206 protein-coding genes, 3 tRNA genes and 1 other RNA gene (2 of these 210 cut by a window edge) are annotated in these 225,851 nt (G+C 67.3%); 102 read left to right on the forward strand and 108 right to left on the reverse strand.

All coding sequences use genetic code 11. From position 1 onward, the window contains the following. From D8I30_RS10350 to D8I30_RS10360, 3 genes are all read left to right on the forward strand, one after another. Positions 1 to 209 carry the 3' portion of a hypothetical protein gene (locus D8I30_RS10350; RefSeq protein WP_240387215.1) on the forward strand. 598 nt of this gene lie to the left of the window's left edge, so the window shows 209 of its 807 coding nt (coding positions 599-807); the start codon falls outside the window, past its left edge; it ends in the stop codon at positions 207 to 209. Positions 210 to 319: 110 nt separating this feature from the next. Continuing rightward, positions 320 to 1,462 carry an efflux RND transporter periplasmic adaptor subunit gene (locus D8I30_RS10355; RefSeq protein ID WP_121482667.1) on the forward strand — a complete coding sequence of 381 codons (1,143 nt, stop codon included), beginning with the start codon at positions 320 to 322 and terminating at the stop codon, positions 1,460 to 1,462. Next, positions 1,462 to 4,686: an efflux RND transporter permease subunit gene (locus D8I30_RS10360; protein WP_240387392.1), complete on the forward strand. Its 3,225-nt coding sequence runs from the start codon at positions 1,462 to 1,464 to the stop codon at positions 4,684 to 4,686. Before D8I30_RS10355 ends, D8I30_RS10360 begins: the two co-directional genes overlap by 1 nt. Positions 4,687 to 4,845: 159 nt before the next feature. Here D8I30_RS10360 and D8I30_RS10365 read toward each other — a convergent pair whose 3' ends face one another. Continuing rightward, a complete protein-coding gene (locus D8I30_RS10365) occupies positions 4,846 to 5,352 on the reverse strand; it encodes a c-type cytochrome (protein WP_121482669.1) in 507 nt (168 codons plus the stop codon). Between the two features lie 140 nt (positions 5,353 to 5,492). Between D8I30_RS10365 and D8I30_RS10370 the strand changes: the two genes are divergently transcribed. Next, on the forward strand, positions 5,493 to 5,765 hold the full coding sequence (locus tag D8I30_RS10370) for a FeoA family protein (RefSeq protein WP_121482670.1): 273 nt from the start codon (positions 5,493 to 5,495) through the stop codon (positions 5,763 to 5,765). Continuing rightward, positions 5,765 to 7,636 (forward strand): ferrous iron transporter B, encoded by a 1,872-nt coding sequence (gene feoB, locus D8I30_RS10375; RefSeq protein WP_121482671.1) that lies wholly within the window; start codon positions 5,765 to 5,767, stop codon positions 7,634 to 7,636. Before D8I30_RS10370 ends, feoB begins: the two co-directional genes overlap by 1 nt. A gap of 138 nt (positions 7,637 to 7,774) precedes the next feature. On the opposite strand, the gene D8I30_RS10380 is transcribed toward feoB, so the two are convergent. Both D8I30_RS10380 and D8I30_RS10385 read right to left on the reverse strand, forming a co-directional pair. Then, positions 7,775 to 8,461 (reverse strand): TetR/AcrR family transcriptional regulator, encoded by a 687-nt coding sequence (locus tag D8I30_RS10380; protein WP_240387216.1) that lies wholly within the window; start codon positions 8,459 to 8,461, stop codon positions 7,775 to 7,777. Positions 8,462 to 8,543: 82 nt separating this feature from the next. Beyond that, a tRNA-Thr gene (locus D8I30_RS10385) sits at positions 8,544 to 8,619 on the reverse strand. A 51-nt stretch (positions 8,620 to 8,670) separates the two neighbouring features. Between D8I30_RS10385 and D8I30_RS10390 the strand changes: the two genes are divergently transcribed. Beyond that, on the forward strand, positions 8,671 to 9,021 hold the full coding sequence (locus D8I30_RS10390; RefSeq protein ID WP_121482672.1) for a DMT family protein: 351 nt from the start codon (positions 8,671 to 8,673) through the stop codon (positions 9,019 to 9,021). A gap of 9 nt (positions 9,022 to 9,030) precedes the next feature. Here D8I30_RS10390 and D8I30_RS10395 read toward each other — a convergent pair whose 3' ends face one another. After that, positions 9,031 to 9,468, reverse strand: a complete 438-nt coding sequence (locus tag D8I30_RS10395; RefSeq protein ID WP_121482673.1) for an HIT family protein — start codon at positions 9,466 to 9,468, stop codon at positions 9,031 to 9,033. 114 nt (positions 9,469 to 9,582) lie between these two features. Between D8I30_RS10395 and D8I30_RS10400 the strand changes: the two genes are divergently transcribed. Further along, positions 9,583 to 9,939, forward strand: a complete 357-nt coding sequence (locus D8I30_RS10400; RefSeq protein WP_121482674.1) for a phage holin family protein — start codon at positions 9,583 to 9,585, stop codon at positions 9,937 to 9,939. A 76-nt stretch (positions 9,940 to 10,015) separates the two neighbouring features. Continuing rightward, positions 10,016 to 10,582, forward strand: a complete 567-nt coding sequence (locus tag D8I30_RS10405) for a DUF2239 family protein (protein ID WP_205570696.1) — start codon at positions 10,016 to 10,018, stop codon at positions 10,580 to 10,582. A gap of 18 nt (positions 10,583 to 10,600) precedes the next feature. Here the strand turns inward: D8I30_RS10405 and D8I30_RS10410 are convergent, their stop codons facing one another. Next, the gene (locus tag D8I30_RS10410; protein ID WP_121482676.1) at positions 10,601 to 12,004 is read right to left on the reverse strand and encodes a D-alanyl-D-alanine carboxypeptidase; all 1,404 of its coding nucleotides are present in this window, start codon (positions 12,002 to 12,004) and stop codon (positions 10,601 to 10,603) included. A 262-nt stretch (positions 12,005 to 12,266) separates the two neighbouring features. Here D8I30_RS10410 and D8I30_RS10415 point away from each other — a divergent pair, with 262 nt between their 5' ends. From D8I30_RS10415 to D8I30_RS10430, 4 genes are all read left to right on the forward strand, one after another. Next, entirely contained in the window at positions 12,267 to 12,737 is a 471-nt protein-coding gene (locus D8I30_RS10415) for a phasin family protein (protein WP_121482677.1), read from the forward strand. A 177-nt stretch (positions 12,738 to 12,914) separates the two neighbouring features. Next, positions 12,915 to 13,244, forward strand: coding sequence for an ATP-dependent Clp protease adapter ClpS (gene clpS / locus D8I30_RS10420; RefSeq protein WP_121482678.1), 330 nt, complete (start codon positions 12,915 to 12,917; stop codon positions 13,242 to 13,244). Between the two features lie 12 nt (positions 13,245 to 13,256). Then, positions 13,257 to 15,560, forward strand: a complete 2,304-nt coding sequence (gene clpA / locus D8I30_RS10425; protein WP_121482679.1) for an ATP-dependent Clp protease ATP-binding subunit ClpA — start codon at positions 13,257 to 13,259, stop codon at positions 15,558 to 15,560. Positions 15,561 to 15,697: 137 nt separating this feature from the next. Then, positions 15,698 to 16,273, forward strand: a complete 576-nt coding sequence (locus D8I30_RS10430; protein ID WP_121482680.1) for a DUF4287 domain-containing protein — start codon at positions 15,698 to 15,700, stop codon at positions 16,271 to 16,273. A 41-nt stretch (positions 16,274 to 16,314) separates the two neighbouring features. On the opposite strand, the gene D8I30_RS10435 is transcribed toward D8I30_RS10430, so the two are convergent. The 4 genes from D8I30_RS10435 to D8I30_RS10450 all read right to left on the reverse strand — a co-directional run bounded on the left by D8I30_RS10435 (position 16,315) and on the right by D8I30_RS10450 (position 19,771). Further along, positions 16,315 to 16,620: a CsbD family protein gene (locus D8I30_RS10435; protein WP_162938859.1), complete on the reverse strand. Its 306-nt coding sequence runs from the start codon at positions 16,618 to 16,620 to the stop codon at positions 16,315 to 16,317. Positions 16,621 to 16,709: 89 nt separating this feature from the next. Beyond that, positions 16,710 to 17,855, reverse strand: coding sequence for a GNAT family N-acetyltransferase (locus D8I30_RS10440; RefSeq protein WP_121482682.1), 1,146 nt, complete (start codon positions 17,853 to 17,855; stop codon positions 16,710 to 16,712). Further along, positions 17,852 to 18,310: a RidA family protein gene (locus D8I30_RS10445; RefSeq protein ID WP_121482683.1), complete on the reverse strand. Its 459-nt coding sequence runs from the start codon at positions 18,308 to 18,310 to the stop codon at positions 17,852 to 17,854. The genes D8I30_RS10440 and D8I30_RS10445 overlap by 4 nt, the downstream gene beginning before the upstream one ends. An 84-nt stretch (positions 18,311 to 18,394) precedes the next feature. Further along, positions 18,395 to 19,771, reverse strand: coding sequence for a DNA polymerase IV (locus D8I30_RS10450; RefSeq protein WP_240387217.1), 1,377 nt, complete (start codon positions 19,769 to 19,771; stop codon positions 18,395 to 18,397). Between the two features lie 123 nt (positions 19,772 to 19,894). On the opposite strand from D8I30_RS10450, the gene D8I30_RS10455 reads away from it, so the two are divergent. Both D8I30_RS10455 and D8I30_RS10460 read left to right on the forward strand, forming a co-directional pair. Then, positions 19,895 to 20,272 carry a response regulator gene (locus tag D8I30_RS10455; RefSeq protein ID WP_121482684.1) on the forward strand — a complete coding sequence of 126 codons (378 nt, stop codon included), beginning with the start codon at positions 19,895 to 19,897 and terminating at the stop codon, positions 20,270 to 20,272. Continuing rightward, on the forward strand, positions 20,269 to 21,630 hold the full coding sequence (locus D8I30_RS10460) for a PleD family two-component system response regulator (protein ID WP_121482685.1): 1,362 nt from the start codon (positions 20,269 to 20,271) through the stop codon (positions 21,628 to 21,630). The genes D8I30_RS10455 and D8I30_RS10460 overlap by 4 nt, the downstream gene beginning before the upstream one ends. An 87-nt stretch (positions 21,631 to 21,717) precedes the next feature. Here D8I30_RS10460 and rpmG read toward each other — a convergent pair whose 3' ends face one another. Next, a complete protein-coding gene (rpmG, locus tag D8I30_RS10465; protein ID WP_003164451.1) occupies positions 21,718 to 21,885 on the reverse strand; it encodes a 50S ribosomal protein L33 in 168 nt (55 codons plus the stop codon). Between the two features lie 126 nt (positions 21,886 to 22,011). Between rpmG and D8I30_RS10470 the strand changes: the two genes are divergently transcribed. Continuing rightward, a complete protein-coding gene (locus D8I30_RS10470) occupies positions 22,012 to 22,599 on the forward strand; it encodes a hypothetical protein (RefSeq protein WP_121482686.1) in 588 nt (195 codons plus the stop codon). A 108-nt stretch (positions 22,600 to 22,707) separates the two neighbouring features. Here the strand turns inward: D8I30_RS10470 and D8I30_RS10475 are convergent, their stop codons facing one another. Continuing rightward, positions 22,708 to 23,289: an NUDIX hydrolase gene (locus D8I30_RS10475; RefSeq protein WP_430804742.1), complete on the reverse strand. Its 582-nt coding sequence runs from the start codon at positions 23,287 to 23,289 to the stop codon at positions 22,708 to 22,710. 309 nt (positions 23,290 to 23,598) lie between these two features. Next, on the reverse strand, positions 23,599 to 25,926 hold the full coding sequence (rnr, locus tag D8I30_RS10480) for a ribonuclease R (RefSeq protein WP_121482688.1): 2,328 nt from the start codon (positions 25,924 to 25,926) through the stop codon (positions 23,599 to 23,601). A gap of 113 nt (positions 25,927 to 26,039) precedes the next feature. Between rnr and D8I30_RS10485 the strand changes: the two genes are divergently transcribed. Beyond that, positions 26,040 to 27,443, forward strand: a complete 1,404-nt coding sequence (locus D8I30_RS10485; protein WP_121482689.1) for a pyridoxal-phosphate dependent enzyme — start codon at positions 26,040 to 26,042, stop codon at positions 27,441 to 27,443. A gap of 4 nt (positions 27,444 to 27,447) precedes the next feature. Then, complete coding sequence (locus D8I30_RS10490; RefSeq protein ID WP_121482690.1) at positions 27,448 to 28,611, forward strand: cystathionine gamma-synthase; 1,164 nt, start codon at positions 27,448 to 27,450, stop codon at positions 28,609 to 28,611. Between the two features lie 16 nt (positions 28,612 to 28,627). Here the strand turns inward: D8I30_RS10490 and D8I30_RS10495 are convergent, their stop codons facing one another. From D8I30_RS10495 to D8I30_RS10525, 7 genes are all read right to left on the reverse strand, one after another. Continuing rightward, entirely contained in the window at positions 28,628 to 28,885 is a 258-nt protein-coding gene (locus D8I30_RS10495) for a hypothetical protein (protein WP_121482691.1), read from the reverse strand. A 101-nt stretch (positions 28,886 to 28,986) separates the two neighbouring features. Next, a complete protein-coding gene (locus D8I30_RS10500) occupies positions 28,987 to 29,199 on the reverse strand; it encodes a cold-shock protein (protein WP_121482692.1) in 213 nt (70 codons plus the stop codon). A gap of 247 nt (positions 29,200 to 29,446) precedes the next feature. Beyond that, the gene (locus D8I30_RS10505; protein ID WP_121482693.1) at positions 29,447 to 29,659 is read right to left on the reverse strand and encodes a cold-shock protein; all 213 of its coding nucleotides are present in this window, start codon (positions 29,657 to 29,659) and stop codon (positions 29,447 to 29,449) included. Positions 29,660 to 29,830: 171 nt separating this feature from the next. Beyond that, the gene (locus D8I30_RS10510) at positions 29,831 to 30,037 is read right to left on the reverse strand and encodes a hypothetical protein (RefSeq protein WP_121482694.1); all 207 of its coding nucleotides are present in this window, start codon (positions 30,035 to 30,037) and stop codon (positions 29,831 to 29,833) included. A gap of 52 nt (positions 30,038 to 30,089) precedes the next feature. After that, a complete protein-coding gene (locus tag D8I30_RS10515) occupies positions 30,090 to 30,788 on the reverse strand; it encodes a TorF family putative porin (protein WP_121482695.1) in 699 nt (232 codons plus the stop codon). Between the two features lie 34 nt (positions 30,789 to 30,822). After that, complete coding sequence (locus D8I30_RS10520; protein ID WP_121482696.1) at positions 30,823 to 31,749, reverse strand: NAD(P)H-dependent flavin oxidoreductase; 927 nt, start codon at positions 31,747 to 31,749, stop codon at positions 30,823 to 30,825. 287 nt (positions 31,750 to 32,036) lie between these two features. Next, a complete protein-coding gene (locus D8I30_RS10525; protein WP_121482697.1) occupies positions 32,037 to 32,741 on the reverse strand; it encodes a TonB family protein in 705 nt (234 codons plus the stop codon). A 202-nt stretch (positions 32,742 to 32,943) separates the two neighbouring features. Here D8I30_RS10525 and queF point away from each other — a divergent pair, with 202 nt between their 5' ends. Next, positions 32,944 to 33,405, forward strand: a complete 462-nt coding sequence (gene queF / locus D8I30_RS10530; RefSeq protein WP_121483495.1) for a preQ(1) synthase — start codon at positions 32,944 to 32,946, stop codon at positions 33,403 to 33,405. Positions 33,406 to 33,430: 25 nt separating this feature from the next. Here queF and D8I30_RS14440 read toward each other — a convergent pair whose 3' ends face one another. After that, complete coding sequence (locus D8I30_RS14440; protein ID WP_162938860.1) at positions 33,431 to 34,528, reverse strand: hypothetical protein; 1,098 nt, start codon at positions 34,526 to 34,528, stop codon at positions 33,431 to 33,433. A gap of 89 nt (positions 34,529 to 34,617) precedes the next feature. Here D8I30_RS14440 and D8I30_RS10535 point away from each other — a divergent pair, with 89 nt between their 5' ends. After that, the gene (locus D8I30_RS10535; protein WP_121482698.1) at positions 34,618 to 35,478 is read left to right on the forward strand and encodes a DUF817 domain-containing protein; all 861 of its coding nucleotides are present in this window, start codon (positions 34,618 to 34,620) and stop codon (positions 35,476 to 35,478) included. A 58-nt stretch (positions 35,479 to 35,536) separates the two neighbouring features. Further along, a complete protein-coding gene (locus D8I30_RS10540; protein ID WP_121482699.1) occupies positions 35,537 to 35,923 on the forward strand; it encodes a DUF302 domain-containing protein in 387 nt (128 codons plus the stop codon). 6 nt (positions 35,924 to 35,929) lie between these two features. On the opposite strand, the gene D8I30_RS10545 is transcribed toward D8I30_RS10540, so the two are convergent. After that, the gene (locus D8I30_RS10545; RefSeq protein ID WP_121482700.1) at positions 35,930 to 36,532 is read right to left on the reverse strand and encodes a nitroreductase family protein; all 603 of its coding nucleotides are present in this window, start codon (positions 36,530 to 36,532) and stop codon (positions 35,930 to 35,932) included. Positions 36,533 to 36,577: 45 nt separating this feature from the next. Here D8I30_RS10545 and D8I30_RS10550 point away from each other — a divergent pair, with 45 nt between their 5' ends. The 3 genes from D8I30_RS10550 to D8I30_RS10560 all read left to right on the forward strand — a co-directional run bounded on the left by D8I30_RS10550 (position 36,578) and on the right by D8I30_RS10560 (position 38,369). Next, positions 36,578 to 37,207 (forward strand): NUDIX domain-containing protein, encoded by a 630-nt coding sequence (locus D8I30_RS10550; protein ID WP_121482701.1) that lies wholly within the window; start codon positions 36,578 to 36,580, stop codon positions 37,205 to 37,207. Between the two features lie 28 nt (positions 37,208 to 37,235). Continuing rightward, a complete protein-coding gene (cysE, locus tag D8I30_RS10555; RefSeq protein WP_121482702.1) occupies positions 37,236 to 38,057 on the forward strand; it encodes a serine O-acetyltransferase in 822 nt (273 codons plus the stop codon). A gap of 105 nt (positions 38,058 to 38,162) precedes the next feature. Further along, positions 38,163 to 38,369: a DUF3126 family protein gene (locus D8I30_RS10560; protein ID WP_121482703.1), complete on the forward strand. Its 207-nt coding sequence runs from the start codon at positions 38,163 to 38,165 to the stop codon at positions 38,367 to 38,369. Positions 38,370 to 38,449: 80 nt separating this feature from the next. Here D8I30_RS10560 and D8I30_RS14445 read toward each other — a convergent pair whose 3' ends face one another. Next, entirely contained in the window at positions 38,450 to 38,812 is a 363-nt protein-coding gene (locus tag D8I30_RS14445) for a hypothetical protein (RefSeq protein WP_162938861.1), read from the reverse strand. 217 nt (positions 38,813 to 39,029) lie between these two features. Here D8I30_RS14445 and D8I30_RS10570 point away from each other — a divergent pair, with 217 nt between their 5' ends. From D8I30_RS10570 to D8I30_RS10585, 4 genes are all read left to right on the forward strand, one after another. Next, a complete protein-coding gene (locus D8I30_RS10570; RefSeq protein ID WP_121482704.1) occupies positions 39,030 to 39,896 on the forward strand; it encodes a 50S ribosomal protein L11 methyltransferase in 867 nt (288 codons plus the stop codon). A 166-nt stretch (positions 39,897 to 40,062) separates the two neighbouring features. After that, on the forward strand, positions 40,063 to 41,886 hold the full coding sequence (locus D8I30_RS10575) for an aminopeptidase P family protein (protein WP_121482705.1): 1,824 nt from the start codon (positions 40,063 to 40,065) through the stop codon (positions 41,884 to 41,886). Positions 41,887 to 41,890: 4 nt separating this feature from the next. After that, a complete protein-coding gene (locus D8I30_RS10580) occupies positions 41,891 to 42,256 on the forward strand; it encodes a CidA/LrgA family protein (RefSeq protein ID WP_121482706.1) in 366 nt (121 codons plus the stop codon). Next, complete coding sequence (locus D8I30_RS10585; RefSeq protein ID WP_121482707.1) at positions 42,253 to 42,945, forward strand: LrgB family protein; 693 nt, start codon at positions 42,253 to 42,255, stop codon at positions 42,943 to 42,945. The genes D8I30_RS10580 and D8I30_RS10585 overlap by 4 nt, the downstream gene beginning before the upstream one ends. Position 42,946: 1 nt before the next feature. Here the strand turns inward: D8I30_RS10585 and D8I30_RS10590 are convergent, their stop codons facing one another. The 3 genes from D8I30_RS10590 to ligA all read right to left on the reverse strand — a co-directional run bounded on the left by D8I30_RS10590 (position 42,947) and on the right by ligA (position 46,582). Further along, on the reverse strand, positions 42,947 to 43,369 hold the full coding sequence (locus D8I30_RS10590; RefSeq protein ID WP_121482708.1) for a DUF2147 domain-containing protein: 423 nt from the start codon (positions 43,367 to 43,369) through the stop codon (positions 42,947 to 42,949). Between the two features lie 69 nt (positions 43,370 to 43,438). Then, positions 43,439 to 44,041: a 3'-5' exonuclease gene (locus tag D8I30_RS10595; RefSeq protein ID WP_121482709.1), complete on the reverse strand. Its 603-nt coding sequence runs from the start codon at positions 44,039 to 44,041 to the stop codon at positions 43,439 to 43,441. A gap of 216 nt (positions 44,042 to 44,257) precedes the next feature. Beyond that, on the reverse strand, positions 44,258 to 46,582 hold the full coding sequence (ligA, locus tag D8I30_RS10600) for an NAD-dependent DNA ligase LigA (protein ID WP_121482710.1): 2,325 nt from the start codon (positions 46,580 to 46,582) through the stop codon (positions 44,258 to 44,260). Between the two features lie 246 nt (positions 46,583 to 46,828). Here ligA and D8I30_RS10605 point away from each other — a divergent pair, with 246 nt between their 5' ends. The 3 genes from D8I30_RS10605 (at position 46,829) to D8I30_RS10615 (ending at position 49,064) form a co-directional block, all read left to right on the forward strand. Then, a complete protein-coding gene (locus D8I30_RS10605; protein ID WP_121482711.1) occupies positions 46,829 to 47,791 on the forward strand; it encodes a M20/M25/M40 family metallo-hydrolase in 963 nt (320 codons plus the stop codon). A gap of 139 nt (positions 47,792 to 47,930) precedes the next feature. Next, positions 47,931 to 48,512 (forward strand): methyltransferase family protein, encoded by a 582-nt coding sequence (locus D8I30_RS10610; protein ID WP_240387218.1) that lies wholly within the window; start codon positions 47,931 to 47,933, stop codon positions 48,510 to 48,512. Further along, complete coding sequence (locus D8I30_RS10615; protein ID WP_121482713.1) at positions 48,513 to 49,064, forward strand: hypothetical protein; 552 nt, start codon at positions 48,513 to 48,515, stop codon at positions 49,062 to 49,064. 137 nt (positions 49,065 to 49,201) lie between these two features. On the opposite strand, the gene D8I30_RS10620 is transcribed toward D8I30_RS10615, so the two are convergent. Continuing rightward, positions 49,202 to 49,666, reverse strand: a complete 465-nt coding sequence (locus D8I30_RS10620; protein ID WP_121482714.1) for a peptidylprolyl isomerase — start codon at positions 49,664 to 49,666, stop codon at positions 49,202 to 49,204. Between the two features lie 80 nt (positions 49,667 to 49,746). Between D8I30_RS10620 and D8I30_RS10625 the strand changes: the two genes are divergently transcribed. Then, entirely contained in the window at positions 49,747 to 50,469 is a 723-nt protein-coding gene (locus tag D8I30_RS10625; RefSeq protein WP_121482715.1) for an RlmE family RNA methyltransferase, read from the forward strand. Positions 50,470 to 50,632: 163 nt separating this feature from the next. Here the strand turns inward: D8I30_RS10625 and D8I30_RS10630 are convergent, their stop codons facing one another. Next, entirely contained in the window at positions 50,633 to 51,190 is a 558-nt protein-coding gene (locus D8I30_RS10630) for a DUF2061 domain-containing protein (protein ID WP_121482716.1), read from the reverse strand. A gap of 129 nt (positions 51,191 to 51,319) precedes the next feature. On the opposite strand from D8I30_RS10630, the gene guaB reads away from it, so the two are divergent. The 8 genes from guaB to D8I30_RS10670 all read left to right on the forward strand — a co-directional run bounded on the left by guaB (position 51,320) and on the right by D8I30_RS10670 (position 60,163). Beyond that, positions 51,320 to 52,780, forward strand: a complete 1,461-nt coding sequence (gene guaB / locus D8I30_RS10635; RefSeq protein ID WP_121482717.1) for an IMP dehydrogenase — start codon at positions 51,320 to 51,322, stop codon at positions 52,778 to 52,780. Positions 52,781 to 53,023: 243 nt separating this feature from the next. Then, entirely contained in the window at positions 53,024 to 53,422 is a 399-nt protein-coding gene (locus tag D8I30_RS10640; RefSeq protein ID WP_121482718.1) for an MAPEG family protein, read from the forward strand. A gap of 1 nt (position 53,423) precedes the next feature. Next, complete coding sequence (locus D8I30_RS10645) at positions 53,424 to 54,719, forward strand: RsmB/NOP family class I SAM-dependent RNA methyltransferase (RefSeq protein ID WP_121482719.1); 1,296 nt, start codon at positions 53,424 to 53,426, stop codon at positions 54,717 to 54,719. Beyond that, the gene (locus D8I30_RS10650; protein WP_121482720.1) at positions 54,716 to 55,411 is read left to right on the forward strand and encodes a 5'-methylthioadenosine/S-adenosylhomocysteine nucleosidase; all 696 of its coding nucleotides are present in this window, start codon (positions 54,716 to 54,718) and stop codon (positions 55,409 to 55,411) included. The genes D8I30_RS10645 and D8I30_RS10650 overlap by 4 nt, the downstream gene beginning before the upstream one ends. Continuing rightward, complete coding sequence (gene guaA / locus D8I30_RS10655; protein ID WP_121482721.1) at positions 55,408 to 56,970, forward strand: glutamine-hydrolyzing GMP synthase; 1,563 nt, start codon at positions 55,408 to 55,410, stop codon at positions 56,968 to 56,970. The genes D8I30_RS10650 and guaA overlap by 4 nt, the downstream gene beginning before the upstream one ends. A gap of 289 nt (positions 56,971 to 57,259) precedes the next feature. After that, on the forward strand, positions 57,260 to 58,519 hold the full coding sequence (locus D8I30_RS10660; RefSeq protein WP_121482722.1) for a tyrosine-type recombinase/integrase: 1,260 nt from the start codon (positions 57,260 to 57,262) through the stop codon (positions 58,517 to 58,519). 47 nt (positions 58,520 to 58,566) lie between these two features. Next, entirely contained in the window at positions 58,567 to 59,160 is a 594-nt protein-coding gene (locus D8I30_RS10665) for a DUF6088 family protein (RefSeq protein ID WP_121482723.1), read from the forward strand. Next, on the forward strand, positions 59,153 to 60,163 hold the full coding sequence (locus D8I30_RS10670; RefSeq protein ID WP_121482724.1) for a nucleotidyl transferase AbiEii/AbiGii toxin family protein: 1,011 nt from the start codon (positions 59,153 to 59,155) through the stop codon (positions 60,161 to 60,163). The genes D8I30_RS10665 and D8I30_RS10670 overlap by 8 nt, the downstream gene beginning before the upstream one ends. Here the strand turns inward: D8I30_RS10670 and D8I30_RS10675 are convergent. Beyond that, on the reverse strand, positions 60,160 to 60,441 hold the full coding sequence (locus tag D8I30_RS10675) for a helix-turn-helix transcriptional regulator (RefSeq protein WP_121482725.1): 282 nt from the start codon (positions 60,439 to 60,441) through the stop codon (positions 60,160 to 60,162). The genes D8I30_RS10670 and D8I30_RS10675 overlap by 4 nt on opposite strands. Before the next feature lie 109 nt (positions 60,442 to 60,550). Next, complete coding sequence (locus tag D8I30_RS10680) at positions 60,551 to 60,904, reverse strand: hypothetical protein (protein ID WP_121482726.1); 354 nt, start codon at positions 60,902 to 60,904, stop codon at positions 60,551 to 60,553. 258 nt (positions 60,905 to 61,162) lie between these two features. On the opposite strand from D8I30_RS10680, the gene D8I30_RS10685 reads away from it, so the two are divergent. The 13 genes from D8I30_RS10685 (at position 61,163) to D8I30_RS10740 (ending at position 77,514) form a co-directional block, all read left to right on the forward strand. After that, a complete protein-coding gene (locus D8I30_RS10685; protein WP_162938862.1) occupies positions 61,163 to 63,082 on the forward strand; it encodes a sigma-70 family RNA polymerase sigma factor in 1,920 nt (639 codons plus the stop codon). Positions 63,083 to 63,134: 52 nt separating this feature from the next. After that, complete coding sequence (locus D8I30_RS10690; RefSeq protein WP_121482728.1) at positions 63,135 to 64,586, forward strand: ATP-binding protein; 1,452 nt, start codon at positions 63,135 to 63,137, stop codon at positions 64,584 to 64,586. A gap of 5 nt (positions 64,587 to 64,591) precedes the next feature. Further along, positions 64,592 to 67,429, forward strand: coding sequence for a Z1 domain-containing protein (locus D8I30_RS10695; RefSeq protein WP_121482729.1), 2,838 nt, complete (start codon positions 64,592 to 64,594; stop codon positions 67,427 to 67,429). Further along, entirely contained in the window at positions 67,419 to 68,429 is a 1,011-nt protein-coding gene (locus D8I30_RS10700; RefSeq protein ID WP_162938863.1) for a PD-(D/E)XK motif protein, read from the forward strand. Before D8I30_RS10695 ends, D8I30_RS10700 begins: the two co-directional genes overlap by 11 nt. Before the next feature lie 4 nt (positions 68,430 to 68,433). After that, a complete protein-coding gene (locus tag D8I30_RS10705) occupies positions 68,434 to 70,212 on the forward strand; it encodes an AIPR family protein (RefSeq protein ID WP_121482730.1) in 1,779 nt (592 codons plus the stop codon). Beyond that, positions 70,209 to 70,868, forward strand: coding sequence for a hypothetical protein (locus tag D8I30_RS10710; RefSeq protein WP_162938864.1), 660 nt, complete (start codon positions 70,209 to 70,211; stop codon positions 70,866 to 70,868). Before D8I30_RS10705 ends, D8I30_RS10710 begins: the two co-directional genes overlap by 4 nt. Positions 70,869 to 71,011: 143 nt before the next feature. Beyond that, on the forward strand, positions 71,012 to 72,250 hold the full coding sequence (gene dcm / locus D8I30_RS10715) for a DNA (cytosine-5-)-methyltransferase (protein WP_121482732.1): 1,239 nt from the start codon (positions 71,012 to 71,014) through the stop codon (positions 72,248 to 72,250). Then, a complete protein-coding gene (locus tag D8I30_RS10720) occupies positions 72,243 to 72,701 on the forward strand; it encodes a very short patch repair endonuclease (protein WP_121482733.1) in 459 nt (152 codons plus the stop codon). The genes dcm and D8I30_RS10720 overlap by 8 nt, the downstream gene beginning before the upstream one ends. Further along, positions 72,698 to 73,936 (forward strand): type II restriction endonuclease, encoded by a 1,239-nt coding sequence (locus D8I30_RS10725; protein ID WP_121482734.1) that lies wholly within the window; start codon positions 72,698 to 72,700, stop codon positions 73,934 to 73,936. The genes D8I30_RS10720 and D8I30_RS10725 overlap by 4 nt, the downstream gene beginning before the upstream one ends. 78 nt (positions 73,937 to 74,014) lie before the next feature. Further along, positions 74,015 to 74,176 (forward strand): hypothetical protein, encoded by a 162-nt coding sequence (locus D8I30_RS14450; protein WP_162938865.1) that lies wholly within the window; start codon positions 74,015 to 74,017, stop codon positions 74,174 to 74,176. Positions 74,177 to 74,240: 64 nt separating this feature from the next. Then, a complete protein-coding gene (locus D8I30_RS10730) occupies positions 74,241 to 75,935 on the forward strand; it encodes a hypothetical protein (RefSeq protein WP_162938747.1) in 1,695 nt (564 codons plus the stop codon). A 101-nt stretch (positions 75,936 to 76,036) separates the two neighbouring features. Further along, positions 76,037 to 76,912, forward strand: a complete 876-nt coding sequence (locus D8I30_RS10735) for a PD-(D/E)XK nuclease family protein (RefSeq protein WP_162938866.1) — start codon at positions 76,037 to 76,039, stop codon at positions 76,910 to 76,912. Continuing rightward, positions 76,909 to 77,514 carry a hypothetical protein gene (locus D8I30_RS10740; RefSeq protein ID WP_121482737.1) on the forward strand — a complete coding sequence of 202 codons (606 nt, stop codon included), beginning with the start codon at positions 76,909 to 76,911 and terminating at the stop codon, positions 77,512 to 77,514. Before D8I30_RS10735 ends, D8I30_RS10740 begins: the two co-directional genes overlap by 4 nt. Here the strand turns inward: D8I30_RS10740 and D8I30_RS10745 are convergent. Together D8I30_RS10745 and D8I30_RS10750 are read right to left on the reverse strand one after the other, a co-directional pair. After that, positions 77,511 to 78,212, reverse strand: a complete 702-nt coding sequence (locus tag D8I30_RS10745) for an exonuclease domain-containing protein (protein WP_121482738.1) — start codon at positions 78,210 to 78,212, stop codon at positions 77,511 to 77,513. The genes D8I30_RS10740 and D8I30_RS10745 overlap by 4 nt on opposite strands. Before the next feature lie 41 nt (positions 78,213 to 78,253). Then, entirely contained in the window at positions 78,254 to 78,556 is a 303-nt protein-coding gene (locus D8I30_RS10750; RefSeq protein ID WP_121482739.1) for a hypothetical protein, read from the reverse strand. A 77-nt stretch (positions 78,557 to 78,633) separates the two neighbouring features. Between D8I30_RS10750 and D8I30_RS10755 the strand changes: the two genes are divergently transcribed. The 3 genes from D8I30_RS10755 (at position 78,634) to D8I30_RS10765 (ending at position 85,020) form a co-directional block, all read left to right on the forward strand. Beyond that, positions 78,634 to 79,635 carry a helix-turn-helix transcriptional regulator gene (locus D8I30_RS10755; protein ID WP_121482740.1) on the forward strand — a complete coding sequence of 334 codons (1,002 nt, stop codon included), beginning with the start codon at positions 78,634 to 78,636 and terminating at the stop codon, positions 79,633 to 79,635. Positions 79,636 to 79,654: 19 nt separating this feature from the next. Next, positions 79,655 to 82,978, forward strand: a complete 3,324-nt coding sequence (locus D8I30_RS10760; RefSeq protein WP_162938867.1) for a TM0106 family RecB-like putative nuclease — start codon at positions 79,655 to 79,657, stop codon at positions 82,976 to 82,978. Positions 82,979 to 83,517: 539 nt separating this feature from the next. Beyond that, positions 83,518 to 85,020 (forward strand): hypothetical protein, encoded by a 1,503-nt coding sequence (locus D8I30_RS10765; RefSeq protein ID WP_162938868.1) that lies wholly within the window; start codon positions 83,518 to 83,520, stop codon positions 85,018 to 85,020. A gap of 129 nt (positions 85,021 to 85,149) precedes the next feature. On the opposite strand, the gene D8I30_RS14455 is transcribed toward D8I30_RS10765, so the two are convergent. Beyond that, entirely contained in the window at positions 85,150 to 85,386 is a 237-nt protein-coding gene (locus D8I30_RS14455) for a hypothetical protein (RefSeq protein WP_162938869.1), read from the reverse strand. Between the two features lie 279 nt (positions 85,387 to 85,665). Here D8I30_RS14455 and D8I30_RS10770 point away from each other — a divergent pair, with 279 nt between their 5' ends. The 3 genes from D8I30_RS10770 (at position 85,666) to D8I30_RS10780 (ending at position 89,403) form a co-directional block, all read left to right on the forward strand. Next, positions 85,666 to 87,795: a ParB/RepB/Spo0J family partition protein gene (locus tag D8I30_RS10770; protein ID WP_121482743.1), complete on the forward strand. Its 2,130-nt coding sequence runs from the start codon at positions 85,666 to 85,668 to the stop codon at positions 87,793 to 87,795. Between the two features lie 161 nt (positions 87,796 to 87,956). Beyond that, positions 87,957 to 88,430: a thermonuclease family protein gene (locus D8I30_RS10775; RefSeq protein WP_162938870.1), complete on the forward strand. Its 474-nt coding sequence runs from the start codon at positions 87,957 to 87,959 to the stop codon at positions 88,428 to 88,430. 64 nt (positions 88,431 to 88,494) lie between these two features. Further along, positions 88,495 to 89,403 carry a HEPN domain-containing protein gene (locus D8I30_RS10780; RefSeq protein WP_121482745.1) on the forward strand — a complete coding sequence of 303 codons (909 nt, stop codon included), beginning with the start codon at positions 88,495 to 88,497 and terminating at the stop codon, positions 89,401 to 89,403. A 455-nt stretch (positions 89,404 to 89,858) separates the two neighbouring features. Here D8I30_RS10780 and D8I30_RS15120 read toward each other — a convergent pair whose 3' ends face one another. Next, on the reverse strand, positions 89,859 to 90,092 hold the full coding sequence (locus tag D8I30_RS15120) for a helix-turn-helix domain-containing protein (protein WP_121482746.1): 234 nt from the start codon (positions 90,090 to 90,092) through the stop codon (positions 89,859 to 89,861). 104 nt (positions 90,093 to 90,196) lie between these two features. On the opposite strand from D8I30_RS15120, the gene D8I30_RS15125 reads away from it, so the two are divergent. Then, positions 90,197 to 91,324, forward strand: a complete 1,128-nt coding sequence (locus D8I30_RS15125; protein ID WP_121483497.1) for a DNA cytosine methyltransferase — start codon at positions 90,197 to 90,199, stop codon at positions 91,322 to 91,324. On the opposite strand, the gene D8I30_RS10795 is transcribed toward D8I30_RS15125, so the two are convergent. After that, positions 91,321 to 92,307: a hypothetical protein gene (locus D8I30_RS10795; protein ID WP_205570698.1), complete on the reverse strand. Its 987-nt coding sequence runs from the start codon at positions 92,305 to 92,307 to the stop codon at positions 91,321 to 91,323. The two genes, D8I30_RS15125 and D8I30_RS10795, sit on opposite strands and share 4 nt — an antisense overlap. A 494-nt stretch (positions 92,308 to 92,801) precedes the next feature. Here D8I30_RS10795 and D8I30_RS10800 point away from each other — a divergent pair, with 494 nt between their 5' ends. Both D8I30_RS10800 and D8I30_RS10805 read left to right on the forward strand, forming a co-directional pair. Next, the gene (locus D8I30_RS10800) at positions 92,802 to 93,767 is read left to right on the forward strand and encodes a restriction endonuclease (protein WP_121482747.1); all 966 of its coding nucleotides are present in this window, start codon (positions 92,802 to 92,804) and stop codon (positions 93,765 to 93,767) included. Positions 93,768 to 93,894: 127 nt separating this feature from the next. After that, complete coding sequence (locus D8I30_RS10805; protein ID WP_121482748.1) at positions 93,895 to 94,608, forward strand: HNH endonuclease; 714 nt, start codon at positions 93,895 to 93,897, stop codon at positions 94,606 to 94,608. Between the two features lie 474 nt (positions 94,609 to 95,082). Here D8I30_RS10805 and D8I30_RS10815 read toward each other — a convergent pair whose 3' ends face one another. From D8I30_RS10815 to D8I30_RS10830, 4 genes are all read right to left on the reverse strand, one after another. After that, positions 95,083 to 98,784: a PIN domain-containing protein gene (locus D8I30_RS10815; protein WP_121482750.1), complete on the reverse strand. Its 3,702-nt coding sequence runs from the start codon at positions 98,782 to 98,784 to the stop codon at positions 95,083 to 95,085. A 113-nt stretch (positions 98,785 to 98,897) separates the two neighbouring features. After that, positions 98,898 to 99,863 carry a DUF4238 domain-containing protein gene (locus D8I30_RS10820; protein ID WP_121482751.1) on the reverse strand — a complete coding sequence of 322 codons (966 nt, stop codon included), beginning with the start codon at positions 99,861 to 99,863 and terminating at the stop codon, positions 98,898 to 98,900. Positions 99,864 to 100,346: 483 nt separating this feature from the next. After that, the gene (locus D8I30_RS10825; RefSeq protein WP_205570699.1) at positions 100,347 to 102,158 is read right to left on the reverse strand and encodes a hypothetical protein; all 1,812 of its coding nucleotides are present in this window, start codon (positions 102,156 to 102,158) and stop codon (positions 100,347 to 100,349) included. Between the two features lie 450 nt (positions 102,159 to 102,608). After that, positions 102,609 to 103,454 carry a hypothetical protein gene (locus tag D8I30_RS10830; RefSeq protein ID WP_121482753.1) on the reverse strand — a complete coding sequence of 282 codons (846 nt, stop codon included), beginning with the start codon at positions 103,452 to 103,454 and terminating at the stop codon, positions 102,609 to 102,611. Positions 103,455 to 103,723: 269 nt separating this feature from the next. Here D8I30_RS10830 and D8I30_RS10835 point away from each other — a divergent pair, with 269 nt between their 5' ends. The 8 genes from D8I30_RS10835 (at position 103,724) to D8I30_RS10865 (ending at position 108,400) form a co-directional block, all read left to right on the forward strand. Continuing rightward, on the forward strand, positions 103,724 to 103,954 hold the full coding sequence (locus tag D8I30_RS10835; RefSeq protein WP_162938871.1) for a hypothetical protein: 231 nt from the start codon (positions 103,724 to 103,726) through the stop codon (positions 103,952 to 103,954). A gap of 96 nt (positions 103,955 to 104,050) precedes the next feature. Then, the gene (locus tag D8I30_RS10840; RefSeq protein ID WP_162938872.1) at positions 104,051 to 104,266 is read left to right on the forward strand and encodes a hypothetical protein; all 216 of its coding nucleotides are present in this window, start codon (positions 104,051 to 104,053) and stop codon (positions 104,264 to 104,266) included. 53 nt (positions 104,267 to 104,319) lie between these two features. Next, positions 104,320 to 105,039 carry an SOS response-associated peptidase gene (locus D8I30_RS10845; protein WP_121482756.1) on the forward strand — a complete coding sequence of 240 codons (720 nt, stop codon included), beginning with the start codon at positions 104,320 to 104,322 and terminating at the stop codon, positions 105,037 to 105,039. Next, positions 105,029 to 105,196, forward strand: a complete 168-nt coding sequence (locus D8I30_RS14460; protein ID WP_162938873.1) for a hypothetical protein — start codon at positions 105,029 to 105,031, stop codon at positions 105,194 to 105,196. The genes D8I30_RS10845 and D8I30_RS14460 overlap by 11 nt, the downstream gene beginning before the upstream one ends. Positions 105,197 to 105,770: 574 nt before the next feature. Continuing rightward, positions 105,771 to 106,067 carry a DUF736 domain-containing protein gene (locus tag D8I30_RS10850; protein WP_121482757.1) on the forward strand — a complete coding sequence of 99 codons (297 nt, stop codon included), beginning with the start codon at positions 105,771 to 105,773 and terminating at the stop codon, positions 106,065 to 106,067. 109 nt (positions 106,068 to 106,176) lie between these two features. Continuing rightward, positions 106,177 to 106,653 carry a hypothetical protein gene (locus D8I30_RS10855; protein WP_162938874.1) on the forward strand — a complete coding sequence of 159 codons (477 nt, stop codon included), beginning with the start codon at positions 106,177 to 106,179 and terminating at the stop codon, positions 106,651 to 106,653. Between the two features lie 188 nt (positions 106,654 to 106,841). After that, on the forward strand, positions 106,842 to 107,375 hold the full coding sequence (gene mobC, locus D8I30_RS10860; RefSeq protein WP_121482759.1) for a plasmid mobilization relaxosome protein MobC: 534 nt from the start codon (positions 106,842 to 106,844) through the stop codon (positions 107,373 to 107,375). After that, positions 107,372 to 108,400, forward strand: a complete 1,029-nt coding sequence (locus D8I30_RS10865; RefSeq protein ID WP_205570700.1) for a relaxase/mobilization nuclease domain-containing protein — start codon at positions 107,372 to 107,374, stop codon at positions 108,398 to 108,400. Before mobC ends, D8I30_RS10865 begins: the two co-directional genes overlap by 4 nt. A 103-nt stretch (positions 108,401 to 108,503) precedes the next feature. On the opposite strand, the gene D8I30_RS10870 is transcribed toward D8I30_RS10865, so the two are convergent. The 15 genes from D8I30_RS10870 to D8I30_RS10945 all read right to left on the reverse strand — a co-directional run bounded on the left by D8I30_RS10870 (position 108,504) and on the right by D8I30_RS10945 (position 121,193). Further along, entirely contained in the window at positions 108,504 to 109,169 is a 666-nt protein-coding gene (locus D8I30_RS10870; protein WP_162938875.1) for an LPD7 domain-containing protein, read from the reverse strand. After that, positions 109,169 to 111,031 (reverse strand): type IV secretory system conjugative DNA transfer family protein, encoded by a 1,863-nt coding sequence (locus D8I30_RS10875; protein WP_121482761.1) that lies wholly within the window; start codon positions 111,029 to 111,031, stop codon positions 109,169 to 109,171. Before D8I30_RS10875 ends, D8I30_RS10870 begins: the two co-directional genes overlap by 1 nt. Further along, complete coding sequence (virB11, locus tag D8I30_RS10880; protein WP_121482762.1) at positions 110,997 to 112,004, reverse strand: P-type DNA transfer ATPase VirB11; 1,008 nt, start codon at positions 112,002 to 112,004, stop codon at positions 110,997 to 110,999. Before virB11 ends, D8I30_RS10875 begins: the two co-directional genes overlap by 35 nt. Beyond that, positions 112,004 to 113,137 (reverse strand): type IV secretion system protein VirB10, encoded by a 1,134-nt coding sequence (virB10, locus tag D8I30_RS10885; protein ID WP_205570701.1) that lies wholly within the window; start codon positions 113,135 to 113,137, stop codon positions 112,004 to 112,006. Before virB10 ends, virB11 begins: the two co-directional genes overlap by 1 nt. Further along, positions 113,134 to 113,970, reverse strand: coding sequence for a TrbG/VirB9 family P-type conjugative transfer protein (locus D8I30_RS10890; RefSeq protein WP_121482764.1), 837 nt, complete (start codon positions 113,968 to 113,970; stop codon positions 113,134 to 113,136). The genes virB10 and D8I30_RS10890 overlap by 4 nt, the downstream gene beginning before the upstream one ends. Continuing rightward, positions 113,967 to 114,650: a virB8 family protein gene (locus D8I30_RS10895; RefSeq protein WP_121482765.1), complete on the reverse strand. Its 684-nt coding sequence runs from the start codon at positions 114,648 to 114,650 to the stop codon at positions 113,967 to 113,969. The genes D8I30_RS10890 and D8I30_RS10895 overlap by 4 nt, the downstream gene beginning before the upstream one ends. Further along, complete coding sequence (locus tag D8I30_RS10900; RefSeq protein ID WP_121482766.1) at positions 114,647 to 114,850, reverse strand: hypothetical protein; 204 nt, start codon at positions 114,848 to 114,850, stop codon at positions 114,647 to 114,649. The genes D8I30_RS10895 and D8I30_RS10900 overlap by 4 nt, the downstream gene beginning before the upstream one ends. 1 nt (position 114,851) lies before the next feature. Beyond that, positions 114,852 to 115,772: a type IV secretion system protein gene (locus tag D8I30_RS10905; protein ID WP_121482767.1), complete on the reverse strand. Its 921-nt coding sequence runs from the start codon at positions 115,770 to 115,772 to the stop codon at positions 114,852 to 114,854. Positions 115,773 to 115,774: 2 nt separating this feature from the next. Continuing rightward, on the reverse strand, positions 115,775 to 116,518 hold the full coding sequence (locus D8I30_RS10910) for a type IV secretion system protein (RefSeq protein WP_121482768.1): 744 nt from the start codon (positions 116,516 to 116,518) through the stop codon (positions 115,775 to 115,777). Beyond that, positions 116,515 to 118,890, reverse strand: a complete 2,376-nt coding sequence (locus tag D8I30_RS10915; protein ID WP_121482769.1) for a VirB4 family type IV secretion/conjugal transfer ATPase — start codon at positions 118,888 to 118,890, stop codon at positions 116,515 to 116,517. Before D8I30_RS10915 ends, D8I30_RS10910 begins: the two co-directional genes overlap by 4 nt. Next, the gene (locus tag D8I30_RS10920; protein ID WP_121482770.1) at positions 118,883 to 119,218 is read right to left on the reverse strand and encodes a type IV secretion system protein VirB3; all 336 of its coding nucleotides are present in this window, start codon (positions 119,216 to 119,218) and stop codon (positions 118,883 to 118,885) included. The genes D8I30_RS10915 and D8I30_RS10920 overlap by 8 nt, the downstream gene beginning before the upstream one ends. 171 nt (positions 119,219 to 119,389) lie before the next feature. Continuing rightward, entirely contained in the window at positions 119,390 to 119,695 is a 306-nt protein-coding gene (locus D8I30_RS10930; protein WP_162938876.1) for a TrbC/VirB2 family protein, read from the reverse strand. After that, positions 119,692 to 120,306, reverse strand: coding sequence for a lytic transglycosylase domain-containing protein (locus D8I30_RS10935; protein WP_121482772.1), 615 nt, complete (start codon positions 120,304 to 120,306; stop codon positions 119,692 to 119,694). Before D8I30_RS10935 ends, D8I30_RS10930 begins: the two co-directional genes overlap by 4 nt. Before the next feature lie 78 nt (positions 120,307 to 120,384). After that, positions 120,385 to 120,627: a helix-turn-helix domain-containing protein gene (locus D8I30_RS10940; RefSeq protein WP_121482773.1), complete on the reverse strand. Its 243-nt coding sequence runs from the start codon at positions 120,625 to 120,627 to the stop codon at positions 120,385 to 120,387. Between the two features lie 59 nt (positions 120,628 to 120,686). Then, entirely contained in the window at positions 120,687 to 121,193 is a 507-nt protein-coding gene (locus tag D8I30_RS10945; protein WP_205570702.1) for an XRE family transcriptional regulator, read from the reverse strand. Between the two features lie 73 nt (positions 121,194 to 121,266). On the opposite strand from D8I30_RS10945, the gene D8I30_RS10950 reads away from it, so the two are divergent. The 4 genes from D8I30_RS10950 (at position 121,267) to D8I30_RS10965 (ending at position 124,754) form a co-directional block, all read left to right on the forward strand. Next, entirely contained in the window at positions 121,267 to 121,998 is a 732-nt protein-coding gene (locus D8I30_RS10950; protein ID WP_162938877.1) for a GntR family transcriptional regulator, read from the forward strand. Positions 121,999 to 122,077: 79 nt separating this feature from the next. Next, entirely contained in the window at positions 122,078 to 122,314 is a 237-nt protein-coding gene (locus D8I30_RS10955) for a hypothetical protein (protein WP_121482776.1), read from the forward strand. Between the two features lie 56 nt (positions 122,315 to 122,370). Further along, entirely contained in the window at positions 122,371 to 123,009 is a 639-nt protein-coding gene (locus D8I30_RS10960; RefSeq protein WP_121482777.1) for a lasso peptide biosynthesis B2 protein, read from the forward strand. 20 nt (positions 123,010 to 123,029) lie between these two features. Then, entirely contained in the window at positions 123,030 to 124,754 is a 1,725-nt protein-coding gene (locus D8I30_RS10965; RefSeq protein WP_162938878.1) for an asparagine synthase C-terminal domain-containing protein, read from the forward strand. 25 nt (positions 124,755 to 124,779) lie between these two features. Here D8I30_RS10965 and D8I30_RS10970 read toward each other — a convergent pair whose 3' ends face one another. From D8I30_RS10970 to D8I30_RS10995, 6 genes are all read right to left on the reverse strand, one after another. Beyond that, positions 124,780 to 125,697: a nucleotidyl transferase AbiEii/AbiGii toxin family protein gene (locus D8I30_RS10970; protein ID WP_121482779.1), complete on the reverse strand. Its 918-nt coding sequence runs from the start codon at positions 125,695 to 125,697 to the stop codon at positions 124,780 to 124,782. Next, positions 125,684 to 126,532, reverse strand: coding sequence for a type IV toxin-antitoxin system AbiEi family antitoxin (locus D8I30_RS10975; RefSeq protein WP_121483500.1), 849 nt, complete (start codon positions 126,530 to 126,532; stop codon positions 125,684 to 125,686). Before D8I30_RS10975 ends, D8I30_RS10970 begins: the two co-directional genes overlap by 14 nt. Positions 126,533 to 126,696: 164 nt before the next feature. Then, a complete protein-coding gene (locus tag D8I30_RS10980; protein WP_121482780.1) occupies positions 126,697 to 129,111 on the reverse strand; it encodes a S9 family peptidase in 2,415 nt (804 codons plus the stop codon). After that, the gene (locus D8I30_RS10985) at positions 129,111 to 132,068 is read right to left on the reverse strand and encodes a TonB-dependent receptor (protein WP_121482781.1); all 2,958 of its coding nucleotides are present in this window, start codon (positions 132,066 to 132,068) and stop codon (positions 129,111 to 129,113) included. Before D8I30_RS10985 ends, D8I30_RS10980 begins: the two co-directional genes overlap by 1 nt. 89 nt (positions 132,069 to 132,157) lie before the next feature. Continuing rightward, positions 132,158 to 133,141, reverse strand: a complete 984-nt coding sequence (locus D8I30_RS10990; protein WP_121482782.1) for a FecR family protein — start codon at positions 133,139 to 133,141, stop codon at positions 132,158 to 132,160. 5 nt (positions 133,142 to 133,146) lie between these two features. Continuing rightward, positions 133,147 to 133,638, reverse strand: coding sequence for an RNA polymerase sigma factor (locus D8I30_RS10995; protein ID WP_121482783.1), 492 nt, complete (start codon positions 133,636 to 133,638; stop codon positions 133,147 to 133,149). A 478-nt stretch (positions 133,639 to 134,116) separates the two neighbouring features. Between D8I30_RS10995 and D8I30_RS14965 the strand changes: the two genes are divergently transcribed. The 4 genes from D8I30_RS14965 to D8I30_RS14470 all read left to right on the forward strand — a co-directional run bounded on the left by D8I30_RS14965 (position 134,117) and on the right by D8I30_RS14470 (position 136,657). Beyond that, positions 134,117 to 134,359, forward strand: coding sequence for a response regulator transcription factor (locus tag D8I30_RS14965; RefSeq protein WP_121482784.1), 243 nt, complete (start codon positions 134,117 to 134,119; stop codon positions 134,357 to 134,359). 248 nt (positions 134,360 to 134,607) lie between these two features. Beyond that, the gene (locus D8I30_RS14465) at positions 134,608 to 134,916 is read left to right on the forward strand and encodes a hypothetical protein (protein ID WP_162938879.1); all 309 of its coding nucleotides are present in this window, start codon (positions 134,608 to 134,610) and stop codon (positions 134,914 to 134,916) included. 238 nt (positions 134,917 to 135,154) lie between these two features. Further along, the gene (locus D8I30_RS11005) at positions 135,155 to 135,631 is read left to right on the forward strand and encodes a hypothetical protein (RefSeq protein ID WP_121482785.1); all 477 of its coding nucleotides are present in this window, start codon (positions 135,155 to 135,157) and stop codon (positions 135,629 to 135,631) included. A gap of 126 nt (positions 135,632 to 135,757) precedes the next feature. Further along, positions 135,758 to 136,657 carry a hypothetical protein gene (locus D8I30_RS14470; protein WP_162938880.1) on the forward strand — a complete coding sequence of 300 codons (900 nt, stop codon included), beginning with the start codon at positions 135,758 to 135,760 and terminating at the stop codon, positions 136,655 to 136,657. A 104-nt stretch (positions 136,658 to 136,761) separates the two neighbouring features. On the opposite strand, the gene D8I30_RS11010 is transcribed toward D8I30_RS14470, so the two are convergent. Continuing rightward, positions 136,762 to 137,526 carry an NUDIX domain-containing protein gene (locus D8I30_RS11010; RefSeq protein WP_162938881.1) on the reverse strand — a complete coding sequence of 255 codons (765 nt, stop codon included), beginning with the start codon at positions 137,524 to 137,526 and terminating at the stop codon, positions 136,762 to 136,764. A gap of 68 nt (positions 137,527 to 137,594) precedes the next feature. On the opposite strand from D8I30_RS11010, the gene D8I30_RS11015 reads away from it, so the two are divergent. The 3 genes from D8I30_RS11015 (at position 137,595) to D8I30_RS11025 (ending at position 140,968) form a co-directional block, all read left to right on the forward strand. Further along, complete coding sequence (locus tag D8I30_RS11015) at positions 137,595 to 139,166, forward strand: ADP-ribosylglycohydrolase family protein (RefSeq protein ID WP_121482787.1); 1,572 nt, start codon at positions 137,595 to 137,597, stop codon at positions 139,164 to 139,166. Between the two features lie 32 nt (positions 139,167 to 139,198). Further along, the gene (locus D8I30_RS11020; protein ID WP_121482788.1) at positions 139,199 to 139,972 is read left to right on the forward strand and encodes a hypothetical protein; all 774 of its coding nucleotides are present in this window, start codon (positions 139,199 to 139,201) and stop codon (positions 139,970 to 139,972) included. Positions 139,973 to 140,068: 96 nt separating this feature from the next. Then, positions 140,069 to 140,968 carry a GIY-YIG nuclease family protein gene (locus D8I30_RS11025; protein ID WP_121482789.1) on the forward strand — a complete coding sequence of 300 codons (900 nt, stop codon included), beginning with the start codon at positions 140,069 to 140,071 and terminating at the stop codon, positions 140,966 to 140,968. Between the two features lie 859 nt (positions 140,969 to 141,827). Here D8I30_RS11025 and D8I30_RS14475 read toward each other — a convergent pair. From D8I30_RS14475 to D8I30_RS11045, 4 genes are all read right to left on the reverse strand, one after another. Next, a complete protein-coding gene (locus tag D8I30_RS14475) occupies positions 141,828 to 142,730 on the reverse strand; it encodes a hypothetical protein (RefSeq protein ID WP_162938882.1) in 903 nt (300 codons plus the stop codon). Further along, positions 142,727 to 143,413 carry a hypothetical protein gene (locus D8I30_RS11030; RefSeq protein WP_121482790.1) on the reverse strand — a complete coding sequence of 229 codons (687 nt, stop codon included), beginning with the start codon at positions 143,411 to 143,413 and terminating at the stop codon, positions 142,727 to 142,729. Before D8I30_RS11030 ends, D8I30_RS14475 begins: the two co-directional genes overlap by 4 nt. A gap of 746 nt (positions 143,414 to 144,159) precedes the next feature. Next, positions 144,160 to 146,844, reverse strand: a complete 2,685-nt coding sequence (locus D8I30_RS11040) for a DEAD/DEAH box helicase (RefSeq protein WP_121482792.1) — start codon at positions 146,842 to 146,844, stop codon at positions 144,160 to 144,162. Next, a complete protein-coding gene (locus D8I30_RS11045) occupies positions 146,841 to 148,280 on the reverse strand; it encodes a HamA C-terminal domain-containing protein (protein WP_205570703.1) in 1,440 nt (479 codons plus the stop codon). Before D8I30_RS11045 ends, D8I30_RS11040 begins: the two co-directional genes overlap by 4 nt. Before the next feature lie 33 nt (positions 148,281 to 148,313). Here D8I30_RS11045 and D8I30_RS14820 point away from each other — a divergent pair, with 33 nt between their 5' ends. After that, positions 148,314 to 150,008: a hypothetical protein gene (locus D8I30_RS14820; protein ID WP_240387219.1), complete on the forward strand. Its 1,695-nt coding sequence runs from the start codon at positions 148,314 to 148,316 to the stop codon at positions 150,006 to 150,008. A gap of 609 nt (positions 150,009 to 150,617) precedes the next feature. On the opposite strand, the gene D8I30_RS11055 is transcribed toward D8I30_RS14820, so the two are convergent. The 6 genes from D8I30_RS11055 to D8I30_RS11075 all read right to left on the reverse strand — a co-directional run bounded on the left by D8I30_RS11055 (position 150,618) and on the right by D8I30_RS11075 (position 158,183). Beyond that, entirely contained in the window at positions 150,618 to 150,803 is a 186-nt protein-coding gene (locus D8I30_RS11055; RefSeq protein WP_121482794.1) for a hypothetical protein, read from the reverse strand. Continuing rightward, entirely contained in the window at positions 150,800 to 150,931 is a 132-nt protein-coding gene (locus tag D8I30_RS14970; protein WP_276118626.1) for a hypothetical protein, read from the reverse strand. The genes D8I30_RS11055 and D8I30_RS14970 overlap by 4 nt, the downstream gene beginning before the upstream one ends. An 855-nt stretch (positions 150,932 to 151,786) precedes the next feature. After that, positions 151,787 to 152,797 carry a DUF2891 domain-containing protein gene (locus tag D8I30_RS11060; protein WP_121482795.1) on the reverse strand — a complete coding sequence of 337 codons (1,011 nt, stop codon included), beginning with the start codon at positions 152,795 to 152,797 and terminating at the stop codon, positions 151,787 to 151,789. 1 nt (position 152,798) lies between these two features. Beyond that, positions 152,799 to 153,764, reverse strand: coding sequence for a DUF979 domain-containing protein (locus D8I30_RS11065; protein WP_121482796.1), 966 nt, complete (start codon positions 153,762 to 153,764; stop codon positions 152,799 to 152,801). Next, positions 153,761 to 154,507 carry a DUF969 domain-containing protein gene (locus D8I30_RS11070; RefSeq protein WP_121482797.1) on the reverse strand — a complete coding sequence of 249 codons (747 nt, stop codon included), beginning with the start codon at positions 154,505 to 154,507 and terminating at the stop codon, positions 153,761 to 153,763. The genes D8I30_RS11065 and D8I30_RS11070 overlap by 4 nt, the downstream gene beginning before the upstream one ends. Positions 154,508 to 154,550: 43 nt before the next feature. Further along, positions 154,551 to 158,183 carry a hydantoinase B/oxoprolinase family protein gene (locus D8I30_RS11075; protein ID WP_121482798.1) on the reverse strand — a complete coding sequence of 1,211 codons (3,633 nt, stop codon included), beginning with the start codon at positions 158,181 to 158,183 and terminating at the stop codon, positions 154,551 to 154,553. Between the two features lie 705 nt (positions 158,184 to 158,888). Between D8I30_RS11075 and D8I30_RS14480 the strand changes: the two genes are divergently transcribed. Then, positions 158,889 to 159,041 carry an efflux RND transporter permease subunit gene (locus D8I30_RS14480; protein ID WP_162938884.1) on the forward strand — a complete coding sequence of 51 codons (153 nt, stop codon included), beginning with the start codon at positions 158,889 to 158,891 and terminating at the stop codon, positions 159,039 to 159,041. A gap of 120 nt (positions 159,042 to 159,161) precedes the next feature. Here D8I30_RS14480 and D8I30_RS11080 read toward each other — a convergent pair whose 3' ends face one another. The 4 genes from D8I30_RS11080 to D8I30_RS11095 form a co-directional block, all read right to left on the reverse strand. Next, positions 159,162 to 159,854, reverse strand: a complete 693-nt coding sequence (locus D8I30_RS11080; RefSeq protein WP_121482799.1) for a LuxR C-terminal-related transcriptional regulator — start codon at positions 159,852 to 159,854, stop codon at positions 159,162 to 159,164. A 189-nt stretch (positions 159,855 to 160,043) separates the two neighbouring features. Next, entirely contained in the window at positions 160,044 to 161,402 is a 1,359-nt protein-coding gene (locus D8I30_RS11085; RefSeq protein ID WP_121482800.1) for an HlyD family type I secretion periplasmic adaptor subunit, read from the reverse strand. Between the two features lie 4 nt (positions 161,403 to 161,406). Then, positions 161,407 to 163,155 (reverse strand): type I secretion system permease/ATPase, encoded by a 1,749-nt coding sequence (locus D8I30_RS11090; protein ID WP_240387220.1) that lies wholly within the window; start codon positions 163,153 to 163,155, stop codon positions 161,407 to 161,409. Positions 163,156 to 163,242: 87 nt separating this feature from the next. Continuing rightward, positions 163,243 to 172,272, reverse strand: coding sequence for a peroxidase family protein (locus D8I30_RS11095; RefSeq protein WP_121482801.1), 9,030 nt, complete (start codon positions 172,270 to 172,272; stop codon positions 163,243 to 163,245). 409 nt (positions 172,273 to 172,681) lie between these two features. Between D8I30_RS11095 and D8I30_RS11100 the strand changes: the two genes are divergently transcribed. Next, a complete protein-coding gene (locus D8I30_RS11100; RefSeq protein ID WP_121483503.1) occupies positions 172,682 to 173,854 on the forward strand; it encodes an acetyl-CoA C-acyltransferase in 1,173 nt (390 codons plus the stop codon). Between the two features lie 69 nt (positions 173,855 to 173,923). On the opposite strand, the gene D8I30_RS11105 is transcribed toward D8I30_RS11100, so the two are convergent. Both D8I30_RS11105 and D8I30_RS11110 read right to left on the reverse strand, forming a co-directional pair. Next, positions 173,924 to 174,949, reverse strand: a complete 1,026-nt coding sequence (locus tag D8I30_RS11105; protein WP_121482802.1) for an alpha/beta hydrolase — start codon at positions 174,947 to 174,949, stop codon at positions 173,924 to 173,926. A 141-nt stretch (positions 174,950 to 175,090) separates the two neighbouring features. Continuing rightward, positions 175,091 to 175,726, reverse strand: coding sequence for a trimeric intracellular cation channel family protein (locus D8I30_RS11110; protein ID WP_121482803.1), 636 nt, complete (start codon positions 175,724 to 175,726; stop codon positions 175,091 to 175,093). Between the two features lie 134 nt (positions 175,727 to 175,860). Between D8I30_RS11110 and D8I30_RS11115 the strand changes: the two genes are divergently transcribed. Both D8I30_RS11115 and D8I30_RS11120 read left to right on the forward strand, forming a co-directional pair. Continuing rightward, complete coding sequence (locus D8I30_RS11115; protein ID WP_121482804.1) at positions 175,861 to 177,324, forward strand: MFS transporter; 1,464 nt, start codon at positions 175,861 to 175,863, stop codon at positions 177,322 to 177,324. Between the two features lie 29 nt (positions 177,325 to 177,353). Continuing rightward, a complete protein-coding gene (locus D8I30_RS11120) occupies positions 177,354 to 178,514 on the forward strand; it encodes a M20 aminoacylase family protein (protein ID WP_121482805.1) in 1,161 nt (386 codons plus the stop codon). Between the two features lie 52 nt (positions 178,515 to 178,566). On the opposite strand, the gene D8I30_RS11125 is transcribed toward D8I30_RS11120, so the two are convergent. The 3 genes from D8I30_RS11125 to D8I30_RS11135 all read right to left on the reverse strand — a co-directional run bounded on the left by D8I30_RS11125 (position 178,567) and on the right by D8I30_RS11135 (position 184,128). Then, positions 178,567 to 181,956: an error-prone DNA polymerase gene (locus D8I30_RS11125; protein ID WP_121482806.1), complete on the reverse strand. Its 3,390-nt coding sequence runs from the start codon at positions 181,954 to 181,956 to the stop codon at positions 178,567 to 178,569. Beyond that, positions 181,953 to 183,305, reverse strand: a complete 1,353-nt coding sequence (locus D8I30_RS11130) for a DNA polymerase Y family protein (RefSeq protein WP_430805157.1) — start codon at positions 183,303 to 183,305, stop codon at positions 181,953 to 181,955. Before D8I30_RS11130 ends, D8I30_RS11125 begins: the two co-directional genes overlap by 4 nt. 112 nt (positions 183,306 to 183,417) lie before the next feature. Beyond that, entirely contained in the window at positions 183,418 to 184,128 is a 711-nt protein-coding gene (locus D8I30_RS11135; RefSeq protein WP_240387221.1) for an ImuA family protein, read from the reverse strand. A gap of 269 nt (positions 184,129 to 184,397) precedes the next feature. Here D8I30_RS11135 and D8I30_RS11140 point away from each other — a divergent pair, with 269 nt between their 5' ends. Next, the gene (locus tag D8I30_RS11140) at positions 184,398 to 186,413 is read left to right on the forward strand and encodes a TonB-dependent receptor (protein ID WP_121482808.1); all 2,016 of its coding nucleotides are present in this window, start codon (positions 184,398 to 184,400) and stop codon (positions 186,411 to 186,413) included. Positions 186,414 to 186,439: 26 nt separating this feature from the next. On the opposite strand, the gene D8I30_RS11145 is transcribed toward D8I30_RS11140, so the two are convergent. From D8I30_RS11145 to D8I30_RS11175, 7 genes are all read right to left on the reverse strand, one after another. Next, on the reverse strand, positions 186,440 to 187,477 hold the full coding sequence (locus D8I30_RS11145) for an ABC transporter ATP-binding protein (protein WP_121482809.1): 1,038 nt from the start codon (positions 187,475 to 187,477) through the stop codon (positions 186,440 to 186,442). Beyond that, positions 187,474 to 189,015 carry an ABC transporter permease gene (locus D8I30_RS11150; protein WP_240387393.1) on the reverse strand — a complete coding sequence of 514 codons (1,542 nt, stop codon included), beginning with the start codon at positions 189,013 to 189,015 and terminating at the stop codon, positions 187,474 to 187,476. The genes D8I30_RS11145 and D8I30_RS11150 overlap by 4 nt, the downstream gene beginning before the upstream one ends. Positions 189,016 to 189,086: 71 nt before the next feature. Further along, the gene (locus D8I30_RS11155) at positions 189,087 to 190,139 is read right to left on the reverse strand and encodes an extracellular solute-binding protein (protein WP_240387222.1); all 1,053 of its coding nucleotides are present in this window, start codon (positions 190,137 to 190,139) and stop codon (positions 189,087 to 189,089) included. A 153-nt stretch (positions 190,140 to 190,292) separates the two neighbouring features. Next, entirely contained in the window at positions 190,293 to 191,615 is a 1,323-nt protein-coding gene (locus D8I30_RS11160; protein WP_121482812.1) for a copper resistance protein B, read from the reverse strand. Beyond that, positions 191,612 to 193,438, reverse strand: a complete 1,827-nt coding sequence (locus tag D8I30_RS11165) for a copper resistance system multicopper oxidase (protein ID WP_430805158.1) — start codon at positions 193,436 to 193,438, stop codon at positions 191,612 to 191,614. Before D8I30_RS11165 ends, D8I30_RS11160 begins: the two co-directional genes overlap by 4 nt. A 95-nt stretch (positions 193,439 to 193,533) precedes the next feature. Then, positions 193,534 to 195,639, reverse strand: a complete 2,106-nt coding sequence (locus D8I30_RS11170; protein ID WP_121482814.1) for a DNA topoisomerase IV subunit B — start codon at positions 195,637 to 195,639, stop codon at positions 193,534 to 193,536. A 73-nt stretch (positions 195,640 to 195,712) separates the two neighbouring features. Beyond that, on the reverse strand, positions 195,713 to 198,061 hold the full coding sequence (locus D8I30_RS11175) for an ATP-dependent helicase (protein WP_121482815.1): 2,349 nt from the start codon (positions 198,059 to 198,061) through the stop codon (positions 195,713 to 195,715). Positions 198,062 to 198,223: 162 nt separating this feature from the next. Here D8I30_RS11175 and D8I30_RS11180 point away from each other — a divergent pair, with 162 nt between their 5' ends. From D8I30_RS11180 to D8I30_RS11190, 3 genes are read left to right on the forward strand one after another with little or no spacing between them, the layout of a single operon-like run. Next, positions 198,224 to 198,409 carry a hypothetical protein gene (locus D8I30_RS11180; RefSeq protein WP_121482816.1) on the forward strand — a complete coding sequence of 62 codons (186 nt, stop codon included), beginning with the start codon at positions 198,224 to 198,226 and terminating at the stop codon, positions 198,407 to 198,409. Between the two features lie 11 nt (positions 198,410 to 198,420). After that, the gene (locus D8I30_RS11185; RefSeq protein WP_240387223.1) at positions 198,421 to 198,729 is read left to right on the forward strand and encodes a hypothetical protein; all 309 of its coding nucleotides are present in this window, start codon (positions 198,421 to 198,423) and stop codon (positions 198,727 to 198,729) included. 4 nt (positions 198,730 to 198,733) lie between these two features. Further along, positions 198,734 to 199,090 (forward strand): DUF488 domain-containing protein, encoded by a 357-nt coding sequence (locus D8I30_RS11190; protein WP_121482817.1) that lies wholly within the window; start codon positions 198,734 to 198,736, stop codon positions 199,088 to 199,090. Here the strand turns inward: D8I30_RS11190 and D8I30_RS11195 are convergent. The 3 genes from D8I30_RS11195 to D8I30_RS14825 are packed head-to-tail and all read right to left on the reverse strand — an operon-like array spanning position 199,071 to position 200,133. Then, a complete protein-coding gene (locus tag D8I30_RS11195; RefSeq protein ID WP_121482818.1) occupies positions 199,071 to 199,802 on the reverse strand; it encodes an SIMPL domain-containing protein in 732 nt (243 codons plus the stop codon). The two genes, D8I30_RS11190 and D8I30_RS11195, sit on opposite strands and share 20 nt — an antisense overlap. Beyond that, positions 199,792 to 200,037, reverse strand: a complete 246-nt coding sequence (locus tag D8I30_RS11200; RefSeq protein WP_162938887.1) for a ribbon-helix-helix domain-containing protein — start codon at positions 200,035 to 200,037, stop codon at positions 199,792 to 199,794. Before D8I30_RS11200 ends, D8I30_RS11195 begins: the two co-directional genes overlap by 11 nt. Positions 200,038 to 200,040: 3 nt before the next feature. Further along, complete coding sequence (locus D8I30_RS14825; RefSeq protein WP_240387224.1) at positions 200,041 to 200,133, reverse strand: YbaY family lipoprotein; 93 nt, start codon at positions 200,131 to 200,133, stop codon at positions 200,041 to 200,043. Positions 200,134 to 200,262: 129 nt separating this feature from the next. Between D8I30_RS14825 and D8I30_RS11205 the strand changes: the two genes are divergently transcribed. Next, entirely contained in the window at positions 200,263 to 201,183 is a 921-nt protein-coding gene (locus D8I30_RS11205) for a DMT family transporter (RefSeq protein ID WP_240387225.1), read from the forward strand. A gap of 114 nt (positions 201,184 to 201,297) precedes the next feature. Here the strand turns inward: D8I30_RS11205 and D8I30_RS11210 are convergent, their stop codons facing one another. After that, positions 201,298 to 201,480: a DUF4169 family protein gene (locus tag D8I30_RS11210; RefSeq protein WP_121482821.1), complete on the reverse strand. Its 183-nt coding sequence runs from the start codon at positions 201,478 to 201,480 to the stop codon at positions 201,298 to 201,300. Beyond that, the gene (locus D8I30_RS11215; RefSeq protein WP_121482822.1) at positions 201,480 to 202,073 is read right to left on the reverse strand and encodes a glutathione S-transferase family protein; all 594 of its coding nucleotides are present in this window, start codon (positions 202,071 to 202,073) and stop codon (positions 201,480 to 201,482) included. The genes D8I30_RS11210 and D8I30_RS11215 overlap by 1 nt, the downstream gene beginning before the upstream one ends. Before the next feature lie 86 nt (positions 202,074 to 202,159). Between D8I30_RS11215 and D8I30_RS11220 the strand changes: the two genes are divergently transcribed. Beyond that, positions 202,160 to 202,393, forward strand: a complete 234-nt coding sequence (locus D8I30_RS11220) for a DUF2171 domain-containing protein (protein WP_121482823.1) — start codon at positions 202,160 to 202,162, stop codon at positions 202,391 to 202,393. A gap of 100 nt (positions 202,394 to 202,493) precedes the next feature. Further along, positions 202,494 to 202,889, forward strand: coding sequence for a YccF domain-containing protein (locus D8I30_RS11225; RefSeq protein ID WP_121482824.1), 396 nt, complete (start codon positions 202,494 to 202,496; stop codon positions 202,887 to 202,889). A gap of 64 nt (positions 202,890 to 202,953) precedes the next feature. Here D8I30_RS11225 and fumC read toward each other — a convergent pair whose 3' ends face one another. Further along, positions 202,954 to 204,345, reverse strand: coding sequence for a class II fumarate hydratase (fumC, locus tag D8I30_RS11230; protein ID WP_121482825.1), 1,392 nt, complete (start codon positions 204,343 to 204,345; stop codon positions 202,954 to 202,956). Positions 204,346 to 204,450: 105 nt separating this feature from the next. On the opposite strand from fumC, the gene D8I30_RS11235 reads away from it, so the two are divergent. Together D8I30_RS11235 and D8I30_RS11240 are read left to right on the forward strand one after the other, a co-directional pair. Beyond that, positions 204,451 to 204,801, forward strand: coding sequence for a RusA family crossover junction endodeoxyribonuclease (locus tag D8I30_RS11235; protein ID WP_121482826.1), 351 nt, complete (start codon positions 204,451 to 204,453; stop codon positions 204,799 to 204,801). Between the two features lie 114 nt (positions 204,802 to 204,915). Then, a complete protein-coding gene (locus tag D8I30_RS11240) occupies positions 204,916 to 205,704 on the forward strand; it encodes a hypothetical protein (protein ID WP_162938888.1) in 789 nt (262 codons plus the stop codon). Between the two features lie 83 nt (positions 205,705 to 205,787). Here the strand turns inward: D8I30_RS11240 and D8I30_RS11245 are convergent, their stop codons facing one another. The 3 genes from D8I30_RS11245 to miaA form a co-directional block, all read right to left on the reverse strand. After that, positions 205,788 to 206,285, reverse strand: coding sequence for an SspB family protein (locus D8I30_RS11245; protein WP_121482828.1), 498 nt, complete (start codon positions 206,283 to 206,285; stop codon positions 205,788 to 205,790). 142 nt (positions 206,286 to 206,427) lie between these two features. Next, positions 206,428 to 206,796: a transfer-messenger RNA gene (ssrA, locus tag D8I30_RS11250) on the reverse strand. 20 nt (positions 206,797 to 206,816) lie between these two features. Further along, positions 206,817 to 207,698, reverse strand: a complete 882-nt coding sequence (miaA, locus tag D8I30_RS11255) for a tRNA (adenosine(37)-N6)-dimethylallyltransferase MiaA (protein ID WP_121482829.1) — start codon at positions 207,696 to 207,698, stop codon at positions 206,817 to 206,819. Positions 207,699 to 207,785: 87 nt separating this feature from the next. Between miaA and D8I30_RS11260 the strand changes: the two genes are divergently transcribed. Next, positions 207,786 to 208,868, forward strand: a complete 1,083-nt coding sequence (locus D8I30_RS11260; RefSeq protein WP_121482830.1) for an Mrp/NBP35 family ATP-binding protein — start codon at positions 207,786 to 207,788, stop codon at positions 208,866 to 208,868. After that, entirely contained in the window at positions 208,865 to 209,287 is a 423-nt protein-coding gene (locus D8I30_RS11265; protein ID WP_121482831.1) for a universal stress protein, read from the forward strand. The genes D8I30_RS11260 and D8I30_RS11265 overlap by 4 nt, the downstream gene beginning before the upstream one ends. Before the next feature lies 1 nt (position 209,288). Here D8I30_RS11265 and D8I30_RS11270 read toward each other — a convergent pair whose 3' ends face one another. The 8 genes from D8I30_RS11270 to D8I30_RS11305 all read right to left on the reverse strand — a co-directional run bounded on the left by D8I30_RS11270 (position 209,289) and on the right by D8I30_RS11305 (position 214,591). Beyond that, positions 209,289 to 209,609, reverse strand: coding sequence for a YbjQ family protein (locus D8I30_RS11270; protein ID WP_121482832.1), 321 nt, complete (start codon positions 209,607 to 209,609; stop codon positions 209,289 to 209,291). Between the two features lie 17 nt (positions 209,610 to 209,626). Then, a complete protein-coding gene (locus D8I30_RS11275) occupies positions 209,627 to 210,154 on the reverse strand; it encodes a dihydrofolate reductase (RefSeq protein WP_121482833.1) in 528 nt (175 codons plus the stop codon). A 77-nt stretch (positions 210,155 to 210,231) separates the two neighbouring features. Beyond that, positions 210,232 to 210,531, reverse strand: coding sequence for a phosphoribosyl-ATP pyrophosphohydrolase (locus D8I30_RS11280; protein WP_121482834.1), 300 nt, complete (start codon positions 210,529 to 210,531; stop codon positions 210,232 to 210,234). A 16-nt stretch (positions 210,532 to 210,547) separates the two neighbouring features. Then, positions 210,548 to 211,405, reverse strand: coding sequence for a thymidylate synthase (locus tag D8I30_RS11285; RefSeq protein ID WP_121482835.1), 858 nt, complete (start codon positions 211,403 to 211,405; stop codon positions 210,548 to 210,550). 186 nt (positions 211,406 to 211,591) lie between these two features. Beyond that, the gene (locus D8I30_RS11290) at positions 211,592 to 212,539 is read right to left on the reverse strand and encodes a CsgG/HfaB family protein (protein ID WP_205570704.1); all 948 of its coding nucleotides are present in this window, start codon (positions 212,537 to 212,539) and stop codon (positions 211,592 to 211,594) included. 69 nt (positions 212,540 to 212,608) lie between these two features. Further along, on the reverse strand, positions 212,609 to 213,757 hold the full coding sequence (locus D8I30_RS11295) for a hypothetical protein (RefSeq protein ID WP_240387226.1): 1,149 nt from the start codon (positions 213,755 to 213,757) through the stop codon (positions 212,609 to 212,611). Between the two features lie 127 nt (positions 213,758 to 213,884). Next, the gene (locus D8I30_RS11300; protein WP_121482838.1) at positions 213,885 to 214,433 is read right to left on the reverse strand and encodes a DUF924 family protein; all 549 of its coding nucleotides are present in this window, start codon (positions 214,431 to 214,433) and stop codon (positions 213,885 to 213,887) included. Between the two features lie 81 nt (positions 214,434 to 214,514). Then, positions 214,515 to 214,591 (reverse strand) — tRNA-Pro (locus D8I30_RS11305). A 59-nt stretch (positions 214,592 to 214,650) separates the two neighbouring features. On the opposite strand from D8I30_RS11305, the gene D8I30_RS14485 reads away from it, so the two are divergent. From D8I30_RS14485 to D8I30_RS11330, 6 genes are all read left to right on the forward strand, one after another. Beyond that, the gene (locus D8I30_RS14485) at positions 214,651 to 214,818 is read left to right on the forward strand and encodes a hypothetical protein (protein WP_162938889.1); all 168 of its coding nucleotides are present in this window, start codon (positions 214,651 to 214,653) and stop codon (positions 214,816 to 214,818) included. Beyond that, positions 214,804 to 214,877 (forward strand) — tRNA-Gln (locus D8I30_RS11310). The genes D8I30_RS14485 and D8I30_RS11310 overlap by 15 nt, the downstream gene beginning before the upstream one ends. A 273-nt stretch (positions 214,878 to 215,150) precedes the next feature. Then, positions 215,151 to 216,035: an SDR family NAD(P)-dependent oxidoreductase gene (locus D8I30_RS11315; protein WP_121482839.1), complete on the forward strand. Its 885-nt coding sequence runs from the start codon at positions 215,151 to 215,153 to the stop codon at positions 216,033 to 216,035. A 107-nt stretch (positions 216,036 to 216,142) separates the two neighbouring features. Then, positions 216,143 to 217,735 (forward strand): MBL fold metallo-hydrolase RNA specificity domain-containing protein, encoded by a 1,593-nt coding sequence (locus D8I30_RS11320; protein ID WP_121482840.1) that lies wholly within the window; start codon positions 216,143 to 216,145, stop codon positions 217,733 to 217,735. Positions 217,736 to 217,797: 62 nt separating this feature from the next. Continuing rightward, positions 217,798 to 218,397, forward strand: a complete 600-nt coding sequence (locus D8I30_RS11325) for an NAD(P)H-dependent oxidoreductase (RefSeq protein ID WP_121482841.1) — start codon at positions 217,798 to 217,800, stop codon at positions 218,395 to 218,397. 137 nt (positions 218,398 to 218,534) lie between these two features. After that, complete coding sequence (locus tag D8I30_RS11330; RefSeq protein WP_121483506.1) at positions 218,535 to 219,572, forward strand: zinc-dependent alcohol dehydrogenase family protein; 1,038 nt, start codon at positions 218,535 to 218,537, stop codon at positions 219,570 to 219,572. Here D8I30_RS11330 and metH read toward each other — a convergent pair. The 5 genes from metH to D8I30_RS11355 form a co-directional block, all read right to left on the reverse strand. Beyond that, on the reverse strand, positions 219,559 to 222,219 hold the full coding sequence (gene metH / locus D8I30_RS11335; protein WP_121483507.1) for a methionine synthase: 2,661 nt from the start codon (positions 222,217 to 222,219) through the stop codon (positions 219,559 to 219,561). The two genes, D8I30_RS11330 and metH, sit on opposite strands and share 14 nt — an antisense overlap. Before the next feature lie 184 nt (positions 222,220 to 222,403). After that, a complete protein-coding gene (locus D8I30_RS11340; RefSeq protein ID WP_121482842.1) occupies positions 222,404 to 223,480 on the reverse strand; it encodes a homocysteine S-methyltransferase family protein in 1,077 nt (358 codons plus the stop codon). Continuing rightward, positions 223,481 to 224,428 carry a methylenetetrahydrofolate reductase [NAD(P)H] gene (gene metF / locus D8I30_RS11345; protein ID WP_121482843.1) on the reverse strand — a complete coding sequence of 316 codons (948 nt, stop codon included), beginning with the start codon at positions 224,426 to 224,428 and terminating at the stop codon, positions 223,481 to 223,483. Next, positions 224,428 to 225,390, reverse strand: a complete 963-nt coding sequence (locus tag D8I30_RS11350; protein ID WP_121482844.1) for an ArsR/SmtB family transcription factor — start codon at positions 225,388 to 225,390, stop codon at positions 224,428 to 224,430. The genes metF and D8I30_RS11350 overlap by 1 nt, the downstream gene beginning before the upstream one ends. 334 nt (positions 225,391 to 225,724) lie before the next feature. Then, positions 225,725 to 225,851, reverse strand: partial view of a 2-hydroxyacid dehydrogenase gene (locus D8I30_RS11355; RefSeq protein ID WP_121482845.1) — the end only. 803 nt of this gene lie beyond the right edge of the window; the window shows 127 of its 930 coding nt (coding positions 804-930); its start codon lies off the right edge, out of view; it ends in the stop codon at positions 225,725 to 225,727.

A 225,851-nucleotide genomic window follows, 5' to 3' on the forward strand; every position in this document is an offset into this window, starting at 1 on the left:
TGCATCTGAATGGCGACTGGATGGCGCTGGGGCAGGTCTTCAGCGGCGCCGCCGAGGGCGAAGCGGGGGCGCGCTGGCTGTCGATGGAAACCTCCATGGTCCGCCGGTTCGGCGATTGGAGGCTGCAGGCCGGATGGCGTCAGGCTGTTTCGGGACGCGAAATTCCTGCGGGCCAAGGGCCGGTCGTCGGAATCTGGCGTCGATTTTAGTCTGGAAATCCGCGACGGAATCCGACCTTTCCTGCGTTACAGATACTTTATTTGCGTAACGGCGGTGACCCGTTAAGCGGGAGCGCTTGTTGTCGGGGAGACTGCGTCGCGTGTTCAAACGCCATTTTTTCATTATCGGCGCGGCCTGCGTATTCGGGCTGATGATCGTGGCGGCGGTCCTCAAGATCGCCTTCAGCGACGGCGATGCGGGCAAGCAGCGGGGGCCGGGGGGACCCGGCGGCGGTCGCGGCCAGGTGGTGGCCGAGGTCGTGGCGAGCCCACGTGAATTCGCTGATCAGATCCGGGTGCTGGGCGTCGCGCGCAGCCGCCGCTCGGTCAACATCACCTCGAACACGACCGAGCTGGTGACGCGGGTCATGTTCACCGACGGTCAGGCCGTAGCGGCGGGGGCGCCCCTGGTCGAACTGCAGGCGCGCGAGGAAGACGCCGATCTGATCCGCGCCCGGGCCCAGCTGGAAAGCGCTCAGCGCGACTACGACCGCTACCGCATCCTGGCCGAGCGCGGCGTGGCGCCGCGCGTCCTGGCCGAGACGGCCGAGACGGCGCTGAAGACGGCCCAGGCGGCGGTGGCCGCCGCCGAGGCCCGTCGCGGCGACCGCATCCTGCGCGCGCCCTTCGCCGGCGTCCTGGGGCTGACTTCGGTGACGCCGGGCACCCTGATCTCGCCGGGTTCGGTCATCACCACCCTGGACGACACTGGCGGCATCCGCGTCGACTTCCCCCTGCCGGAGCGCTACCTCGGCGTCCTGCCGGTGGGCGCGCCGATCACGGCGACGTCCGACGCCTTCCCCGGCGAGGCCTTCAACGGCCGCATCGCCCTGCTGGACACCCGCGTCAACGAGCAGACCCGCGCCGTCATCGCCCGGGCCGAGTTTCCCAATCCCGGCAATCGCATCCGCCCCGGCATGATGATGCGCGTCGCCGTGCACCAGGGCCGCCGCCAGAGCCTGGCCGTGCCCGAGGCGGCGGTTCAGTACGAAGGCCCCGGCGCCTTCGTCTATCGGATCGCGCGCGGTGAGAAGGGCATGACGGCCCAGCGGGTCGAGGTCCAGACCGGCGCCGTCGAGGGCGGTTATGTCGAGATCGTCTCGGGCTTGGCCAACAACGACCATGTGATCGCCTCGGGCCTGAACCGCATCCAGCCGGGCGCCCCCGTGCGCGTCCAGGGCGGCGAGGGCGAGGCCGGAAGCCATAAGGGCGGCGCCCGCGCACCGCAGGCGGCCCGCAAATGATGCTGTCCGATGTCTCGGTCCGGCGCCCCGTCTTCGCGGCGGTGGCGGCGATCGTCCTGTGCGTGATCGGCCTCGCGGCCTTCTTCTTCCTGCCGGTGCGCGAGCTGCCCGACGTGGACCCGCCGATCGTCTCGGTCAGCACCAGCTACGCCGGCGCCTCGGCCGAAGTGATCGAGAGCCGGATCACCGAGCCGATCGAGCAGCAGATCGCCGGCATCCAGGGCGTCCAGAGGATCACGTCGAACAGCCGGGACGGTCGGTCGAACGTGAACATCGAGTTCTCGCTGGACCGCAACATCGACGACGCGGCCAACGACGTGCGCGACCGCATCTCGCGCGTGCTGGGCCGCCTGCCGGACCAGGCCGACCCGCCGGAAGTGGCCAAGGCCGATTCCGACAGCCAGCCGATCCTCATCATGTTCCTGCGTTCCACCACCATGGATCGGCTGGAGCTGACCGACTACGCCCGCCGCTATCTGGTCGACCGCTTCGCCACCGTGCCGGGCGTGGCCCAGGTCAACATCTTCGGGGAGCAGCGCTACGCCATGCGCATCTGGCTGGACGCCGGGGCCATGGCCGCGCGCGGCCTGACCGTCACCGACGTCGAGAACGCGCTCAACAGCCAGAACGTCGAACTGCCGGCCGGCGCGCTGGAATCGACCCAGAAGGACTACACGGTCCGCGTCGCGCGCAACTACGCCAATCCTGCGGACTTCGCCCAGCTGCCCATCGGCAACCGGGGCTCCGCTTCGACCGCCACGGGCTCGCAGGCGTCGGGCACCCTGGGCGCCGCCGCGGCGGCCATGACCAACGGCGTCACCGGCGCCCTGATCGGCAACGCCGCCTATGTCACCCGCCTGGGCGACATCGCCCGCATCGAGGAGGCCCCTGCCGAGGCGCGTCGCCTGTTCCGCGGCAACGGCGTCGACCAGATCGGCCTGGCCGTCACCCGCCAGGCCCAGTCCAACGACCTGCAGATCTCCAAGGGCGTCCGCGACCTGATGGAGGAGGTCCGCCACAGCCTGCCGCCCGGCACGACGCTGGAGGTCGGGTCCGACAACTCGGTCTTCACCTCCCATGCCATCGACGAGGTGTGGATCACCATCGGCATCTCCATGGCCCTGGTGGCCCTGGTCAACTTCGTCTTCCTGGGCAGCCTGCGGGCGGCGATCATCCCGTCGGTGGTGGCGCCCATCTGCCTGCTGTCGACCTTCATCGTCCTGGCGCCGCTGGGCTTCTCGCTGAACCTGCTCACCCTGCTGGCCCTGGTGCTGGCCATCGGCCTGGTCGTCGACGACGCGATCGTGGTGGTCGAGAACATCCAGCGTCGCCTGGATCACGGCGAGCCGCCCCTGGTGGCCGCCGAGCGCGGGGCGCGCCAGGTCTTCTTTGCCGTCGTGGCCACGACCATCGTGCTGCTGTCGGTGTTCGCGCCCCTGCTATTCCTGCCGGGCTACGTCGGGCGCCTGTTCGTCGAGCTGGCGGCGGCCATCGCCGCGGCCGTGGCCTTCTCGGCCTTCCTGGCGCTCAGCCTGTCGCCCATGCTGGCGTCCAAGATCCTGAAGCCGGCCCAGACCGGCGGCTGGCTGGCCCGCCGCGTCGACGTGGCCATGGAGACGCTCAAGAGCTCCTACGCCGCCTCGCTGGACGCGCTTCTGGGGCGGCGCATCGCCGTCGTAGGCGTCGGCGCCCTGATCCTGCTGGTCGCGGGCGGAGCGACCGGCATCTTCCTGACCCTGCCGAACGAACTGGTGCCGGGCGAGGATCGGGGCCGGGTCGGCATCCGCGTCCAGGGGCCCGAGGGCTCGGGCTTCGACTACACGCGCCAGATCATGCTGGGGCTGGAGCCGATCCTGGCTGAATACCGCGAGAAGGGCGAGGTCGACTCCTACCTGATCTCGGCGCCGGGCTTCGGCGGCGGCAGCTACAACTCGGGCAACGCCAGCCTGACCCTGGTCGACTGGTCCCAGCGCGAGCGTTCGGCCGACGAGATCGCCCAGGAGATCAACGGCAAGCTGCGCAACCAGACGGGCGCCCAGGTCAACGCCTCGACCCCCGGCGCCTTTCAGCGCGGCGGCGGCAACTCCAACTCGGTCGAGATGATCGTTACCGGGGCGGAATACCCGGCCATCTATAACTGGCTGCAGCCCATCCTGGCGGCGGCTCAGGAGAACCCCGGCTTCTCGCGTCCGCGCCTGAACTATGAGCCGAACGCCCCGCGTCTGCTGGTCGACGTCGATCCGCAGAAGGCGGCGGCCCTGGGCGTCTCGTCCCAGCAGATCGGCCGCAGCCTTGAGACCATGTTCGGTTCGCGCCGCGCCACGACCTACATTAAGGGCGGCCAGGAGTATGACGTCATCCTCCAGACCGACCGCGACAACCGGCGCGACGTGTCGAACCTGGAGGCGCTCTACGTCTCCACCGGCACGGGCCAGCTGGTGCCGCTGTCGGCGGTGGTGACGACCAAGACCTCGGGCGACACGCCGGAGCGCCGTCGCCTGGACCGCCAGCGGTCCATCACCCTTCAGGCCGACCTGAACCCCGGCATGACCATCGACGACGCGGTGCGCTTCCTGAACGCCGAGGCGGCCAAGCAGCCGCAGGGCGTGACCAACACCCGCTGGGGCGGCGCGGCCCGCGACCAGCAGGAGGCGGGCGGCGCCGTGGGCTGGGCCTTCGGCCTGGCGCTGCTGCTGGTCTTCCTGGTGCTGGCGGCCCAGTTCGAGAGCTGGATCACCCCGGCGGTCATCATGCTGACCGTGCCCCTGGCGGCGGCGGGCGGGCTGTTCGGCCTGTTGATGGCGGGCTCCAGCCTGAACATCTACAGCCAGATCGGCCTAATCATCCTGATCGGGGTCGCGGCCAAGAACGGCATCCTGATCGTGGAGTTCGCCAACCAGCTGCGCGACCAGGGCCGGAGCATCCGCGAGGCCATCATCGAGTCCTCGTCCCTGCGCCTGCGCCCGATCATCATGACCTCGATCGCCACCGCCTTCGGCGCCCTGCCGCTGGTGCTGTGGCAAGGCGCGGGGGCGGGCAGTCGCCAGACCATCGGCGTGGTGATCTTCTCCGGCGCCATGTTCGCGACGGTGCTGACCCTTTTCGTGGTGCCGGTGATCTACGGCGTCCTGGCGCGCTTCACCAAGTCGCCGGAATACACCGCCCGCAAGATCGCGGAATGGGAGGCCCAGGAGGTCGAGGCCAAGCCGGCCGCGGCCGACTGAGGCGACCAAAACCCTTCTCCCCTTGTGGGAGAAGGTGGGCCCGAAGGGCTCGGATGAGGGGTCTCTCCACCATCGGATGAGGGGCTGCTAGGGGACCTCCCGCAACCCCTCATCCGTCTGGCTACGCCAGCCACCTTCTCCCGCAAGGGGAGAAGGACGTTACTTCTCTTTCGACTTGTAGCCCGTCTCGACCTTCAGGAAGGCGATCACATCGCGGCGGTCGGTCGCGTCGGGCAGGCCGGCGAAGCTCATCTTGTTGCCGGGCAGGAAGGTGCGCGGGTTCTGCAGCCAGTGGTCCAGCTTCTCGGCGTCCCACACGAAGTCCGCCGTGCGCAGGGCGTGGGAATAGCCGTATTTGTCCAGCGCCCCGGCCTTGCGTCCGAAGACGCCGTACAGGTTCGGCCCGGTCATGTTCGGCCCGCCCGGCGTGATGGTGTGGCACGAGCGGCAGCGGGCGAAGGCGCGGCGGCCGTTGTCCAGGTCGCCCGCATTGTAGGGGGCGGGTAAAGCGGCCAGCAGGGCGGCCCTCTCCGCGTCGCCCGGCGCGGCGGGCGCCTCGGCCTTTCCGGCGGGCTTGTCCGGCGTCTCGCCGCAGGCGGCCAGGGCCAGACCGACGGCGGCGATGGGAGCCAGGAAGCGGGCGGAGCGAGGGAAGAGGGCGTGCATGACGGTCTCCTTAAACCAGGCTTCTGGATGAACCGATCGGCATTTGGTCGCAATGGCTGCTGGACGCGAACCGTTCGCAGCTGATAATCACTGTCAACAAATCGAATGAAGCGGCGCCCGGCGCCGTCGTTACGAGCGCCATGACCGACACCATCAAACTCAGCCAGGCCCGCCGGGGCGATCGCGGCGTCATCGTGCAGGTCGGCGCTCACTGCCACCATCAGGAGCATGAGGTCGAGCTGGAGCGTCGCCTGCTGGAGCTGGGATTCGTCGAGGGCGCCCGCGTCGAACTGCTGCACGAAGGCCTGTTCGGCCGCGATCCCATCGCCATCAAGGTCGACGACATGCGCGTGGCCCTGCGTCGGCACGAGGCCGCCAACCTGACCGTGCGTCTCGATGGGGCGTCGGCCTGATGGACATGGCTGTGCGCACCGCCCGCGTCGCCCTGGTCGGCAATCCGAACAGCGGCAAGACCGCCCTGTTCAACGCCCTAACCGGCGCCCACCAGAAAGTGGCCAACTACGCCGGCGTCACGGTCGAGCGGAAAGAGGGCCGCGTTCACGCCGCCGACGGCCGCGTCCTGTCGGCGCTGGACCTGCCGGGCACCTATTCCCTGCGGGCGCGCAGCCTGGACGAGGAGGTGGCGCGCGACGCCGTCCTGGGCGCCCTGCCGGGCGAGACGCCGCCGGACGTGGTGGTCTGCGTGGCCGACGCCACCAATCTGCGCCTGGTGCTGCGGCTGGCGTTGGAGCTTAAGCAGGTCGGGCGGCCGATGGTGCTGGCGCTCAACATGTACGACATCGCCCAACGCCAGGGGCTGCGCATCGATCTGGAGCGCCTGTCGCAGGAGCTGGGGGCGCCTGTCGTCACCACGGTGGCGACGCGCCGTCGCGGCATCGCCGAACTGGTCGCCGCGGCCCAGGCTCAGGTCGACGCGGCCGTCGGCGAGACGCACAGCCAGTGGCACGCCCCCTCGGCCGCCGAAATTCGCGCCGCCCACCGCGAGGCCGAGCGCATCATGAAGGCCTGCGTACGCCCGCCCGAGCGCCCCGACACCCTGACGGGCAAGATCGACAGCGTCCTGCTGCATCCGGTCGCCGGCCTGGCGATCCTGCTGGCCGTGCTGTTCGTCATGTTCCAGGCCGTCTTCGCCTGGGCCGAACCCGCGATGCAGGCCATCGAGGCCGGGTTCGCCCTGCTGGGGCAGGGCGTGGCCGCCTTCCTGCCCGACGGCCTGTTACAGAGCCTGATCGTCGACGGCCTGATCTCGGGCGTTGGCAGCGTGCTGGTCTTCCTGCCGCAGATCCTGATCATCTTCCTGTTCATCATCCTGCTGGAAGACTTCGGCTACATGGCCCGCGCGGCCTTCCTGATGGACAAGATCATGGGCGGGGCGGGGTTGCACGGCCGCGCCTTCATCCCCCTGCTGTCCAGCTTCGCCTGCGCCATTCCCGGCATCATGGCCACGCGGGTGATCGAGGCCAAGCGCGACCGCCTGACCACCATCCTGATCGCGCCGCTGATGACCTGTTCGGCGCGGATTCCGGTCTACACCCTGATCATCGCCGCCTTCATTCCGAGCGAGACGGTCTGGGGCTTCGCCAATCTGCAGGGGCTGGTGATGTTCGGCCTCTATGCGTCCGGCATCGTCAGCGCGCTTCTGGTGTCCCTGGTCATCCGCAAGGTGTTCTGGCGCGGCGCGGTCGAGCCCTTCATGATGGAGCTTCCGGCCTACAAGGTTCCCGATCTCAAGAGCGTGCTGTTCAATCTTTGGCTGCGCGCCAGGATTTTCCTGCGCCGGGCGGGGCGGATCATCCTGCCCTTGATGATCATCGTCTGGGCGCTGTCGACCTTCCCCTATCCGCCGGAGGGGGCGACGGGGCCGGCCATCGACTATTCCGTCGCCGGCATGATCGGCAAGGCGCTGGAGCCCCTCTTCGCCCCCATCGGCTTCAGCTGGCAGATGGTGGTGGCCCTGGTGCCCGGCATGGCCGCGCGCGAGGTGGCCGTCGCCGTCCTGGGCACGGTCTATGCCGTCGCGGGGGCCGAGGAGAATGTCGGCGCCCTGGCCACCGTCCTGGCAGGCCAATGGTCCCTGGCCACCGGCCTGGCCTTCCTGGCCTGGTACGTCTTCGCGCCCCAGTGCCTGCCGACGCTCGGCGTGGTGCGCCGCGAGACCGGCTCGCTGAAATGGACGCTGATCATGGTCGGCTACATGTTCGGCCTGGCCTATCTGGCGGCCTTGATCGTCTATCGCCTCGCCGTGGCCCTCGGCGGGGGCTGAGGGCTTTTCCTCGCCATGACATGGGGAGGGGGACCGCCCCGGGTCTCGCCTGCGGCGAGCCCGAGGACAGGCTATGCGGTGGAGCGGCTTTACGGCGGCGGAACCCAGCGGCCTCCCCATGAAATGGGGAGGAGAAAGTCAGCGACCGGTCGTGAGCTTCACCACGATATGCGCGGTCGTATCCACGATGGCCTCGGCCGTGTCGGCGCGGCGCATCAGGCCGAACCCGGCCGCGACGGACTCCACCAGGTTGGCGGTCTCATAGGAGGTCAGCCGGGGGTTCAGCCCCTCGGGGTGCAGGCCGCTGGCGTGGGCCTGGGCGATGCGGCGCTCCAGCGCCAGGTGCAGGCGGCGCAGGCGACGGATGCGGCTTTCGGCGAACTGGGGGTCGCCCATGTCGGCCAGCATGTGTTCGACCCGCAGCACGGGGCCGTGGTCGTTCCACAGCGCCAGCACCTCCAGCACATAGGCGCGGGCGGCCTCGAAGGCGCGGTCGCCGGACCAGTCGGCGTGGATGTGGGCGGCCAGGCGCTGGAAGTCCTCGCCCGCCTCCTCGCACAGGATCAGCAGGCCTTCCTCGACCGAGGCGAAGTAGGTGTAGAAGGTCGGCGCCGACACCCCGGCCGCCGCTGCCACGTCGGCGGGCCGGATTTCGCCCAGGTGCTTGGTGTTCAGCAGGTCGCGCATGGCGTCCAGCAGGGCGCGGCGGGTGCGCGCTCCGCGGGTTCGGATCCTGTGACCCAGCTTGTTGGTCGTGTCGGACATGAGGCGGCGGCTGGACGGTGCGATGCGCGTCAGGTTCGACCCGCACGCCTTGATGTCCAAGGCCTAGCGGCTTCCGCCCAGCGCCACAAGCGCGCGGCCCGGCCCGCAGCTTGGTCGCACGTCGCGAGATTCACGGGGCGGGTGGTGCCGGTTGCAGGGATCGAACCCGCGACCTTCGGTTTACAAAACCGCTGCTCTACCAGCTGAGCTAAACCGGCGTGGCCCGCCTTATGCTGGCGGAATCTCTTCGACGCAAGCATGCTGGGGCCATGCTTGTGCTGCCTTATCTCGCGCCCATCGTCATGCTGGCGCTATCCAACGTCTTCATGACCTTCGCCTGGTACGGCCATCTGAAATTCGGGGCCAAGCCGCTGTGGATCGTGGTCCTGCTCAGCTGGGGCATCGCCTTCTTCGAATACTGGCTGGCCGTGCCCGCCAATCGCATCGGCCATCAGGTCTATTCGGCGGCCGAGCTGAAGACCATGCAGGAGGTGATCACCCTGCTGGTCTTCGCGATCTTCTCGGTGCTCTACCTGGGCGAGAAGCTGACGGTGAACCACATGGTCGGCTTCGGCCTGATCGCCGGCGGCGCCTTCTTCATCTTCAAGGGGCCGCTGTAGGGGGGGGCGTCAGTCCAGCTCGGCCGCGATGCGGGCGGCGAGAAGCTTGAGTTGCTCCGCGTCGGCCATGGGGGCGTGGCCGTGGCCCTTCATCGGGCGGTCGGCCCAGCGCGGGACGATGTGGAAATGCAGGTGGAAGACCGTCTGGCCGCCCGCCTCGCCGTTGAACTGCATCAGGCTGAGCCCCTCGGGCTTCAGCGCCTTCTCGACCGCGCGGGCCGTGCGCTGCACCGCCGCCATCAGGCGCGACAGGGCCTCGGGCTCGATCTCCAGGATGGTGCGGGCGGTCGAGGTCTTGGACACGACCAGGACGTGGCCCTCGGACTGCGGAAACACGTCCATGAAGGCCAGGACGTCGTCGTCCTCCCACACCTTCACGCAGGGCATGTCGCCGCGCAGGATTCTGGCGAAGATGTTGTCCGGGTCGTAGGCGCCGTGAAGGCTCATTCATTCCTCCTTCGGTGTGGAGGGCCAGCCTAGCAGGCGTTTCGCGTCGACGCACGGAGCCGATCGCCGCCTCGCGCGCTTATATGGCCAAGGTTCAACCCGTCGGAGGCGCTCATGCTGGGGTTCATCGTTCAGGCCGTGGTGACGGCGATCGGTCTGTGGCTTGCCGCCAAGGTCGTGCCGGGGGTGGACTTCACCTCGACAGGCTCCCTGGTCGCGGCGGCGGTCATCCTGGGCGTGGTCAACGCCTTCGTGCGGCCGGTGATGATCGTGCTGACCCTGCCGCTGACCATCGTCACCTTCGGCCTGTTCCTGCTGGTGGTGAACGCCGCCATGATCGGGCTGACCGCCATGTTTCTGGGCGGCTTCGTCGTCAACGGCCTGTGGGCGGGCATCGGCGCGGCCATCGTCACCGGCGTGGTCAGCTGGATCGCCGGCGCCCTGTTCGGCGGGATGGACGAGCGCGCCTAGGGAATTATCCGGGTAATATTGACTCAATTTATATCGTCCGGGTAAATCCATCCGCGTTGAGCGAACGAGGATGGATATGACGACGCTGTGCACGGCCTTCGCGGGCCACAGGATGATCGCGGCCGGGCCGCTGGCCGAGGTCGCGGCGGCGGCGAAGGCCGCCCATGACGCGGGGCAGGCGGCCTTGGTCTTCAATGACGAAGACGCTCGGCCGCTTGATCTGGACCTGCGCGGCGACGTGGAGGCCGTGCTGGCGCGCCTGCCGGCCACGCCGGAGCCGGAGAAGCGGGGGCCGGGCCGCCCGCGGCTGGGGGTGACGGCGCGGGAGGTGACGCTGCTGCCGCGCCATTGGGACTGGCTGGCGTCGCAGCCCGGCGGGGCGTCTGTCGCCCTGCGCAAACTGGTCGAGGCGGCCATGCGCGAGGCCGAGGGGCCGGACCGGATGCGCCTCAGCCGCGAGGCGGCCTATCGTTTCATGACCGCCGTGGCGGGCGATCTGCCGGGCTATGAGGAGGCGGTGCGGACGCTGTTCGCGGGCGACTGGACGGCCTTCGACGCCCACATCGAGGCTTGGCCCGCGGATGTGCGCGATTACGCCCGGCGGCTGGCCGAACCGGCGCGGCGCAACGGCCAGGGACGTTGAGCGTCCCTGATCGCGGGATCAGCTGGGGCGAACCACCATGCAGCTGACGCGGCGTTCCGCCAGGGCGGCGCAGGCCGACTCGGCCGCCTGCTGGGTCATGCCCGTGAAGCGCGAGCGGTACCAGCCGTTCGCCGTCTGCACGTCGCGCTGGGCGGTCGAGAACTGGTCGCGGAAGCGGCGGCTGACGTCGTTCAGCCAGTCGCGGGCCACGGCTTCCTCGCGGAAGGCGCCGACCTGAACGGTCCAGCGGCCCGCCGGGGCGGCGGCAGGGGCGGCCTTGTCCGGGGCAGCACGCGCCGGAGCGGAGCGAGCGGGGGGGGCGGACGCTCCGCCGTTCAGCGCGGCGGTCAGGGTCTCGGGCGGGCGGTTCTCGGCGCGACGGGCCGAGGGCGGGGGCGTCACCTCGGTCGGCAGGGTGCGCGGCGCCGGGCCGGCGACGAGGGCGACCTCGGTCGTGGAGCCGACGCCTTCGCCGTCCTCGTCGGACAGGGAGGCGTAGGCCACGGGGGCCGCAGGCTCGGCGCTGACGCCATAGCCGCGCTGTTCGAAGAAGGCCTGGGCCAGCTGGATGCGCTCGCCCTGGCCGCGACGGCGCTGGACCTCGAAGCCCGTGTCCATCAGTTCGGCGACGTGCGCGTTGCGGCTGGCGGTCGAGCGGCCGCCCATGACGATGGTGATCAGCCGCTTGCCGTCGCGCACCGAGGACGCCGCCAGATTGTAGCCCGAGGCGTTGGTGAAGCCGGTCTTGATGCCGTCATAGCCGCGGCCGGTGGCCAACAGACCGTTGGTGTTCCGATAGTCGCGGCCGTTGTAGTACCAGTCGTGCAGGCCGAGGTAGCGATAGTACTGCGGATAGTCGCGCATGACCGCGCGGCTGAGAATCGACAGGTCGCGCGCCGTCGTCGCCTGACGCGTGTCGGGCAGGCCGTTGGCGGTGGTGAAGCGGGTGTCCTCCATCCCCAGTTCGCGGGCCTTCTCGGTCATCATCTGGGTGAAGCGGCCTTCGGAGCCGCCGATGTGTTCGGCGATGACCACGGCCATGTCGTTGGCGCTGCGCACGGCGGTGGCGCGCATGGCGTCATCCAGGCTGATCGACTGGCCGGCGGCCAGGCCCAGCTTGGACGGCGGCTGGGAGGCGGCGCGCGGCGAGACGGTCAGGTTGTCGGTCAGCTTGACCTTGCCAGACTCCAGCGCCTCGAAGGTCAGATACAGGGTCATCACCTTGGTGATGGAGGCCGGATAGCGCCGGGCGTCGGCGAAGCGCGAGAACAGCACCTCGCCCGAGGCGGCGTCCACGACGATGGCGGCGTAGCGGCTGTCCGACGACTGGGCGACCGGCGGCGCCACGCCCACGGTCGGCGTCAGGACGATCCCGCCCAGGACCAGGGCGGCCAGGAAACGTCGGCGGAAGAGGGCGTTCATGGGCAAGCTACTAGCCTCGTCACTGTGGCGCGAAGACGGCTCGGATCACGCACGTTACAAAGGCTAACATCGACCCCTGCGGTTTCGAGAGGGTTAACGGGCCGTCAACGGAGTTGTGATCGCGACGCGCATGGCTAGGTGATCGTCGATCATATTGTGCGTTGCACAAATTTCACTTGCAGTCTTTTCGCACGTGCACCATATCGCCGTTGTCGCGACGGGTCCGCCTGTCGCAGGAACCTTTCGCTTCAGGAGACTCCCCATGGCTGACGCCGCCGAGACCGTGAAGAAGACCGTTGAACAGACCGCCGCCAAGGCCAAGGCCCAGGCTGAATCCATCCAGGCCGCCGGCGCCAAGGCGTTCCGCGAAGGCGTGGACAAGTCGGTCGCCTCGCTGACCGAGCTGAACGCCCAGGGCAAGAAGAACCTGGAAGCCGTGGTCGAGTCCGCCGCCGCCGCCCAGAAGGGCGCCGAGGCCCTGTCGCAACAGGCCCTGGCCTACTCCAAGAAGTCCTGGGAAGACGGCGTCGCCGCCGCCCAGTCCTTCTCGCAGGCCCGCTCGGTGCAGGAACTGTTCGAACTGCAGACCAACTGGGCCAAGTCGGCCGCCGAGGCCTATCTGGCCGAGTTCGGCAAGGCGACCGAGACCCTGACCGCTTCGGTCAAGGACAGCTTCAAGCCGATCAACGAGCGCGTCTCGGCCACGGTCGAGCAGTTCCAGGCCGCCCGCTAAGGCCTCATCCTCGCATCAGGCTCGTGCTTCGAGGCCCCGGCGGAAACGTCGGGGCCTTTTCGCGTTTTCGACTTCAACAGGACGTGCGCGACACGGCGTCGGACTGGACGGCTCTACAAATCAGGCCATCATTCCCTATCTGATCCATCGAATCTTCCCCGCGACCACGGACTACGAATGCCTAACAGACGGCCAGGTGAACAAGGCGGAGCCCCCGGCGTCGCCGTCGTCACCCAGACAAAGCCGAAACTTCAGCGGCCCTCGCTCTATCGAGTGCTGATCCTGAACGACGACTACACGCCGATGGAATTCGTCGTCTACGTGCTGGAGCGGTTCTTCCAGAAGAACCGCGAGGACGCGACCCGCATCATGCTGCACGTGCACCAGCATGGCGTCGGGGTCTGCGGCGTCTTCACCTATGAGGTGGCCGAGACCAAGGTCGCCCAGGTGGTCGAGACGGCGCGACGTCACCAGCACCCTCTGCAATGCACGATGGAAAAGGACTGAGAGGAACCTGCCATGCCCTCGTTTTCCCGTCCTCTCGAAGAGACCCTGCACCGCGCGGTCCACTACGCCAACGAGCGCCGGCATGAGTACGCCACGCTCGAACACCTGCTGCTGGCCCTGATCGACGATCCCGACGCCTCGGCCGTGATGACGGCCTGCAACGTCGACCTGGGCGCGCTGAAGGGGGCGCTGACCTCCTATGTCGACAACGACCTGGCCGCCCTGGCCACGGCCGACGGCGATGACGCCAAGCCGACCGCCGGCTTCCAGCGCGTGATCCAGCGCGCGGTGATCCACGTCCAGTCGTCGGGCCGGGAAGAGGTGACCGGCGCCAATGTCCTGGTCGCCATCTTCTCCGAGCGCGAAAGCCACGCGGCCTACTTCCTGCAAGAGCAGGACATGACGCGCTATGACGCGGTCAACTTCATCGCCCACGGCATCGCCAAGAAGGCCGGCGCCAACGAAGCCCGCGCGGCCCGCGGCGCCAGCCCCGAGGAGGCCGAGGACGGCGCGGTCGTCAAACAGGGCGGCGAGGCCCTGGAAGCCTATTGCATCGACCTCAACGAGAAGGCCCGAAAGGGCAAGATCGACCCCCTGATCGGCCGCCAGGCCGAGGTCGAGCGCTCGATCCAGATCCTGTGCCGCCGCACCAAGAACAACCCCCTGCTGGTCGGCGACCCCGGCGTCGGCAAGACCGCCATCGCCGAAGGCCTGGCCCGCAAAATCGTCAACGGCGAGGTGCCCGACGTCCTGAAGGACGCCACCATCTACAGCCTGGACATGGGCGCCCTGCTGGCCGGCACCCGCTATCGCGGCGACTTCGAGGAGCGGCTGAAGCAGGTCGTCAAGGAGCTGGAGAACCACGACAACGCCGTGCTGTTCATCGACGAGATCCATACGGTGATCGGCGCGGGCGCGACCTCGGGCGGAGCGATGGATGCGTCGAACCTGCTGAAGCCGGCGCTGGCGTCGGGGACCCTGCGCTGCATGGGCTCGACCACCTACAAGGAGTACCGCCAGCATTTCGAGAAGGACCGCGCCCTGGTGCGCCGCTTCCAGAAGATCGACGTCAACGAGCCGACGGTCGAGGACACGGTGAAGATCCTCAAGGGTCTGAAGACGACCTACGAGACCCACCACAAGCTGCGCTACACGGACTCGGCCATTCGCACGGCGGTCGATCTGTCGGCGCGCTACATCACCGACCGCAAGCTGCCGGACAAGGCCATCGACGTGATCGACGAGGCGGGGGCGTCGCAGATGCTGCTGCCGGAATCCAAGCGCAAGAAGGTCATCGGCCAGAAGGAGGTCGAGGCCGTCATCGCCAAGATGGCCCGCATCCCGCCCAAGTCCGTGTCCAAGTCGGACACCGAGGCGCTGCGCGAGCTCGAAACCGACCTGAAGCGCGCGGTCTTCGGCCAGGAACAGGCCATCGAACAGGTCTCGGCGGCGATGAAGCTGGCGCGAGCGGGTCTGCGCGACCCGAACAAGCCCATCGGCGCCTTCCTGTTCAGCGGCCCGACCGGCGTCGGCAAGACCGAGGTGGCCAAGCAACTCGCCGCCACCCTGGGCATCGAGATGCAGCGCTTCGACATGTCGGAATACATGGAGCGTCACACGGTCAGCCGCCTGATCGGCGCGCCGCCGGGCTATGTCGGCCATGACCAGGGCGGCCTGCTGACCGACGCCGTGGACCAGCATCCGCACTCGGTGGTCCTGCTGGACGAGATCGAGAAGGCCCACCCGGACGTCTACAACATCCTGCTGCAGGTGATGGACAACGGGACCCTGACCGACGCCGTGGGCAAGAAGGTCGATTTCCGCAACGTCATCCTGATCATGACCACCAACGCCGGGGCGGCCGACAACGCCCGCGCGGCCATCGGCTTCGGCCGTGGCAAGGTCGAGGGCGAGGACGAGAAGGCCATCCAGCGCCTGTTCGCGCCCGAGTTCAGGAACCGCCTGGACGCCATCGTCGGCTTCAAGGCCCTGTCGCCCGAGACGATCCGCTCGGTGGTGACCAAGTTCGTGCTGCAGCTGGAAGCCCAGCTGGCGGACCGCAACATCACCATCGAACTGACCGACGAGGCGACGGACTGGCTGGCCAAGAACGGCTTCGACGAACTGTACGGCGCCCGGCCCCTGGCCCGGGTCATTCAGGAGCACATCAAGAAGCCGCTGGCCGACGACATCCTGTTTGGCCGCCTGACCCGCGGCGGACACGTCAAGGTCGAGCTGAAGGACGGCAAGATCGCCTTCGACATCACCCCGGCCAAGGGCGCGGCGGTGAAGGAAGAGGAAGAAGAAACGGCCTGATTTCGGTCAGGTTGGACGGCAGAGGCCCGGGCGGCGACGCCCGGGCCTTTCTAATTCGGAGCGTCTTCTTCCTCTCGGGGGCGGGGTAGGCGCCTGTCGCCCAAGCCGTCATGCTCGGCCGAAGCAGGGAGGGACACATGACCGCAGTGCTGACCGAGCGGCAGAAGAAGTGGTTCGCCACGGTCCAGGCCAATCTGGAGAAGAACACCGGCAAGCCCCTGGCCGAGTGGGTGGCGATCATGAAGACCTGCCCCGAGACCGCGCCGCGCGCTCAGGCCGCCTGGCTGAAGACCGTCCACGGCGTGGGCCAGAACCACGCGGCGCAGATCCTGGACGCCTGCCGTCCCTCGGACGGCCCCGGCTGGGACGAGCCCGAGGCCCTGCGCGCCGACCTGTGGAAGGACCCGGCGTCCCTGGCGATTCTGGAGGCGGTCGAGCGCGTGGCCGCAGGCGTCGACGGCGTCATTTCCGGGCAGAGGAAGGGCTACACCTCGTTTTCCCGCAAGGTGCAGTTCGCCGCCATGCGGCCGCTGAAAGGCGGGCGGGCCCTGCTGGGGCTGAAGCTGTCGCCCGAAGGCGCGGCGCGCCTGTCGCCCTCCGTTCGGCGCGAAAGCTGGTCGGAACGGCTGGCGTCGGTGGTGGAGCTGAACGCCGTCGATCAGGTCGACGACGACATCGGCCGCCTGTTCGCACAGGCGGCCGACAACGGTTGATCCCGTCCTTCTCCCACAAGGGGAGAAGGGCTTGGGAAGCCTTAGCGCCTGCGGCCCAGGGCGCCGAGCAGCACGGCTGCGCCGGCGATGATGCCGGTGGTCAGCAGGGGTTTGCGGCGGGCGAAGTCCAGCCCCTTGCGGGCCGGGTCGCGCAGGTCGGCGGGGGCCTTGTCGACCATGCCGTCCAGGCCGTCGATGACGCGGCCGTAGGCGTTTTGGGCCTTGCCCTTGAACTCGTTCAGCTTGCCTTCGGCCTGCAGCTTGCCGTCCCCAGTGAGGCGGCCCAGTCCGCCCTGGGCCTTGCCCTTCATTTCCGTCGCGGCGCCTTCGATACGTTGATCGGTCATGATGATCCCTGAATGTGAGGAGGAGACTCACATTGGAAGCGTCTCGCCCTGCCGAGGGTTCCTGAATCCGCGTCGGTCGCGACGAAATGTCAGCCCTGGCGATAGGGCGACAGGTCCACCGTCATGGCCTGCATCTCGGCTTCGACCGCCGGGCGCTCCTGCTCCAGGTAGCGGGCGACGGGATCGCGCAGCGCCGGGTCGGCGATGAAGTGAGCCGAATAGACGGGGGAGGGCAGGTAGCCGCGCGCGATCTTGTGCTGGCCCTGCGCCCCGGCCTCGACCCGTGACAGGCCGCGGGCGATGGCGAAGTCGATCGCCTGATAATAGCAGAGCTCGAAATGCAGGAAGGGCCGGCCGACCAGCGTTCCCCACTGCCGGCCGTAAAGCGCGTCGCGGCCGATGAAGTTCAACGCCCCCGCGACCGGCGCTCGGTCCTCGAAGGCCATGACCAGGGCGATGCGGTCGGCCATGCTTGCGCCGACGCGGGCGAAGAAGTCGCGCGTCAGATAGGGGCGGCCCCACTTCCGGTCGCCGGTGTCCATGTAGAAGGCGAAGAAGGCGTCCCAGTGCGCCTCGGTGATTTCGGCGCCCGTCAGGACGCGGATGTCGAGACCGGCCTGGGCTTCGCGGCGCTCGCGGCGGATGGTCTTGCGCCGGTTGGACGACAGGGCGGCCAGGAAGTCGTCGAAGGCGCCGTAGCCGGCGTTGCGCCAGACATACTGGATGTCCCGGCGCGGCAGCAGGCCCGCATCGATCATGGCGCGCCATTCCGGCTCGGTCGGGAAGTTGACGTGCAGGGACGAGACGCCCAGCCGCTCGACCAGGGTCAGGGCGCCTTGCAGCAGGGCCTCGCGCACGGCGCCTGCCTCCGCGCCGGGCGCGTTCAGAAACCTCGGCCCCGTCACGGGCGTGAAAGGCACGGCGCCCAGAAGCTTGGGGTAGTAGCGCCCGCCCACGCGCTCATAGGCGTCGGCCCAGGCGTGGTCGAAGACGTATTCGCCCTGGCTGTGGCCCTTCAGATAGAGGGGCATGACGCCGATCACGGCGCCGCCTTCGTCGTGCAGGGACAGGTGGCGCGCCGCCCAGCCCTGGGACGGGACGGCGCTGCCGGACGCCTCGCAGGCGTCGAGGAAGTCGTAGGAGACGAAGGGATCGCCGCTTGGGGCCGCGCAGGCGTCCCACGCGTCCCGGCCTATCGCGGCGATCCCGTCGTGAACCTGAAGGGTGAAGCTCACTTCACCTCGATGACGGCGTCCACTTCGACGGCGAAGCCGAGCGGCAGCTTGTAAACGCCGACGGCCGAGCGCGAGTGCTTGCCCGCGTCGCCGAAGACCTGGACCATCAGGTCCGAGCAGCCGTTGATGACGGCCGGAATGGCCTCGAAGTCCGGCCCGGCCTGGACGAAGCCGCCCAGCTTGACGATGCGGACCACGCGATCCAGGTCGCCGTCGACGGCGGCGTTGATCTGGGACAGCAGGTTGATGCCGCACAGGCGGGCGGCCTCGGCGGCCTGCTCCGGGGTCACGTCCACGCCGACGGTGCCCTTGATGCCGCCGCCAGCGTCGTTCGACAGCTGGCCCGAGATGAAGATCTGCTCGCCCGAGCGGACGTAGGAGACGTAGCTGGCGACCGGCTTGGCGGGCTCGGGCAGGGTGATGCCGAGTTCAGCAATGCGGGCGTGGATGCTCATGGGGCGACTCCGTTTGAAAAGGTTGGACGGGGTTTAGCGCGGGGAGATCGACGTGTCTCCCTTCTCCCCTTGGGGGAGAAGGTGTCAGGCCGAGCCTGACGGAAGAGGGGGACGTTTCCGCGAGAGCGCCTTTTCGGCGATGGCGCGCTTGTCGGGCGCAGGCCCCTCATCCGAACGCCTCCGGCGTCCACCTTCTCCTCCGAGGGGAGAAGGAAGGGCGCGGCCTGCAACCACGGCGCGTGCCCCGAACTTGTCGCGCAGGGCGTCGATGGCGGTCTCGGTCTTCAGGGCGCGGCTTTCGGGCGTGGCGAACAGGCCGGCGGGCGTGTCCTGGGCCTCGGCGATGTCGGCCATGCCGATGCCGATCAGGCGATAGGGCACGCCCAGTTCCGCCTTCAGCAGGTCGCGCCCGGCGGCGAAGAGGGCGCGCGCGGTCTGCACCGGCTCGGCCAGGGTGACGCGGCGGGTGACGATCTTGAAGTCGGTCTTGCGCAGCTTCAGCACCACCACGCGGCTGGCCACGCCGTCGCGCCGCGCCTTGGACGCCAGCTTCTCGCATAGGGGCCACAGTTCGGCCTCCAGCGCCTCGGCCGTGGTCAGGTCGTCGTTGAAGGTGGTCTCGGCGCTCATGCCGCGGCGGTCGTGGTCCGGGTTCACCGGGCGACTGTCGCGGGCGTGGCTGAGGTCGTGCAGGCGCAGGCCCGTCTCGCCGTAGCGTCGGACCAGATCCTTGACCTCGGCGGCGGCCAGGTCGCCGATCGTGGCGAAGCCGTCCGACCGCAGAGTGCGGCCGAACACCGGCCCCACGCCGGGCAGGATGGAGACCGGGCGCGGCGCCAGCAGGGCCTGGGCCTCGGCCGCGCCGATGACGGAAAAGCCGCGCGGCTTGTCCAGTTCGGAGGCGATCTTGGCCAGGAAGCGGTTGGGGGCGAGGCCGATGGAGACGGTCAGACCCGTCTCGTCCTCGATCCATTTCTGCAGGCGGATCAGCTGGAAGGCGGACGGACCGCCGTTCAGCCGCTCGGTGCCCTTCAGGTCGATCCAGGCCTCGTCCAGCGACAGGGTCTGGACCAGGGGTGTCAGGCGGTGGACGGCGCCGAAGATGCGCTCGCTCTCGGCCACGTATTTGCGGAAATCCGGCTTGATGACCACGGCGTCAGGGCAGGCTTTCAGCGCCTTGAACATCGGCATGGCCGAGCCGACGCCGTAGAGCCGCGCCACATAGCAGGCGGTGGAGACCACGCCGCGCTTGCCGCCGCCGACGATGACCGGCCTGTCGCGCAATTCGGGCCGGTCGCGCTTCTCGACCGAGGCGTAGAAGGCGTCGCAGTCCAGGTGGGCGATGTGCAGCCGGTCCAGCTCTTCGTGGAAGACGGTTCGGCGCGAGCCGCAGGCAGGGCACCGCGCGACCTGACGGTCGCCGGTCCACAGGCAGTCACGGCAAAGGGCCTTGATGGCCAATCAGGAACTCCGTTTCCCCAACTTCACGCCAACTTAAGACTGGCGCGGCCACAGTGCACGCAAGAAGGCGTGACAGCCCGTCGCGAAAGCGGGCGGTCCAGAGGCGCAACGGCCGGGTGGCGGATGTCCAAGAAGGTCCTCATCGTCGAGGATAACGAGCTGAACATGAAGCTTTTTCATGATCTGCTCGATTCTCAGGGGTACGAAGTGCTGCAGACCCGCGAAGGGCTGCAGGCGCTGGCTATCGCGCGCGAGCACCGCCCCGACCTGATCCTGATGGATATCCAGCTGCCGGAAATTTCCGGCCTGGAAGTCACGAAATGGCTAAAGGATGACGACGAGCTGAACCATATCCCTGTTATCGCCGTTACCGCCTTCGCCATGAAGGGCGATGAGGAGCGAATCCGGCAGGGCGGCTGCGAAGCGTATATCTCGAAGCCGATCTCGGTCATTTCGTTCCTGGAGACGGTGCGCAGGCACCTGGGTCAGGGGGCGACATGAGTGCGCGAATCCTGGTGGTCGACGACGTCGAGGCGAATGTTCGCCTGCTCGAGGCCAAGCTGACTCTCGAATACTATGACGTCATCACCTGCCACGACGGCGTCAGCGGGATCGCCCTGGCGGCCAGCGAACAGCCGGATCTGATCCTCCTGGACGTCATGATGCCGGGCGTGGACGGGTTTGAGGCTTGCCGGCGGATCAAGGCGGCGGCCGATACCCGACACATTCCGGTGGTCCTGGTGACGGCCCTGGACGGGCGGCATGACCGCATCAAGGGACTGGAGGCAGGGGCCGACGACTTCCTGTCGAAGCCGCTGGACGACGTCATCCTGATGGCGCGGGTCAAGAGCCTGACCCGCCTGAAGATGGTGATGGACGAACTGCGCGAGCGCGAGGAGAGCGGCCGTCGCGTCGGCGTCGACACCGGCGGCGTGGCGCGGCTCAAGGGCTCGGGCGGTCGGGTGCTGATCGTCGATGACAACACCCTTCAGGCCGATCTGATGGCCCAGGAGCTGTCGCTGGAGCACCGACCGATGGTCGAGCGTTCGACCGAGACGGGCTTGGAGGCGGCGCGGGGGGCGGTCGACCTGGTGATCGTCAATGTGACGTCCGAGAGTTTCGACGGCCTGCGCCTGATCGCCCAGCTACGCTCCAAGGAGCCGACGCGGCGCCTGCCCATCCTGGCCCTGGTGGACACCCAGGACCGGCCGCGCCTGCTCAAGGCGCTGGAGCTGGGGGCGCACGATATCCTGACCCGGCCGATTGATCCCGAGGAGCTGGGCGCGCGCGTGCGGACCCAGGTGCGGCGCAAGCGTTACGGCGACTTCCTGCGCCAGAAGCTGGACCACAATCTGGAGATGGCGGTCACCGACCCGCTGACCGGCCTGCACAACCGCCGCTACATGAACGGTCAGCTGGACGCTCTGGTGGCGCGCGCCAACCGGGGCGGGGATCCGGTGGCGCTGCTGGTTCTGGATATCGACCACTTCAAGTCGGTCAACGACAGCTTCGGCCATGACGCGGGCGACGAGGTGCTGCGCGAGTTCTCGGTCCGCCTGGCGACCAATGTGCGGGCCGTGGACCTGCCGTGCCGGTTCGGGGGCGAGGAGTTCGTGGTGGTCATGCCCGGCACGACGCTGGAGGACGCTCACCGCATCGCCGAGCGAATCCGCCGCGACGTGGGGGCTTCGCCGTTCCGCATCCTGGGCGGCGAGCCGCTGGGCATCACCGTCTCGGTCGGGGTCGCGGCGACAATGGGCGGGGACGACACCCCGGCCTCCCTGCTGAAGCGCGCCGACGAGGGGGTCTATGAGGCCAAGAACTCGGGCCGGAACCGGGTTGTCGCCCGCGCCGCCTGAGGCGCCTTGCGTATCGGCCAAAGAAAAACGCCCGGTCCTGCGACCGGGCGTTTCGATTCTCGCAAATTCAAGCGGAGGGCGAAGCCCTTACTTGATCTTGCCTTCCTTGAACTCGACGTGCTTGCGCACGACCGGGTCGTACTTCTTGACGACCATCTTCTCGGTCATGGTGCGGGCGTTCTTCTTGGTGACGTAGAAGAAGCCGGTGTCGGCGGTGGAGTTCAGGCGGATCTTGATGGAAGCCGGTTTGGCCATCGGAATTACCTCTGCGACGGCGAAAGCCGCTTGAAATAAGAGGCGCGGAACATACTCACGCGCGGCCCAAAGTCAACGGTTTCGATGTCGCCTTGAGCGAGCCTGCGGACAGGATAGGGTTCCGCCATGAAAACGCCAAGCTTCACCCGCCCCGCCGCCCTGTCCGCCACTGCTCTTGCGGGGGCCATGGCGCTGTCCGCCTGCGCTTCCAAGCCCGTCGAGCCGACGCCGCAGGACGCCTTCTTCGCTAATCTGACCGAACTGTGCGGCCAGAGATTCGAGGGCAAGGTCGTCACGACCGAGGCCGCCGACTCGGACTTCGCCGGCAAGCGCCTGCTGATGCACGTGCGCGACTGCTCGGCCGAGGAGATTCGCATTCCCTTCTGGGTGGGCGAGGATCGCTCGCGGACCTGGGTCGTGACGCGCACCGAGACCGGCCTGCGCCTGAAGCACGATCACCGCCAGCCGGACGGCACGACCGACACCCTGCACTGGTACGGCGGCGATACGGCGAATCAGGGTTCGGCCGAGCGCCAGGAGTTCCCGGTCGACCAGGAATCCATCGACCTGTTCAACGCCAACAACGCCTCGGTCTCGACGACCAACGTCTGGGCCATGGAGGTCCATCCGGCGCAGACCTTCGCCTATGAACTGCGTCGCCCGAACCGCCACTTCCGCGTCGACTTCGACCTGACCAAGCCGGTCACCGAGTAGGCGGGACCCGAGTCTCCGCCCTCCCTTTCCGTCATCCCCGGGCTTGTCCCGGGGATCCAGGATTCTCGGCACAAGGCCGAGAATGACGGATGAAGGGGGGCTGCGTCCTCAGTCCAGCTGATCGACGACGTGGCGGCCGCGCACCATGCGTACGAAGGGCAGGGGACGGTCCGGATGCGCCAGCCGTTCGGCCACCTCGCCCAGCACGAAGCGGGTGATGGCGGGCAGGTCCAGCCCATGCGCCTCGTCCAGCGGCAGCCAGGCGATCTCGTCCAGTTCGCCCGAGCCCTCGATGCGGTCGGGGTCGCGCAGGGCCTCGACAGGGGCCATGAAGAAGCGCGCGTCGAAGCGGCGAGTGCGGCCCGGCGGGGTGATGGCGCGCGCCACATAGGACAGGACCGAAAGGTCGGGCAGGGCGCCCGCCTGGCGAAACTCGCGCCACGGGCCCGCCACCGAGGCGGCGGGCGCGGAGCGGCCCAGGATCAGCCCGGTCTCCTCGAAGGTTTCGCGCACGGCGGCCAAGGCCAGGGCGCGGGCGCGCCGCGCGGGCATCTCCGCCTCCAGCCGACGGGCCGCGTCGGGGGACAGGTCGCCGGTCGCGGCGGCGGTGAAGTCGGAGCGGTCGATGCGTCCGCCCGGAAACACCCATTTGGAGGCCATGAAGACGTGGCTCGGCGCGCGGCGGCCCATCAGCACCTCGGGCCGGTCGCCGCCGCGCGTCAGGATCAGGGTGGCCGCGTCCTTGGGTCGCTGGGCGCCGCCCGTGCGCGGCGCGTCGGCCAGGTCCTGGGCGGCGTCGAAGGGTTGGGGGTCATGACTGACGTTCCGACGCCCTTCTCCCCGCCGGGGGAGAGGGTGGCTCGCGGAGCGAGACGGATGAGGGGGAGGCTGGCTGCGCGCGCGACCCCGACCGTTCTGCGTGCGGAAACAGCCCCCTCATCCGAGCGCCTCCGGCGCCCACCTTCTCCCACGAGGGGAGAAGGACGCTGACGCCTTCATTCAACGCCGCTTGCCCTTCCTGACGCCCTTCAGGCCGCCGGAGGGCTTGCCGCCGCTGCGGGGCTTGGGGCCGCCGGGACGCCCTTTGCCGCGTTTGGGCGGGCCGTCGCCGCCCCCCCGGCCGCCACGTCCGCGCATTCCGTAACGCGGGGCCGGGGCGTTGGGATCGCGCGGGTCCGGCTCGGACAGCATCTCCAGCACCAGGCCGCCGGTGACCGGCGTGGCCTCGACCAGCCGGACCTCGACGCGGCGGCCCAGGGGGAAGCGCTTGCCGGTGCGCTCACCGACCAGGGCGTGGGCGCGGTCGTCGTGGGTGAAGTATTCGTCGCCCAGCGTCGAGACCGGCACCAGGCCGTCGGCGCCGGTTTCCTCCAGCCGCACGAACAGGCCGAAACGAGTCACGCCGGTGATGCGTCCGCTGAAGGTCGCGCCGACGTGGTCCTCGAGGAAGGCGGCGATGTAGCGGTCCATGGCGTCGCGCTCGGCCGCCATGGAGCGGCGCTCGGTCTCGGTGACGTGTTCGGCGATGCCGCCCAGTTCGGCGATCTCGCGGTCCGTCAGGCCGTCCGGGCCCAGCTTCAGCCCCCGGATCAGGCCCCGGTGCACCACCAGGTCCGAATAGCGACGGATGGGCGAGGTGAAGTGGGCGTAGCGGTCCAGGTGCAGGCCGAAGTGGCCGATGTTGTCCGGCGAATAGATGGCCTGCATCTGGGTGCGCAGGACCACCTCGTTGACGACCTCGGCGTGGGGGCCGTCACGGGTCTCGTCCAGCAGCTTGTTGAACCGCTTGGTGTTCGGCGCCTCCCCCTTGTTCCACGGCTTGCCGATGGTGTGCAGGAAGTCGGCCAGATTGAAGATCTTCTCCTGGCTGGGCGCGTCGTGGACGCGATAGATCAGCGGCGTGCGCGTCTTCTCCAGCGTCTCGGCGGCGCAGACGTTGGCCTGGATCATCATCTCTTCGATCAGGCGGTGGGCCTCCAGCGAGCGGCGCGGCTCGATCGAGGCGATGCCGCCGTCGGGGGCCATGATGATACGGCGCTCGGGGCTTTCGATGGCCAGGGGGCTGCGGCGCTCGCGGCCCTTCAGCATGGCGCGATAGGCGTTCCACAGCGGATAGAGGATCGCCTCCATGATCGGCCCGGTGGCGTCGTCCATCAGGCCGTCGATGGCGGACTGCGCCTGTTCGTAGGACAGCTTGGCGTGCGAGCGCATCAGGCCGCGCGTGAACTTGTGACCGGTCTTCCTGCCGTCCTTGTCGAAGACCATGCGCACGGCCATGCAGGCGCGGTTCTCGCCCTGCTTCAGGCTGCACAGGCCGTTGGACAGGACCTCGGGCAGCATCGGCTCGACCCGATCGGGGAAGTAGGTCGAGTTGCCCTTGGCCCGCGCCTCGCGATCCAGCGTCGTCTGCGGGCGGACATAGGCGGCGACGTCGGCGATGGCGACCCAGACGATCCAGCCGCCCGCGTTGGCGGGGTCTTCGTCGCGCTCGGCATAGACGGCGTCGTCATGGTCGCGCGCGTCGGCGGGGTCGATGGTGATGAAGGGGACGTGGCGCAGGTCCTCGCGCCCCTTCAGGGTGGGCACGTCCTGGTCCGCGGCCTCGCGCTCGACGGCTTCCGAGAAGCCGGTCGGCACGCCGTGAGCGTGGATGGCGATCAGGGAGGCGGCGCGCGGATCGTCCTCGCGGCCGATGCTCTCCAGAATCTTGCCGCGCTTGGGACCGTAGCGATGCTCGCCCTTCTCGATGGCGGCCAGCACCAGGTCGCCGTCGCGCAGGTCCGTCGCCTGGGCGGCGGGCACCAGCAGGACGTCCTTGGAACGCTTGTCGACCGGCTCGACGCGGGTTTCGCGCGCCGACTTGCGGATCACGCCCAGGACGCGATTGGTCCCGGCGTCCAGCCGCTTGACCAGACGCGCCTCCCAGCCCTCGACGCCCCGGCTGAACTTGACCAGCAGGCGGTCGCCCATGCCCGGCGCCGGGCCGCGGCCTTCGCGGTCGGGCATGAGGATGGCGCGGGGCGCGTCCTCGGCCCCCTTGACCAGTTCGACGTAAAGCTCGCCGTCGGCGTCGCGATCGACCACGTCGACCACGCCGACGGGGGGCAGGGCGCCGGCTTCGGAGAAGCCCTTGCGGCCGCGCTTGCCCAGGCGGCCCTCGGCCTCCAGTTCCTTCAGCATTTCGCGCAAGTGGCGCCGCTCGGCGCCCTTCAGTCCGAAGGCGCGGGCGATGTCGGCCTTCTCAGCTTCTCCGGCCTCGCGCAGGAAGGCCATCAGGGATTCTTTGTCGGGCAGGCCCGCGGGGGGGCGTTTCGGTGTCTTGACCATTGCGCCCTCTGTAACGCGCTTCGCGGCGAAAGGGTGAAAACTTGCGCGAGTTGACCCCGACGATCCTCGCGCCCAGCTTCCTGGCTGGAACGCCCATCGGAGCCCTATCCCTCATGTCGATGTCCGACGCCCCCGTCCTGTCGCGGCCCGTGAAATCCCTGCTGGACCTGATCGGCAAGACGCCGATGATCGAGGTGACCCGGATCGATGCCGGCCCCTGCCGCCTGTTCCTGAAGCTGGAGAGCCAGAACCCCGGCGGCTCCATCAAGGACCGCATCGCCCTGACCATGATCGAGGCGGCCGAGAAGCAGGGCTGGCTGAAGCCGGGCGGCACCATCGTCGAGGCGACGGCGGGCAACACCGGCCTGGCCCTGACCCTGGTGGGCAAGCAGAAGGGCTACAAGGTCCTGCTGGTCATCCCCGACAAGATGTCGAAGGAGAAAATCCAGCACCTGCGCGCCATGGGCGCCGACGTGCGCCTGACCCGCTCGGACGTGCCGCACGGCCACCCCGAATACTACACCGACATGGCCGAGCGCCTGGCCCAGCAGATTCCGGGCGGCTACTTCGTCAACCAGTTCGCCAACGACGCCAACGCCGAGGCCCACTTCCAGACCACGGGCCCCGAGATATGGGAGCAGATGGAGGGCGACGTCGACGCCTTCGTCGCCGGCATCGGCTCGGGCGGCACCATCACCGGCATCGCCCGCTATCTGAAATCGCAGGGCTCCAAGGCCGAGATCATCCTGGCCGATCCCGTGGGCTCGGCCTTGGCGGGCCTCGTCAATGAGGGCGTGCCCGGCCCGGACGGCAGCTATACGGTCGAGGGCATCGGCCAGAACTTCATGCCCGAGACGACCGATCCCAGCCTGATCGACCGCGCCTATTCCATTCCCGACGCCGAGGCCATCGCCACGGTGCGCGAGCTGTTGCTGAAGGAAGGCATTCTGGCGGGGTCGTCCTCCGGCACCCTGATCGCCACGGCCCTGCGCTGGTGCCGCGAGCAGACCGAGCCGAAGCGAGTCGTGACCCTGGTGTGCGACACCGGCGCCAAATACCTGTCCAAGGTCTATAACGACGCCTGGCTGGCTGACCAGGGCCTGTCCCAGCGCGAACTCCACGGCGACCTGTCGGACCTGATCACGCGCAAATACGCCAACGGCGACGTGGTGGTGATTGGCCCGGACGACACCCTGGACACGGCCTTTAAGCGGATGAAGGGCGATGGCGTGTCGCAACTGCCGGTCATTCAGGACGGCCGCCTGGTCGGCATCCTGGACGAGAGCGACATCGTCCACATCATGAACACCGACGACATCACGCGTAAGGACCGCTTCGCCAAGCCGGTGTCCTCGGCCATGACGCGCGACCTGGACACGCTGCAGGTCAAGGAGACGCTGGACGCCCTCATCCCCATCTTCGACCGCGACCGGGTGGCCATCGTCCTGGACGGCGAGACCTTCGTCGGCCTGATCACCCGCACCGACCTCATCAACCATCTCAGCCTGAACCGGTAAGACCATGGCCAATCTGAAGAACAGCCAGGGCTTTTCGACCCGCGCCATCCATGCTGGCCAGAAGCCCGACCCGACCACGGGCGCGGTGATGACGCCCATCTACGCCACCTCGACCTACGCCCAGGAAAGCCCGGGCGTTAACAAGGGCTATGAGTATGCGCGCGGCAAGAACCCGACGCGTGAGGCGTTTGAGGCCTGCATCGCCGATCTGGAGGGCGGGGTTCAGGCCTTCGGCTTCGGTTCGGGCATGGCGGCGACCTCGACGGCGCTGGAACTGCTGGACGCCGGCTCGCACATCGTCACCGGCGATGACCTCTACGGCGGCTCGTGGCGGCTGTTCGAGCGGGTGCGGCGCCGGTCCATGGGGCTGGACTTCAGCTACATCGACCTGACCGACGTGAAGGCGGTCGAGGCGGCGATCACGGACAAGACGCGGATGCTGTGGGTCGAGACGCCGACCAATCCGCTGATGAAGCTGGCCGACATCGAGGCCCTGTCGAAGATCGCCAAGGCCCACAAGCTGATCCTGGTGGTCGACAACACCTTCGCCACGCCGTGGAGCCAGCAGCCGCTGGCCCTGGGCGCCGACGTGGTCATGCACTCGGCGACCAAGTACCTGAACGGTCACTCCGACATCGTCGGCGGGGTGCTGGTGGCCAAGGACGCCGAGATGGCGGCCCAGCTGAAGTTCCTGCAGAACTCCATCGGCGGCGTCATGGGGCCGTTCGACGCCTTCCTGGCCAATCGGGGGCTGAAGACCCTGGGCCTGCGCATGAAGGCGCACAATGAGAACGCCCTGGCCGTGGCCCGCTGGCTGGAAGACCGGGCCGGCGTGGCCAAGGTCATCTATCCGGGCCTGATCAGCCACCCGCAGCACGAACTGGCCGCGCGTCAGATGAACGGTCGTTTCGGCGGCATGGTCACGGTGCTGATCGACGGCGACCTGGAGCGGACCAAGCGGGTGCTGGAGCGGGTGCGGGTCTTCACCCTGGCGGAATCCCTGGGCGGCGTCGAAAGCCTGGTGAACCATCCGGCGATCATGACCCACGCCAGCGTGCCCAGGGAGGTTCGCGAGGCCGGCGGCGTCACCGACAACCTGATCCGTCTGTCGGTCGGCGTCGAGGACGTGGAAGACCTGATCGCCGACCTGGATCAGGCCCTCAGCTGAAGCGTCTGAACTGAAGTCAGGCCGTCCTGTCGGGCAGGGCGGTCTGATGGCCCGTGACGGGCTGCAGCTTCTTCTTGGGCGGAGCGCGGCGCACGACGACGGGTTTGGGTTCAGCGGCGATCTCGGCCAGACGGGCGTCGATCAGCGGCAGGATGTCGGCAGCAGTGGTGACCTGAACGGGCGAGCCGTGCTCGACCAGGCGGGCAGCGTTGGCGCGCAAGTTCTTGAGGTCGGCTTCGTTCAGGGTCGGGATTTTGTCCGCCAGGGAAGTCATGGGCGTCTCCAGATGGCGTCAGGGCCGGCGCGCATGCGGCCGGCCCCTCAGCGGATAGAAAGCGAGTTCGGCGGCCTGACGGTCGCCGATCAGGGCTGAGATCAGTCAGCAGCCTGAAGGCGGCCGGCGGATTCTTTGCCGCTGCGGCTGTCGCGTTCGATTTCGTAGGAGATTTTCTGGCCTTCGTTCAGGGCGCCGAGCGAAGACGCTTCGACGGCCGTGGCGTGGACGAAGACGTCCTTGCCGCCGTCGTCAGGCTGGACGAAGCCGTAGCCCTTGGTGGAGTTGTACCATTTGACAGTGCCGGTAGCCATTTTCAGGACTCCCCGTTTGAGTGGCCGCAGGAAGGATCTCCTGGCAGCCTGTCGGGTCTGAATGGGATCGGCTTTGGACCTCGGTGCGCGATGCAAAGGGACAGCAGCGTTTCGCAGAGAGATCGACGAGAGAAAGGTGGGCGCTTTGCCGCCCTTTGGCAAGGGCAGTGCCTAAAACGAAAACGGCGGCGACAGCCGAAGCCGTCGCCGCCGTTCGAAATCCGCGCCGAATGACCGGCGCGAGAAATCAGCCTTCGGTCTTCAGTTGACCGGCCGATTCCTTGCCCGAGCGACGGTCGCGCTCGATTTCGTAGGAAACCTTTTGGTTCTCGTCCAGGCCGCGCAGGCCGGCTTGCTCGACGGCCGAGATGTGGACGAAGACGTCCTTGCCGCCGTCATCCGGCTGGATGAAGCCGTAGCCCTTGGTGGAGTTGAACCATTTCACGATGCCGGTAGCCATTTTCAGGACCTCCGTTGGAAGTTGGCTCCAGGGAACATCCCTGAGAAGCCTGTCGGGTCTGAATGGATCGGCTTAGACCTCGGTGCGCAGGGCAGAAGGTAGAGGCGTTACGCAGAGAGATCGACGTCTGTAAGGTGAACGTTCCTGGCGGTTAATGCAAGACCCCGGGGTTCAGAGCTCCGCCGTCTCGGGCGGAGAGACCCAGTTTTCCTGGCACAGCTTGCGCAGGGCCGTGGTGATGGTCGAGCCGTAGAGCGCGTCCTGAATCCGCTCATAGCCTTCGGACTTCAGGGCCTGTTTGACCTCGCCCACCGTCCGGCAGGCGCCGCTCTCGGCCAGTTGGTACGCACGTTCCAAGGTCGTCGGTCGAAAGGTCATGGCCGCAGACTAGGCCCTTTCCGGCGAAAGGGGAAACCTGCGGCCGTGGGCCTCAGAACGACACGCTGATCCCCGCGACCAGGGCGTCGGCGTACTGTTCGCCCGGAACCTTGGCGTCGGTGCCGTACCAGCGCAGCTCGGCGTCCAGGTTGCGGGTCAGGGCGTAGGTCGCGCCGATGTTGTAGCCGGTGTAGTCGACGCTGTTGTCCTGCTCGCGACGGCCGATCTCGGCCGAGACGTTCAGCTTGTCGGTGAAGTCCCAGCCGCCGCGCAGGGCGACCCAGGTCCAGGATTTCACCGAGCCCGTCCCATCGGGGGAGTACTGCAGGCGCAGGCGGGCGCTGGCCGGGCCGATCGACCGCTTCATGTCGGCGGTGAGTTCCCAGGCGTCGGCGTCATAGCCGGGGTCGGCGTCCACCCGCCACTTGTGCGCGGCGTTCAGGTCGAAATCGAAGCCGCCCCACTGCGGCCGGATCCCGGCGGCCAGTTCGGTCTCCAGCTCCGAGCCGCCGGCCTTGATCGTCTCCACGCCGGGGCTGACGTAGAAGAAGCCGTCGGCGCTCTCCCACTCGGCGGCGGCCCAGGCGTAGGGATCGCCGTCGGACTTGGAGACGTCCTTGGAGCGGTTGTCGCTGGCGGCGCCGGCGCTGAAGCTCCAGCGGCCGTGGCTCGAGGCCGCGTCCTGGGCGGAGGCCGCCGTCGCGAGGATCAGCAGCGGAGCGGCGGCGAGGGCGGTAGTCAGTGTACGCATGGTTCGGCCTCGATGTGGGTGTCGAAGCCGCCTCCTAGAGACGCTTCTTGTAGAATTTGTCACAGGCCTGCGAAAATTCATCCGTCAGCCGAGCGACAAGCTGGGCCGTCGTGGGCACGTCGTGGATGGCGCCCACCCCCTGGCCGGCGGACCAGATGGTCTTCCAGGCCTTGGCTTCCTCGGCCATGTCCAGCTTGTGCTCGGGCAGGGATTTGGGGTCGATGTGGTTCTCGATCAGGGACGGGGTCAGGAAGTTGGCGGGAATGCCCGAGACCGCCGGCGTATAGGTGATGTCCGCCGAGCCCGACTGGACGATCAGGTCCTTGTAGTGCGGCTGGGCCGCGCTCTCGGCCGTGGCGATGAAGCGGGTGCCCATATAGGCCAGGTCCGCCCCCATCATCAGCGCCGCCGCCACGTCCTGTCCGGTGGAGATGCAGCCCGCCAGGACGATGGTCCCGTCGAAGAAGCCGCGCACCTCGTTGATCAGGGCGAAGGGATTGACGACGCCGGCGTGCCCGCCCGCGCCCCCGGCGACCAGGATCAGGCCGTCGACGCCGGCCTCGGCGGCCTTGCGGGCGTGACGCACGTTGGCGATGTCGTGGAAGACCACCCCGCCATAGCCGTGCACCGCGTCCACCACGTCCCGCACGGCGCCCAGCGAGGTGATGATCAGCGGCACCTTCTCCTCTACCGAGACCATCATGTCGGCCATCAGGCGCTCGTTGGTCGGGTGGATGATGTGGTTGACGCCGAAGGGGGCGGCGCCGGGCGCCAGCCGCGACTTGATCTCCCGGACCCAGTCCCGATAGCCCTCGGTCGTGCGCTGGTTCAGCGAGGGGAAGGTGCCGATCACGCCCGCGTTGCAGGCCTCGACCACCAGGTCCGGGCCGGACACCAGGAACATGGGCGAGGCGATCACCGGCAGCTTGAGGCCGGACTGCAGGGAAGCGGGAATGGCCACGGGTCGTCTCTCCTGAGTTGCTTTTGGCCACGCTAACCGGCTGTCGTCGGGGAAGGCAATCACGCTTTCCGCCCATGACTGCGACCTTCTATTCCCGCTCATCCCGGCGGACGCCGGGATCCAGTAAGAGCCTCAAGCGCTGGGCTTGAAATGGCGCTCCGGTTTTGTCGCCGAGCGTCCGTGGCCAAAGCGCTGGATCCCGGCGTCCGCCGGGATGAGCGGTGTTGATGGATGCGCGCAACTGGAAGCCCGTCAGAAAAATAGAGTCCAATTCGTCTGAAATCGCATCAGTGGATGCTGAAGGGCACGGTGACGACGAAGGTTGATCCGACCTCTTCCGGCTTGATCGTGGCGGGGTCCAGCCGTCCGCGAAGGACGATTTTGACGGCCGCCTCGCCGAATCCGCTGCCGCGAGGAACCTCGCCGATCACGACGCAATTGGTCGGCTTGCCTGAGAGCGCCACTTCGCAACGGACGGCGGCGCCGCCGGAAAGGCCGCGATCGACCGCCCTTTGCGGATAGTCAGACGCTGTGGGGCGAGGCGGCGTCAGCCATCGGGATTCAATGTTGGCCAACGTCCGGGCCGGTTCCTGCGGGGGCGGTTCGGGGGCGAGATTGAACGGCACGCGGACGGCGAAGCGGCGAGAGGCTGCGTCAGCGCCGTCATCGCTGACCACCACGCGCCCGCGCTGCACGATGCCGAGGGCGGCCGGACCGAAACCCATGCCCTGCGGCGTTTCGGAACGGACTTCGCAGTTGACCGGCCGGCCGTCCGGCGCGGCGTCGCAGGCGACCACGGCGGCGCCGCTGACGTCCGCCTGCAGGGCTGCTTCAGGGAAGTCATCGACCGAGGCCTGCGGCGGCACGCTCCAGCGCGGGGGCGGCAAGGCCTGATCGGCCTCCTGGGCCGAAGGCGCCGGGGGCAGGGCGACGACGCCTGATGCGATCACCAGCGCGCTCAAAGCGAAGCCAAGCTTGGTGGGCAAGATCATGGATGCTCCTGAAACAGGCCGCCGAAATGTCTCTGCGGAAAAAAGAGAGTCCAATTCGTCTGAATCGTCTGAAATCGCCTCGTCCCCGCGCGGCCCGTCTCCCTCCGGCCGGGGCGCAGTCTAGCACAGGTGAAACAGGGGGATGGCCGATTGCGGCGGGCGCGGCGTTTTCTTTGGCGAGGCGAACGCCTAAATGGCGGGCATGACGCACTATACCGACAGCCTCAGCCAGCTCGGCGCCCAGACCGCCGCCCCGACGAACCCGCAAGAAGCGGTGCTGGAGCGCGTGCCCAATCCGCACGCCGACACGCTTTATGTGGCGCGCTTCACCGCGCCGGAGTTCACCAGCCTGTGCCCGGTGACGAACCAGCCCGACTTCGCCCACCTCGTCATCGACTATGTGCCGGGCGACTGGCTGGTCGAGAGCAAGAGCCTGAAGCTGTACCTGACCAGCTTCCGCAACCACGGCGCCTTCCACGAGGACTGCACCGTCGCCATCGGCAAGCGCCTGGCCGAGCTGCTGCAACCGAAATGGCTGCGCATCGGCGGCTACTGGTATCCGCGCGGCGGCATCCCCATCGACGTCTTCTGGCAGACGGGCGCGCCGCTGGAGGGCGTATGGCTGCCCGATCAGGGCGTGGCGGGGTATCGCGGGCGGGGGTGAGGGGACGTACGCACGGAGCGGCGACCTAAACCCGCGGAGGGGAGCGGCGACCTTTACCCCTCCGTCGGGCAGCAATTTCTTCCTTCATGATCTTGTTGAATTGCAACTGCCAGTCCGCAGTATGGATAACTCGGTCAAATCTAGCGTCATGATCCCGCAGGAGATCTAGGCGTGACCGTTTTGAGATTTCGTCCCAGTCGTCATAGAGAATGTATAGTGCATTACCGTATTTAAGATTCTCGAATACTACCAAATCGTCGGCGAATTTGGCGCCGAAATAGGATCCGAATTGTCCGGACCCTCGAATGTAAGATTCGGGTTTCAGCTTATCAAAGGCAGTGGTTCGCTCGCGAAGGTGCTTTTCGAAGTTTGGAGCTTTGGACGCTTTGCTCGGCTTGGACGAGAACCATGCGACGACGTCGTCGATGGATCCTGGTGGGAAAATGTCCCAGTCGAGCTCGATGGTGCGAAGGAAATCTTCCTTGCTGGCATCGCTAGGAAATATGCCCGTAACGCCAGTGTTCTCTTGCAACACATTTAGCGCCCAGAGAAGCATTAGTTCGAACTCGGGCTGGCTTCGACTCAGCAAAGGCGACAACGCGAACTTGACCAACACGTGGTCCCCAGTCCCTTGAGATAAGATTGTTGGCTCGATCTCCATGCCTTGTGGCTCGAAGACTTGATTCTGATAAACTTGGCGGCTTTGGTAGTGTGTATGTGTTCCGTACGTTGATGCATCACCGAAGTTGGGAGTTTCCCACACGAAACTTTTTGAGACCATGGAGAGGTCTTTACGTTTGCGTTCCCAGCCTCGGGCATTCCGGTACGACCACTTGCCTGCGTCTTGGGTGGGCTGCTTGGAGCCGTCAGTTACGATCGCATCATCGAGCAAGTCGATGTTGAGACCAAGATGGCTGTAGAGGCCGCGAGTGATATCAGCGACGTCAACTGATTTTACAGCCGCGACCGCGATCATATCGCCGTCGATCTTACCAAGTTCGGTCCGCACCTTCGGTGGGATCTTCAGGAAATTACTCTTCCACGGAAAACGCTTTTTACCCATTGCCAAACCCCCAAAAGACAAGCCTGTACCTACAGATGGCTCGTGTTCGACGAACGTCAAGCTTCAAGGCCTTGGTTGCATATTTTGGTTTCTCGAACTGGTCTTCTTGGCGGCATAGCGTCCGACTTGGCTGCTGCTAATCTCCGCCCATGACCTCATCCCCCCGCCTGCCGCTCGAAGCCTGGGGCCGTCGCCTGATGACGCGCGCCGAGACGTGGGCGGACCGCTCGCGGCTTCGCCGTTACGCCTATGAGTTCCTGTGGTTCGGGCTGAAGCAGGGGTGGGCGTGTCTGTTCGGCGGGGCGATGCTGGCGCTGATCCTGGGGACGTTTCTGTTCTGGCCCGATCAGGCGCCGCTGGCGCGCTATGACTTCCTGGTGCTGGGGGCGCTGGGGATACAGGCGGCGATGCTGGCCTTCCGGCTGGAGAGCTGGGAGGAGGCGCGGGTCATCTTCCTGTTCCATGTCGCCGGGACGATCATGGAGCTGTTCAAGACCTATCACGGGTCGTGGATCTACCCGGAAGAGTCGGTGCTGAGGATCGGCGCCGTGCCGCTGTTCTCGGGCTTCATGTATGCGGCGGTGGGCAGCTACATCGCGCGGGTGCAGCGCATCTTCCATATCCGGGTGCGGAACTATCCGCCGCTGTGGACGACGTGGGTGTTGGCGGCGGCGATCTACGTCAACTTCTTCGCCCATCACTGGCTGCCGGACATCCGGCTGGCGCTGTTCGCGGCGACGGGGCTGCTGTTCACGCGGGGGTGGTTCTGGTTCACCGCCGACCGGACGCGGCGGTCGATGCCGCTGCTGCTGGGCTATGGGCTGGTGGCGCTGTTCATCTGGATCGCCGAGAACCTGGCCACCTTCGGGCGGGCCTGGGTCTATCCGGGGCAGGGCGACGGCTGGGAGATGGTCAGCCTGCACAAGCTGGGGGCGTGGTTCCTGCTGATGATCATCTCGGTGGTGCTGGTGTCGATCGTGCACCGGCCGGAGGAGGAGCTGAAGGGTTGAGGCAACGCCGGGGGCGGCTGAACGTTGGCAGAGCTTCGGCGACAGCGGAGGAACCGTCGTGACCTATCATTTCAGCAAGACGCTGAACCTGCCCTTTGAAACGGCGCTGGCCGCGACGCGCGAGGCCCTGGGCCAGGAGGGGTTCGGCGTCATCACCGAGATCGACATCCGCGCGACCTTCAAGGCCAAGCTGGGGGAGGAATTCCGCGCCTATACGATCCTGGGGGCCTGCAATCCGAAGCTGGCCTTCGAGGCGCTGCGGCTGGAAGACAAGGTCGGCGCCATGCTGCCGTGCAACGTCGTGGTGCAGGACGCCGGCGGCGGGCGCACCGAGGTCTCGGCCATCGATCCCGTGGCCTCGATGCAGGCGATCGACAATCCCGCGCTCAAGGACAAGGCCGCCCTGGTCGCCGACAAGCTGAAGGCCGCCATCGACCGGCTCTGACGCGCCTCAGGGCCGCCGCGTCACCTTGTGCGCCATGACCGGGCGGGGGCGCTCCAGCGAGGGTTCGGCCAGGGTGCCGACGTGGATGAAGCCGGCGATGGTCTCGCCGTCCTCGACGCCGAACAGGGCGACGGCGGCGGGGTCGTAGGCGTACCAGTCGGTGATCCAGCTGGCCGAATAGCCGAGCGCGTTCGCCGCGTGCTCCAGGTTCATGCAGACGGCGCCGGCGGACAGCTGCTGCTCCCACACCGGGACCTTGTGGTCCGGGATCGGCGTCGAGACGACCAGGATGGTCAGGGGCGGATTGGCCAGCTTGGCCAGGACGGCCAGGTCCTTGGCGACGCGCTCCTGGGACTCGGCCAGGGCGGCGAGAGCCTCGGCCAGTTCGGCGCGGCTCTGGGGGCCCAGGACAACGAAGCGCCAGGGGAAGAGCTTGCCGTGGTCGGGCGTGCGGGCGCCCAGATGCAGGATCTGGTCGATTTCGGCCTCGGACGGGCCGGGCGCGGCCAGCAGCTGGGCCGAGGCGGAGCGGCGCGTCGCCAGGCGCGCCAGCAGCTCATCGGAACGGACGGGCAGGGGCAGGGCGGTCGCGAGATCATCGTGGGTCATCCCGCCTAGCTAGGATTTCGCGGCGTCCGGCGCCATAGCGGGGGCATGAGCAAGATACCGGACATCACCCCGCGCTGGGCCGAACACCTGCCCGAGACGCCGCGCTGGCGCAGCTTCGGCGAGAGCGTTCTGGTCGAGACCCCGTGGATGCGGGTGACGCGCCACCCGGTCCAGGCGCCGACGGGGATGGAGGCCGACTATGTGGTCATGCGGCCGCGGAACGTGGGGACGGGCGTCCTGCCGCTGCACGACGACGGGACGGTGGATCTGGTCGGGCAGCACCGCTTCACCCTGATGCGCTATTCCTGGGAGATGCCCGAGGGCGGGGCGCCGGAGGGGGAGGACCCCTTCGAGGCCGTGCAGCGCGAACTGGCCGAGGAGGCGGGGCTGAAGGCGGCGTACTGGCGCGCGGCGCTGGACATGGACCTGTCCAACTCCATCACCGACGAGCGGGCCATGGCCTGGGTGGCCTGGGGGCTGACGCCCGCGCCGACCGACCCGGACCCGACCGAGGTGATCGTCTCGGTCCGCGTGCCCTTCCGCGACCTGCTGGCCGAGATCGAGCGCGGCGCCGTGCGCGACGCCATGACGGTGGCGACGGCCTACAAGGCTTACCATATGGCCCGTGAGGGCGACCTGCCCGCCGCGCTGGCGCAGGCGATGCTGGGCGCGTAGGATCGCCGGTTGAGGATCAGGAGGCCCGATGGCCAAGCTGGAAATCGTGCCCAAACCGCCAGACCTGTGGGGCCAGCTGCGCGCCGCGGCCGCCGACGCCGCGCGCGAGGAGCCGCGCCTGGCGTCGCAGTTGAACGCCGTCGTCCTGGCCCATGACAACTTCGCCGGGGCGCTGAGCTTCCAGATCGCGCGCAAACTGGGCGACGCGGAACTGGGGGCCATGACGGTGCGCGAGGTGGCCCTGTCGGCCTTCGAGGCCGATCCCGGCATCGTCGTCGCCGCCGAGGCGGACCTGAAGGCGGTGCAGGAGCGCGATCCGGCGATCCGGTCGCTGTTGCAGCCCTTCATGTATTTTAAGGGGTTCCAGGCGCTGCAGGCGTGGCGCGTGGCGCACTGGCTGTGGACCCAGGACCGCGACACCCTAGCGTTTCACTTTCAGAGCCGGATCTCGGAGTTGTTCCAGCTGGACATCCACCCGGCGGCGCGGATCGGCTCGGGCGTCTTCCTGGACCACGGCACGGGCATCGTCATCGGCGAGACGGCGGTGGTCGGGGACGAGGTGTCCATGCTGCACGCCGTGACCCTGGGCGGGACCGGGGCCGAGCGCGGCGACCGTCACCCCAAGATCGGGCGCGGCGTCCTGCTGGGCGCCGGGGCCAAGGTGCTGGGCAACATCACGGTGGGCGACTACGCCAAGGTGGCGTCGGGCTCGGTGGTGCTGAAGCCGGTGCCGGCCGGCTGCACCGTGGCGGGGGTGCCGGCGCGGCTGGTCAACTGCCCGACCGACGCCACGCCCGCGCGGACCATGGATCATACCCTGGCCGACATCGCCTATGACTTCGTGATCTGAGCCCATCCTGTGGACGCCTGAGGCGCGGGCTTCCCAAGGGAGGGCGGCTTCTCTAGGGTCCGCGGCCAACGATATGCGCCCCGGCGCCAAAGCGAGGCTACCCCCGTGAAAGAATCCGATCTGAAGCGCGTCGAGACGCACCTGAAGCGCACCTTCAACCACGGCGGCATCAAGGTGAAGGCCCGTAAGGTCGCCGACTCGGCCGAGGTCTATGTCGACGACGAGTTCATCGGCGTGATCTTCGAGGACGAGGACGAGGCCGGCTCCTTCATGTTCGAAATGGCCATCCTGGCGGAAGACCTGCCGGAATAAGGCCTCTCGACATCGAGAATTGAAGAAGGCCGGAGAGGGCGTCCTCTCCGGCCTTCCTTGTGTTTGGCCTCAGGCCAGGTTCACCAGCCGAACAGGCGGGCGAAGAAGCCCTTCTTCTTCTCGGGCGGCTTGGGCGCTTCGACGGCCGGGGCCTCGACCGGCTTCGGAGCGGCCTCGGGCGCGGGGGCCATGGAGGCGGCGACCGGCGTCTCGACCGGAGCCGGGGCGGCCTTGGGCGCGGCGGCCGGCTTGGCGGTCGCGGCCGTCTTCGGCGCGGCGGCCTTGGTCGCAGTCGCCTTGGCTGCCGTCGTCTTGGTCGCGGGCTTCTTGGCGGGCGCGGCCTTGGCGGCGGCCGGGGCCTTGGCGGCCGGCGCCTTCTTGGCCGCAGTCTTCGGCGCGGCCGGCTTCTTGGCGGCGGGCGCCTTGGGCTCAGCGGCCTTCACCGGCGCAGCGGCCTTGGCCGTCTTGGGCTTGGCCGCAGCTTTTGTGGCCGCAGCGCTCGACTTTGCCGCCGGTTTCGGCTTGGAAGCGGCGGACGCCGCCTTCGCGGCAGGTTTCGTTTCAGACGGTGCTTTGGCCATTAACTCCCCGACCCCTTGATGGACGCGGGCGTAATCAAAGCCCGCACTGGCGATTCGCTATCATAACGGTGTTTGAGAAATGTCCGAATCCGCAGTTCAGGTGATCGCGCGCGGCGATCGCGCCCCGGCCGAGGCCGCCGCCGCCGCCATCGACGCCAATCCGCTGCTGGAAGGCGCCACCTATTCGATCCTGGAAGAGGACGAGGACAAGGGCATCTGGCGCATCGACGCCTTCCCGACGACGGACGAGGAAGCCGAGGGCATCGCCGAGATCCTGCGCGCCACGCCGGGGCTGGAGGTGATCGTCGAGAAGCTGGCCGACGCCGACTGGCTGGCCATGAGCCTGTCGGGCCTGCCGCCGGTCGAGGCCGGGCGCTTCTTCGTCTATGGCGCGCACGATCAGGGCAAGGTGCCCGAGGGGCGGGTCAACCTGAAGATCGACGCCGGCGCCGCCTTCGGCACGGGCCACCACGGCACGACGGTCGGCTGCCTGGAGGCTTTCGACAAGCTGCTGGAGACCGAGAGCTTCGAGAAGGTGCTGGACGTCGGCTGCGGCACGGGCGTGCTGGCCATCGCCGCCGCCAAGACGGGCTCGCCCATCGCCGTCGGCACCGACATCGACGAGCCCTCGGCCCGCATCGCCAACGAGAACGCCCAGATCAACGACGCCAAGTGCGAGTTCTACTTCGCCGACGGCCTGAGCGATGCGCGCATCGCCCAGCACGCCCCCTATGACCTGGTCTTCGCCAATATCCTGGCTGCGCCGCTGGTGTTCCTGGCGCCCGAGATCGGCGCGGCGCTGAAGTCGGGCGGCGTCGCCATCCTGTCGGGCCTGCTGCGCACCCAGGAAGAGCGGGTGCTGGAAGCCTATCTGCCGCTGGGCTTCGTGGTGGAGCAGACGATCCATCACGACGCCTGGAGCGCGCTGCAACTGCGCAAGAAGTAGGCGCGATTTCCCTTCTCCCCTTGCGGGAGAAGGTGGCTCGCGAAGCGAGACGGATGAGGGGTTGCGGGACATCAAAGTCTCGCAGCCCCTTTTTGTGTCGAGAGACCCCTCATCCGCCCCTTCGGGGCACCTTCTCCCGCAAGGGGAGAAGGGTATAAGAGCGGCCATGCGCCAGACATTCGACGAAACCACCGATCCGTCCTTCGGGGCCAAGCACCTGCCTCTGCTCCGCGCCGAGATGGCCAAGCAGGGCCTCGACGGCCTGCTGGTCCCGCATGAGGACGAGCACCAGAACGAATACCTGCCCGACGCCAATGAGCGGCTGGCCTGGGTCAGCGGCTTCACCGGCTCGGCCGGGGCGGGCGTGGTGCTGAGGGACCGGGCCGCGATCTTCGTCGACGGCCGCTATACGGTGCAGGTCAAGGCCCAGACGGACGAGGCTCTGTTCGAGCGTCAGCCGCTGAACAAACTGGCCGACTGGCTGGCGGCTGTGCCGTCGGGCTCGGTGATCGGCTATGATCCGCGCCTGCACAGCCCGGACGCCCTGGCGACCCTGCGGGCGGCGGTGGATAAAGCCGGGGCGACGCTGAAGGCGGTCGAGGCCAATCCGATCGACCTGGCCTGGGGCGAGGCCCGCCCGGCCCAGCCGCAGGCGCCGGTGGTGCCGCACGAGGATCGCTATTCCGGCGAGGACGCGGCGTCCAAGCGCGCCCGCATCGGCAAGGCCATCGCCGACGCCGGAGCCGAGGCCGCCGTGCTGACGGCGCCGTCGTCGCTGGCATGGCTGTTCAATATTCGGGGCGGCGACGTGATCCGCACGCCCCTGCCGCTGGGCCAGGCGGTGGTGAAGGCCGACGGGACCGCCAGCGTCTTCCTAGACCCGGCCAAGGTGACCAACGAACTGCCCGGCTGGCTGGGCGACGCCGTGACGCTGGAGGCGCCCGAGGCGCTGCCGGGCGCGCTGGACGCCCTGTCGGGGCGCAAGGTGATGATCGACCCGGCCGTGTCCTCGGCCTGGTATTTCGACCGGCTGGAAGCGGCGGGCGCGGACATTGTGCGCGGCATGGACCCCTGCGCCCTGCCGCGCGCCCAGAAGAACGACGTGGAAATCGAAGGCAGCCGTCAGGCGCACATCCGCGACGGCGCGGCCCTGACCCGCTTCCTGCACTGGGTGGACACGGTCGCGCAGAAGGACCTGCCGGACGAGCGGGCGGTGGTCGAGGCGCTGGAGGGCTTCCGCGAGGCGACCGGCATGCTGAAGGATCTGTCCTTCGACACCATCGCCGGGGTCGGGCCGAACGGCGCCCTGCCGCACTACAAGCCGGTCGGCGCCAAGATCCGGCCGATGGAGAAGGGCTCGCTGCTGCTGGTGGACGGGGGCGGTCAGTATCTGGACGGGACCACGGACGTGACCCGCACCATGGCCATCGGCGAGGGCACGGCCGACCAGCGCCGAATGTTCACTCTGGTCCTGAAGGGACACATCGCCATGGCGGTGATCCGCTTCCCGGCCGGGACGAGCGGGCGCCAGCTGGACGCCATCGCGCGCCAGCCGCTGTGGAACGCGGGCTTCGACTTCGACCACGGCACGGGCCACGGCGTGGGGTCGTATCTGGGCGTGCACGAAGGGCCGCAGCGCATCGCCGGCTGGGGCACGGACCAGCCGCTGCTGACCGGCATGATCCTGTCGAACGAGCCGGGCTATTACCGCGAAGGCGAGTGGGGCATCCGCATCGAGACGCTGCAGGTCGTCACGGCCCCGGCCCAGGTTCCGGGCGGCGAGCGGCCGATGCACGGCTTCGAGCAGCTGACGCTGGCGCCGCTGGATCGCAAGCTGATCGACACAGCGCTGCTGACGGCGGACGAGCGGGCTTACGTAGACGCCTATCATGCCGAGGTTCTGGCCAAGGTCGGGCCTCTGCTGGCCGAGGGCGTGCAGAAGGACGAGGCGGCGCTGGAGTGGCTGAAGGCGCAGACGGCGCCGCTCTGATCCGATGATCGGCGCCATCGCCCTGCTGCTCGTCTGCCAGCTGGCGGGCGAGGTCATCCACCGGCTGACGGGCCTGCCCCTGCCGGGGTCGGTGATCGGCATGGGACTGCTGCTGGCCTGGTTGGCGCTGGTCCCGCGCGAGCGGCTGACGCTGACCCAGGTGACGGGGTGGCTGACGGCGCACCTGTCGATCATGTTCGTGCCCGCGGCCGTCGGGGTGATGCAGGAGGGGGCGATCCTGTCGCGCTATGGCCTTGGCATCGTCGTGGCGGTGGTGGTCTCGACCCTGCTGACCCTGGCGGTGACGGCGCTGGTCTTCGCCGCCGTGGCGGGGCGTGAGGCGCAGGATAGCGAGGAGCCCGCGTCGTGACCGATCTGATCGCGACGCCCCTGCTGTGGCTGGCGGTGACGCTGGTGGTGTTCGAGGCGGCCGACATCCTGTCGCGACGCAGTGGACGCCATCCCCTGTGCCATCCGGTGCTGTGGGCGACGCCGGTGCTGATCGGAATCCTGCTAGCGACGAAGACGCCCTATGCGACCTATGCCGAGGCGACCCAGGTGCTGGGCTTCCTGCTGGGACCGGCGGTGGTGGGGCTGGCCGTGCCGATCTGGGCGCAGCGGGCGACGATCCGGCGGCTGGCCAAGCCGCTGACCTGCGCCCTGCTGGCGGGAGCCGTGACGGCCATCGTCAGCGCCGTCGGCATCGTCTGGCTGTTCGGCGCGCCGGTCGAGATCCTGGCCTCCATCGCCCCGCGCGCCACGACCACGCCGGTCGGCATGGCGGTGGCGGCGCAACTGGGCGGCATACCGGCGCTGGCGGCGGTGATCGTGCTGATGTCGGGCGTGATCGGGGCGATGACGGCGACGCCGCTGCTGAACCTGCTGAGGATCAAGGATTACCGGGCGCGCGGCTTCGCGGTCGGCGTCTCTGCCCACGGCTTCGGCGCGGCGCGGGCGTTCCAGGTTGACCAGACGGCGGGGGCCTTCGCCAGCCTGGGCATGGCGCTGAACGCGGCGGCGACGGCGACCATCCTGTCCATCGTCGCCGGCCTGCTCTGACCTAGCGCACTCGCGTCCAGGTCTGGGTCTTGCACAGGGGGGCGACGATGCAGCCGCGCAGGCGCAGGGTGTCGGCGTCCGTCAGGGTGATGGTCCCGCGATAGGTCCCGCCGTCGGCTGGATTATAGACCGAGCCGCCGCGCCATTCGGTCGGGCCGCCGGTGAAGCCGCTGAGCATCGGCAGGTTGCGCAGGGTGCGCCCGCGCAGGGACTGGTCCTTGTTCCGCTCATCATGGGCATTGGGATCGCGGCGGATGTGATCCGAGGTCACCAAGGTCCCGCACAGGGCCTGGCCGCAGCGCTCGATGCGCACCTGGCCGCCGTTGGTCGGGGTCTGCCACAGACCGGTCGGGTCGCCGGCCAGGGCGGGAGAAGCAAGGGCGGCCAAGCTTGCCGCAAGGGCGAGAAACAGCGGGGGCTTCATGGGCGTTTCCTCCGTTTGGCCTGACGCTGATCCCGGCTGGCGACGGAAGCAAGACCTTTTGCGAGGGCGTCAGCGCGTCCGCTTCGGCCGAGCCGAGGAGCACGGGCTGTAGCCGACGGCGTTCAGGCGGCCCAGGCTGATTCCCGCGGCCTCGGCCAGGGAGGCGACGCAGGTCGCCTGATGCAGTTGCAGCGCCGCCAGCGCCACGGAGGCGCAGGCGAAGGCGTCCTCGGCCGCGTCGTGGTGGCGGAAGGCGACCCCCAGTTCGGCGCAGACGTTGTTCAGCTTGTGCGAGGTGAAGTCAGGCCAGCTGATCTGGGCCAGCTTGACCGTGCACAGGTAGTCGAACTCGGGATAGGCCAGGCCGTAGTGGTCGCAGGTGTTGCGGATCACGCTGACGTCGAAGGCAGCGTTGTGGGCCAGGACCGTCCGCCCTTCCAGACGCGGCGCGATGGCGGCCAGGACGGCGGGGAACTCCTCGGCGTCCTCCACTTGTTCGGGGCCGATGCCGTGGAAGGCGATGTTGAAGCCGGCGAAGCGCATCCCGGGCGGGCGGATGTAGTGGTGCTCAACGGACTCGATGACGCCGTCGTTGATCCAGGCCAGGCCGATGGAGCAGGGGCTGGCGCGCTGCTCGTTGGCGGTTTCGAAGTCGATGGCGACGGCGTGCATCAGGCGAATCTAGCTTTGAATGATGTGAGCGTTGCTGAGTTCACAAAGCCCTCCCCCTCGATGGGGGAGGGTTGGGTGGGGGTGAAGGCAGGGCGTTTTCTTATCAAGAAACCAGACGGCGCCAGCGTCTCATGCGCCCGACTGGAGAGGTCTCGCCCGCACCCCCATCCCCGCCCTTCCCCCATCGAGGGGGAAGGGAGAAGAAGCGGCCGGTGCTCAAGCGATCAGCGCCAGCCACTCGTCCTCGGTCAGGACGGTCACGCCATGTTTCTCGGCGTCCTTCAGCTTGGACCCGGCGCCGGGGCCGGCGACGACGTAGTCGGTCTTCTTGGACACCGAGCCCGAGACCTTGGCGCCCAGGCTTTCGGCGCGGGCCTTGGCCTCGTCGCGGGTGAAGCGCTCCAGCGAGCCGGTGAAGACCACGGTCTTGCCCGCCACTGGGCTGTCGGTCGTGGGGGCCGCCACGTCCTCGACCTGCGTCAGTTCGGCCAGCAGGGCCTCCATGACGGCGCGGTTGTGCGGCTCGTGGAAGAAGTGGGCCAGGGCCTCGGCGGCGACGGGGCCGACGCCGGAGACGCCGGCGATCTGGTTCAGGATGTCCGAGGGGCCTTCCTCGCGCGCGACGCGGGCCCAGCGGGTCAGGTCGGTCCAGCCGCTGGAAATCTCCGCCAGCGAGCGGCGCGCGGGGGCCGCCATGCCGGGGAAGGCGAGGGCGATCTTCTGATCCATCGGCGCCTCGGGCCAGGGATCGTCGGCGGGCGGGCGAGCCTCGGCCATCAGGGTCAGGACGCGCGGCGAGATGGCGTGGGTCGCGGCCAGGACCTTCCAGTCGTCGCTGGCCAGGCCTTGCGCGGCGGCCATGCAGGCGTCCTGGAAGGCGGCCCAGCTGCCGAAGGCGCGCGACAGGACCAGCGAGGTCTGCTCGCCGATCTCGGGCACGCCCAGGCCGAAGATCAGACGGTCCAGGCTGATGGTCCGCCGCGCCTCGATCCCGGCGACCAGGTTGCCGACGCTGACCTCGCCATAGCCGTCTTCGGCGCGCAGCAGGGCCAGCTTCTGCTCGTCGCGGGCCAGGCGGAAGATGTCGGCCGGCTCCTTGATCCAGCCGCGCGCGTGGAAGGCGGTCAGGTGCTTTTCTCCAAGCCCTTCAATGTCGAAGGCGCGGCGGCTGACGAAGTGCTTCAACCGCTCGACGATCTGGGCGTCGCAGATCAGGCCGCCGGTGCAGCGGCGCTTGACCTCGTCGCCTTCGCGCACGGCTTCCGAGCCGCAGACGGGGCAGACGTGGGGGAACTGGAAGGGTTCGGCGCCTTCGGGACGTAGGCCTTCGACCACGCCGACGATCTGTGGGATGACGTCGCCGGCGCGTTGCAGGATGACCGTGTCGCCGATGCGCACGTCCTTGCGGGCGATCTCGTCCTCGTTGTGCAGGGTGGCGTTGCGCACCACCACGCCGCCGACGGTGACGGCGCGCAGGCGGGCGACGGGGGTCAGGGAGCCGGTGCGGCCGACCTGAATGTCGATGCCTTCCAGCACGGTCGTGGCCTGCTGCGCCGGGAACTTGTGGGCGATGGCCCAACGCGGGCTTCGGGCGATGAAGCCGAGGCGCTGCTGCCAGTCCAGACGGTCGACCTTGTAAACCACGCCGTCGATGTCGTAGCCGAGGCCGCTGCGGTCGGTCTCCAGTCCGCGATAGACGCCGATCAGCCCTTCGGCCCCCTCGACGCGGACCGAGCGCTCGTTGACCTGGAAGCCCCAACTGCGGAAGGCCTCGAGCGCGCCGTGCTGGGTGTCGGCGAATGGCGCCGAGGTCTCGCCCCAGGCGTAGGCGAAGAAGGTCAGGGGGCGCCGGGCCGTGATCTTCGGGTCCTTCTGGCGCAGCGACCCGGCGGCGAAGTTGCGCGGGTTGGCGTAGGTGCGGCGGCCCTCGGCTTCGGCGGCGGCGTTGAAGGCGTCGAAGGCGTCGTTGGGGGCATAGACCTCGCCCCGGATCTCGATGACGTCGGGCCAGCCGGAGCCGGTCAGGGTCTGGGGGATGCTGGCGATGGTGCGCAGGTTGGCGGTCACGTCCTCGCCGGTCCTGCCGTCGCCGCGCGTGGCGCCCTGGACCAGGAGGCCCTTCTCATAGCGCAGGCTGGCCGACAGGCCGTCGATCTTGGGCTCGGCGACGAAGGCGATGGGTTCGTCGCCCGGCAGCTTGAGGAAGCGGGCGATGCGGGCCACGAAGTCGCGCACCTCGCCCTCGTCGAAGGCGTTGTCCAGCGACAGCATGGGCACGCCGTGGCGGACCTCGGCGAACTGGGCGGAAACGGGGGCGCCGACGCGCTGGGACGGGGTGACGGGGCTGGACAGGGCCGGGAAACGGGCCTCGATGGCGAGGGCGCGGCGCTTCAGCTCATCATAGTCGGCGTCGGAAATCTCAGGCGCGGCGTCGGCGTAGTAGAGGGCGTCGTGGCGCGCCAGCTCGGCCGACAGGCGATCCAGCTCTTCGCGCGCCTGGGCTTCGGTCAGGGTTTCGACGGGCGTGAAGAGGTCGGACATGAGAATCGCAGGAAGTCGGCCAAGGCGGAACGGTTCCTTATCATCCCGGAGCCTTCGTGGCAGAAGCGCCATGACAGAAAGGTAATCTGACGCGGCGGCCCTGGACCGCTAGAGAGCAGGGTTGTGGCCGCTGGCCTCATTCCTCACTCGTCAGCCTCGGGACAAGCCCGAGGATGACGAAGCAATAGGGGCGATGGGAGAGGAAGCCTTTCGTCGTTTCGTCGTCCCATCTCGCCGGAGCCGTCTATGCGTCCTGTCCTCGCCAGCCTGTCCGTGATCGCCGCCGCCCTGACGCTGGCGGCCTGCGAGACGACGAGCGTCCCGGCCGCGCCGGAAACGCCCGTCGCCGCCGCCTCGGCCGACTACGCCCAGCTGATGGAGGACCTGCGCATCCTGTCGGCCGACGACATGCAGGGCCGCGACACCGGATCAGAGGGCGGCGCCAGGGCGCGCGAGTATATCGTCGGACGGCTCGAGGCTCTGGGCGTCCAGCCCTCGCCGATGGGACGACTGCAGCCGTGGGAGATGCAGGGCCGTACGCGCGAGGGCGCGAAAACCTTCAACGGGACCAATATCATCGGCGTCATTCCCGGCACGCGCGTGGCCGACAAATACATCGTGGTGACGGCCCACTATGACCACGTCGGGGCCAACGACGGCCAGATCTACAACGGCGCCGACGACAACGCCTCGGGCGTGGCGACCATGCTGGAGCTGGCCAGGCGGCTGAAGGCGAGCCCGCCGGAGCACACCGTGCTGATCGTCGCCCTGGACGGCGAGGAGCGGGGGCTGCTGGGCGCCAAACGCTTCGTCGAGGCGCCCCCGATGCCGCTGTCGTCGATCTCGATGAATCTGAATTTCGACATGACGGCGCGGGCGGACAGCGACGGCAAGCTGTGGGTCACGGGAACTTATCAACACCCGTATTTCCGCCCGGTGCTGGAGCGTCTGCCGGCGCGCGCGAACGTCGCCCTGGCCTTCGGCAAGGACACGCCCGAGGACAAGGGCGCCGACAACTGGGTCGAGGCGTCAGACCACGGGGCCTTCCACCGGGCGGGCCTGCCGTTCCTCTATTTCGGCGTGAACTACCACCCCGACTATCACCGGCCGACCGACGACTTCGAGAAGATCAATCCGGCCGTGTTCCAGGACTCGACCGAATTGGCCATCGCCGGGTTCCGCGCGCTGGACGCCTGGCTGGACCAGTAGCGCGGGTTCGCGAGCGAAAGTCGCTCGCAAACAAAGAGCTTGCGCGGCGCGCCCAAGGGGCGTTTGGCTGGCCCCCTAACAGGGGGATACAAGCGTTATGTCAGCAGTGCAGGGTTTTGATCTTCAGAAGGTCCAGAGGGTGCGCAAGATCGCTCTGGCGGCGGCGCTTGCGGTGATTTTGGGGCTGGCCTTCGTGACGCGACCCAACTGGGGCTCAGACGGGCTGCACGAGGGGCTGGAAGCCGTCGGCCTGTGCCTGATCGTTATCTGCATCGTCGGCCGGGCCTGGTGCTCCCTCTACATCGGGGGCCGCAAGAAGGCTGAGATCGTCGATCGCGGTCCCTATTCGATTAGCCGCAACCCGCTGTATATCTTCAGCTTCATGGGCGCCTTCGGCGTCGGCGCCCAGACCGGCAGCCTGACCATGGCGACGATGTTCCTGGTCCTGACCGTCGCCGTCTTCTACGCCACGGTGAAGCGCGAGGAGGCCTGGCTGAGCGGCGCCTTCGGCGAGGCCTACGCGGCCTATTGCGCCCGCACCCCGCGCTTCGGGCCGGATTTCTCCAAATGGCGGGACGTGGAAACGCTGGACGTTCGGCCGCGCTTCTTCCTGACCACCCTACGCGACGGCCTGGTCTTCCTGCTGGCCGTGCCGCTGTTCGAATCGGTCGAACGCTTGCAGGACCTCGGCTGGCTGTCGACCCTGATCCACCTGCCGTAAATGCGGACGGGGATCGCCTTGGCGGCGGGCCTGCTGCTCGCCGTGGCCGCCTGCGGCCGCTCGGACCGTGCGGCGGAAACGCCGCCGCCGACGCGCGCGGCGGCCTTCAGTCACGCCCTCCCCGAGGACATTTCGGGCTACTACCTTCCGACCCGGGAGGTGCGGGTCGACAACTGGCGGCTGCACCACGTCTTCATGGGTCAGGTCCCCGACTTCATCGCCTGGGAGGCGGGCGGCCGCACGCCGGGGTTCGCGCCGGTGATGATCGAGTTCGAGGATATGACGGGGCCGCCTCTGGCGACCGACGCGGGCGAGCGGCGACGCCGCCTGCGGCTGATTCCCGCCGCCTATGCCGTGACGGACCGGGAGGTTCGCTTCGCGGCGCTGTCGGGCGGGCTGGACGAGGTGTCGTTCGAGGGGCGGCTGGATCAGGACGCCCTGTCCCATGCGCGCCGCAACCTGGGCGACGAGGGCGCGGTCCTGAAGGGACGGCTGAAGGTCGGGAACCGGACCTTCGACGGGGTGTCGCTGCGCTGGTGGGCGGGGGACTGAGCTTCTCCTCCCCATGACATGGGGAGGTGGCGCAGCGCCGAAGGCGCCGTGACGGAGGGGCCGCTTGGTCTTGCCGCTGCAAGCCCCTCCACCACTACGTGGTCCTCCTCCCCACAGAGTGGGGAGGAGAGTTATGTTCAGGCCACGGTGGCCTTGACGATCTTGCCCGGAGCGCGGGGCGGCTCGCCCTTCGGCAGGGCGTCGACGTGTTCCATGCCTTCGATCACTTCGCCCCAGACGGTGTACTGGCCGTCCAGGAAGCGGGCGTCGTCGAAGCAGATGAAGAACTGCGAGTTGGCGCTGTTCGGGTCCGAGGTGCGGGCCATGGAGCAGACGCCGCGCACGTGCGGCTCCTTCGAGAACTCCTGCTTCAGGTTCGGCTTGGACGAACCCGAGGTGCCGGTGCCCGTCGGGTCGCCGCCCTGGGCCATGAAGCCCGGAATCACGCGGTGGAAGACCACGCCGTCGTAGAAGCCTTCCTTGGCCAGGTCGGTGATCTGCTTGACGTGGTTCGGGGCCAAGTCGTCGCGCAGCTTGATCACCACATTGCGTTCGGCGCCGTCGCCGGTGTCCAGGGTGAAGGTCAGGGTTTGGTCGGCCATCGAGCGCTCCTTGAGGTTATGCGAGCCGGAAATGTGCGCGGGTCATAGCGGCTGAACGTCGTCAGGGCTATGTGGGAAGCATGAGTGAAGACGAAAAGCCCGCCGACAAGCCTCAGGAACGCCGCCGCATGGTGCGCCTGCCTACGGGCGGCACAGCGGCCGGACGCAAGGTCGGCCAGAAGATCAAGACGGCGGACAAGAAGACCCTGTCGAGCCAGGCCTGGATCAAGCGACAGCTGTCGGACCAGTGGTCCGAGCGCGCCCGGGCCGAAGGCTGGCGCAGCCGCGCGGCCTTCAAGCTGATGGAGATCGACGACAAGTACCGGCTGATCAGGCGCGGCTCGCGGGTCATCGACCTGGGCGCGGCGCCGGGCGGCTGGGTGCAGGTAGCGCTGGATCGGGGAGCGGCGGCGGTGGCGGGCGTGGACCTGCTGATGATCGAGCCGATTCCCGGCGCGACCCTGTTGCAGGCCGACTTCACCGACCCGGGCGTGGATCAGCAGATGCTGGACGCCATCGGCGGCCCGCCGGATCTGGTGCTGTCGGACATGGCGCACAATACGGTCGGCCATCGCCAGACGGACCACCTGAAGATCATCGCCCTGATCGAGATCGCGGCCGACTTCGCCATCCGCACCCTGCGGCCGGGCGGGAATTTCGTGTCGAAGAACTTCCAGGGCGGCGACGCCGGCGGGGTGCTGACGCGCCTGCGCGAGGAGTTCGAGACGGTGAAATACGTGAAGCCGGAGTCGAGCCGCAAGGGCAGCGCCGAGGTCTTCCTGGTGGCGCTGAACAAGCGGTAGGGCCCCTCTACGCCGCTCATCCCGGCGGACGCCGGGATCCAGTCCTTTGGCCACGCACACGCCGACTTGCGGCCAGAACGATTCTTTTCAGTCGGAGCGTCTGAGGTTCTCACTGGATCCCGGCGTCCGCCGGGATGAGCGGTGGAGGGGTACAGGTTGCACCCTAAGCCGACGCGCCCTCGGTCGCGATGGCTCGACGGGCAGCCTTCCTCGCCTCGATCCGCGTCCAGATGCGGTCGTGCAGGGTGAAGAAGGCGGTCTGGACCAGGGGCTCGATGGTCCCGATGGTCAAGGCCAGGCGGATGTCGCGCGTCAGGGCGAAGGCGACCAGCACCGCCACGGTGAAGTGCATGACGCCGTAGGACATCGTCTTCAACGCGATCTGCTTCAGGTCGCGCGGCAGGGCATGGCTGTGGCCGTGGCCCTGGTGGGCGCGATTCTGCTCGTGCGCGTCCATGACCTCCAGGCGAGCGGTGACGGCCTCGGCCGCCTCCTCGAAGCCTGACCGCATCCGGCGGCGCTCGATGCGATGCCAGGCCCGGTCGTGGATCGAATAGGCAAGGGTCTGAACGATCGGTTCGGCCACCCCCACCGCCAGGGCGATGCGCCAGTCGCGCGTCAGGGCGAAGGCCACCAGGATCGCCACGACCAGGTGCATGACCCCGTAGCTCGCGATCTTGAGGGCGAGACGTCGCGCGGCGCTGATCAAGATGCGAACCATTTTCAAACAGTGGGGCGGGAGCCGCCGCCCATCAAGGCAATTCCTCTTATAACGACCATAGCGCGGGCTTGGGGTTGCGGTTCCACGCCTCGGGGGTCTATAGGCGACCCGCAAAACGGAGACTCCCCCATGGAGATACGCGAAGGCCTCACCTTCGATGATGTTTTGCTTGAACCCGGTCCGTCCGAGGTCATGCCGGCCGACGTCGACGTCTCGACGCAGCTGACGCGCGAAATCAGACTGAACATCCCGCTGCTGTCCTCGGCCATGGACACGGTGACGGAAAGCCGCCTGGCCATCGCCATGGCCCAGGCCGGCGGTCTGGGCGTGTTGCACCGGAACATGACCATCGAGGAGCAGGCCGAGCAGGTCCGCGCCGTCAAACGCTATGAAAGCGGCATGGTGGTGAACCCGGTCACCGTTTCGCCCGACACCACGCTGGGCGAGGTGCTGCAGATCGTCGAGCGCAAGAAGATCACCGGCTTCCCGGTGGTCGATCCCAAGAGCGGCAAGCTGGTCGGCATGCTGACCAACCGCGACATGCGCTTCGAGACGGACCTGAACCTCAAGGCCGCCGAGCTGATGACGACCGGCGAGCTGATCACCCTGCGCGAAGGCGCGGCGGGTCGTGAAGCGGCGCAGGAACTGCTGCGCACCCGCAAGATCGAGCGGGTCATCGTGGTGGACGACGCCTATCGCGCCGTCGGCCTGATCACCATGAAGGACATCCAGAAGGCCCAGGCCTTCCCTAACGCCGCCAAGGACGAGCAGGGCCGCCTGCGCGTGGGCGCCGCCTCGACCGTCGGCGACGCCGGCTATGAGCGTGGCCTGGCGCTGGCCGAAGCCGGCGCGGACGTGGTGGTGATCGACACCGCCCACGGCCACTCGGCCTCGGTCGCGGAGGTGGTTCGCCGCATCAAGCGCGAGAACAACCGCATCCAGATCATCGCCGGCAACGTGGCCACCTATGACGCCACGCGGGCCCTGATCGACGCGGGCGCCGATGCGGTGAAGGTCGGCATCGGGCCGGGCTCCATCTGCACCACCCGCATCGTGGCGGGCGTGGGCGTGCCGCAGCTGACGGCCATCGTCGACGCCGCGCGCGCGGCCAAGGGCACCGGCGCCTCCATCATCGCTGACGGCGGCATCAAGTTCTCGGGCGATCTGGCCAAGGCCATCGCGGCGGGCGCCAATGTCGCCATGATGGGCTCGATGTTCGCGGGCACGGATGAAAGCCCCGGCGAGGTCTTCCTGTACCAGGGCCGGTCCTACAAGTCGTATCGCGGCATGGGCTCGGTCGGCGCCATGGGCGCGGGCTCGGCCGACCGCTACTTCCAGAAGGAAGTCTCGTCCGAGAAGCTGGTCCCCGAGGGCATCGAGGGCCAGACCGCCTACAAGGGGCCGATCGCCCCGGTCATCCACCAGTTGGTCGGCGGCCTGCGTGCCTCCATGGGCTACGTCGGCGGCGGGACCATCGGCGACTTCCAGGAGCGCGCCCGCTTCGTGCGCATCACCAATGCGGGCCTGAGCGAAAGCCACGTCCATAATGTGATGATCACGCGCGAAGCGCCCAACTATCGGCGCGGCTGATCTGATCCGCTCCCGGCCCCGGTCGGGAGCGGTTTTGTTTTGAGAAGAGCAGTCCCTTCCCCCTCGATGGGGGAAGGGCAGGGATGGGGGTGAGGGCGCGACGGTCAAGGCGAGGCGTTGGAGACGTATCGGCGTCTCGGGCGACTTCGCTGGAAATGGTTTGCCGGCACCCCCACCCAACCCTCCCCCATCGAGGGGGAGGGCTTTCGGTTCGGGTTTCAGGGACGAGAAAGGAAGGCGGGCGTGACCAGTGAACTGTCCTATCTGGCGGCGACGCTGGTCCTCGCCCTGGTCCAGATTCTGTTGCCCGCCTTCGCCCGGACCCGCGAGTTCGGCCTGGACTGGAACGCCGGTCCTCGGGACGCGACGCCCGAAACCAAGAGCCGGCTGACCGGCCGTCTGCAGCGCGCCCAAGCCAATCTGTTCGAGACCCTGCCGCTGTTCATCGGCGCCGTGCTGATCGCCCATGCGGCGGACCGGACCGGCGCGCTGACGTCATTGGGCGCGGCCCTCTACTTCTGGGCCCGCGTCGCCTATATCCCACTCTACGCCCTGGGCGTTCCCTATATCCGGTCGCTGGTGTGGCTGGTCTCGCTGGCGGGACTGGTGCTGTGCCTTCTGGCCCTTTTCATCCGAGTCTGATTTGACCCCAGCCGCCCGCCTGGCCGCCGCCGCCGCCATCCTCGACAGCATCGCCCAGGGCCGCCAGCCCGCAGACGCCGTGCTCAAGGCCTGGAGCCAGCAGAACCGCTATGCCGGTTCGGGCGACCGCCGCGCCATCGCCGAGCGCGTCTATCAGGTGCTGCGTGCGCGCGGCCGCCTGTCGGCCTTCATGGGCGGGCGTCAGGACGGACGCGCCCTGATTGTCGGCGCCCTGTCGCTGCTGGACGGCGCGACGCTGGAGGAGATCGAAGGCCTCTACAACGGCGAAGGCTATGGCCCGCGCCCCCTGTCCAAGCATGAACGCGGCCGTCTGGCCGCGGGCGAGGACGCGGCCGACCTGGCCGAGGTCGCCCTGCCGGACTTCGTCACGGCGGACCTCAAGGCGGTCCACGGCGACCGTTGGCGCGAAGAGGTCGAGGCCCTGAGCGCCCGGGCGCCGGTCGACCTGCGGGTCAACGCCCTGCGCGCCACGATGGAGGAGGTCGAGGCCGAACTGCGCGACGCGGGCCTGTCGCCCCAGCGCACGGACCTGTCGGCCTGGGGCCTGCGGCTGGACGCCGAGCCCGCGCCGAACGTGCAGCCGCTGGAGGGCTTCCAGAACGGTCATTTCGAGATTCAGGACGAGGCCAGCCAGGTCGTCGGCTGGCTGGCCGGCGCCTTCCCCGGCGCGACGGTGGTGGATTACTGCGCGGGCGGCGGCGGCAAGACGCTGGGTCTGGTGCAGGCCATGCAGGGGCAGGGGGCGCTGGTCGCCTGCGACGTCTCGGCCAAGCGTCTGGACAATGTGAAGCCGCGCCTGGCGCGGGCGGGCGTCGAGGCGGACCTGCGCCTGCTGGGCACGAACGGCGGCGGGGTCAAGGACCTGAACGATCAGGCCGATGTGGTGCTGGTCGACGCGCCCTGCTCGGGCTCGGGCGCCTGGCGGCGCCGGCCGGAGGACATCTGGCGCCTGACGCCCGAAGAGGTCGCGCGCCTGCACGCCCTTCAGGTCCGCATCCTGGGCCAGGCGACCAAGCTGGTGCGGCCGGGCGGGCGCCTGGCCTATGTCACCTGCTCGGTCCTGAGCGCCGAGAACGAGGCCAGCGCCGCCGCCTTCGAGGCCGCGCACCCGGATTTCCGCCCGGTCGCCATCGCCGATGCGGCGCACAGCGCGGACCTGACCGAGGCCGGGCGCGACCGCTTGACCGCCCTGGCCGACGGCCATCGCCTGCGCCTGTCGCCGGCCGCCAGCGGCACGGACGGCTTCTTCGTCGCCCTGTATGAGCGCGCCGCGTGAGGCTGGAGCGCTACGGCGCGGTGACGGTCCTGCCCGTCATGGCGGCTCCGGCCGAATACGGCGAACATCTGCGCGCCCGCATCGACCCGTTGATGACCGGCATCGGGCCGGTGGAGGGGGCGGTCGCCCTGACCAGCGCCCTGGCGCGGCTGGAGGCGAGGGGGGAGACGCCGGATCTGATCCTGTCGCTGGGTTCGTGCGGCTCGCGGGCGCTGGAGCATGCGGCGGTCTATCAGGCGTCGTCGGTGGCCTATCGCGACATGGACGCCAGTCCGCTGGGCTTTGCGAAGGGGGTGACGCCGCTTCTGGACCTGCCCGCCGTCCTGCCGCTGCCGTGCCCCATCCCCGGCGTGCCGACCGCGCGCCTGTCGACCGGCGGGAACGTCGTCTCGGGCGCCGCCTATGACGCCATCGACGCCGAGATGGTGGACATGGAGACCTGGGCCCTGGTGCGGGCGGCGCAGACCTTCGGCCTGCCGCTGGTCGCGCTGCGCGGGGTGTCGGACGGCAAGGCCGAGCTGACCGGCCTGCACGACTGGACCTCGACCCTGCATCTGGTGGACGAGAACCTGGCCCAGGCCGTCGACGGCCTGATCGAGGTGCTGACCAACTCAGGCCTGTCCGCCCTTGAAATTCCGGCCCTGCAGGGCCAAACCCTCGCGCAATCGCTCGCCCCGGATTCGACCTCATGACCCAGCCGACCCAACACCAGAAGGTGCTCATCGTCGATTTCGGCAGTCAGGTGACGCAGCTGATCGCGCGCCGCCTGCGCGAGGCCGGGGTCTATTGCGAGATCCATCCCTACAACAAGGCGGGCGAGGCCCTGACGGCGATGCAGCCGCAGGCCATCATCCTGTCGGGCGGTCCCAGCTCCACGACCGAGGCGGACAGCCCGCGCGTCGACCACGCCGTCTTCGACTACGGCGCGCCGATCCTGGGCATCTGCTACGGCGAGCAGCTGATCTGTGCTGATCTGGGCGGCAAGGTCGAGAGCGGCCACCATGCCGAGTTCGGCCGCGCCGAGATCGTCATCACCCGCGAAAGCCCCCTGTTCGCCGGCATCGGCGCCGTCGATCACCGCGAGCCGGTGTGGATGAGCCACGGTGACCGCGTGACGGCCATTCCCGACGGTTTCCACGTCATCGCCACCTCGGAAGGCGCGCCCTACGCCGCCATCGCCGACGAGGCGCGCAAGATCTACGGCGTGCAGTTCCACCCCGAGGTGATGCACACCCCGCGCGGCGCCGTGATCCTGAAGAACTTCACCCACGGCATCGCCGGCCTGACGGGCGACTGGACCATGGCCGCCTATCGCGACGAGCAGATCGCCAAGATTCGCGAGCAGGTCGGGGACGCCAAGGTGGTGTGCGGCCTGTCGGGCGGGGTCGACAGCTCCGTCGCCGCCGTGCTGATCCACGAAGCCATCGGCGACCAGCTGACCTGCGTGTTTGTGGACACCGGCCTGCTGCGCAAGGACGAGGCCAAGCAGGTCACGGAACTGTTCCGCGAGCACTATAACATCCCGCTGGTGCACGTTGATGCGTCGAAGGAATTCCTGGGCGAGCTGGCCGGGATTTCGGACCCTGAGACCAAGCGCAAGACCATCGGCCGCGTCTTCATCGAGGTGTTCGACCGCGAGGCCGCCAAGATCGAAGGCGCCGCCTTCCTGGCCCAGGGCACCCTCTATCCCGACGTGATCGAAAGCATCTCGGCCTCGGGCGGGCCGTCGCAGGTGATCAAGAGCCACCACAACGTCGGCGGCCTGCCGGACTTCATGAAGCTGAAGCTGGTCGAGCCGCTGCGCGAACTGTTCAAGGACGAGGTGCGGGCGCTGGGCCGCGAACTGGGCCTGACCGAGGCCTTCGTCGGCCGCCACCCGTTCCCCGGACCGGGCCTGGCCATCCGCATCCCCGGCGAGATCACGCCGGAAGCGGTCGCCACCCTGCAGGACGCGGACGCCATCTATCTGGAGGAAATCCGCAAGGCGGGCCTCTACGACGACATCTGGCAGGCCTTCGCGGTTCTGCTGCCGGTCAAGACGGTCGGCGTCATGGGCGACGCCCGGACCTATGAAAAGGTCCTGGCCCTGCGCGCCGTCACCTCGACCGACGGCATGACGGCCGACTTCTACCCGTTCCCCTGGGACGTCCTGGCCAAGACCGCCACGCGCATCATCAATGAGGTCCGCGGCGTCAATCGCGTCGTCTATGACGTGACCTCCAAGCCGCCGGGGACGATTGAGTGGGAATAATTCAGGCCTTTCGGAGCCTTTCGAGATCACTTGAGAAGCTGTCGATAAGTCACTGACGTAAAAGTGAATTCTGACGAGACCCTTCGAAGCCTTTCGGAGGGTCTCTCTTTTGTGATGACGGCTTGCCGGACGGTCTCGCAGCCGTTGCCTCCGCTGACTCTGCTCCATACCGTCACCGGGTCCAGGGCGTCCTGACGGTCTTTTTTCTCAACAAGCTTTTGAATTGTTTGGGAAAAACTACCGCTAGAGACCCCGAAAACGCCTGACGGTCTTTTGGAGGGGAAGTGGCATGCTTACCGACGCAGAACTGAGGAATACGCGAGGAAAATCAAAAGCGTACAAAAAGACCGACAGGGATGGATTGTACGTGCTCGTAACACCGTCAGGAGGCATCGCGTTCAAGTACGACTACCGCTTCAACGGGCGGCGCGAGACGGTTACTTTCGGGTCCTACGGGCTGAACGGCCTGTCGCTTGCCAGGGCCCGGGAGAAGCTCATCGAAGCCAAGCGGATGATCGCCAAAGGCGTGTCTCCGGCTCTGGAAAAGCAGCGCGCCAAAAGACGGCTCAGGGAGGCCCGCGACTTCGCCCATGTGGCGCAGAAGTGGATGGACGACGCGCCCATGGCGGACAGCACGCGCAACATGCGGCGGTCCATCTTCAACCGGGAGGTCCTGCCGCAATGGCGCAACCGGCTGCTGACCGAGATCACGCCGGACGACCTTCGCGCTCACTGCAAGTCGATCGTGGATCGGGGCGCTCCCGCCACGGCCATCCACGTCCGGGACATCGTCAAACAGATCTACGCCTGGGCCATCCTCCACGGCGAGAAGATCGACAATCCGGCAGACGGGGTGGCGCCCGCGGCGATCGCGCGCTTCCGGCCTCGTGACCGTTCGCTGTCGCCGTCCGAGATCCGGATCATGCTCGGGCTGCTGGGGGAGGTCGCGACCCTTCCGACGATCCGTCTGGGTCTGAAGTTCATCCTGCTGAGCATGGTCCGCAAGAGCGAGCTGCAGGACGGGACCTGGGACGAGGTGGATTTCGAGAACGCGGTCTGGTCCATCCCGAAGGAGCGGATGAAACGGTCACGCCCTCACAACGTCTATCTGTCGACCCAGATGCTCGACATCCTGGTCGCCCTGAAGACCTGCTCCGGGAACTCCCGCTACATCCTGCCGTCCCGCTATGACGCCGACGCGCCCATGTCGCGGGCGACCTTCAACCGGGTGACCATGGCCATCGCCGAGCGTGCTCGTGAACACGACCTGCCGCTCGAGCCGTTCACCGTTCACGACCTGCGGCGGACGGCATCAACCCTGCTGCATGAGATGGGCTTCAACTCGGACTGGATCGAGAAATGCCTGGCCCATGAGGAGCGATCGTCACGCGGGGTCTACAACAAGGCTGAGTTCGAGATGCAGCGCCGCCATATGGCGCAGCAGTGGTCCGACGCGCTCGAGGCCTGGGAGGCGGGCCGGTCGTTCTCGCCCATACTGACGCCGTGCGAGACCAGCGCGCCGCGCTTCAGTTCAGCTTTCGAGCCATAACTTGAATGTGTCAGAAAATGAGCTATATTTCTGACAGGAGCAAACTGATGCAGACCCTCGCGGAACACATCCTCGCGCACGCCGCGACCTTGCCGGAAGGCCAGCCCCTGGCCGCGAAAGGCCTGCTGCACCTGGGCGAGCGCTCCGCCGTGGATCAAGCGCTGTCACGGCTCGTCAAGCGCGGACGCCTCTTGCGGGCCGGGCGGGGGCTCTATGTTTTGCCGGTCCAGGGCCGCTATGGCGAGCGCCCGCCGACCATCGAAAGCGTTGTCGAGCGCCTCTCGGCCCTGGGCGGCGAGACGGTCGTGCGCAGCGGCGCGGCCGCAGCCAATCAACTGGGCCTCACCACCCAGACGCCTGTTCGCCAGGTCTATCTGACCAGCGGCCGAAGCCGCAGGCTGCAGCTCGGCAAGCAATCGGTTGAACTGCGGCATGCCCCGCCCTGGCAGCTCGTCCTGCCCCACAGCGCTGCCGGCGAGGCGGTCCGCGCCCTGGTGTGGCTTGGCCCGGAGCAGGCGGGAAGCGCCCTCAAGGCGCTTCGCCAGCGCTTGCCCCGGAGCGCGTTCGAGGAACTGGTCGGGGTGGGCGCACGCCTGCCGACCTGGCTCGCCCGCTCGGTGAGCCTGGCGGCGCATGGCTGAAGCCTTTCTCGACCTGGATGACGCCGACCGGCGCGAGGCGCTCCAGGTCGCCGCCGCGGCGACGGGACGGCCTGTTCATCTGCTGGAGAAGGATGTCTGGGTCGTCTGGCTTCTCGACGTCCTGTTCCGTGCGCCCTTTGGGGAACACCTGGTCTTCAAGGGTGGAACGTCCCTCTCGAAGGCTTACGGCCTGATCGACCGCTTCTCCGAAGACCTCGACCTGACGTATGACATCCGCACCCTCGCGCCGGACCTCGCGGATCCGCAGGGCGATGGGCTGCCGGCTGCCTTGGCCGAGGCAAGGCGGTGGAGCCGGATCGTGCGGGAGCGCCTGCCGTCCTGGGTGTCCAGCACTATGTGTCCCTACGTCAAGGCCGCGCTGGCGGGCGAAGGTCTGCAAGCTGATTTGATCGAGGACGGCGACAAGCTGACCGTCGCCTACGGACCTCTGGCCCAGGGAACGGGCTATGCGCCGCCCTCGGTGCTCCTGGAGTTCGGCGCACGCGCAACGGGAGAGCCAGCCGAAACGCGATACGTCATTTGCGACGCCGCAGCGGTCTTGCCCGGCCTTGTCTTCCCGACCGCGCGCCCCCGCGTCATGAAGGCCGAGCGGACCTTCTGGGAAAAGGCCACGGCCGCTCACGTCTACTGCGAACAGGGCCGGATGCGAGGCGAGCGATTTTCCCGCCACTGGTACGATCTCGCGAGGCTGGATGCTGCAGGGGTGGCCGATCTCGCGGCAGCCGACCGGGCGTTGGCGGACGCGGTCGCCCGGCACAAATCCCACTTTTTTCGCGAGAAGGCGAACGGCGCGGCGATCGATTATCATCGCGCGGTCGGCGGCGGCCTGCGGCTCGTGCCGGAAGCGGCCGTCCAGGCCGAGTTGGCGGACGACTACAGGCGCATGCTCGAGGACGGCCTCCTGGAGCGCGATGCACCGACGTTCGAGGAGCTGATGGCGACTTGCGCCGAACTGGGCGAACGGATCAACGCTGCAGCCTAGAAAGGGCGTTGTTCGGATCGGCCGTGCGCCACAGGTCGCGAACGCCGAAGGCGCACGTCCGGCCCCTTGGCCGGCGTGATCGGATGCTTGCGCCGGAAGGCCAGCCAGGCTTCGACCTCCGCCAGATCCCAGACGACGCATCGCGGGGTCAGGAGGAAGCGTTTCGGAAACTCGCCGCGCTGTTCCATTTCCCAGATGGTGCTGTCCGCCAGGGGCACCATCTGAAGCAACTGCGCCTTTCTGATCGACCGCATCAGCGGAGGGTCGGACCGGGTCATCACCTTGCTCCCTTATAACTGCCGGGGAATCGAAGGCGAAGGCCCGCGTCCAGACAAGCCGCCAGCTTGCGACCGCGATCCTGCGGGCGGCGGAGAAGGCGGGCCGGAGTCACCCGGCGGGAGCCCTTTGAACGACGCCGCTGGTCCATGCCATGCCGTGGACCTTGCCCCCGGGATTCCATCTGACGTTACGACCGGCAGTTGTCGAGCGCAGGGTGATGACGCAACGCCTCCTGGCGTCGCTCCCGGCGACGCTGTCATCGACGGGGCGAATGCCAAGAATTGATCCGCCGAAGTACGAGGGCTGCCCCTTGGTCTCGTGGAAGAAAACCTCGCCGTCTTCCAGAGCGCCGATTTCCTCAGGCGCAAGAAGCCAGGCTTCGCTCTCATAGACGCCGGCCTTCGGGTCCAGGCAGCGGATCCCTGCACTTGCCCTGCAGATGAAGTGAATGCTGGAAGACATGCCGTTTGTGACCTTTTTGTCTTTTTCTTCCTGAGGATAACCGCGAGTCGATGGACGACGTCACCCCGCATGCGCTGTAGTGGCTGTCAGGGTCTGCAGGAAACGAAAGGCGACCGAAACTGTCGTAATTTGGCTTTATAGACCGTCGGTATCGATATTTGCTGCACGTTAAAGGTGCGCGGCCTAATCGGGTCGTGTGGCTATGAGGTTGGGGTTGGGTTCTCTGCAGGAAGACTGCGCCGTGACGGCGGGGCGGCCGTGACGGACGTGCTGGAGCGAAAGGCGAGCTTGTCGCCGTTGTTCAGGATGGCTGTCCTGAAGGGCGTCGAGGCGTCGGTGTTGTTGCATATCCGGCGCGGGGCGCCAGTGAACGGCTGCGATGACCGGGGGCGTACGCCCCTCATGCTGGCTGCGGCGGCCGGCCGCCATGAGATCTGCCTGCTCCTTCTTTCCGAGGGAGCCGAGGCGGCCCTTTCGGGTCCTGACGGCAGGACGGCGGCCGACATGGCTGAAGCGGAAGGCCATCTGGCCCTCGCAGCGGCCCTGCGGCCGGCCAGGGAACTGAAGATCGCCCCGGAGGCGGCCGCTCCGGTCAATGAGGAAGCGCCCGGAGAAGAAGAGGATACCGGCGGCTGGCTGGCCGAAGAGGACGTCTCGACGCCTGCTTCCGACCTGTCCCTGACAACGAGGGTGGCTGCCGTCCAGGACCGCATTTCGCGACACCGCGTGGCGCGGACTGAAGACGCCTGGGCTATGGCCGATATCTCCATTCCGCTCGGCAAACGCCCGGGACGCCCGGACGCGGTTCTGCCGCGCGGCGTTGCGGCCCTGTTCACGACGGCCCTGGCGACCGGACGCATCTGCGAAACCTGGCTGGAGCGCATGCTTCCGGGAACCGGCGCCGAGCAGTTGCGCCTTGTCCGCAATGTCCTTGACGCCGCAGGCGTTGAGGTCGAGCCGGCCGGTTTCTGGAACAAGGCCGTGCCGCCGCCTGTACGGAGTGACAGGGCCGGGCCGGACGAGGTCCAGGATGCACTCGATCTTCTGGCGAACCTGATCGAGGACAATGTCGAGCCCTTCGACATCTACAGAACGATGACCGACGGCATCGCGGCCTTCGGTCGCGATGAGGAGGAAAGGCTGTTCCGGACCCTCGGGGACGCCCGCCGGGCCCTGATGCAGGCGCTGAAGGCGGGCCGCGAAGTTCTTCTGGAATGGCTGGAGGCGCAGGAGGCCGGCGAAGGCCGCGCCGATGTCGATGAGGACGTTGACGACGAAGGCGAGGATGATCGGGAAACGACCGGCGCGGCCGACCAGACCGACCTTCGCCGGTTCCTGGATCAGTCCACCATGGAAGGAACCGAGGCTGTCGGTCCTCCCTACGCCGCTCTGGCCCGTCTGCTCGAGAGCGACACCGTCGGAAAGATCAGCGAGACCATCGGTCCCGTGCGCAAGGCTCTATTCCGTTATGGGCAGGCGCGTGATCGGATCGCCGGCGCCAGTCTGAAACTCGTGCCCTGGCAGGCATGGCGCTATCGTCGCCATGGCCTGCCGCTGATGGACCTCGTCCAGGAAGGCAACATCGGTTTGCTGAAGGCGATCGATCGTTTCGATCCGGCGCGAGGCAACCGCTTCTCCACCTATGCCGTCTGGTGGATCCGGCAGGCCATTTCGCGCGCGGCCGCCGACCAGGCGCGGATCATCCGGGTCCCGGTCCATATGGTGGACAACATCCGGCAGATCGAACGCGCCGTGATCGAGATGGAGGCTGACGGCCACCCCGGGGGCGTCACAGCGGAAGATCTGGCGAGAAAGCTGCAGATGCAGCCGGACAAGGTCCGAAGGATCCTGAGGATCAAGTCCGACGCGGCATCCCTGGAGGATTGCCCGGACGCGACCGCGATCGAGGATCCGGACGTGGTTTCGCCGTTCGAGGCGCAGGCCGTCGCCGACCTTCGGAAGACCATGGCCCGGCTTCTGTCCGGCCTCCATCCGCGTGAAGAGCGGGTGCTCAGGATGCGCTTCGGGATCGGGCTGGCTTCCGATCACACACTGGAGGAGGTGGGCCAGAAGTTCGACGTCACCCGTGAGCGCATCCGCCAGATCGAGCTCAAGGCGCTTCGCCGACTTCAACATCCCAACCGCAGCCGCCTGCTCAGGAGCTTCCTTGATGCATGATGCTTTTCGACATGGCCGTCGCTCGCGAAGCGCCCCTCCGCGCGCCAGCGCCATGGTCGAGGCCCTGCGCGGGCTCGGATATTCGCCGGCCACCGCGATCGCGGATATCATCGACAACAGCATCGCCGCCGGCGCCTCGGCGGTGGACCTCGACTTCGTCTGGAGCGGCGAGGACAGCTTCATCACCATCCTGGACAATGGTCGGGGCATGGACGAGCAAGCCCTCGACAGGGCCATGCGGCTGGGCGAGCGCAGCCCGCTCGAGGATCGGAACGCGGAAGACCTCGGACGTTTCGGTCTCGGCCTGAAAACCGCTTCCTTCTCCCAGGCCCGGCGACTCACCGTGGCGTCACGCCAGGAGGGAGGCGAGGTGCTCGCCCTTCACTGGGATCTGGACGTCCTGCGCGACGATCCGGCGGGCGCATGGGCCCTTCTCGAAGGTGCGGCGGAGGGCTCGCAGGAGAGGCTCGCTGCGCTTGAGGCCTTGCCCTCGGGAACCCTGGTGCTTTGGGAACTGATGGATCGCATCGTGCCGTCCGGCGTCCGTGAACAGGACTTCCTCGACCTTATCGACCGGATCGAGCAGCACCTCGCCATGGTCTTCCACCGCTTCATCGAGAAGCGACGCCTGACGATCAGGATCAACGGGAGGGCGATCGCCGCCTGGAATCCCTTCCTCGAGCACCGCTCCGACACCTGGCGCTCGGGGACCGACACCTTCCTCGTCAACGGCAGCCCGGTTAGCGTCGAGGGCTTCGTCCTGCCGCATCGCGACCGGCTGGATGCGAAGACGCGCGACAGCGCCGCCGGTCCGGACGGCTGGACGGCCCAGCAGGGCTTCTACGTCTATCGCAACGAGCGCCTGCTTGTGGCCGGCCACTGGCTGGGCCTCGGCAAGGGCCGCGGCTGGACCAAGGATGAGCCCTTCCGTCTCGCCCGCATCCGTCTGGACCTGCCCAACAGCGCGGACGCGGACTGGAAGATCGATATCCGCAAATCCACCGCCCGCCCTCCGGTTGAGGCGCGGATGCGGCTGTCCGTCTTCGCCGAGGACGTGCGCGACCGGGCCCGCAAGGTGTTCGCCTTCCGCGGCAAGCCCCAGGCGACCGGCGCCCGCAGTCCGGTCGTCCAGGCCTGGCGCGCGGATCGACTGACCGGGGGCGTTCGCTACCGGATCGACGCGGACCACCCGGCAGTCGCCGCCGTGCTTGAACACGCCGGACCGCTCAAGGCCGATATCGAGGCCATGCTGGCGGTCATCGAGGCGACCGTGCCGGTCCAGCAGATCTGGCTGGATACGGCCGAGGCGAAGGACACGCCGAAGGCCGCGCCTGACGGCCCGCCGACCGAGGCCGAGCGCAGGATGCTGGAGACCGTCTTCAGGAACCTCGTCAGCCGCAAGGGCTACAGCATCGAACAGGCGCGCAACAAACTCCGGTCCAGCGAACCCTTTGACGCCTGGCCCGACCTTATCGACACCCTCGTCCCCACACCTTCGGAGTAGACGCCTTGCCCAACGCAAAAGTCGTCAAATTCACCCAGGAACTCCTCCTCGACCAGGAGCCGGGCGCCATCAGCCCGGGGCTGATCAGCGAGAAGATCGATGAGGTGCTCGCTTTCAAACCGGCCTGGCGCGAGGGGCTGGATCGTGACGCCGCGATCACCGAGCTCGTCCGGCGTTTCAGCGTGTGGATCAGCGCGGACACCTCCATCAGCAGCCTGGAGGGCCACAAGGCCTGGCTGGAGGCCGACAGGAAAGGCGACTGGCGCTACTGGCAGCGCTATCGCGAGTTCGTCGAGGGCAAGATGTCGGACGCCGCGGTCGAGGCGCTCGACCGTTCGACCGACAATATCCTCGGCATGCTGGAGGATCCGGAACGGGACGGTCCCTGGGACCGGCGGGGCCTGGTCGTCGGCCATGTCCAGTCCGGCAAGACGGGCAACTATACAGGCCTGATCTGCAAGGCCGCCGACGCTGGTTACAAGATCATCATCGTCCTGGCGGGCCTGCATAACAACCTGCGGGCCCAGACCCAGATGCGTCTCGACGAGGGCTTCCTCGGTTATGAGACGCATCCCATCGCCGAGGACCTGAGGGCGATCGGGGTGGGCCTGATCGACGGCGATCTCGCCATCAGGCCGAACTATGTGACCAACCGGACCGACAAGGGCGACTTCAGCACCGCGCGGGCCAAGACCCTGGGCATCACCCCGGAACAGCGCCCCTGGCTGTTTGTCATCAAGAAGAACAAGACGGTCCTTGAGCGCCTCCTGGGCTGGATCCGGAACCATGTCGCCGACGCCCAGGATACCGAGACGGGGCGCAAGCTGGTGACCAAGCTGCCTCTTCTGCTGATCGACGACGAGGCCGACCACGCCTCGGTCGATACCGGCGAGCAGGTCTATGACGACGACGGCCTGCCGGACGCCGAGCACCAGCCCACGGCGATCAACAGCCTTACGCGCAGGATTCTCAACACCTTCACCCGCTCGGCCTATGTCGGCTACACGGCCACGCCGTTCGCCAACATCTTCATCCATGAGCGCAACGAGACGAAGGAGGAAGGGCCGGATCTCTTCCCCTCGGCCTTCATCGTCAATCTGGGGGCTCCCTCAAGCTATGTCGGGCCGGCCCAAGTGTTCGGCCTCCAGGCGCCGGGGGGCCGGACGCCTGGACTGCCGCTGTTCCGGTCTGTTTCCGATCATGCCTCGGAGGACGGGAAGGCAGGCTGGATGCCCCATACCCACAAGAACGGGCATGTGCCGAAGATCGACCGGGACAGCGGTCTGCCGGAAAGCCTCGAGCAGGCGATCGACGCCTTCCTTTTGGCGTGCGCCGTCCGCCGCCTGAGAGGCCAGGCTGGCGAGCACTCGTCGATGCTGATCCACATCACCCGTTTCACATCGGTCCAGAAGGCCGTCCATCAGCAGGTGGCCGCCCATGTGTCGGCCCTCAACCAGCGTCTGTCCCGCCGCATCGGCCATGAGGAAGCGCTGGCCCGCATGGAGCGTCTCTGGGTTGATGACTTCCTGCCGACCAGCCGGCGGGCAGCCAGGGATTTTCCCGCCCTTGCGGATCATCACGATATGCCGGAATGGGCCGAGGTACTCGAAATCCTGCCCGCCGTGGTCGCCGATACCGACGTGCGCATGATCAACGGCACGGCGAAGGATGCGCTGGACTACGCTGACCACAAGGACAAGGGACTTCAGATCATCGCCGTAGGCGGCGACAAGCTCTCGCGCGGCCTGACCCTGGAGGGGCTGTGCACCAGCTACTTCCTGCGCACCTCCAAGATGTACGACACCCTGATGCAGATGGGCCGCTGGTTCGGCTACCGGCCCGGCTATATCGACCTGTGCCGTCTCTATACGACTGATGAACTGGGCGACTGGTTCGGTCATATCGCAGACGCCGCCGAGGAACTTCGGGACGAGTTCGACCTCATGGTGGCCTCGGGCGGCACGCCCCGTGACTATGGTCTCAAGGTGCAGTCCCATCCCGTGCTCATGGTGACGTCACGGCTCAAGATGCGCTCGGCGCGCAATCTGATGCTGTCGTTCAGCGGCCAGGTGTCGGAAACCGTGTCTCTCTTCACGGACCGGGCAGTGCTCCAGGGCAACCTCGACGCCACGGCCGCTCTGGTTTCCCGCCTCGGCGCAGGCGAGATCGATCCGGTCCGCAAGCGCGGGGACAGCGAGCAAAAGTGGAAGGGCCGGCTCTGGGAAGATGTGCCAGCGAACGAGATCATCGATTTCCTCGGCGCCTACAAGACCCACCCGGAAGCCTACAAGGTCAACAGCGTCCTGCTGGCCGAGTTCATCGCCAAGATGAACGCCGTCTCTGAACTCACGTCCTGGACCGTGGCGGTTATCGGCGGCGGGCAGGGCGAGGATCATGAGCTGACGCCGGGATTCCGGGTGGACATGCTCAAGCGCAAATCGACCGGAAAGGCGGGGCGCTATGCTATCGGTCGTCTGCTCTCCCCGCGCGACGAGACCCTGGACCTCGACGAGGCGGAGTGGAACGCCGCACTCGACCTGACGCGATCCGTCTGGCGCGAGGACCCTGCGCGTCTGAAGGACGGGGAGGAGCCTTCCGATCCGTCCGGCCCCGCCATCCGCCGCATACGTGGGGAAGGAACGCCCGACAGCCCGGGGCATCCCGAGCGCGGACTGCTGCTGATCTATCTGCTGGATCCGAAGGAGGCGGGCGATGGGGTGGCCCGGGATCTGCCGCCCGTCGTGGCGATAGGTCTCAGTTTCCCGTCGACCGAGAAGGGCGAGAAGGTCGAGTACAAGGTGAACAATGTCGCCTGGACGCAGGAGTATGGCGGTGCTGACTGATACCGAGGAACTCGAACTCGCCTGGAACGCCCTGTCCGGTCAGGAACGCGCGGAGGGCTGGGCCACCGTCGCCCTGGGAACGGCGACGGCCCGCTTCCGGGCGGGCATCGTCTATCCCGGCGGAGAGGAGACCCTTCTCATCGGCTTCAACTCGGACGTCGTTCCGAAGAAGGCCGACCTGCCGGAGGGGGCGGGCTTCCGTGTCGAGGTCTCGTCCGAGGCCTTCGCGCCCGCCTTCGGGCGCTGGCTGTGCCTGACCCGGCAGAACGGGGCGGGACGCGACCTCTTCGTCCAGATGGCGGCGGACGTGGTGGCGGCCGTCGCCACGGCGGGCGAACGGTCGGAGACCTCCCTGCTCGGCCTGACCCTGACCCGAATCCGGGCATGGCAGGATTTCATGCGTCGTCCCCGCAGCGGGGTTCTGCCGCCCGAGGAGGAGACCGGGCTGGCGGGAGAACTGACGGTGCTCTGCCGGCTCATCGAGGGCGGCGCCTCGCCCGCCGGCGTCGCCGGGGCATGGAACGGGCCCGCCGGGGGCCTCCAGGACTTTCAGACCGGGACCCTCGGGCTGGAGGTCAAGACGACCCTCTCGGTCACCGGCTTTCCGGCGCGGATCAGTTCGCTCGAGCAGCTCGATGAACTCGCCGGACGGCCCGTGCTGCTGGCGGCGGTGCGGCTGTGCCTGCAGGAAGACGGCCTGACCCTGCCGGGCCTTGTCGAGCGCGCCCGCGGCCTCATGGGGAGCGACAGCCGCGCCCTGGCCATGCTGGAGCGGGCTCTCCTGCTGGCGGGCTATCTTGATGACGTCGCCTCCGAATATGTGAGGCGCTTCCATTGCGTCGAGATCCGCGTCTTCGACGTGGACGAGACCTTCCCGCGCCTCGTGCGCAGCGCTGTGCGGCCCGAGATCCGGGCCGCCGCCTATGACATTGATATTGACCTGGTGACCGCCGCCCCCTTCAGCCTGGGCGACGCCCTGGTCCGTGCCGGAGCTTTCTGAACCCATGACGCTTGAAGAATTTCTCGTCCAGACCCGTTCCGAGGTGGATGCCCTTGTCAGCGACCGGATCGTCGCCGGGGCCTATCTCAGGGGCGAACAGGCCTTCACCGACATCGTCATGCAGCACATGGCCGAGGTCGGGATGACCAATGATCCCCAGGTGCTGCATATCGAGCGCAAGCTGGGCAACGCCAATCTCAAGCTCAACGGCTACGCCGTCTCCGAGGAGGCGGACCGGCTGGACCTGTTCGTGACCCTCTATGAGGGCCATCAGACGGTGGAGCCCGTGGCGGACGCCGAGGTGACAAGGGCGGCCGAACAGTGCCTGAAGTTCCTGAACGGAGCGGCGGGCGGCAAGCTGCTCAAGGCGATCGATCCCGCCGACGAGGCCTATGAGTTCAGCCAGACCGTCAACGACTGCTACGACGGCCTGGACCAGATCTGCGTCTATATCCTGAGCGACCGCCAGGCGAAGACGCGGAACTACAAGCCGCGCGAGGTCGCGGGCAAATCGGTCCGGCTCGAGGTCATGGATATCGAGCGTCTCTTCCGTCACTGGTCGGAGGGCAAGCCGCGCGATGAACTCGTGGTCAATTTCGACGAGGTCTGCGGTTCGCCGCTGCCGTGCGTCTATGTGCCGGGCGAGAACGACGACTATGACTACGCCCTGACCGCCATCCCGGGCGCGGCCCTGCGCCAGTTGTACGAGAAGTTCGGCGCGCGCCTGCTCGAGGCCAATGTCCGCTCCTTCCTCAGCCAGACCGGCAAGGTGAACCAGGGCATCCGCGACACCCTGCGCGACGAGCCCGAGCGCTTCATGGCCTACAACAACGGCATCGTCCTGATCGCCGACGGCGCCGGCCTGTCCCGCACCCCCGACGGGTCCGCCGGTATCTCCTGGCTCAAGGGCATGCAGATCGTGAACGGCGGCCAGACCACGGCCTCGATCTACTTCACCAAGCGCAAGCACCCGGACGTTGATCTCGCGCGGGTGCGCGTTCCGGCCAAGGTCATCGTCCTGCACCAGCACGATCCGGACGCCGAGGAGCGGCTGGTCAGCGACATCTCCCGCTACGCCAACAGCCAGAATGTGGTGAAGATCTCCGACCTGTCGGCCAACAAGCCCTTCCATGTCGAGCTCGAGAAGCTGGCCCTGTCGACCTATTGTCCGGACGGCGTCGGGCGCTGGTTCTACGAACGGGCCGCCGGCAGCTACAATGTGCTGCTGGCCCGCGAGGGCACGACGCCGGCGCGCCTGCGCCAGCTGAAGGAGGCCATCCCGCCGGCCCGCAAGCTGACCAAGACCGACCTGGCCAAATATGTGAACGCCTGGGCCGGCAAGCCCCAGCTGGTGTCGCTCGGCTCCCAGAAGAACTTCCAGCGCTTCATGGCCGAGATGAGCGACGGCGAGGCCGCCCTGCCGGATGTCGCCGCCTACAAGGGCTTCATCGCCCAGGTCATCCTGTTCAAGGCCGTGCAGAAGATCGTCCGCAGCGGCGGCTACCAGTCTTACCAGGCCAATATCACGGCCTATACGGTGGCCTCGGTCGCCCGTCTGGCCGGGCCTGCCTTCTCCCTGGAGGCCGTCTGGCTGAAGCAGGGCCTGTCGCCGCAGCTGTCCGCCTGGATCGCGGAGGTGGCGGCGGACGTCGACCGGATCCTCCGGCAGAGCGCCGGCGCCCGGATGGTCTCCGAGTGGGCCAAGAAGGACGAATGCTGGGAAGCGGTGAAGGCGGGCAGGATCACGCCGCCGCCGTCCGGCGTGCCGGAACTCGTCCGGTGAAGGACTTCGCCAGACGTCGCGGCGCGCTTGCCGCGACCTTCAGCGCGATAGCCTTCAAGCGGCTGACCGCCGTCGAGACCGACGCAGCCCGCTCGAACCAGCACGAGTTCAACGGCGGCCGGGCCCTGATGAGGCTGTTCGGTCCCGAAAGCCCGCAGCGTGTGATCACCGACTTTGTCTGGATGCCGGACGACGGGGAATTCGTCAGGGAGGAGGGGCTGCTCACCTGGTATGACGCCAGGGCTCGTCATCCGACACGCTCGGAGTACCGGCTCTATTACGTCGACAACAAGGTCACGAGCCGGGCGCGCGAGGGCGATCTGCTGGTGATCGCCCGCAAGCCCGACGGCGCCACCCTGATGCTGCTGGCCCCCGGGTCAGGCCTGGCGGCGACCCGCATCGCCTGGATGTTCGGTCTGGAAGCCGAGCCCGGCGCGGCTTTCGCCGCCTTCGGGCTGGACGCCGGCGACCGGTCGAGGATCCGGGAGGCCCTGTCGGGGACCGGGACGCCAGCCGATGAATGGGCAGGGGAGAGTTCGGGCGAGCTGGTCCAGGCCGATCCCTCGATCAGGGCCTCTCTCCTGCAGATGCAGAAGGCGATCGGCGAGGAACGCGAGGCGGTAGCGGACGAGGGCGGCTGGGTTCCCGCGCCTTAGGGACCGGGTCGAGCGCTCCGGGGGCAGTGCGGGAAAGATGTCCCCAGGTCTCTGTCTGCGGATCCTTTCCAGGGGCTGTTCACGGGTTGTTCTCCACGGGCCGATTTGCGACATTCTGTCGGAAATCGACCCAGAGGTGATTCGTGAGCGAGTTTTCGACGCTCCGGCAGCGCGCCGGACTGACCGTGGCCGAGGCGGCCCGTGCGGCCGGCTATGACGAGCGGACCGCCTACCGCTGGGAATCCGGGGAGGTGAAGCCGCGCGAGGCCGTGCTCAGGCTGTTACGCTCGATGCAGGAGCCTGTCGCCCGCCGGGAGCCCGGCGAACCGGCGTTCCGTTTCATCGACCTGTTCGCCGGGATCGGGGGCCTGCGCCGCGGATTCGAGGCCATCGGGGGCAAATGCGTCTTCACCAGCGAGTGGGACAAGTACGCCCAGCTGACCTATCGCGCCAACTTTCCGTATGATGACCATGAGGTAAACGGGGACATCCGCCAGGTCGCCGAGGCCGACATCCCGCAGTTCGACGTCCTTCTGGCCGGCTTCCCCTGCCAGCCCTTCTCCCTTGCGGGCGTGTCCAAGAAGAACTCCCTGAACCGGGCGCATGGTTTCGCGGACGAGACCCAGGGCACCCTCTTCTTCGACGTGGCGCGGATCCTGGCCCATCACCGGCCCGCCGCCTTCCTGCTCGAGAACGTCAAGAACCTGCTGAGCCACGACCGGGGCCGCACCTTCGAGGTGATCAAGGACGTCCTGCAGGAGCAGCTCGGCTATCACATCAGCTACCGCGTGGTGGACGGCAAGCCCTGGACGCCCCAGCACCGGGAGCGAATCTTCATCGTCGGCTTCCGTGATCCGACCGCCTTCTCCATGAACGACATGCCCATCCCCGAGGGCGGGCCGGTCCTGGCCTCCATTCTTCATGGAGCTGCGGAGATCGAGGAGCCGGAGGCGCCGTACAGCGAGGGACCTGAAGGCAAGGCGGCGGCGAAATACACGCTCAGCCAGCACCTGTGGACCTATCTGCAGAACTACGCCGAGAAGCATCGGCAGAAGGGCAACGGCTTCGGTTTCGGCCTGGTCGGCCCCGGGGACACCGCCCGCACCCTGTCGGCGCGCTATCACAAGGACGGCTCGGAAATCCTGATCGACCAGGGCAAGGGCCGCATTCCCCGACGGCTGACGCCGCGGGAATGCGCGCGACTGATGGGCTTCGACCGGCCGGGACAGCCGCCGGTCCGCATTCCGGTCTCGGACACCCAGGCCTATCGCCAGTTCGGCAACGCCGTGGTGGTGCCGGTGGTCGAGGCGATCGCCCGTCACATGGAGCCGCATCTCATGAAGGCCCTGGCGGCGCAGGAGCCCGAGCGCGACGTTGCCTGACGTCGTGGACGCCGCGACGCGCAGCCGGATGATGTCCGGCATTCGCGGCAAGAACACGAAGCCGGAAATGCTCCTCAGGAGGGGCCTGCACGCCCGCGGGCTCCGTTATCGCCTGCATGCGAGGGACCTTCCGGGCAGTCCGGACATGGTCTTCCCGGCAAGAAGGGCCGTCCTGTTCGTCCATGGCTGCTTCTGGCACGGCCATGACTGCCATCTGTTCCGCATGCCGGGCTCCAGGCCGGACTTCTGGCGCACGAAGATCGAACGGAATCGCGAGGTGGACCGGCGGGCCGTCGACGCCCTGCGGGAGGCCGGGTGGCGGGTCGCGGTGGTCTGGGAATGCGCGCTTAAGGGCCGGACGCGCCGGGACCCGGATGCCGTGCTTGACGCCTGCGCCCTGTGGGCGAGAGAGGGCGGGGACTGGCTCGAGATCAGGGGGAGGGATGAATGAGCAGGGGGCTGCTGTCCGACTATTTCACCGGGGTGATGTACAAGCGCCTCGCGGCGGTGGAGGTCGATCGCCTCCGTTCCAACCAGCACGAGTTCAACGGCAATCCGGGCTTCAAACGACTGCTGGGCACGGCGCCGCGACGCGAACTCACCGCCACCTTCCTCTACCTGGACGACGAGCGCCGCGTCTCGGGGCCGGGGCGCCTGACCTGGTATGACGCCCGGGCCGCCCATCCGACGCGGACCGAGCACCATCTCTACTATACGCCCAATGAGGTCGTGCCCCTGGCCAGGGCCGGCGACGGCTTCTTCCTGGCCCTTCGCCCCGACGACGAGGTCCTGGTGATCATCGCGCCGGCGGGCAGTTCGGTGCTCGCCCAGCTGTTCTGGCTGTTCGACATGGACCGGACCGGCGCCCTGGAGCTGGAAACCCGGGACCTGTCGACCTCGCCGGTCGAGGCGGGATTCCTGGCCCGCATGGTGCTCGAGGAGCTCGGGATCGAGGCCGAGGGTCCGGGGGAGGAGCGTTTCGACACCCTGGTCGAACAGTTCGGTCTGGCCTTCCCGTCGACGCGCGTTTTCTCGGAGTTCGCACGCAAGAGCCTGGGGAACCTCGATCCCCGGGACGACCCGGACGCGGTCCTGATGGCCTGGATCGAGCGGGAGGAGCAACTTTTCCGTCGCCTCGAGCGCCGGATCGTTTCGGAGCGGCTTTCCGAAGGCTTCCACGCTGACGGCAAGGTCGACGTGGACGGTTTCCTGGGCTTCTCCCTGGGCGTGCAGAACCGCCGCAAGTCACGCGCGGGTGCGGCCCTGGAGAACCATGTGGAAGTGGTCTTCCAGGCCTTCGGTCTGGACGTCGAGCGGGGGGCGAGGACCGAGAACAACAACCGGCCCGACTTTCTCTTCCCGGGCGCGGCCGCCTACCATGATCCCGCGGTTCCGGCGGAACGCCTGCTGATGCTCGGCTCCAAGACGACCTGCAAGGATCGCTGGCGCCAGGTCCTGTCCGAGGCGGCCCGGATCGAGCACAAGCACCTTTTGACGCTCGAGCCGGGCATTTCGGAGAGCCAGACGACGGAGATGAAGGACAAGCGCCTGCAACTGGTCTTGCCGGCCTCGATCCATGCCAGCTACCGGGCCTCTCAACGACCGGATCTGTCGTCCTTGCGTGATTTCATAGATCTGGCTTCGGAGCGCCAGGGACCGGGAGGCGGGACCCAGCCCCAGGCGTAACGGGATCATGCGGTAGGCAAATCAATGGGGCGCAGGGTCGGCTATCGTCGCCGGGAAAGAGGCCCGGGGTTCTTCCCGGTGCTGGTCGCATTGATCGTGCTGTCGCTGACAGGGGCGGGGGCGGTTGTCTGGCCGCTCTTTCTTGTTCTGGTCGGCGCCGTCGCGCTGACCCTGGCCGTGTTCTTCTTGAAGCTTGTCGCTGAAATGGCGTGCCAGCTGGTGCGGGCCCTGACGTGTTGAACCAGGGCCAGCCAGGAAGGGGGTGGAAATGTCGTTTCGGGTAATAGCCGACAGCGGTGAGCCCATGGACGCCCATCTCGACATCGAGGGTGATGAATTCATCTTCCATAGTCGTGGGGGCGCCAAGGGCCGGGCAAGCGCGCGGAATATTGATTACGGTCCGGCGCTTCGTCTTCTCCTGACCCGGATCCAGGCTGCCGGCGCTCGCGTGGAAGGAGCCTGGCTGGATACCGAGGAGGTCCGCCACCTACCGCTTGAAGCGCGTGTAATTCTTGAGCGGGACGAATTCCAGGCAAGACCTGAAGAGCAGTTTCGGCTGATGTCGGGACGTATGCAGATTTTCCAGAGGCCCCCCGGATCTCGACGAGGGGGAAGTCGCGTCAAGAAAGTCCGCATCCGGGTTGGCCAGAAGGCGAGGGGGGCGGACCTTGAAGGAATTCTCGGGGTGAGGTGGACAGCGGGGCGTGAACAGCGATTGCCCGCTCACGATCTGAACAAGGTTACGGCGACTCATATCCGGAACGCGGTCGAACGTCTGCGGCGCGACCCTGCCTCGGCGCCCGGCTTCGGTCCCGCGAGAGAATATGAAGTCGTCGTTGATGAGGAAACCCGGCTGCCGCCGAAGGCGGTGTTCGGCCTGGCCGCTTCCGACGCGCTCGGGTTCAGCGTCGAGCCGGCCGATTTTTCAGGCGGCGCGGCCAGTATATGTCACAGGCTGCTGGAAGCGGCCGGGTATCCGGTAGTGGCCGCGCGCAAGCCGCGCGTCCCTCTCATGCTGGAGGACGATCTGGCGATTGTCGATGAGGCCTGGGACGGGTGGATTAACGCCCTGACGGGGGAGGCGCGGTCGCTCGGTTCCGGTCTTCTGTGGATGGACGCCCATTCGGTGATATTCTCGCCTCGTCCCTCGGACAAGCGCGCGGACCGCACGGACATACATCTGGGCGGGTTCCGGCATGACCTGAGCGTGACGATCAGTGCGCCGCTCAAGGGCGCGGACGCCAACGGGCTCTCCGCGATCGCCCGGGATGCCTCTGGCAGACGGGTCCTGATCCGGCAGGGCTGGCTGAGAGGCAGACCGGAGGTGCGTGGGGAACAGTTCCGGCGACTGACCGGCCTGACGCCGGTGGAAGTCACCGGCGGAACAGCCCCGACTGTGCGTGAGTGGTACATTGTCGCCGACCTCGACAAGGCGTCGGACGAGATCGCGGCGAGCACCGCCGACTTTGTACTGAGATGCATGGAGGCCCGTGCAGCGGCCAAGGCCGGGTCAGGCGTCCCGGCCCCGTCGTCCCCACCGCTGACAGCGGGAGAGGAGACCGGCGGAACCTTCACCCGCAAGGCTGTCACACAGCCGGAGGCGGAAGTGCACCGGATTCACGGCGAGGTTTGGCTCCGGCTGCAGGATCTCCTCAAGTCTCCTGGACCCCGGCTCTCGAAGTTGCGACATCAGGCCGGTTACGAGGTTGATGGCGTGATCGCGGGGGCCGAAGGCCGCATTCTGCTCGAGATCAAGACAGGCCGATCCGCAGCGGACGTCTACGAAGGCGTCGGCCAGCTGATGCTCTATTCCAGCATGCTCGGTCTGCATGACCACAGGAAGGTGCTTTTGCTGGCGTTCGAACCGAGCGCGACCCTTGTCGAGGCGACCCGGAGTTGCGGCGTGGAGTTGTACAGCTACGCCTGGACGAAAACCGATGATGGGATCGAGGTCGATCTCCCTAACGGGTTTCTGGCGATCTGTGGAAGCGACCGGTAGGGATGCTCCCGTTAGGGCCTTCAGCGACGAGGTGTTCGGCTGGCCGCCTCACGGTCCGGGGCCGGGTCTTGTCGAACCGGACGCGTCTATACCCCAGGTGATTGATCTATCTTGGAAAAGCGTCGGCTCCGGTCGTTTTTGAGGTTGGCGTCGGCTGGGATACCGGCGATAGAGAAATGGCTGGCTCGGGGGGCATGATGAGAGGCGAGGATCGGGCGACACTTCTGCCGGGCATTGTTCCCGACCTGCGTCCGGATCTGCTCCTTCGCGCAGCTGTCCATCGGAGGTCGGATGTTCTGTGCGATGTCAGGCTCCTTGCGAACGCCGCTCTCACGCCGCCTGCGGAACCAGACCTGCTCTGGGCGGGCGGAGGCCTGTGGGGGCCTTTCTGGAAGGGCCATCCCTTCGGCGGTCCGTCGCTGTTCAACCACATTCGCCTGACTGAACCGCAGATCACGCGCGAACTTGCCTCGTGGCTTTCCCGATCACCCGGAAACGGGATTGATCGCTCCGGCTGTTTCCTGATCGCGCTCATGGGGGAGCCAGGCGCCTTCGAGGCTGACTGGAGTGACTTTATCCGGTCCTCCCGCATCACCGTCGAGGCCGAGAAGGACCCGGCATCGATCGGTCGCAAGCGCCCCCGGAAGGAGTCGCGCAGAAACGGCGCCCTCGACCTCTTCTTCACCCTTGCCGGGCCGGACGGCGAACGCCGTCATGTCGTCGTCGAGGCAAAGTGCGACGCCGCCGTGGGCAAGGGGCAGCTGTCGACCTACCGGAACCGGACGCGGCAGTTGCCGGGGACGAGATATGTATTCCTCGCTCCGGCGCGGGCGCCGGAACTGGGGCGCAACAAGGATTGGCGCTTCTGTACCTGGCGGGGCCTTCTCGCGCGCTGGGAAAGCCGCCTGGCGGCGTCCGGCGACGACGACCGGGTTTTCAGCCTCTTCAGATCAGAACTTTTCCGGAGATTTTCATGACCGAACCGAACCTGGCCTGTCCGCCCGGCGTGCGCCTCTACGTCTCCGACATGGCTCATGCCCGTGCGGTGAGGGAGCTCTGGGACACGGAAGCAAGGGTCCCGCGCGATCTGCCGGTCGAGGACTGGCCCGATTATGGACGCGCATGGCTGACGGCCCAGACGGTCAAGGTCGACCTGTTGCTGTTCCTGCATGACCTCTGGATGAAAACCTGGGGCGAGGCGTTCCAAGAGCATCTCCCCGGGCACCGTCTTCTGAGAGAAGGAGAACTCGCAGACAGGGGGGTGGATGACGGCTCTATAGTTGACGCTTTCGCCTGGGTGGTCGGGGGCGACAACCTCACGAATCGGGCCCTTTTTATCACAGTTCTGACGCCGCAGGGCGATGTGATCCAAAGCTCGGTCAATCTGGACGACGCGCATGGCGTCATACTGTGGGCCGGCAGTAAGATGCTGGACTCGGGAACGCCATCTGACGCCTGGACAGCGTCAGAACTGGGAGGTTGGGTGACCGCGCCTCTCGCTGTCATTAAATCCGACGGGGTACGCCTCGACAGGCTGTCCGAGGCTGCATCCGTCCTTGCCTCCCGATTGTCTTCCTAGCTGGCGACCGTCCGGCGCTCCAGCTCCCGTCTCGCGTTCCAGACCGTGTCGGGATCCATGTCACCCTGGCGGGCCATCCACTGGAGATAGTCGGCGGGGGCTTCCCCCCATGCCGAGCCGCGATGCTTGCCGAACGGGATGCGCGCCAGCAGGCGGGGCTCTCGCGTCCACTGGACCAGATCCTCGACGCTGGCCGCCGCGAGCAGGTCGTTCAGGATGTGGGCGGTCACCCAGGCGTCAGGGCCGGCGCGGTGGGGCGGCATGGCCAGGGCGGGGTCAAGCTCATGGCCGCGCCAGTAGCGCAGGACCTGGTTGGAGTGGCGCGGGGCCTCGGGCCAGACCCTGAGCGCGCCCTTGTAGGTGCAGACCCAGGGCAGGCCGCCGGTATGGGCGTCCTTGATGAAGCCGCGTTCGAAGTCGCAGTTGTGGGCCACCAGGACGTCGGGCGCACCGTCACGAACGAAGGCGGCGATCTCGTCCGGCGAGCAGACAGGCTCACGGGCGAGCTTCGCCGGCGTGAGGTGGTGGACGGCGATGATCTCGGGCGGAATGCCGCGTTCGGGCCGGTAAAGCCGGGCCTGCGGCGGGAGCAGGCGCGCCTGCTCGTCCTCAAGAAGAACGTCGACCAGGCCGATCTCGACGATCTCGGCGTCCGGGCCCGCGCCCGTGGTCTCGATATCTATGACGCGAAGCTTCAAGGCGTATCCTTGTCAGGGCCAAGGGCTGGAGCGGGGCGATGCTAGTGCAGGCGACGGTAGCGCCGCCCCTCGGCGCCGCCGCGATCATGGAGCACCGTGACCACATCGCCGGTGTCGTCGGCGCAGATGACCGCGATTCCTGCAAGACGGTCGAGCTGCGAGCCGAGCCGTTGGCGAAGCGCGGCGTCCTTCAGGCGACGTTTGCTGAGGCGCAGCGCCGTGCAACCGCCGCCGACCGGAACATCCATGTCGGCGTGATCGAGGATGGCCTCGATGATGTTGCGGGGCACGCCCCTCTGGTTGGCTCTCGCCTCCGCATGTCCCGTCAGCGTCATCCCGATCATTTCCGGCCTCCCTTGCCAATCCTTATGGTCAGGCTAGGGTCGTAATCCGACAGAAACGGTCGTGAGGCGGGGGCTTTATGCGACATGAGAAGGCCGGGCTCCTGCTGGAGCTGGCGCGGAGCCTCGCGGCCAGCGCCGAGGGGCTGACGCTTGACGAGATGGCGGTGATCGCCGGGACCGGGCGGCGGACGGTCGAGCGGATGCGGGACGCCCTCGAACAGCTCTTCCCCCAGATGGAAATGCTGCCTGAAGGCACGGTGAAGCGCTATCGCATACCCGGCGGCCTCGACGGCTTTTTCCAGGCGCCGACCACGGAAGAACTGGTCGAGCTCGGCCAGGCCGCAGCCGTCCTGCGGGCCGGAGGCTACGTCGCCCGGGCGGAGATCGTCGAGAGCCTCGACCGCAAGGTGCGCTCGGCGCTGAAGGGCCGGGCGCTGCGCCGTCTTTCTCCGGACGTGGAGGCTCTCGCGCGCGCCGAGATGAGCGTGGCCCGCGCCGGGCCGCGGCCGGTGGATGATCCGGCCGTCATGGCGGTCATCCGCGAGGCGGTCATGTCCATGTGCGCCGTTCGCTTCCGCTACCATGGGGGCTCGACGCCGGGGCGGCTGCGAACCATCGCGCCCTGGGGGCTGCTCTACGAGCGGATGAACTATCTGGTGGGGGCTGAAGCCGGAAAGCAGGAGCCGCGCAACTGGCGTCTCGACCGCATCTCGGACATTGAACTGACGGACATGCCGGCCGCTCCGCCGGACGATTTCAGCTTGGCTGACTATGCGGGCAGGTCCTTCGGCGTCTACCAGGATGAGGTGGAGGACGTGGTCCTGCGGGTCCTGCCGCACGGGGCAGAGGACGCCAGGGGCTGGCGCTTCCATGCGGACCAGACCCTGGAAACCCTGCCCGACGGCGCAGTCATCGTGCGGTTCCGTTCAGGGGGCATGCTCGAGCTGGCCTGGCACCTCTTCACCTGGGGCGACCGCATCGAGATCCTGGGGCCCGAACGGCTGAAGGCCACGATGCGCGAGGCGCTCGCCACCGCCATGGCGCGCCACGGTGGAACCCCGACCGTTTCTGTCGGGTAGGGCGCCGATCATGGAGCTCATGATAAAGGTTCTCTCGGCCTCGCGCCTGAATGACTTCCTCGGTTGCCGTCACCGGTCCGCCCTCTGGCTAGCCGGGGTGGAGCCGCCGCCCGAGGACAACCCCTCCCTGGAGCTTGTCCGCGAGAAGGGCTTCGAACACGAGGCCCGGGTCCTGGCGGATCTGGAGGCCCTGCACGGTCCGGCCGTTTCCATTCCGTCCGGCGGGCCGTTCGCGGAGCGTCTCTCCCTGACGGCCGAGGCCATGGCGGCCGGCGCGCCGCTCATCTACCAGGCCGCCTTCGCCAATGATCGCTGGGTCGGCTATCCGGATTTTCTCGTCCGGACCGGCGAGGACGCGGCCGGGCGCTTTGTCTATGAACCCGAGGACGCCAAGCTGGCGCACCGGGCGAAGGCCGAACATCTGATCCAGCTCAACGTCTACGCCCGGCTGATCGAGGAGGCCGGCGGAGGCGCGCCGGCCTCCGGCGCCATCCATGTCGGCGGCGGCGCGGCGCCCGAGCGGTTTGACCTGCGCCGGACGCACCATATCTCGTCTCGCCTTATGCGGGGTTTCGAGGCCTTCGCGGCCATGGATGCGCATGAGACGGCGCCGGTGCGGACCCGCGAATGCGGTCATTGCCCCTTCCTGCCGCGATGCGAGGCGGAGTGGCGGGCGGCGGACAGCCCGGTCTTCGTCGCCGGCATCCGCAACGACCAGGTCGTCAAGCTGGAACGCGCCGGCCTCGGAACCCTCTCGGCCCTGGCGACGGCCGATCCGGCCACGCCGCCGCCGGGCCTGGCCCGCGGCTCATGGGAGCGCCTGGTGCGGCAGGCCCGGCTGCAGAAGACCGGCGCGGAGGGCGGCGAGGGCGTGGTGGAGCTGCTTCCGGTCGAGCCGGGCCGCGGTTTCAGCCTCATGCCACTGCCGGCGGACGGCGACCTCTTCTTCGACATGGAGGGCGACCCCCTCTATCCGGAAGGGCTGGAATATCTGTTCGGCCTCTCGGGGCCCCTCGGACCCGACGGCGAGGACCGCTTCCTGCCGATCTGGGCGCATGACCACGCCGAAGAGAAGATCGCCTTCGAGACCTTCATGCGGCTGCTGGTCGACCATTTTGGACGCTATCCGCAGGCGCGGGTCTATCACTACGCCCCCTATGAGACCGTGGCCCTGAAGCGCCTGGCGATGCGCTACGCCACTATGGAGGCCGAACTCGACCAGATGCTGCGCGACCAGAGGTTCGTGGACCTCTATCGCGTCGTGCGCCAAGGGCTCCAGGCCTCGACCGAAGGCTATTCGCTCAAGGATCTGGAGAAGATCTACTGGGGCGGCCGCGACGGCGAGGTGACCAACGCGGGCGACAGCATCGTCGAATACGAGCGCTGGCGCGAGACGGGCGATCCGGCCATCCTCGACGCCATCTGCCGCTACAATGAGGACGACGTCCGGTCCACCGCCCGCATGCGGGACCGGCTGGAGGAACTCCGTCCTGCCGGAACGCCCTGCGAGGCTTCGGGGCCGGAGGCCTCCACACCCGTCGACGGGGAGCGGGCCGCCGCCCGCGAGGCTTTCGAACAGGAGCGCCGCGACCTGGCGGAGCGTATCCGGGCCTCGGGCGTGGCCGACGAACGGGTGCGCGATCTCCTGGCCGAGCTGCTCTGGTTCCACCAGAGGTCGCAGAAGCCGGCCTGGTGGGCCGTCTTCGAGCGTCAGGACTGGGCGACGGAGGAACTGGTCGAGGACGCCGAGAGCCTCGGCGACCTGACCCTGGTCAGCCAGGTGGCGGACAAGAGGTCATGGGTGGCGACCTATCGTTTTCCGCCCCAGGACACCCGCCTCAAGGTCGGCGGCACGCCGAAGATCGCCGAAAGCCTTGAGAACGCCGGGACCATCGTCGAGCTGGAGCCGGAGAACGGCCACGTCGTGCTCCGCCGGGGCATGCTGAAGGGGGACTTTCCGGACAGTTGCTCGCTCTCGCCGGGCGCGCCCCTCGACCAGGGCAAGCTGGTCTCGGGCGTGATGGGGCTGGTCGAGCGGCTTTGCGCCGATCCCGCGAGCGACCAGGCCATGGTCGACATGCTCATGCGACGGACGCCGCGCCTGGCTGGAAGGCCCGATGGGGCCCCGGTTGTCCAGGAAGGCCAGGATCTGGTGGAGGCGACCGTGGCCGCCGTCCGCGACCTGGAGGACAGCACCCTGCTGATCCAGGGGCCGCCCGGGACCGGCAAGACCTATACCTCGGCGCGGGCCATCGTCGCCCTGCTGCAGGACGGCCGCCGGGTCGGGGTGTCGTCCAACTCCCACAAGGCGATCCACAACATCCTGGCCGCCGTCCAGGCCCATGCCGACGAGATCGGCTTCTCCTTCGACGGCGTGAAGAAGGGCAGCCGGGGCGACGACGAGACGGCGTTTGAATCGCGCTGCATCAGCACGGTCCACAACTCGGACGAGGTGTCGTCCGGCTATCAGCTGGTCGGGGCCACGGCCTGGCATTTTGCGACGGAGGACGACCGGGGCTTCGACGTCCTCTTCGTCGACGAGGCGGGGCAGGTGGCGCTCGGAAACCTCGCCGCCATGTCCGGCTGCGCCCGGAACCTCGTCCTGGTCGGTGACCAGATGCAGCTGCCCCAGCCTGTCCAGGGCGTCCATCCGGGGGAGTCAGGTCTTTCCTGTCTGGATTACGCCCTGCAGGACCATGCGACCACGCCGCCGGACCGGGGCATCCTGCTCGACGTCTCGCGGCGGATGCACCCCGGGGTCTGCGACTTCATTTCCTCGGCCGTCTATGATGGACGGCTGACCGCCCATGCCTCGACCCGCCTGCGGCGCCTCGAGGTTGCGCCCGGCCTTCATCCGGCGATCCGGCCGGCCGGAGTCAGCGTGGTGGAGGTGGATCACCATGGCTGCACCCAGAGCAGCCGGGAAGAGGCCGAAGTCGTGGCGGGCCTCGTGAGCGAGCTGCTGGGTCAGCAGCTGGTCGAGGGAGACGGCGTCCGTCCCATGACGATCAACGACATCGTCGTCGTCAGCCCCTTCAACATGCAGGTCGCGACCCTGAAGCGGGTCCTGCCGCCCGGCGCCCGGGTCGGCACGGTGGACAAGTTCCAGGGGCAGGAGGCGGCGGTGGTCATCGTCTCCATGGCCACCTCCTGCGGCGCGGATGCGCCGCGAGGAACGGAGTTCCTCTTCAACCGCAACCGGCTCAACGTCGCGATCAGCCGGGCGCAATGCCTCGCCATCCTCGTGCGGGGCTCGTGCCTGCTGGAGGTGCCGGGCGCCTCGAGGGAAGACCTGCCCCGGCTGGATCTTCTGGCCCGGCTGGATGCGGCTGCGAGGTCGTGATGATCAACGGGTGTTCAGCGAGTGGTCGCCGGCGTCGCCGGCCCCTCGATCCCCTTTTCCCCCCACGCCGGGCGTGACGGATGGGCTTGGCGGCAGGCTCAGGCTCGACCGGGTTGACGGCCATCTTCCTCGATCCTCCGGAGTATACCGTACTTGTAGGTCAGGACGTGTCCGGCTAAGGTTCAACCATTCGCTGTCGCCTCCGTAGTGGGGCGGACTGGCGAGGAACCTTGACTCTTGTGGTGAGAGTTTTTGTGGTGACTAGGGGCAGGGAGCAATCCTTGCCCCTATTTTTTGCCCGAGAAGTCAATCGAACTAGAGCCCCGCCTGCGCCGTAGATGTCGGGCAGGCCCTCAGGTCACGCCCGCGACTGGAGTACTGACGGGCAGGCGGGGGGCGGCCGTCTGACCGCTGCGCCGCGCGAGGCAAGCTGGCCTCTTCACGGCATGTCTGTTGTCATCTAGACGCCCCTTTGGGCGTACAACGCAGTTTCTTGTTGGGGAGGCGGAGACGTGGGGGAAATCAGGCTCGGAGATCATTTGCTCGTCACGACGCAAGGGCGTGACGCATTGGCTGATCTACGGAAAACATACGTCGGGCTGGCGGCCGGATTGAGTGGGGATTTCCGCGCCAGATTCGATACGCTGCAATCGGCGGATGAGCTTTTCAGCCGGTATCCGGAAGAGATCAACCTGGCGCTTGATCGAACAGTTGCGGCTGTCGCCCGCGATATCGCGCGCGAGCGGATCTATCACTGGGACGAGGCGGCGCTCCGGAAGGATCTGGAAGAGCGTTCGGAGGCGGCCGCGGAAAAGTACGAGCGAATACGCGATCAGTACGTTTCGATCACCGCAAGCGCTGCAGAGCGCGAGGCTCTCCGCGCCGAGGCGGGGCAGAATACGCCGTCGGTGATGGGGGGCGGCTTTGGCGTGGAGGGCGCCGTGCGGGGTATGGCGGTGGCGACAGCCGCCAATGCGGCTATCGGGCTTGTCCATGGCGCCGCCAATGCCGCCGGCAAGGCGGTGGCCGCGAGTGGCGACAGGCGCAAGAAACAGGAACTGCTGAAGGATCCGCAGACGAGGGAAGTCCTTGCCGGGGTCCTTCGCGACATCGCCGTCGAAGGTTATCGGCTGGTCGCCGATATCGTGAACAGCGAACGCAATGAGCCAGGCTATGATGTCGTCACGGCGGAAGCCGGGCGGCGGGCCGCGGCGCTTGCGGAAAACGTGGGCGCGGGACGGGTGCCGGCAGAAGAGGTTCCCGCGGTGCTCGTCGAAGCCATCGGGCTGGATCCCTTTCTGGAAAAGCCCTGGCGTCTCTGGGTTGAAAAGATGGGCGACCGGGACGGCAGCCTGGTACGGGCCGCAGAGGACCTGGGTTTGCCGATCGTCGCCGTTCACAAACAGGATCTTTTTTCGCGCAGGCGCGCGGCCCTGTCATGGTCGACACCGGAGGAGTGTCAGCGCAACGCCGACCTCCTGGAGGAAGACGCCCGGTTTTACGGGCTGCCGTTTGACGACATCCGTCGCGAGATCGAAAGTCGCGCGGAGGCGCTGGACCAGCAGAGGCGCACCTTCAACGGGATTGTCTATCCGACCGTTGAGGACGGTGCGAGAGCGCGCGCCGAGGCAGATGAGATTGCCCGCCGGACCTTTGACGGGGTGGTCTACGCTTCCGAAGCTGAAGCCGGCGAGCGTCGCGATATCGTTTCACGGACATTCCGGAACAAGATTTATAGTACGCCGAATGATGCGGATAGAGCCAAGAACCGGTACTTCCTTTCGGTGAGCGTCTTCTACTGGATCTCGGTCCTTCTGGTTCCCTTTCCAGCCGCCCTTGTGTCGCTCCGTACCGGATTCAATCTGAAGAAGCGCCTGGTCGCGTTTGGCTGGCTGGTGGTTTGCGCCGGCTTCAACATCTATTGGCAGGATATATTCGGTGTCGTGGCGATAGCCGTTGTCGGGACCCTTGTGTTCGCGGCTGCAATTTTGCTGATCTGGATCGAGATCTGGGTTCGCAAGAGCGCCTCGCGGCAGGGCTAATTCTGGCGGGAGCAGCCTGAGCCGGATGAATCCGCATGGCCGATCGGATCCGGTGGAAAGTTTCCGCCCTGCGGGAGCTCCAGCACTGCCGAAGCAGAATGACAAGGCCCGGGAAAGTAGCGGCCGGGTTCAGCTGCAATCTGATGTTTGCAGGAGCGTCCGTTCATCGGCGGCTTCGGCCTCGGCCTGGTTGAGCCAGGCCACCACCTCGAGCCAGTTGCTGACCAGAGAACCCATGGTCACCTCGACCCCATGTTCCGGTTCGATCTTCATGGCCAGCCTGCTCACGAGGTCGGCCATTTCACGAAGGGCCTGGCTGCGGCCGGCGAGCACGGCCGCACGATAGGACGGGCAGTCTGGATTCATGGGGCGACAGTGATCGACATGAGGCCTGACTGTCCAGAGGGCTAAGGGCTCCGCCCTCGCGCGGGCCAGGGTGAAGCGGCTGCGCCGCCGGATTGACCGGTCTCCCCGACCTTCCGCGCCGCCATGACCGCGACAGACGCTATGGCTTCACGCTTGTGCAGGCCGGGCGATCCCCCTCCGGTCGCTCCGCCCTGGCCCTTGCTACCCCGGTCTCGCCGACGGGCAGGGTTGCAGGCGCGCCTTTCGCGTGCCTGCAACCCTTGCCTGGAGGAAGCAGACATGACCGCTCATGACATTCAGACCGCCCCGACGCCGCAGGAGAAGGAGGCGGGGCCGGAGCCCGCGCACGGAGCGGAGATCGTGGTCTCGCTGAACCGGCTCAAGGCCTCGCCGAGGAACGCCAGGAAGGTGCGGCATCCGGAGGCGGCTATCGAGGCGCTGGCCGCCTCGATCCGGGCCAAGGGGGTGCTTCAGGCCCCCGTGGTGGAGATCGAGCGGGACAGGGAGGGCGTTGCGACGGGGAGTTATCTCGTCACCATCGGGGAGGGACGGCGGCAGGCCCTGCGGCTGCTGGTGAAGCGCAAGGCGATCAAACGGACCCACCCGGTCCGGGTGGTGGTCGACACCCTGAACGACGCCCATGAGATCAGCCTGGACGAGAACATCACCCGCGAGGCCATGCATCCCGCCGATCAGTTCGAGGCCTTCCGCAGGCTGGCGGAGGAGAAGGGCTACGGCCCGGAGGAGATAGCCGCGCGCTTCGGGGTGTCGGCCCAGGTGGTGCGGCAGCGTCTGCGGCTGGCGGCGGCGGCCCCCGAACTCATGTCCGCCTATCGCGACGGGACCATCACCCTCGACCTGCTGACGGCCTTCTGCGTCAGCGAGGATCAGGACCGGCAGCGTCAGGTGCTGGCGCAGATGGGGCCTTATCCCTCCGTCTTCGCCATTCGTCGCGCCATGACAGAGGCCAGGGTCCGCGCCGACGAGCGGCGCGCCGTCTTTGTCGGCCTTGAGGCCTATCAGGCGGCGGGCGGGGAGGTGGTGCGCGACCTCTTCACCGAGGACGGCGGCGGCTGGCTGCAGGACCCCGTCCTGCTGGACCGGCTGGTCATGGACAAGCTGGAGGCTCTGGCCGGGGAGGTTCGCCAGCGGGAGGGCTGGAAGTGGACAGAGGCCTGTGCGGAGTTCGCCGAGGTCTCGGCGCTCGGGCGGGTCTATCCCGTTCCCGTGGAACGGTCGGAGGCGGACGCCGCCGAAATCGCGGCCCTCTCGGCGGAATATGACCGGCTGATCAGCGAGACGGATGCGGAGGAGGCATTTCCGCCGGAGGTCGACGCCCGGCTTGAGGCTATCGATAGGGCCTTGCAGGCCCATGGGCCGGACTATGACTACACGCCGGAAGCAAGGGCGCGGGCCGGGGTCATGGTCATGCTCGGCCATGACGGCCTGGCCCGGTTCGAGCGGGGGCTGGTCCGGGCGGAAGACGCGGCGCAGACGCCGCCGCCGTGGGAAGATGACGGAACGACTGACGGCGACGACCCCGGATACGCCCGGGTCGGGGACGCCGCGTCCGACGAAACAGGGGGCGAAGGCGACGCCGCCCGAACCGGGGATGCGCCGGCCCCCTTGTCCGACCGTCTGCTTGTCGATCTGACGGCCCGCAAGACCATGGGGTTGCGGGACGCGGTCCAGGCTGACGTCGGGGCCGCCCTCGCGACCGTGGTTCACGCCATGGCCCTGCAGGTCTTCTATCCGGGCTACGGCGACTTCTCGCCCCTGCAACTGCGTCTGTCGGTCAGCGAACTGGAACGGCTGGCGCCGGGCGTGGCGGACAGCCCGGCCGGGCGACGGGTGGCCGACCGGCTCGAGGCATGGGGCGTCCGTCTGCCGGAAAGGGCGGAAGATCTGTGGGCGGTGGTGTCGGAGCTGCGCCGGTCCGACCTGCTGGACCTTCTGGCCTGCTGCGCGGGCGTCGGCCTCCACGCCGTGCGCGAACCGCATGACCGGCGCCCCGCCGCACGGGCGCAGGCCGAGACGCTGGCGACGGCGGTCGGGCTGGACATGACCGGAACCTGGACCGCCACCGCCGCCAGCTATTTCTCCCGCGTCCCGAAGGCGCGGATTCTGGAGGCGGTGAGCGAGGCGGTCGGCCCGCAGGAGGCCGGGCGGATCGCGGGGCTCAGGAAGGGCGACATGGGCGAGGCGGCGGAGCGCCTGCTCGAAGGCTCGGGCTGGCTGCCGACCGTGCTTCGCGTCGCCCCTCCGGAAGGCGGGGCAGGTGAGGAGGAGGGCGGAGCGACGGCGCAGGCGGTCATGGGGCCGGACGATGCCCCGGCCGGGAGTCGTGTTCAGGGCGGGCATGAGGCTCCGGCCGTGGTCGAGGAGGGTCAGGCCCTCGCGGCGGAGTAGGCCTGACAGGGCAGGGAAGGCCGCGCGTCCGCCAGGCGCGCGGCCGGTTCCTGCTGTCGGAAAAGGCGGGGCTGAGCCGGGCGCTCGCGTCCCTGCGGGCCGCTCGCGGGTGCATCCAGGCATTTCCTCAAGCTCCACGATATAAGGCTGACCAGATGCGCATGTTGATTCCTCTCCTGATCCTGGTCGCCGCCTGCGCGCCCGCGCCCCCGACCATCATGGGGCGGGCCTCGGTGATCGACGGCGACACCCTGGAAATCCATGGGCAGCGGATCCGCCTCTGGGGCGTGGACGCGCCGGAAGGGCGTCAGTCCTGCAACGACGCCTCGGGCGCCGCCTGGGCCTGCGGGCGGATCGCCGCCAACCGGCTCGACCAGCGTCTGCAGAACAGGACCGTCTCCTGTTTCGAACAGGACCGGGACCGCTACGGCCGGATGGTCGCCCGGTGCGAGACGGACGGCGAGGACGTGGGCGCCTGGCTGGTGCGGCAGGGCCTGGCCGTTCGCTACGCCCGGTACGCCGGAGCCGCCTATCTGGTCGAGGAGGCCGCAGCCCGGCGGGAGAAGGCGGGCGTCTGGGCCGGAAACTTCACCAGGCCCGAGGACTGGCGCCGCGAGCGCAGGGGAGGGAAGTGATGCGCGAGGCGGCAAGCTTGTCCGTGCTTGCGATTGCGCGCCCTGTCTGGGAGACTCCTTCCCGATGAACAGGAGCCTCGATCATCTGCCGAGCCTGAAACGCGCCGAACTCCTGCGGGTGGTCGATGTGCTCAAGAGCTCGTTCTCGGAGGCCATGTCCACCAGACGGGCCGACCGCCTGAAGAACGGACGCATCCTCAAGATCATCCTCTACGGATCATACGCCCGGGGCGACTGGGTGCATGATCCGGTGGGGCGCTACTTCTCGGATTTCGACATCCTGATCGTGGTCGATCATGAGGATCTGACCGACAGCGAGATCTGGGACGCGGCGCTGTGGCGGACGACGCCGGGGGTGTCGCGGCTCAGGACGCCGGTGAGCTTCATCGTCCATAGCCTGGACGACGTGAACCATCAGCTGGAGCGGGGACGGTCCTTCTTCGCGGACATCCTGCGCGAAGGGATCGTCCTGCATGACACTCCGGGCGTGAAGTTCGTGAAGCCAGGCGAGCTGTCGCCTAAGGTGGCGCTGGCCGAGGCAGAGGAGCATTTTGCGGAGTGGTTTTCGAGCGCTAGCGAGTTTGCTGAAGGTGCGCGCTTCTTTGAAGGGCGGAAGAACTACAAACTAGCGGCCTTCAATCTGCATCAGGCGACGGAGCACCTTTACCATTGCGTGCTGCTTGTGCTGACGCTTTACAGCCCGAAGTCACACAACCTCGTCTTTCTCCGTCGTCGCTGCGAGCCGATGGACGCCCGTTTGCGAGAAGCATTTCCAAGCGAGACGAAGTTTGAGCGACGCTGCTTTGAGCTCTTGCGCGCCGCCTATGTGAAGGCGCGGTATTCAAAGCACTACAGGATCACCGCCCCGGAACTGGCCTGGCTGACCGAACGCGTCGGGGTCCTGTCCGGTCAGGTGAATGCGATCTGCGAAGAGCGGATAGCAGATATGAAGGTGCTGGCGGACGCGGCCTGAATTCTCAAGGGACGGCTGTGCGGGACTTGCCAGACGCTTGTGACCTCACCGTGGGGGTCCTCGCGGTCATCGCTCAGGCAGAGCGGGAGGCGATCTCGCAGCGCACTAATGCGGCCCTAGGAACGGTGAAGGCTAGCTCGCCGCTGGGGAAGCGCACGTGTCTCGCCGCTCCGGCATGCCGGTAGCCCGGTTGAATAACCCCCCAGGGAGCTGAGCCCCTTCGTCGGGCTGCTGCTGGGAACGCCGCTGGATTGGCTGCAGCGAAGGCAAACGCGGATTCATACGCCTGCGACCTTGCCCCGGCTGTGGAGCGGCTCCGCGCGCAGAGGTGCACCTCCCTCGCGTCTTTTGCGGCCGCCCTAAACTTGGCGGGAGAGCGTGCTCCTCGGGATGGCACTTGGCACCCGTCCTCGCAACCTCTTTGCGCGTCTCGGAAGAGCCCAAGTAGGGAGGTCTTAGGACAGCAAGCCTGACAAATCGATCTGAGTGATGATCCCTTCGCGGGTCATGAAACTGAGTCCGCGGGCTTCGAAAGCCGCCTGGATGGCGACCAAGTTATTACGGTGCGGAGTCCTTGCGCTCCGTTCGAAATCGACCACCGTCTGGGCGGATACGCCTGCGAGTGTCGCAAGCTCGCGCTGTGTTATCCCAAGTGCCGCTCTAGAAGCTCGACAAACCGCAGGAGTCACTTCAAATGCCTAATGTTTGATAATTTCATTGACTTTGTGGTTTCTTCGACATAAAGACCGACGTGGAATCAGTGCAGGTTTAACGCATGCTCACCAAATCAGCGATGTCACAGCCCTCTGCAGCGGCGTTGACGGCTATCGAATCTTTCTGTGGCGCAGGAGGAATGTCCCTCGGCCTGATGGCGGCGGGATTCGACGTGAGGGCCGCGTTCGATAACAACCCTGTTGCCATACGAACTCACAATCTCAATATCGATGAGCGAGGGCACGTACGAGACGCGCGTCAAGTAACAGGGGAGGAGCTCACGGAGCTGAGCGGTCTCGGTCGCAACCGGTTGGATCTCTTCAGCGGTGGCCCGCCCTGCCAAGGCTTCTCGAAGCAGCGCCGTGGAGCGCACCTACTGAGCGACCCCCGCAACTCTCTTGTCCTAGAGTACGCGCGGCTTGTGGAGGAGCTTCGCCCTCGAGCGTTCCTGTTCGAAAACGTAGAGGTGTTTGGGCAGAAGCGGGGCGGCGATCTCGTCGATGAGGTTCGTGTTCGTCTCAAACAGTATCGTATATACACTTTCTTCGTCTGTAGTTCCGATTTCGGACTGGCTCAGCGTCGCGGTCGCTTCCTGATGATCGGGATCGATAAAACTGAAGACGGGGGCGCGCCGTTACTCGAAATGGTTTCCAGGCGAGCGACTGTGCGGGACGTGATCGGCCATCTCCCACCTCCTCCCGCAGACTACTCCGAGCACCCCACAATCCCCAACCACATCAAGTGCAAGATCTCTCAGGCGAACGAAGAACGTTTCTCGCATGTACCGCCTGGGGGTGGGTGGCAGGATATCCCGTGGGAGCTCCGGCTTCCCTGCCACCAAGTCGCTGACGTAAAGTCAGGAGGCTGGCCTGACGTCTATGGTAGGCTGGAGTGGGATGGGCAATGCCCGACCCTGACCGCAGGCTTCGATAGTTTCAGCCGTGGCCGTTACGGGCACCCAGATCAGAACCGCTCTTTGACGCTACGCGAGGGCGCTCTCTTGCAGGGCTTTCCTCAGGACTTCCGCTTCTTGGGGACGCGTGGGGACGTGCGGCTTCAGATTGGCAACGCCGTGCCCCCGCCTGTGGCACAAGCAGCTGGGGAAGCCATTTCGCGTGTCCTTAAACGCGAAAGCGCCAGTCCTGCCCTGCGGATAAACCCTAATGAATTAGCGCCGGCTTCAGCCCAACTCGCCCTCGGTCTCTAGCGGGCAAGAAGATCTGCGACGTCGCCGAACAGGTCGCCGAGCGACCTTACCGGGACCACCCTCTGCATGTCCGGTGCTGCATATCTCTGCGGCACATCGCAGTAATAGAGCCCGCCAAGCGGGGCGAGGTACTTCTGAAAGAGCTTGACGGTGCCAGGGACGCAGACTTGTTTGACCGTCTTCGTCTTGTCGTCGAGCTGGGTCTCGCTGATGCACACCAAGAGTGAAGAATATCGGTTAGGGCCGAAGGCTGAGTCGAGAATGCGCTGGTGGGCAAAGGGCTGAACGATACGCTCTCGAGTGGTGATTTTCAGCGGGAGCACAACACCTGTATTAGCGTCGTTAGTCCGTCTTATGACTAGGTCGGTAGACACACTCCCTGGCCCATCGCCGTCCTCAACTGGAGCAGGGTCAACCTCTTCCTCCGCCGCAGCGTCGACGTCGCCGTCGTGCAGCAGTTCGGTCAGGGCAATGTGCTTTGAGAACACGGCGTCAGGCAGCATCTCCTGGAAAAGGGCTGCCATGATGATCTCGAACGTTGTGCCTGGGGTCTTGCGGCTCCCGCGTTGCCAAAGGTCGTAAGCACATGCCACGGCCATGACGGATGTATAAACCACGGCATTGGCCAACGACTTTTCAGCGTCTTCCCACGTTGCTGGTCCGAGGCGGAGAGCCTCGCGGAGGGTGCGGAACTTTGCTGCAAACTCGGCAGGTGCGGCGATGTACAAATCTCCCCGAACCGGCCGTGATGTCTCGCGTCCGACGAAAAAGGCCGAATAGGTGACTGCGGGTCGCCCCGCGTACTGCCCGTACTCCGTCAGTTCAGCTTCTCTAGCGAGTTTGCCGTGCGCGGAAACGAGGAGGGCGAGGGTGGAGTCCGCGTGTGGCCGGAGGCGATTATAGTCTGTGCTCGCCGCCTTAAAGAGCGCCTTAATCTCATCCATCACCCGACTCGCCTCAGTTCTGAAGCCGGATACCTTCATCTCGTGTCTCAAGAGTCAACGAGCCGGCCTCCTCCTCAGAAGCACTGGCACTGCCTAAGGCGGCATGGGTGTGCTTTCCAAACGGCCTTTTTGATCCGGCAGCTATCAGACGACGAGTCCCGGCCCCAGCCTTTTTCGAAACACCCGGCTAGTTGTGCGGTTTACGCCCGCACTGAGAGGCTCCGATAACCTCGGGCGACTGCTACACAACCGCGTCTCAAAGTGCGACGCCTCGACAAGAGCGCGGCCTTGTAAACGGCTGTTTCTGCGGTATTTTCCCGCTAGGAAAAGGTGGTTCCGCTTAAGTGACTCGAACACCTGACCCCTCATTAGGAATGCGACGGGTCACTGGCCTTGAGGGGACCTCCCAAGATTCGCATTTTTCGCCATGAGCGGACTTTGAGTTTGCTCCTATTTCCGGACATTAGGACATCGTTGAAAGCCCATCATGCTAGCTAGGCGAGTGGTGGCGTCGCTGCAATAAGGATTCTCCGATGCCTGACCGGCAAGTCGAACGAGCTGTCCAACTCCTCGACGAACTCGAGCGTAACCGCGAGATGTCTGCGGTGGACGTCGAACACGCTGTCTACGGCGTACTGACGGCAGCCGGCTATGCCGTCAGCACCCCGTCCCCGGGCAGACCCGATATCGGGATCGATATGGAGTTCCAGGGGCGGATCAACGGCGAGCCAGAACGGGTCGGGGTCGAAGTCAAATCACACAGAGGCAAGGTTAGCGGCCAAACCATCTACAAGGCGATGGACGCGATGCGCGCGACTGGCCTAGACCGCATTCTGATTGTTGCTTTGGGTGGCTACAGCAACTTGGCCCTCGAGCGCGCAGGCATTGAACGCCTTGGCAAGGTTGATTTGCTCGACATTCCAGACCTTCGGTCTTGGCTTCAGCGACACGAAACCTTCGACGAGCCTGAAACGAAGAGCGTCCGCCAAATCCTACGGCACGCGATGCGCGAGTTGGCATTACGCCTCGCTGTCGAGCCTACCGAAATCTACGATGTTGAATGGCGAGACATGGAACGTCTGCTGGGAGAGGTTTTTCAGCGTCTTGGCTTCACTACACACGTGACCCCATCTGCCAAGGACGGTGGCATCGACGTACATCTAGTAGATCCCGAAGGCCGTGCTTTCATCGTTGAGGTCAAACACTGGCTCAGCAAGGTGGGGACTGGGGCGGTCAAGCGCTTAGTCGAAGTGACCGCCCGTAAGGGAGCTAGGTCGGGCTTGCTCTTAGCTACCGGCGGCTTCGCTGACGTTATCTTCGATGGCCTCATCGAAGTTAAGGCTCCAGTCCGTCTTGGAGATGCGAATAAGATCGTCTCCTTGTGTCAGGCGTTCTACCGAGCTGAGACCCAGCTCTGGCAGCCAGACAACTCACTAGAAGACCTTTTGTTGGCCGAGACGCTGGCCCTGTCCGACCCGCCTATCGTTCCAACGATCTGAGGTTTGCTCAGCGCCAGAACCGGACGGTGGATTAGGCGCGGCCTGCGGACTGCGTGGCGGACAGCCCTGCCGGCTACAGCCCGCCGAACTGCTATGGTGAGGCCTAGTCGAGCGGCGGGAGCGCGGTGTGAGAAAGGGATTTCAGGGCAAGACCTGCGCCTATTGCGGCGAACTGGGGATCAGTTCCACAAGCGACCACGTGATCCCTCGCCAATTTGTCCCCAAGAACCTTCGGGCGAACCTCCCTCAGGTTCCCGCCTGCGCTGCCTGTAATAACGCCAAGTCGGCCGACGAACACTATCTGGCGACCGTTCTGCCGCTCGGCGGCAACCACTTGGCGTCCTCGGCCACGCTGGAGCTAGACGTCCCTCGCCGGCTGGCGAAGAACCGGCGCCTCCATCGCGAGCTAGCCGCCAGTCAGACTGATATCTGGCTCAACCTTGGCGGAGGGATCGAGTCGACAATCGGGTTCAGCATCGAGGCCGACCGGGTCCTTCGCTACGCCCGCTGGATGATCCAAGGCCTCCACGCCCACCATTGGGAGCCGGTGCCAAAAGGAACTTGGGTTGGAGCCGGCGTCCTCACTCCGGCCGGTCAGAAGTTCCATCTTGGATTCATGAACATGGGCGGGCTCCGGCTGCGCGGTGACATCGGCGACGGTCTCTTCAGCTACGCCGCCCGCCGATCTTTCGAGAAGCCCTACATCAGCGCCTGGTGGCTGCGCCTGTTCGGCGGGGTGATGTTGGGCGGCGATCCGAACGTCCCAGGCTTCGCCAGCCCCGACCTGTTCGGCCTGATAGGACCCCGGCCCATCCCCGAACTCTTCGCTGATGTCCGCTAGGTAGTGCAGTGGGGCAATCTTGTGCCTCCAATACTTTCGGGCGGGGAGCGCCAGGAGCGGACATTGGCCCGCTGCCCTGAATCCGACGCTCAACGGATTGGTCTGCGAAGGTCTTCAGCCCTAACCCTCAACCTCCTCGCCGCGAGGAACTCTGGGCCGGACATCTAAAGGCGCTGAAAGATCGGTTCGCGGCCCACTTTGGGCCGGCGTCACCGATCCGGCCGCTCACACACCGGACGAGCGAACGGGGCAATATGATCGTCGAACGCTGGCCGCCGCCGCTCCTTCTGTTCTGCGACTAGGCCCGTCGAAGGCGCGCGCGCAGGGCGTGGGGATCTTCAGGAAATGGCGCGTCTAAGAAGTGGCCATCGGCCCAGTCCCGGAGATAGGCGCGGGCCTGCCGGCCGGCCACGGTGGTCGGCATCCTGCTGTCCAGATACAGCAGGACCTCGCGCCAGTCGGGGCGGTATTTGATCAGTTCGGTGAGCAGCTGACCGGACGCCGCCTCGCCCTTCCACGCCGGCAATCCGACTGTGTGGACGGCCTGCATGAAATCTCGGACCACAGAGGTGTGCGAGAGAATTTCAGCGTTACGGCACCCGATGTATTTAATGGCCGCGCCGAACAGGGCGTCGGCCTGCGGATCGTCCAGCGTGAGCAAGTCCAGCAGCATGGGGACGTCGAGCCAAATATGGTCATGTCGGCCTGCCGCCAGCCGCGCCACTGACCGGACGAAGTCCGCCCGCGAAAGACCGCCGGCCTCAGACAAGCGCGCGAGGGTGACCTGCAGCCAGGCGCCCGCCCCCCGCTCAGCTGACGCAGTCTGAGGTCATCGGACAGAAGCAGGGTCACCCGGCTCCGCGCCAAGTGGAGCGGGTCGACGATCTGCCCGCTCCTGAGCCAGCCGATTTTCTCGAGGTCCAGTTCTACGTCATCGGACCCGTCGTTGGGGGCGATCTCGCAGTGGGCGCGGATGTCCTCCACCGCCGCATCGATCAAGGCCATGACCTTGTCGCCGCGATCGGCCGGGTGAATCTCCCGGACAGCCTGGTCCCCGTCGAACGACAGGGTCATGCTTTCGCGGCCCCGGTTCATCTCCGACTTGCCTCGGACCTCCAGCAGCTCGTCCAGGCTTGATCGGGGCAGGATAAGCTGTCCGAACCACGCCTTCAGTGCGGGTAGGACGCCGAGATGGTGCGCCGTCCAAGCTGTGAAGGTATCGAGCACCGCGCCCCTTCCTTTCGCGGCATCGACGGCAGCCTCGGCCTCGCGCCGCTCGATCTCGGCGCCGGTGCAGGTCAGCAGGGCCACATCAATCACCGGCAGCCGTTCGACGAACTCGATCGTACTGACGTGACTCATGGCCGCGACCACAGAGACTGGCAGCTTCAGGTCCACATAGGCCTGGATCACCGCCCTGGTCTGGGTGTCGAGCTTGCGGACCATTTCCAGCATCGGCTCGATGTCCCCGTCCTTCATGGTCATCCCGACCAGGCTGTTGTCTTCGGGGAACCGAGTCGCGTGACTGCGCATCACGTCGTGCAGAAGCCAGACGTATTTGTGCTTGATCTCGCGCAGTGTGTAGGTGCGATCCGGCCCCAGGCCGGAAGAGGGCAGGACGACGGTGTCGCCCACGACCTTGCCTTCCATGGCACGCACGAGCGGATGATCCGGCGCATAGCGTCCCTCGCCTGGCGCCGCCTCGACGATGCCGCTCACATCGGGAACCCCGACGCCAGCCAGGTCGAACCAGACATCGGGTGCGACAGTGCTCACCGCGACGGCGTCCGGGAGCGCCTCACTCATGAAGAACAGGCTCGGATAGCTCGCGACCACATCCTCGCGGTCGCGGCCCTCAACCACCGCGCGGTAGCCGATGGCCAGGGCCTGGTCAGCCCGTCCGTCACGACGGAGCAGGTAGGCCATCCGCATCCTGTCGCGCAGTTCGCCCACGCCGTCATCGGGATGATCCTGGATCAGGCGCGCGGCCTCGCTGCGTTTCCCGTCACGCTCAAGCACGTTCTGCAGCGTCAGCCGCGACCGGAGATCCCTCGGCTCTGCCTTGAGCGCACGGCGCAGATGACGCTCCGCCAGACTCAGATCACCGCGCCGAGCTTCCGCCTCGCCGGCCAGCCGGGCGTAGTTGAAGGTCTCGAGCACCGGCGCGGCGAGTGAGGTGAAGAAGGCGTGGATCCGCGGTCGGGGCGACGCATTTGCGAAGGACCATGCGAGCCAGGTCAGAGGCTCTGACGGCGCATCCGTCGCAACCTTCCCATCCAGCGCGGCGATGACGCCGTCGAAGTCCTGGTCGAACACCATCAACTGGGCGAGCATCAGCCGGTCCGGATAGGGGGTATCCGAACGCAGCATCGCCAGCGCCTCTTCCTTCAGTCGCTCGGCAGACGAGTCATCCGCATGCCGGGCGATATCCGCCGCCACCACCCTCGTGGTCAGGCGGTCCGGCCAGGCTTTCAGCAAGGCCGTCGTCGCCTCGCCGATCTCCGCCGGGTTGGAAGCGCAGCGGGCGCGGTAGAGCATGGTGTCGAACATCTGCCGCTGGTCTTCGTCCACGCGCTCGCGGCGGTCGGGGGTCGCGAAGGCGATGACCTCGGCCCAGTCGCTCCGATGGGACCAGGCGTTCAACATCATCAGGGTCCGGTACGACGACTCCGGCAGCGGCTCCATCAGGGAGAGGGTCGTCTCCAGGTCCCGTCGGTCGAGCGCCAGCTGTGCCGCATTAGCCCGCAGGTCCGGATCGTCCGGCGCGTGTTTGAGCGCATCGTCGATGATGTCCTGGGCGCCGGCGCGATCGTTCAAGCCGCGCAGGGCCGTCGCCAGGTTACAGGCGACAGCAAGGGAGTTGGCCTGGTTCACGACCTCGGACTGACGCAGCGTGTCCCAGAGCCCGGTCAGGATGTCCCTAACTTCGGTTAGCCTGGCCAAGTCGTCGTCCGCCAGGGCGATCGCGCGCGCGAAGGGCACAGTGCTCGCCACCTCTCCGAGGAGGGCGTCCGCATAGTGCTGCGCGATCGACTCGTCGTCTCCGAACCGCGCCCGCGCCGACCGCGCGAGGTCCCGCCAGGTTTCGTCGGCGGCGTCCACGCGCCGCAGCCAGCTGATGCGAGAGTTGACGACGTGCCGGTCGTCGAGAAGGTCCGCGGGGGTCAGCGCGACCGGATCGGGCGCACCATCCACACGCCCGGCAAGCTCGTACAGGAAGGTGACGGCGCCCACATTGGCGGGGTCTTCTGCGACCACCGCCCGCGCGAACTCCACCGCCGCCGCGCCGTCTCCGGTCAGCAGCAATCCCAGAATCCGGTTCCCGCGAACCTTTGGGTCAGCGGGGTTGATATCGTAGGCCTCCAGAAGAAGTTTGCCGCCCTTGGCTTCCTCGCCGAGATGGAGATGGGCGATGCCCCTGTTCGCCCGGACACGCGCCCGCACCGCGACCCCGACATCTGCACCGAGATCGTCTTCCAGCGTCTTGAGCAGCCCCAAGGCCGTCCTGGGCTTTCCGGCGTGGATGAGGTCGCGCAGACCGTCGATCTGCTTGTCCAGATGAGCTTCGAGCGCCGTGCCGCGGGCCGTATCCATCGGGGCGACCGTGGCGGTCAGATGGACGATCCGCTCGAGGATCAGGTCGCTCTTGTCCTTAACCTGCTGCCCGACACCCAGCGTCTCGGTGGCGACGACCAGCAACGCGTCCATCGCGGGGCTGTGACCGGGATCAAAGGCGTCGCGCGCCTTCTGGTCGCCCCGGATCTTCTGCTGAAGCGTCTCCCAGCCGAAAACCTGGATGTCGATCGTCCGGCCCAGCTTCTGCTGCCCCTGCGACAGCTCCAGGGCCAGCCGGTCGAACGAGGGGTCGTCCGACGCCGTGGTGACGATGTAGTATTCCGTGAGATGCGGCGTGACCGTCAGCGCCGCCGCCGTCTCCTCGCGGATTTCCTTTTCCGTCAGCCGGCCGCCCTTGGTCTTCAGCTTGCACTGGACACCGACCGGCTGCATCGGATCGCGCGCCCGGCGGCCGATCAGGTCCAGACCGCTCTGACCCTGCCCCCTGGCCCCGTAGGTCTTGACGTTTGGGTCGCCGAGCAGGCCGGCGAACAAGACGACGCACTTCTCCTCGAAGTCCTTGTCGTTGGCGGGCATGGGAATGATGGTCGAGGAGAGCATGGGCCTTTGTTCCGTCGACAGGACGGTCAGGCGCCTCGGTCGTTTCACCGCTCAATATACGATCGACGCGCGGCCTGGGCCACCACGGTTTTGTCAATCGACCCGCCCGAAGATCAGTCGGGCGTCGTCTCGTCATCCCCATCGTCACCACCGAGGCCGTTGGCCGCCCAGTTGGCGGCCAGGGTCTCCCCGATGCTGGTCACCCTCTCGTAGCCGAACCAGCTCCTGACGAACTCGCTCTCGTCGGCTGTGCTCGCGTAGACGTATTTCTGGGCTCGGACGGTCACGAACTTGCGGGCGAGGTCGATCGTGTGGTGAACGGGCGACCGGGTGACGTCACGGGCGAAGCCTCTGTCCCAGAAGGCCATGAACAGGTGCCTCGGCCCGATGGGCAGGAGAATCTGCCCGTTTTCCTTGCCGATCCCGTTGCTGGTGAAGATGGGCCGATCGCTGGTCAGGAACGGCTCACTGTCATCGTGACTGACCATGACGAACCATTCCATCTGCAGGATGCGTTCCGCCAACCCACCGTGCATGACAAGGGAATGTAGAAGGCGGTGGCCGAGCTGCTGGCCGCCGCGTTCATTCGACCCGGCTTCGCTGATGAGCCATTCCTCCATGGTCAGCGGGTCGTCGGGCCCTTTCCTTTTCTCGTACTCGGCCTGGGTTTTCGGATCGGGAGCTGCCCACATTTCGGTCGCGGCATCCTTCAGCGCTCTGGTGCTCTCTGGCCCGCGTATGATCATTCCGAGCAGGAAGTAGCTCCACCATTGCTTCTCATCGGGTTCCAACTCCTCGCCGCCCGTTTCGATCATGCGCTGGACGATCTTCGCCGCCTCGGTGTCGAGCCTGCCGAACAGCCGGGTTTCGATGCTGGTGGCCGCCTCGCCCAAGGCCGGAAAGGTATAGAGCTTCGGCTCGAACCCGACGCTCTTGGGAACCTTCCAGTCGACGGTGACCTCGCCCGTCGGCAGCTTCTGGTACACGGCTAGCTTGCCCTCTTCGTTGCACCACTGCTGGAGCAGGAATTTCGGCACATAGTGGTGCCGCCAAGGTTCATTGGGAGGCTTGGCAGTCATAGGTCAGCTCGGCGTCGGAAGTTCAATCCCGCCCGCATCAGGATGGGCGGCCAGTGTAGTACTCGCAGGGCCTCAACAATCACAGCTGCGACTTCTGGAACCGGCGCGACAGACCCTAGACCAGCGGGGCACGATTACCCGAGACGCCGGACAGCCCAGCCGCGCGCTCATCCGGATCGACGCCGAGCACCACTTCCGCCTGCCGGCCGGCCTCGGTCTCCGTATGTGCACGATCCGATCGACCGCGTGACTGATCGGGCGACGGAATACAGGGGTCGACACCTCCGCGCCACAAGGAGAAATCGGCCTTGAGCGTAAAACCAGACATTGGCGGCCAGAGATAAGCGCTGCAGACCTAGACCGTACACGATGACCACATAGAGGCGTCTGGCAAGCGTTGCCCGGATTCAAAAACCCGGATGTAAAACACGCAACCACGCCGCAGATTGGCTCGATATCTGAGCGCTCGACATCCGACGGCGCTTAGGCGTCGACTACCGCGACCAGTTGCGCGCCACAGGCCATTGCGGAAAGGCGAGAGGCGAGGAGCAGCGTGTTTAGCTGCTGCATCCGCAGCAGCCGGTTATTACCCTTGGCGAGTGTTTCGCAGGCCGTCACCTCCGCCTGTGTCAACCGGGGCTGCACGACCATCGCGACCTTCTTGTATCGGTCAGGGAGCTGTCCGATCGCCTTCAGAAAATCATCGCGGTTCTTCTGCCGGACGCCGTCTTTCCAGACAGCTGAACCGATCTTCTTGCCCTTGCCTTTAGTAAGCTCCGCTCCAAGAGGTCGGCGCTCGAGGTGGCGCAGGTTCTTTACGGCTTGGGAGACGACGATCTCAAAATCGGAGACAGACGCTTGGCGGTCCGGCTTTGCACTGCCCGACGCTTTCACATGCACCAGGGTGACGATCTTGGTCGTAGGATCAAGATGAATGAAATCGGCCAGCTCCATCGATCCATCATCACATGCGAGCCAGCCCGTCGGCTTTCCAGCCGCGTCGACAAAGAGTTTCTCGAGGACGAACGCGAAGAGGGAGTTGTCACCGTTCGTACCGATGGCGCTTGAAAGCGACTGCGGCTTGGTGAAAGCGGGTTTTTCCTTCTCAAGGTCGTAGCCCTGGAACGATTGGAACGTCCAGTCAAATGGTTGATCCGTATACTGACTGGAATAGCAGCGCCCCTGCGCGATGGCGTGGCCGCTTTCGTAGTGGATTTTGATTATATCCGGGTCGGTCAGCGCCCGCCGGCACTCGTGATGATCCTTGGTGCTCGATGTGGCGGCATCCTTCCACGTCAGGTCGAGGCCCACCATGCCATCGATGAAGGTCACTGCGAGGTCGGCTTGACCCAGGGAAACGCCCAGGAGAGTGCAGTCGACAACAAGGGAGAGGCCGGGCACGGCCCCTGGAGGTGGTGACGCCACCTCAAAAGAAGCGTCATAGGCCCACTTGCGAGCGAACTCGAAGTCGGCGGCGTCGACCGCATCTTCAGATAGGAGATCCTTTGGCGTCAGGATGATCTCATAGGCGCCTTGGACCGCAGAGACATCTGTGATCTGCTGCGCCAGCATCGCAAATCGTGGAGAGGTCGACGCCGTTTGCGCGTGAAGGAAAACACGCTCCATCGTGGCGACAAAATCATCCAGCGATTTCTGACGACCGACCCAGATCCGACCGCCGCCGGGTGCAGCACCGATCGAGGCCGGGCGGTTCTTCGCATCGACAAGGCCAGGAACACCCGGACGGCTTCTGACCGCTGACAATACAAAAGTTTGGTCGCCCAGAGGATCCAAGGCATGCTCGAGCGCCGAGCCTGTCAGTGATTTGCTGTTCGGCTTGACCGCAGTCGGCGTATGCACGCCGCTTAGATGCAGTACCGAGGCGTCGTCTCCGACAAAGGGTTCGATGGCCGCGCGTGGCACCGGTCGGGCGGGCTTTAAGCGCTTGAGGATGCGGTCGCGCATGGCGCCATCTGAGGCGTTCAGAGCTGCCCGCGTCCCTTGAACGGCGATGATAAGCAACTGATGCGTCTTATCGCTCAGCGTGTCGGGCGCAGCCCAGGCCGGTGACCGTACCTCTTCGTAGATGATCGTCCGGAGATAGAACTCGCGGACCTGGTCATCGGTCTCGTTGATCACGCGTCGTGTGACGCCCTCAGACCCTCGGATTTTCGCTTTCGCCGCTTTTCCGATCTTATCGCGCAGGATGGCGTCGGCGGATTGGTCCGCGCTGTCCAACAAGGCAGGCGCGAGAAACGGAGTGAGGTCTCGAGTGGATATCGGTGCCCGTGCCATGGTCGTACATCATCCCCCGTGACGCGGCCTTGCATCCGCTTACTGCAAAGCCTGTAATCACGCCCTGGTTGAGTGTCCAGTTTTCTGCGCGTCGTAGCGCTGTCCCCAAATGCGAGTCGCCATCACAGGAGCAGAGGATTGCCTAGCCGGTTCCAACAGAAGCATTACCTCGTGCTGCGCGACAGCCGAGACGCGCCCGCCATTCGGGATGGCCGCTCCTTGTAGGCTCTAAAGCGGCCTATGACCTGGGCGGCAGCGTACGCCCAAGCAATCGCCGCGTCGGCGCGGCAGGGCGAGCCGCCGCCTTGTCGCTTCGGCCTAGTAATCGAATTATTACGTCTCACGCACCCAAAGCAGACATCCACAACCGCCGTTTTGAGTCAGATCCAGACCTCTGGCGCAGCTTTAGGCGTACTGAGAGCCGGCTTTCGTGGCGCCGGAGCCTGGTTGTCAGTTCCTGGACACGCGGACTTGGGTGTTGTCGATGGTGAAGACGAACCCATCGGGAAGTTCGGCGACCGTGACGTTTCCATAGTGGATCTGCCGGTGGTGACCGGCGCAGACGCTGATGACGTTCCGGGGCCCCAGTGAACCCGGGAGCAGCGCCGAGACGGGCATGACGTGGTGCGCCTCTACATAGGGTTCGCCGGAACGTTTGAAGAAGCCGAGGCTTGGAAGGCCCAGGGCCTGGCATAGCTGGCAGTGAAAGCCGCGGGCGCGCTTGACGGCGGCGCCGACGGCTCCTCTTTCAATGTGCATGGCCAGTCTGGCTTTCACGCGCGGGGAGGCGTCCTGATACTTCACGCGCAGCTGTTCCAGCGCCTCAGGCGGGCAGGGGGCGGCCAGAACTGCTTGATCCTCAGGATCCAGCGCGATGTCCGCCGCAGGATCGTCCTCGAGGGCAAGACCGGAGGCCAGCAGGACCTCGTCAATGATAGATTGATGGGTCGAGGGGTTCTGGACCCTCGCCACATAGAGCTGTCCATTCCGGACGCCCATGAGCAGCTCGTCATCCACCTCCAGCCACTGGCTGATGAGTTTGCCGCCGAGTCGGCGCTCGCGCTGGGGATGTCCACTGGCCCTGTAATAGGATGCGTCCACCTGGCTTCGTGCCGGGTCTCCCAGCACGCGTATCGCAGACTGTGGAGCAGGGCCGCCGTCAGCCGGCGTCCGCCCGGCGGCTTCAAGCACTTCCGTCTGCTCCTGCGACGGGACGTAGGCGCGTTTGATCTTGTCGTTGTCCGACACAGCCTTGATTGCGTAGCGGTCAAATACATCGCCCCATCGGGTCGTCACTCAGGCTTCTCCGCTGTCCGGGATTTCCGGAAGGCGCCTCAGTCGCTTTCCGGGGGCGCCAGTCAGCGACGCCCGGGCGAATACTGCTTTGATTCCGGCCTTTTCAATCCGGCGTTCTCGCGCGCTGCGCCAGGCGTCTCCTTGGAAAGCCGCTGGGGCGTGTGCAATCCACAGGTAAGCGGAACGTATAGGGAACATTTGGCTTGCGATCCCGGCCGGGGGCGTCGTAGAGGGCGCGACGGGTCGGTGCGGATCCATGGAGCTGCACCATGCAGGGAAATCTGGGAACTATGTCGCCCGGCGCGGCGCGGAAGACGCGCGCCTGCGATCGGCTTGACCAGCTGGCGTTGATCTGTCGGCAGGGAGAGGCCGCGCAGGCCGATCCGGTGCTGCGGAATATGCAGGCGCGAATGCTGGCGGAACTGGCGAGCCTGTCCCCGGAGGCGGGGATCAGGGCAAGGGCGCTTGCCGCTGGCAGGCTCGGGAACGACCGCGACTGAGACATGGGCTTCCGCAGGTATGAGAACAGGCCCCTGGCCTGGCATCTTGCGACGCCGGTTTCTGTATCGGAGATGCGGCGGAGAGGGTGGGTGGTGATGGCGCGCTGCCAGGCCTGTCAGCTCGACCTGCGCATCGACATGGATCTGATGGCGCGGCTCAATGGACCGGACCTGGTCCTGTTTGGCAGGACCTGCCGATGCCGGCGCATGGGATGCGCGGGCCGGATGTTCTTTATGGGCACGCCGCCGGGCCAGCAGGTCGGGCTGTTCTGGCGTCTGCGGAAGCCGGATGGCTCACGGCCAGCCCTGTGAGGCGGGCAGGGCGGTGACTCCACAACCGGGGTTGTCCATGACAGGCTTGGTGCATGTGCAACCTCTATTCGCTGACGAAGGGGCAGGCGGCGATCCGCGAGGCGGCCAGGGCCATGCGTGACCTCACGGGCAATCTGGCGCCCATGCCCGGCATCTATCCTGATCATGCGGCGCCGATCGTCCGTAGCGGCGCTGACGGCGTCCGGGAGCTTGCGCTGGCGCGCTGGGGAATGCCGTCGCCATCCCGGACCATTTTCGAGGCGGCGGGGAAGCGCGCCAACAGGCTGCGGGCGCGGGGCCAGGAGGTCGATTTCGCCAGCTTGCTGCAGATGGAGCCCGACAGGGGCGTGACCAACATCCGCAACACCTCCAGCCGCCACTGGGAGCCGCATCTGGGGCCGGCCAGCCGCTGTCTGGTTCCCTTCACCAGTTTCAGCGAATTCAGCCGCGATGCGGGCGGCAACATCTGGTTCGCCCTGGGCGGCGAAAGGCCTCTGGCCTTCCTTGCCGGTCTCTGGATGCCCGGCTGGACCGGGGTGCGCAGGGCCGCCACAGGCCCGGAGACGATCGATGTGTTCGGCTTCCTGACCTGTGAGCCCAATCGGGAGGTCGCCGCTGTTCACCCGAAGGCCATGCCGGTCATCGTGACGGATCCGGAAGAGATGGATGTATGGATGACGGCCCCCTGGCGACAGGCTGCCCGGTTGCAGCGGCCCCTGGCTGACGGAATGCTGCGCATCGTGGGGCGGGGAGGGAAGGAGGATGACGCCTGAGCAGGAACGACAGCTTGCGCTGAAGCTGTCCCGCGAGGCCCTTTATCTGCATGAGCGTTCACGCACGGCTTCATCGCTGGGCGCCTCCGTCTGGCTGAGGTTCCGGGCGCTGTTCTGCGAGGAGGTCGCCGCGCGTCTGCGTCGTCGCGCCGGCTGACTGATCAATCTGACGGTCTCCCCCGGGGATGTGCCGGAGCCGCTGACCTTGTGCGATTTCATCAGCCGGCCGGGCGTCCCTGCCTTTCAGGGTGCATGGAAGACGGGCAACGGCTGTGAACGCTTTCACGAAAGGCTCCCGGGCCTGGCCCGTCGCCCTCCACGGCGATTCGTCCGCCATGACCGGCGCTTCTGCATCTTCCCGGGCACCCTGGAGGCGCCTTCTGTTTCTCCGGCCGGCCTTGCGTTGAGGGAGGCGGGGGTTTCTGCGCCTCTATTCGCGTACGATGTACGCTGGAATGACCATGCCGGCTTCGTCCCTTCCTCACCCGGGCCAGCCTCGCGCGGCTTCGAGGGGCTGATCTGACCGGAGGCCTGGCGGCTTCCGCAACCGGTCGTTTGACTTTCTTCCCCGGCCTTCCGGCCTTCCTCGCGAGGCAAGAAAGCCTCTCTCCCCGTCCTCCGCTGCGCTGCGGGAGCTCGTCCTGCTCGCCCTGCGGGCCGCCCGGTCTCCGGTCCGTCGATCGCCATCGCGGCCGCGGCAGGCGTGGCCCGACAGCAAAGGAGAGACTTCAATGGCCACCATCGGTTCCTTCATCCTGCAATCGGACGGCAGCTACAGCGGTTCGATCAAGACGCTCACCCTCAATGTCCGGGCGGCTGTCCTGCGGCCCAACGAGAAGAGTGACGACAGGGCTCCCGACTATCGCATCCTCGCCGGCCAGACGGAGTTCGGCGCGGCCTGGAAAAGGACGAGCCAGCAGAACCGCGACTACCTCTCGGTCAAGCTGGACGATCCCAGCTTCCCGGCGCCCATCTACGCCTCCCTGGTCGAGGCCGAGGACGGGCACAGCCTGATCTGGTCCCGCTGACGGGACCGCGGCGGCGCCCCGGGGCGCCGCCGCTCATCCCATGTCCGGTTTGGCGCCGAAGCGATTCCGCATAGTGTCGGTACCGGATCGCGATTCCGCCGGGGGCTCCATGAAACGAAACTATACACGGGACGAGTTGTGGGAGCGGGCGAGCCTGAGGGCGGCCATGCATATCCGCGGGCTCTGGGAGGAGAAGGGCAACTCGGACACGCGGCTCCTGGATGCGCTCATCCTGCCGGATGTCTTCACCCTCGTCGGGCGCTCGAGGGCCTGGAGCCCTCCCGGGCGCAGGGAGCATGTCATTCCGCGGGTGGTCGTGGTCAACGAATGTCATCGCATGCTGGAGCGTGGCGAGGCGGACGACGTGATCGCCGCCTTTATCCGGAAGCATGTGCGGATCGTGCTGATCTCCACGGAAGAGTGCGAGCGGCTCGATAGCCGTGATCAGCTCGGGCTGCGGCAGACCATGCCCGCCGGCTGGTCCTTTGGCGATGACGTGTTCGCACGCCTGATGACCGCCGGCATTGAGTGGGATCCCATTGTCCCGGAAGCTTCCCGTGACGCCTTGGTCCTGCAAGCCGGATGAACGCGCAGGGATGACCGGTCGCGGCGGCGAAGTCGAGGGCCGCGGATCGTCGGTCCTGCAGGCCTGCGCGGCCGGGCGAGGCTGAAGCGTCATAGCGGGCGCCGCACCGGAACCTTACGGGGGGAGACGGGCAGGGGGCCAGGGCAGGATAGGCTTTGCGCCGGCATTGTCTGACAGGGCCATCCTCCATGGACCGCTTCACCATTCGTCTCTCCCCCGACCTGGCCCGCCGTTTTGACGCGGCGGCGAGCGCCCGGGGCGGGCGATCGAGCTTTCTGAGGCGGCTGATCGAGAGCGCGGCGGCGGAGGCGTCGCCCTGTCAGAAGGCGCCGGCTGCGGCGGGGACGACGGAGCGCCCGACGGGCAAATTGTGCCTGCGCCTCGCCGTCGAGGACCTCGCGGCCCTGGAAGCGGAGGCGGCGAGGAGCGGCCTGTCGCGCACCCGGTGGGTGGTCGCGCTCGTCCGCAGGCGGCTTCACGGAAGCCCCCAGCTTTCCCCGCCCGAGGCCGCGGCCTTCATCGAGGTCCAGCGCGACCTGCGTCGCATCGGCGTGAACCTGAACCAGATCGCGCGGACGCTTCATTCGGCCGGTCGGGAGGCAGGCGTGGCTGACCGGGAACTGGCCCGGGTGGTCGCCTTCGCCGCGGATATCAGGGTGGCCCTGCGAGAGCTGAGGCGGGCGTTCGAGGGCAACCTCGACTACTGGTCTGCCGGATCATGACCGACTTCCTGCCGCCTTCGGGTTTCGAGGAGGCGCTCCGGCCGCCGGTGCGACCGTCCCGGGCGCGGATCACCCCGCCTGTGCTCGGCCGGACCGGAGGCCGGCGCCAGGCGGGTGCGCGGGCGACGCTGGCGCGGGTGGTCCGGCGCGCGCCCGAGGCCATGGTCAAGATCACTGGAAAGACGCGGGACGCCGGACACCTCGCGCGCCACCTTGACTACATTTCCAGAAACGGCCGGCTGGCCCTGGAAGGGCCCGACGGCGAACGCCTGGCCGGCCGCGCCGAGGTCCGGGAGCTTGCCGGGGACTGGGGCGCGGAGCTGTCGGCCGAGCCGGTGCGACGGCGGGGCGCCGTGTCCATGTCGATCGTGCTGAGCATGCCTGAGGGCACCGAGGCCTTCCGGGTGGAGGACGCGTCGCGGGCGTTCGCCCGCAGGGTGTTCGGCGATCGCTTCGACTGGGTCATGGCCCTGCACGAGGAGGACCGGCATCCGCATGTCCATCTGACCGTCAGGATGTCGGGACGCGGCGGCGTCCGGCTGAATCCGAGAAAGGCGGACCTCCAGGAATGGAGGGAGGCATTCGCGGAAGCCTTGCGCGAGAGAGGCGTGGAGGCGGAGGCGACGCCCCGGCGGGCGCGGGGCGTCGTGCGCAAGTCCGAGCGAACTCCGGTTCGCAAGGCGAGAGAGCGTTTCGAGGCGGGCGGGGGGCCCATGCCTGTCGTGCTCGCGGCTGCCCTGCGCGAGGCTGTGCGGGAAGAAGACGGTGTGGCCGTGTGGGAACGCAGGGCGCTCGAGCGTCAGCGGCTCGTCCGCAGGGCCTATGTCGCCGAGGCCCTGGCCTTGGCCCGGTCCCATGACCCGGCAGAACGGGAGCTCGGCCGGGCGGTCGAGGATTTCGTGCGCAGCCTGCCGAGGCCCGAGACCCGGCGGATGCGGTTGCACAGGGAGATGGCAGAGCTTCGGGATCGCCGTGGGGAAGCGACCCGGTCGCCCGATCGGGAGCTGCGGGGACGCTCCAGATAGGGCCGCCATCTGATCTGGGCGGAGACCGCCGCGTCCGTTCGGCCGATCGGAAGCAGATAGGGTCGTTCCGGGGTCCGTCAGGGCGCGGCCCTGAAATGCGGCCTCAGCGTTCGCGGTCCTGTCTGCGCGAACGGGTCTCCGCGATGTCGCGGTCGAAACGCCGTCCGGCGTCAAGATGGCGGATCACGCGGGCGACGGCGCGCCGCATCAGGCGGGCCTGGATCGCGGGGTCCTCGACGAGGTTGCGCACGACGATGGCGATCTGGTTCATGCGGGTCGGGGCGTGGGCCTCCGCGCGGATCCGGTCGGCCTCCGTCTTTTTTCGGGAGGAGGCCCGTGGCGGGATCTGGCGTTCCGCGGCCTGGCGGTCGATTTCCCGCGGGCTATAACCCCGGACCCTGAGGTCCAGGGTCCGGGCCTGGACCCAGACCTCGCGCCGGAAAGCCGTATCCCCGCTGACCACGATCTCCCGCCAGCCTCGATGGGCGGCGATCCGCAGCATGTCCCGGATCGCGTCGGGATAGGCTTCGCTTGCCGTGAGACGACCGCCGTGGTCGCGGAAAAGCGCCTCCCGGCTCCGGTTGTCGCGATGGAAGCGCTCCGCCCGTCCTTTCCGGTCGTGCTCGACGAGGTATCTGGCCTCCAGCCCCTCGGGAAGGTCGCCCTTGCGACGGGAGACCGGCGCCCTGGCCGGCGCCCGGCCTGGCGTGGGGCGGATCCCGTTTCCTGACATCGGGTCGGCCGGGGCGGTGTTTCCGTCACTTGCCATCAGTCCCTCCCTTCCGGACGGGCGGGGCAGGCGGCGTGGTCAATGGCGGCGTCGACCCAGCCCGCGAACAGGGCTTCGCCCGCGCCCCGGGGCGGCGGAACGGGAGCGCCTTCCTTCTCCAGCGAACGGACGATGCCCTCCAGGCTCCATTCGTCGACTGCCGGGGTCGGTGCCGGCGGGGCCGCTACGGGCGGCGGCGCGACCGGTCCGGGAATGGAGGGAACGTCCGGGGGCGGGAGAAGGCGTCGCTTCAGGACAGGGTGGCTGAAGAAGCGCAGCTTGCGGCCGAGGATCGGGGGCATGCCCGCCTTCATGACGATCAGGGCGTCGGCGTTCATCTGCATGAGCTCCTGGGGCAGCATGAGGGGGCGTTTCTGGTCGGACAGGGTGATCGAGCGTCGTCCGGAGGCCGGCAGGGCGGGGCGGCTGCGGGACAGGGCGGCGTAGGTATAGGCGCCGAGCCTTTCGCTGAGATCGCGGGCCGTCTTCAGCTCCTTGGGAGCGAAGGCGACCTCCACGGCGCAGTTCGACATGATCTCCTCGGCGACGTCCGGACCGTAGATGGCCCGGAGCTGGGCAGGGCTCTGCAGGACCGGGAGGAGACGCAGGCCGTAGCCGGCCACATAGGCGAAGGCGCGGGCGAGCACGCCGGCGTGGCCGAGGCGGGCGAATTCGTCGAGCAGGATGAGCACGTCGAGGGGCTCGGCGCTCCGGTCGGGCAGGCGGCGCGTGTTGAGGTCCACCATCTGCTGGAAGAAGAGGCTGTAGAGCGGGGCGCAGCGCGCCACATTGTCCGGCGAGACGCCGAGATAGATGGAGGACGGCTGCCTTCTCAGCGTCCGCAGGTCGAAGTCGGAGGCGGCCGTGGCCGCGTCCACGCGAGGATTGAGCCAGAGGCCCATGCGGGCGGTTATGGTCTGTTTGATCGAGGCGAAGGTGTTCTCCCCCGCCGTGGCGAAATCGAGGAGGGCGGCGGCGCACCAGGCGGACAGCGGGCGCCCGGCGGCGGCGCGGGCCTCGACCAGGGCCGGAAGGCGGCGTCGGGGATCGCCGCCGGTGAGCTGGCGGAATATCTCGCCGAGGGTGAAGGGCAGTTCCGGGGTTTCCGCCACATAGGCGCCCACGCCGATGAAACCCGTCCGCGCGGCCTCGTTCCAGAAGGGATCGGCATGTTCCGGCGCCGGGAACAGCATGACGGCGATCTTCTGCAATTCGTCGAGCGTCTCGACGGGATTGCGCCGGTCGATGTGGCCGAGGGGATTGTAGCGCGCTGTCCGCCCTCGGGGATCGAGCGGATCAAAACGCCAGACCGTCTGGCCGGAGCGGGCGCGGTAGCCGGCCGTCGCCGTCCAGTTCTCCTGCTTGACGTCTAGGACCACCACCGAGCCCGGCCAGGTCAGGAGGTTTGGAATGACCACGCCCACGCCCTTGCCCGTGCGTGTAGGGGCGTGAAGGAGCACATGTTCGGGGCCGTCGAAGACAAGCGGCCGGCCCCTGGCCTGCCCGATCACTATGCCTGAAGCGGCGCGGAGGCGGGCCCTGGCGATCTCGGCGCCGTTCGCCCAGCGCGCGGCGCCGTGCAGGGGGCGGCGGCGGTTCAGGGCGACGGCCGCGGCCATGACGGCCAGCAGGAGGGCGCTTGCGCCGGCGCCCGCGCCGAGCCAGCGGACCAGCTCCGGATCGTGACGGGATCTCCAGATCCAGGCGGGAATACGGAGCCAGTCGAGATCCGGCGCCAGATGTCCGGTTCCCGCAAGGGCGATGACCAGAGCCAGGGCGGCGCCGACGCCGGCGAGCGCTAGGCCGGTGACGGTCCAGGCCGCGGCCCTAGCGGCCGGCGAGGCGTTTGCGAGCGGGGTCATGCCAGACCTCCGTCATCCGGAAGCGGCCGCCGACCTTCTTCATCTGCACCACCACATCCACCATCAGATGCAGCAGGCTCCGGATGTCCTCGCGCGGCAGGTCACGGCCGCCCTCGGATTCACGCACCAGCAGGGTGAGCTGTTCGAAAGCCATGGTCGCCGAGTCCGCATGGACGGTGGTGATGGAGCCGGGATGGCCGGAGTTGACCGCGCGCAGGAAGAAGAAGGCCGTGCCGTCGCGCAGTTCCTGCAGCAGTATGCGGTCCGGCCTCATGCGCAGGGCGCTTTCCAGCAGGTCCCTGGGACCCGTCCGGGCCAGGCCCTGACCGTCCCTCGCATAGAGCAGGTGGACGGCGTTGCGGTGGGGGACGACGAGCTCGCGGGTGTCCTCGATCGTGATCAGCCGCTCATGCATCGGGATGAGCTCCACCAGCCCCCTGGCGAAGGTGGTCTTGCCCGAGCCCGTGGCCCCGGAGATGAGGATGTTCCGGCGGCTTTCGACCGCGAGCCGGAAGAAGGCGGGCCAGTCTCCGGCTTCACGCAAGGCCGTCAGTTGCGCGTCCACCTCATTGATTTCATTGCTGTGAACGGCAAGCGTTTCGGCGAAGAGACCGGCGGGCTCAAAATCCTCGAGCCCCATCCGGCGACGGGAGGGCTTGCGGATCGTCAGGGAGATATTCCCGTCAGGAACCGCAGGAGGGAGTACGATCTGGCATCGTTCGTCGCCGGGCAGGAGGGTGGCGCAGACCGGGTGTCCTGCGTCCACGTCCTGACGGGTGTAGGCCGCAGCCGCGACCGCCAGGGTGTGCAGCCAGGGCCCGGTCAGTTCCGGGATCTCGCTCCAGCGCCACTCGCCGCCTGCCTCAACCCCGACCTCGCCCGGACGGTTGACCACCACCTCCGTGACCGCGTCCGGCGCAAGCAGGGGCCGGAGCGGCGCCAGGTAGTGGTCGAGGACGGCGGTGTCCGTCATCAGCGGCGCCTGAGGCGATACACGTCCGCGAAATTCAGGTCGCGGGCGACGAAGACGGAGACCTCGGACCCCTGGGCCTTGCGAAGGGTCGGGGGGATGCCGATGGAGTTCTGCAGGGCGACGGTCGCGGCGTCGGAGGGGACCCGCGCCGTGGAACGGAGTTCCTGTCCGCTGCCGGCCGCCGCATGGACGCCGTCGTCGACAATCGACAGCAGCAGCGCGCCGCCGAAGCGTTCGAGGAAATGGGTGTCGATCGCGCCGTCGAAACCCGACCGGCCCAGGGCGTCGGCGGCGGGGGAGGCGAGCGCCACCGCCACGCCTTCGGGCGTGACAGCCCGCGTCCAGAGGACGAAGAGGCGTCGGCGGCCGGTTTCGAGGGCGCTGCGGTGCTCGCCCATGATCCGCGTTCCGCGCGGCATGAGCACCACGGCGCCATTGTCCGACCAGACGTCACGACCGACGAGGCAGGACACGTAGCCCGGCGTGGAACTGTCCATCGCCGTCTGCAGGACGCAGGGAATGCTGGTTCCGGCGGTGATCAGCAGGTTGCGATCGGGAAGCCGGCCCGCCCGGGCCTCCTCTATGGGGCCCGGGCGGAGGAGCTGGTCGAGCCGGGTTTCCGCCGGCGGATCGGACAGGGCGACCGGCAGGGAGCGGTGGTCGGGAGCGGAGCCCGGGGAGCCCCTTCCGGACCTGCTGTAGGCGAGCAGGGGAGCGCGCCGGGCGCTTTCGGCCAGGGCGCGCCCCGCCCCGGAAGACCGGGGCGGGGCGTCATCCGCCATCCTCGACCCGTCGATCGCCGGCACGACGGCCATGTCTGCGCCCGGGGGCGGGGTGGAAGGAGCGCCGTCCTGCCGCGGCGGGGGTTCCGCACGACGGGCCGGCTCGAACGGGGCGCCCTCGCGGGGAGGCGCATCCGGGGGCGGGTTCTTCCGCGTCGGGGCGTCGTCCCGTTCCCAGGTGGCGAACAGGAAGGCGCCGCAGCCGACAGCCAGGGCGGCGAGGGTGACCATCCGCCCCTGGCGTCCCCCTAACCGGCCGGCGATGGGGGAGACGCCCCGGTCATGGTCCTTCGCAGGGATGTCGCGGCGGTCGCCGTCCTCCGGCGCGGGGAGAGGGTCCTGTCCGGTCATGGCTGCCTCCCTGCCAGGACACGCTCCACCACGGGCGAGGCGGTCCCTGCGGTCGTTGCGACGCCGCGGAGGTCCGGGGCGTCGTTGTAGATGCACAGCACCGAGGAGCCTTGCCGAAGGCGCAGGCCCCGCAGGACGCCGTGCACGACCACGAACTCGCCGCGGACGTCATAGGGTATGAGCCGTTCCGACCCGTCGGCGCCGACCTCGAAGACAGCCGGAATGGATTGAGCGCCGGGGAAGCGCAGGAGGGTGAAGCGGCCGTTGTCGCTCACTTCGCCCGGCTGGAGGCGGACATCGCCCTGGACGGAATAGGCGAGATTGCGAGGCCCCTCGAGGGCGCCCTGCTGCAGCTCGAGGCCGATGAGACGGTCCTCCGCCCGGCCGGCCGCCCGTTCGAGTTCGGCGGCGGCCCGCGCCCGGTCGTCGTGGGGATAAAGGAAGCGGATCTGATAGGTGGCTGGAGCCCGCCCGCCCGGATCGCGGGCGAGCAGTTCGAAAGCATAGTGGCGGACCTCGGCTCCGCGCTCTGTGACGACGAGAAGATTGGTGGGCTGGTGACGCTCGCGGGGCTTGAGGAAGAGGACCGATCCCTCGGCGGCCACCTCCCAGGCCACGCTGTCGCCTATGGCGGCGTGGCGGATGCTTTCCTCCGGGGAGAAGAGAATCTGGGTGGCGGTGCGGAAGGCGCCGGCCACGCGATAGACCTCGCCCGGCGCATAGACGATCTCGCGCATGCGCGGGTCGGTCGTCTCCCGGGCGGGGGCCGCGGCGAGGGCCGGAAGTCCGGACGCCATGGCGAGCAGACCGGCGGAGACGGCGAGAGCTTTCATCGGATGACCTCCGGATCAGCGCGGTAGGAGAGGACCTGGAAGCCCAGGGGATTGCGCAGCCGGTCCGCCTCGGTCATCGGCGCGCGGGTCCAGGTAAAGGCTATGGTGGCGATCCAGTCGCTCTCGACGGCCTGACGGGCGTGGCGGACCGTGCGACGGAAGCGGACATGGGCCACCTCCTCATTGATGAAGCTGATCGCGCGGATGGCGATCGTCGCCTCGCCGTCCGGCCCGTAGAGGTTCTGGGGGCTCCGGGGATTGGAGCCGCGATAGAAGTCAGCCCAGCGCGTCTGTTCGGCCGGCGCCGACAGGATGGACACGGTCCGGAAGGCGTCCTCGGCCGCCGGGTCGAGATAACCCTCCCGGGCGCGCACATAACGGGCGAGGAAATATTTGCTGACGGCCTCCTCATAGCGGACCGGCCCCCTGTCCGCGGACAGGCCCCGGACCACGTCCACGACCCCGGTGGACTGGTCCACCCGGATCACAAAGGGCTCGCTGGTCTTGAGGGGCGTCAGGGCGACCACGGCAAGGCATGACGCTGTCGCCAGAAGGGCGGCGACGCCGGCCGCCGTCCAGGCGAGCCGTCGCGATCCCAGGGCGGACGCCAGCCGGTCCTGATCCCAGCGCCGTGCCTCCGCGAAGTAGCGCTTCAGATCCCCGGACGGTACGCCGGTCATGCGCAGCCTCCCGTCGCCGTGTTGTCCGCAGGCGCGGAAGGCGTGATCCGGGACGGCATGGTCGTGGCGGGCGACAGGATCGAGCCATGGGGATTGGCGGGCCGGCGGGCGCGGCCGTCGCAGACCGGCATGTCAGGAACGGAGACGGAGGCGCAGCCCCCGAGGACGCAGGCGGCGATGATCACCAGGCGAAGGGACATGTCAGGCTCCTTTGGGTCGTATGGTTCCGCCGCCCCGGGGCGGCTGGCGGCCGGCCTCCTGCGGCCCGCGGGCCCGGCCCGGGCTTCCGGATCCCAGGGCCGCGGCATTGGCGAAGTCGGCCAGGCCGGCGCTTGCGCCGCCCGCGACCCCCGCAGCGATGGCCGGGGCCTGCAGGAAGAAGATCGCGCCGAGGAGACACAGGGCGATGAAGATGAGGCCGCCGATCATCGGGTCGGCGCCCTGGATCGAGCCCCACTGATCGCGCACCAGGGAAAGAACCAGCTGGAAGATGACGATCATCAGGGCGAAGAGGACCAGATAGTTCACCGCCTGGCTCAGCCAGCCGAAAAAGAAGCGGCGGGTGGCGTCGAACAGGGCGCAGGCGATGAAGAAGGGGCCGAGGGCCACAAGCAGGGCCAGGGCCAGCTTGGCGACAAGAACCACACCGAAGCCCAGGGCCGCGGCCAGGGCCCCGATCACGAAGACGGCCGCGGAGATCACATAGGGCGCGGGATTGAAGGCGGAGGCGTCCCGGGCGATCTCCTCGCCCAGCCATGCCGCATAGGCGAAGAAGTGGTCGAAGGCGGCGCCGACGCCCGTCGCCTCGGCGCCGCTGACCGCCCGCGTCAGGACATCGGGCAGGCCGGTGAACAGGGGGGCGGTGACGAAGCCGGAATAGGCGGTCGTGGTCGCGAGCGCGTAGATCAGGGCGAGCTTGATGGAGCGGACCGCGAAATCCATCACGGGCTCGGCGATGGCGCCGCGCAGGATGGCGAAGCCGTAGAGGACCACATAGAGGACAAGGGCGATCCTCAGCGGCCCCTCGACCTCGGCGATCACGGCCGACAGCCGGCTGCCGAGAAATTCGTCGAGGCGGCCGTCGATGAACTCATAGCTCGGTTCGAAGACCCGGAACGCCATCGTCACGGTTCCCCCATGGTCCGGGCGTAGAGGGCCTGACGCGTCTTCCGGGCGGCCTCCGCCTGTTCGCGGGCGCGCTGGTCCTCGAGCCGGCTTTCCGCGGCCTGGGTCAGGGCGAGCCCCTGGAGACGTAGTTGCTCGTTCTGGACCAGGGCCGTTTCCGCCGCGAGCCGGGCCTCCAGATCCAGGACGGCGCGAGCGTGCGGGGCGGCGTCCAGGGCGCGGCGCAGGGACTCCAGGCCCTCCAGCCTCCGGTCGGACGCCCGCCCCACGGCCTCGCCGACGGCCAGATCCCGGGCTGCCCGGGCGCCGGCGCGCTCGAGGCTGTCGAGATAGAAGGCCTCGGCTGCGGGAAGGTCGCCCGACGGCGGCGTATAGAGACGGGTTTCGCCGCGGATGGCGGCGGCGCGATCCGCCAGATCGCCGAGCGCCGCCAGGTCTCCTTCGGCGGCCGCTCGCAGGGCGTGCAGCCCGGGGAGGGGATTGCGGACCTCCGGAAGGCCGAGGGCGGTCGCCAGGGCATTGACGCCGGAGACGGAGTTCAGGCTGTCGAGCAGGGCCTTGCCCTGTTCCACCTGGTCCTGGAGGGCGCGAAGCTGCGCCAGCGCCGTGCGGGCGTCCTCGACGAGCCGGGCGTAGGCGGCCGGGTCATGGACGATGTGCTGGGCCCGCGCGGCGGGGGCGGCGCAGAGAAGCAGGAAGGCGGCGACTGCGGCGACAGGGGCCGCGAGCGGACGGGAGGTCATGAGGCTCTCCTTCGGGCATGGAAATGATCGCGCCACTGCGCATAGCCGTCGCCGGTCTCCCCCCGGATCCGGTCGAGGAGGGCCACGGTCGCGGCCCGGCCGGAGAGGACGGCGAGGACATCGTCCATTCCCGTCAGATCCAGCTCGACCACCACGCTGTCGTGGCCCTGTTTGACCAGGAAACGACGGGACTCCGGCGTCAGGACATCGCGGACAAGGTGGAACTCCGTTCCGGTCAGTCCGAAGCCGTCCACATAGTCGCGGGCCTGGCCATGGGGGTTGGGCAGGAAGATCTTGGTCGCGCACTGCTCCAGGATGGCGTGGGCGATCGGCGAACGGAGAGCGTCGGCGGGCGACTGGGTGCCGAACACCATCATGGCGTTCTGCTTGCGCCAGGTCTTCAGTCCGTCCCGCGCCAGATCGGTGAAGGCCGGGTCGTCCAGCACCTTCCAGAACTCGTCTATGTCCAGCACCAGTCGGCGGCCGTCCACACGCTCGGTGATGCGGTGGAAGAGATAGAGCATGGCCGGGGTCCGGACCTCGTCGTGGTCGAGAATCCGGGTGATGTCGAAGCCGGAGAGGGGGGCGTCCAGGCTCAGCACGTCCTCGTCATTGTCGAGGACCCAGCCGAGGGGGCCGCCGGCCTGCCAGCGTTCCAGCCTTGCGCCTATCCCACCGGCGTCGCCCTGGCCGAGCAGGCTCCTCAGCGCGCCGATGGACCTTCGTTCGCGCGGCAGGGCCTCCAGCGCCGCGACCCCGTGATCGATGGCCCGCGCCTGGGCGACCGTCAGGGTTTCGTCCGGCCGGCTCACGAGGGCCCGGACCAGCCTGACGAGGAAGGCGCGGCTGGAGGGCGTGGGAGGCAGGGCCCTGAATGGCGCGAAGCCGGTCGGCTCTCCATTGTCCAGCGTCAGATAGGTTCCGCCGCAGGCCCGCACGAAGATCTCCGCGCCGCGGTCCTTGTCGATGAAGATCCGTTCGGCGCCGAACCGCTCGAGCCGGGCGAGCATGAAGTTCTGGACGACCGTCTTGCCTGAGCCCGACGGGCCGCAGATGAAGGTGTGGCCGAGATCACCGACATGGAAGCTGAAGTGGAAGGGAGAGCCCGCCGTGGTCCGCAGGACAGCCAGGGCGGGGCCCCAGTGGTTGCCTGTCGCCCTGCCGGCCGGACAGGCGTGGAAGGGCGCCAGGGCGGCGAAGTTGCGCGATGTGATTGCCGCCGGTCGGGTCCGCCGGGCGAAGGCCCCGGGAAACTGCGCCCAGAAGGCGGCCTCGAGCCCCAGATCCTCGCGCGCGACCACCATGCCGGAATCCGCGAGGATGGCGCGGGCTCTCGACAGGTGATCGGCCAGGTCTGCCGGAGTGTCGCCATGAACGAGGACGGAAGCCTGGTGTTCGCCCATGACGAAACGGTTGCTCACCAGCTCGTCCAGCGCCTCCGACAGTCCGGCGATCTGGGAAGAGGCCCGGTCCCGCGCCGAGACCATCTGGTTCTGCTTGCGCTCCATCACTTTCCGGGCCGAGGCTCCGGACAGGAAGGCGAAGGAATGGGTCGCCACGAAGCCGAAGGGGGCGGAAAGCAGCCCGTTCCAGAGTCCCGGCCGCGTCGTGGCCGGATAGTCCTTGATGGCCAGAACCCCTGCATAGCGGGTCTCGGCGGCGTCCCTGATCTCGAGGGTTTCCCGGCCGAAGATCACCCGCGCCCTGTATGCCGAGGAACCCAGATGGCCGTGCACCAGGGGGGAGGGCGTGCTCCGGCCGTTCAGGATGAGCCCGATCATCTCCATGGGCTCCGAGAACCAGATCCCGTCACGCTCATGCAGGCCGAGACGGCGCGGCGTGTAGCGGTCCAGGTAGCGGGCGAGGTCGCGCCCTGCTTCCTCGAGACGACGGAGCGGGCGGGCCCCGGCCTCGGGGTCCCGGCGGCGCCCTTGGCGCAGCCGCCGCATCAGCGCGGCCGGGCGGTCGGAAGGGGCGCGGCCGGGATGCAGGACAAGGGTGACGAACAGCTCGTTGAGCCAGAGCGGTCGCGAGGCGGTCAGGGCGTCATGGCCGGCGCCGAGCTCGGCGGCGAAGGCGGATCTGAAGCCGGTGGAGGGCGGGGCCTCGACCTGTCGCCGGACGACATGATGCCAGATCGCGAGCTGTTCGTCGGCCAGGTTGCGCCAGGCCTGGTTAAGCTTGAGGTGCCAGTCGTTGAGATCGCGGACGTCAGCCGTCTCGTAGCTGGCGCCCTGGATCTGGAACGCCAGCATGAGGGCGCCGCTGTCCAGGGCGATGACATGGTCGTTGACATGCCGCGCATAGGGCAGGTGCGGCCGGACTTCGGTTTCCCGCCCGAGCCGGCCCTGGCTGATCCGCGCCTCAGCCACGGGTCAACTCCGCGGCGCGGTAACGATGGACGAGGGGCAGGGGCGAGGGCGAACTTCCGCCCCAGAGCGCCGTGTTGCGCGCCCGGCCCCGGGTGTCGAGGTGAAGAAACAGGATGCGGAAGGCGTTGTGATCGGCGCGGCAGATGGCGCGGAACACCATGTGCAGGGCCGGGGCAGCCAGCAGATAGGCCAGGCTGCCGCCGATCAGGAAGACCAGCCCCGAAAGGATGACATTGACCCCCATGGCTTCCATGGGCACGCCCATCACCATGGCGGGCCGGGTGCACGCCAGGAAGAGCGGATCCTCCACGATACGTTCCTCAGCCATGCCCGCCCCCGGAAAGAAGCCGGGCCGCGGTCATGACCAACAGAAGGCCGCACCCCAGGCCCCCGACGATCTGGACGAAACGCACGGGCGAGATCAGCCGCCGCCCCAGCGCCAGCCCGAGGGCGAAGGCTGTCGCCGGCGCCGCCAGGGCGAGGATGCACGCGCCCGGGCTCACCGCGCGCCGCCGGTGATCAGGTTGACGATCTCGGCGGCGCCGAAGACCACGATGATGCCCAGAACGACTATGGCGGCGCGTCGCAGGTCGAACAGGCCGAACATCCAGAGGATGCCGACGACGACCACGGCCAGCACCGCGAGCAGGCGCGCTGTGTTGCCCGTGAGCATGTCGACGACGTTCTGGAGCAGGCCCTCGACATTGGCCGAGGCGAAGGCGGGCTCGACCAGCAGGAGGCTGGCGGCGCCGGCGATCAGGACGGCGGCGCAGAGCAGCCGCGGGCTTGAGGCATGACCGGTCATCTCTGACCTCCCCGTGCACTGTGGGTGGATGTGAAGACGAGGGACGGGGAGGCTGGCGCCCGTCCGAAGACGTCCCAGGCGGCGACCGGACCGGAAGGTTCGACGGTCGCCGGCGGATCCTGCCGGTCCGCGTCTCCAGCCGGAGCGAGCCCAAGGGCGGCGGCGGCGGCCTCCACCCTCGCCACATAGCCATTGCGAAAGCCCCGCTCCGGATGGCCCGTATTGTAGCGGGACAGGGCTATCCGCAGGGTCTGCTGCGGGGTCCGGTCCGGCCCTGGCCTGTAACCGGCGCGCAGGATCCTGTCCGCGGCCGCGAGGTTGCTGCAGGGATCGAAGGCCGCTTCCGGGCTCAGGCCGAGGCGGTCCAGGTTGTCGCTGTTGATCTGGGCCACGCCGAGGTCGAGGTTGGCGCCGCGCGCCAGCAGGTCGCGAGCGATCCGGGCGGCGTCGGCCGCGTCGCGCGGAGGTCGCGCCGGGCGCGGTCCGCGGTTGACCCCGATGGCGAGCGGATCGAAGCGGCTCTCTGCCCAGGCGACGGCGGCCAGGGTCGCGGGCGCTGTCTGCGGGGCGCAGGTCTGGGCCAGGATCAGTATGGCGGCGAGGTCCAGCAAGGCGGGGCTCCAGGTCGTGGAGCCTCATTCAGCCTTTCCGGAAGGCGGACTTCGACCCGACGCCTCCCCGTTGCAGATCTACGGTGGGGGAGAGGGAAAGACCGGCGAGGACGCGGCGAACCGGGCCACGGCCTGGATGCGGGTTCTCACCCCCAGCAGACGGCATGCGTCAGCCAGGTGCTCGTCGACAGTGCGCGGGGAGAGGCCGAGACGGGCCGCGATGCGGGCCGAGGTCAGGCCCCGTGAGGCAAGCGTCAGGCACTGGCGCTGCCGGCCGGTCAGGGCGTCGACCGAAGAGGGAGGGGGCGGGGGCTGGCGCATGGATACAGCACAGCCGGGCCGCCAGACTGCGGCCAGTCCGCAACTTCGCGGCGCCCGGTTTACGGAGCCTGATCGGGCGGCCGGTCGTCCTCTCCGTCCAGGTCGGGCGGAACCAGCCTTTCGAGCCTCTGCCTGAGCCAGGCCCTGGCGGCGTCGTCGCGGCGGACCGCCTGGAGCGCCAGCTCCCTGAACGCCCGCGTCACCGTGTTGATGATGGTGCGGCTGTCCAGTTCGGCGATCCCGTCGCCCATTTCCTCGTCCAGGGCGTGCAGGGCGACGACGAGAATCTCTCCCAGCTTGTTGTCCGCGGCCCGCAGGGCGAACTCCGGCGAGCCCAGGGCCAGGGCGGTGAGGATGGCGTACGGGTCGGAATCCGTCACCCGGGCGAAGCGATGGATGCGTTCGTGATGGATCTTGCCCTTGCCGGCCTCGAACAGCTCATAGGTTCTCAGCCGCATCCCCATGGCGTCCGCGACCTCGATGGTGCGCATCCGGCGATGGGCGCGGATCAGGCGAAGCGACGCTGAAAGCGTCGCGCTCTGGGATTGGCGTTTCTCCGGGCCCATGGACCGTCTCTCTCCCGCTGGCGAGGCAGGCGGATCGAGCCGCCCGCGCGCCTGCCAGTTGAAAAATGGAACAATGCTCATTCAAATGAAAGTCAGGAAAAAAACGGGCTCCATAAACTTGCGGGGCGACGAAAATAACGTGCGGTTATTGATGTCGCCGTTGCCTATGTATTCATCAGGACGGGAGAAGGCGATGAAGTCGCGCGATCCCTATCATCAGGCGCTCACGGCCCTGGCGGGGTTTGCAGGCGAGGGGCGGTTCGGTCCGGGCATGCCCCTGGTCATCACGAGCCTTGCCGGGGAGCTGGGATTGAGCCCCACGCCTGTCCGGGAAGCCCTCGCGAGGCTTGCCGGAGAGGGGGTGATAGAGCACTGGCCCGGGCGCGGCTATTTCGCTCCGGGTCTGGCGGCGAGCGACATCGTCGAGCTCTATGACTATCACCAGCGCCTTGTTTTATGGGCGGTCGACCTGCCTGTCATCGCCTCGAACGCGCTGCCCCTGCCTCTGGCGGACACCTGGTCGCGGCGCCTGGAACAGGTTTTCGCCCGCGCGGTTTCAGGCGCCGGAAACAGGGTTCTGGCCGGGGCCTTCCGTCTGGCGGCGGCCCGGCTGCGTCCCGTCCGAGCGGTGGAGGCGACGATCGCTCCTGTACCGCCCTCCCAGGTCGAGCGTCTCGAGGGGCTCCTCGGGGAGGTTGCCGGAGACGGCTTCCGGGAGGCTGTCAGCCATTATCACCAGGGCAGGATTGAGGCGGCGGAAAGCATAGCTGCCGCCATGAGGCGTGGTGTTGAAAGTATAGATTGAATATAGCTTTCAAATAGGCCGGAGAAGCCGCTTCCTTGCGGGGCCGGCGCATTTCGCGCCGGAACCAGGAGGTAATGTCATGTTGAAGACCCTCTCCGGCCTGATCCGTCTCGGATCGGCCGCCGTCGAGACCCGCGCCGAGGATGAATTCGGCAAGTCCGAGCTCAATCCCGTCTATCGCTATGACGACCTCGGCGTCCGCGCCGATGTCGTCCCTCTCGGCGCCGCCGGGAAACAGACGCGGGCTGACTCCATCGAAGGCCACCTCGAGCTCATCCCGGTCCAGCGCTGGGAAATGACCGGCGCGAGCCGCTGAAACGAGGGAGGACGTCGCCCTGTCGGCGGCGTCCTCACGTCCGTGGGGAGGTCGGGATGACCCCTGTGTTGAAGGCGGGTGTTCACGCCGCCGCGGTGGGCGACGCCCTGATCCTGCTGGACCTGGTCGGGGACGGCTATCTCTGCCTGCCAGGCGCGGGCGCCGCGACAACAGTGACGGAGGATGGCGCTGTCGAGGTGACGGACGCCGCGACCGCGGAGGTTCTTCGGCAGGCCGGCCTTCTGGGGGCGAGGCCAGTTTCGCCGCCTGCGCCCTTGCCGGGCAGGCCTTCTGCGACGGTCATCCATGATCCGCCAGGACGCCGGCCCGATCCGGCGATGTGGCTCCAGGGACTTGAAGCAGCGCTGGCTGTGCGGAGGGGCCGCAAGCGGGGCGGGGTGAGCGATTATCTGGCTCTGGCGGGCCCCCGGGGCGGCGACCGGAGCCCGGGCCGCGTCGTCGAGGCGGCGCGCGCCTTCTGGCGCATGGCGCCCTGGTTGCCGATCGAGGGCGAATGCCTGGTCAGATCGGCCCTTCTGATGCGTTTCCTCTCACGCCGTGGTCTGGAGGCTGACTGGGTCTTCGGCGTCCGGCTATGGCCCTTCATGGCGCACTGCTGGGTGCAGCTCGACGAGCTCTGTCTCAATGACGATGTCGAACGCCTTGCCGCCTATACCCCGATCTACTGCCGATGAAACCGTCAGATCACGGCTATATGGTCATCCACTCCGGCGGGTCGGGCCCGGCGGATCGGGCTGTTCTCGCAGCCGGACGAAGGGGCCTTGAAAGGGCAGGCTGGCGCTCCGCCCTGGCAATTGACGACATTGAGGTTTTCGTCGGGCCGCTTCGGGCGCCCAGGGTTCGCCAGGTCCATCTTCGCTGCATTCTGATCGGCGACTATCGGCCTCACCGCCAGGCCTTGTCCGCCCTGATCGGCGGCAGTCGCAGCGCTCGCCAGCTTGCCCGGGCGGCTGTCGGCGGAGGATGGGGGCGCTACGTTCTGATCTGGCGTACCGACGCGGGCGAGCTCGCCGTGCTTCGCGATCCGGGAGGGGCGGTCGACTGTCTCGTCTGGAGCCGTGGCGGATTAAGACTGGCTGCGGACCAGCCGCCGCCCGAGGCGGACGTCCTTCTTCCCGATGACCTGGCCATCGACTGGGAGCGCCTCGGCGAGATAGCCGGCCAGCCGGGGCTGGCGAGCGACCAGCCGCCGCTGCTCGGCCTGACCGCGGTCGCGCCGGGAGAGTATGCGCTGTTGAAAGGCGGTCCTGTTCGTGAGGCGGTGTGGACCCCGGCCGATATCTGGAGGACGCGCCGCTCCGATCCCTCGCCGGAGGCCCTCCGGTCTGTGGTGGATGCGGCGGTGGCGGCCGAGACCGAAGGCTATGAACGCCTGGTCGGGGAGATGTCCGGCGGCCTGGACTCCGCTGTCGTCTCCAGCAGCCTCGCCGCGAGCGGCGAAGCAGGGAGAGTCAGTTTCGTCAACTACTACGGGGATTGGGCCGAGGGAGATGAACGCGCCTATGCCGAGGCGAACGCCCGCTTGAGCGGACTGTCGCTCGAGGTCGTGAGAAAGCCTGTCGCCCCCATCACGCCCGCGCTCCTGGAGCCTCTCGGGCAGGGCCTGCGCCCGGCGCTGCACGGGGTTGACGCTGCCTATGATCGTGACATGGCGGACCGGCTGACGGCGGCCGGAGCCACGGGACTTCTGACCGGCCAGGGCGGGGATGCGGTCTTCTTCCAGGCGCCCGACCCCCGCGTGGCTGTCGATCGCCGCCGGCGACGGGGCTGGAAAGGATTTGAACCGGCCTACTGGGCCGAGGTCGGTCGATGGACGCGGCATTCAGCATGGACAGTCGCCGGGCTGGCGCTGGCGCCCCGGCGCGCCGTTTCGGGGAAGGGCCGACGTCACCCCTGGCTGGAGGATTGCGACGATCTTCCGCCGGGCAAGCGCGGCCAGATCCTTCGTCTGGCGAATTGTCAGCTGTTCCGCGGGGACTGTCTGCGGGCGAGAGCGGCTGATCTCATACATCCGCTGCTCAGCCAGCCCGTCATGGAGCATGTTCTGGCCGTGCCGTCGGATCTGCTGCTGGCCGGGGTCCGGGATCGCGGGCTTGCGCGTCTGGCCTTCGCTGATCGCCTTCCTGAGATGATCACCGGGCGACGGGACAAGGGCGATCTCAGCGCCTTCTATGGCCATGTAGTTCTGTCGAGCCTGCCGGAGCTGCGTCCCTTCCTTCAGGAGGGCAGGCTGGCGGAGCGCGGCATTCTGGATCGGGACAGTCTCGGTCGCGACCTCGAACCTGACAGGCTCATGTGGGCCGCTGACGGCAATCGGCCCCTCTTGCTGGCGGTGCTGGAGACCTGGGCACGCCAATGGGAAGATCGGATAGGCCGGCGGAGGATGGAGGCGGAACCAGATACGCTCCATGGAGCGTAGAGCCGGTGCGCGAGCCGCATGCCGGTCAGTTTTCGGAATAGAGGGCGGCGAGGAGCTTCCGAAGCTCGGCTTCACGTCGCTCCGGGTCGAGCGCGGCGAGCTTCTGCATGCGGAACTGCACGGCCGGCAGGTCGGCCACATGCGTCGGGCCGAGCAGGGACCAGTCAGGCTCTCCGCGCTTGAACGAGATGAGGAACCGGCGATGTTCCTCGGGCATGTCGCCGACCATGATCGCAATGAGCTTCTCGCGGACATCGAGCAGCGTCCGGAGGGGCGTGTCGTCGGCAGTCATCCCGACGAATTCCTGATCGTATTTCTGGACCAGATCGCGCCGGCGAGGGGCGAGGATCGTGTTCAGCGCCCTGGCGCTGCTGAGCAGGTAGGCGATGAAGGCCTGGCGGAGATCATCACTGACTCCTTCGTTCTCGAGCAGCAGCTTGACGTCATAGAGATCGCGGGGGTGCTGGCGATCGAGCGCGGCCACGATCTTGCCGGCGTAGAGATCCGGCTGTGAAACCACCCAGGTTTCAGCGAAGCCGTATTTCTCCTCCACCGCGTCCGTGACGCGCATGAGCGCGGGTTCGTAGACCACGCCGCGCATCACGGGGGTGACCTCGATCTTGATCGCGGCGCCGGCCTGGACGTTGAGGCGTTCGATATAACCTTCGGCAGAGCGTTGCGCCGCAACCTGGGCGCCCCGGATGCTCGTCATGATATTGCCGGTGATCCGGGTGAGACCTGCTTCAATTCCCCGGATGGCCTCTTCCCAGGGTTGGATGGGCAGGTAGGTGAGGTCGAGATCGACCGACAGGCGTGGGAAATCCCTTACGAACAGATTGATCGCCGTGCCTCCCTTGAGGGCGAAATCCCTTTCCTCGGCCAGAACCGGCAGGATGCGCACCAGGAGGGCGACCTGCCGTTCATAGGTCTCACGCGGGGCCATCGAGATCCTCCGGCACCGTGATCATGAACTGCGGATCGAGTTTTCCGCCCTCGACCAGCACACGCTTGCCCGAGCCGAGATCGAAGGTCTGCGGATCGAGGTGCTTCAGCCAGCGATGATTGTGCCGGAAGGCGAAGAAGAAGAAGAGGCGCTTCACCTTGATGCTCCTGCAGTCATGCAGAAGCCTGGTCAGCCGGCGCGGGCTGAGCGTCGCCAGTCCCTCCATCATCTTGTCCACCTGGTGGAAGCTCTCCTTCTTCGGAAGCTGGTCCAGCATTTCCAGAATGGCGCGCTCGGGCGTCGAGACCGTCAGCGGCCATTCAAAATGGCCCCAGGGGATCTGTTTCGTGCTTCCGTGGATCGGGTCATTGCTGCCGCCCCTGTTGTCCATGACGTGCCAGGCGAGGCTCGTCAGTCCAGTCGTGGCAGGCTCGTTGCGAAACAGCCTCTGGCTGTTGTGGTAGGAAAAGCGAACGCCGAGGTTCAGCTTCCCTACCCACCTTGGCAAGGGTTCGGGGCCATACAGATGCACCTCCCGAACGTCAGCAGAGAGGTAGTGGCTGAATCCCTGGAGCTCCAGGGCGGTTCTTCCTCCCACCAGGAAGGCCTGGTTGAGGATGGTCTGCAGGGAAATCACCACCTGTTCCCAGCCCAGGACGCCGCGTGGCCGCCGGTAGACGCTGCGCGCCGGCTGTTCCAGCCAGCCTGCGGAGACGTACTGGCTCCGCAGCGCCGAGGAATAGCCATGCTCGTTCATCCACGTCGAGTCGACCAGCAACCCTTCCGGGAGGCGGGATATGAGCTGGTTCAGCTTTCCTTCAACTTGCATAGTCATGCTTAGCATATTGGCACATTTCCAAACCGACAGAAAGTTTGAATTCCATTCCTTTTGCTAAGTCAGACTTTCCGGTTTTGGCCATGGTCAAACCATCCGCTCTTTCCCATTCCGCGCGACGGCATATCGAGGGACCCGTCTGTTCAAGCCGGACAGGCGGTGCATTAGCGGACCGGGGCGAGCTCGCGGTCATCCGGATGGGGGGCGAGATATCGGTCAAGCCATTCGAGGATCCTGGCGTGCAGGTCCCTTAGATTGCCCGGGCTGAAGTAGGTGTGGCCTTCGCCGTAATAGGTCACGAGACCCGCTTCCCGGTTCTGACGATAGAGAGAGCTGAACAGGGCGCCCATGCGTGGCGTGTCGAGGTCGGATTCGATCAGCAGGGCTGGAGTGCGGATCCTCTCGACCTGGTAGAGGGGGCTGGCCTCGACATAGGCCCGGGGCATCGCCGCGAAATCGCCGATCGACGCCTGACCTGTCTCTCCCCAGCCGATCATCTGCCCGACAGGAACGCCTTCCTCGGGCGCGACACGAAAGAACGGCGGAAGCTGCATTGACAGGCTGAGATCCGGATAGCCGTTCGAGGCTATGACCGCGCTGAAGCGGTCGCTCTGGGCGACGGCGCTGAGAACCCCGTAGCCGCCGAAGCTGTGACCGATGAGGGCGATGCGCTGCGGGTCGACGAACCCCAGCTCGCCGGCGGCGTCGACAGCGGCCAGGATCCGGTCCGCGATCCCGGCGGCGGGACGGCTTTCACCGGGAGCCATGGGAAGGCTGACGACGAGGACGGCATAGCCCGCGGCGGCGATCACTGCGGGATTGTTCTGCAGACGGGCCCCGCCGGGCATAAGGGCGGCGGGCGCGGTGCGCGGCGCGGATCCCGGGTAGACCTCGACGACCACAGGGGGAGGGACTTCCGGCTCGGGACCCGGAGGCAGAAGAAGCCAGCTCGTGAGGTGCTGGCCGTCCGGACCCCGGTGCGGCACGGCGACGATGCGTCCCCAGTCTATATCGCGCCATCCGGCGTTGACCTCGGCCAGGAGCGTGACGCCTTCCATCGTTCTCAGGAGGACCCCGCCCGTTCCCTGGTCCAGGCGACGCCTGGTCACGAGGAAGTCGGCGTTCGGGCTGACGGCGAGGATGGTTTCGTCCCCTGCAAAAGGGGGCAGGCAGGCGGGTTCAGGCTTTCGAAGGTACGACAGGCAGGTCTGGTCGACCAGGGTGCGGGCGCCCAGGACGAGAGGAGAAGGATTCCATCGTGCAGGATTGCCCAGGTCGACGCTTTCGCCCTGGTCGCGAAGCTGGCCACGCGCCAGCAGCGGTCCTCCGGGTGCGAGGCTGTAGACGCCGTCGGCGCGCTGGACGGCCGCCCGCCCGTTGAGTTGTACGATGCGCTCGTTCGGCTCCTTCACCGGTACGGGGCGTCGGCCGGATGCGTCGGGTGTCGCCCAGACGCGGTCCCCTTCGGCGGTCCTTGCCTGGACAAGCGGCCGGGCGCCGTCCCAGCTCGCCAGGGCAACGGCGACGCCATCCCAGGTGCGCTGGATCCATGGCTTCATCCGGCCGAGATCCAGCGCCCGGGAACGTCCCCCGGGCGACACCGTCCAGAAGCGGCCGTCATCGTCGAAGTCGCCGCCCGGAGGGCGACCGAAGACGATCAGTTCGCTGGAATCTGGCGACCATGTCATCAGATACATGGCCAGATCCTGGTCGGGCAGGGGACTGAGCACGGCGCCTGTGTCGAGGGCGACGAGGCGGAGACGCCGCCGCCGGTAAGGATCGCCGACCCGGACCAGGCGATCCGGCCGGGGCTGCAGATCCTCGGCGTCTTCCAGCAGGGCGGCGTGACGGCCGTCTGGCGAGAGCCGAAGATCGAACCACTCCCCACGGGCCAGAAGCCGCGGCGTTCCGGTGAGAACGTCGAGGGCGACGAGGGTCGAGGGTTCGACGGTGGTCCGGGACTGGCGGCTCTGACCGCTGGGGATGTAGACGGCGCTGGAGCCGTGGCCGCTTGCGGCCGTACGCCACAACCTCTCCACCCTCTGCTGAACCTTGAACCCGACCCGCATTGAAACGGGCGGATCGTGGCGTGGCCGGGCGATGAAGATGAGTTCCGTCGCCGAGCGCCAGGCGACCGTCTGGCCGAACTGGATCATCTCCGGAGTGAACGGCGTCCAGATCGTCTCCCCGGTCGCAAGCGTGAGGACGCCGAGCTGCAGGTCGTCGGCCGTCACGCGAAAGACGGCCATGCGGGCGCCGTCCGGTGAAAAGGGACCGCTGATATAGCCGGCCTCCTGGCTGACGGCGGCCAGCCGGATCGGCGCCCCGGTCCGGTCTACGCGGTGAAGCTCGAGATCGCTCAGGAGGGCGCCGGTCATGGTGGCCAGGGCGTAGGTTCCCGCCTGGTCGTACGGGCGCTGGCGCTCGATCGCGACCCACTTTCCGTCCGGACTGATCCGGGTCGTTCCCACATCCTCGTGGCGAAGCAGGTCGTTGATCGTGAAGGGACGCGGCGTCTGGGCGCCGGCCGGCCATGCGGCCGTTGTCGCCAGCAGAAGGGCAAGTATCGCGCGCCGCATCACCAGGCCCTGGTCAGTTGCAGGGAGACGAAGCGCCCGAGCACATTGGCGTTGGCGGGATCATAGGCCACGCCCTCGGGCGCATCGTAGAAGGGCGGGTCGCGATCGAACAGGTTCTGCACCGTGACGGTGAGGCCGGTTCCCGCCAGAAGGCCGTGGTCGGGCGTGTACCGGACCGCGAGGTCGGCCGTCGTCCAGGAGCCGATGCGTTTGCCCGTCAGATCGCGGTAGGCGTCGACGTAGTTGACCGAGGGCGATACCGACCAGGGACCGCGCGCCCATGAGCCCGAAGCCCGGCCACGCAGGCCGACCGGAAAGTTGGGCCGGTCAAGCTGGGAGACCGTCGGCGAGGTCGGCGTCGGCCGGGCGTCGAACCGCTCGAGCCAGGTCAGGTTGACACCGAAATCAAGGGCGTCCTGCCCACGGGCGAAGCCATAGTCGACATTGAGATCCGCGCCCTGGACCTGCACGCTCGCCGTATTGACGTAGCGGGCGTCGACGATGGCTCCGTAGGAGGAGGCGGGAAACTGGTCGCGCAGGGCGGTCGTCGGCAGGTCGAGGATGGCCTGGATCGCCGCGAGATCCTTGCTGTCGGCGGGGTTCAACATCCTGACGAAGGGCGCAAGGGAAGGATCGCCCAGCGCGGTCAGGATGCTCTCCAGGGCTGGCTGGCCGATCCGGTTCTCGAAATCGGTCCGGAAGCCGTTCACCCCGATGCGCAGGCCGGGAAGAGCGGCTGGACGAACCTCGAGGCCGAGCGTCCAGGTGTCGGCTTCCTCCGGCTGCAGGTCCGGGTTGCCGCCATAGAGGATCATGGAGAGGATCTGCTGCGAGCCGCGCGGGAGAATGGACGGGCTGGCGCTAGGGGTTTCGTTGACCTCCCGCAGGGCCGGGGCCCGGAAGGACCGGCCGTAGTTCGCCTTGAGGCGCAGCGTCCCGACGGGATCCCAGACGACCCCGACCTTGGGGCTGGTGGTCTGGCCGACATCGCCATAGTCCTCGAACCGCGCCGCGAGCGAGAGCTCGAGACGCTCGAGGCCCGGACGGCGGTTGGTTGCGCCGAAGACAGGAACGCGGACTTCCCCGAAGGCTGCGGCCACATGCCGGTCGGTCTCTGCCGGCGCGCCGACGGTCGGGGCGACGCCGCTGGTGAAGCCCGTAAACTGCCGCTCGAAGGTCTCGTTACGGAAGGAGAGCCCCGCCGCGAGGCGGAGCGGGCCGCCCGGGGCTTCCATCAGTGTCCCGGAAACCTGGAGGTTGGCCGAGGCGACGCCCGTCCGGTTATGGGTCCGGGAGTAGCCCGAGCTGATGAAGTCGAGCACGGCGCGCGTGTTCACCGCCCCGTCGCCAAAGGGATTGAGGTAGCCGTCGCGGGAGGGACTGTAGGGGGTGGCGGGATTGTCGGCGATCGCTCCCAGCGCCTCGCGAAGATAGGTGGACTGGAGCGTTCCGGAGGAACCGGTCCTGCTTTCCTCGGACGCCCAGGCGACATAGGCGTCGATCCGCCAGTCGGAGGAAAGGTCGAACGCGCCGCCCAGGCTGGCGCCGATGCTCTCGACCTCGCCGGTGATGCGCGGCGGCGCGATTTCATTCTGGAAGGAGTAGGCGATCGTGTGGGAGCGGGCTCCGGTCGGGGAGACGAACCAGGGGTTGGCGCTGGTCACCGTCAACAGGGTGTTGAGTGGGAAGGAGACGGTCTCGTAGTTCCGTTTTCCGTACCGGGCGTCGGCCGTGACCTCGAGACGATCGCCGAAGGCCTGGCGCCAGAGGGCGTAGGCGCCGTGACGGGTCTGCCGCGGAAGGACATTGATGTGGGCGCGCTGGTTCTCGAGGTTGACCTTTCCGGGCAGAAAATCGCCGGGCTGCAGGCCCGCGCCCGATTGACCGGTCGGAATGGCCCAGGCCGGAAGATAGCCGCCGGACGCAGGATCGAAGACGACGATGTTGCCCGGATTGCTGTAGAATTGGCGTCGGTCGCTGCCCCCGCGCCATCTGAGGTCGGAATCGCTGGCCAGACGCCGGTGCGTCCCGGACAGGGCCTCCCGATCGTAATATTCATAGGAGACCAGGGCGTTCCCGCTGCTCCAGCGGCGGCCCAGGGTCTGGCCGAACTGATATTCCCCGCTCGCCCCGTCGCTGGTGTTTCCGACCCGGATGCGGCTTTCCGCGCCCTCGTAGTCGTCTCTCAGGATGATGTTGACGACGCCGCCCACGGCGTCGGCGCCATAGAGGGCGGAGGCGCCGTCGAGGAGAACATCGACCCGCCTGATCGCGGCTGCCGGTATGGTCGAGACATCTGCGAAATCGCCCTTTGCGCCCGTGCCCGCCATGCGACGGCCATTGACCAGGACGAGGGTGGCGTCGCTGCCCAGTCCCCGCAGGTTCACGCCGTTGGCGAAGGTGGTGTTGGTTCCTGACCGGTCCCCGCCATTGTTCACCGCGCCCTCATTGGCGCTCCCGCCGAAATTCTGCGGCAGGGCGGCCAGGAGCTGGGCCACGGTGGCGCGCCCCTCGCGGTCCATCCTGTCCCGGTCGATGCTGATGACGGGCGAGGGGCCGTCGCCCACGCCGCGGATCAGGCTGCCCGTGACGATGACGTCGTCCACGACGGTGAATTCGTCATCGATCAGGCCGGCGCGCGCCCCCGGGTCGAAGAGGACGTAGACGTTCTGGCGGGATTTGCGGAACGCCAGACCGGTGTCGCGCAGCAGCTCGGCCAGGCCCGCTTCCGCGCTGTAATCGCCCTGCAGTCCGGGGGATGTCCGGCCTTCCACCAGCGCTGCTGGATAGAGGATCTGGAGGCGGCTCTGTTCGATGAAGACGTCCAGCGTCCGCGCGAGCGGGCCGGCGGGCGCATCATAACGCCTTACGGCGTCCGCGCCCTGCGCCCAGGCCGGCGCGGCGCAGGCGAGAAGTACGGTTGAAAGTGCTGTCGTCGTCCCAAGGTCGATGCGCATGGTCTTCCCCGATTGCTCCCCCGCACGGCGCGGGACGGACAGAGACGCCGGGAAGGCGCGGGCCCCCTAACTCCGCCTGCAGATTATTTTCATCGGGTCTCCGGCGCCCTGAGAATAATGGCGCCGTCGGGGCTCCTGGAAGCCGTCACGCCGTAGAGGTCGGACAGGGCCGCGATGAAGGCTTCGGTGTCGCCCGTGTCGAAGGCGCCGCTGACCGGGATCTGCGCGATGCCCCCGTCCTTAAGCTCGATCCTCCTGTCGCTGTAGCGGCTGACCTCGGCGACGGCCTCCCGGATCGGGGTGGCGGCGAAGACCAGGCGTCCCGTCGTCCAGCTTGTTTCGCGGGCAGCGTCGACCGTCCGGACCTCGGGGGCTCCCTGTGTGGTGACGACCTGCTGGCCCGGCGCGAGGGACCAGACCGGCCTGGCCGTGCCGGGTGATCCCACGTCCACGCGGCCTTCGACGAGCGTGACCCGGGCGCCCTGGCCCAGCCTGCGGACGTCGAACCGGGTGCCGACGGCGGTGACCGTGGTGTCGCCGGCCGTGACCACGAAGGGCCGGGCCGGATCACCCTCCACGTCGAAAAAGGCCTGGCCGGACACGAGCGTCACCGATCTCCGGTCCGGGCGGAGGCGGACGCTCACGCGGCTGCCCGTGTCCAGGATGACTCTCGAGCCGTCGGCCAGGCGCAGGGTCCTCTGCTCGCCGGTCGCGGTGGCGTAGTCGAGAGGCCGGTCCATGGCCCATGACGCGAAAAGGGCGAGGGCGACGAGCGCCGTCGCTCCGGCTGCTATCGGTTTCCAGAGGCGCGACACCATGTAGCGCGCCCGCACAGGGGGCGGCGCCTTGCCGAGAGCCTCCGCCGTGAGGGCGGAGATGTCAGGATCATCGGCCAGGGCCCCGCTCGTGGCCCAGGCCTTCTCGACGCGCTCATAGGCGCGCGCATTGGCGGGGTTCTTCCGCCACTCGAAGAAGTCGTGGATGTCCGTTGTCGACACGCGCCTCTGGCCCAGGCGGGCGAACCATGACGCGGCTTCCTGCCGCCGGACATCCCCTTCCTTGTCGACCGCCATCCTGTCTATCCGCCCAGTTGCTCGACGCAGTGCTGCAGCGCCTTCGACATGCGCCACTCCACCGCCTTGACGCTCAGCCCGCGCGCCGCGGCGATTTCAGGATAACTCATACCGGCAAAACGGCTCAGGACGAAAACTTCACGGTAGAGGGCAGGCATGGTCAGCACCGCCTTCTTCATCATCAGGGCCTCGACCTGGCCTGCGGCCTCGCCCGGATCGGCGAGTTCGGTGAACGGCTCGGAGGAGCCCCGCCGCTTGCGGCAGCGGCTTTCGTCCCGGACCACGTTCATGGCGATCCGGAGCAGGAAAGCCCTGGGATGCCGGATGCCTCCGGCGGAGTAGGGGGCCGCGCGGAGGTAGGTTTCCTGGACGACATCCGCCGCCTGGTCGGGGTCGACATGCGCCCGCAGCCTGCCTGCAAGCCAGCGCGCGTATTGACGATAAAGGGCGTTCAGCCCCTCCAGCCCGTCCGGTTCAAGTTCATTGACGTCGCTCACGTCGACCTCCCGCCTCCAGAGCGGGCCGGGAATCCCGACAGTCCTGGTCAGCCGTGATCATCCGGGCGCAAGGCCTTCGCCCTGCGCCGCGTACGACGACAGCCCGCGTGATGTCCGCGCTGTGCAGATCCGGGTCCGTAAAGGGGATTCCAAGCCCCTGCCGGCGCAAAACCGGCGACCGAGCATGAATCAAACCGAATCCGGACGCAAGGCGAGGGGTCGGGCGTTGGAATCCTCGCGGAACGAGGCCCGCTATTTGCCGATGGAGCGCTGCCTTGCCCCGGAGGGCCCCCGGCTCAAGCTCCGCGCCTGTTTCGCGGCGCCCGACCCATCATTTCTAGGCTGGCCGGAACGATGGTTCAACCGAGGGGCGGCAGCCGGCTCCGCAAGGAAGTTGCGGTCCGGCCGCAACTCTTCGGCGTAGAGAATCGCCGTTACCGGAAGGTAGGAACAAGGGCGGCAGCTTTTGGAGGGAGGAATGGACGCAAGCCTGAACAGCCCGGTCAGATGGCCGGCCACCCCCGGACTGAGCCCGCGGGAGCTCGAATGTCTTGCATGGGTCAGCCAGGGCAAGAGCTCGACCGACATCGGAGCCATACTCGGCCTGTCGGCCCGTACAGTCGACAGCTACCTCGAGAAGGCGGCTTCCAAGCTGGGCGTCCGCACCCGGATCGAGGCTGTGGCCGTTGGCGTGAGGCGAGGGCTCATACCGGTCGATTGAGGAAAAGGGGGCGGGTCAGGAACTTCTTTACGGAAGCCCGGGGTTTCAGTCAGGACCGCCGCCGACGCAGGGCGTCCCCTGGCTCAAGGTCATGACCTGTCCCTTCCGGAACCCGCCATCGACACCATAGCCCTGGCCCACTGTCACGAGCGAGTCTGAAGTCTTCTCGAAGGCGGGGCGCTTCAATGACGCCCGGATCTGTCGTGTTCAGTCCGTAGCCTGCCCGCGGGTCATCAGGGAGAGAAGCCATGAGCCATGGCGTGATTATCAAGGGCGGAAACGCGCGACGTATCGATTTGAGAACCGGAGGCGATCGCGGATCCGTGGGAGCGAGCGGAGCGATTGACGCCGCCAGCGACGGCGAGTGGATCGTCGTCGTCTATCGCGACGGACGGGCGCGTCGCTATCACGCGAAGACGGGTTCGGATCGTGGATCGGTCGGAAGCTCCGGCGTGATCGGTTGCGCCATATCCGGGGGCGTAATCCTGCTGACCTATGGCGGGCAGAAGGCACGACGTTATGACGCCCGGACCGGTGGCGATCGAGGCAGCGCCTGATGGCGCCCGGAGCGGGCGAGGGCTTGAGGCGGATCGAGCGCCTTGAGGTGCGCTTGGGCGTGCTGGGCGAGGTGCTGGCGCAGTTTGAACGTTCATCTGCGCGCTTGCCGCAACGGGGAACACCACAGGAAATGGCTATGGCGCTGGTTTCGGAATGGCGAGGCCTGTTGCGCTATCTCGGGAACGAGGGGGCGCGTGTGAGACGTGAGTTGCAGCGCATCGAGAGGGATCGACAAAGATGACGGAAGGGCCGAGCGAGCGGCAGATCGCCGAGAGTTTGTGTTTGATCTTCTCCGCCCTGGAGCAGCTGCATGGCGCGGGACTACGAGATGGGCGGGCGTCCCGGGTAAGGCGCGAAGCGGTCCATTTTTTATGGGAGCTGCGCGAGGGGGCGAAGCTCTCCGAAGACAGACCTCATTCGGTCGCGGCATGGGCCTGCCGGATGGATGGAGCGAAGGCGTTGCTGCGTTACGAGCATTCAGTCCCTGTCGCGGTCTTCATGCCGGTTCTTCGCGCGGCGGCAGGTAATCCGGACGCGATGCTTGAGGCCCTGAAGCGCTACGTCAGACCCGTGATTGTGACCGAGGATGAAGCGCATCGCCTGGCGAGGGAGGGGCTGAACCACAGCTTGCCGCCCGGGATTGAAGCCGATGACTGGGCGGCGAGGTATCGTGCGATCGGCGTCAGCCTGAGAGATGGGGGCAAGCGGGCTTGAGGCGCATGTCTACATACTCCGCCGAAAGCCATTGGGCGCTGTTCTGTCAATCTTGACGCTTGATCCCCGTCAGTAGATTGAAAGTCGATGAGGCAGCTTCATAAGAAGCGGAGGAACGAGGTCCTTATGTCCTTTTTGCCAGAAATAGCGCCAGACGAAGACGGCCTTGACGGATGGGAAGCCGAGACGGACTTCAACGGCGTGGCGACGTCGCAAAGTCTCACTGCTGCGGTTCGCGAAGTCCAGAAAGTCCTCAGTGCCCATGTTCCCGTGGTCGAGGATGAGGACTGGACTGATGTCGAAATCGAACTTCCTATCGGGCGCAGGCAATCGCGACGTAGCAAGGTCCGATTCCGGCGGTTCAGAAGCGGTTTCTCCGCAGCGACCCGGAATGTAGCGGACCCTGCCATTGCGGATGCTGTAACGGCGCTGGACCTCTCCCGAAGCGCGGACTCGCTGCTGGGCACAATCCGGCTGCGTGAAATAATAAGAAGCGCTGACACGGACGCAGAATTGCGTAGATGGGCGTCCAGGTCGTCACTCTTCGACGTGTCTGCCCTGGATTTTCTTGCGGACAGTGAGGCTGAAGAACGCTTCGTAGGAGATTCAGCAGAACTGCAATCTGCTTTTTTTGAACTCGGTGATGTCGTCAATGCTTTCACCATCCTCGTTCACAGGCATGCTCAGGCGGAAGCTGACACAGGATCAGACAGCACCGTCGAGCCGGATCCATTGAACCGCCGTTTGGCGCCGGATCCCGGGGCAGTTTTTCGGTCAACCACAATCGCGCTGGTTGTTCTGAATGGTCAGGCTTCGCCAGCTCTCAGAAAGGTCCTTTCCCGTTCGGATCATTTCAGAATGTCTGTTCAGGACTTCCTTGAGGAAAACGATGCCGAAATTCTGTTTCGAGATGTTCCGGGTATGAATCTGCAAATCTTCTGCGAGATGGGAGAGCTGATAACCGAATTCATCTCCGGCGTTCACTCTCGCCAGAGTGGCATCCAGGCGGTCGGCGTGCGCTTGTGATCTATTAAATTACCCGTGAAGAGCTTGATGGGCAGGCGCTGACGACCGGGGCGGTGGGATTTCACTGACCAGGGATCAGGTCCAGGTGTGGCAAAGGGCGGGGATCAAGGCGGGCTACCGATAGCCGCGTTGGCCGCCGCGATAGCTCGCTTCTTGTCGTAATGGATTGCGGGTCGATGCGCGCCGCGTCGCGGGGCGGGCCCGATTGTCCCTGGGGGAGGGGCTATTGCCTCGCGGAGGAAAGGCAGGACCCGCCGATGAAGGCTTGATCGGTCGATCACGCGCCTTGAGGCGATCTCGTAAGCCACGTGAAATTCCGGGTACGTGAATCGTGCCGGCATGAGTTCAAGAAAGAGCGCCGTCTCGAGACGACGCGAGGTAATGGCGTGGAGAGCGGCGGCGATGAGGTCGTTATGGTCGAAGGCGAGATCGGGAAGGTTCTCGATGTCCTGCCAGCTAACGGCCCTTGCGTCGGATCCCGCCCTGGGTTGATGCTGGCTTGGGTGCACGAAGCCCCAATAGGCGACTGTCACATATCGTCCCCTGGGATCGCGGTCGGCGTCGCCAAAAGCCCCGATCTGCTGGAGGGCGCCCGCCTCGATCCCCGCCTCCTCCCGAAGCTCCCGGCGAGCACAGTCTTCCAGAGTGAAGTCGAAATGGTTCGCCGGCGGTCGCGCCCCGCCTGCAACGGCGCGCTCGGTTTGCGCATCGCCCACCTGCAAGAAACCGCCCGGCAGCGCCCACCCTTCCGGAGCCTCGCCTCGCTGGATCAGCAATATCTGCAGCCTGCCGCCTTCAGTCGTAAAAACCGCGACATCGGTGGTAATCGAGGGGCGCGGGTATTCGTAGCAGTGTTTCTCGCCGCTCATTTTCCTTGACCTTGGAGTTAGTTTGTGGTGCATGAGGCCATAAACTAACAGGCAGCGGGGGAAATGCAATGGCTCGAACCAGTCAGAGCGATCCGATCGTCTTCAACGAGGTTCGATGCGGGGCGGGCGTGCTGGGTCTGACCTTCTGCCCTGGCAAGTCCGGCCCCAGCGTGTTTGGCGCGGATTGGTCGCGGGATCTGGATGTCGATCTGGATGCGGCTGTGGCCTGGGGGGCGTCGACGGTTCTTACGCTCGTCAAGCCTCATGAGCTCGAAATGCTGCAGGCGCCGGGGCTGGGAGCGGCGGTGGAAGCGCGCGGCATGATGTGGCTGCACGCTCCGATCGAGGACCTCGGAGTGCCGGATCAGAAGTTCGAGCAACGTTGGTGCGTGATCGGGCATCGTGTTCGCATGGCGCTTGATAGCGGCGAAAAGGTCGTCGTGCACTGTCGCGGAGGTCGCGGTCGGGCGGGGATGATTGCGGCGCGGCTGCTTGTTGAGATGGGAGAGGCGCCTGATGACGCGATAGCGCGCGTGCGCGCAGCGCGAGAGGGGGCCATCGAGACGGCTGAACAGGAGCGGCATGTTCGTGAGTGCTGGGCGACGACGTGCAATCGCGAGCACGTTGATCGTGTGCTGGGGTGTTTGTTCGGAGGAGCGGTCGGCGACGGCTTTGGCTATGCGATCGAGTTCGACCGCCTGCCGGCGATCCGGAAGCGGTATGGTGAGAAGGGGCTCACGGAACCCGTTCTGACGAATGAACGGCTGGTTGTCAGCGACGACACGCAGATGACCGTGTTTACGGCAAGCGCGGTTGCCCGGGTTGGTGAGTTTGAAGCGGCGGAGGCCGTGGCGGCAATACGGGCTGCCTATCTTGACTGGTATCGTACCCAGACCCGGTCGGGGCCGTCGAAGGTCGATGCGGGCGTGTTGCGACATCGGGAGCTCTGGGCGCGGCGGGCGCCAGGCAATACCTGCATCTCCGCCCTGGCGGCGGGCGGATCGGGGGAGCCGAGCCGGCCTGTAAACGACTCCAAGGGGTGCGGGGGCGTCATGCGAGTGGCCCCGATTGGGCTGAGGCGGGATTGGACGGAAGGACAGGTGTTTGAGCTTGCGGCGCGCGCTGCAGCGATCACGCATGGTCACCCTACCGGTTATCTGAGCGCCGCGGCCGCAGCCGTGATGGTCAGGGTTATGGTCGATGGCCGTGGTCTCAGAGAAGCGTTGGGGGTGGTCGCCCGATATCTGGCGGCGAACGAGGACGCTCAGGAGACGATGAAGGCGGTCATCGGCGTCTTTGAGGAACCTGCGCGAGACATGCTCATGGTCGATGTCGAGGAAGGGCGTCTTGGAGAGGGGTGGGTCGGCGAGGAGGCGCTGGCGATCGCTCTTTACAGCGTCGCCGCGAGCGACGATTTCAGAGCGGTGATGCGGATCGCGGCCAATCACGACGGCGACAGTGATTCAACGGCTTCTATCGCGGGTCAGTTGTTCGGGGCGCGACACGGGTTGTCGCGGATTCCATGGTCATGGGTGTCCCGGCTCGACGTCTTTGATGCGCTCTGTGAGGTGGCGGGCGACGTGTTGGCTGCAGATAGATCGGATTTGCTGCAGCGCCCGGTGGCGTCGGCGATTAATTGATGGGAAGCCGGAACAGTCAGAGGGTGTATGAAATGCTGGACGACTACAAGGCCCTGGTTGAGGCGCGCAACGCCTACGCTTATGCGCCCTTCTGTTTGCGACGTGCGGATTCAGGGGCGCGTGTCGACGCTGTCCTTTGGGGCATACCGGTCGTCATCAGCGGGCCGGAGCCCGCTGATGCTCCCCGATTCGAGCACTTTTCGTCGGCGGCCCTGGACCGGTACCACGGCCAGCTGCTTCACTCTGATCATGACAGCGACGTCCTGCTGGGGGTGGCTTCGGTCACCTTCTGGGGCTTCGCGCAGGGACGGGGCGGGCGTTTCACCACGGCGCGTGCGCTAGCCCGTGCAAAGCATATCGCAGGCCTGGGGAAACGAAGCGCCGACGATGGTGCGGTGATCGTCGAAGCGGTCAGAAGCATTGCTGTCGATCTGGCTCAGGCGAGGCGCGCCGATGCGATCGCCAGAGCGATGCGTCTCAAACATCACGGCCTCGCCTTTGCCTCCAAGCTGCTTGCATTCATCGCTCCTGCCACCGAGTGCGTCTATGACGAGGTGATTTCCCTACGGCTGAAAGCGTCGACGGATCAGCGGTTGATCGCGCTTCATGTCCCGACTGTCGGCCAACACCGCATGACGGAAAAGGCGCAGGCCTATGTCGGTTGGGCGGAGCTATGCTCATCGACGGCGCAGGGCCTGGATGCCGCCGGTCGGCCCTGGACGGACTGGAATGGAGAGCAGCAGGCCTGGCGCGCGGTGGATGTGGAGCGGGCCTTCTTCGGTCTTGGGCGTCCGTCTGCCGACTGATGGCAAGCGGCGAGTTGTGGGGTAGTCGGTGGTCGGAAGACCGAAGTAATCCGATTATCAACGCGCCAAATGGAAATCTGGAAGTATGAGGTCTGAATGTCGATCGGCAAAAAGGGACGTTCGCTCGAATTATTCTTCGTTGACGGTAGACCGGAAGGTATCGTAACCGCTGGTGTGTTCAACTGGGCTGGGCATGTGCTTGTCACGCCGCGGGCGCGTTTGAAAGAAGCGCTCGAGCGACCGTCGTCAAGACTCACGGGCGTTTACATTCTTGTCGGCGAGAAGAATGGAAAGCTTTTCGCGTATATTGGCGAAGCCGAGAACGTCGCCAATCGTATCAAGATACACGGCGCCAAAAAAGATTGGTGGACAAGCGCATTTCTTGTGACGTCTAGCGATAACAGTCTCAACAAAGCGCACGCTAAATACCTCGAAGCGCGGCTAGTGGAAGAAGCCCTGAAGGTCGGGGCAATGTCGCTCGAGAATGGCAATGCGCCGCCCAAGCCTGGACTGTCTGAGTCAGGGGCCGCCAACATGGAAGCCTTCCTGGAGTTCGTGTTTCTGGTTCTGCCTGCCGTCAGGCTTGACATGTTCGTCCAGCATGCAAGGCCCACGATCCAGAAGAATGGTAATAATCTGGATAAGGTGCTGCCAAGCGACCCTCAAAAGTTTCTAATCAACACGCAAAAGCACAATCTAAAGGCTGAAGCTTTCCTGATCGACGGGGAGTTCGTGGTTCAGGCCGGATCTCAAGCTCGACTCGTTTGGATGGGGAAAGAAAGGTCAACTAGTGGATATGCAAAACTGCATGAGCAGTTAATTCAATCCCGTATCCTCCAACCTTCAGGAAAGCACTGTATATTCACTGAAAGTTGCGCTTTTAACTCGGCAAGCGCCGCTGCCGCTATTGTTTATGGGCGACAGACGCAGGGGCCCGCCGCGTGGAAGACACCTGAAGGCAAGACGTACAAGCAATGGGAAGCTGAGCAACTGTAGGAGCTTCAAAGGAGTGATGTGCCAACGACGGCGACGAGAGGTCGTGCCCGGTGGCAGGATAAAATCTGAGGTGATCTCAACAACGATGCCCATCAGGCTCTGCGCTGGCCAGCCCGGCTTCGCGCCACCGTATCCGCCACGGCGCGCATCTCGATGGCGAGCAGTTGTGAACGGCTGGTTAGAACAGATTCATTGTTTTTATTACATTTTTTCCTAGCGGCGCCATACTCTGCAGGTTCCTCTACAAGTTGCGTTGTTGAAGCTAGAGCTGACTGCTTTTAGACCTCTGGCCTCGGTTTGAATTAGATGCCGGTCGCGACTCTCTGAGGTAGTTCGTACGGTTCGGCTGAAACTCCTGAACTCGCGCTGGCACCAAGCAGCGCTTCACCTTCGGGAGCTTGACTGGTGCCCAAACTCTCAATGCTTCCCCCTCTCAACAGCCTTGAACTCGTGAAACGCGCCAGGAACTGTTCCGGAAGGTACTGTGAGCTCGCCGCACGGAGATACTGGGAGGGCGATTGCACGCTTATCGTACTTGCCTCAGGCGGAGGGAGTTCGTAGATTATGGGCACGCAGACGTTATGGAGAGCCTGCCACGATTTTTTCGGCGTCGTTATCAGTTTCACTGATTGTCGATGCACTCACACGTAGGGCGGACTGGATTTATCCGGAAAGCCATTCGAAGTCGGGATTGGATCCTTGCGTTCAAACCCGGCGCGTTCGTAGCGCCTAGATTGTGAACTCCGCTGGCCAAGCGCCTTCACAATGGTCGTTACGATCCCAAGGCTACGAGGGAAGAGCCGCCGAGATGGCCGGCATCCCGTTGATGAGGAAGGCAAGGAGATAGACGCCGGCGACATCAGGATGTCGCCGGCGTATCTTTTTTCGGACTACCGATGATCCCGTCGCCGGGCGCAATATTCACATAGCCTTCCTTTGGCGGATGTTCATCGCCATGGCAGTCGTTGTAGCGCCGATCGAGTTTTTTCACCGGCGCACAGTCGAAGTGAAAGTCATGAACTAGGGCACCACCGAGCCGGGCTCGCGCGTTGAGCAGGCAGGTCAGGCCATGATCGCTGTCTTTGACATTCTGATAGTAGCCGTGGCGATGCCGCCCGGGGCTGTTGAAATAGTGCCGACGATCGCTGAGGCAGCGACGCGATGAACCTGGTGGGGTGATCCAGGGCTCGTGACGGAGAAACTCAAGCTCCGCCTGGGCCAGGAGCGCTTCCGGATCCCGCGCAGTGGGAAGGCGGTCGAACACGGTTTCTAGCAGGGTCGCTAAATGCCGGCTCTGGAAATTTCGCAGGGGCAGCACGAGAGGCCCTGGGTTCGCTCGATACACTGACTTTTTAACGAGATCGGCACGCTTGCGGGCCTCCAGAACCGTCGTTCGCAAGGTGCCGACCAGCGCGTTGCGAAGACGGTTGCGAGCGTTGACCGAGCGGGCGTTTGACAGGTCTGGAGCATTGATACGCTGATAGTAGGCGAACGGGAAGAAGGCGCGCCGAAACTCCGCGTCGTCTGTGTTCGCCTCGGACACCGCGAGGACAATGATGTTGACCGGCTGCGTTTCCCTGAGCGCCTTGAGCTCGGCGCGAGCCGCAGTAAGCAGAGCCTCGGCGTGCTCCCGGCTGAGCCCGTTATGGGTCGGCTTTATGATGCGGGCACCGTTGGGCGCGAACCGGTCCGCCGAGGTCGCGCTCAAGGCATTGAACAGATCTTGGTCTGCGCCCGCGATAATGACCAGTGGGAAACTCACGCGTGGCGTTTGGAGAGCTCAGCGACGACATCGAGCGGAAGCGTCACGCCTTGCATTTGTTTAACGGTCAAACTGCTGATCAACAGGTCCAGCACTGTCCGTCCGGACTTCGCAGTCGTTACGGGAGCAGCTAGATCGAGGAAGCTAGACGATTCCAACCCCGTGAGGCGGAACCATTCCTCAATGCGTCGGTGAATCTCCGGTACCGTAAGCGGCTCATCTCCCGAGCGAATTAAGTACGCCGGAATCTCCACCCAAGTTGGCTGGGGCGTGTCCTCAAGGTGAATCTGCCGCTGCTCGGGATCGAAGTAGCGCGGGCGACCGTCGGACGATTCCGCGAATGCGGCCCAGAGCCAGTGAAGATATCGGGGCGCTCTCGACCGACGAGGGGTTTGACCGAAGGCCGTCGGAACGGGCTCATATTCACGGCCTTTGGGCCAGAGCCCCGGCGTATTCTCCTTCACCAAAACGATGTCGTAGCGATTCGCCAAAGCAGGGCGTGACTTAATGTAGGCTTGGAAGGACTGCCCCGTCTGCAGCTTCATCTTGCCGAGATCCGGTCCCAGCCGAACGCCAAGAGCATTGATGAGTGCGGGAGCACCCTCTGCGATCCGGGCATCTGCGAGTGCAATGACCTGCTGGTCGAAGGCATCCAGGTCGAGCGCGTTATTGGTTGAAGTCATGTCGCCTCCTGACGCCCTCCATAAACGGATGCCGATTTTGCACAAGCGGCAGAGCGTTCCAGAGTGTAGACGGGGCCTTCCGATCAGCGAATAGGCAGCCGTCGCCACGCCAGATGTTGTCTCGGGTGCGGCAAGGTCCAGCTTGAGACCCTTCCGGGCCGCTCGAGTCGCGGCCGCCGTCATCCAGCGCGTGTCCCGTCAGACCCATATCGAGATCGAGGTGATCACCGATGAGGGTCTGTTCGAGGGTCTCGCCCTAGAATTTGACTGAGGCTCTCGCTTGGACCGACCAAACGGGGAGCCCGGAGGCTGCCGAGGTCCTCGCGTCTCTTACTCGAGTCTTCGGCGAACGACGCGATCTCGTTCACCTGGAGCCGCTCGCGGAGACCTTTGCGGGAGCGAGGCTGGCTGTCGACGACGCGTTCTTCACTGTCAAGCGGCGTAGCCTCCGCTGAAACGGCGAGCCGACAGTTTCGCGTGAGCATTTAGGGGCTGAGGCCTGCGCAATAGTCTCTCCACCGGTCGCCTGCAAGGCGATGTTTCCAGTGGAGTTTTTGTGGGCGGTTCGAAGCTTGTAGTCCGTTTCTACAAGTTGCGAGCGGGGTAGGGCGGGCTCGGTAGCAGTCTGCGGCTTTTGGCTCAAAGCAGACTTCGGCAAGGTCTGCGTTTAAGCGCCCGGTCATGGATTGATTGGTCGCTAGCCGCTGGCTGACGACCTGAGACTTAGGGTGGGCGACGCAGCGCTTTTATTCGTCGATCTCGGTCCAGGACAGAGGGGCTGGAAGATCGTCATCCGAGAGGCCGTCATGGGCCGCGCCTGCCAAGGTCAGCGGCGAGGCGAGACCCAGCCGTATCAACTCGGCCAGCACGATCGGCCCTAGGCGGAACTCCGTCATGTCTTCGGTCTGAAGCCAATGGCGCGCCTTGGCGGCGGTCATGTCTGAGTCGGGGAAGTGGGGTTCCAGAGCCGTTGCCGCGATCCTCGATAGTCCCAACTCCATGAACGACCAGCCCGAACGAGTGGAGACGCCCAGCTCAAGGGCCAGGGCGAAATTGAAAATCTCGGGGATGCGATGATCCAGTTCGCTCTTCCGCAGCGCCAGGACCAGAACGTCGTAATAGGCTTTGCCGAGCTGGACGTAGCGAAAGCGGATGACATCTTCGATTAGGTCGAACGTGTCATGGATGACGTTGTTGACGTTGATCGGGCGAGGCGGCTGTTTGCGTGTGAGCGGCTCGGCCTTCTTCAGCTCTTCATAGGCCCTCATCTCCTTGGCGTACCGCCGCTTGGCGCTCACCACCTCGCTGGACAGAATGACGGGATAGGGCTTGCCCTCCATCCACCTCACAGCTGGCAACGCGGCCTTCTTATGCAGCTTACCAAAGGCGCCGAGATTGACCCGCGTTTCGATGCGTCCGAACAGATTCTCGTAGCGCTCACGCGCTTTCAGGGGATCGATGAGAGGGTTCTGTGGAATCATCGCATCGGCGTTGCCGTCGGCGATCTGGTCGACGAGATACTTGAACAGCCGTTGAAGGCCGAACGGATCGACGGTCCAGTTTGTCGCCAGAAGCGACGCAGGCAGGTCGATGTCCGCGTGTGCCTTTTCCGCGAATTTCGCGAGAGCCTCACGTTCTGCCAAGGGGCTGGAAGGCAGAGTCCGCTCCAGGAAACTTCTGACGTCGCCGCGGGCTGCGCGCGAAACGAGCAGGCCAGCGGCTGCACGAACTTTGGTGGGGGTCTCGTCGCGCTTGGACACCGGCGGCATGTCGCCGGCCAAGGCCTCGAGGATGGCGGGTCTCTGGGTTTCTACCGTTTTGCGGAACGCGGGCTCGATTTTGTATCCGACGAACTTATCCATCGGTTGCTCAGGCCAATTCTCGTAGTCGACGAGAAAGACATTGCCGACGACATCGGAGTTCATGCGGCCCGCTCGCCCAGCGAAGTTCCACAGCTCCGCGGGATTGAGCTCAGTGCCTCTGCCGCGCGTAGACGTATGAATGAACACGTTGCGGGCAGGCAGGTTGACGCCTTGGAACAAAGTCGTCGTGCAGGCGAGGAACTGAAGGTCGCCGGTTTTGAAGGCCCCCTCGATGGCCTCGCGAAGCAGGGTGGGCATCTTGCCGTAGTGGAAGGCGACGCCCCTTCGAACCAGCGTGGCTAGAGCATACTCAGGATGGATGTGCTTGATGATAAACTTCGACAGCGCCTCGAGCGGCGCTTCGGCCTTGTCCGAACAGCCTATATAGAGAAGACGAGCGACGTTTGCGGCGTCTTTGGGCCCTGTCGCATAGACCAACGACCCTCCGTGTCGACCCAGTTCGAGTGCGACAGCCGCTAGGCGGCTGTCTGGGTGCTGGAACCCACGATCCGCCGTCAGCGTACCCAGCTTGACCGATCCAGTCTCGGTCATCAGGCGTAACGTCAACGTCTTGGGGACGCGCCCCGGGCTGACCAAAATCCTGTTTTGAATGACCGAGGGCAGCCGGGAAAGGGCTGGCTCCAGGTCCGGCGCGCCGAACGACCGGCCAAGCTCGAGAAAGCCCGCAGCCCCGGGCGCCAACATGATCAGCCGGGCTTTGGGATTGCGCACTAGTATCTGGTCCAGACACTCCTGCAGGATCATCCCACGCGCGCCGTCCGAGATGTTCTGCGCCTCGTCGACAACGATAAGGTCGAAGTCAGGGTCTGCGACCGCGAGAAGCACCTGAAGCCTCTCTTGGGTTAGCACGAAGATCTGGCGCGGCGAGCGATCCTCGCCGGGCGATGGAACCGTCGAGACCCAAACATCGCGGCCCTGCAGGCGCTTTTGCACCTTGGCGTAGACCTCAGAAAGCAGTGCCCGTGTGGGGGCGACGTAGACGGCTGTGAATGCGGTCGCCTGCTCCGCTAGGCGGCACAGATGCTCGATCACCAGAAAGGACTTGCCGGCGGAAGTCGGCGCCGAGATTGCCAGAGCACGCGCGATCTGCAGCCGGTCCCATGCCCGCTTCTGAAAGTCGGTCAGAGCCAGTCGCTCATCGCCGACGTCGAACGCATTCAGGTCTCGCGAAAGCGCAGCGCGCAGACTTTGGCCCAGTCCAACGCCGTCCTCATCATGGCGCATCTCGGCGTAGGCCAAGGCCGGGAAATTGCCCAAGTCAGTGAGAAGGCGCAGCGCGTTTTCAGCCGCCACGTCTTCGCGGTTGGTCAACAAGCTTCCCAGCGCGATCGACTGGGCGAGGGCGCGCAACGGTTCGCTCTCAGTCTGGAGGAAGACGCTGGCGCAGTAGAGGAGCCTGTGGACTGCGTCTGTGTCGAGCGGCTTCGCCTCCAGAGACAGATTCTCCGGTAGCGTCGATCGCGCCGCCTCGGCTTGCAGGGCATCGTAGTCGCGGCCGAACTGTTTGTTGGACAGCAGTCGTTCGGCAAGGTCCTCGGTGAAACTCATGACGCCCCGTCCTGCATATCATCAGGGCTTGGAGTATCAGCGACGTCGTCCCCGACGTCATCGTCGTCTAGGTCATCCTCGTCGTCCCATGGGCCGGGTGGGATCGGGAGACCGATGGCGTTGTAAAACGCCTTCCTCAACTCATCGATGTCCGGCACAGCCACGAAATAGAGAATGGATTTGGCTGGGTTGCCGCCAGCTTTCGTGATGACCTTGTTTGCATAGGTGCGATGGCCATCGAGGTCGGCGGCGTAGAGCTTATTGAAGTGGTGCTCGTGAATGTCGATCGCTTCGTCGTCGATCGTCAGCTGATCAGCGAAGTGCTTTGGTTCGGAGTGACAAATCACGCCGACGTAACGCTCGCGCAGAGGCAGCGCGGTCGGGTTGTTCCAAATATCAAAATAATCGAGGGCAGCTTGCCGGGCGGGACCCTCGAGAGAGTCGAAATGCCCGAGATCGCCGACCAATTGATATTCGCGATTATACTGCTTCTTGTTCGCTGAAAACTCGGCAGCTGATTTGGCGTAGCGCAGCGCCCCGATACGGGCACTTGACGCCAGCTTCGCTTCCAAGAAATAGACCGTAAGTACGTTATTTTCGAACTTGGCATGGACGCCGTCCAAACCATGAACCGGCATATTGGTCGAAGTTTTGAGCGCCATTTTCGACGCCATCTGAGCCGCCGACAGGCGGGTCTGAGCGATGCAGTAAGCCAGCACCTCTCCGACTTCGCTTGCCCGGGACGGATGCTTGGCATTGAAGTCGACAAAGACGTCGCGCACGATCGCCATGGTGCGCGCAATCTTGGAAATGTCCGCCTTGATCTGCTCGTGAAGCTCTAGGCGCTTGCGACGCGGTAGGGCGTAAAAAACGCACTGATCCGCAAGAATGCGCGCCAGATCGTCGATGAGCGGGACATCCTCGCGAAAGCGAGGGTGAAGCAACCCCGTGCGCGGCGTCAACGAACTGTCGTCGGTGTGGGACGCCGCGCACGCTAGTATGGCGTCCAGATCGCAGGGGTTCTTCAACGCTTCGATGGCGGCCGCAATATCTGCCGACGACGTTTCAGCCACGGGGCCCGTCCCTTTAGGTTTCTCCGAATAGTATTCAGCGATCGTGATTCGGTGAAAATTGTTCTGCTTGCGCGTAGCCCTTGCTGCTGAAGTGAGGCGATAGATCCGCAAAATTCTGCGCGAGCATTTAGGGTCTGGGGGCTCTGCATTCGTCTCTCCACCCGTCGCCTGTAAGGCGATGTTTCCAGTGGAGTTTTTGTGCGCAGTTCGAAGCTTGTCGTTTCCCCGCCGGTTGGCGAACCCATTCAGAGAAGGAGAGGTCGCCCGCCGCTGCCTGTCGTCATCCATCCCGCTGCCTTGTGGGAGGTTCATGATGACCCCCGGGACTTCCACGCCGCGCTGGATCTCCAGATCCGCCGGCATGGGGAGAACTCTCATCGCCTGCACCGAGCCATCGTGTCGGCCGGCGGGCTGACGGACCGGACGACCCTCGCGGCCTGGCGGCGGGGGCTGAAGGTCCCGCAGACGCCCGCCAGCCTGAAGGTCCTCGATATTATCGAGCATCGCTATCGCCTTGAGCCCGGCTATCTTCGGTCGCGGTTGCAGCGACGACGCGCTCTCTCAGGACTTGTTCCCCCAGAGATTCAGTACGCTGAATCCCGACGTCTCGCCTGGCACCTGCCGGATGACTTCGATGAGCGATCAGCCGAAGAGCAGGAGGAAATCCTGACCTGGGTGCGCTCGACCATTCTGTCCGGCGGCACGGCCTATCATCGCTATCATTCGACCGTGTCGAAGCATCGGTTCGCGCTCCGCTTTGACGGAACCGGACCCGCCGAACTGGCGGCCCCGGCGCACCTTCGGGCCGAGATGGACGCGCTCCTGCGGTTCAAGTCGGCGACTCTGACGGATATCGGCTATCAGCGCTCCGGCGTATGGGGAGCGGAAACAGCGGCACAGCGCGAGGAGCATCTGGCTCTGCTGTTCGGCGCCCTGGCCGCCCCGCCTGACGACGAAGTGAGCGGGTTGGGCGTGCCCCGACAGGACCTGACCTTTGCGCTGCTCGTTCTGCCTTCAGTCTGGGATTGGTACGTCCAGTGGCGCGAACGACGCCGGGGCTTCTTCACCGGCTGGGAGAGCGAGATGCTGCTGCTCGGCGCAGCCTTCTCGCGCAGCCAGACAGGGTGGCTCCGGCAGAGCCCGTGGCTGGCGGAGCGGATCCGACCCATTCCCGGCGTTGTCGGGCAGGCGGACATCGACCGGATCTGTGGGGATTGGTCCGGCGCCTGCGAGCGGGTGCATCGCCATGCCCTGGCCAGATCCAAGGAGATCGAGCGGGTCGCACGGGTTCACCGGGACCCCTTCGAGCCCATCCTGCCCATTCTCGAAGCCGCGAGCCCAGTCGGCGAATATCGCAAGATCACGGAGGAGATTCTGCGCCGCATGCCCGAAGAGAGGCGCTATCCACGGGCCGCCGCGGAGGCGGTCAGGTCCTTCCTGATGTTGCGGTTGGGTCTGCACCTCGGCGTCCGGCAGAAGAACCTGCGACAACTGCTGCTGCGTCCCCGGGGCAGTCCGCCGACGCCGGAGAGGGAACTGGAGGTCCGGCGGTGCGGCGAGCTGCGCTGGAGCGAGAGGGAAGGCGGCTGGGAGGTTTTCATTCCCTGCGTAGCCTTCAAGAACTCCGGCTCAGCCTACTTCTCCAAACGCCCGTTCCGGCTTCTGTTGCCAGACCTCGGCGGATTGTATCGGTGGATCGACGCCTATGTGGGGCGCCATCGACCGGCCTTGCTGAACGGCTCGCGCGATCCAGGCACCTTCTTCGTCAAGACTGTGAAGACCTCGAGCCGCGACGCCGCCTACAATCAGCAAACCTTCTACAGCGCCTGGCGCCAGGTGATCCAGCGCTATGGGATCTACAACCCTTACACGGGGAGGGGGGCGATCCGGGGTCTGCTTCCCCACGGGCCGCACAATGTGAGGGATGTCCTGGCGACCCACGTGCTGAAGCTGACTGGTTCGTATGAGCAGGCCAGCTACGCTATCCAGGACACGCCGGCCACGGTCGCCGACCACTACGGTCGCTTTCTCCCGCAGGACAAGGCGGCGCTGGCGGCCCAGGTCCTGAACCGGGTCTGGGAGGCGGCCTAGATGAGCGGAGGAAGCCGGACGCGGGCGACGTTTTCAAGGGCCAGCCTAAAAAGGGGAATGCTCGCCGTGGAGGAGGCCGGCCACACGGTTCATGCGGTTGAGTTTCCACCCGGTGGTGGCTTCACGTTGATACTTTCAGCCGGAACTGAACGGGCTGAGGTCAACGAATGGGATGTCGCTTTGGGGATTACTGACACGAAAGGACGGCCTTTGCCTGGGTGAGGCAAGGCCAGAGGTTCGCCTTCTGCCTTTCCCAGGCGCATAGGAAGGCCATGCCTGGCGCTGAGCTCGCGCCAGGCATGGTCTCAACTCTGGGCAGCATCAACAGGAAGGGGAGAGTGTTCCTCAGAGAGCCAATCTCGAGGTTCCCCGATGTTCCAGTTCGGCGAGGCGGGCGGCCCGAGTCAGAGCGCTCGCTTCGCGATGGCGTAGCTTGCGTTCGTGACCGCGGACCGCTTCGTTGGCGGCGGCCTGCGCAAGCGCCATTGGCGAGAACCTTCCTCGCCTACGAGAATGCGTTCATGGAGTTCAGAGCGGCGCTTTCTGTTCCCTTAAGGGCCGGCGCTCTCTCGGTTATGAAAAGGGCTGCGGCAAAGAACGAGAGCGGGTTCAGCCGGTCGCCCAGCGCCAAAGACCGACAGAGATCAGCGCCAGGCTGACGATCGTCAGTCCGGCCGTGACCGGGATCAGGCCTGGGGCCCAGGGTGGGCGGGTGCGCAGCTTGGCCCAGGTGTCGAGGCACCAGCTGAGGCCGGCGGCGCCCAGCATGGCCTGAACCCACCAGGGCCAGATCACGGAGCGCCGACCTCTACCATGACGGCCAGCAGCGCGAGGATCGCGGTCGCCAGCCCGATCAGCGCGTTTTCCAGCGTCAGCAGTCGTCGCCACCATGCGCCTCGCCTGCGCCCCCACTTCTTCGACATGAGCCCTCGCTTGGCTTGCCGCCCGGCAGGTGCGCCGGAGGAAGGGCGCAGCGGCAGGGCTTTCAAGAGTCGTTGTTATCCCAGCTCGCTAGAGAGGGCGAGTCCCCACAACCTGAACTGGAGATCGCGATGAGCATCCGCATCGTCCATGAAAAGCTGACCGCCGCAGGATACGACCCGGGCGAGCCTGATGGCCGCTGGGGGCGCGGATACCGAGGCGGCGTCGGACAAGGCGCTGGTGCCGCGACGCCGGTGTACAGCTGTAGGGGCCTTGTTTTTAAGTAAAGCGTCGCGTGGTATTATGTATCTCTTGACGCGCCTTGCAAAAGTCGATGGCAAACGGTGAGTTTGTCGTTGTCAATACGTCTCGAAAGATGTCTCGATAACGCGTTTTTTACATCAGCCCTTTTTCTAAGTGTTTTCAATATGCTCAAATTTTGTCGGTTTCCGGATCGGCAATGGCGGGCCAACAATGAAAAAACTACGCTAAAACAAATCAGTAAATTGGTTTTGTGTAATCGAGTGGGAGTGATCCTGGCCTTTCGGGAGATTTCGATATCGCTTGAGAAAGCGCCGATAAGTCACTGACGTAAAAGTGAATTCTGACGAGACCCTTCGAAGCCTTTCGGAGGGTCTCGCTTTTGTGATGCCGTCATTTCTGACGGCATCGCGGCGGTTGCCTTCGCGGACTCTGCTCCATGCCGTCGCGCCAGTGGCGAGGCGGATGGCAGCATTAATCAAGCTGCTGATTTTAAAGAGAAAAACTCACTAAAATTCGCCCATTTCCGCCTGACGGCATTTATGGACAGGGACGGCCTCCGCTGATGACCGGGCAGGGCTGCCTGACGCCTCCGTTCAGGGTTCCAGCAAGGCCAGAAGGGCGAAGCTGGCCAGCCAATGCTCGCCCATATAGTCGCCCGTGACGTGGGTGAGGGCGGCGTCCAGGTGGGCCGCCGCCGCCCGGGCGCCGATCGCGCGGCGCGCGTCGCCGACGGGAAACGCCGCGATGATTTCGCGCCAGCACCAGCCTCGGCTCAGGTTCAAACCGTCGAGATGCGCGATCTTGCCGTCGGCGCGGTCGCTGACGCGGGCGGGCGTCAGCAGACTTGCGGGCCGTCCTTCGGACAGGGCGGGCAGGAAGGCGTCGAACCAGGCGGCGAAATCGTCGGGTGACAGCACGCGCCGCATCAGCACAGCCTCCATCAGAGCCGGCGACAGGAACTCGTCCTGCGATGGCTCCCACGCCTGACAATCGCGGTCCTCAGCGTGCCAGCGTCGGGCGGCGTCGCGGCACAGAGCGGCCAGGTCCGGGTCATGGACGTCGGCGTAGTCCAGCGTCAGCCGCAGGGCGAAGGCGGTGTTGTAGTGGGTCCCCGTCCGCACGGGATAGTCGGCCAGCGGCAGGAAGGCCTTGAACCTGTCGGCGAAGATCCCGGCCAACGGGCGAAGGATCTCAGCCCAGCGACGGCCTTCGTCGGTGTCATGCCGCTCCACCTCCGCCGCCAGCATCAAGAGCCAGGCCCAGCCGTAAGGGCGCTCGAAGCCGCGCGCCTCGGGTCGCGCCAGATAGGCGGCCTCGCCCATGACCTTTTCGGCCGTGAACAGGTCGTCGGCCAGGACGCGGATCGCAGGCGCCTCAGCCATGCCGGGATGCAGGCGATAGAGGGTGAACAGGGTCCACCAACCGTGGACGCAGGAATGCCAGTCGAAACTGCCGAAGAAGATCGGGTGCATGTCGCGCGGCGTGCGCGCGTCCTGCGGCCCGGTCAGCACATGCATGATGTGGTTGGGATATTCCCGCGTCACATGGCCCAGCGCCGTGGCGGCGAAGCGGGAGGCGAGGGCGGCGTCGAGGGTCTGGGTCATGTCAGAACCGGAAGGCGAGGAAGTACATCAGCAGCATATTGGCCAGGAGCATGATCGCCGCCGTCGGAATCTGGGCGCGGATGACCCCGTTCAAAGGCGAGTTGCGATCGGGCAGTTCCAGCAGGTTCGCCGGGACCACGTTGAAGTTGGCCGCCATGGGCGTCATCAGCGTCCCGCAGAAGCCGGCCAACATGCCGATGGCGCAGACGATGGCCGGGTCGCCGCCGAACTGATGAACCACGATGGGCAGGCCGATGGCGGCGGTCATGACGGGGAAGGCGGCGAAGGCGTTGCCCATGATGACGGTGAACAGCGCCATGCCCGCGCAATAGGCGAAAACCGCCATGAAGGCCGAGGTCATGGGGATGACCCGCGCGATCAGGTCGCCCACCACCTCGCCCACGTCGGCGGCCAGGAAGACCGCGCCCAGCGAGGCCAGCATCTGCGGCAGAAGCGCCGCCCAGCCGATGGAGTCCATCAGCCGTCGCCCTTCCTGGACCGGCGCCATGACCGGCGGACGGAACCAGGCCATGGCGGCGACCAGGGCGATGACGCAGCCCAGCCCCAGGGAGATCAGGGTCGTCTGCACCGGTGAGATCAGCCAGGCGCCGGCGAGCGTATGCTTGGCCAGCAGGGTCCCGCCGACCGCGACCAGCGGAACCAGAAGCGCCGGCACGAACAGGGCGTTACGCCAGCGGGCGGCGCTCGCCTGGCGTTGGTCGGACGTGGTGGTGGCGGGCTTGCCGACGCCGAGCTTGCCCGTCGCGCCGATGACGACCAGGGCGATGACCAGTAGCCCGTTGCCGAAGCCGCCGAGCCAACTGCCGAACAGCATCGACAGGGCTATCAGCCCCCAGAACAGGGCGCTGCGGAACCGCGTCGGGTTTAGCGGATCGCGCAGGCTGAGGATGGAGAAGGCCGCGAACATCAACCCGGTCGCGACATAGGCGTGCTCGAGCGTGATCATCGGCCCATGCCCGCCTTCGGCTCAGTTTCGTCCGCGGCGTCAGGGACGGCCATGTCCTTTTTCACCTGCCGGTCGAACATCAACAGGCGCGCGCCGTGAACCAGGAAGGCGACCATGGCCGTGGGGATGGCCCACAGGGAGACGTGCAGCGCCTCGACGCGGATGCCCGCCTGCTCCAGAAAGCCGACGATCAGGACGATGGAGCCGATGGCTATGAAGATGTCCTCGCCGAAGAACAGGCCGACGTTGTCCGTGCCGGCCGCCATGCCGCGGATGCGGAAGCGGGCCTTGTCGGTCAGAGGGCCGAACTCGCTCTCGGCCGCGCCTTCGGCCATGGGGGCGATGAGGGGGCGCACCATCTGCGGATGGCCGCCAAGCGAGGTCAGACCCAGGGCCGAGGTCGACTGCCGCACCAGCAGGTAGATCAGCATCAGCCGCCCGGCCGTCGCCGCCTTGACCCTGGTCACCAGGTCGCGCGCCCGTTCCTGCAGGCCCGCCCTTTCCAGCAGGCCGATCACCGGCAGGACCAGCCAGGTGATGTGGAAGTAGCGGTTGTCGTTGAAGGCCTGGCCGAAGCGCGAAATCGTGTCGATCCCCGCCGTCATCAGGCCCCTGGCGTCGACGCCCGGCCCAACCGCCGCCAGCACCCCGGTGGCGATCGCCGCGACCAGGATGACGACCAGCGGATTGATCCGGGCGACGAAGCCCGCGACCACGATCAATATCCCCAGCAGCACCAGCATGGTTCGTCCCTCCCTGGACGAATGTTTGCGCGGAATGGCCGTCTCAGGAAGGGTCTTTCGCGCCGAAGCCGCCGCCGCCGGGCGTCTCGATAACGAAGACGTCGCCCGGCGTCATGGCGACCTCGGCGGTGGCGCCCAGGGCTTCGACGCGGCCGTCGGCCCGCTCGACCCGGTTCACCCCGAGCGCGCCCGGTTCGCCGCCGTCCACGCCGAAAGGCGGCACGCGGCGGTGATTGGACAGGATGGCCGCGCTCATCGGCTCCAGGAAGCGCACCCGGCGTACCGCCCCGTCGCCCCCGCGATGACGGCCCTCGCCGCCGGAGCCGTGCCGGATGGAGAATTCCTCCAGAAGGACCGGGAAGCGGGTCTCCAGAACCTCCGGGTCGGTCAGCCGGCTGTTGGTCATATGGGTCTGGACAGCGGCGGCCCCGTCGAAGTCGGGTCCGGCGCCCGAACCGCCGGCGATGGTCTCGTAATACTGACGCGTCTCGTCGCCGAAGGTGAAGTTGTTCATCGTCCCCTGGCTGGAGGCGAGGACGCCCAGCGCGCCGTAGAGCGCATCCACCACGGCCTGACTGGTCTCGACGTTGCCCGCCACGACAGCGGCCGGATAGCGGGGGTTCAACATCGACCCTTCCGGCACGATCAGTTCGATCGGCTTCAGGCAGCCCTCGTTCAGCGGAATGGCGTCGTCCACCAGTGTGCGGAAGACATAAAGGGTCGCCGCCCGCGCGATTGATAGCGGCGCGTTGAAGTTGGTCGGCAGCTGATCGCTGGTCCCGGTGAAGTCGACGACCGCGCTGCGGGCCCCGGCGTCCACGTCGATGCGGACGCGGATGACCGCGCCGCCGTCCATCTCATAGACGAAGGCGCCGGGCTTCAAAGCGGCTATGGCGCGGCGGACGGCCTCCTCGGCGTTGTCCTGGACGTGACCCATGTAGGCCGTGACCACCTCGCGGCCGAACTCGCCGGTCATGCGGATAAGCTCCTGGGCGCCGCGGGTGCAGGCGGCCACCTGGGCCTTCAGGTCGGAAATGTTCTGGTCGACGTTGCGCGACGGCCAGGGTCCGGAGGCGAAGAGGGTGCGCGTCTCCGCTTCGCGCAGCCTTCCGGCGTCCACCAGCAGGAAGTCGTCGATCAATACCCCTTCGTCGTCCACGCTGCGCGAGGTCGCGGGCATGGAGCCTGGCGTGATCCCGCCCACGTCTGCATGGTGGCCACGCGCCGCGACGAAGAAGGCCGGGGCGGCGTCGTCCTCCAGAAAAACCGGCATGATGACGGTGATGTCCGGCAGGTGGGTGCCGCCGTTGTAGGGGGCGTTCAGCATATAGACGTCGCCCGCCTTCATGCCCCGGCCGTCGCGGTCATTGCCTCGCGAGGCGATGACCGTGCGGATGCTTTCGCCCATCGAGCCCAGGTGCACCGGAATATGCGGCGCATTGGCGATCAGGGCGCCGTCCACGTCGAAGACAGCGCAGGAGAAGTCCAACCGCTCCTTGATGTTCACTGAATAGGCCGTGGCGCGCAGCGCCTCGCCCATCTGTTCGGCGCAGGCCATGAAGCGGCTGTTGAACACCTCCAGCATGATCGGATCGACGTCCGTGCCGATAGCGGTGCGGGCGGGCAGGGGGACGACCCGCTCCAGCAACAGATTGGTCGCCGCGTCGACCGAGGCGCGCCAGCCCGGCTCGACGACGGTGGTGCCGGTGTCCTCGAGCAGAATGGCCGGGCCGTCGACATGGGCGCCGGGTTTCAACGCTTCGCGGCGATAGACAGGCGCGTCGTGATCCACGCCCGCCATGCGAACGGTCAGGGCGGCGGCGGCTTGGGGCGCGGGAGCTTCGACGGCGATGGCCTGGCCCGCATCCAATGCCTGATCCGACCGGCCGACAGCCTCGGCCTCCAGGGTCTCGACGACCAGGGCCTTGTCCTCGGCGAAGAAGCCGAAGCGGCGACGGTGCGTCGCCTCGAAGGCGGCGGCCATGTCGGCGGCGAGGCCGAACGGCACGGTCAGGGTGGTGTCGGATCCGGCGAACTTGATCTCGGCGCGGGCGACGGTCGCGACGGCGTCGGGGGCGAAGCCTTGCGCCTCCAGATCGGCGCGCGCCGTTTGAGTCAGCTCGGCGATACGGTCGGCCAGGTCGGTGTCTGCGGCGGGGTCGAGAGGCAGGGCGACGGTTGTCTGGCGGATGGTCCGCACCTCGGCCAGGCCCATGCCGTAGGCCGACAGGACGCCGGCGAACGGATGCAGCAGCACCTTCGTCATGCCGAGCGCATCGGCCACCAGACAGGCGTGCTGCCCGCCCGCCCCGCCGAAGCAGTTCAGCACGTATTTGGTGACGTCATAGCCGCGCTGGATGGAGATGGAGCGGATCGCCTCGGCCATGTTCTGCACGGCGATGGTCACGAAGCCCTCGGCCAGTTCGCCCGGCGTGACGGCCCGGCCTGCGGCGGCGGTCACCTCGACGGCCATCGCCTCGAACTTCATCCGCACGGCGTCGGCGTCCAGAGGCTCATCGGCGTGGGGGCCGAAGACGGCAGGGAAGAAGTCGGGGCTCAGCTTGCCCAGCATGACGTTGCAGTCGGTCACCGTCAGCGGCCCGCCGCGCCGATAGGCCGTCGGTCCCGGCGAGGCCCCGGCGGACTCAGGCCCGACCCGCAGTCGTCCGCCGTCGAACCGGCAGATGGAGCCGCCGCCCGCCGCCACAGTGTGGATGCTCAGCATGGGCGCGCGCAGCCGCACCCCCGCCACCACGGCGTCGGACGTGCGCTCATAGTCCCCCGCGAAGTGGGACACATCGGTCGAGGTGCCGCCCATGTCGAAGCCGATGACGCGATCGAACCCTGCGGCCCTGGCGGTCTCGGCCATGGCGACCACCCCGCCCGCCGGCCCCGACAGGATGGCATCCTTGCCCCGGAAGGCGTCGGCCGCCGTCAGCCCGCCCGACGACTGCATGAACTGCAGGGGCGTCGCCGCGCCGAGGTCGGCCCCGACCTTGTCCACATAGGCGCGCAGGATGGGCGACAGATAGGAGTCCGCCACCGTGGTGTCGCCGCGCCCGATCAGCTTGATAAGGGCCCCGACCTCATGGCTGAGCGACACCTGCTGGAAGCCGACCTCGCGGGCGATCTCGGCCAGTCGGCGCTCATGGGCGGTGAAGCGCCAGCCGTGGACCAGGACGATGGCGACGGCGCGGAAGCCCGCGGCATGGGCGGCGGCCAGATCGGCGCGCGCCCTGGCGGCGTCCAGAGGCCGGTCGATGGCGCCGTCGGCCATGACCCGCTCATCGATCTCGACCACGCGGTTATAGAGTTGATCGTTGAGCACGATGTGGCGCACGAACAGTTCGGGCCGCGCCTGCCACCCGATCCTCAGGGCGTCGCCGAAGCCCGCCGTGATCGCCAGCACGGTCGGCTCGCCCTTGCGCTCCAAGAGGGCGTTGGTCGCCACCGTGGTGCCCATGCGGACCTCGTCGACCAGGCCCGCCGCCAGCGGCCCTGGGGCGGCCTTGAGAATGCGACGGATGCCCTCGACGGCGGCGTCGGCGTATTGCTCGGGATTGACCGACAGCAGTTTGCCGGTCTTCAGGGCGCCGTCGGGCGCGCGGGCGACGATGTCGGTGAAGGTGCCGCCGCGGTCGATCCAGAAACGCCAGTTCACGTTCATCTTGCCCATCAATCTGTTCCGAAGCGAACGCGCCTGGGCGGCAGGCTCATCCATCGCCGGAGGGAGGATCGCGCAGATGTCCGCCGTTTTGGAGTCACGATTGTGCTCGCTGCGAGAATGCGGATTCGGACCGTCCAGGCCCTCGTGGCGATCTCCAGTTAAAACGATTTCAGGGCTGTTCACGACGTTGCAGATTCACGTGCACCCGAGGTCGAGGCGCGACTAAGTCGCTGATTTTACGGCGCCTGGCGCTCTAGAGGGGACCGCAACCCCTCTCGGCGACGACGGTCGGTACGGCCGCGGTCGTTGTGGCAGCGCGGTTCAGAGCTGACCTGAGCCTCTATCTGCCAAATGTCGGGAGTGCGGCAGCCTGCACATGTCTGCTTCTGGGGCACAGTCGCCACATCGGCGATGAGCATAGCAAGCGTCGGGCTGCCGACCGCTTTCGTGCAGTCGGTCAGCAGCATCAGTTTGGGCTGTGAGGCCCCCTGATAGGCATTGATGCTGTCGGGGGACATATGGCCTAGCGTCAGGCTCTTAGCGGAGCGCTGTCACCCCCGCTCGCAAGCGTTGGGTTTTGATCGCCACGGTCCTGGGCTCCAGCCTGACCTTCATCGACGGATCAGCGCAGGGCGTGGCCCTGCCGGCCATCCAGAGCGATCTCGGGGCCGGTCCGGCTGCGCCCGGACCCTGACGGCGACCTTCGAGGCCCAAGTGGGGCAGGTCCATGCCACCGGACGTCGCCCGATCGACGAGGTGACGGCGGATGTGCGCAGCCGGATCATTCTGGCCTTGTCGCCGCTGGCGTTCGGGCTGGGCGAGGGATCGGCCATGCAGAAGCCCCTGGCCATCGGGCGGGGTGATTGATCCTGACCTTTCAGTGTCTTGCGGCGTCACTGCCGAAGGCGTCGATAAGCGCCGGATATGAAATGAATTGTGACGGGACCCTTCGAAGCCTTTCGGAGAGTCTCTTCATTTGTGATGCCGTCATTTCGGATGGTGTCGCGACGGATCAACGCCGTCGCTTCCGGCCGCCGCCGCAAACCCGCGCAGCGCCGTCGCCGCCGCCATGCGGCTGCGCACGCCAAGAAGCCGGAACGCCGCCGCGAGGTGAACCTTGACGGTGCTTTCCGAAATCATGAGGGCGCGGGCGATCTCCTTGTTGGACCGTCCGGTCGTCAGCAGCGTCAGCACTTCGCGCTGACGGCGCGTCAGCAACTGGGGCTGGCCGTCGCGTCGGCTGGAGTCGCATGGCGGCGACGGCTCGTCGCATACGCTGGCCGGCACGTAGATGTTGCCCTTGAGCACGGCCTGGAAACCGGCGGCCATTTGGGACGGGGAATGCTGCTTGGGCACATAGCCGTGCGCCCCGGCGGCTAGGGCGTCGAAAACCGCCCGCTGCGCTTCCGGCCAGTCGACGACGACCACCTTCACGGCCGGGTGGCGGCTGCGCAGGCGGCGAACGCCCGACAAGGCCCCCATGCCGGGTAGTTCGAGGTCGATGGAGACGAGGCGCGTGTCCGGCGCCGCGGCTAGGGAGGCCAGCACGCCGGGGAAATCCGCTTCTTCGCGAATGACCTTCGCCACGCGGTAGTTGTGCAGCGTCGCCACTAGACCGGCGCGATAAAGCGGCTGGCCGTCGGCCACCACGATTGTGTTCATCGACAAATGTGCTGACATGGAATGGCCATCTCCGCGATGGAGAGGTCACAATTATGCTTTAATATTGTAACTTCTACAATATTTCTTGGAAGCTCTACTTTTATATGGCGTGGGTATTGGCCTTGGTTATAGTCATTTGATGAATATATCCACGGAATGTCGTCATGATCATAGCCTTGTGATGACTTCGTGCCCCATCGTTCCCTTTCAGTGTTGTCGGCCCGAGCGCCACAAGGTCTGGGTGAGGGGCTCCAGCAGGTAGTTCAGGGCGCTGCGGCGGCGCAAGGGCACCAGGACTTCGGCGGGCAGGCCCGCTCTCAGCCCGGTCTCGCCGCGCAGGCGGCGGATCTTGTCGAGCTCTTCGGGCGGCACCGTCACTTCGATCTCGAAGTAGCGGACGCCGGTCCGCTCATCCTCGAAGCTGTCGGCGGAGACCCGACTGACCGCGCCCTTGAGGATCGGCAGATTGCGTTCCTGGATGGCCGGGAAGCGGACCTGGGTGCCCATGCCGATCTTGAGGTCGTCGGCGTCGGTCGGCGCTGCGCGGGCTTTGACGACCAGGGCGCGGTCCTGGGGAACGATCTCCATGATGGTGGAGCCGGCGGCCACCACCCCGCCCACGGTAAAGGCTTTCAGGCCGACCACCTTGCCGCCGGCGGGCGCGCGGATGATCGACCGGGCCAGTTGTTCGCGCGAGGCGGCGAGCTTGGGCTGGATCTCGTCAAGACGCTGCTGCAACTCGCCCAATTCCGTGGCCACCTCCTCGAGCCGGGCTCGGTCCAGGGACATCATCTGCATCCGCGTCTCGCCGACGGCTTCCGAGGTTCGGGCCGAGTCCGCGCTCAGGGCTCCGTAGGCGCCGTCCAGTTCGGCAGCGGCGCGTTCCATGGCGCGGATGCGGTTCACCGCGACGAAGCCGTCAGGCAGCAGCCGTCGCATCCCGACCAGTTCCTCGTTCAACAGCCGCTGCTGCTCGCGATTGGACGCCATCTGGTGAGACAGGCCGCCGATCTGCTCCGACTGCTGACGGATGCGTTGCGACAGCACGGCGTGCTCGGTCTGGATCGAGGACCGCCGCGCCGCGAGCAACTGGCGTTGTCCGGCCAACGCTTCGGCGGCCAGGGCGCGATCAGCCTCGGTCAGGGCGGCGAAGGCGGCGGGTTCCTCCAGGGCGGCGCGCCCGTCGCGCTCCGCGGTCAGGCGAGCCCTACGGGCCAGGAGGGTGATGAGTTCGCTGGTCATGGCCCGCTCGGACGCCGCCAGTTCGGGCGTCGCCACGCGCAGCAGGGGCTGGTCCGCGCTCACCGTCTGCCCCTCGGAAACATAGAGATCGGTCACGATGCCGCCGTCGCGATGCTGGACGGCCTGCCGGTTGCCCGAGACGGCGACCACGCCGTCGGCCATGGCGCCGGCGTCCAGCGGGATCACGGCGGCCCAGCCCAGCAGGCCGAGAAAGAAGGCCGCGGCGATCAGAAAGCCGACCCGTGCTTCGCGGTGAGGCCGCTCCAGATGGTCGTTGGCCGCATCGAGAACGCCGGACTTCGTTTGGAACAGGGGGGCGGCCATCGGGCTACCTCGGCTTCATGTTGACGACGTTGCTCTTGGCGGCGTTGGCGGCGAGGGTGTCGCGCACCTCGGCCTGGGGCCCCTGGGTTTCGATCATCCCGTTGCTCAGCACGGCCAGGCGGTCGACGTTGCGCAGCACGGCGCTCCGATGCGCCACGATCAGGATCGCCGTCCCGCGCGCCCTGGCCGCGTCCATGGCGCTGCGCAGCGCCAGTTCCCCCTCGGCGTCCAGGGAAGCGCTGGGTTCATCGAGGACCAGGACCTTGGGGTCGCCATAGAGGGCGCGCGCCAGGGCGATGCGCTGGGCCTGACCGCCTGAAAGGCCCTGGCCGTTGGCGCCCAGTTGGGCGTTGTAGCCGCCGGGAAGGCGCAGGATCATCTCATGCGCGCCCGCGCGCATCGCTGCCTCGACCACCCTGCGGTCGATTTCCTCGCGCAAGGCCGAGCCGGCGTCGCTGAAGCGGGCGATGTTGTCGCTGATGGAGCCTGGCAACAGGCCGCAGTCCTGCGGCAGATAGCCGATGTGGCGGGCCAGGCTCTCGGGGTCCCAGTCGGCGTAGCTGGCGCCGTCGATGCGGATTTCGCCGCCGTCGGGCTCCAGGGCGCCGGCCGCCACGCGCGACAGGGTCGACTTGCCCGCGCCGGACGGACCGATAAGGCCCACGATCTCGCCGGGGACGAGGGCGATGGACACCGAACGCAGCAGGTAGGCGGTGCCTTCGGGATTGCGCACGCTGATGTTGAGCAATTCGACGTGGCCGAGCGGCGGCGGCAGGGTCAGGACCGGCTGGGCCGCGACCTCCGCGTCCGCCAGCAGGGTCCGTAGCGTGCCGAGGGCCTGTCGGGCCTGGGCGATCGACGGCCAGGCCCCGACCGTCTGTTCGATCGGCTGCAAGGCTCGGCTCAGCAGGACCGAGCCCGCGATGATGGCGCCCACGGAGATCTGCCCCTTGACCGCCAGCCAGGCGGCCAGGCCGAGCGCCATGGACTGCAGCGCCATGCGCGTGAACTTCACCAGGGCGGTATAGCGGCTGCCCTGCATCTGGGCGTCGAGGCCGCCGGCCAAGGCGTGCGAGCGCGCCTCCAACTGCCGCGACACCACGGCGCGGCGCATTCCCAGCGCGCGGATGACCTCCGACATGGACACCGCCGTGTCGTGAGCGGCGTGGGACAGGGCGGAGGCCTGGCGGCTGTCGGCCGAGCCCTGGCGGGTGCTGCGCTCATTGGCCAGGGCCAGGATCGTCAACACGCAGCCCCCGACGATGATCAGGCCGCCGAGGAACGGATGGATCATGAAGGCGACGATCAGGTAGATCGGCGTCCACGGGATATCCATCAGGGCGATGGCGGCGGGCCCGGTCAGGGTGGTGCGCAAGGCGTCGAAGTCGCGCATGGCCTGGGCCGTCGACGGCTCGCCCGGCGCGAGCCGCCGCCGCATCATCAGATGGTCCAGAATGGAGCCTGCCAGGATGCGGTTCAGGCGCAGCGACGCCCGGCTCATCACTCGGTTCCGCGTGGCGTCCAGGGCCGCCAGGGTGGCCAGGGCGAAGCAGACGACGACGGTCAGCCACGCCAGGGTCAGCACGCTGCCGCTGGGCACCACCCGGTCATAGACCTGCATCATGTAGATGGTCGGGGCCAGGTAGAGCAGGTTGACCAGGGCGCTGAAGAAGGCGGCCAGCCAGAAATAGCCGCGGCAGGCCTTCAATGCGGCCTCGAAAGGCTTTGGCATGCCGCCCAGTACGATCTTCACCGGAATGTCTCCTCGACAGAGACGACGCCTTCACGGGATGGCGCCCCCCTCGGAGGAGAGGAGGCGCGCCGCCCGTGGGGGATGCCGTCAACCATAGACGTAGCCGTCGTCGTCCGAGGCCGGATCATGTTCCGGGCAAGGTTCCGGCGCCACGGACGGCAGTTGCAGAGCGAACGCGGCAGCGGTCCAGCGGCCGGAAACGACCTGATCGTCGTCGTGCTCGCATCCCCGGATGCTTCGCGCGGTCGGCTGGATGGGCCCCAGGACAAAGGAATCCGACTCATCGAGCAGGGTCGGATCGACGACGTGCGCTGGGGTTTCCCCGCCCGGCACAAAGGCCAGCGTCTCCGAGCCGTCGCCGGCCAGGATGAAGGCCGAAGCGTTCAGAGTCGCGCCGCCGAGCCCGTCCAGCAGCATGGTCTTGCCGCCGATGGTGACAGCCGTCGCCGATCCGGCCGCGCTGACCGCGACGATGGAGGCGAAGGTCGGCGCGGTGACGCCCAAGGCGCTGATGTCGATGCGGTCCTGGCCGATGGCGAAGTCGGTCACCCGATCGCAGTCGCCGAAGACGAAGACGTCGTCGCCCGACCCGCCGGTCATGACATCGTCGCCTGAGCCGCCATCCAGCCGGTCGTCGCCTGAGCCGCCTCTCAGCACGTCGTCGCCCGACCCGCCGTAGAGGAAGTCATCGCCCGACCCGCCGTCCAGCAGGTCGTCGCCCGACCCGCCCCAGAGCCGGTCGTCGCCAGAGCCGCCTTCCAGCCGGTCATCGCCGGAACCGCCCTCCAGCAGGTCGTCGCCCGACCCGCCGACGATGAGATCGTCGCCGGAGCCGCCGGTCAGACGTTCATCGGCCGACGTTCCCGTCAGGGTCTGGCCGGTCGGAGCCGAAGGCGCGACGGGGCCGTCGTCCTCGTCCTCGTCCTCGTCGTCCTCGTCTTCCTCGCCGTCGTCGCCAGGGGGAGAGGCCGTATCGTCATCATCGTCCTCGTCATCCTCGTCGTCGCCTCCAGGAACGGGGTCGTCGTCATTGTCGCCGTCTTCCTCATCGTCGTCCTCGACCGGAGGCGGCGGGTTGGGCTGGAAGATGAACTCGGGCAGGTTGGTCAGCCCGGTGTTGCGCATGATGATCTCGGCGAAGGTCAAGGCGTTGTCCTTGAAGAGCGAGTCATCGAAGATTTCGAGATAGTAGAGCCGGTCGCCGTGCTGCAGCCGGTTCAGCTGATCCAGGAAGATGTAGCCGAAGGTCGAGCCCAGTTGGCCGTGCATGGCCCGCTCGGACAGGCCGCCGATCCACAGGTCCATGCTCTCGAAGCCGTCGGGATAGGCCGCCTTCAACTGATCGACCACGGCGGCCGTTAGGCGGTTGCGCGCCTGGAAGTCTTCCCAGCCGGCATAGGGCCTGAGACTGGCCAGGCCGGTCTTGGCGTAGAGCTCGGCCCGCACGGTGTTGAAGGGGGCGATGCCCACGTCGCGGCCGCGGAAGATGTTGAGCGCGGTCAGGTCGAGGGGCTGGCCGACCAACTGGTTGCGCAGGGCGTTGACCACGTCCACGTCGATGGCCTGGTGGGAAACCGAGGCCGCCCCGGCCAGGAGCGCCTCGATGCCCAATCCGGCCACCACCTCGGGCTTCAGGAAGGCGTCGACCAGGGACATGGATTTCAGCGAACCGTCAGCGGCGCGATAGGCCACCGTCTCGTTCATCATCGAATGGCCGTAGCGATAGATCGCCTGGGCGAACTCGAGCGAGATGGAAGCGTCGACCGTGGGATCATAGCCCTCGAACCCATGCTCGTCGTCGTTATCGTCGCCGCCGATGCCGGGCAAGCCGCCCGCCATGGCGCGGGTGAACTCGGTGAAGACCACGCGCTGGTATTCCGCCACGTTCATGATGCGCGCGGCCTCGAAATACTCGTCCTCGGTCCAGGTCCCGCCCGTCGCCTCCTTGATGCGGTCGACCCAGTGGTTGTGGTTGCGCGCCCAGACCGTGTGGATCGAGGTGAGCATCACGTTCTCGTTCGCACGCCCGTCGCCGGCGACGAAGTAGTGGCCGATGGCGTCCAGATCGAGGACCCGGGCGCCGGTCGCCGGATCGGTCCTGTAGACGGGAACGAAGTCGATCAGCAGGGGCTCGCCGGTGCCGTCGTAGTTGGCGATGTCCTCGGCCGTCAGGTCCTGGCCGCCGGTCATGATCCGGTAGTTGGCGCGAATATCGTTCAGGGTCGGCAGGTTGGCGTGACCCGAGGCGTCCGCCGCGCCCTTCAGCAGATAGGCGCTCTGGACGGGCTGGCCCCCGGCGCCGGTCGTCCACGCCCGCAGCAGATCGGTGATCGCGTCATGCGAGCCATAGGCCTGGTTCTGGTCGACGAAGGGGGAGGTGTCGTTGATGTAGCGCGCCGGAATCTCGTCGCCGTTGCCGGGAACGCCGTCCGGATCGACCCCCGTGCCGGGCATGATGTTGGCGCGCGGCGCCGAGATGGGGAAACCGTCGGAGCCGATCTCAACCGAGCCGGGCGCGCCCTTGCGGATGAAGTCCAGGCCGTGGTCGAAATACTGGCCGAAGGCGGCCAGCAGGGCCGTGCCGCCGAAGGCGTTGGGCATGTCGTCCTCGATCCCGTCGCCGTCGTTGTCCTGGTTGGTCACCAGGTCGGAGATCTGCCGCGGGGTGAGGGTGGTCTGCCGCGGGGCGGCCGCGCCGTCCGCATAATGGGCGCTCGTCAGGCGGATGAAGGGCTGGCCGGCGTTGGCCAGGGTCGGGGCGCCGATGTTGTTGCCCAGGCCTGAAGCGTCGCGCACCAGGCCGTCGCGGACCATGTCGAGCAGGTCGCGGAAGTCCTCCTGGTCCATCGGCAGGTCGAAGGCGCTGTTGGAGGTCGGCAGGACGACGCCGTCGGCGGCCACACTGGGCCTGCCGAAATAGGTCACCGTGTGCGTGTCGCTGGCCAGCCGCACGCTGCCGTTCGGATTGAACGTCTTCACGTAATCCTGGAGCGTCTTTCCTTGGGCCAGTTCGATCACGTCCTGGGGCCGCAGGTTGCCGACAATGGTGTCGTTGCCGCTGTTGGAGCGGAGGACGACGCGGTGCGCGGACTCCATGCCCGTGATGTCGACGGTGTCGTTGCCGCCGCCGTCATTGATCGTGATGGTCGAGAAGCTGAGGCTGGTGGGGTCGAAGTTGCCGCGCGTGGTGACGGTGTCGTTGCCCGGGCCGGTGTTGATGAAGATCTCTTCGATATTGTCGAGCTCGGCGATAACCACGCCATTGCGGGTCACGACGATTTCGGTCTCGGGACGGAGGCCGAGGATGCCGTCGGCCAGCGCCGCGACGCGGGAGTAGACGACGAAGGCCTCGGCCGTGTTGTTGCCGTTGACGGTGAAGGTGTCCGTGCCTGCGCCGCCGTCGACGAAGTCACGACCGCCGCCCACATTCCAGAGGATTATGTCGTTGCCGCCGCTGGCGAGGATCACGTCGTCGCCTCCCGCCCCGTCGAACGTGCTGTTGGCGTTGTCGCCGATCAGGATTTCGGCCCCGTTCGCGCCATTGATGGTTCCAGTCACGTCTCGGTTGACCGCCACCGTCGCCGTGTCCGTGGCGTTTGCGGCGCCCGAGCCGTCGTTGCCCGTGTAGACGAAGGAGCCGCCGGGCCCGCCCGTGTCGGTCACGGTCACAACGCCGTTGGATCGGGTCGCCGTGAGGCCGTTGGCGCCGCTGAGCCCGGTGATGCTGATGGTGTTCCCGTCGACGTCGTCGTCGTTGCGCAGAAGCACCCATTCGGGGATCGTGAAGGATCCGGTCGTGACGTTCGTGATCACCGTGTCATTGTTGACCGCCGGCCGATCATTGACCGCGACGACGTTGACGATGGTGCGGGCGACCTGGCTGGAAAGAAGGCCGTCATTGACGGTCACCTCGATGATACGATCCACCGTGCTGGGGTTCTGTGACGTGCTGCGGAACTCGACCGCCTGAAGCGCCGCCTGCCAGTTGGCGATGCTGGGCTCGTTGCCGGTCAGGGTCACGATGATCTGACCCGGAACGGAGGTGTCGATCGTGCGGGTGATGTTCCCCGGCAGGTTGTTCGGCACGTCGAACGCATCGCCCGCCTGGGCATTGGTCAGGACCACGCGCGCCGAGACGATCCGTTGATCCTCGACGATCAGCGGGTTGGACGCGATGCTTTGATCGGCGCCGTCCTCGGTGAAGGTGGTCTCATAGTCTCTGCTCGCCGACTCCGTGAAGGTGACGGTCAGATTGTCGATGTTGACCGTCTCATTGGTCGCCGAAATGCCTGACGCGACAAAGCGGATGAAGGCGTTCTGGGTGAAGGGGCCGGCGAGCGCGATGGTCCTGTTCGCATTGTTGGTCGCGCCGGTGATCAGGTCGATCTGGACCATCGCCGCTTCACTGCCGTCCCGCGAGAAGAAGACCGTCACGGTTTCTCCGGCGTCGAGGCCGGTTTCCGCCACCGAATAGGCCAGCGACGCCGACAGCTTGCCGGCCAGATTAACGGTCCGCTGAATCTGCGCGCCATCGCCTTGCGTGAACTGCAGGACGTTGTTGTTGCCGGCGTCGATCCGGATCTGGCCGGTCGTCACGCCGCCGCTGTCGTTGGATTCGACCCAGGACGACGCCCAAGGCGCATTGCCCGTCGTGTTCGCGAAGCTCGCGGTATTGAAGTTGTCGGCGTACTGGCGAAGGACCTGCTGCAGGAAGAGCTGCGGCGGCGAGAGGCTGACGTCGCCGTCGGCGAAGCGCAGCACTTCGATGTTGCGGATGGTGTCGGTCCCGTCGGACACGCGGTTCTGGCCCGTGGCGGGATCGATCGCCCCCACGGTCTGCGCGCGGTGGAAGACGGTGATGCTTCCATCAGGATTTGAGGTGATGTCGTAGTTGGCGCGGACGTCCCAATAGACGGCGATGTCGGTGCCGCTGTCGTCGTGCTTGATCTCGCGCACGATGTGGAGCTGGCTCGGGGTGATGGCGCGATCGAGCATCCAGACCGAAAGCGGTTTGGTCACGCCCCCGAGCGTCACATTGTCCTTGAGGCTGTCGACCGTGGCGATTTCGGCGCCCGCCGCGTTGCGGATCGAGATCCGCACGTTGAGCCAGGCGTCGCCGTCGATCACGTCGTCGCCGCCGCGACCTTCGATGACGTCGCTGCCGCCGCCGCCCAGCAGGATGTTCCCGCCGACGAAGACCGACTTCACGGTCCCCGTGCCGTCCGCCCAATAGGGACGCGTCGTCATCAGATTGGGGGTGATGATCTGGTTGAGGCCGGCGATGCGGTCGATGCCGGCCTGGTCCAGTTCGTGACCGATCATGGTGCCCTCGGCTCCAGCAAGGACGTTGCCGCTATCGGTGGGCGCCGCGCGATTGTCGCCCCAGAGCCGGTCATTCTTGTTCCAGCCGGACAGCGCCTCCACGGCGTCGAAGCGGTTACGCAGGATGTCGGCCTGGTCGGTGGTGAAGATCGGGGTCGTCAGATCGGAATCGGCCGCCAGAGCGCTGCCTTTGTGGATCGCCCAGTCAAACCCCAGCATGCCCTCGTTGCGCATGACGCTTTCGCCCTGGACCATGATGTCGTCGCCGGACTCGGCGTCGAAGTCCTGTTCGTCGGAACCGGCGAACATCACGTCGTGCCCGATGATGGTCGAGTTGAAGAACAGCTCCGAGTTGTCGCCGGCGATGACGTCGAAGCCTGCGCCGCCCTCGATCCAGTCGTCGCCCTCGTTGCCCATCAGGAAGTCGGCGCCGTCGCCGCCCAGGATGAAGTCATCGCCCTCGCCGCCGAACACCTCGGTGGAGTCAACGCCGACGAAGAAGACGTCCTTGCCGGTTCCGCCCATCAGGATGTCGAAGCCGTTGGAGTTGGCGATGACGTCGTCGCCGCCTTCGCCCTTCAGGAAGTCGCCGGAGTCGCCGCTGTCGGTGATGATGTCGTCGCCGTCGCCGCCGTTGACCAGGTCGACGCCGGCGCCGGACTCGATGCGGTCATTGCCCGCTCCGCCCCAGATGGAGTCGTCGCCGAAGTCGGTGATGATGGTGTCATTGCCGCTGGTGCCGCCGACCGAGACGTGTTCGCCGCCGGTGAAGCGCAGGAAATTGGTCTCCACGGCGCTTGTCAGGGGATCGTCGCGCTGGACCTTGCCCCGGCCCATGCCTTCGAGCACGGGGTCGTTGCCGACGGGGTCAGCCTCCAGCTGCATCGCCGCATTGACCTCGAGATAGTGGTCGTAGTCGGCGAAGGCGTTCACGCCGATGTGGCGGTTGACGATGTCATCACCGGTGCCGCGGATGCCGTCGGGTCCGGGATCGGACAGGGCCGAGTTCTTGAGGATCAGCTTGGAGAAGGAGTTCTCCTCCAGCTGGTTGAGGAAGTTCAGGCCCTGGGTGCGAGTCAGATAGTAGAAGCGGTCGCCGTCCTGCAGGTTCTCCAGTTGGGCCTCGAACACGGCGTTGAAGGTCGAGCCCAGCATGCCGCCGAACGGCATCTTCTTCTCGGCCAGGCCGCCGATCCAGAAGTCGATGGCGTTGACCCCGGTCTGGGCCGCGGGTCCGTTCAGCCAGGCGATCCGCGCGGCGCGCTCGGCCGTGGTTTCACCCGCCGCGCCGAAGACCAGATTCCAGGCCGCTTCGCGCTTGGACGCTGAATCTGTCGCGCCGGTGATGCTGGCGTGGGTGCCATAGGCGGCGATGAAGTTCACTACGGACAGGGGGTTCTTCAGATTGGCGGCGAAGTCGACCCAGTTCTTGTAGGGCTCCAGGAAGGTCGAGCCGGTCGCGGCGTACAGCTGGGCGCGGGCGTCGTTGAGCGACGGAATCCCCGCGTCGCGGCCGCGCGCGATGTTGATGGCCGGCAGATCCAGCGGCAGGCCCAGCAGGTTGTTGCGCAGGGCGCCGGTGACGAACTCGTCGATCTCGTTGCCGCGCACGCGGGTCATGCCGGCGACGATGGCGGCGGTGGCCTGATCGGCCGTGCCCAGGCTGTTCATGGCGACGGGGTTGAGGAAGGCCTGGATCAGGCCGATCTCGCTCTGCGATCCGTCCGCCGCAGACACCAGGCTGATGTTCTCGGTCAGCATGGAGTGGCCGAAGCGGTAAACCGTATGGGCGAACTCGGCGAAGATGGCCGGATTGATGTCAGGCGCGCTGTTGAAGACGAAAACGTCGATCATCGGCTGCACTTGGCGGGCGAACTCCTCGAACACCAGGTGCTGGTATTGCATCTCGGTGGCGAAGCGCGCGGCCTGGAACAGGCGCTCGCCGTCCCAGTTCAGCGTGTTGGCGTAGGCCAGCTGGTTCAGCGGCGACAGCGACGCGAAGTTCAGCGGCAGGCCCGCGATGTCGGTCGCCAGCCACTCATTGATGAAGGCCATGTCGGCCGTGCGAAGGATGGTCAGCTTCTGCGCGTCGACCTGGCGGTTGTGCTCCGAGTGGAAGACGTGGTGGACCGCGGTCAGGCCGATGTTCTCGTTGCCGCGCCCGTCGCCGGTGGCGAAATGGGCGTTCAGCAGCTCGTCGTCATAGGCGACCTTGCGGCCCCGGAAGTCCGTGGCGATCTTATTGCCCGCCGTGGTGTCGGAATCGGCCTGGACCATCAGGGTTCCGGGCGTCGTCGGGTCGCCGTCGGCGTCGAATAGCGTGCCGGGCACGGCGGCGTGGGCGATGTCGTCCAGGAAGGCGTGCGGCGTGCGCACGGGACCGAAATAGCTGACGCCGCCGACGACGACCGGGGTCGTCGCCATGGCGATCAGGTTGATCGGATTGGCCGCCGTGCCCGAGATGACGACGTCATCGCTCGTGTTCGGAACCCCGTCCGCGCCGATGTGCAGGATCACCTGAGCGTAGCCTGTGACCGGGTCGGGGATGAAGCGGCCGTAGGCGTCGGTGCGCAGCAGGGGGACGTTGAACACGTCCAGGTCGCTCAGCTCTATGCCCAGCATGGCCCGCGCCTGAGCCTTGACGTCGCCCCAGGTGCCCAGACCGCCGTTGGCGCCGTCCAGCAGCCTTCCGGTGGCCACGGTCCGCCCGTTCACCGTGGCGTATTCGCGCAGGAAGACCTGATGCGAGGGGTGCGAGGTGTAGGTCTGGTTCTGGTCGACGAAGGGGGTGGTGACGTTGAGCGCCTCGTGCCGCGTGTCGTCGGCGGTGCCCATGATCCCGTCGGGGCCTGGCCCGGCGACCGGGGTCGCGCGGCTCAGGGCCATGAAGGCGTTCTCGGGTCCCACCTCGTCGCCCGTGCCGGGCACGCCGTCGGGCCCGTGCGTCCGTAGGGGATCGTCGGGCGCCAGGGGGATGTAGATGGTGCCGTTGTCGGTCTTGGTGATCAGGTCGAGGCCGTGGTCGAAGAACTGGCCGAAGAAGGTCATCCAGCCGTTGAACGGCGCGGTCAGGCCCTCGTCCGCCGCCACATTGGGGATGATGAGGGAGCCGTTCTCGGCCTCCAGCCCCTTGGCCTCCAGAACCGCGTCGAACGTGGCCTGGGCGGCGTCCCGGGCGACCTGCTTCTCGGCCTCGGTCATGCCGGCGTCGGCGTTGATCGTGGTCAGAGTCCCGATCAGGGCCGCATGGGCGGCGCGCACCACGGCCAGGTCGCCATAGACGTCGGCCGAGCCCGCGAAGGTCAGGGCGGCGACGATGGCGGCCGGGTTGTTGAAGCTCATGTCCACGACGAGGTTCGAGATCAGGCGCGGATCGGCGTCCGCGACATTGCCCGAATGGCCGCCGTTGCCCGCCGAGGGCGCGCCGATGACGCCGTAGTCGTTGTTGGTGACGGTCTGCCCGCCCAGCGCGAAACTGTCGTCGTTCTCATTGATGAAGTTGGGCCGCAGCAGGCGCGGCATGGGCTGGTCCGCAGCCCCCCAGTGCTCGCGCCCGGGCACGATGTTGTTGTAGCTGCCGTCGACGGTGCGCAGGCCGTAGGGCGTCTTGGCGTCGGGAATGGCCAGCGGCAGGCTGGGGTCGAAGGCCGCCGAGGTGTACCAGGCCCGGTCGGTGATGACCCGGCCCGAGGCGTCCAGCCGGATCTCGGTCAGCGGCGTGCCGTTGGCGTGCGCCTCGGCGATGCGAATCTGGGTCAGAATGAATTCCAGATCGTGTTTATTGAGCGCGACCATGACGACCTCCGAGTATGTCGGGGCCGACGATGAAGAGGGCGTGCCTTGGCGGCCGCTCGCGCAGTCGGGACGACCGTCCGGGCGGATCGCCGACGCCGCAATCCGGACGACGGCCTTTTGTGCTTCCGGACACTATCCGCCCGCCGCCGATGGGCGTCGATTTGGCCAGCAGGCCTAGTTCGCGCGCCGCCGACGTCTAGGCCCCGCGGCCGTTCGACCTAAGACGTTTGACTTAGACTGTTTGGGGCAGCGCTCGCGCGGCCCGCTCGGGTTGCGGCGTGAAGCGGACGCGGCGGTGGCTTGCCCATGCCGGCCGGAGCCCGCCGAGAAGTGATTTGAATAAGACGGAGGTCCGCCCATTGTGGACCGAGCCATCGGCGGGGCCGCCTGCCGCAAGGAGGATATGCTGATGCGTGAGGCCGTCATTGTTTCGACCGCGCGGACGCCGATAGGCCGCGCCTATCGCGGCGCCTTCAACGCCACGTCTTCGCCCGCCCTGGCGGCCCATGCCCTGAGGGCGGCGGTCGAGCGCGCAGGGGTCGATCCGGCCGAGATCGAGGACTGCCTGATCGGCTGCGCCCTGCCGCAAGGGGTGCAGCACACCATCGGCCGCATCGCCGCCCTGGCCGCCGGCTTTCCGGCCGCGGTCCCCGGCATGACCCTCGATCGCCAGTGCTCCTCGGGCCTGATGGCCATCGCCACGGCGGCCAAGCAGATCATCGTCGACCGGATGCAGGTAGCGGTGGCGGGCGGGGTGGAGTCCATCTCCATGGTCCAGACCGAGGCCTTGCGCGTCGAGAGCGATCCCCTGGTCCTGCAGCACGCGCCGGACGCCTATATGCCGATGCTGCAGACGGCCGAGGTGGTGGCGAAGCGCTACGGCATCGGGCGCGAGGCGTGCGACGCCTATGCCCTGCAGTCCCAGCAGAGGACGGCCGCCGCCCAGGCCGCGGGCCGCTTCGAAGACGAAATCGTCCCCATGGCCGCGCGCATGAAGGTCGCCGACAAACAGACCGGGGAGGTGTCCTGGCGCGAGGTGACGCTGGACCGGGACGAGGGCGCTCGGGCGGACACCACGGCAGAGGGCCTGGCCGGCCTGCGCACCGTCTTTCCCGACGGCATCGTCACCGCCGGCAACGCCAGCCAGCTGTCGGACGGGGCCTCGGCCTGCGTCCTGATGGAGGCCGCAGAGGCCGCGCGTCGCGGACTTAAGCCGCTGGGCCGCTATGTCGGCATGGCCGTGGCGGGGGTCGAGCCGGACGAGATGGGCATCGGCCCCGTGGTCGCCGTGCCGCGCCTGCTGGAACGCTTCGACCTCAAGACCGAGGAGGTGGGCCTGTGGGAGCTGAACGAGGCCTTCGCGGTCCAGGTCCTCTACTGCCGCGACGTCCTGGGCATCCCGAACGAGCGGCTCAACGTCGACGGGGGCGCCATCTCGATCGGCCACCCCTACGGCATGTCCGGCGCCCGCATGGTCGGCCACGCCCTGATCGAGGGCCGCCGTCGCGGCGTGCGCTACGTCGTCGTCACCATGTGCGTCGGCGGCGGCATGGGGGCGGCGGGGCTGTTCGAGGTGCTGTAGCCGCAGTCCAGCGCGTGCCTTCGCCGTCGGCGCTTCGTAAGGCAGGCACGGCCGCGGCCGCCCTTTCCTTCATTCGCGGGCCTGAGCGGCGATCCAGTCGCTGACGGTCGTCACGATGGCGGGACTGAGGCTCATGGCTCCAGCACGATGCTGTCCCGGCGCCAGTCCTTCGCCGCGCAGGAAGAAGTGATCTTCGTTCGGGAGCACGATGAACGTCATCTCGGCGGCAGGATTCTTCTCGGCCAGGAAGACGGGCAGGTTCTGCACGGGCGAGGTGAGCGAGTCCGCATCGCCCCAGACCAGCAGGGTCGGGTCGGTTATCTGGCCGAACACGGGCGCCGGGTCGTGGCTGAGCCATACCTGCATTTCGGGACTGGCCATCCGGTCAATGAAGCCGGGCTTGTTCTCAGCGATCTCCTCGGGCGTCGCGCGCACCAGTTCGAAGAGATGATCGACGGCCGCCGTCACGGCCGCCCGGTCCGCCGCGATGGACGCTTCCGCGATGGCGTCGAACGCGGCGCGGAGCCTTTGGTGGTCTTCAGGGCCGTGGTCCGGAAAACGCGCAGGATTGGATTGCTGCTCGACCCAGACCGCGCGTCCTTGTCGACCCGGGGCGCCGAGCATCACCATGAAGTCGATGGCGTCCTTGCGATCCGCCCAGATGGACGAGGCGACCAATGTGCCTTCGCTGTGGCCGATCAGGCCCAGCGGGACATTCTGAAGTTCGGGCCGCTCAGCGAGGGCGTCGAACGTGGCGATGATGTGCGGCTGCCGCTGCTTGAAGTGCTGGACGCGCTGGCCGGTAGAGGCGCCGACCCCGGCATTGTCGATGCGAAGGCTGGCGATGCCCTGTTGGGCCAAACCGTCGGCCAGTTCCTTGAACATCGGCGCCCTTGAGATCACCTGGTTCCGACCGTGGGGGCCGGCGCCCTGGATCAACACGACAGCGGCGCGCGGGGGGTCTTTGGGCAGGGCGAGCGTGCCGGCGAGCACCGCGTCGCCGGATGAAATCCTGACCTCGACCTCCGACTGCGCCCACGACGCCATCGGCATGAGGGAAAGGGCCGCCGAAAGAGCCAAAGCTGGGTGTCGCATGGGAATGATCCGAAAAGAATGAGGGTTTGCGAATGAGAGGCCAAGCGGAGCAGTAATGGATGCAGGCGAGATAAAATTTTGTGTTCGTCTGGCGCTCGGCCGATCACAACGGATGCGCGCCTGGCCGCGTGCCAGGTCAGCCTAGCGGGCGATGGGCAGGCCCCAGCCCCGGCGGATCGCGATCATGCGCAGGGTGAAGCAGAGGAGGCCGCCGACGATGGCGGTCGGGACGACCGGCAGGTGCAGCATATGGCCGCCGACCACTATCGCGGCGGCCAGAAGGGCGGCGACGGCATAAAGGTCCGAGCGGAGGACGCCCGGAATTTCCGCCAGGAGGATGTCGCGAACCATGCCGCCTCCCACCCCGGTCAGCATTCCGAGGAGCACGGCCATCACCGGGTTCAGGCCGAAAGCCAGAGCCTTTTCCGCGCCGGCGACCGCGAAGAAGGCCAGACCGATCGCGTCGAGCAGGCGGACCGGCGTCTGCAGCCTCTCGATCAGCGGCCACCAGAAGAAGGTGATCAGGCCGGCCGCCAAGGAGACGGCCAGATAGCGCCAGTCGACCAGGGCCGCGGGGGGCGTCGCTCCGATCAGCAGGTCACGGCCGATGCCGCCGAAGCTGGAGGCCACGAAGGACAGCACCAGGACGCCGAACACGTCGAGGCGACGACGAACGCCCGCCAGGGCGCCGCTGATGGCGAAGGCGAAGGTCCCGCACAGGTCCAGCACCGGCACCAGAACCCGCTGGATTTCTACAGTCGCTTCAAGCTCGGTCATGACTCAAGCCTAGCACATCCAGGCTGGGCCTGCGGAGACAGGCGCAGGGACCGCGGAGCTCGGAACGGATTGCATAATCGGGCCGTTCGGCAGTCAGAGCGGTGTGTGTGCCGGCAGGCTCGCGGGAGGTCTCCATGGATGAGGTTGCATCGTCGACCTACCGGGGAAATGACCGGCTGCTGTACGGGATCATTCTGGGCGTGCTCGCCTTCTGGCTGTTCGCCCAGACGACGCTGAACATCGCGCCGACCATGGCGGCGGATCTCCGGCTCGAACAGACCTTCATGAACATCGCCGTGTCCATCACGGCCCTGTTCTCGGGCATCTTCATCGTCGTCATCGGCGGCCTGGCCGACCGGGTCGGCCGCGTGAAGATGGTGATGTTCGGCTTCGTCTTCTCGATCGTCGGCTGCCTGCTGGTCGGACTGGCGCCGTCAGGATCGATGGGCGGCGCCTTCCTGATGCTGGGCCGGATCTGTCAGGGGCTGTCGGGCGCGTTCATCATGCCGGCCTCGCTGGCGCTGGTGAAGGCCTACTGGGACGGGGCGGAACGCCAGCGCGCCATCTCCCTGTGGTCCATGGGGTCCTGGGGCGGGTCGGGCTTCGCCGCTCTGTTCGGCGGGCTGATGGCGCAGAACATCGGCTGGCGCTGGATCTTCATCATCGCCGCGATCGTGTCCCTGGTCGGGATGCTGATGGTGCGCGGCACGCCTGAGAGCAAGGCGCCCCCGAAGGAGGGCTATCGGTTCGACCTCCTCGGCGTCCTGACCTTCATGATCGCCATGGTGGCGCTGCAGGTTTTCGCGACCCAGGGCGCGCAGTTCGGCTGGGCCAGTCCGGCCTCTCTGATCCTGTTGGCCGTCGCCCTGATCTTCGGCTTCGCCTTCTACCGGATCGAAAGCAACAATCCGAACGCCTTCGTCCAGTTCCGCCTGTTCAAGAACATGACCTTCACCGGGGCGACGATCTCGAACCTGCTGCTGAACGCCACGGCGGGGATCATCATGATCGCCATGCTGGTCCTGCAGGAGGGCGGGGAGATGTCGGCCCAGCGGGCCGGCCTGCTGACCATCGGCTATGCGGTCACCATCATGGCCTTCATCCGCGTCGGCGAGAAGCTGCTGCAACGCTTCGGTCCGCGCAAGCCGATGCTGTGGGGCAGCTATATCGTCGTCGCGTCGATCCTCCTGCTGATGCCGACCAACCTGATGCTGGGGCCCTATACGGTGCTGGCGATCATCTCCTTTTCCCTGTTCGGGCTAGGGCTGGCCTTCTATGCGACGCCTTCGACCGACGCGGCCCTGTCGAACCTGCCCGAGGACCAGGGCGGGGCAGGCGCCGGCATCTACAAGATGGCCTCGTCGCTCGGCGCGTCCTTCGGCGTGGCGGTTTCGTCCACGATCTACACGGCCATCGCCGGCCGCAACGAAGGCGTGCGCTGGATCGAGGGTGTCATCACCTTCTCCGGCAATCAAACGAACCTGGCGTCGCGCGAGGCCGCGTTCTTCGCCTTTCTGGCCAATCTGGTGATGGTGGCGGTGGCGATCCTCTCGATCCTAACCACCGTGCCCAAAGGCAAGACGCCTGATCGGGGCTGAGCCTGTTCTTTCCAGAGGAGAGCTGACCGATGACCGCCATCGTCCAAAAGCTGGAGCAGAACCGCGACCAGATGACCGAATGGTTCGAGCATATGCATCGCCATCCGGAACTGTCGATGCAGGAGACCAGCACGGCGGACTACATCGCCGAGACCTTGGGCGGCTTCGGCGCCTATGAGATCGAGACCGGTGTCGGCAAGAACGGCATCGTCGCCTCCCTCAAGGCGGGCGAGGGCGGCGCAGCGATCGGTCTGCGGGCCGATTTCGACGCCCTGCCGATCCAGGAACAGAACGACCTGCCCTATAAGTCGAGCAGCGCAGGCGTGGGGCATCTGTGCGGCCACGACGGCCACGCCACCATGCTGCTGGGCGCCGCCAAATACCTGGCGGAGACGAAAAACTTCAACGGGACCGTACGGCTGATCTTCCAGCCGGGCGAGGAAACGATGCAAGGCGCCCCGGCCATGATCGACGACGGGCTGTTCGAGCGTTTCCCCGTCGACGCCGTCTTCGGCATGCACAACATCCCGGGCCTCGAGGCGGGCAAATTCTACTTCCGGCCCGGGGAGATGATGGCTTCGGTCGACAACTGGGAGGTGGAGGTCATCGGCAAGGGGGGGCATGGCGGCGTGCCGGAACAGACCATCGACCCTGTCGTCGCCGGCTCATCCATTGTCATGGCCATCCAGAGCATCGTGTCGCGCAACGTGGCCCCCGCGAACCGCGCGGTCGTGACCATCGGCGCCTTCCTGGCCGGAAACGCGGGCAATGCGGTGGCGGGGAGCGCCATCCTGCGCTTCTCGGTGCGGACCACCACGCCCGAGGACCGGGAGATGGTGCTCGGCAACATCCGCCGCATCGTCTCGCATCAGGCCCAGTCCTTCGGCTGCACCTTCGAGATTCACGAGGGCGTTCCGGGCGCCGTGCTGGTCAACGACCCCGAGGAAACCGAGAAGGCCGTCGGCATCGCGCGGGCGGCCTTTGGCGATGAACAGGTCGTCTATCCCGGCCCGCCCTTCCTGGCGTCGGAGGACTTCGCCTTCATGCTGCAGAAGAAGAGGGGGACCTACTGTTTCCTCGGCGGGGGGCCGGGCAAGATGGTTCATCATCCCGAGTACGTCTTCAATCGAGAGCTGTTGCCCGTGGGCGCGGCCTACTGGGCGGCGTTGACCGAAGGCTATCTGCGCTGACGGCCGGCCCTGACGCGGGGCGGCCAGCCGTCGGCGACTCCGCCTGTGGCCTTCAATGGAAATCCCGCGAGCCGGGCAGGATGCGCACGTCGCGCGGGTGGCGGTGCGAGGGATGGCGCGGCGGTTGCGGGTGGGCGACGACGTCGGCGCGGGCCAGTTGCACCTCGGTCTCGTGATCCTCGGACAGGCGCGCCAGTTCGGCGGTGCGGTCGATGACGCGGCGGGCGACGACGTGGACGACCTGTTCGGGGCTTTTCTCGATCACGCCCTCGACCTCCATCAGGCGTGCGCTCATGACCTCGCGACGGAACTTCTCGAACATCCGCGCCCACAAAACGACGTTGGTGATGCCGGTCTCGTCTTCCAGCGTCACGAAGATGGCGTTACCCTTGCCCGGCCGCTGGCGCACCAGCACCACCCCCGCGACCCGCACGTTTGAGCCGCCGCGCAGGCTTTCCGTCTCGGCGCAGGTCCGCACCCGCTCGGCGGCGAAGAGGGGGCGTAGAATGTGCATCGGATGGGCCTTCAGCGACAGGCGCGTCGTCTGATAGTCGGCGGCGACGTGCTCGCCCAGCCGCATCTGCGGCAGGTTGGCGTCGGGCTCGGCGCCCAGTTCGCGGGCGCCCCGCTCGCGCGCCTCGGCGGCGGCGAACAGAGGCAGGGCGTCGTCGTCGGGCAGCCGTCGCGTCGCCCACAGCGCCTCGCGTCGGTCCAGCCCCAGCGAGCGGAAGGCGTCGGCGTCGGCCAGCTTGCGCATCGCCGCGGCGGGCAGGGCCGCGCGTCGGGCCAGGGTCTCCACATCGACGAAGGGGGCGTCGGCCCGCGCGGCGGACAGGCGCGCCGCCCAGTCTTCCCTGAACCCGTCGATCTGGCGCAGGCCCAGGCGCAGGGCCGGTTCGCCCGCCGTCGGCTCCAGGCCGTTGTCCCAGTCGCTGTGCGAGACGTCGATGGGGCGTACCTCGACGCCGCCGATCTCGTGGGCTTCCCGCACGATCTGGGCGGGGGCGTAGAAGCCCATCGGCTGGCTGTTCAGAAGAGCGCAGGCGAAGGCGGCGGGGTGATGCCGCTTGATCCACGAGGAGACGTAAACCAGCTGCGCGAAACTGGCCGCGTGACTCTCAGGGAAGCCGTAGGAGCCGAAGCCTTTGATCTGCTCGAAGCAGCGCTTGGCGAAGTCGGCGTCATAGCCGCGCGCGATCATTCGCCCCACCATGCGCGTCTCATAGCTGTGCAGGCTGCCGTCGCCCCTGAAAGTGCCCATGGCCTTGCGCAGGCCGTTGGCCTCGGCGTCGGTGAACTCCGCAGCGACGATGGCCAGCCTCATCGCCTGTTCCTGGAACAGGGGGACGCCAAGGGTCTTCTCCAGCACCTGTTCCAGTTCATCGGGCGGGCCGTGCTCGGGCGAAGGCGAGGAATAGACGACCTCCTCCTCCTTGTTTCGACGACGCAGATAGGGGTGGACCATGTCGCCCTGGATCGGCCCGGGGCGGACGATGGCGACCTGGATGACAAGGTCATAGAGGCGGCGGGGCCGTAAGCGAGGCAGCATGTTGATCTGCGCCCGGCTCTCCACCTGAAACACGCCGATGGACTGACCCCGGCACAGCATGTCGTAAACCTCGGAATCGCCCTGAGGCACCGAGGCCAGGTCCTGCTCCACCTCCTGATGCCTCTTCATCAGGTCGAACGCCTTGCGGATACAGGTCAGCATGCCCAGCGCCAGAACGTCGACCTTCATCAGGCGCAGGGCGTCGATGTCGTCCTTGTCCCATTCGATGAAGGTGCGGTCCGGCATGGCGGCGTTGCCGATGGGGACCATCTCGTCCAGCCGATCCTGGGTCAGGATGAAGCCGCCGACGTGCTGGCTGAGATGGCGCGGAAAATTCAGCAGGCGCGAGGCCATCTCGACGGCGCGGCCGATCATGGGATTGGCGGCGTCCAGTCCAGCCTGGGCGACGTGGCGGTCGCCGATCTCGGTTCCCCAACTGCCCCAGTGGCTGGAGGCCAGACGCGCGGTGACGTCCTCGGTCAGGCCCAGGACCTTGCCGACCTCGCGAATGGCGCTGCGGGGACGGAAATGGATGACGGTGGCGGCTATGCCCGCGCGGTGGCGGCCATAACGCTCATAGATGTGCTGAATGATCTCCTCGCGCCGCTCGTGCTCGAAGTCGACGTCGATGTCGGGCGGCTCGTCCCGGTCTTCGGACAGGAAGCGCTCGAACAGCAGGTCGGATTCCGCCGGATCCACGGAGGTGATGCACAGGACGTAGCAGACCGCCGAGTTCGCCGCCGATCCTCGCCCCTGACACAGGATGCGTCTGTTCCTCGCCACGCGGACGATGTCGTAGATGGTCAGGAAATAAGGCGCGATCTTCTTGCGGGCGATAAAGGTCAGTTCCTTGTCCAGCAGGGCCTGAACCTTGGCGGGAACGCCGTCCGGGTAGCGCATGGAGGCGTGGCGGCGGGTCAGGTCTTCGAGCCAGGCCTGAGGGCTCCAGCCGGGCGGGATCGGCTCTTCCGGGTATTGGTAGCTGAGATCGGCCAGGTCGAACGTCGCGCGCGCCAGGAAGGCGGTCGTCTCGGCCACGGCCTCGGGCGCGTCCCTGAACAGGCGAGCCATCTCGGCGGGGGGCTTCAGCCAGCGTTCGCCGTTGGACGCCAGGCGACGTCCGGCGGCCTCGATGGTCGTTCCCTCGCGGATGCAGGTCAGGACGTCCTGAAGGTCGCGGTCCTGGGGCAAGGCGTAGAGGACGTCGTTGATGGACAGAAGCGGGACGTCCGCCTGCGCCGCCAGGACCTTCAGCCGCGCCAGGCGGCGCCGGTCGTCGCCGCGCCTCAGCATGGCGGCGCCCAGCCAGACGGCGCCCGGCGCGGCGTCCGCGAGGCGGGTCAATGTCGCCTCCAGCCCTTCCAGCCGTTCCGGCGGGATGACGATCAGCAGCAGGCCCTCGGGGTCGGCCAGCAGGTCGCGCAGGCCGATCTCACATTCCCCCTTTCTCGCCCGGCGATTGCCCAGGGTCAGAAGTCGCGTCAGCCGGCCCCAGCCTGCGCGCGTTTCCGGATAGGCGACGATGTCGGGCGTCCCGTCGTTGAAACCCAGGCGCGCCCCGGTCAGCAGGCGGAAGTCCGCCGCGCGGCGCTTCACCTCGTCCGACAGGGCGGGGTCGTTGAGCGGGTCGTCGATGTAGGCGATTTCGCCGGGACTGCCGCCGTCGCGCATCTTTTCCGGCGGAGCCAGGCCCTCGGCGCGCAGGGTCTTCAACGCGCTCCAGGCCCGCACCACGCCCGCCACGGTGTTGCGATCCGCCAGCCCCAGGCCCGCATGGCCGCGCAGGATCGCCGTCAGCACCAGATCCTTGGGGTGGGAGGCGCCGCGCAGGAAGGAGAAGTTGCTGGCCGCCGCCAGTTCCGCATAGTCGCCGCGCGGATTCAGGGCGCTCATGCGAACAGGCCGTGGATGAACCAGCGCGGTTCGTCCGTCTCGCCGTAGAGGCCCTGGCGGAACAGCCAGAAGCGGCGGCCCTGGCGGTCCTCGACGCGGTAGTAGTCGCGCGTCTTCTGATCCGGCGCGCGCCACCATTCCCCGGCGATGCGTTCCGGCCCTTCCGCCAGGACGACGCGGTGCGACACCCGGCGCCAGCGAAACTGGAAAGGGCGGCCGTCGGGGGCTTCGGCCAGGGTCTCGACCGGCTGGGGCGGGTTGAACAGGTGCAGGGGACGCAGCGGCGGGTCCTCGGGCGACGGGGCGGGCCAATCCGCGCCGTCGGCCGGGGCGGAAGCGGGAACCGTCCGGGCCGCCCGCTCGGGCAGGTGCGAGCCCAGGGGTTGGAACCGCAGCACCGCCTCGGGTCCCAGCCGCGCCGTCAGCCGGTCGATCAGCCGATTCAAATCCTCGTCGCCGGGGGGCTCGCCCGCCAGTCCGGTCTGGGCGGGGGCGAGGCGCTCGACCACGGGCACGGCCATCCGCATCTGGTCGAAGCCGAAGCCGGGCTCCAGGGGCGTCTCCAGCGCCGCCAGCCGTTCGCGGAACAGGCGCAGGATCGCGCCCGCGTCGCGCGTGGGCCGCCCCGTCCGCACCGTGATGCGCCTTGTTGCGCCGTCGATACGATAGAAGCCGGCCTGAAAGGCGCGGCCGCCCTGGCTGGCTTGATCCAGCTGGTCGGCGGCGTCCGCCAGCAGATCCGACAACACGCGCTCCACGTCTTCAGGGGCCGAGATCGGCTCGAAGAAGACGCGGTCGACGATGATGGGGGCGGGCGGACGGTGCGGGGTGATGCGCACGTCCTCATCGCCCAGGAGGCGCGCCAGCCGGGCGGGAAAGTCGATCCCGAAACGGGCGGCCAGGGGCGCGCGGGGCCGGTCGTCCAGATCGCCCAGCCGTTTCAGCCCCGCGCGACGCAGAGCCTGTTCGTCCTTCTCCGCCAACTCCAGCGCCGCGACCGGCAGGCGACGCAGGGCGGGGCGGGCGACGTCCCTGTCGAACACCCCGCCGGGGCCGAAACGGGCCAGGGCGCGCGCCGCCTGGGGCGTGTCCGCCAGGGCGCAGCGGACCTGGAGACCGGCGCGCCCCGCGCGCGCCTGGGCGGCGCGCATCAGCCCGGCCTCGCCGCCGAACAGATGGGCGCAGCCGGTCACGTCCAGCATCAGGCCGTGCGGCGGATCGAGCGCGACCATGGGGCTGAAGCGGCCGAAATCCTCCAGGGCGGCGGCCAGCAGGGCGTCGTCCGCTCGCGGCCGGTGGACGATGGTGCGTAGCACGGGCGTGCGCGCTCGCGCGTCGGCCAGGGTCATGCCGGGCGAAAGGCCCGCCCGCGCCGCCCCCGGGTCGATCGCCGCCAGCCGCAGCGCGCCCTTGATCTTCTCGACCAGGACGACGGGCGGACGCGGATCGGGCGGGACCGCGTCAGGCGGCGCGGCCGTGTCCTGTCTCAGTCGTTCTCGCTCCAGCCGGTCGCTGGGCAGCCAAGGGAACCAGATCGCCAGATAGCGGCGCCGGTTCGACGAAGGATTGCCGTTCACGGTCCCACTCCATGATCCAGGTTCGAGGGGCGGCCCCGCCGCGATGCCGCAGCAGGGTGACGGAAAAAGCCGGCCGGCCTGGCGCATCGGCTTCGAGCGGGCGGGAGGGGGCTGCCCGTACGGACCAGCGTGTTTCGGCCGCGCTGGGCGCCGGCTCGGCGCTCGCCCGGATCAGGAAGAGGGTTCCTCCGCCGGTCTGGGCCGCCAGGACCAGGCGGCGGCTGGCGGTCAGCGACATCGCCCTGGCCTCGCCCCAGGCGCTCAAGACCACGGCGCCGACGGCGGGGCTGCGCAGCGCGTCTTCACCGACGGCCAGCAAGGTCTGAACGTCCCGCGCCCGCACCAGCATCAGATCACGCGGCGACAGCCCCATCTGGAGCAGGCCGGGCGCATAGGGGCGGCCAGCCTCCTGCGCCATCATCTCATGCAGACCCCAGACAATGGGTCGTCCCTTCGCCGCCTGCAGCGCCAGCCCCAGCCCGAAGGCGTTGACGGCCACGGCGTCGGCGGGGGCGGCGGCGTAGAGATCGTGCACGACTCCGACGGCCAGCGGCGTGAAGGTATCGCCGCCGCCCCCGGCTTGGGTTTGGGGCAAGGCGTGACGGCCACGAGACGGATCTAGCGCCTCCAGTCGGGCCTTCAACGCCGTCAAGGCGTCAGCTTGCGAACAAATGTTCCTCATTTGTTCTATATGCGCTCTCGACCGCTGAGGGAGTCAAGCGGAGCCGCGACCGTTCGGCGAAAAATACGCCAAACGCCCCGGGAAGCCGGTTGGCGCAGCCCGTCAGGCGACACCGATCAAGCGATCGATTATCTCTTCGGGGCGTCGCCCGCCGGAAAGGGCCGGCGGGGAGGGAGTGCGCCGTGTTCGAGACTCAGCCGACGGTCGTCGATGAGGTGGTGGTGACGGCGGCGCGCCTGCCGCCCGCGGCGGGCGAGGCGGCCTTTTCGGTGATCCGGCTGGACGGGGAAACGCTGGACCGTTCGGCGCGCCTCGACGAGGCGCTGGCCGGCGTTCCGGCGGTGTCGCTGTTCCGGCGCACGTCCAGCCTGTCGGCCAATCCGACGACCCAGGGAATCTCGCTGCGGGCCATCGCGCCGTCGGGGGCGGGGCGGACGCTGGTGACGCTGGACGGCGTGCCGCTGAACGATCCCTTCGGCGGCTGGGTCCTGTGGTCGCAACTGCCGACCGAGGCGCTGGAGAGCCTGGACATCGTGCGGGGGGCGGGCGCCGGGCCTTACGGCGCGGGGGCCCTGACGGGGGTGATCCAACTGCGCGAGCGCGAGCGCGGCGGGGTGCTGGACGCCTCGATCGCCGAGCGCGGCGGGGCGCGGTTGGCGGGATCGGGCGGGATCGACGCCGGACGGATGCGGCTGACCGGCTCCGCCCTCTACGAGACCAGCGACGGCTATGTTCCCGTGCGCGGCGCGGTGGCGGGTAAGGCGGACACGCCGCTCGATCTCGAGACCCGGGCGGCGGCGCTGCGGCTGGATGCTCCGCTCGGCGAGGCTCGTCTGTCCCTGCGCGCCTCGGCCTATGACGAGGAGCGCGGCTCGGGCCTGTCGGGCGCGCGCTCCAGCGCCCGCGGCCATCTGCTGTCGGCCACGGCGGCGCGGCGGCCGGAAGAAGGCGCCTATGGCTGGCGGTTGCAGGTCTGGCGGCGCGAAAGCGATTTCGCCAACAGTTCGGTCGCCGTGGCGGCGGACCGCAGCACGACCACGCCCGCCAATGATCAGCATGGGACCCCAGCGACCGGCTGGGGCGTCAACGCCGCCCTGCGCCGGGCCTCGCGCGACGTCGCGGGCGGGCGGCTGGAAGGGGAGCTGGGCGCCGACGCCCGCTTCAACGAGGGCGAGACCCGCGAACGCTTCCGCTTCATGGGCGGCGCCTTCACCCGCGACCGGACCGCGGGGGGCGAGACCTCGGTCGCGGGCCTCTACGGCGAGGCGTCGTGGAGCGACGCCCGGTGGCTGGTGGCAGGGGGCTTGCGTCTGGACGGCTGGCGCAATGAGAACGGCCGCCGCCGGGAGCGCGACCGGGCCAATGGGGCCGCAACCCTGGATGAGACCGACCCCGACCGCTCGGGCGAGGTGGTCAGCGCCCGCCTGGCGGCGCGGCGCATGGTCGGCGCCGGCTGGGCGGCGCGGGCGGCGGCCTATTCCGGCTTTCGGCCCGCCACGCTGAATGAGCTGCACCGTCCGTTCCGTGTCGGCAACGATCTGACGGAGGCGAACGCCGCCCTGGTCCCCGAGACGCTGCAGGGCGTGGAGACGGGCCTGGCCTATGAGGACGCGGTTTCGGCCTTCGGCGCGACCCTGTTCTGGAACCGGATCGAGGACGCCATCGTCAATGTGACCATCGGCGAAGGGCCGGGAACCTTCCCGCGCGCGGGCTTCGTCCCCGCCGGCGGCGTGCTGCGCCAGCGCCGCAACGCCGGCGTCATAGAGGCCAGGGGAATAGAGCTGGCGGCGCGTCAGACCTTGGGAGGCGGCCTGGCGCTGAACGGCGCCGTGTCGATCACCGACGCTCGCATGGACGGTGGTTCGGCCGCGCCGCAACTGACCGGTCTGCGCCCGGCCCAGGCGCCGATCTGGAGCGCGACAGCGGGCGTGGACTGGCGCGCCAGCGACCGCCTGACCCTGGCCGCTCAGGCCCGCTATGAGAGCAAGAGGTTCGACGACGACCTGAACAGCCGCGTCCTGGGCGCCGCGGTCACGCTCGATGCGCGCGCGGAATGGCGCGCGACGCCCGCCACTGTCGTCTGGCTCGCCGCCGACAACCTGTTCGACGCGGCGGTCGAGGTGTCCGAAACCGCAACCGGCGTCGCCGGCTATGGCCCTCCGCGCACCCTGAGGCTTGGACTGCGCCGGACCTATTGAGGCGCCGAAGGGCGGGACGGCGGCGCTCAGGGGCGGGGGTAGAGGCGCGCGCGATCAGCGGCGAGCGTCACCTGGATGGCCTCGCCGACGGCCGGGGCCGGATCCGTCGTGCGCAGTCTCAGCGTCTGGCCGTCGGCCTGGACCTTGATCTCGATGAAGGGGCCGCCGAAGGCCACGGCGGCGACGCGCGCGGGGACGCCGTCGATCGAGATCCGGACGTCGCCGGGGCGGATCATGGCCCAGGCGGGGCCGTCGGGCGCGTCCGGGGCGGGCAGGGCGCCGAAGGCCGTGGTCGCCACGCCTGATCGCACCTCGGCCGCCAGAAGTTCGGTCTCGCCCAGCAGGCGGGCGGCGGCGGGCGAGACGGGCCGCAGATAGGCGTCGTCGGGCGCCCCGGTCTGCAGGATGCGGCCCTTGTCCATCAGCGCCAGGTCGTCGGCCATCAGCAGGGCCTCCTCGGCGTCGTGGGTGACCATCAAGACGGCGGCGTCGGCGGCGCGCAGGGCCCCCATGAGCGTCTGGCGCACCTCGGACTTCAGATGGCGGTCCAGGCCCGAGAAGGGCTCGTCCAGCAGGACGGTGTGCGGTCTCCGGGCCAGGGCGCGCACCAGGGCCACGCGCTGCTGCTCGCCGCCCGACAGCATGTGCGGCCAGGCGTCGGCCCGGTCGGCCAGATGCACGGTGTCCAGCCACTCCAGCGCCGTGCGGCGGCGCTCGGCGCGCGGCCGGTCCTTCAGGCCGAAGGCGACGTTGTCGGCGACGCTGAGGTGCGGGAACAGGGCGTAGTCCTGGAACACCAGGCCGACGCCGCGCGTCTCGGGCGGGGTCGCGCGGGTCGCGTCGGCCAGCAGGCGGCCCTCGGCGTGGATGGTTCCGCCGTCCATCGGCTCCAGCCCGGCGATCATCCGTAGCAGGGTGCTCTTGCCGCAGCCCGACGGGCCGAGCAGGGCGGTGATGCGCCCCGCGTGCAGGTCCAGGTCGACGCCGTCGACGGCCAGGCGGGCGCCGAAGCGGCGGGTGGCGCCGCGAACGGTCAGGGCCGGGGCGTTTCCGGTGGCGGTCATTGCGAAGCTCCGGGGCGGGAGGCGGCGATCTTGCGCGTCAGCCAGATCACGCCGGGCAGGGCCAGGGCGATGATCATCAGCGCGGGCCAGCCTGCCTGCGGCAGTCGCTCGTCGCCGGCGTAGTTGGAGGCCAGAACCGCCAGGGTGTCGAAGTCGAAGGGCCGCAGGATCAGGGTGGCCGGCAGCTCCTTCAGCACGTCGATGAAGACGATCAGGGCGGCGGTCAGCAGGGCGCCGCGCGCGATGGGCAGCTGGATCGCCAGGGCGGCGCCGGTCTCGCTGCGGCCCAGGTTGCGGGCGGCGCCGATCATGGCGGGGGTGACCTTGGCGAAGCCGGCTTCGATGGGCTCGAGCGCCGCCGCCATCAGGCGCGCGGCATAGGCGTAGGTCAGCAGGGCCACCCCGACGACCAGGCCTGAACTGGAGCCCGGCGACAGCCGCCACAGCACGGCGGCCGGCGCCAGCAGGCCGATGGCCATGACGGCGCCCGGCGTCGCATAGCCCAGGCTGGCGATCCGCGCCGTCACCGGCAGCCGCGTCGCGCCCAACGCCAGCAGGGTGGCCAGGATCACGGTGGCGCCCGCGCCCAGCGCGCCCATGCCCAGCGTCCGTCCCGCCGCCGCCAGAAGCCGCGACCAGCCGGGCGTGACCTCCAGCGACCGCAGCAGCAGGAAGCCGACCGGCAGGATCAGGGCCAGGGTCAGGAGGGTCAGGCAGAATCCGGTGGCCGCCACGGCGCGCCAGCCGGTCAGGGCCTCGGCCTGCAACGGGCGATAGCGGGCGTGGGCGCTCTCATAGCCTCGGCCCCTGCGGCCCCAGCGCTCGAGCCACAGCAGCACCGCCGCCGTCGCCAGCAGGGGCAGGGCAAAGCGTGCCGCCGAGGCCGGCGAGCCATAGACCGACCAGGCTCGCACCACGCCCGTGGTCAGGGTCTGGACGCTGAGGAATTGCACCGCGCCATAGTCGGCCAGGGTCTCCATCACGGCCAGGGCCATGCCCGCCGCCAGGGCCGGGCGGGCCAGGGGCAGGGCGACCTGGACGAAGGCCTGGCGGGCCGAACAGCCTAGGGTGCGCGCGGCCTCCAGGGGATGCACCGACTGGTTGAGGAAGGCCGCCCGCATGGCCAGGAAGACGTAAGGGTAGAAGGCGCAGCTCAGGACGAAGATCGCCCCCGGCGCCGACCGCATCTGGATCGGCAGGTCCCAGCCGAACCCGGCCCGCATCCCCATCCGCAGGGGCCCCGCCACGTCGAACAACTGGGCGTAGGCGTAGGCCAGGGCGAAGGCGGGCGCCGCCAGCGGCAGGGCCAGGGCCCAGGCGAAGACGTCCCGCCCCGGAAACCGATGCATGGCCGTCAGCCAGGCGGCCAGGGAGCCGACGACCGCCGTCGCCGCCGCCACGCCCAGGGCCAGAGCGCCCGAGGTCAGGGCGTAGCGCGCCACGTCCTTGCCGGCGATATCGGCCAGGCCCGGCTGCATCGCCGCCCAGACCACGCCCGCCAGCGGCGCCAGGGCGACCACGGCCGCGCCGAGGGCCATGAGGCGCAACGGCGAAGGCCCGCCGCGACGCGCACGGCGGGCCTTCTGATCCTGGCTGGCCGGGATCGTGGTTATCGCCAGCCCGCCGCGCTGATCATCGACTGGGCCTGAGCTTGATGCACGCCATAGCGGGCGACGGACATCGGGTTGGCCTTGAAGTCGGCGTAGGGGGCGACCGCGGGGGAAGGGGCGGCGTCGGCCACGGCCGGGTATTCATAGTTGTATTGCGAGACGATGGCCTGGGCTTCCGGCGAGGCCAGGAACTCCAGGAACTTCACCGCGTTCGCGCGGTTCGGCGCATGGGCCGCCAGGCCGCCGCCCGAGATGTTGACGTGCGAGCCCTGGCCGTCCAGCGACGGGAAGCCCAGCTTCAGCTTCTCGGCGATCTGGCGGTCGCCGGCGTCGTCGCCGGCGGCCATGCGGATGAAGTAGTAGCTGTTGGTCAGGGCCACTTCGCAGACCCCCGCCGCCACGGCGCGGATCTGGTCGCGGTCGCCGCCTTCGGGCGGGCGGGCCATGTTGGCGACGACGCCTTCGACCCACTGCTTGGCGCGCTCCGGCCCCCAGGCCTCGATCAGGGCGCCGACCAGCGACAGGTTGTAGACGTTGTCGCCCGAGCGGACGCACAGCTTGCCCTTGAAGCGCGGCGCAGCCAGCTTGGCGTAGTCGTCGATCTCTTCCGGCTTCACCTTGGCGGGGTCGTAGGCGACCACGCGGGCGCGGCGCGAGAAGCCGAACCACTGGCCGTCCGGGGCGCGCAGATTGGCGGGGATGAGGCGGTCCAGCGCGTCCGAGGCGGCGGGCTGGAACAGCCCCGCGTCCTGGGCGCGCCACAGGGCGCCGGCATCGGCGGCGATGAAGACGTCGGCGGGGCTGTTGGCGCCCTCGGCCTTCATGCGGGCGATCAGTTCGTCGGGCTTGCCCTCGATGCGCTTGACCTCGATGCCGGTCTTCTGGGCGAACAGGTCATAGAGCTTCTGGTCGGCGTCGTAGTGGCGCGCGGTGTAGAGGTTCAGCACGCCGCCCTGGCCGGCCTTGTCGGCGGCGGCGTCCTTCTGGCCGCAGGCGGCGAGCGCCAGGGCGCCCAGGGCGACGGCGGCGAGTGTGACGAGGCGACGGCTCATGCGGCTCTCCTGATGACGACAGGTTTGGCGGTAGCGGTCTTGAGAATGTTTCTCAATGGCTGAGCGCCAGGCGCGACCTCTCGCCGCAGCGGCCTCATTTCCACTCATCCCGGCGGACGCCGGGATGAGTGGAACGGTGGGCAGCCCTGCGCCTCAGAACCAGGCCGTGATCCCGACCACCAGCCGGGCGCCGTCCGCATCCTCGCCGCGAGCCCGTGCGTAGTCCGCCGTGTCGCCGAACGCCCGGCGCCATTCGACGCCGACATAGGGGGCGAACTCCTTGCGGATCTCATAGCGCAGCCGCAGGGCGGCGGTCGCCGCGACCAGGCCCGCGCCGGTTTCCCGTTCGGGGATGTCGCTGGCCGCCAGGTCCAGGCTGAAGGCGGGCTGCAGGATCAGCGTCTGGGTGATCCTCTGGTCGTATTCGGCGCTGACGCGGGCGGTCAGGTCGCCCTCGGTCGACAGGAAGGCGGCGGCGTCCACCTCCCACCAGTGCGGAGCCACGCCCTGGACGCCCAGAACCAGATGGGTCGCGTCGTCGCGGCCCCGGTTGAAGTCGTGGCGCACCCCGGCCTGCACGTCCCAGAAGGGCGCGACGGCGCGGCTGTACAGGGCCTGCACCTCGACGCCGTGCAGGCCGTCGTCGACGTCGCCTTCGCCCTCGGTCTTCCACCAGAAGCGGTTGATGTCGCCGCCGGTCCAGCCCTGGACGTCCCAGCCGTAGGTCTCGGCCCTGTCGCCGAAGCCCGCCTCGACGTGGTCGACGATGACGGCGGTAGCGCGCACGTTGCCGTTCTCGCGCAGCAGCTGGCGACGCGACCCGGCCATGGCCTCGGCGCCGAACAGGCTGTCCGCCGCATGGGCCGGGCCGGAGAGGGCGCCGGGGGGCGGTCCCGCGACGGGGATGGCGGCTGGGGCGCTCGCGGCCTGATGACCGGCATGGGCGTCGTGATCCGCGGGAGCGCCCATGTCGTGGCCGGCGTGAGGATCGACGGGCGCCGTCTGCATCGCGTCCATGTCGTGGCCGGCATGAGGATCAGCAGCGGGCGCCGCGGCCGGAGCCGTCGACATGTTGCCCATGTCATGGCCCGCGTGGGGATCGGCCGTCGATGCGCCGGGCATGGAGCAGTCATGGGCCGCGCCGCCGTCGGCGCATTTCGGGCAGGCGCAGGTCTTGGCCGTCGGCTGCGTCGTCGTCGTCTGAACGGCCGCAGCCGCGCCCATGTCGTGCCCCGCATGAGGGTCGGCGGCGCGCGTCTGGGCCGGAACCTTCGGCATCCCGTTCATGCCGTGACCGGCGTGCGGGTCGGCTCCCGCCGTCGGAGCCGGGCTCATATTGTGGCCCGCGTGGGGATCGGCGGCAGGCGCGACGGGGGCGCCGTGGCCTGCATGACCTCCGTGGCTCTGGGCGACGGCGGAACCGGCGGCCAGCATCAGGGGCAGGACCGCGACGGCGGCGAACAGGGCGCGGCTCATCGGGCGGCTCCGTCGAGGGGGCGGACGGTGACGACGTTGAACATCCCCGCGTGCATGTGCATCAGCATGTGGCAGTGGAAGGCCCAGTCGCCCGGCGCGTCGGCGGTCAGGTCGAAGCTGACCTTGCCGCCGGGGGCGACGTTGACCGTGTGCTTCATCGGCTGATGGCCGTCAGGCGCGCCGTTGACCAGCTGGAAGAAGTGGCCGTGCAGGTGGATGGGGTGGGCCATCATGGTGTCGTTGACCAGGGTCACGCGCACCCGCTCGTCCCGCTCGAAGCGGATCGGCTCGACGATCTCGGAGAATTTCCGCCCGTCGAAGCCCCACATGAAGCGCTCCATGTTGCCGGTCAGGTGGATTTCCAGCGCGCGCGACGGCGGCCGTTGGTCCCTGTTGGGCTCCAGAGAGACCAGATCGGTATAGACCAGCACCCGGTGTGGCGCGTCCTCCAGCCCCAGCGGCCGGTCGCCCAGCCGGTCGACCGGCATGGGGGCGATCATGTCGACGCCGACGCCCACCGCCATGCCCGGCGGGGCGAGGCTGCGGTCGCGCATGCTGTGGTCCATGCCGCCAGACTGATGGCTGCCGTGATCGGGCGCGGGCGCCGCGCCGTGGGCGGAGTGGTCCATGGCGCCGTGATCCATCGCGCCGTGATCGGCGGCGGCGCCGGCGGCCGGGCCGTGGCCCATGGCGGCGTGGTCCATCTCGCCCCCCATGCCCATGTCCTTCATGGTCAGGTTGGGGACGGCGCGCAGCGGCGGGACTTCAGCCGTCATGCCCAGGCGCGGGGCCAGGGTGGCGCGGGCCATGCCGGAACGGTCCATGGCTTCGGCCACGATGGTGTAGGCGCGGTCCTCGAGGGGGCGGACGATCAGGTCATAGGTCTCGGCCACCGAAATCTGCAGTTCATCGACCTCGACCGGGCGGACGTTCACGCCGTCGGCGTTGACCACGCTCATCGCCAGGCCCGGGATGCGCAGGTTGAAGATGGACATGGCCGAGGCGTTGATGACGCGCAGCCGCACCCGCTCGCCCGGCTGGAACAGCCCGGTCCAGTTCTCGTCCGGCCCATGCCCGTTGACCAGATAGGTGTAGGTCGAGCCGTTGACGTCGAGGATGTCGCGCGGGTCCATGCGCATCGCGCCCCACATGCGCCGCTCGGCCAGGTCCATGCGGTCCGACCCGTCGATCAGCCCGGCCAGCGTCGTCTTCTGGCGGTTGAAGTAGCCGGGGCTCTTCTTCAGCTTGTCCAGGATCTCGTGCGGATGCAGGAAGCTCCAGTCCGACAGGACCAGGACCTGCTCGCGATCATAGGCGACCGGATCGGCGCCCGCCGGGTCGATGATCATGGGGCCGAAGTGGCCGATGGCTTCCTGAAGCCCCGAATGGCTGTGATACCAGTAGGTGCCCGACTGGATCACCGGGAACTCATAGACGAAGGTCTGGCCGGGCTTGATGCCGGGGAAGCTGATGCCCGGCACGCCGTCCATCTGGAACGGCAGCAGGATGCCGTGCCAGTGGATCGAGGTGTCTTCGTCCAGATGGTTGGTCACGGACAGGCGGACATTCTGTCCCTCGCGCAGGCGGATCAGCGGCGCCGGGAGCGTGCCGTTGACGGTCACGGCGCGGCCGGTGCGGCCGCCCAGGGTGAAGTCGGAACGGCCCACCCTCAGCGCCACGTCCGGCCCGTGCAGCGTCGGCAGCGTCGGCGCCAGGCCCGGCGTGCCGCTGCGCGCCCAGGCGGGAACCAACCCTTGCGCCGCCAGCAGGCCCAGCCCCCCAGCCGCGCCGCGCAGAAGGCTTCTGCGGTCCGTCGCCGTCATCGTCATGCGTCGTCTCCCGTGAGATCAGGCGCGTTTTCTGAGGCTTCCCACAAGGGGAAGGTCAAGCTGCGCAGTTGTCGCGGGAAAGACGACCGTCAGACGTCGAGGTCGGCGACGGCGAACCGCGCGTTTTCCTGGATGAACTGATAGCGTGCCTCGGCCTTGCGGCCCATCAGGCGCTCGACCAGGTCCTCGATCTCTTCCTCGCTGTCGGGCAGGGAGACGCGCGCCAGGGTCCGCTTTTTCGGGTCCATCGTGGTCTCTTTAAGCTGAGAGGCCATCATCTCGCCCAGACCCTTGAACCGGCCGATCTCGGTCTTCTTGCCCTTGAAGACGGTGGCCAGCAGCTCGTCGCGGTGGGCGTCGTCGCGGGCGTATTCCGACAGCGGGCCCGCCGAAATCCGATAGAGCGGGGGCAGGGCCATATAGAGCCGCCCCTGGCGGATCAGGTCCGGCATGGAGCGATAGAAGAAGGTGATCAGCAGGGCCGCGATGTGGGCGCCGTCGACGTCGGCGTCGGTCATGATGACCACGCGCTCATAGCGCAGGTCGTCGACGCTGAAGCGGCTGCCCGCCTGGACGCCGAGGGCCAGCATCAGGTCGGTCAGCTCGATGTTCTGGCGCAGCTTATCCGCCGTGGCCGAGGCGACGTTCAGGATCTTGCCCCGCAGGGGCAGGATGGCCTGGGTGGTGCGGTCGCGCGCCTGCTTGGCCGAGCCGCCGGCCGAGTCGCCCTCGACGATGAACAGTTCGGTGCCCTCGGCGGCTTGCCGTGAGCAGTCCGACAGCTTGCCGGGCAGGCGCAGCTTGCGCGTGGCGGCGGCGCGCTGGACTTCCTTGTCCTTGCGGCGTCGCAGGCGGTCCTCGGCGCGGTCGACGACGAAGCCGAGCAGGGCGTTGGCCTGTTTCGGGCTTTCGGTCAGCCAGTGGTCGAAGGGGTCGCGCAGCAGTTGCTCGGCCAGGCGCGCGCCCTCGGGCGAGGACAGGCGGTCCTTGGTCTGACCCTGGAACTCGGGATTGCGGATGAAGATGGAGATCAGGGCGCCGGCGTTGGCGATGACGTCTTCCGCCGTGATCTGGGCGGCGCGCTTCTCGTTGATCAGCTCGCCATAGGCCTTCAGCCCCTTGACCAGGGCGGCGCGGAAGCCGGCCTCATGCGTGCCGCCGTCGGGGGTCGAGACGGTGTTGCAGTAGGAGGCGACGAAGCTGTCGACGTCGCCGAAGCCGATCGGCGACCAGGTGACGGCCCATTCCAGGGCGCCGGCCTCGCCCTTGCGCTCGACGCGCCCGGCGAAGACGGGGGTGACCGTCTCGATCTCGCCCACGCGCTCGGCCAGGGCGTCGGCTAGGCCGCCGGGGAAGTGCAGCGTCGCCTGGGCGGGGGTCTGGTCGGTGATGCGTTCGGGCGCGCAGGTCCAGCGGATTTCGACGCCGCGGAACAGATAGGCCTTGGCCCGCGTCATGCGGAACAGGCGGGCGGGCTTGAAGGTCGCGCCGACGCCGAAGATCTGCTCGTCCGGCTTGAACCGGATCAAGGTGCCCTTCTTTCTGGACGGGCCGACCTGCTGGATCGGGCCCTGCACATGGCCGCGGCTGAAGGACTGGCGCCATTCGAAGCCGTCGCGCCACACCGTGACGTCCAGGCTCTCCGACAGGGCGTTGACGACCGAGACGCCGACGCCGTGCAGGCCGCCCGAGGTCTCATAGGCCTTGCCCGAGAATTTGCCGCCCGAGTGCAGCACCGTCATGACGACTTCCAGCGCCGACTTGCCCGGATGGCGCGGGTGCGGATCGACCGGGATGCCGCGCCCGTCGTCGCGCACCGACAGATAGCCCTCGGCGTCCAGGTCGACGGTGATCAGCTTGGCGTGCTTGGCCACCGCCTCGTCCATGGCGTTGTCCAGGACTTCGGCGAACAGGTGGTGCAGGGCGCGCTCGTCGGTGCCGCCGATGTACATGCCGGGGCGCTTGCGGACGGGCTCCAGCCCCTCCAGCACCTCGATCGAGGAGGCGGAGTATCCGGTGGCAGCCGCCGTCGCCGTGCTGGCGTGGGACGTCAGCTCGACCTTGGGATCATGCACGGGCGCGGCCGGGGCCGCGACCAGGGGCGCAGGCGCAGGCCTTGGCGCGAGAGCCGGCGCAGGAGCAGGGGCGGGCTTGGCCGGTTCGGCGTCGTCGAGCTTGGAAAACAGATCGTCCATCAGGGCAGTTTGCGGCGATTCGGGGCAGGGTCTGGTAGGCTCGGCGACGGGAGCGCGCAAGCGGAAGCGGCGGTCACGCCTTCTCCACGAAGGTGTCGATGACCTTCTTCTCGCCCGCCTTGTCGAAGGTCACGACCAGCTTGTTGCCCTCGACCGCGCGGACGTGGCCGTAGCCGAACTTCTGGTGGAAGACCCGGTCGCCGCGCGACCAGCCGGACGTCGCCTTGGGATCGGCGGTGGCGATCAGGCGGCCTTCGCCCTCGATCACCGCGCGGCGGGCGTAGGCGGGCTTGGGCGTCTGGGCGGCGGTGTAGGTCTGGGCGCGTTTCCAGCCGGGGCTGGAATAGCCGCCGCCGAAGGAGGGGGCGTCGTCCCAGCGGCTCTTGGCCTCCTTCATCCCGGTCGAGGCGCCGTAGTAGCCGGTGTCGGACTGAGGCTCGACGTGGGCGAGGGGCAGTTCATCGACGAAGCGGCTGGGCAGTTGCGAGGTCCAGCGGCCATAGACCATGCGGTTGGCGGCGAAGCTGATGCGCGCGTCCTGCTTGGCGCGGGTGACGCCGACGTAGGCCAGGCGGCGTTCCTCCTCCAGCCCCTTCACGCCCTTCTCGTCGATGCTGCGCTGGCTGGGGAAGACGCCTTCCTCCCAGCCCGGCAGGAAGACCAGAGGGAATTCCAGCCCCTTGGCGCCGTGCAGGGTCATGATCTGCACCGAGCCCGAGCCATCGGCGTTCTCGTCGCGGCGCTCCAGGTCCATGACCAGGGAGACATGCTCCAGATAGGCCTGCAGCGTCTCGAATTGCTGCATCGACTGGGTCAGTTCCTTCAGGTTGTCGAGCCGGGTTTGGCCGCTGGTGCGGTCGGCCTTCTGCATGGCGGTGTAGCCGCTCTCGTCCAGCAGGGTCTCCGTCACCTGCCAGTGCGGCGTGCCCATGGCCATCAGATCGCGCCAGCGGTCCAGATCGCGCACGAAGTTGGCCAGCGGCGTGCGGGTGCGGGCCTGAAGCTCGTCCGTGGTGATCAGGTGGCGCACCGCCCGCATGGCCGAGACGCCGTTCTCGCGCGCGATGTGCAGGATCCTCTGGACGCTGGTGTCGCCGATGCCGCGCTTGGGCGTGTTGACGATGCGCTCGAACGCCAGGTCGTCGTCCTCGGACTGGATCAGCCGCAAGTAAGCGTGGGCGTCGCGGATTTCCGCCCGCTCGAAGAAGCGCGGGCCGCCGATGACGACATAGGGAATGGCCAGCATCAGGAAGCGTTCTTCAAACGCCCGCATCTGGAAAGACGCGCGAACAAGGACGGCCATGTCCTTGTAATTCATGCCCTGCTTGCGCGCGGTTTCGATCTCGTCGGCGATCAGGCGGGCCTCGGCCTCGCCGTCCCAGACGCCGCGCACGCGCACCTTGTCGCCGCTGTCGTCCTCGGTCCACAGGGTCTTGCCCAGCCGGTCCTGATTGGCCGCAATCAGGGCCGAGGCGGCGCCGAGGATGTGCTTGGTCGAGCGGTAATTGCGCTCCAGCCGGATGACCTTGGCGCCGGGGAAATCGCGCTCGAAGCGCAGGATGTTGTCCACCTCGGCCCCGCGCCAGCCGTAGATCGACTGATCGTCGTCGCCGACGCAGCAAACGTTCCCGGTCGAGGAGGTCAGCAGCCGCAGCCACAGGTACTGGGCGACGTTGGTGTCCTGATATTCGTCCACCAGAATATAGCGGAACCGGCGACGATATTCTTCAGCCAGATCAGCATGTTTCGACAGAATGGTGATGTTGTGCAGCAGCAGGTCGCCGAAGTCGCAGGCGTTCAGCGTCGCCAGCCGCGCCTGATAGGCGGCGTACAGGGCGGGCCCCTTGCCGTTGGCGAAGTCCTCGCCCGGCGGCAGCTTGTCGGGCGTCCAGCCGCGGTTCTTCCAGTGGTCGATCATATGGGCCAGCGACTTGGGCGTGAACCGCTTGGTGTCGATGTTGGCGGCTTCCAGCAGCTGCTTCAGCAGTCGCTCCTGATCGTCGGTGTCCAGGATGGTGAAGCTGGATTTCAGCCCGACCAACTCCGCATGACGGCGCAGGATCTGCGCCGCGACCGAGTGGAAGGTGCCCAGCCAGCGCAGCCCCTCGGCCGAGGGACCCATCAAATGGCCGATCCGCTCGCGCATCTCGCGCGCGGCCTTGTTGGTGAAGGTGACGACCAGCAGCTCCCACGGCTTGGCCCGGCCGGTCGCCAGAATGTGCGCCAGACGGGTGGTCAGGACGCGCGTCTTGCCCGTGCCGGCGCCGGCGAGGACGAGGACCGGCCCCTCGGTCGTCTCCACCGCCTCGCGCTGTTCGGGGTTCAGGCCCGCCAGATAGTCGGCCGCCGCGCTCTGCGGAGCACTTTGCGGACTCTGGGCGCGGGCGAGGTCGGAGATGCGAGGAGCGGGCAGGTCGGTCACGGGCGGAACATACTCGGAAGACGGGGCGGTCCCGCCGGAATCTGAACCGAGAACATAACCAGCACAACGCGCAAAGTCAGTCCCCGTCCGCGCATCGGAGGCGGAACCCTCAACCGAGACTGTCGTTCTTCGAGATGAGAAATCGCAAGAAGGGAATGCTGCATGGCGGACAACTCCAGCGGTGGCTTTAACGCGGGCCTGGCCTTCATCGTCGGCGGGCTGGTCGTGGTGGTGGCCATTCTCGCCTGGTTCCTGCTCGGCCGGGGCGGAGCCCCCGACACCAAGAAGGTGGATGTCGACGTCAACCTGCCCGAAGTCTCCGCGCCGGCCGCGCCCGGCGGCGGTTGAGGGACGTTTCCATGACGGACCCGAACATCCCCCCCGAACGCGTCGTGCATCAGACGACGATCAACTCCGCCCCGACGCCGCGGAAGGGCGGGGGAACGGGGCTGGCCCTCATCGTCGGTGGCCTTCTGGTCGCCGTGGCGGTCATCGCGTGGTTCGTTTTCGCTGGAGGGCGCCCGCTGGCGCCGCAAACGCCGAACCTGAACGTTGACATTCACATGCCCACGCCGCGCCTGCCGGAGGTGCCTGACCGCCCCGCGCCGCAGGAACTGCCCAGGCCGACCGAGCCGCCGAGCGTGGCCGCTCCAGAACCCAAGAGTTGAGGTCGTGAAGGTCGCGCTCAAACGAGTCTATGAGCCGCCAGCCGCCGGTGACGGCACGCGCATCCTGGTCGACCGCCTGTGGCCGCGCGGCCTCACCAAGGAGAAGGCGCACGTCGATCTGTGGCTCAAGGAGGTCGCCCCCAGCACGGAGCTGCGCCGCTGGTTCGGTCACGACCCGGCGCGATGGGCGGAGTTCCAGCGCCGTTACCACGACGAACTAAAAGCCAATCCCGACGCCGTGGCCGAGTTGAAGGCGGCGATCGGCGCTCGTCCGGCGACCCTGGTCTATGGCGCCAGGGACGAAGAGCATAATGACGCCGTCGTCCTGGCTGACTGGCTGGCTACTTCAGCCGGTAGCTGATGGTCGTGACCACCCGCACCTTCTTGTTCGGCGAGCTGGCTTCATCGCCCGTGCCGTCGCGGGACAGGATTTCGAACGAGCCTTGGCCCGCCGTCTTGATGGGGCCCAGCGGGGCGCCGGAATCCTTGGCGAATTGTTCGGCGCCGCTGCGGGCGGCGGCGGTGGCCTCGGCGATCATGGCCGGGCGCACGTCGTTCAGCTTGGTGAAGATGTAGGACGGGCCGTTGAAGTCCTGCAGCACCACGCCCTGGCGCACCAGGTCGTTCAGGTTGCGGGTGGTGGTCTGGACCCGGTCCACGTCGTTGGTGCGGACGATGACGGTCTGGTTCAAGATGAAGCGCGGCCCGCCGGTCTGGCTGGCGTATTCGCGCGAGCGGGTGTCGGCCACGCCCAACTGGCCCAGGTCCACGGCGTCGTCGGGATAGCCCTGGGCCTTGAGGAACTGGCGCACGATGGCCAGGTCGCCGTCGATACGGGCCTGGACCTCTGACAGGACGTCGCCCGAGGCGGTGAAGCGGATCGGCAGGACGGCCAGGTCCGCCTTCACGTCCTTCTCGGCCAGGCCGCGCACGGTGACCGAGCGGTCGCCGGCGCGGGCGTTGACCACGCCCTGGCCGATCAGGGCGCCGCTCCCGATCAGGCCGACGGCCACCAGGCCGCCGAAGACGGCGGCGGGGATCAGGCGGTTGTTGTCGATGCGATCAGGGCTCATCGGGCGTCCTCTCTGCGAAGCTGCGGTCGCCGCCGGTCCATTGCAGGGCCAGGATGCGGCAGGCGGAGGCGAGGGGGCGGCGGCCCCGCCACTCGTCGATGCGGATCAGCAGACCCGAACGGCTCAGCGCCAGCTCGGCCGCGACGGCGTCCAGCACGGCCCAGAACTCGGGCTCCAGCGCCACGGAGGTGGCGTGGCCGGACAGCAGCACCGATCGTTTGACGAGACCGCTCAAGGCTCAGCGCGCGCCCACCATGACGATGTCGGCGCGGTTCGGCGCGCCGCGCGTGATGACCGAATGGTGCGTGTCGGTGGTGAAGCGCAGTCGCATCGGCGTCTCCTGTGGAATGTGAGCTTAGCAGAACGCATCGGCGTCACATATGGCTGCAACAGTTGAGAGACATCGGGCACGCAGCGGTGCTATCGGAAGTTCCCGTTTCGTTTCGACCGAGTCGCCTGCGTGTCCCAGTCTGCTTCGCGCCTGTCGTCGCCCGCCATGCTCGCCTTCGGCGGGGTCGGGATCTGCGCCCTGATCTGGGGCACGACCTGGTATGCCATCACCTTTCAGCTCGGCGCCGTCGATCCGGTGGTGTCGGTGGTGCTGCGGTTCGGCATCGCCTCGGCCCTGCTGGCCCTGATCGTCAAGGCGACGGGCGGACGGCTGGCCCTGACGCGCAGCCAACATCTGGCGGCCTTCGGCCAGGGATTGTTCTCCTTCGCCATCAGCTACGCCTTCGTCTACGCCTCGGAAGAGAAGATCGCCTCGGCGGTGGTGGCGGTGATCTTCGCCGCCCTGGCCTTCCTGAACCTGATCCTGTTCCGCGTCGCCTCGGGCCAGAAGGCGGCGTCTGCCGCCTGGCTGGGGGCGGGCCTGGGCGTGGCGGGCGTCGGGGTTCTTTCGGCGGGCGAAGTCATGGGCGCGGGGCTGGGCGCTCACGCCGTAGCGGGCGTCAGCTTCGCCGTGATCGCCGTCGTCGCCTCGGCCTTCGGCAACTGGTTCGCCTGGCGGGGCCAGCAGGCGGGCTCGCAGGTGCTGCCGTCGACTGCATGGGCGATGGCGTATGGCACGGGGACGCTGGCGCTGTACGCCCTGGTCACGGGGGTGTCCTGGTCGGTGGCGTGGAGCCCGGCCTATGTCATCTCCCTGCTGTATCTGGCGGTGTTCGGCTCGGTGATCGCCTTCGGCCTGTACTTCACCATCGCCCGCGCGAGGGGATACGCCCTGGCCAGCTACATCTCGGCCCTGACGCCGCCGATCGCCATGCTGGTGTCGGTGATGTTCGAGGGCGCGCGCTTCGGCGTCCTGGCCTTCGTCGGCCTGGCCCTGGTGCTGGCGGGGCAGCTGTTCCTGATCCGCGCGCCCAAGCGCTCGGCGGCCTGAACCCCCAGCGTCATCCCGGAAGCCCGTAGGGCTATCCGGGACCGCATCAAGCGGCGGCGTCCGCGGCGGTCCCGGCTCTCCGCTACGCTGCGGCCGGGATGACGGGGAAGTCAGCTATTCCTGCTCGTCCAGCTTGTGGCCCTCCAGGCGGGCGGCGTCGCGGTCGCGCTCCGTCCGCGTCGTCAGGCGCTCCGCCTTGGTGCGGCCGAAGGTCAGGCGGTTGGCCTCGGCCGTGCGTTTGGCCGCCGCCTTGTCGCGAGCCTTGCGCGCCCTGTTCAGGTTGACGATCTCGCCCATCAGACGTGCCCATCCGGGCTGTCCTTGGCCCAGGCGCGTTTCAGCGCCGGGCGGGCGCCAATGCGCTGGACGTAGGCGTCATAGGGCTCGCCCGCGGGCATGGCGCCGCGGAACCACTGCAGCAGGCTGCCGAGCAGGATGTCGAGCGCCGAGAACTCGTCCAGGATGTAGCCGCCGTCCTGGATGGCGGCGCGCCAGCGCCGGTCCAACTCGCCATAGGCGGCTTTCTGGACGTCGTTCCAGCCGGCTGGCGGACCGGACGTCAGCACCGTCTCCAGCACGTTGTTGTAGAGGCCCAGCCACGACAGATACTCGGCCCGGCGCGGATCGTTCGGTCCCGGCGCCATCTTCGCCTCGGGATGACGGTCGGTCAGGAACAGGAAGATCAGCACCGACTCGATCAGCACCTGGCCGTCGACCTCGACCGCGGGAACCTGCTTCAGCGGATGGGGGTTGGCAGGATCGACGCGGCCCTGGCCGTCACGGCGCTGGATGTCGACATAGTGGACGCGATAATCCGCGCCCAGTTCCTCCAACAGCCACAGTAAGCGGGTCGAGCGCGACTGCGGCGCGTGGTGGACGATCAGCGACATTGTGAACTCCCTGGCCAGCCTTTGCGGTGAACCCTCGGGCGGCGAGGCCGTTCCGACGCAGTCCCACACATTAACGGAGAGCGCCAATGATAAACGCCTCGATGATCAAGGAACATCAGGAAGTCGTCGGTTCCGACGGCGGCCATGTCGGACGTGTGGATCACGTCATGGGCGACCAGATCGAACTGGCCAAGATGGATTTGGGCGCCGGTCTTAAGCATCACATGATCCCGGTCAGCTGGGTCGACCGCGTGGACGACCACGTCCATCTCAGCATGACCAAGGACGAAGCCAAGGCGCGCTGGGTCGTGAAGCACTAGGCGCGGCGTTAACGCGAATTCACCCGGGCCCCGCTGACATCGGCGGGGCCTTTCGCCATATCAGGGACGTCGCGCCGTCGCGCGCCATGGGGAGACGACCTTGATCCGACTAATCCTGAACCTGCTGTGGTTTGTCCTGGGCGGGTTCGCCTCGGGTTTCGCCTGGTTGCTGGGCGGCCTGATTCTGGCCCTGACGGTCGTCGGCCTGCCGTGGGCCTTTTCGGCCTGGCGGATCGCCAGCTATTCCTTCTGGCCGTTCGGACGCGAGATCGTCTGGCGCGATCCGAACCCGGCCGACCTGGGGCAGGGATGTCTGGGCCTGGGGCTGAACGTGATCTGGCTGGCGCTGGCGGGCTGGTACATCGCCCTGGCGCACATCCTGATCGCCGTGCCGCAGTTCGTCAGCCTGATCGGCATTCCGTTCGCGCTGAAGAACGTCGAACTGGCCAAGCTGTCGTTGGCGCCGGTGGGCCGGACCATCCGCGACAAGCGCTGAGCATGAAAAACGCCGGTCGGGGCGAACCCGGCCGGCGTCTTCCTCTTTGACGATGAGCGCCAGCTTACTGCGGCGCGATCATCTTCTCGGGACGGACGTATTCGTCGAACTCGGCGTCCGTCAGATAGCCGCCGCCGACGGCTTCCTGACGCAGGGTGGTGCCGTTCTTGTGCGCCGTCTTGGCGATCTTGGCGCAGGTGTCGTAGCCCAGCTTGGCGTTCAGGGCGGTGACCAGCATCAGGCTGTTTTCCAGGCCATCCTTGATGTTGTCCTCGCGCGGCTCGATGCCGACGACGCAGTTGTCAGTGAAGCTGATGGCCGCGTCGGCGACCAGGCGCACCGACTGCAGGAAGTTGTAGGCCATCACCGGGTTGTAGACGTTCAGCTCGAAGTGGCCCTGCGAACCGGCGAAGGAGATGGCGGCGTTGTTGCCGAACACCTGGGCGCAGACCTGGGTCAGGGCTTCGCTCTGGGTGGGGTTGACCTTGCCCGGCATGATGGACGAGCCCGGCTCGTTCTCCGGCAGCGACAGCTCGCCCAGGCCGGCGCGCGGGCCCGAGCCCAGGAAACGGATGTCATTGGCGATCTTGAACAGCGAAGCGGCGACCGTGTTGATGGCGCCGTGAGTGAAGACCATCGCGTCGTGGGCGGCCAGGGCCTCGAACTTGTTCGGCGCCGTGGTGAAGGGCAGGCCGGTGATCTTGCCGATGTTCTCGGCGACCTTTTCAGCAAAGCCCACGGGTGCGTTCAGGCCGGTGCCGACGGCGGTGCCGCCCTGGGCCAGCTCCATCAGGCGCGGCAGGGTCAGCTCAATGCGCTCGATGCCCATGGCGACCTGGTGGGCGTAGCCGCCGAACTCCTGGCCCAGCGTCAGGGGCGTGGCGTCCTGGGTGTGGGTGCGGCCGATCTTGATGATGTGGGCCCAGGCCTTGGCCTTGGCGTCCAGCGCAGCGTGCAGGTGCTTCAGCGCGGGCAGCAGGTCGTTGACCACCTGCTCGGCGCAGGCGACGTGCATGGCCGTCGGATAGGTGTCGTTCGACGACTGGCTCATGTTGACGTGGTCGTTGGGGTGGACCGGCTTCTTGGAGCCCATCTCGCCGCCCAGCATCTCGATGGCGCGGTTCGAGATCACCTCATTGGCGTTCATGTTCGACTGGGTGCCCGAACCCGTCTGCCAGACGACCAGCGGGAAGTGGTCGTTCAGCTTGCCTTCGATCACTTCATTGGCGGCGGCGATGATGGCGTCGGCCAGTTTGGCGTCCAGCTTGCCCAGATCGCGGTTGGTCTCGGCGGCGGCGCGCTTGACGACGCCGAGCGCACGCACGATCGGCAGCGGCATCTTCTCCCAGCCGATCTTGAAGTTGCCGAGCGAGCGCTGGGCTTGCGCGCCCCAATAGCGATCAGCGGCGACCTCGATGGGGCCGAAGGTGTCGGTTTCGATACGAACGTTGCTCATGTGCGCGGGACTCGTCTCTCAGGCGTGGCGGGAAGATGCCGGGCGGTGTAGCACGCAGGCGCGGCGGAGCAAGGCGAGCCGCTGATCACGAAAGGCGGACGGCGCGTGCACGGCTGGATCGGAACCGGAAAGGTCAGGGCGCGGGAGCAGGGCGAGGCGGTCGAGATCACCATCGACGGCCTGACCACCCAGGCCAAATACTACAAGCCGCTGGTCTATGAGTTTATGCGCAAGGAGTGGGCGTCACGTCCATCGTGGGGCGACCATGTCGTCGAGATCGTGATGGAGCACGTCGGCGATCCGCCGTGGATGGACCTGGACAATCTGGCCAAGGCCCTGCTGGACGCCATCAAGGGCTATCTGTTCCACGACGACAGCCAGGTCGCGCGCCTGCTGGTCGAACGCCGCGAGGGCGAGCGCGAGCGGATCACCATCCGGGTGTTTCCCAGGGGGTGAGCGAACGTAAGTCGCCTGCGCGAGAGGGGTGCGGTTGGGAACCAGAACGCCGTTCGCGCAATATTGACTCCTTCATGGCGGACGTGACGCGCCAATCTCCAGAGGGAGTCGATGATGAAAAGGGTAGTCCTGTTCACTTTGGCCGGTCTTCTCGCCATGACGACGCCGGCCTTGGCTCAGAGCGCCTACGATGGCGTGTGGAAGATAGATCTCTCATCGGCCCAGTTGCCGGACAAGCCGCAGGTCTGGTCGCTGGAGGACGGCATATATAGCTGCAGTTCATGCGTGCCCGCCTACGCCATTCCAGCTGATGGTCAGTTCCACAAGGTCGAGGGCTATTCCTATTGGGATGAGATGTCCCTGCGGATTGTGGATGACCGCACCATAGACGATGCTCAGAGGCTGAAGGGCAGGCAGGTGAACGCGACGCGTAGCCAGGTTTCAGCCGACGGCAACACGCTGAAGGTCACATGGACCGACATGAGCACCCCCAACGGCATGGCCAGCACCGGTGAGGCCGCCATGAGCCGGGTAGCCCCCGGTGCGGCGGGCGCTCATGCGATTTCCGGGTCGTGGAAAAGCGAGGCCGTGGCCAGCATTTCGGAAAACAGCCTTATCGCGACGATGCGTCTAGCGGACGGTGTTTTCAGTTTTGAATCCGGCGACGGCTACAGCTTCGAAGCGACCCTGGGCGGGCCGGCTGTTCCTGTGATCGGCGATCTGGCGGGCGCCACGGCGAGCGTTCGCCAACTGGCCGATGGGAGTCTTGAAGAAATCGACTACATCAACGGCGAGCCGACATCGAAAATCATCCTCACGCCGGCGGCCGACGGTTCGATTCTGCTCAGGTCCGAGAGTCTGAAGCTTGGCACGACCGTCAGCTATAAACTGATCAGAAACTAGCCTGCAGGAAAAAGGCCCCGCCTGATGCAGCAGGCGGGGCCTTGGTCTTGACGTGGCGCCGTGCGCCCGACGCAGGCTGCGGCCTATTTCTTCCGGAACTGGTCCAGCGAGACGACCTTGGGCCCATCGTCGCCCGCGGGCGGGGGCGGGGCGGCGTCGGGGTCGCGCGCGGGCGGCGAGAGCGGAGCGACCTCCGCCTCGACGATTTCGGGCTCGTCGAATTGCAGCAGGAACTGCACGCTGGGGTCGTAGAAGCGGACCACGGCGCTGTAGGGGACGGTCAGAACCTTGGGCGCGCCGCCGAACTTCAGCATGACCGAGAAGAGGTCATGCTCGACCGCCAGGTCCCAATACTGGTGCTGCAGCACCACGGTCATCTCGTCCGGATATTTGGCGATGATGTCGGGCGGCACGCTGACGCCGGGGGCGCGGGTCTTGAAGGTGATGTAGAAATGGTGCGCGCCGGGAATGCCCTCGGGCTCGGCCGCGCGCTCCAGCGCCAGGCGGATCACGCCGCGCAGGGCGTCCTGGGCGAGTTGCTCGTAGTGCATCTCGTCGACAGGGGGAGTTTGATCCGTCATCGGCGCCTCTGAAAAGGGGAACGCGCGACTGTTACCCGTCCAAGGCGAGCGACGGAAGACGCGACACGCCCTGTGCGATCGAAAATCATGGATTTGAGAAGAAGCGCCGGGATTTTGTCGCCAGGCTCCCAACGCGGCCTGAAGTGAGGGGCTTCTGTTGCCAGGCGCCCCCCGGGCCCCGCCTGAGGATCTGAACCCCCAGGACTTAAGTGTTCGAAATCAACCGAACCGCATTACGCGGCGAGGCGGACTTCTCCAGCGAAGTTATCGTTCGCAGTTAGATAAAGGCCCGATACGGTGGGCCAGGACGAGCGAAAGCAATCCTCTTTACACGTCCGTCGATGCTAGTCGGCCCCATGCTGCCTCCGCCGATAACGCGGGGAAGAAGTTGGTGGAGCCGCCGGGAATCGCACCCGGGTCCGGTCCGCTTATTACAGGCGCGTTTATCGCCATAGCCCGGGCGAACCCGAGCAGGATCAATATAGGGTGCGCCGCGCCGCCTTCCAAGGGTCTTGGCGAGGCCGACCTGTTTCAGGCGAAACCGGGGTGTCGCGGCCAGTCCTTTTGCTGGTTGCGGAACCAGGTCAGCTGGCGCTTGGCGTAGTTGCGGGTCGACTGCTTCACCGCCGCGACGGCGGCGTCCAGGGGCAGGTCGCCCGCCAGATGGGCCGCCAGTTCGCGGACGCCCACCGCCTTCATCGCCGGAAGGTCGGGATCGAGGCCGCGCGCCGTCAGGGCGCGGACTTCCTCCAGCGCGCCCTGCGCCATCATCAGGTCCACCCGCGCGTCGCAGGAGGCGTAGAGCCGGTCGCGCGGCGGTTCGACCACCAGGGCGTCATAGCTTCCCGGCGCCAGCAACGGCCGAGTGTCGGCCTTCCAGGCGCTGAGGGGGCGGCCGCTGGCGCGGTGCACGCTGAGGGCGCGGACCAGACGCTGGCGATCGCCGGGGAAGACGGCGGCTTCGGCGGCCGGGTCGACCTCGGCCAGTCGGCGGCGGAAGGCGGCCTCGCCCTCGGCGTCGAACTCGGCCTGCACGGCGTCGCGGACCTCGACCGGCACGGGCGGGATGTCGGCCAGACCCTTGGTCAGGGCGTTGAAATAGAGGCCCGTGCCGCCGACCAGCCAGGCGGGGCGCCCTTCGGCCTCCAGTTCGGCGAGCAGATCCATGACGGCTCGGCTCCAGCGGCCGACGGACCAGGCGTCGGCGGCGTCGGCGACGCCGTAGAGGCGGTGCGGGATTTCGGCTTCGTCCTCGGCGGCCGGCCGGGCGCTGAGCACGCGCAGGTCGGCGTAGAGCTGCTGGCTGTCGGCGTTGACGATGACGGCCCCCGTCGCGCGTGCGACTTCCATCGCCAGGCGCGACTTGCCCGAGGCGGTAGGGCCGGCGATCAGGGTGACGAGGGGCTGAGGCAAAGGATCAACTCGCGAACGGACGCATACGGCGATAGAACGCACCCTGCCGGCCCGGCAAGTCCGACGGGCCTTTAAGGAGTCTCCCCCGTGACCGACCGCGCCGCCGTTCTCGCCGCCCTCGACGCCGTGACCGACCCGAAGTCGGGCCAGGGCCTGGCGGCGGCCGGGCTGGTCCAGGGCCTGGTGGTGGCCGACGGGCGCGCGGGCTTCGTGATTGAGGTCCCGGCCAACGAGACCGCCCTCTACGCCCCGGTGCGCGACGCGGCCGAGGCCGCGCTGAAGGCCCTGCCGGGCATGGAGCGGGTGTCGGTCGTCCTGACGGCCGAGGCCGTGGCGACGCCGCCGCGCCGCACCGCCGGCCTGTCGAAGGCCGCGACCGACCAGGGCCGGCCCAAGGCGCCGGTCCCGACCGAGCGCCCCGCCCATGTGAAGCGTGTCCTGGCCGTGGCCAGCGGCAAGGGCGGGGTCGGCAAGTCCACGGTCTCGGTCAACCTGGCGGCGGCGCTGGCGGCGCGCGGCCTGTCGGTCGGAGTGCTGGACGCCGACGTTTACGGCCCGTCGCTGCCGACCATGCTGGGCCTGTCGGGCCAGCCCGCCTATGAGGACGGGGCGATCGTTCCTCATGTCGCCCATGGTCTGAAGGCCATGTCGGTCGGCCTGCTGACCAAGGCCGAGGACGCCATGATCTGGCGCGGGCCGATGGCGTCCCAGGCCATCACCCAGATGCTGACCCAGACGCGCTGGGGCACGGAAGCGCAGCCGCTGGACGTGCTGGTGGTCGACCTGCCGCCCGGCACGGGCGACGTGCAACTGACCCTGATCCAGAAGACGCCGCTGGACGGCGCCGTCATCGTCTCGACCCCGCAGGAGGTGGCCCTGGCCGACGCGCGCCGGGCGCACACCCTGTTCGACAAGGTCGGCGTGCCGACCCTGGGCCTGGTCGAGAACATGAGCGGCGAGGTGTTCGGGACCGGCGGCGCCGAGGCCGAGGCGGCGCGCCTGGGCGTTCCCTATCTCGGCGATCTGCCGCTGGACGGGGCGCTGCGCCGGGCGGGCGACGCCGGCAGGCCCCTGGTCGCGGCCGAGCCTGAAGGCGACGTTGCCCGCCGCTTCGACGCCGTGGCGCACCGGGTGGCCGTGGCCCTGGGGTTGGAGGGAGAGAACGCATGACCGAAACGAACCCGTTCGTCCTCGTCTGCGGCGTCGACGGCAGCGGCCACGCGGCGGCGGCCGTCCGCGTCGCGGCGGAACTGGCCCGCGCGCGCGGCGCGCGTCTGGCCCTGGTCGCCGTCAATCCGCTTAGCCCCGGGGGCGGTCATCCCGACATTCGCGGCTGGACCGATGCGGAGCAGGGCGCCCTGCTGCAGGCGGCCGCGCATGAGGCCCGGCGCCTGGGGGCCGAGGTTCAGTGCGTGGCGACGCAAGGGCGCGATCCGGCCGACGCCCTGATCGCGGCGGCGGGCGAACTGGGCGCCGACCACATCGTCGTCGGCACGGGTGACCGCAAGGGCCTGGGCGAGTGGCTGATGGGCTCGGTGGCCCAGGCTGTGGCGGCCCGCGCCCCGGTCAGCGTGACGATAGCTCGCTAGGTCAGGCGGGTTCGACCACCACGGCCGTGCCGTAGGCCAGCACTTCTGTGACGCCGGGCATGATCTCATTGGCGTCGTAGCGCATGGCCAGGATGGCGTTGGCGCCCAGTTCCTGCGCATGAACGATCAGGTCGTCATAGGCTTCCTGACGCGCGGCCTCGGCCAGTTTGACGTAGGCGCCGACCCGGCCGCCGATCATCGACTGTACGCCGCCGATGGCGTCCGACACCAGATTGCGCGATCGCACGGTGATGCCGCGCACCACGCCCAGGCAGCGCACGACGCGATGACCGGGCAGGTCGTTGGTGGTGGCGACGATCATGCGGCTCTCCTGAAATGTCAGCGGCGGTCCCAAACGGTGAAGGCGAAGGCGTGGTCGTCCTTCTCGCCCGGCTCATGCGGCTCGAACGCGGTCTGGACGAAGGCGGTTTCGTCGAAGGGCGGGAAGACGGCGTCGCCCTCCGGCTCGGCCTCGACCTCGGTGATGTAGAGTCGTTTGGCGCGCGGCAGGGCGGCGGCGAAGACGGCCGTGCCGCCGATGACGCAGACCTCGTCCACCCCGTCCTCGGCCGCCTGTTCGCGAGCGATGGACAGGGCCTCGTCCAGGGTCGAACAGACCACGGCGCCCTTGGCCAGGCCCGCCTCGGCGTAGGATTCGTCCTTGGTCAGGACGATGTTCAGGCGTCCGGGCAGGGGGCGCAGCGGCAGGCTTTCCCAGGTCTTGCGGCCCATGATGCAGGGCTTGCCCATGGTCACGGCCTTGAACCGCTGCAGATCCGAGCGCAGCCGCCACGGCAGGTCGCCGTCCCGTCCGATGACGCCGTTGCGGGCGCGGGCGACGACGAGGGCGACGTGAGGCAGGGCCAAGGCGGTTCTCCGGTCGAATCGGGAGCCGCGCGGCGCCGCTCCCGTCCGCAGGAGTTAGGCGTCCGGCTCCAGCAGTTTCAAGCCTCGGCCTTAAGCCACCTCAGCCACTTGCGTTCCATGGCGGCGTTCAGATCGACGCCGGCGCGATCACAGTAGATCAGCAGCATGCCCAGAACGTCGGCCGCCTCGTCGGCCAGGGCCTGGGCGTCGGCGGCGCCGCGGGCGCGGGCGGTCAGGCGCAGGTGCTCGGCGGTCAGTTCGCCCAACTCCTCCTGCAGCTTCAGCAGGGCCCAGTCGCGGTCGCGGTCGATGGCGTGCTCGCGCGCATAGATGTCGGAGATGCGGAGGACGTCCGCCTGGAGGTCGGAAAGTTTCATTCTGGATCGAGCCGGGTCAGACCGCGACGGCGGCCTTGATGTGCGGCCAGGACTGGTAGTCGTTCAGCACGAAGTCCGACAGGTCGAAGCCGAACAGATCGTCCTTGTCCGCCACGCTCAGGGTCGGCAGGGGCAGGGGCGCGCGGCTCAGCTGCAGTTCGGCCTGCTCCAGATGGTTCAGATACAGGTGAGCGTCGCCGAAGGTGTGGACGAAGTCGCCGGGCTCCAGCCCCACCACCTTGGCCAGCATGTGCGTCAGCAACGCATAGGAGGCGATGTTGAAGGGCACGCCCAGGAAGACGTCGGCCGAGCGTTGATACAGCTGGCAGCTCAGCTTTCCATCCGCGACGAAGAACTGGAACAGACAATGACAGGGCGGCAGGGCCATGTCGTCCACGTCGGCCGGGTTCCAAGCGCTGACGATGTGGCGGCGGCTGTTGGGGTTGGTCTTCAGGCCGTGAACCAGCTTGCTGATCTGGTCGATGCTCTGGCCATTCGGGGCGGCCCAGGAGCGCCACTGCTTGCCATAGACGGGGCCAAGGTCGCCGTTCGCATCGGCCCATTCGTCCCAGATGCTGACGCCGTTGTCCTTCAGCCAGGCGATGTTGGTCTCGCCGCGCAGGAACCACAGCAGTTCGATGAAGATCGACCGCGTGTGCAGCTTCTTCGTCGTCAGCAGGGGGAAGCCCTTGGACAGGTCGAAGCGCATCTGGCGGCCGAAGACGCCCAGCGTGCCGGTGCCGGTGCGGTCGTCGCGCCGCACGCCGTTGTCGAGGATGTCCCGCAGCAGGTTGAGATACTGCCACTCGGGATGGTCGGCCGGCGCGGCCGCCGTGCGGGCTTCAAGATCGGCGAGGGCGGGGGCGGCGTTCATGGGAAACGAGGATGCCGCTGATTCGCAGGCAGGCGCAGGCGCACCATTCGCTTGCTCACAGGAAAGTCGTGTCCCTGATCCCCGCTCATCCCGGCGGACGCCAGGATGAGCGGGGGTGAGGGGGCAAAAGAAAAACGCCCGCCGAACGTCTCGGCAGGCGTTAGTCCTAGCAACGTGAAACTGCGATCAGCGACCCGCTGCGAGGCGCTCGTTCTGGACCCAGCCCAGGTTGTCGTTGTCGTCCATGACCTCCCACCAGACGCCCTCGCGGTTGCCGGTCGGGTAGAGGCGCAGGCCCACGGGCAGGGCGCGCACGACCGAGCCGCCGTTCGGGGCCGAGCGCAGGGTCGACGCCTGCTGGACGGTGTAGGTCTGGACCGGGGCTTCATGAGCCGCCGAACTGCCTTCCAGCCCGCCCATCTGGGTCACCATGTCGGTGTAGGCCTGGATGAAGGACTGGGCCACGATGCGGCCGATCTCGGTGTTCTCATAGCTGCCGCCGCCCAGCGCGCCCGCGCCGAAGCCGCCGGCGCCCAGGCCCCAGCTCAGATCGCTCTTGGCGGCGTAGCCTTCGGTCACGGCCGCGGTTTCCGAGGTGCGGACGTTGGTCAGCGACAGGACGGTGTTGGCTTCCATCCGGCGCGTGCGCAGTCCGCCGACGATGGCGCCCGCGCGGCCGCCGATCGCGGCGCCGGCCAGGCCGGCCAGGGCGCTGCCGCCCGAGTTGGCGTTCTGGCTGGCGACCTCGCCGACCAAGACGTAGTCGGCCGCGCGCACCTGGCCGCCGCCGACGTTGGAGCCACGCTGCAGATCGCCGCCCGAAGCCAGTTCACGCTCGCGCTGGGCGACGCTCATACCCGTGCCGCGGTCCACCAGGGTGAAGCAGCCCGAGCGCTGGATGACCACGCGCAGCAGGCTTTGCGGCGGCGACAGCTGCAGCTCGCGCCAGTAGTCCGACTGGCCGTCGGCCAGGGTGACCGTGCCCAGGCTGCGCACGCAGCGCGGAATCTGGGCCATCTGGGCGTCCTGGGTGCGCTGGGCGCTGCTGCGGCGGGCTTGGGCTTCGGAGGCGGTCGGCAGGACCGAGGCGGCCATGAGGGCGGCCAGGGCGGGAGCCAGCATGCGGGTATTCAAGGCGAAAAACTCCTGTTGGATTCAGGCTCTGTCGTCATGTGTCGCGGCGACAGCGATGGCGTTTGGTTTTCAGTCGGCCAGGCGGTCGCGCTGCAACCAGCCGACGTTGTCAGCGGCGTCGAGCACCTCGATCCAGTCACCGTCTTCCTTGCCGGTGGGGAAGACGACGTCTTGGGCGGCCAGAGGGCGGACGACGTCGCCGCCGGGAGCGCGACGCAGAAGCGCGGCGCGGATCAGGGTCAGGCTGGACGCAGCCGGACGAGCGGCGCCGCGCCGCGTCGGCTCGTCCATCCGGGCCTGTTCCGAGCGTGCGCGGTCGGGGCGGGCGGCCTGGCGCGAGGCTTCAGCCTCTTGGGCGGCTGCCTGGGCGCGGATCGCCTCCCGGTTGGCGAGCGTGACCTCCGGAACGCTGGAGCCGGTGCCGCCCAGGCTGGTCACCAGGTCGGCGTAGCCGCGTACTAGGGCCAGGGCCAGGGTCTTGCCTTCGTCCTCGCTCTCATAGCCGGCGCCGACGCGGCCGCCGAAATGGTTGTCGCGGATACGCAGGCGACGCCAGTCGTCCTTGTTGGCGACGGCGCGAGTATAGCCCACCGTCTCGGCCAGGGGCACGCTGGACAGGGAGAAGACGACCTGGGCGTCTTCCTTGCCCTTGGCGATGTCCTTCTTCAGCGTCTTGATGGAATCGACGGTGCGATTGCTCAGCGCCGCATTCAGCTGATTGCCGGCGGCGTTGGCGCCCATGTTGAGCATCTGGGCCATGCCGGCGCCCATCTCGGCGCCTTCGCCCTGCGTGATGGCGGCGACGCCGGCTTGAAGCAGCAGGCGCCCGCCGTTGGCGGCCAGGCTTCCGAGCAGGCCCCCGCGGCTGTCGCTGCTGTCGGCGTCAATCGGATTGGCCAGTTCGGCGACCAGAACGAAATCTGCTGTGCGGATGCGCCCGGCGCCGCCCAGGCCGCGTTCGCGCTCCACCACATCCATGCCGGGACCGCGCTCGATCAGGGTGAAGCAGCCGGATTCGCGAACCAGATAGCGCAGCAGTTCCGACGGCGAGCCAAGGCCCAATTGGTTGAACAGGGCGGCCTGGGTGTCGGCGATCGTCACCGTGCCCAGGTTCTGCGTGCAGCGCGGCGTTTCGTTGATCACGCGCGCGGCTGCATTGTTGTCGCGGTTGTCGCGACGGCCGAAGAGCTGGGCTTCCGCAGGGGAGGTGCACGCCAAGGTTAGTGCGATTGCGGCGCTCAGACCACGGACAAGGTTGGGCATAATTTCAAGTGATCGCTGTTTATGATTCAGCGCTGAAATAGCCGCATTATGCCATGGCGGCAACGGCCAAGCTTGCCTGGCATCAGCCTGAAAATCCTCCGGCTTTAAGGAAGTCCGCCTCCTCTGGAGTGGTCTCGCGCCCCAGGCAGGGGTTGCGATGCGGGAAGCGGCCGAAGCGGGCGATGATGTCCCGGTGGATGAGGGCGAACTTGTAGGTGTCGGGCTCGGCGGCCTCGTCCAGCAGGGTCAGCAGAAGTTCCTGGTCCGTGAGGGATTCGGAATGCATCAGCGGCATTAGGACGAAGGGGCGCAGTTGCGGCGCGACCTTGCGGTCGTCGCCGCGCTGAATCGCCTCCTTAGCGAACATAAGGGCCAGGGGGTCGGTCGCGAACATGTGGCCCGTGTCGCGGAAGGCGTTTCGCGGCAGTTGGTCCAGCAGGATGATCAAAGCCAGAGCGCCCTGCGGCGTTTGCGCCCAATGATCCAGTTCCCGCCGCGCGGCGGCGTAGTGGGTGTCGCAGCAGCGATCAGTGAAGGCGCGGTCGAAGGCAGCGTCCTTGGCGAACCACTTGTCGGGGCCGGCGTCGGTCCAGAAGGTCAGAATTTCGGAGGGGGGGAGCAGTTGCGTCATGTCGCCAGCCTAGCAGCGACGCGCGAAAAGGCACGGCCGGGGCCGTGTCGCTTTAGTTCTGACAATGCAGGGAAGGAAAGATGGTCGGAGTGGCAGGATTCGAACCTGCGACCCCCGCGTCCCGAACGCGGTGCTCTACCAGACTGAGCCACACTCCGACTTTCGCAATCAGGCGATCCGTGGGCCGCCGTCTGCGTCGAGGAGGGGGCTTATAGCCATGCCGACCGCCCCCCGCAAGCGGGTAATCGACCCATCTGAAAAAAGTCTCGTGTCGATGAAAATTCTTTCGTTTTCAGGTGTTGCATCCCCCGAAACCTTGGCGTATCTGACCGCCCTCGCCGCGGCACACCGTAGCGAGACGCCGGACCGCTGGGGAATGGTGTAATGGTAACACTACGGTTTTTGGTACCGTCATTCTAGGTTCGAGTCCTAGTTCCCCAGCCAGCGTCCCCTAAAGGATTGAGCGCTTCAGCGCCGCCTTATGGGTTTTTGATCCCCGTCATCGTCAATCGGCTGGTCGTTGTTTGCGACAGCGAGCGCGCGGTCGTCTTCAGTGGGCGATGCCGACCGGCGGCCCCTGAGGTTCGTGGCGCCTCTATTGAGGCGCGCCGAGGGGCGAGGCACGATGGGCCGACAATGAGAGTCGCATCCGGCGGGCGCTCTTGGCCAGGCCGCCCCCGACGTTCATTCCCATCAGTTTTGTTTTTGGAGTCAGCCATGGTGTTGAAGGATCGGGTCGCGATCGTCACCGGTGCGGGCGGGGGCCTGGGTCGCTGCCACGCACTTTATCTGGCCGGCCAGGGCGCCAAGGTCGTGGTCAACGACCTGACCCGGGCGGCGGCGCAGGCCGTGGTCGAGGAGATCGTCGCGGCGGGCGGCCAGGCCATGGCGGCGGCCGGGTCGGTGACCGACGTCGACGCGGTCCAGGCCATGGTCGAGGCGACGATGGGGGCCTGGGGCCGGATCGACGTCCTGGTGAACAACGCCGGCATCCTGCGCGACAAGAGCTTCGCCAAGATGACGATGGATGATTTCCGCCTGGTCGTGGACGTGCACCTGATGGGCGCGGCCATCTGCTCCAAGGCGGTGTGGGAGATCATGCGCGCCCAGAATTACGGCCGCATCGTCATGACCACCTCCTCGTCGGGCCTCTACGGCAATTTCGGCCAGGCCAACTACGGCGCGGCCAAGCTGGCCCAGGTCGGGCTGATGCAGACCCTGGCCATCGAGGGGGCCAAGTACGGCATCAAGGTCAACGCCCTGGCCCCGACCGCGGCCACCCAGATGACGGCGGGCATCCTGTCGGAGGACGTGCTGAAGGCGCTGGATCCGGCTCTGGTCAGCCCCGGTCTTCTGGCCCTGGTGGGCGAGGAGGCGCCGACGCGGGCCATCCTGTGCGCGGGCGCGGGCCATTTCGCGACGGCCAACATCACCCTGACCCGCGGCGTGCGCATCGGCGGAGGCGCCGACGCGGGCGAGCAGTTGGTCGCGCGCTGGGCCGAGGCTGCGGACCGCGACGGCGACATCGTGCCGGACTACGGCTTCCAGCAGGCGGCCCAGGAAATGGCCTCGGCGGGCGTGAAGGGGCCGGTGACGGGCTAAGGCGCGGCCCGACGGCCGGTGACGCGGCTGCGGGCCCGGGCGGAGCGGACATGACGGCCGGGGGGTTCTGTGCCAGAATGAGCCGATAATCCGCTCGGAAGCGCTCCATGAGCCTGTCCCTTGCCTTCCATGGCGCGGCTGAATGCGTCACCGGGTCCTGCGCGCTGGTCGAAACCGGCGAGGCGCGCTTTCTGGTCGACTGCGGATTGTTTCAGGGATCGAAGTCGCTCAAGGCGTTGAACCACGACGCCTTTCCATTCGACGTGTCGTCGATCGACGCCGTCTTCCTGACCCATGCCCATATCGATCACTCCGGCCTGCTGCCCAAGCTGGTGCGCGCCGGCTATCGCAACCCGATCTATGCGACGCGCGCCACGCGCGACCTGTGCGAGGTCATGCTGGCCGACGCCGCGGAGATTCAGGAAGGGGACGTCGCCCATCTGAACCGGCGTCAGCAGCGGCGAGGCCTGGATCAGGTGGAGCCCATCTATACGGTCGCCGATGTCGCGCCCACGCTGAGATTGTTCCGGACGGTCAAGTTCGGCGAACGGATCGAGCCCTTGCCCGGCGTGGCGGCGCGATGGTGGCCGGCGGGCCACCTTCTGGGGGCGGCGTCGATCGAAGTGGTCGTCACCCAGGCGGACGGACCCGTGCGACTGCTGTTCTCGGGCGACCTGGGGTCCGGGCGCCAGCCCCTGCTGCCGACGCCCGACGGGCCGGTGGGCGTCGATCACGTCATCCTGGAGAGCACCTACGGCGATCGCGAGCGGCAGGATCTGACGGCGGAGGCGCGGCGCGACGTCCTGGCCGAGGAGATGCGGCAGGCCAAGGCTGCGGGCGGTCCTCTGCTGATGCCGACCTTCGCCGTGGGACGGGCCCAGGACCTGATCCTGGACCTGCTGGCGGTGATGCGCGAAGCGCCTGAACTGGCGACGGACATCTTCCTGGATTCCCCGCTGGCCATAGAGGCTACGGACGTCTTTCTGCGCCGGGGCTGGAACGTCGAGGCCGACAAGAATCCCTATCTCGAACTGAGGAGTGCGCCCCGGCTCCACTATCTGATGCGGCCGCAGGAGAGCGACGGGCTGGAGCGGCTGCGCGATTGGCACATCATCCTGGCGGGCAGCGGCATGTGCGACGCGGGCCGGATTCGGAGGCATCTGAAGCGACTGCTCTGGCGTCGCGAGACGACGGTTCTGATCACGGGATTCCAGGCGGCGGGGACTCTCGGCCGGGTCCTGCTCGAGGGACGGCGATCGGTGCGGATTCAGGGGGATGACGTGCGCGTCAATGGGCGCATCCGCCAGATGGACGCCTATTCCGCCCACGCCGACGCCAACGGGCTGGTCGCCTGGCTGAAGGCGCGCGCGCCGGTGGCGGGCAAGGTGTTCCTGGTGCACGGCGAGCCCGAAGCCCGTGAAGGCCTGAAACCGAGACTGGTCGCCGCCGGATTTGACGAACGACAGCTTCTGACTCCGACGCTGGATGAGGTCTTCGCCCTGACCGCCACGGCGGCGTCCATCGTGGACGCGAGCCGTCGAATGGTTCCTGGAGCGGCGGGCAAGCCCGACTGGCGCAACAGCCGGGCCGAGTTGCTCGGGGCCTTCAATGAGGCGCTCCAGGGCGCCCCGGATGACGCGACGCGCGAGGCCCTGATCGCCCGTTTGAAGGAGGCGCTGACCCTGCCGGTCCGCGCGTAGGTCGCGATCGGCGCCGGGGCCCCCCGGCTGCGGACGGGTGTGCATGGATTGGAGGAAGTCGGATGAAACAGGTGCTCATCGTCGCCCATCCACGGGCCCGCAGCTTCACCATGGCCATGGCCGAGGCCTATGCCGCCGCTGCGCGCGAGGAGGGCGCCGAAGTGGATCTGCGCGACCTCTACCGCATGGGCTTCGATCCCTTGCTACATGCCCAGGAACTGCCGGGGCATGAAGCCTTCCATCCCAGGGCGGACGTGGTCGACGAGCGTGCGGCCATCGGCGACGCGGACCTTTTTGCCTTCTTCTACCCGCTCTGGTTCAACGCGCCGCCGGCCATGCTCAAGGGCTATGTCGAGCGCGTGTTCGGCATGGGATTCGGCTATTCCCCCTTCGGCCGCGAGGGCAACAAGCCCCTGCTGTCGGGGCGCAAGCTGGTCAGCTTCACCAGTTCCGGCGCGCCGCAGCACTGGGTCGAACGCTCGGGCGCATGGGACGCCATGCGGAAACATTTCGACGATCATTTCGCAGCCGTGACCGGGCTGGAATCCCTGGGCCATTACAATTTCGGCGGCATCGGCTCGGGCATTCGCGACGACGTGGTGGCGCGTCACGCGGAGGAGGTGGCCGCGCGGGCCCGCGTCATCACGCGCGCGCACCGCTGATCGCGGGCGCGGAGAAAACGCTCCACGCGTTGCGAAACTTGACGGCGGTCAAGTCGATCCGGGCGAAGATGGGCGAGGGTCGGCCGCAAGCCGCCCTGCGCGGCGCGAACCGACAGCGCGCTGAAGGAGCCCGCATCATGAAGGCGCTCGTTTACAAGGGACCCGGCCAGAAGACTCTGGAGGATCGGCCCAAGCCCGAAATCCAGGCCCCCGGCGACGCCGTCGTCAAAATGCTGATGACCACGATCTGCGGCACCGACCTGCACATTCTCAAGGGCGACGTTCCCACCTGCGCGCCGGGCCGCATCCTGGGCCACGAAGGCGTGGGGGTGATCGAGTCGGTCGGCCCCGCCGTCTCGACGTTCAAGGCCGGGGACCGGGTGCTGATCTCCTGCATCTCGTCGTGCGGCAAGTGCGACTACTGCCGCCGCGCCATGTATTCCCACTGCACCACGGGCGGCTGGATACTGGGCAATACGATCGACGGGACGCAGGCCGAATACGTCCGCACGCCGCACGCCGAGACCAGCCTGTATCCCATCCCGGAGGGGGTGGACGAGGAGGCCATGGTGATGCTCAGCGACATCCTGCCGACGGGGTTCGAGTGCGGCGTCCTCAACGGCAAGGTCGCGCCCGGCGCGACGGTGGCCATCGTCGGCGCGGGGCCGATCGGCCTGGCCGCCCTGCTGACGGCGCAGCTCTATTCCCCGGCCGCCGTCATCATGATCGATCTCGACGACGGCCGTCTGGAGGTCGCGCACCGCTTCGGCGCGACCCATGTCATCAACAGCGGCGATGGGCAGGCGGCTGCGACCGTGTTGACCCTGACCGGCGGGCGCGGCGTCGACACGGCTATCGAGGCCGTCGGCGTCCCCGCGACCTTCGAGCTGTGCGAGGATCTGGTCGCGCCGGGCGGGGTCATCGCCAACATCGGCGTCCACGGCAAGGCTGTTAATCTCCACCTTGAAACCCTGTGGTCCCGCAACATCGCCATCACCACCCGCCTGGTGGACACGGCCGCCACGCCGATGCTTCTCAAGACAGTGGGGTCCGGACGGATCGACCCCAGCCAGCTGATCACCCACCGCTTCACGCTGGATCAGATTCTTGACGCCTACGACACGTTCGGCCGCGCCGCCGAGACGAAGGCGTTGAAGGTGATCATCCGGGCCTGACGGCTGCCTGGGGGTCGTAGTTGAGAATCGGCGCCAGCCAGCGCTCGGCGGTTTCGACGTCCCAGCTCTTGCGGGCGGCGTAGTCCTCGACCTGGTCGCGGTCGATCTTGCCGACGCCGAAATAGTGGCTGCCCGGATGGCCGAAATAGAGGCCGCTGACCGAGGCGGGCGGCGACATGGCGAAGGATTCCGTCAGGCTCATCCCGGCGTTGGCGCCTGCGTTCAGCAGACGGAACAGCGCGGCCTTTTCCGTGTGGTCGGGCTGGGCCGGATAGCCGGGGGCGGGGCGGATGCCCTGATACTTCTCTTCGATCAGATCCTGCACCGAGGTCTGTTCGTCGGGAACGTAGCCCCACAGCTGGGTGCGAACTTCCTTGTGCAGCCGCTCGGCGAAGGCCTCGGCCAGGCGGTCGGCCAGGGCCGTGGCCATGATGGCGGAGTAGTCGTCGCCCGCCGCCTTGAACTCGGCGGCTCTTTCCAGCTCGCCGTGACCGGCGGTGACGGCGAAGGCGCCCAGATAGTCGGCGCCGTCTTCGGCGACAAAGTCGGACAGGCACAGGTTCGGCTTGCCGTTGGACTTCTTGATCTGCTGGCGCAGACCGTGGAAGCGGGCGGCTTCGGTCGTGCGGCTCTCGTCGGTCCAGACGATCACGTCGTCGCCGCGCGCATTGGCGGGCCAGAAACCGACGACGCCCTTGGCCGTGAACCATTTCTCTTCGACGATGCGCTTCAGCATGGCCTGGGCGTCGCGGAACAGGTCCTGCGCCGCCTCGCCGACGATCTCGTCCTCCAGGATCAGCGGATAGCGGCCGATCAGCTCCCAACTGGCGAAGAAGGGGGTCCAGTCGATGTGGTCGGCCAGATCCTGAAGGTCCCAGGCGTCGAATGCTTTTACACCTAGGAAGGAAGGCGCGAGGGCGGGCATCTGGCCCTCGTCGGGCCGCCAGCGGTTGTCGCGCGCCTGTTCGATGGTGGCGCGGGCCTTCACCTCTTGCCCACGGGCGTATTGCTCGCGGATGCGGATGTATTCGTCGCGAGTGGCCGCCTCGTTCTTCGCCCGGTCGGTCGGGGACAGCAGGCCAGAGACCACGCCGACGGCCCGGCTGGCGTCGATGACATAGGTGGTCGAGCCCTTGCGATAGGCCGGTTCGATCTTCACCGCTGTATGGGTGCGGCTGGTGGTTGCGCCCCCGATCAGCAGGGGGATGTCGAAGCCGCGCCGCTCCATCTCGGCGGCGACGAAGGTCATTTCGTCCAGCGACGGCGTGATCAGGCCCGACAGGCCGATGATGTCGACCTTGTGCTCGATAGCGGCATCCAGAATACGGTCGGCGGGAACCATGACGCCCAGGTCGACGACCTCATAGTTGTTACACTGCAGCACGACGCCGACGATGTTCTTGCCGATGTCGTGGACGTCGCCCTTGACCGTGGCCATCAGGATCTTGCCCGCAGCCTGACGCTCCTGACCGGCCTTTTCGGCCTCCATGAAGGGTTCGAGGTGAGCCACGGCCTGCTTCATGACGCGCGCTGACTTCACCACCTGCGGCAGGAACATCCGTCCCGAGCCGAACAGGTCGCCGACCACGTTCATGCCGTCCATCAGCGGCCCTTCGATGACGTGCAGCGGGCGCTCGGACGCCTGACGGGCCTCTTCGGTGTCCTCGACGATGTAGTCGGTGATGCCGTGGACCAGGGCGTGTTCGATCCGCTTGGCGACGGGGGCGTCGCGCCATTTCAGGTCCACGACCTTGGCCGCGCCCTTCTCGCCCTTGTAGCGGGGCGCCATGTCCACCAGCCGCTCGGTGTTGGACACGTTGGTCCGCTGCGGCCGGTTGAGGATCACGTCCTCGACCGCCTCGCGCAGTTCGGCGTCGATGTCGTCATAGACAGGCAGGTCGCCGGCGTTGACGATGCCCATGTCCAGACCAGCGTTGATCGCGTGATACAGGAAGACGCTGTGGATCGCCCGGCGCACCGGCTCGTTGCCGCGGAAGCTGAACGAGACGTTCGACACCCCGCCCGAGACGCGGGCGTGGGGCAGGGTGGCCTTGATGACCCGCGTCGCCTCGATGAAGTCGACGGCGTAGTTGTCGTGCTCCTCGATCCCCGTCGCCACGGCGAAGATATTGGGGTCGAAGATGATGTCCTCGGGCGGGAATCCGACCTCGTTGACCAAGATGTTGTAGGCGCGGGTGCAGATCTCGATCTTGCGCGCGGCGGTGTCGGCCTGGCCCACCTCGTCAAAGGCCATGACCACGACAGCGGCGCCGTAGCGCAGGCACTGGACGGCATGGTGTCGGAAGGCGTCTTCGCCCTCCTTCATGCTGATCGAGTTGACGATCGGCTTGCCCTGCACGCACTTCAGGCCCGCCTCGATCACCTCCCATTTGGAAGAGTCGATCATGATCGGCACTCGCGCGATGTCGGGCTCGGCCGCGATCAGGTTCAGGAAGGTGCGCATGGCGGCGGGACCGTCCAGCAGGCCCTCGTCCATGTTGACGTCGATGATCTGGGCGCCCGCCTCGACCTGTTGGCGCGCGACCGACAGGGCGGCGGGATAGTCGCCCGCGATGATCAGTTTCTTGAACTTGGCCGAGCCGGTGACGTTGGTCCGCTCGCCGACGTTGATGAAGACAGGACGCATCAGCACGCACCAAAGGCAGTCCTTCTCCCCTTGGGGAAGAAGGTGTCATGCAAAGCATGACGGATGAGGGGTAGGGTTCCGCAGGCTGAACGGCTGAGGGTGAGCGCGTTGTGGGCAGCCCCCTCATCCGACCGCTTCGCGGCCACCTTCTCCCCCGAGGGGAGAAGGAAAGAGCAGCACGTGATCACGACACGAGCTCAAACGGTTCCAGGCCCGCCAGGCGCAGGGCGACCGGGCGCTCCGGCACAACGCGCGGGGTCACGCCTGCGACCTCGTCGGCGACGTGGCGGATGTGGTCGGGGGTGGTGCCGCAGCAGCCGCCGACGATGTTGACCAGACCCGACTGCGCCCACTCCTCCAGGAAGTGGGCCGTTTCGTGCGGCTGCTCGTCATACTGGCCCATGGCGTTGGGCAGCCCCGCGTTGGGATAGGCGCTGACCAGGGTGTCGGCGACGCGGCTCAGCTCGGCGATGTGCGGCCGCATCAGCTCGGCTCCCAGGGCGCAGTTGAAGCCGACGGCGAAGGGTCTGGCGTGACGCACCGAGTTCCAGAAGGCCTCGGCCGTCTGGCCGCTGAGCGTGCGGCCCGAGCGGTCGGTGATGGTGCCCGAGATCCACAGGGGCAGGGGCTCCAGCCCTTCGTCCTCCAGATCCTTGATCGCCTTGATCGCGGCCTTGCAGTTCAGGGTGTCGAACACCGTCTCGATCAGGAACAGGTCGACGCCGCCGTGGTGCAGGGCGCGGGCCTGCTGCTTGTAGGCCTCATAGACCTCGTCATAGGTGACGGCGCGATAGCCGGGGTCGTTGACGTCGGGGCTCAGCGACAGGGTGCGGTTGGTGGGGCCTATGGCGCCGGCGACGAAGCGGGGCTTGTGCGGCTCTTTCTGCGTCCAGCGGTCGGCGACCTCGCGCGCGATGCGGGCGCCTTCATAGTTCAGGTCATAGACCGCGTCTTCCAGCCCGTAGTCGGCCTGGGCGATGGTGGTCGAGGAGAAGGTGTTGGTCTCCGAAATATCGGCGCCGGCGGCGTAATAGACGTCGTGCAGGTCGGCGATGATGTCCGGCCGCGTCAGGATCAACAGGTCGTTGTTGCCCTTTTGCGGGTGGCCGTGGTCACGGAAGCGCTCGCCGCGGAAGTCTTCTTCGGTCAGGTCGCGGCGCTGGATCATCACGCCCCAGCTGCCGTCCAGCACCAGAATGCGCTCCTTGACCACCGCGTGCAGGGCGGCGATCCGGTCGGGGCGGGTCAGGGGAGACGTCATCTACGCAACAGCCTTGGTTTCGCGCACGCCTAGGACCCGGCAGATCGCATAGACCAGCTCGGCCCGGTTCAGGGTGTAGAAGTGGAAGTCTGAGAAGCCCTCTTCCTGCAGGCGGGCGCAGGTCTCGGCGGCGATGGAGGCGGCCAGCAGCTTGCGGGTCTCCGGGTCGTCGTCCAGGCCGTCGAAATGGGCCGCCAGCCAGTCGGGCAGGGCGGCGCCGCAGGCCGCCGTCATCCGCTTCAGCCCCGCGAAGTTGGTCACCGGCATGACGCCGGGGATCAGGGGAATGGTCACGCCCGCCGCCCGCACCCGGTCGCGGAAGCGCAGGAAGGCCTCGATGTCGAAGAAGAACTGGGTGACGGCGCGCGTCGCGCCTGCATCCACCTTGGCCTTCAGCACCTCGATGTCGTGGTCGATGGAGGGGCTTTCCGGATGTTTTTCCGGATAGGCGCCGACCGTGACCTCGAACCCGCCGATGCGGCTGAGAGCGGCGGTCAGTTCGGTGGCGTTGGCGTAGCCGTCGGCGCGAGGCGTATAGGCGCCGCCGATGCCCGCCGAACCGGGCGGGTCGCCGCGCAGGGCGACGATGTGATCGACGCCGATGGCCTTGTAGCCCTCGATGACCTCATCGACCTCGTCCCTGCTGGCCTCGACGCAGGTGAGGTGGGCGGCGGGACGCAGGGTCGTCTCGCTGATGATGCGCTGGACGGTGCGGTGGGTCCGCTCGCGCGTCGAGCCGCCCGCGCCGTAGGTGACCGAGACGAAGGCGGGGTTCAACGGCTCCAGCCGCCGGATCGCTTTCCACAGATTGGCCTCGGCCTCGTCTGACTTGGGCGGGAAGAACTCGAAGGAGACGTTGACGGCGTTGCGGTTCGATCCGGCGCGCGCCACCGGCCCCAGCGGCGACAGCAGGAGGGCGCGGGCTTCGGCGAGAGAGGAGGGGGCCATCACGCGGTCTTTCGGGCGGACTGGGCGGCGCGCTCGCCGGTCCAGATGTGAACGGTCAGGCCCTCGGTGTCGGGCGGCAGGGCGATGGGGGCGGAGGGCGTCAGGCCCGCCTCCGTCAGCCATTCGCCGATTTCGGTGTCGGCGAAGCCCAGGCGGCGGTGCTGATGCGCCTCGCGCAGGTGCTCGAAATTATGGGGCGCGAAGTCGACGATCAGCAGCTTGCCGCCCGGCATGACCAGGCGCGCGGCCTCGGCCACGGCGGCGGCGGGATCGGCCAGGTAGTGCAGCACCTGGTGAACGATCACCAGGTCGGCGCTCTCGTGCGGCAGGCGGGTCGAGAAGATGTCGCCGTGGCGCAGCTCGACCTTGTCCAGCCCGGCCTTGGAGACGTTGGCGCGGGCGATGTTCAGCATGTTCTGCGACAGGTCGAGGCCGACCGACATCTTCGCCTTCTTGCCGAACAGGGTCAGCATCCGGCCCGAGCCGGTGCCCAGGTCGACCACGCGCTCAAACGGGCCGGACCCGGCCGCGCGTTCCACCGCCGCCTCGACCGCGCTTTCGCAGACATAGAGGCTGCGCATCTGGTCCCACTGGGGCGCGATCTGCTCGAAATAGCGGGCGGCGTCGATGGCGCGCTCCTTGCGCACCTCGTCCAGGCGGCGATGGTCGGCCTCGCCCTCGCCGTCGTCCAGTAGGTCCAGCACGGTGTCGATCAGCCGCCGCGCCAGGGCGTCGTGCGACAGGCGGTAGAAGACGCGCGCGCCGTCGGGAAATCGCTCGATCAGGCCCGCGTCCGCCATCAGCTTCAGATGGCGCGAGACACGCGGCTGGCTCTGGTCCAGAACCCGCGACAACTCCATCACCGACAGCTCCTCCGCAGCCAGCAGGGACAGGACGCGCAGGCGGGTCGGTTCGCCGGCGGCGCGCAGGGCCTCAACGGTTTGGTCAGCGGTCAGTGTCATGGGCGTATAAAGATATCCTTATACGATTATGCAAGCAAAATCTGGCTGTGTGGGGGGCTCATTGGCCGAACCGCGGGCATGGATCGGTCTTCAAACGCCAAAAAGGCCGTCAGGAAGATCGAATTCCCTCTCCCGGCGGGAGAGGGCTTGAGCGCGCGCGAGGGCTAGCGATCGTTCTTGCGCGAAAGGGTGAGGGGTAACCGTGTCAGTCGGCGTCAGCCGCAGCGCGACGGCTTTCAGCCGCCTTTGGCCGCGAACCCTCACCCTTTCGCCTTGGCCAATCGCCTTCGGCTCTTGGAGGCTCAAGCCCTCTCCCATCGGGAGAGGGACGGCCCTACTCCTCGACCGGCGTCTTCAGCGCCTCGCCGGCAAAATGGGCCGACAGATTCTGCAGCAGCAGCATCAGCATTCCCTGCACCGCCTCGGTGGTGGCCCCGCCTGTGTGGGGCGTCAGGACGGTG

The sequence above is a fragment of the Brevundimonas naejangsanensis genome, assembly GCF_003627995.1.
Taxonomy (GTDB): Bacteria; Pseudomonadota; Alphaproteobacteria; order Caulobacterales; family Caulobacteraceae; genus Brevundimonas; species Brevundimonas naejangsanensis_B.

What these genes read in the sequence shown, in the direction of transcription:
- D8I30_RS11085 (WP_121482800.1), bottom strand. Translation starts at nt 161,402, where the DNA reads ATGGCCGCCCCCCTGTTCCAAACGAAGTCCGGCGTTCTCGATGCGGCC.
- rpmG (WP_003164451.1), bottom strand. Translation starts at nt 21,885, where the DNA reads ATGGCCAAACCGGCTTCCATCAAGATCCGCCTGAACTCCACCGCCGAC.
- D8I30_RS10800 (WP_121482747.1), top strand. Translation starts at nt 92,802, where the DNA reads ATGCCTGACCGGCAAGTCGAACGAGCTGTCCAACTCCTCGACGAACTC.
- feoB (WP_121482671.1), top strand. Translation starts at nt 5,765, where the DNA reads ATGGACATGGCTGTGCGCACCGCCCGCGTCGCCCTGGTCGGCAATCCG.
- D8I30_RS10365 (WP_121482669.1), bottom strand. Translation starts at nt 5,352, where the DNA reads ATGCACGCCCTCTTCCCTCGCTCCGCCCGCTTCCTGGCTCCCATCGCC.
- D8I30_RS10965 (WP_162938878.1), top strand. Translation starts at nt 123,030, where the DNA reads ATGGTCATCCACTCCGGCGGGTCGGGCCCGGCGGATCGGGCTGTTCTC.
- D8I30_RS11030 (WP_121482790.1), bottom strand. Translation starts at nt 143,413, where the DNA reads ATGACTTCAACCAATAACGCGCTCGACCTGGATGCCTTCGACCAGCAG.
- D8I30_RS11010 (WP_162938881.1), bottom strand. Translation starts at nt 137,526, where the DNA reads ATGAGCGGCGAGAAACACTGCTACGAATACCCGCGCCCCTCGATTACC.
- D8I30_RS11165 (WP_430805158.1), bottom strand. Translation starts at nt 193,438, where the DNA reads ATGACGGCGACGGACCGCAGAAGCCTTCTGCGCGGCGCGGCTGGGGGG.
- D8I30_RS10990 (WP_121482782.1), bottom strand. Translation starts at nt 133,141, where the DNA reads ATGGCGGTCGACAAGGAAGGGGATGTCCGGCGGCAGGAAGCCGCGTCA.
- D8I30_RS10395 (WP_121482673.1), bottom strand. Translation starts at nt 9,468, where the DNA reads ATGAGCCTTCACGGCGCCTACGACCCGGACAACATCTTCGCCAGAATC.
- clpA (WP_121482679.1), top strand. Translation starts at nt 13,257, where the DNA reads ATGCCCTCGTTTTCCCGTCCTCTCGAAGAGACCCTGCACCGCGCGGTC.
- D8I30_RS10675 (WP_121482725.1), bottom strand. Translation starts at nt 60,441, where the DNA reads ATGACCCGGTCCGACCCTCCGCTGATGCGGTCGATCAGAAAGGCGCAG.
- D8I30_RS11300 (WP_121482838.1), bottom strand. Translation starts at nt 214,433, where the DNA reads ATGACGCAACTGCTCCCCCCCTCCGAAATTCTGACCTTCTGGACCGAC.
- D8I30_RS10890 (WP_121482764.1), bottom strand. Translation starts at nt 113,970, where the DNA reads ATGAAAGCTCTCGCCGTCTCCGCCGGTCTGCTCGCCATGGCGTCCGGA.
- D8I30_RS10825 (WP_205570699.1), bottom strand. Translation starts at nt 102,158, where the DNA reads ATGGCACGGGCACCGATATCCACTCGAGACCTCACTCCGTTTCTCGCG.
- D8I30_RS10525 (WP_121482697.1), bottom strand. Translation starts at nt 32,741, where the DNA reads ATGATCTTGCCCACCAAGCTTGGCTTCGCTTTGAGCGCGCTGGTGATC.
- D8I30_RS10500 (WP_121482692.1), bottom strand. Translation starts at nt 29,199, where the DNA reads ATGGCTACCGGCACTGTCAAATGGTACAACTCCACCAAGGGCTACGGC.
- D8I30_RS10780 (WP_121482745.1), top strand. Translation starts at nt 88,495, where the DNA reads ATGAACAGGAGCCTCGATCATCTGCCGAGCCTGAAACGCGCCGAACTC.
- D8I30_RS10755 (WP_121482740.1), top strand. Translation starts at nt 78,634, where the DNA reads ATGCGACATGAGAAGGCCGGGCTCCTGCTGGAGCTGGCGCGGAGCCTC.
- D8I30_RS10660 (WP_121482722.1), top strand. Translation starts at nt 57,260, where the DNA reads ATGCTTACCGACGCAGAACTGAGGAATACGCGAGGAAAATCAAAAGCG.
- D8I30_RS10415 (WP_121482677.1), top strand. Translation starts at nt 12,267, where the DNA reads ATGGCTGACGCCGCCGAGACCGTGAAGAAGACCGTTGAACAGACCGCC.
- D8I30_RS10795 (WP_205570698.1), bottom strand. Translation starts at nt 92,307, where the DNA reads ATGAAGGTATCCGGCTTCAGAACTGAGGCGAGTCGGGTGATGGATGAG.
- D8I30_RS14455 (WP_162938869.1), bottom strand. Translation starts at nt 85,386, where the DNA reads ATGAATCCAGACTGCCCGTCCTATCGTGCGGCCGTGCTCGCCGGCCGC.
- D8I30_RS11100 (WP_121483503.1), top strand. Translation starts at nt 172,682, where the DNA reads ATGCGTGAGGCCGTCATTGTTTCGACCGCGCGGACGCCGATAGGCCGC.
- D8I30_RS11265 (WP_121482831.1), top strand. Translation starts at nt 208,865, where the DNA reads ATGACCGAAACGAACCCGTTCGTCCTCGTCTGCGGCGTCGACGGCAGC.
- D8I30_RS11120 (WP_121482805.1), top strand. Translation starts at nt 177,354, where the DNA reads ATGACCGCCATCGTCCAAAAGCTGGAGCAGAACCGCGACCAGATGACC.
- D8I30_RS10970 (WP_121482779.1), bottom strand. Translation starts at nt 125,697, where the DNA reads ATGGCCCCGCGTGAGACCTATGAACGGCAGGTCGCCCTCCTGGTGCGC.
- D8I30_RS10670 (WP_121482724.1), top strand. Translation starts at nt 59,153, where the DNA reads ATGGCTGAAGCCTTTCTCGACCTGGATGACGCCGACCGGCGCGAGGCG.
- clpS (WP_121482678.1), top strand. Translation starts at nt 12,915, where the DNA reads ATGCCTAACAGACGGCCAGGTGAACAAGGCGGAGCCCCCGGCGTCGCC.
- D8I30_RS11075 (WP_121482798.1), bottom strand. Translation starts at nt 158,183, where the DNA reads ATGGGCAAGATGAACGTGAACTGGCGTTTCTGGATCGACCGCGGCGGC.
- D8I30_RS10545 (WP_121482700.1), bottom strand. Translation starts at nt 36,532, where the DNA reads ATGACCCACGATGATCTCGCGACCGCCCTGCCCCTGCCCGTCCGTTCC.
- D8I30_RS10580 (WP_121482706.1), top strand. Translation starts at nt 41,891, where the DNA reads ATGATCGGCGCCATCGCCCTGCTGCTCGTCTGCCAGCTGGCGGGCGAG.
- D8I30_RS10360 (WP_240387392.1), top strand. Translation starts at nt 1,462, where the DNA reads ATGCTGTCCGATGTCTCGGTCCGGCGCCCCGTCTTCGCGGCGGTGGCG.
- D8I30_RS10680 (WP_121482726.1), bottom strand. Translation starts at nt 60,904, where the DNA reads ATGTCTTCCAGCATTCACTTCATCTGCAGGGCAAGTGCAGGGATCCGC.
- D8I30_RS10550 (WP_121482701.1), top strand. Translation starts at nt 36,578, where the DNA reads ATGAGCAAGATACCGGACATCACCCCGCGCTGGGCCGAACACCTGCCC.
- D8I30_RS10750 (WP_121482739.1), bottom strand. Translation starts at nt 78,556, where the DNA reads ATGATCGGGATGACGCTGACGGGACATGCGGAGGCGAGAGCCAACCAG.
- D8I30_RS11025 (WP_121482789.1), top strand. Translation starts at nt 140,069, where the DNA reads ATGTCGATCGGCAAAAAGGGACGTTCGCTCGAATTATTCTTCGTTGAC.
- D8I30_RS10620 (WP_121482714.1), bottom strand. Translation starts at nt 49,666, where the DNA reads ATGGCCGACCAAACCCTGACCTTCACCCTGGACACCGGCGACGGCGCC.
- D8I30_RS10490 (WP_121482690.1), top strand. Translation starts at nt 27,448, where the DNA reads ATGGCCAATCTGAAGAACAGCCAGGGCTTTTCGACCCGCGCCATCCAT.
- D8I30_RS10455 (WP_121482684.1), top strand. Translation starts at nt 19,895, where the DNA reads ATGTCCAAGAAGGTCCTCATCGTCGAGGATAACGAGCTGAACATGAAG.
- D8I30_RS10390 (WP_121482672.1), top strand. Translation starts at nt 8,671, where the DNA reads ATGCTTGTGCTGCCTTATCTCGCGCCCATCGTCATGCTGGCGCTATCC.
- D8I30_RS11240 (WP_162938888.1), top strand. Translation starts at nt 204,916, where the DNA reads ATGAAAAGGGTAGTCCTGTTCACTTTGGCCGGTCTTCTCGCCATGACG.
- D8I30_RS10900 (WP_121482766.1), bottom strand. Translation starts at nt 114,850, where the DNA reads ATGTCCCTTCGCCTGGTGATCATCGCCGCCTGCGTCCTCGGGGGCTGC.
- D8I30_RS10960 (WP_121482777.1), top strand. Translation starts at nt 122,371, where the DNA reads ATGACCCCTGTGTTGAAGGCGGGTGTTCACGCCGCCGCGGTGGGCGAC.
- D8I30_RS11325 (WP_121482841.1), top strand. Translation starts at nt 217,798, where the DNA reads ATGAAACAGGTGCTCATCGTCGCCCATCCACGGGCCCGCAGCTTCACC.
- D8I30_RS11145 (WP_121482809.1), bottom strand. Translation starts at nt 187,477, where the DNA reads ATGACCGCCACCGGAAACGCCCCGGCCCTGACCGTTCGCGGCGCCACC.
- D8I30_RS15125 (WP_121483497.1), top strand. Translation starts at nt 90,197, where the DNA reads ATGTCACAGCCCTCTGCAGCGGCGTTGACGGCTATCGAATCTTTCTGT.
- D8I30_RS11070 (WP_121482797.1), bottom strand. Translation starts at nt 154,507, where the DNA reads ATGCTGGTGCTGCTGGGGATATTGATCGTGGTCGCGGGCTTCGTCGCC.
- D8I30_RS10575 (WP_121482705.1), top strand. Translation starts at nt 40,063, where the DNA reads ATGCGCCAGACATTCGACGAAACCACCGATCCGTCCTTCGGGGCCAAG.
- D8I30_RS11005 (WP_121482785.1), top strand. Translation starts at nt 135,155, where the DNA reads ATGACGGAAGGGCCGAGCGAGCGGCAGATCGCCGAGAGTTTGTGTTTG.
- D8I30_RS10705 (WP_121482730.1), top strand. Translation starts at nt 68,434, where the DNA reads ATGACGCTTGAAGAATTTCTCGTCCAGACCCGTTCCGAGGTGGATGCC.
- D8I30_RS11185 (WP_240387223.1), top strand. Translation starts at nt 198,421, where the DNA reads ATGACGGACCCGAACATCCCCCCCGAACGCGTCGTGCATCAGACGACG.
- D8I30_RS11315 (WP_121482839.1), top strand. Translation starts at nt 215,151, where the DNA reads ATGGTGTTGAAGGATCGGGTCGCGATCGTCACCGGTGCGGGCGGGGGC.
- D8I30_RS10905 (WP_121482767.1), bottom strand. Translation starts at nt 115,772, where the DNA reads ATGGCGTTCCGGGTCTTCGAACCGAGCTATGAGTTCATCGACGGCCGC.
- D8I30_RS10405 (WP_205570696.1), top strand. Translation starts at nt 10,016, where the DNA reads ATGACGACGCTGTGCACGGCCTTCGCGGGCCACAGGATGATCGCGGCC.
- D8I30_RS11195 (WP_121482818.1), bottom strand. Translation starts at nt 199,802, where the DNA reads ATGAGCCCTGATCGCATCGACAACAACCGCCTGATCCCCGCCGCCGTC.
- D8I30_RS10630 (WP_121482716.1), bottom strand. Translation starts at nt 51,190, where the DNA reads ATGGTTCGCATCTTGATCAGCGCCGCGCGACGTCTCGCCCTCAAGATC.
- D8I30_RS10495 (WP_121482691.1), bottom strand. Translation starts at nt 28,885, where the DNA reads ATGACTTCCCTGGCGGACAAAATCCCGACCCTGAACGAAGCCGACCTC.
- D8I30_RS11210 (WP_121482821.1), bottom strand. Translation starts at nt 201,480, where the DNA reads ATGGGCGAGATCGTCAACCTGAACAGGGCGCGCAAGGCTCGCGACAAG.
- D8I30_RS10400 (WP_121482674.1), top strand. Translation starts at nt 9,583, where the DNA reads ATGCTGGGGTTCATCGTTCAGGCCGTGGTGACGGCGATCGGTCTGTGG.
- D8I30_RS10515 (WP_121482695.1), bottom strand. Translation starts at nt 30,788, where the DNA reads ATGCGTACACTGACTACCGCCCTCGCCGCCGCTCCGCTGCTGATCCTC.
- D8I30_RS10605 (WP_121482711.1), top strand. Translation starts at nt 46,829, where the DNA reads ATGCGTCCTGTCCTCGCCAGCCTGTCCGTGATCGCCGCCGCCCTGACG.
- D8I30_RS10840 (WP_162938872.1), top strand. Translation starts at nt 104,051, where the DNA reads ATGGCGCGCTGCCAGGCCTGTCAGCTCGACCTGCGCATCGACATGGAT.
- rnr (WP_121482688.1), bottom strand. Translation starts at nt 25,926, where the DNA reads ATGGTCAAGACACCGAAACGCCCCCCCGCGGGCCTGCCCGACAAAGAA.
- D8I30_RS10850 (WP_121482757.1), top strand. Translation starts at nt 105,771, where the DNA reads ATGGCCACCATCGGTTCCTTCATCCTGCAATCGGACGGCAGCTACAGC.
- metF (WP_121482843.1), bottom strand. Translation starts at nt 224,428, where the DNA reads ATGGCCCCCTCCTCTCTCGCCGAAGCCCGCGCCCTCCTGCTGTCGCCG.
- D8I30_RS10435 (WP_162938859.1), bottom strand. Translation starts at nt 16,620, where the DNA reads ATGACCGATCAACGTATCGAAGGCGCCGCGACGGAAATGAAGGGCAAG.
- D8I30_RS10370 (WP_121482670.1), top strand. Translation starts at nt 5,493, where the DNA reads ATGACCGACACCATCAAACTCAGCCAGGCCCGCCGGGGCGATCGCGGC.
- D8I30_RS14485 (WP_162938889.1), top strand. Translation starts at nt 214,651, where the DNA reads ATGCCGACCGCCCCCCGCAAGCGGGTAATCGACCCATCTGAAAAAAGT.
- D8I30_RS11285 (WP_121482835.1), bottom strand. Translation starts at nt 211,405, where the DNA reads ATGAACGCCGCCCCCGCCCTCGCCGATCTTGAAGCCCGCACGGCGGCC.
- D8I30_RS10570 (WP_121482704.1), top strand. Translation starts at nt 39,030, where the DNA reads ATGTCCGAATCCGCAGTTCAGGTGATCGCGCGCGGCGATCGCGCCCCG.
- virB11 (WP_121482762.1), bottom strand. Translation starts at nt 112,004, where the DNA reads ATGACGGACACCGCCGTCCTCGACCACTACCTGGCGCCGCTCCGGCCC.
- D8I30_RS10760 (WP_162938867.1), top strand. Translation starts at nt 79,655, where the DNA reads ATGATAAAGGTTCTCTCGGCCTCGCGCCTGAATGACTTCCTCGGTTGC.
- D8I30_RS10975 (WP_121483500.1), bottom strand. Translation starts at nt 126,532, where the DNA reads ATGACTATGCAAGTTGAAGGAAAGCTGAACCAGCTCATATCCCGCCTC.
- D8I30_RS10505 (WP_121482693.1), bottom strand. Translation starts at nt 29,659, where the DNA reads ATGGCTACCGGCATCGTGAAATGGTTCAACTCCACCAAGGGCTACGGC.
- mobC (WP_121482759.1), top strand. Translation starts at nt 106,842, where the DNA reads ATGGACCGCTTCACCATTCGTCTCTCCCCCGACCTGGCCCGCCGTTTT.
- D8I30_RS11020 (WP_121482788.1), top strand. Translation starts at nt 139,199, where the DNA reads ATGCTGGACGACTACAAGGCCCTGGTTGAGGCGCGCAACGCCTACGCT.
- D8I30_RS10590 (WP_121482708.1), bottom strand. Translation starts at nt 43,369, where the DNA reads ATGAAGCCCCCGCTGTTTCTCGCCCTTGCGGCAAGCTTGGCCGCCCTT.
- D8I30_RS10595 (WP_121482709.1), bottom strand. Translation starts at nt 44,041, where the DNA reads ATGCACGCCGTCGCCATCGACTTCGAAACCGCCAACGAGCAGCGCGCC.
- D8I30_RS10460 (WP_121482685.1), top strand. Translation starts at nt 20,269, where the DNA reads ATGAGTGCGCGAATCCTGGTGGTCGACGACGTCGAGGCGAATGTTCGC.
- D8I30_RS10445 (WP_121482683.1), bottom strand. Translation starts at nt 18,310, where the DNA reads ATGAGCATCCACGCCCGCATTGCTGAACTCGGCATCACCCTGCCCGAG.
- D8I30_RS11270 (WP_121482832.1), bottom strand. Translation starts at nt 209,609, where the DNA reads ATGATCGTCGCCACCACCAACGACCTGCCCGGTCATCGCGTCGTGCGC.
- D8I30_RS14460 (WP_162938873.1), top strand. Translation starts at nt 105,029, where the DNA reads ATGACGCCTGAGCAGGAACGACAGCTTGCGCTGAAGCTGTCCCGCGAG.
- D8I30_RS11220 (WP_121482823.1), top strand. Translation starts at nt 202,160, where the DNA reads ATGATAAACGCCTCGATGATCAAGGAACATCAGGAAGTCGTCGGTTCC.
- D8I30_RS10625 (WP_121482715.1), top strand. Translation starts at nt 49,747, where the DNA reads ATGAGTGAAGACGAAAAGCCCGCCGACAAGCCTCAGGAACGCCGCCGC.
- D8I30_RS10665 (WP_121482723.1), top strand. Translation starts at nt 58,567, where the DNA reads ATGCAGACCCTCGCGGAACACATCCTCGCGCACGCCGCGACCTTGCCG.
- D8I30_RS11155 (WP_240387222.1), bottom strand. Translation starts at nt 190,139, where the DNA reads ATGAGCCGTCGCCTCGTCACACTCGCCGCCGTCGCCCTGGGCGCCCTG.
- D8I30_RS11130 (WP_430805157.1), bottom strand. Translation starts at nt 183,305, where the DNA reads ATGACCCTGGCCGACGCGCGAGCGCGCACGCCCGTGCTACGCACCATC.
- cysE (WP_121482702.1), top strand. Translation starts at nt 37,236, where the DNA reads ATGGCCAAGCTGGAAATCGTGCCCAAACCGCCAGACCTGTGGGGCCAG.
- D8I30_RS11350 (WP_121482844.1), bottom strand. Translation starts at nt 225,390, where the DNA reads ATGACACTGACCGCTGACCAAACCGTTGAGGCCCTGCGCGCCGCCGGC.
- D8I30_RS11340 (WP_121482842.1), bottom strand. Translation starts at nt 223,480, where the DNA reads ATGACGTCTCCCCTGACCCGCCCCGACCGGATCGCCGCCCTGCACGCG.
- D8I30_RS11150 (WP_240387393.1), bottom strand. Translation starts at nt 189,015, where the DNA reads ATGGCCCTCGGCGCGGCCGTGGTCGCCCTGGCGCCGCTGGCGGGCGTG.
- D8I30_RS10985 (WP_121482781.1), bottom strand. Translation starts at nt 132,068, where the DNA reads ATGCGCATCGACCTTGGGACGACGACAGCACTTTCAACCGTACTTCTC.
- D8I30_RS10430 (WP_121482680.1), top strand. Translation starts at nt 15,698, where the DNA reads ATGACCGCAGTGCTGACCGAGCGGCAGAAGAAGTGGTTCGCCACGGTC.
- D8I30_RS10835 (WP_162938871.1), top strand. Translation starts at nt 103,724, where the DNA reads ATGCAGGGAAATCTGGGAACTATGTCGCCCGGCGCGGCGCGGAAGACG.
- D8I30_RS11320 (WP_121482840.1), top strand. Translation starts at nt 216,143, where the DNA reads ATGAGCCTGTCCCTTGCCTTCCATGGCGCGGCTGAATGCGTCACCGGG.
- D8I30_RS11215 (WP_121482822.1), bottom strand. Translation starts at nt 202,073, where the DNA reads ATGTCGCTGATCGTCCACCACGCGCCGCAGTCGCGCTCGACCCGCTTA.
- D8I30_RS11095 (WP_121482801.1), bottom strand. Translation starts at nt 172,272, where the DNA reads ATGGTCGCGCTCAATAAACACGATCTGGAATTCATTCTGACCCAGATT.
- metH (WP_121483507.1), bottom strand. Translation starts at nt 222,219, where the DNA reads ATGCGTCCTGTCTTCATCAACGTCGGCGAGCGGACCAACGTCACCGGC.
- D8I30_RS10470 (WP_121482686.1), top strand. Translation starts at nt 22,012, where the DNA reads ATGAAAACGCCAAGCTTCACCCGCCCCGCCGCCCTGTCCGCCACTGCT.
- D8I30_RS10740 (WP_121482737.1), top strand. Translation starts at nt 76,909, where the DNA reads ATGACCGAACCGAACCTGGCCTGTCCGCCCGGCGTGCGCCTCTACGTC.
- D8I30_RS10870 (WP_162938875.1), bottom strand. Translation starts at nt 109,169, where the DNA reads ATGGCAAGTGACGGAAACACCGCCCCGGCCGACCCGATGTCAGGAAAC.
- ligA (WP_121482710.1), bottom strand. Translation starts at nt 46,582, where the DNA reads ATGTCCGACCTCTTCACGCCCGTCGAAACCCTGACCGAAGCCCAGGCG.
- D8I30_RS10770 (WP_121482743.1), top strand. Translation starts at nt 85,666, where the DNA reads ATGACCGCTCATGACATTCAGACCGCCCCGACGCCGCAGGAGAAGGAG.
- D8I30_RS11110 (WP_121482803.1), bottom strand. Translation starts at nt 175,726, where the DNA reads ATGACCGAGCTTGAAGCGACTGTAGAAATCCAGCGGGTTCTGGTGCCG.
- D8I30_RS11015 (WP_121482787.1), top strand. Translation starts at nt 137,595, where the DNA reads ATGGCTCGAACCAGTCAGAGCGATCCGATCGTCTTCAACGAGGTTCGA.
- D8I30_RS11045 (WP_205570703.1), bottom strand. Translation starts at nt 148,280, where the DNA reads ATGCCGGCGGATCTGGAGATCCAGCGCGGCGTGGAAGTCCCGGGGGTC.
- queF (WP_121483495.1), top strand. Translation starts at nt 32,944, where the DNA reads ATGACGCACTATACCGACAGCCTCAGCCAGCTCGGCGCCCAGACCGCC.
- D8I30_RS10930 (WP_162938876.1), bottom strand. Translation starts at nt 119,695, where the DNA reads ATGACCGGTCATGCCTCAAGCCCGCGGCTGCTCTGCGCCGCCGTCCTG.
- guaB (WP_121482717.1), top strand. Translation starts at nt 51,320, where the DNA reads ATGGAGATACGCGAAGGCCTCACCTTCGATGATGTTTTGCTTGAACCC.
- D8I30_RS11245 (WP_121482828.1), bottom strand. Translation starts at nt 206,285, where the DNA reads ATGACGGATCAAACTCCCCCTGTCGACGAGATGCACTACGAGCAACTC.
- D8I30_RS10820 (WP_121482751.1), bottom strand. Translation starts at nt 99,863, where the DNA reads ATGACTGCCAAGCCTCCCAATGAACCTTGGCGGCACCACTATGTGCCG.
- D8I30_RS10410 (WP_121482676.1), bottom strand. Translation starts at nt 12,004, where the DNA reads ATGAACGCCCTCTTCCGCCGACGTTTCCTGGCCGCCCTGGTCCTGGGC.
- D8I30_RS11280 (WP_121482834.1), bottom strand. Translation starts at nt 210,531, where the DNA reads ATGAAACTTTCCGACCTCCAGGCGGACGTCCTCCGCATCTCCGACATC.
- D8I30_RS11040 (WP_121482792.1), bottom strand. Translation starts at nt 146,844, where the DNA reads ATGAGTTTCACCGAGGACCTTGCCGAACGACTGCTGTCCAACAAACAG.
- D8I30_RS10895 (WP_121482765.1), bottom strand. Translation starts at nt 114,650, where the DNA reads ATGACCGGCGTACCGTCCGGGGATCTGAAGCGCTACTTCGCGGAGGCA.
- D8I30_RS10945 (WP_205570702.1), bottom strand. Translation starts at nt 121,193, where the DNA reads ATGGGCCCGGAGAAACGCCAATCCCAGAGCGCGACGCTTTCAGCGTCG.
- D8I30_RS10950 (WP_162938877.1), top strand. Translation starts at nt 121,267, where the DNA reads ATGCTCATTCAAATGAAAGTCAGGAAAAAAACGGGCTCCATAAACTTG.
- D8I30_RS10865 (WP_205570700.1), top strand. Translation starts at nt 107,372, where the DNA reads ATGACCGACTTCCTGCCGCCTTCGGGTTTCGAGGAGGCGCTCCGGCCG.
- guaA (WP_121482721.1), top strand. Translation starts at nt 55,408, where the DNA reads ATGACCCAGCCGACCCAACACCAGAAGGTGCTCATCGTCGATTTCGGC.
- D8I30_RS10475 (WP_430804742.1), bottom strand. Translation starts at nt 23,289, where the DNA reads ATGGGCCGCCGCGCGCCGAGCCACGTCTTCATGGCCTCCAAATGGGTG.
- D8I30_RS11065 (WP_121482796.1), bottom strand. Translation starts at nt 153,764, where the DNA reads ATGATCACGCTCGAGCACGCCTATGTCGCGACCGGGTTGATGTTCGCG.
- D8I30_RS11180 (WP_121482816.1), top strand. Translation starts at nt 198,224, where the DNA reads ATGGCGGACAACTCCAGCGGTGGCTTTAACGCGGGCCTGGCCTTCATC.
- D8I30_RS14470 (WP_162938880.1), top strand. Translation starts at nt 135,758, where the DNA reads ATGTCCTTTTTGCCAGAAATAGCGCCAGACGAAGACGGCCTTGACGGA.
- D8I30_RS10510 (WP_121482694.1), bottom strand. Translation starts at nt 30,037, where the DNA reads ATGACCTTTCGACCGACGACCTTGGAACGTGCGTACCAACTGGCCGAG.
- D8I30_RS10485 (WP_121482689.1), top strand. Translation starts at nt 26,040, where the DNA reads ATGTCGATGTCCGACGCCCCCGTCCTGTCGCGGCCCGTGAAATCCCTG.
- D8I30_RS14465 (WP_162938879.1), top strand. Translation starts at nt 134,608, where the DNA reads ATGAGCCATGGCGTGATTATCAAGGGCGGAAACGCGCGACGTATCGAT.
- D8I30_RS11125 (WP_121482806.1), bottom strand. Translation starts at nt 181,956, where the DNA reads ATGAGCGCCCTGAATCCGCGCGGCGACTATGCGGAACTGGCGGCGGCC.
- D8I30_RS10910 (WP_121482768.1), bottom strand. Translation starts at nt 116,518, where the DNA reads ATGACCTCCCGTCCGCTCGCGGCCCCTGTCGCCGCAGTCGCCGCCTTC.
- D8I30_RS10775 (WP_162938870.1), top strand. Translation starts at nt 87,957, where the DNA reads ATGTTGATTCCTCTCCTGATCCTGGTCGCCGCCTGCGCGCCCGCGCCC.
- D8I30_RS10875 (WP_121482761.1), bottom strand. Translation starts at nt 111,031, where the DNA reads ATGACCCCGCTCGCAAACGCCTCGCCGGCCGCTAGGGCCGCGGCCTGG.
- D8I30_RS11170 (WP_121482814.1), bottom strand. Translation starts at nt 195,639, where the DNA reads ATGGACGATCTGTTTTCCAAGCTCGACGACGCCGAACCGGCCAAGCCC.
- D8I30_RS11330 (WP_121483506.1), top strand. Translation starts at nt 218,535, where the DNA reads ATGAAGGCGCTCGTTTACAAGGGACCCGGCCAGAAGACTCTGGAGGAT.
- virB10 (WP_205570701.1), bottom strand. Translation starts at nt 113,137, where the DNA reads ATGACCGGACAGGACCCTCTCCCCGCGCCGGAGGACGGCGACCGCCGC.
- D8I30_RS10615 (WP_121482713.1), top strand. Translation starts at nt 48,513, where the DNA reads ATGCGGACGGGGATCGCCTTGGCGGCGGGCCTGCTGCTCGCCGTGGCC.
- D8I30_RS10920 (WP_121482770.1), bottom strand. Translation starts at nt 119,218, where the DNA reads ATGGCTGAGGAACGTATCGTGGAGGATCCGCTCTTCCTGGCGTGCACC.
- D8I30_RS10940 (WP_121482773.1), bottom strand. Translation starts at nt 120,627, where the DNA reads ATGCGCCAGCCCCCGCCCCCTCCCTCTTCGGTCGACGCCCTGACCGGC.
- D8I30_RS10845 (WP_121482756.1), top strand. Translation starts at nt 104,320, where the DNA reads ATGTGCAACCTCTATTCGCTGACGAAGGGGCAGGCGGCGATCCGCGAG.
- D8I30_RS14965 (WP_121482784.1), top strand. Translation starts at nt 134,117, where the DNA reads ATGGACGCAAGCCTGAACAGCCCGGTCAGATGGCCGGCCACCCCCGGA.
- D8I30_RS10955 (WP_121482776.1), top strand. Translation starts at nt 122,078, where the DNA reads ATGTTGAAGACCCTCTCCGGCCTGATCCGTCTCGGATCGGCCGCCGTC.
- D8I30_RS14970 (WP_276118626.1), bottom strand. Translation starts at nt 150,931, where the DNA reads ATGTCGAAGAAGTGGGGGCGCAGGCGAGGCGCATGGTGGCGACGACTG.
- D8I30_RS10980 (WP_121482780.1), bottom strand. Translation starts at nt 129,111, where the DNA reads ATGCGGCGCGCGATACTTGCCCTTCTGCTGGCGACAACGGCCGCATGG.
- D8I30_RS10815 (WP_121482750.1), bottom strand. Translation starts at nt 98,784, where the DNA reads ATGCTCTCCTCGACCATCATTCCCATGCCCGCCAACGACAAGGACTTC.
- D8I30_RS11160 (WP_121482812.1), bottom strand. Translation starts at nt 191,615, where the DNA reads ATGAGCCGCGCCCTGTTCGCCGCCGTCGCGGTCCTGCCCCTGATGCTG.
- D8I30_RS11060 (WP_121482795.1), bottom strand. Translation starts at nt 152,797, where the DNA reads ATGACCCAGACCCTCGACGCCGCCCTCGCCTCCCGCTTCGCCGCCACG.
- D8I30_RS10690 (WP_121482728.1), top strand. Translation starts at nt 63,135, where the DNA reads ATGGTCGAGGCCCTGCGCGGGCTCGGATATTCGCCGGCCACCGCGATC.
- D8I30_RS10725 (WP_121482734.1), top strand. Translation starts at nt 72,698, where the DNA reads ATGAGCAGGGGGCTGCTGTCCGACTATTTCACCGGGGTGATGTACAAG.
- D8I30_RS14825 (WP_240387224.1), bottom strand. Translation starts at nt 200,133, where the DNA reads ATGCGACTGCGCTTCACCACCGACACGCACCATTCGGTCATCACGCGC.
- D8I30_RS10535 (WP_121482698.1), top strand. Translation starts at nt 34,618, where the DNA reads ATGACCTCATCCCCCCGCCTGCCGCTCGAAGCCTGGGGCCGTCGCCTG.
- D8I30_RS11115 (WP_121482804.1), top strand. Translation starts at nt 175,861, where the DNA reads ATGGATGAGGTTGCATCGTCGACCTACCGGGGAAATGACCGGCTGCTG.
- D8I30_RS10730 (WP_162938747.1), top strand. Translation starts at nt 74,241, where the DNA reads ATGGACGCCCATCTCGACATCGAGGGTGATGAATTCATCTTCCATAGT.
- D8I30_RS11080 (WP_121482799.1), bottom strand. Translation starts at nt 159,854, where the DNA reads ATGTCAGCACATTTGTCGATGAACACAATCGTGGTGGCCGACGGCCAG.
- D8I30_RS10855 (WP_162938874.1), top strand. Translation starts at nt 106,177, where the DNA reads ATGAAACGAAACTATACACGGGACGAGTTGTGGGAGCGGGCGAGCCTG.
- fumC (WP_121482825.1), bottom strand. Translation starts at nt 204,345, where the DNA reads ATGAGCAACGTTCGTATCGAAACCGACACCTTCGGCCCCATCGAGGTC.
- D8I30_RS11105 (WP_121482802.1), bottom strand. Translation starts at nt 174,949, where the DNA reads ATGCGACACCCAGCTTTGGCTCTTTCGGCGGCCCTTTCCCTCATGCCG.